Genomic DNA, 218085 nt, shown 5'->3' with positions numbered 1-218085 from the left:
AAAACCGAGTGGCCCGGCAAGCAAAACTCGCGCGCAGCCGAGGCCGCAGCACGGCCGGGGGTCGGGTGGTTCGACCTTCTCGCCCCAGGTCACGGGCTTGGACCACCGGCGCGCGAGGTGAAGCCGGTTCGCGGACCAAAACCCAACTAGCCAGGCGAGCAAGCCCGCGTGGTGCGCCCGCCAAAACCGAGTGGCCCGGCAAGCAAAACTCGCGCGCAGCCGAGGCCGCAGCACGGCCGGGGGTCGGGTGGTTCGACCTTCTCGCCCCAGGTCACGGACTTGGACCACCGGAGTGGCCCGGCCAGCAAAACCCGCGCATCCGAAGCCGAGGCACGGCTAGTGGCGGGGTGATTCGACCTCATCGCCCCAGGCCACGGGCTTGGACCACCAGCGCGCCAAGTGAAGCCGGGCCACGGACCGGTAGCCAAGAGGCCAGGTGGGCAAGCCCACGCGCAGCCGAAGCCGACGTGCCGTTCGGCCTCATCGCCCCAGGCCACGGGCTTGGACCACCAGCGCGCCAGGTGAAGTCGGGCCACGAGCCAAAGCCCAGGTGGCCAGGCCACCAAACCCGCGCAGGCGAGGCTGGCGTGCAGAGTGGGCGACCTCGTCACCCGAGGGCGCGACCAGACCAGCGGTGCCTGCCTCAAAACCGGGACAAAAGCCCCAACAACCAGCTGATCACGGCTGAATCCGAGTGCAACGGCGGCTGGAACCGACGTGGTTCGACCTCACCCCGCAGGTCCGCGGCCGACACCACCCGGACTCAAGCCCGAGACACCACCACCCGAGCCGAGCGGCCACCCGAACGGGCGAGCGAAACCCCACCCGTCCATGGCACGTGGTGGTCGCCTCAGGCGGCGACGGTGATCTCCAGCGCGGCGTGCCCGGCTTCGGTCAGCTCGGCGGGCACGCGGCCCGCGGCGTCCTGCACGGCGGGGCGGATGTAGCCGCCGTGGGCGAGGTTGTGGGCGGTCATCTGGTCGCAGCAGGCGAAACCGTCGATGAAGAGGTCGGGCTCGCTGCTCGTGGTCATCTCCGCGCGGTGGGCGGCGACCGCCCTGAGCATCGCCATCGCGCGGTGCGTCAGCTCGACTGCCGCGCCTTCTGAACCGGACACCGGTACCGACCTTCTTCCTGGTGGAGCCACTTACTCGGAGTCATCGTCCGCTGGGCCGAATGTGTTAACAACCACATCGTATTAGGCCGAAGTTGTGACGTTCACTAGGCCTCGCCGGTTCCGGACAGTCGCAACTCCAAAGTGTGGGCCCACTCCCGCACGATCTGGCGCCGGCGGCGGGCGTCGTCGGTGAGGAGGTTGGCGAGGCCGAGACCGCGGGCCAGGTCCAGGGTGGCCTGGACCAGCTCGCGGACCCCGGGCTTCGCCTCGTCGACGCCCAGCAGCTCCACCGTCACGCGGTGCGCCTCGCGGCCGACGCGAGCCTCCAGCGGCACGAGGGTGCCGCGCAGCTGCTCGTCGGACGACGCGACGGCCCACAGCTGCAGCGCGGCGCGGAACATCGGCCCGGTGTAGAGGTTCAGCACCATCTCCACCACACCGAAGATCCGCGACGCCGTCGGCAGCCCGTCGGCCTTCGACCGCAGCTCGGTGATCTGCGATTCCCCGAGCAGCTCCACGGCCGCCGCGACGAGGTCCTCGCGCGTCGGGAAGTGGTGCTGCGCCGCGCCGCGCGACACGCCGGCACGTTCGGCGATCACGGCCACCGTGACGCCGTGCCAGCCCCGCTCGCCGATGCAGTCCATCGCGGCCTCGATCAGCCGACGCCGAGTGGTACGGCTGCGCTCCTGCTGCGGTTCCCGGAGCATCAGGCCGGATCGACCCAGAAGTCGAGCTGCAGGTCCGCTTCCGACGAGCCGATCCGGTACTTCGACAGATCGGTGACACCTTCGGCCGCGAGCACCTCGTCGTCCAGGAAGAAGTTGCCGGTCGTCGAGCGGCTCGGCCGGGTGAGGATCGCGTACGCGGCGTCGGCCATGATCTCCGGCGTCCGGCTGCGGTTGGCCAGCTCGGCGCCCACGACGTTGCGGATCGCCGCGGTGTCGATCGTGGTGCGCGGCCACAGCGAGTTCGCCGCGATGCCGTCCTTCTTCAGCTCCGCCGCGAGCCCGACCGTCACGAGGCTCATCGAGTACTTCGCGATGCTGTACGCGAGGTGCCCGGCCGTGAACCACTTCTCGTCGAGGCTGATCGGCGGCGACAGCGTGAGCACGTGGGGGTTCGCCGACTTGCGCAGGTGCGGGATGGCCAGTTTGGACAGCAGGAAAGTGCCGCGCGCGTTGATGTCCTGCATGAGGTCGTAGCGCTTCATGCTCACCTGCTCGGTGGGCGTGAGGTCGATCGCGCTCGCGTTGTTCACCACGATGTCGATCCCGCCGAACTGCTCGACGGTCTTCGCCACGGCGGCGGCCACGCCCTCGTCGTCGCGGACGTCGCCGAGGATGGGCAGCGCCTTGCCACCCGCCTTCTCGATGGCCTCGGCGGCGGTGTAGATCGTGCCGGGCAGCTTCGGGTGCGGTTCGGCGGTCTTGGCCAGCAAGGCCACGTTCGCGCCGTCGGCGGCCGCGCGCAGGGCGATCGCCTCGCCGATGCCGCGGCTGCCGCCGGACATGATGATCGTGCGACCAGCCAGGGATTTTTCGGACACACTCACTCCTAATAGGACTTCGGCAGCCCGAGGGTGTGCTGCCCGACGAAGTTGAGCACCATCTCGCGGCTCACCGGCGCGATCCGTCCGAGCCGCACCGCGGTCACGAGCGTGCCGAGGCCGTATTCGGTCGCGAGCCCGTTGCCACCGTGGGTCTGCACGGCCTGGTCCACGGCGTGGATCGCGGCCTCCGCGGCGGCGTACTTGGCCATGTTGGCCGATTCGCCCGACGCGAAGTCGTCGCCGGAGTCGTAGAGCGAGGCCGCCTTCTGCGTCATCAGCTTCGCCAGTTCCAGCTCGATCTTGATCTGCGCCAGCGGGTGCGCCAGGCCCTGGTGCGAGCCGATCGGCGCGCCCCACACCTGGCGCTCGTTGGCGTACGCCACGGCCTTGTCGAGCGCATAGCGCGCGGTGCCGAGCGAGAACGACGCGCCCATGATGCGTTCGGGGTTCAGCCCCGCGAACAGCTGCGCGATCGCCGCATCCTCCTCGCCCACCAGCGCTTCGGCCGGCAGGTGGACGTCGTCGAGGAACAGCCCGAACTGCTTCTCCGGCGAGACCAGGTCCATCTCGATCTGCTTGAACTCGAAGCCCGGCGTGTCGGTGGGCACGATGTAGAGGGCGGGCTTGAGCCGGCCCGTCTTCGCGTCCTCCGTGCGGCCGACCACGAGCACCGCGTCGGCCTCGTCGACGCCGGAGATGAACACCTTCCGTCCACTCAGGACCCAGTCGCTGCCGTCGCGGCGCGCCGTGGTGGTGATCTTGTGCGAGTTGGACCCGGCGTCGGGCTCGGTGATGGCGAAGACCATCTTCTTGCTGCCGTCGGAAAGCCCCGGCAGCCACTGCTTCTTCTGCTCGTCCGTGCCGAAGCGCGAGATCACCGTGCCGCAGATCGCCGGCGAGACGACCATGAGCAGCAACGGCGAGCCGGCGGCGGCGAACTCCTCCAGCACCGCGGCGAGGTCGGCGATGCCCGCGCCCCCGCCCCCGTACTCCTCGGGCAGGTTCACGCCGAGGTAGCCCAGGCGGCCGGCCTCGTCCCACAGCTCGACGGTCTTCTCGCCCGAGCGGGCCTTCTTCGAGTAGTACTCGTGCCCGTACTTGCGCGCCAGTTCCGCGGCCGCCTTGCGCAGCGCCACGCGCTCCTCGGGCTCGACGAAGTTCATCGCGTTCATGCTCGTTCTCCCACCACAGCCAGAATCGTGCCGACCTCGACCTGCAACCCGACCTCCACCGGCAGCTCGGTGACCACGCCGTCGGCGGGGGCCGCGATCCGGTGCTCCATCTTCATCGCCTCCAGCCACAGCAGCGGATCCCCCGCCGCCACGGCGTCACCCACGCCCACCGCGAGCCGCACCACCGTGCCCGGCATCGGCGCGACGAGCGAGCCCGCCGCCAGCGCCGCCGACGGGTCGGCGAACCGCGGCTCGGCGGTGAAGGCCACCGAGCCGAGCGCGGAGTCCACAAAGGAAACGTTGCCGTGCCGGGCGACCGCGAACGTGCGCCGCAGCCCGGCCACGTCGAGCACCACCCGGCCGGGCTCCGCCGAGACCAGCCGCACGTCGTCGTAGCCCTCGGCCCGCAGGCCGTCCCGGGTGAGCGAGTACAGGACCTCGTGGGTCGTGTCCCCGCGCGTGAACACCTTGCGCTGGCCCGCCGAACGCACGTTGCGCCAGCCGCTGGGCAGCCGGCCCAGTGTCGTCGCGGCCGCGCGGTTGCGCGCCGCGTCGGCCAGCGCGGCGGCGAGCGCGGACAGCTTCTCGGCGTCGCCGCCGACCAGCGGCCTCGCCAGCGTGTCGAGGCCGTGGCGGTCGAAGAACGCCGTGTCGGTCTCGCCGGCCAGGAAGGCCTCGTGCCGCAGGACGTTCACGAGCAGGTCGCGGTTGGTGACCACCCCGTGGATCTTCGCCCCGGCCAGCGCGGTGGCGAGCCGGCGGGCGGCCTCGTCACGGGTCGGGGCCCACGTGATCACCTTGGCGAGCATCGGGTCGTAGTGCACGCCGACGACGGACCCGCTCTCCACGCCGGAGTCGAGCCGCAGCCCGGCGCCGTGCGTGAACTCGCGGTCGACACCGGGCACCTCGAAGGTGTGCAGCGTGCCGCTCTGCGGCTGCCAGCCCGCGGCCGGGTCCTCGGCGTAGAGGCGGACCTCGATCGAATGACCTTGGGGCGCAGGCGGTTCCGGCGGCAGCTTCGCGCCCTGGGCCACGGAAAGCTGCAGTGCCACGAGGTCGAGGCCGGTGACGTTCTCGGTCACCGGGTGCTCCACCTGCAGCCGGGTGTTCATCTCCAGGAAGTAGAACCGCCCGTCGGGACCGGCGAGGAACTCGACCGTGCCGGCGCCGACGTAGTCGATGGCCGACGCGGCCTTGCGCGCCGCGTCGAACAGCTCCGCGCGCATCGCTTCGCCGACGAACGGCGACGGCGCTTCCTCCACCACCTTCTGGTGCCGGCGCTGAATGGAGCACTCCCGCTCCCCCACCGCCCACACCGTGCCGTGGCTGTCGGCGAGCACCTGCACCTCGATGTGGCGGCCCGTCTCGAGGTAACGCTCGCAGAACACCGTCGGGTCGCCGAACGCGGACCCGGCCTCGGCCCGGGCGCTCTCGACGGCCTCGGTCAGCTCGCCCAGCTCCCGGACCACCCGCATGCCGCGACCGCCGCCACCGGCGGAAGCCTTGACCAGCAACGGCAGATCCGCCTCGGTCACCGAGGCCGGGTCCAGTTCGGACAGCACCGGCACGCCGGCGGCGGTCATGATCCGCTTCGACTCCACTTTGGAGCCCATCGTCTCGATCGCCACGGGCGGCGGGCCCACCCACGTGAGCCCGGCGTCCAGCACCGCCCGCGCGAACGCGGCGTTCTCGGACAGGAACCCGTAACCCGGGTGCACGGCGTCGGCGCCCGCGTCGGCCGCGGCCTTCACGATCAGTTCCGCGCGCAGGTACGTCTCGCCGGGCGCGTCACCCGGCAGGCGGACGGCGACGTCGGCCTCGCGCGTGTGCGGGGCCGCCGCGTCGGCGTCGGAGAACACGGCCGTCGTGCCGATGCCGGCGTCGCGGCAGCTGCGGAACACGCGCCGGGCGATCTCGCCGCGGTTGGCGACCAGCAGGTTGTGGATCACGACTGCACCCCTACATCCGGAAGACGCCGAAGCCACCCTCGGCGCCCTTCACTGGTCCGTTGTGGATCGCCGACAGGCTCAGGCCGAGCACCGTGCGGGTGTCGCGCGGGTCGATGATGCCGTCGTCGTAGAGCATGCCGGAGAGGAACATCGGCATCGACTCGGCCTCGATCTGGTTCTCGACCATCGCGCGCATCGCCGCGTCGTTCTCCTCGCTGTACTCCTGCCCCCGGCCGGCGGCCGCGGCACGAGCCACAATGGACAGCACGCCGGCCAGCTGCGCCGGGCCCATCACCGCCGACTTCGCGCTCGGCCAGGCGAACAGGAACCGCGGGTCGTAGGCGCGCCCGCACATGCCGTAGTGCCCGGCACCGTAGGACGATCCCATGAGGACGGACAGGTGCGGCACCTTCGAGTTCGACACCGCGTTGATCATCATCGCGCCGTGCTTGATGATGCCGCCCTGCTCGTACTCCTTGCCGACCATGTAGCCGGTGGTGTTGTGCAGGAAGACGAGCGGGGTGTCGATCTGGTTGGCCAGCTGGATGAACTGCGCGGCCTTCTGCGACTCCTCGCTGAAGAGCACGCCCTGCGCGTTGGCCAGGATCCCGACGGGGTAGCCGTGGATGTTCGCCCAGCCGGTGACGAGGCTCGAGCCGTAGAGCGGTTTGAACTCGTCGAAGTCGGAGCCGTCGACCACCCGGGCGATCACCTCGCGCGGGTCGAACGGCACCTTGAGGTCGCTCGGGACGATGCCCAGCAGGTCCTCGACGTCGAACAGCGGCTCCGCGTAGTCGCTCCGAGGCGCCGGCCCCTTCTTGTGCCAGTTGAGCCGCTTGATGATGCTGCGGCCCAGCCGGATCGCGTCCTGCTCGTCGGCCGCGAGGTAGTCGGCCAGCCCCGAGGTGCGGGCGTGCATCTCGGCGCCGCCCAGCGACTCGTCGTCGGACTCCTCACCGGTCGCCATCTTGACCAGCGGCGGGCCGCCGAGGAACACCTTCGCGCGCTCCTTGACCATCACCACGTAGTCGGACATGCCCGGCAGGTACGCGCCACCCGCGGTCGAGTTGCCGAACACGAGCGCGACGGTGGGCACCTTCGCCGCGGAAGACCGCGTGATGTCGCGGAAGATGCGGCCGCCGGGGATGAAGATCTCTTTCTGCGTCGGCAGGTCCGCGCCGCCGGACTCGACGAGGTTGATCACCGGCAGGCGGTTCTGCGCCGCGATGTCGGCCGCGCGGAAGCTCTTCTTCGTGGTCCACGGGTTGCTCGCGCCGCCCTTGACCGTCGGGTCGCTCGCGGAGATCAGGCACTCCACGCCCTCGACCACGCCGATGCCGGTGATCACGCTCGCGCCCACGCGGTAGTCCGAGCCCCACGCCGCCAGCGGCGAGAGCTCCAGGAACGGCGAGTCCTCGTCGATGAGCAGCTCGATCCGTTCTCGAGCCAGGAGCTTGCCGCGCTTGCGGTGGCGCTTCACGTACTTCTCACCGCCGCCGGCCACGGCCTTGGCGTGCTCGGCGTCGATCTCGGCGAGCTTCTCGAGCATGGACTCCCGGTTCGCGGCGAACTCGCCGGCCCGTGTGTCCACAACAGACCTCAGTGCGGTCATGCGGTGTATCCCAATCGCTTCGCGGCCAGGCCGGTGAGGATCTCGGTGGTGCCGCCGCCGATGCCGAGGATGCGGACGTCACGATAATGGCGCTCCACCTCGGACTCGCGCATGTACCCGAGCCCGCCGTGCAGCTGCACGGCCTCGTTCACCACCCATTCGGCGGCCTCGACGGCGGTGTTCTTGGCGAAACAGGCTTCGGCGATCACTTCTTCGCCGGAGACGTGGCGCACGGCGGTCTGGCGCGTGTACGTGCGCGCGACGTCGGTCTTGCGCGCCATCTCGGTGAGCTTGTGCTGCACCACCTGGCGCGAGATGAGGGGACGGCCGAACGTCTCGCGCAACCGGCACCAGTCGAGCGTGAGGTCGAGCGCGCGCTGCGCGTGGGCGTAGGCCTGCACGGCGAGCGAGAGGCGTTCGGTCACGAACTGCGTGGCCACCTGCGCGAAGCCGCAGTTCTCGGCGCCCACCAGGTTCTCCACCGGCACGCGGACGTCCACGTAGGACAGTTCGGCGGTGTCGGAGGCGGCCCAGCCCATCTTCTCCAGCTTGCGCGAGACCGTGAACCCGGGCGTGCCGCGTTCGACCACCAGCAGGGAGATGCCGTGCGCGCCGTCGGCACCCGTGCGGACGACGGTGGTCACGAAGTCGGCGCGGCAGCCGGAGGTGATGAACGTCTTGGCTCCGTTGACCACGTACTCGTCGCCCTCGCGCACGGCGGTGGTGCGGATGCCGGCGACGTCGGACCCGCCGTCGGGCTCGGTGACGGCCAGCGAACCGATCTTGGTCCCGGCCAGCGTCGGGCGCACCCAGCGTTCGACCTGCACCGGATCCCCGGCCTCGGCGATGTGCGGCACGGCGATGCCACACGTGAACAGCGACGCGAACAGGCCGCCGGAGCCGCCCGCGTAGTGCATCTCCTCGGCGACCACGAGCGAGTCGAGGTAGTTGCCGTCGCCGCCGCCCACGGACTCGGGGAACGCGACGCCCAGCAGCCCGAGGTCTCCGGCCGTGCGGTGCAGCTCACGCGGCAGCTCGCCCGCGCGTTCCCAGTCGTCGAGGTGCGGCAGCACGTCCTTCTCCACGAACCGCCGCACGGTCGCGCGCAGCTCCTTGCGCTCCGGCGTCGCGAACGGGTCCACGATCACAGCAGCGCCTCCGGCACGTCGATCTCGCGCGCCCGTAGCCATTCGCCGAACGCCTTGGCCTGCGGGTCGAACCGCGCCTGCGAGGCCACGCCCTCACCGAGGATGTCCTCGACCACGAAGTTCATGGCCCACAGGTTCGGCAGCAGGTGCCGGGTCACGGGCAGCGGGGCCGTCTCCGGCAGCAGGAGGCGGAACTCGGTGACGGTGAGCCGGTGCACGAGCCAGCGCCACGCCGCTTCCGAGCGCACCCACACGCCGAGGTTGGCACTGCCGCCCTTGTCGCCGCTGCGCGCGCCGATCACGCGGCCGAGCGGGACGCGGCGCACCGGCCCGTCCGGCAACGGCTCGGGCAGCGCGGGTTCGTCCACTTCGGCGAGTGCGAGAGTCCGGGTGGACGGCGCTATGTCGACACGTCGACCGTCGGGCAGCACCGCGCTGTGCGGTACCTCGGCAGCGTCCACGAAGGCGGCCGAATAGACGCCGTACGGCGAGGCGTCCGACGGCGGCGCGGTTACGTGGAAGCCGGGGTAGCTCGCGAGCGCCAGCTCCACCGCGGCGCCGCTGAACGCGCGGCCGGCGATCTTCGGGTCGGCGTCCTTCACCGCGACGTGCAGCAGTGCGCTGGCCTGTTCCTCGGTGTCGGCGTCACGGTGGTCCGTGCGCGCGAGCGTCCAGCGGACCTCGGCGGGCGGCTGCCGTTCGAGCGCCGTCTCCAGCTGCTCACGCACGAGCGCGGCCTTCTCCTCGATGTCGAGGCCGGTGAGCACGAACGTGGTCTCGTTGCGGAACCCGCCGAGCCGGTTCAGCGCGACCTTGAGCGTGGGCGGCGGGGCTTCGCCGGTCACGCCGCTGATGCGCACGCGGTCCGGGCCGTCCTCGGCAAGCGCCAGCGTGTCGAAGCGGGTGGTGACGTCGGGGTTCGCGTAGCGGGCACCGGTGATCTCGTACAGCAGCTGCGCGGTGACCGTGCCGGTGTTCACGACCCCGCCGGTGCCGGGGTGCTTCGTGATGACGCTGGTGCCGTCGGCGTGGATCTCGGCGATCGGGAACCCGGGCAGGCCGATCGGCTGCTCGCGGAAGAACGCGTAGTTGCCGCCGGTCGCCTGCGCGCCGCACTCGATCACGTGCCCCGCGGCGACGGCGCCGGCCAGCTCGTCGTAGTCCTCCCGCGTCCAGCCGAAGTGCGCGGCGGCGGGCCCGACGATCACCGAAGCGTCGGTGACGCGGCCGGTCACGACCACGTCGGCACCGGCGTCGAGGCACTCGACGATGCCCCACGCGCCGAGATACGCGTTGGCGGTCAGCGGTTTCCCGAACCCGAGCTCGTCGGCGCGCCCGATCAGGTCGTCGCCTTCGACGTGCGCGATCCGCACGTGCACGCCGAGCTTCGCGGCCAGCTCGCGCAACGCCGCCGCCAGGCCGGCGGGGTTGAGGCCACCGGCGTTGGCGACGATCTTCACGCCTTTTTCCTTGGCCAGCGCGAGGTTCTCCTCCATCTGGCGCAGGAAGGTCTTGGCGTAGCCGCGTTCGGGGTCCTTCATCCGGTCGCGGCCGAGGATGAGCATGGTCAGCTCGGCGAGGTAGTCGCCGGTGAGCACGTCGAGCGGCCCACCCGTCAGCATCTCGCGCACGGCGGAGAACCGGTCGCCGTAGAAGCCCGACGCGTTCCCGATCCGGATGGGCGCCCCGGTCGCGCGGCTCACGCGAACTGCCCCGGCTTGCGGCCGTGGCCGGGAGGGCCCGCGAACGCCTGCGCGATGGTGAGCCACTCCTCGACGTCGGCGCCGGTCGCGACCAGGTCCGTGTCCGCGGGGTGGCGGCGCTGCGTGATGACCAGGCAGAAGTCCACGGCACTGCCGGTGAGCCGCTGCTCGGCGTCCTCGGGCCCGAACGCCCACGTCGTGCCGTCCGGCGAGGCCAGCTCCACGCGGAACTCCTCGGGCGGCGGGGCCAGCGAGTTGAGCTTGAAGGCGAAGTCGCGCGTGCGCGTGCCGAAGCGGGCGATGTGCCACAGCCGGCCGGTCGGCTGCCGGGCGAGCCCCAGCGCGTCGACCACGTCCTGGCCGTGGGCCCACGTCTCCATCATCCGCGCGGTGGCCATGGACGCGGCGCTCATCGGAGGGCCGTACCACGGCAGCTTCTGCCCGGCCGGCACCGCGGCGAGCGCTTCGGACAGCGCCGTCCGCCCGGCGCGCCACTGCGCGAGCAGCTCCTCCGGCGGCGCGGCGGCGGCCTCCTCGGCGGCGAGGTCGACGTAGTTCTCCCCCACGCTCAGCAGGTGCTCGACCTCGGCCTGCCACTCCTCGGGCCGGGCCGCGGCGATCAGCGCCTTCGAGTCCGTCCAGGCCAGGTGCGCGATCTGGTGCGCGACCGTCCACCCTTCCGCCGGCGTCGGCCTGGCCCACCCCTCGGGCGGCAGCCCGGCCACCACGTCGTCGATCGCCTGCGATTCGGCCGCCAGATCCCCGAGGATCACGCCGAGATCAGCCATCCTGCGCCTCCATGCGTCCTCTCGTGAGCACCGCGCGCTCAGCCCCACCCTCGCACCCCCACCGCGGAAAAATCAAGCGCGCCTGATTGTTTTCTCCCGATTGAGCACGACGCCACTATTGACACATTGCCAGTAGAATCCCGTTGTCCTACCGTTCCAGCCATGAGCCCCTACGCGGACATCACCTACGAGGTCGCCGACCGGATCGCGACGGTCACGCTGAACCGGCCCCAGGCGCGCAACGGGTACACCGTGCGGATGGCCGACGAGCTGGGCGACGCCATGGACCGCGCCGACCGCGACGAGGACGTGCGCGTGGTCGTGCTCACCGGCGCCGGCAAGGACTTCTCCGTGGGGGCCGACCTCTCGTCCGGCGGGTTCGACTTCGAGCTCGGCGAGGGCCCGCCCGACGGCTGGCAGGAGCCGGCGGGCCGCTGCTCCAAGCGGATCTTCACGATGAACAAGCCCGTGATCGCCGCGTTGCGCGGCGCGGCGGTGGGCGGCGGCATCACGATCACGCTGTCGTGCGACTACCGGTTGGCGGCCGACGACGCGAAGTTCGGGTTCGTGTTCACCCGCCGCGGGATCTACCCCGAGGGCGCGTCGGCGTGGTTCCTGCCCCGGCTCGTCGGCATGGGCACGGCCGTGGACTGGATGGTGAGCGGACGCGTCTTCGGCGCCGAAGAGGCGTTGCGCAAGGGGCTGGTGCACAGCGTCCACCCGCCGGAAGCCGTGCTGGAGAAGGCTTACGAGCTCGCGCGCGACCTCGTGGCGAACACCGCGCCCGTGTCCGTCGCCGTGACGCGCCAGCTGCTGTACCGGATGGCGTCGGCCCCGTCGCCGTTCGAGGTGCACGAGGTGGACTCGAAGCTGATCGGCGGGATCGCCACCAACCCGGACTCGATCGAGGGCGTGCTGTCGTTCCTCCAGAAACGCCCGGCGGAGTTCAAGCTCCGCGTCGACCACGACCTGCCGCCCTACCTCCCCTGGATCGCGGAATGACCGCCTACCCGCCCGAACCGTGGCACCTCGCGGGCCAGGCGCAGCTGTCCGTGTGGCTGCTCCCGGCCGGCAAGCTTCCCGAACTGCCCGAAGGCGTCGAACCCGTCGCCACCGGCGGGCACGCCGCGGTGTTCACCGCGTGGATCGACTACCGCTCCCCCGGGCAGCTGAGCTACCACGAGCTGCTCGCCGCCGTCGCCGTGCGCGGCGGGATCACCGCGTCGATCACCGACATCTGGGTCGACAGCGAGGTCTCGCTCGCGGGCGGGCGCGAGCTGTGGGGCATCCCGAAGGACCTCGCGACGCTCGAGTTCATCGGTGACCGCGAGTTCACCGCGGCCACCGCGGACGGCTGGATCGCCACCGCCGCGTTCTCCCGCCGCGCCGGGCTGCCGGTCACGCTGCCCGCGCGGTTCGAGATCGCGCAGACGCTCGGCGGGCGGCTCAAGCGCAGCCCCGTCACCTCACGCGCGAAGCCGCACGCGGCCGCTGCCGACTGGTCCGTGAACCCCGCCGGACCACTCGGCTTCCTGGCCGGACGTCGCCCGATCGTGAGCGCCGGCCTGCGCGACTTCACCCTCGTCTTCGGCGGCTGAACCGCCCCCGACCAGCCGCTCTGAGTGATCGACTAACCCGCGAGGGTGAGCCCACGACACGCCACCCCTTGGGGCACGTGCGAGCCCGAACCCCTAGATGTAGTCTCTGTGGACCGGCAGCCCCCAGCGACGGGGAGACCGCTCAGGAAGGGCAGCCGGGCCGATTTGAGAAACCGCAGCGCACGGCCTTGTGCGGCCGTGCGCCGATGAAGCGCGCCCATTTTCGACTTTGTTGGAGACCCGCATGTCAGTGGAAACCGGTCAGCGTCCGCCCTCATCGGCGGACTCGGCACCGAGCGCGGTCCGTGTGATCCGGCGCGACGGCAGCGTGTCGCCGTTCGACGCCGGCAAGATCAGCGTGGCCCTCACCAAGGCCTTCCTCGCCGTGGAGGGCGGCGACGCGGCCGCTTCCTCGCGCGTGCACCACGTCGTCGCCGAGCTGACCGAGCAGGTCGAGGCATCCCTGCTGCGCCACGCCGGCCCCGAGACCGCCCTGCACATCGAGCAGATCCAGGACCTCGTCGAGCTCGCCCTGATGCGTGGTGAGCACCACAAGGTCGCCCGCGCCTACGTGCTCTACCGCGAGGAGCGGTCGAAGGCCCGCGAGGCCGCCACGCCGGCGCCCGCCGAGGCCGCGATCAGCGTCAAGGGCACCGACGGCTCGCTGCGCCCGCTCGACTGGGCCCGCGTGTCCCACGTGGTGGGCGAGGCCGTGGCCGGGCTCGAGGACGTCTCCGCCGAGCCGGTGCTGGCCGAGGCCAAGCGCAACCTCTACGACGGCATCAGCGCCGACGAGCTCGCTCTCGCGCAGATCATGGCCGCCCGCGTGCTCGTCGAGCAGGAGCCGAACTACTCGTACGTGAGTGCGCGGCTCCTGCTGGACAAGCTGCGCGGAGAGGCCCTGAGCTACCTGGCCGGCCGCCAGCGCCAGGCCAGCCAGGACGAGATGACCGCCGAGTACCCCGCGTACTTCCGCACCTACCTGCGCCGCGCGGTCGAGCTGGAGCTCGTCGACGGCGAGCTGCTCACGTTCGACCTCGACAAGATCACCGCGGCCATTCACGCCGAGCGTGACCTGGACTTCGGCTTCCTGGGCCTGCAGACGCTGTACGACCGGTACTTCCAGCACCACAACGGCACGCGCTTCGAGCTGCCGCAGGCGTTCTTCATGCGCGTGGCCATGGGCCTGGCCATCCGCGAGGACAACCGCGAAGCCCGCGCGATCGAGTTCTACGAGCTGCTCTCCACGTTCCACTTCATGGCCTCGACGCCGACGCTGTTCAACTCGGGCACCACGCGCGCCCAGCTCTCGTCGTGCTTCCTGACCACTGTGGACGACGACCTGGACTCGATCTTCCAGGCGTACAAGAACAACGCGCTGCTGGCCAAGTACTCGGGCGGCCTCGGCAACGACTGGACCCCGGTCCGCGGCCTCGGCGCCCACATCAAGGGCACCAACGGCCAGTCGCAGGGTGTCGTGCCGTTCCTCAAGATCGCCAACGACACCGCCGTCGCCGTGAACCAGGGCGGCAAGCGCAAGGGCGCGGCGTGCGCATACCTCGAGACGTGGCACGTGGACATCGAGGAGTTCCTCGACCTGCGCAAGAACACCGGTGACGACCGCCGCCGCACGCACGACATGAACACGGCCAACTGGGTGCCGGACGAGTTCCTGCGCCGCGTCGAGGCCGACGCGCAGTGGACCCTGTTCTCCCCCAACGAGACGCCGGACCTGCACGACCTCTACGGCAACGCGTTCGCCGAGCGCTACCGCGAGTACGAGGCCGCCGCCGACCGCGGCGAGATCAAGGTCTTCCGCCGCCTGCGTGCCGTCGACCTGTGGCGCCGCATGCTGACGATGCTGTTCGAGACCGGCCACCCGTGGATCACGTTCAAGGACCCGTGCAACCTGCGCTCGCCGCAGCAGCACGTCGGCGTGGTGCACTCCTCGAACCTGTGCACCGAGATCACGCTGAACACCAACATCGACGAGGTCGCGGTCTGCAACCTCGGCTCGGTGAACCTGCTCAAGCACGTCACGCCCGAGGGCCTGGACACGAAGCGCCTCGAGAAGACCGTGCGCACGGCCGTCCGCATGCTCGACAACGTGATCGACATCAACTTCTACACGATCCCGGAGGCGCGCCGCTCCAACCTGCGCCACCGCCCGGTGGGCCTGGGCATCATGGGCTTCCAGGACGCGCTGTTCGAGCTCGGCCTGCCGTTCGCCTCCGACGGCGCGGTGAAGTTCGCCGACGAGAGCATGGAGCACATCTCCTACTACGCGATCTCCGCGTCGACCGACCTGGCCGAGGAGCGCGGCCAGTACCAGTCGTTCGAGGGTTCGCTGTGGAGCCGCGGCATCCTGCCGATCGACTCGATGCAGCTGCTGATCGACGCGCGCCAGGGCGACGCCCTCGCCGTCGACACCTCCACGACGCTGGACTGGGCGCCGCTGCGCGAGCGCGTGAAGACCGTCGGCATGCGCAACTCCAACGTGATGGCGATCGCGCCGACCGCGACGATCTCCAACATCTCCGGCGTCGGCCAGTCGATCGAGCCGCTGTTCCAGAACCTGTACGTGAAGTCGAACATGTCGGGTGACTTCACCGTGGTGAACCCGCACCTGGTCAAGAGCCTCAAGGCCCGCGGCCTGTGGGACGAGGTCATGGTCAGCGACCTGAAGTACTTCGACGGCAGCCTCGGCCAGATCGACCGCGTGCCGGACGACCTCAAGGCCCTCTACGCCACCGCGTTCGAGATCGAGTCGAAGTGGATCGTGGACGCCGGCTCGGTCCGGCAGAAGTGGATCGACCAGGCGCAGTCGCTGAACCTCTACATCGCGGCGCCGAGCGGGCGCAAGCTCGACGAGCTGTACCGCTACGCCTGGCACAAGGGCCTCAAGACCACGTACTACCTGCGCGCACAGTCGGCGACGCACGTGGAGAAGAGCACCCTGCGCGGCACCGACGGCAAGCTGAACGCGGTCTCGGCCGCCCCGGCCGCCACCGCTGCCGCTCCGGCCGAGGCGGCCGCCCCGGCGCCTTCGCCCGCGCCGTCGCCGTCGCCGTCGGCCGCCGTGCCGGCGAGCCCCGCCGCGGCCGTGCCCGCCGCGGTTCCGGCCGCCAAGCCCGCCGAGCCGAAGGAAATGCCGAAGGTCGACGACATCGACTTCGTCGCCACCGAAGGCGCCTCCTGCCGCATCGACGACCCCGACTGCGAAGCCTGCCAGTGACCTCCTCGCCAGTGGTGCCGCCGGCGAGAACCGGCCGCACCGCCGGCGAGCCTTTTCTTGGAGCCTCTAGATGACCAACGTGGAGACCACGGACGCCACCGGCCTCGGCGCGATCGAGGTCGGCGCCGCCCGGATCAACGTCGACGACAAGCGCATGATCAACGCGCGCGCCGACGTGAACCAGCTGCTGCCCATGAAGTACCGCTGGGCGTGGGACAAGTACCTCGCCGCGTGCAACAACCACTGGATGCCGACCGAGGTCGCCATGCAGGCCGACATCGCGCTGTGGAAGTCGCCGGACGGCCTGACCGAGGACGAGCGCCAGATGCTCAAGCGCAACCTCGGCTTCTTCGCCACCGCGGAATCCTTGGTGGCCAACAACATCGTGCTCGCGGTGTACCGCCAGATCACCAACCCCGAGTGCCGCCAGTACCTGCTGCGCCAGGCGTTCGAGGAAGCCGTGCACACGCACACCTTCCAGTACATCTGCGAAAGCCTCGGCCTGGTCGAGGGCGAGCTGTTCAACATGTACCGCGAGGTGCCGTCCATCTCCGAGAAGGACGCGTGGGCGCTGAAGTACACGCAGAACCTCGAGAACCCGGACTTCGAGACCGGCACGCCGGAAGCCGACCAGGCGTTCCTGCGCGACCTCGTGGCGTTCTACGTGATCTTCGAGGGCATGTGGTTCTACACCGGCTTCGCGCAGATCCTCTCGCTCGGCCGGCGCAACAAGATGGTCGGCATCGCCGAGCAGTACCAGTACATCCTGCGCGACGAGTCGATCCACCTGAACTTCGGCATCGACTGCATCAACCAGATCAAGATCGAGAACCCGCACCTGTGGACCGAAGAGTTCCAGGCGGAGATCCGGCAGATGCTGACCGACGCGTGCGAGCTGGAGGTCCGCTACGCGCGCGACACCATGCCGCGCGGCATGCTGGGGCTGTCGGCGCAGTTGTGCGAGCAGTACATGCACTTCATCACCGACCGGCGCGCCCAGCAGATCGGCCTCGCGCCGATCTTCGGGGAGACGGAGAACCCGTTCCCGTGGATGTCGGAGGCGATGGACCTGAAGAAGGAGAAGAACTTCTTCGAGACCCGCGTGATCGAGTACCAGTCGGGTGGCGCGCTCGACTGGGATTGATCGGCTGCGGGGCCCGATCCCGGTCTCCGGGATCACAGCGGACGTCGTGCCGCCGGAAGCCCCGACCCCGCTAGGCTCGGCCACGCCACTGGTTCGCCAGGGCGTGGCCGAGCTTTTTCCGGTCGTGTCCCGGTGAGGCAACAGGGAACCCGGTGTGAATCCGGGACTGCCCCGCAGCGGTGAGTGGGAACGAAAGCCGTCACCACGAAGTTCGTGGTCGAGCACTGGGCGAGACGCCCGGGAAGCGACGGCGAGTAGGCGCGAGCGTTGCGCCCACGAGTCCGAAGACCTGCCCGTGGTACGTGCGCCGACGGCGTGCGTGAGTCCGGGCCCCGTGGGACACGGCCTGACCGAACGCGGCTCTCGCGTGCCCGGGCTCGTCGAGCGAGCTCGCGAGGAGAGAGCCTGTGACCACCATCGGCACCACCGTCCTGGGATACCCGCGCATCGGAGGAGACCGGGAGCTCAAACGCGCCCTGGAGCGCTACTGGGCGGGCACCGCCGGCGAGGCGGAGTTGCTCGCCACCGGCCGCGGACTGCGCGCGCGGACGTGGTCGCGGCTGCGCGACGCGGGACTGAAATCGGTCCCCTCGAACACCTTTTCCCACTACGACCACGTGCTCGACACCGCCGAGCTGTTCGGCGCGCTGCCCGAGCGCTTCACGCGCCTGGGCCGATCACCGCTGGACACGTACTTCGCCGCCGCGCGCGGGGTGCAGCACGAACCGGCGCTCGAGATGACGAAGTGGTTCGACACCAACTACCACTACCTCGTGCCCGAACTGGGGCCGGAAACACGGCTCCGGCTCGCCGGCACGAAACCGCTCGACGAGGTGCGCGAGGCCCGGGAGCTGGGCGTCGAGACGCGGCCGGTGCTCGTCGGCCCGGTCACGTTCCTGCTGCTCGCCAAGGCGGTACAGCCCGGCTTCGAGCCGTTGGAGCTGCTCGACGAGCTGCTGCCCGCGTACGCGGCGCTGCTCAGCGCGCTGAACGCCGAGGGCGTCGAGTGGGTGCAGCTCGACGAGCCGGCGTTCGCCGGCGACCGCACCACGAAGGAGCTCAACGCGCTGACCCGCGCGTACCACGTGCTGGCCAAGGCACAGGACCGGCCGAAGCTGCTCGTCGCCGGGTACTTCGGCGCCCTCGGCCGCGGGCTGGGCGTGCTCGCCCGTTCCCCCATCGAGGCACTGGCCGTGGACCTCGTCACCGACGCGTCCTTTGTGGACGCTGTGGCGGCGGAAGGCGCGTTGCGCGACAAGGAGGTGCTCGCCGGCGTCGTCGACGGGCGCAATGTGTGGCGCACGGACCCGGACCGCGCGCTGGAGCACGCGGCCCGGCTGGCGGGCACCGCGCAGCACGTGAGCATCGCGACGTCGTGCTCGCTGCTGCACGTGCCCTACGACGTCGAGGCCGAGAACCTCGATTCACGGCTGAAGAGCTGGCTCGCGTTCGCCGACCAGAAGGTCGCCGAGGTCGTGCTGCTCGGGCGGGCGCTGCGCGGCGAGCGGGTGGACCTGTCGGCGGCGCGGGCGGCCGTCGCGGACCGCGCGACGAACCCGGTGGACGTGGCCGTGCGGGAGCGACTGGCGGCGCTGACACCGCAGGACGCGGTGCGTGAGCCGTACGAGCGGCGAGCGGCCGTGCACCAGGAGTCGCTCGGCCTGCCGCCGCTGCCGATCACCACGATCGGCTCGTTCCCGCAGACCACCGACGTCCGCAAGGCCCGCGCCGCGTACCGCGCGGGCACGCTCGACGAAGCCGCGTACGTGGCCGCCATGCACGCCGAGATCGACCGCGTGGTGCGGCTGCAGGAGGAGCTGGGCCTCGACGTGCTGGTGCACGGCGAGCCCGAGCGCAACGACATGGTGCAGTACTTCGCCGAGCAGCTCGCCGGGTTCGCCTCGACCGAGCACGGCTGGGTGCAGTCCTACGGCTCGCGCTGCGTCCGCCCGCCGATCCTCCACGGCGATGTCTCGCGCCCGCGGCCGATGACGGTGCCGTGGGCGCGGTACGCGCAGAGCCGCACGGCCAAGCCGATCAAGGGCATGCTGACCGGCCCGGTCACGATCCTCGCGTGGTCGTTCGTGCGCGACGACCAGCCGCCGGCGGACACGGCGCTGCAGGTCGCGTTCGCGATCCGCGACGAGGTGACCGACCTCGAAGCCGCGGGTGTGCGCGTGATCCAGGTCGACGAGCCGGCGCTGCGGGAGCTGCTGCCGCTGCGCGCGGCCGGGCACGCGGCCTACTTCGGCTGGGCGGTGCGCGCGTTCCGGGTCGCGACGGCCGGTGCCGCCGAAGGCACCCAGATCCACACGCACATGTGCTACTCGGAGTTCGGAGAGGTGCTCTCGGCGATCGACGGCCTCGACGCCGACGTGACCAGCATCGAAGCCGCGCGCTCGAAGATGGAGGTGCTCGCCGACCTGTCGGCCGTCGGGTTCGCGCGCGGCGTCGGCCCCGGCGTCTACGACATCCACTCGCCGCGCGTGCCGGGCGTCGAGGAGGTCGCGGACCTGCTGCGCACGGCGGCGGCCGCCGTGCCCGCGCGCCGGCTGTGGGTGAACCCCGACTGCGGCCTCAAGACGCGCCGCTACGCCGAGGTGGAGCCCGCGTTGCGCCACCTCGTCGCGGCGGCCCGCCAGGTCCGCGCCGAACAGGACTGACCAACCCCGAACAACCCCGAGCGACGGTGCCGGGCGGCGCGAACCACCGCCCGGCACCCGATCTTCGTCAAGGATCACCCGGATGGAGCCGGCGGAAGGTATTGTCATTCGGTCAACAACGCGGCACGGTGGAGGCCGGACCGGGTTTCCGCCAGCGAAGGCAGGTCGCCATGACGAGCGCAGCCGGCAAGGTCGGCAGGGTCGCCGAGAGCCTGCGTGAGCGCGTGCCCACGCTCACGTCGATGCCGCTGCCCCGCACCGTCGACCAGCGCTGGCAGGCCGTCACCTACCCCGTGCGCGAGCTCGCGGCGCCGCCCGCCGGCAGCGGCCTCAAGCCGGTGCTGGGCGACGACGGCCCGCCGGTCGTGGGCCACGCGCTGGAGATGATGCGCTTCGGCCTGGACTTCAGCTTCAGCCGCTACGAGAAGTACGGCCCCATCTCGTGGATGGGCGGCTTCGGCCGCCGGATCGTGTCGCTGTCCGGCCCCGAGGCCACGCAGATCGCCCTGGTGAACAAGGACAAGGCGTTCTCGCAGGAGGGCTGGAAGTTCTTCATCGAGAAGTTCTTCGACCGCGGCCTCATGCTGCTCGACTTCGGCGAGCACCACCTGCACCGGCGGATCATGCAGAGCGCGTTCACGCGCGAGCGGCTCGTCGGCTACGTCGGGCAGATGGGCCCGGCCCTGCGCGCCGGCGTCGAGGCGTGGCCCGGCGGCACGCGGCCCCGGCTGTACTGGGCGCTCAAGCAGCTCACACTCGACGTGGCGACCCGCGTGTTCATGGACATGCGCTCGCCCGACGACGCGATGCGGATCAACCGCGCGTTCGTGAACACCGTGCGCGCGGGCACGGCACTGGTGCGCTACCCCGTGCCCGGCGGCCGCTGGTCCGCGGGCCTGCGCGGCCGGAAGCTGCTGGAGCGCTACTTCGGCGAGACCCTGCCGGAGAAGCGCCGTGCGGGCGGCGACGATCTGTTCGCGGCGCTGTGCACCGCCACCACCGAGGACGGCGACCGGTTCACCGACGCGGACATCGTGAACCACATGATCTTCCTGATGATGGCGGCACACGACACCACGACCATCACCAGCAGCGCCATGGGCTACTACCTGGCCAAGCACCCGGAGTGGCAGGAACGCGCCCGCGCGGAGTCGCTCGCGCTCGGCGACGACGTGCCGGACATCGAGGCACTGGAAAGCCTGGAAACGCTCGACCTCGTGATGAAGGAGTCGCTGCGGCTGCGGGCCCCGGTGCCGTCGATGGCTCGCAAGACCACCAAGGACACGGAGGTGCTCGGTCACTTCATCCCCGAAGGCACGCTCGTCGGCGTCTCGCCGACGCTGAACCACTTCACCCCTGACTGCTGGACCGACCCGATGCGCTTCGACCCCGAGCGGTTCGCCGAGCCGCGGCGCGAGGACAAGTCGCACCGGTTCGCGTGGATGCCCTTCGGCGGCGGCGCGCACAAGTGCATCGGGCTGCACTTCGGCAGCCTCGAGGTCAAGGCGCTGATGCACGAGATGCTGCGGACTTTCCGCTGGTCGGTGCCCCAGGACTACACCGCACGCTGGGACTACGTGTCGTTGCCGGTCCCCGCTGACGGACTGCCGGTGCGCCTCGAATATCGTTGACGGTCATTGCGGGAGGCGGGGAGCCGACTGTGCCGGCCCAACGGAAAATCGGACGAACCGGAAAAACACGTTCGAGCACTCAAGGTGACATCACGTCACCATTTGTGTAGGAGTCATCACTCGTTCAGCCGGTAGACACCCCGTTTCGCGCATGATGCCGTGGCATCACTCACGGCCAACTCATACCTAGTGTGGGTCCATGAACCTTCACACCGGGTCTGAGCTGGCTTTAGTCCGCGCATGAAGAGGTGGAGTGTGCCTGAGCCTGGTGCCGCGCCAGGGTTGGTCGACGTCGCGCGCAAGTTCGCGACGACGCTGACCGACACGAAAGGAGTAACGCTTCCGCCCGCGGAACTGGAGCGTCTCCTGCTCTCCTTCGCCGAGGAGGTCACGGAGGTCGTGACCCCCGCGTACGAAGGCGCCGTCCTGCGCTTCACCACGCTCTTCTCCTCCGCCCCGATCGGGATCGCACTCGCCGACCCGTCCGGCGTGATCATGGAGGCCAACGCGGCGCTCGCCAAGCTGCTCAGCTCGACTCAGAGCCGGCTCCACGGCAGGCACCTCGCCGACCTGGCCGCGACCGAGCACGACGCCACCCGCATCCGCAGCTGCCTCGCGCGCCTGGGCACCACGGAGATCGGCCGCCTCACCGAACGCGGCGTGCACCTGGACCACAGCCAGGACGGCAGCATCACCACCAACGTCACGCTCGCGCGGCTGCCCGGCGACCGGCCCGACACGCACTTCCCCGTGCTGATGGCGGCCGACACCGACGACCTGCACCTGCTCGGCGAGCGCCTGCTTCACCAGAACGTGCACGACGCGCTCACCGGCCTGCCCAACTCCCAGGCGTTCGCCAACCGCGTCGAGGCCGCGCTCGGCGCGCCCCGCACCGAAGAGATCGCGCTGGTCTACCTCGACATCGACGGCTTCAAGGTGATCAACGACGGCCTCGGCGCCGGCGTGGCCGACCAGGTGCTCAAGGAGGTCGCGGGCAAGCTGTCGGCGACCTTCACCGGGCACCACGACGGCTACGTCGCACGCCTGTCCGGCGACGGGTTCGGCGTACTCATGCGCGGCGAGGACCTCACGACGCAGCACGTGGTGAACCTCGTCGAGCGCGCGCTGGAAGACCTCAACGAGGCCGTGTACCTCGGCGGCCACGGGATCGGGGTGAGCGCCAGTGCCGGCATCGTCGTGGGCGGCCGGCCGGGCGGCGGGCACACCGAGATGCGCCGGGCCGCGGAGCTCGCGCTGCACCGCGCCAAAGAACGCGGCAAGGCCCGGTGGATGCTGTTCGACCCGTCCGAGGACGCACGCGACCGCAGCCGCTACCAGCTCGCCGCGGTGATCGCCGGCGCGCTGGAGAACGGCGAGTTCTCCTTGATCTACCAGCCCACCGTGAAGCTCTCGAAGCCCGACGAGATCGCGGCCGTGAACGCCGGCCTGCGCTGGAACCACCCAGAGAAGGGCGAACTCGACTCCGAGGACTTCTACCCGCTGGCGCAGACCACCGGCATGACGGTGCCGCTCGGCAAGTGGCTGCTCGCCGAGTCGCTCGCCGCCACCGCCCGCTGGCGGGCGCGCTTCGGCGAGGCCACGCCCGATGTCTGCATCCGGCTGCCGAAGCGGCTCGCGAGCGACGACGACCTCGTGATGCTGGTCAAGGAGCAGCTCGACCGCCACAACCTCCCGGCGAAGGCGCTGCGCCTGTGCGTCGACCGGCAGTCGATGTTCGACGACGAGAACGAGGTGTACGACTCGTTCACGGTGCTCGCCGACCTCGGCGCGCAGCTCGTGCTCACGATCTCGGGTTCGGCCGACCTCGAGCTGATCCCGCAGTTCGACCTGCCCGTGCGGCACGTGATCCTCAGCGGCCCGGTCGTCGACGCGCTGGCCGACTGCCCCACCGAAGCCGACCTGCGGCACCTGCGCCAGCTCGTGGAGCGCGGCAAGGAGCTCAACCTGCGCATCGGCGCCGAAGGCGTGCGAAGCGCCGAGCACGCGGCCCGCTTGCGCCAGCTCGGCGTGCTCGCCGCGCGCGGTTCGTTCGTCGCCGACTCGGCCACGGGCGATGAAGTGGACGAGATGATCGAGCGCCACGCCGGCTGACCCGTCCACCTGCGGTGCGGGTACGAATACCGGGGAGGATCATGATTCGCGGACCCCACCCGAAAGGACCCCGATGGACACCGGCGCCCTCGCTCCCGACTTCACCCTCCCCGACGACCAGGGTGCCGACCGCACGCTGTCGGACTTCCTGACGGCCGGCCCGGTCGTGCTGTTCTTCTACCCCGCCGCCATGACGAGCGGCTGCACCGCCGAGAGCTGCCACTTCCGCGACCTGGCCGCCGAGTTCGCCGAGGTGGGTGCCCAGCGCGTGGGCATCAGCCCGGACGCCGTGGCCAAGCAGCGGGAGTTCTCCGCTGCCAACGGGTTCGACTACCCGCTGCTGTCCGATGTGGACGGCGTGGTCGCGAAGCAGTTCGGCGCGTGGCGCAAATTCATCCCGCTGCACACCAAGCGCACGACGTTCATCATCGACACCGACCGGCGCGTGCTCGACGTGATCAAGAGCGAGCTGAACTTCACCGCGCACGCGGACCGCGCGTTGAAGGTGCTGCGCGAGCGCAAGAACGTCTCCTGACACTTGCCCTTGCCCGGCAAGGGTTTCACCGCTCAGTTCGGCCGCTGGATCCGCCACACGACGTCGTTGCCCGAGCACGCCGGGGCCAGCGCGTCGGAAGCGGCTTCCTTGTGATGCAAGGTGAAACCCAGCCGGGCGGGAATCGCGCCACTGCGGGTGTTCAGCTCGTCGTGGAGGATGTCGACGTGGGGCGCGCCGAGGCGCCAGGCCTCGGCGACGAGCAGGGCGGTCGCGCGCGTGGCCAGGCCCCGGCCGGTGCACGTCTTCGCCAGCCAGTAGCCGATCTCCCGGCCGTCGCCGCGGCGCATCAGGCCGCAGCCGCCGGCCAGCGTCCCCTCGGCCGTGTAGATGCCGTATTCCCGCGCCTCACCGGACTCCCAGCGTTCGGCCGTGGCGGTGAGGAACTCCGTGCCCTCGGCCGGGCCGTAGCCGTCGGTGGCCCAGACGAGCCACGCGCCGATGTGCTCGCGCGAGGCCGAGACCGTGTCCACGAGCACGCCAAGGTCTTCGGCGCGCCAGCGGTTGAGGGTGACCACGCCGTCGGTGAGGGTGTCCATGTCCTCATGGTGGCACCGGAACACCACGGTGGCATCGAAATAACGCGGGGCCCGCCGTTTCCGGCAGGCCCCAGCGGTCGGTGCTCGTGAGCTAGTTGACGACAGCCGTGGGCGGCACCGGGGTGTCGTTCTTCAGCGCGTCGAACAGCTGCGCCGACTTCGTCTTGTCCCAGTGCTCGGCCGAACCGTCGGTGACGGGCACCGTGCCCGTGAGCACGCCGTCGGACGAGATGCCGCGCATCGCGATCGCCAGGCCGGCCAGGTTGTGCACGTGGTCACCCGAGTCCATCGTCAGCGCGTCGGGCGCCGAGGACAGCAGTGGGAAGAAGTCGAACGGGTTCAGCAAGGTCCCCGGGCTCGCGATCTGGCTCACGAGGGCACCGATGAACTTGCGCTGGTTGGCCACGCGGTCGAGGTCCGAACGCGGGGTCGCGCTGCTGTGGCGCATGCGGACGAACCCGAGCGCGGACCGGCCGTCGAGCGTCTGGCAGCCGGCCTTGATGTCGATGTTGGTGTACGTGTCGTGCATTTCCTTGTCCACGCACATATAGACGCCGCCGATCGCGTCGACGATGTTCGCGAACCCGCCGAAGCCGATCTCCGCGTAGTGGTCCATGCGCAGGCCGGTGGCACCTTCCACGGTCTTGACCAGCAGCTCCGGGCCGCCGAGCGAGAAGGCGGCGTTGATCTTGTTCGTGCCGTGGCCCGGGATCTTCACCTGCGAGTCGCGCGGCAGGCTCAGCAGCGTCGGCTTGGTGTCGTTGTCCGGGATGTGCGCGATCATGATCGTGTCGGTGCGCTGACCGCCGCCGGCCGCCGCGACGTCACCCGTGGCGAGGCGTTCCTCGTCTTCGGCGGAGAGCCCGTCGCGGCTGTCGGAGCCCACGATCAGCCAGTTGGTGCCCGACGCGGCCGCGGGACGGCCGTCGTAGTCGGCCAGCGCGTCGACGCGCTTGATCGAGAACTCCAGGTACGCCCAGATCCCGCCGAGGAACACGACGAAGATCAGCACCAGGGTCATCAGGACCTTGCCGAAGCTCCACCGGCGGCGCCGGCGCGGAGCCCGTCCGGGCGGCGGGGCCTGGCGCGGCGGAGCCTGCCGGGGTGGTGCGGGCGGAGGGGGTGCGGGCGCCTCGCCGCGCGAGCCCATGGGTCTGGTGCGCTCGTCGTACGGGCTGCTGCTCACGCCTGGCAGCGGCATCATCTGCGCCCGCTGATGCTGCCGCGGGCGTGCGGCGGGCTGCGGTGGCCGGGGCGGCACCCGCCGCCTGCCGTCGTCGCCTCCGTACGTCATCGGTCTCTCACCCAATCCCCGAATCCGGCAAAACTCGTGCGGCCCAGTGAACCGCACGCCCCCGAACAAAGGACGTGCGGCACCTGGTGCAGGTTCATCCGGTGGGGAACGGCCTGCTCAGCGGGGGTCGGCGAACCCGAACTGGTGCACCTTGATGTGCCCGGACCGGAACCCGGCCTCCGAATAGGCGAGGTAGAACTCCCACATCCGGTGGAAGACGTCGTCGAAGCCGAAGCCGCGGATGTCGTCCCAGCGCTGGTGGAACCGCTCGCCCCACAGCTTGAGCGTGCGCGCGTAGTCCTGGCCGAACTCGCGCATCCCGGCCAGCTTGAGGCGGGTGTTGTCGCGCATGCCGTCCTCGATGGCCTGCACCGACGGGATGATGCCGCCCGGGAAGATGTACTTGTGGATCCAGGTGTACGACCGGGCCGCCGCCAGCATCCGGTCGTGGTCCATCGTGATGGCCTGCAGGCCGAAGCGCCCGCCCGGGCGCAGCCGCTTGCCGATCGTGGCGAAGAACGTGGGCCAGTAGGACTGCCCGACGGCCTCGATCATCTCCACGCTCACCACGGAGTCGTACTGGCCCGTGGCCTGGCGGTAGTCGCACAGCTGCACGTCGACGCGGTCGGACAGGCCCGCCTCGGCGATCCGCGCGTCGGCCAGCACCTTCTGCTCCTGCGAGATGGTCAGCGACGTCACCTTCGCGCCACGCGAGGCCGCGCGGATCGACAGCTCACCCCAGCCGGTGCCGATCTCCAGCACCTCGCTGCCCTCGCGCACGCCGGCGTAGTCCAGCACGCTGTCGAGCTTGCGGTGCTGGGCCTGCGTCAGGCTGTCACCGGGGCCGAACAGCGCCGAGGAGTACATCATCGACTCGTCGAGGAACGCGCTGAACAGGTCGTTGGACAGGTCGTAGTGCCGGTGGATGTTCGACCGCGACCCCTCGATCGTGTTCTCCTCGTGCGCCGGCTGCACGCGCTCGGCGAAGCGGCGGAACCGCTGCAGGAACGGCGGCACGATCGTGCTCAGCTTCTCCGCGAACGGGGTCAGCACGCCCGCGAGGTCCTCGGCGGTCCAGTCCCCCACCATGTACGATTCGCCGAAGCCGATCTTCGCGTCGGCGCCGAGGCGGTGGAAGAAGGCCGAGGGCCGCAGGATGCGCATCTCGGGCGCTTCCGGACCGCCGGCGCCAAGGACGGTGCCGTCGGGGAACGTGACCCGCAGGTCGAGGTTCCTCACAGCACGGCGGAAGAGCGCCTCGGCGGCCCGCGCGCGCAGCGGCGAGTGCGGTGGCGTGGCCAGCCCCGGCCACCGGGTTTCGTCGGGCACCGGCTGCGAGGCGGGCCCCGCCGCTCGGTCAACACTTGAGGTGGACAAGACACTCCCTCCGGAATGGGCCATCGGCCCACATCTGATGGTATTCCCGGCACACGCGACCTGCGTTGTGCGGTTGTCGCCGGATCCGGTCACACCGGGATGCTCAGCCGCTCGTCGGCGGGCCGCGTCCACGCCTGCCGGAGAGTCTCGTCGGTCTCCCCCGCGTCGATCGCTTCCCGTGTGAAAGCACACATCAACCTGGTCCAGACCGCCGGGCGCTTGATCATCGCGTGCCCCTCGTCGGTGACGTCGAACCGGGCGAGACGTTTGGCGAGCTCCCTCGCGCGCTCGGCGAAGGCGAGGGAATCACGCGGTGAGGTGATGCGGTCGCGCGTGCCGTGCAGCATCACCACGGAGCGGCCCGCGACGGCGTCCACGGGCTCGCCGGGCGGCGTCCACGGTGCCAGCGCGCACACGCCCACCACGGCGGGGTCGTCGGCCACCCGCAGCACCACGCGTCCCCCCATCGAGTGCCCGACGAGCACGACGGGCAGACCCGGGTGCTCGGCGCGGATGCGCTCCAGCGCCCAGCGGGCGTCGTCCACCGGGTCTTCCTCGGGCGCGTTCCAGCCGTAGCGGCGGTTGCGCACCAGGCGCACCTCCAGTCCGGCCGCGCGGCCCGCGCGATGCAGGGCGCGGGCCAGCGGCACCATGCGCAGGTACGCCAGCCGCCACGGCCCCACGGCCGCGGCGCCGTGCTCGGCGCCGCCGTGCAGCACCAGCGCCACCGCCCTCGTCCGCCCGTGCGCGCGCCGCACCGAAACGACGGGTACTCCGTCCACGTGCCGCCTCCCAGTCACCGGTACGCCCGGATGATCAGCTCTCACGCTAATCCACCACGAAGCGTGTCCAAGCGATACATTCGGCGCCCGAACCCGCGACGAAGGGCAGGTGTGGTGAGCGCCACGGAAATCTGGAAGAGCACCTCGGAAAAGCTCGCGGCCGCGCAGCAGGCCAACGCCGAAGCGCTGACGGCGGCGGCCGACCTCGTGCTCGGGGTCATCCGGTCCGACGCCCTCGTGTTCACCGCCGGTGCCGGGCACTCGCTCGCCGCGGTCGCCGAGACGTTCTACCGCGCGGGCGGCCTCGCCTGCGTCTACCCGCTGTACCACCCGGAGCTGCTGCCCCTGCACGGCGCGCAGCACAGCACGAAGACCGAGCGCCGCAGCGGGCTGGCCGAAGAGGTGCTGGCCGAACGCGCGCCGGGACCCGACGACGTGCTCGTGGTGTTCTCGACCTCCGGGGTGAACCCGTACCCGGTGGAGCTGGCCGCCGGCGCCCGCCGCCGGGGCGCGTCGGTGATCGCCGTGACGTCGCGCGCGTGCGTGGCCGCGGCGCCGCGCCGCTCGGCGACGACGCTGGTCGAGGAGGGCACGGTCGTGCTCGACTCGCTCGTGGTCCCCGGCGACGCGAGCCACCCGGCCGCCGCGCCGCGCACCGCACCACTGTCCACTGTGGTCAATGCGTTCCTGTGGAACCTCATCCTGGCGGAGGTCTACGACCGCGGCACGGCCGAGGGCATCGACGTCCCGCTGTGGCGAAGCTCCAATGTGGAAGGTGGCGACGAGGCCAACACGGCCCTGCTCGCCAAGTACGGACCCCGCGTGCCGGCTCTGCGGTAGCCCTCGGCGAACCAGCGGCGCTTCCGGCGAAAAAGGACCGGCCCGGCAGGTCTTGACGGGCCCGGTCCGCCCTTCTAACTTCGGCGTACCGACCGGTCGGTGTCGAGTGGAGGCGGGCCAGCATGGACGATGAGACGGCCGTGTCCCTGCACGGCACCTGCGCGCCCGGGTTCGAGGCGGTGCAGGAAGCGTTCGTCGAGAACATCTCTGAGCGCGACGAGCTGGGCGCGGCCTTCGCCGTGACCCACCGCGGCGAGGTCGTGGTCGACCTCTGGGCCGGCTGGGCGGATCCGGGCCGCACCACGCCGTGGCGGCCGGACACGCTGACCAACGTCTGGTCCACCACCAAGGGCATGGCGGCGATCTGCGCGCACCAGCTCGCCGACGCCGGCGACCTGGACCTCGACGCCGCCGTGGCGCGGTACTGGCCCGAGTTCGCCGCGGCGGGCAAGCAGGACATCCCGGTGCGATGGCTGCTCTCGCACCGCTCCGGCGTCGTCGGCATCGGCCTGGCGCGCCCGGTGAAGGTCGAAGAGCTCTACGACTGGGACCACATCACGGGGCTGCTGGCCGCGCAGGAACCGCTGTTCCCGCCCGGCTCGGCCAGCGGCTACCACGCGCTGTCCTACGGATTCCTCGTCGGCGAGGTCGTGCGCCGCGTGGCCGGGCAGGGCATCGACGCGTTCTTCGCCGAGCACGTGGCCGGTCCCCTGGAGGCGGATTTCTCCCTCGGGGTCGGGGAAGCCGACCTCGGGCGCTGCTCGACGCTCGTGGAGCCGGTGCTCACACCGGAGATGACCACGGCACTGACCGAGGCGTTCGCCAGCGCCGGGCCGGTCGCGCTCGCCGCCATGGCCAATCCGCGCGTGGAAGGCCACCACGCCAACGATCCCGCGTGGCGGCGAGCCGTGATGCCCGCGCTCAACGGTCACGGCACGGCGAAGGCGCTCGCGATCATCTACGGCGCGCTGGCCGACGGCTCCGAACGCCTGGTCTCGGCCGGCGCGCTCGCCCGGGCCCGCGAAGGCCAGGGCGCTTCGGTCGACGTGGTCGCCGGCGTGCCCAACGAGTGGGCGCTGGGCTTCTACCTGGGCAGCGACGCGCGCGGCTTCGGCCCCAACCCGGCCGCGTTCGGCCACGACGGTCTCGGCGGCTCGGCCGGCGGCGCCGACCCGGAAGCCGGCATCGGCTTCGGTTACGTGATGAACCGCATGGGCCCCTTGCTGCGTGACGACCCGCGCAAGATGGCGCTCGTCAACGCGACCTTCGCCTGCCTCGGACACTGAGCGGACACGCGAAGGGCGCCTCGAGTCCCCTCGAGACGCCCTTCGCCGCGCGTCACGCGGCCGCGGTCGGCTCCTCGTCGAACTGCGTGTGGTGCAGCTCGGCGTAGCGGCCGCCGAGGGCGAGCAGCTCTTCGTGCGTGCCGCGTTCGACGATCCGGCCGTCTTCGACGACCAGGATCAGGTCGGCGGCGCGGACGGTCGAGAGCCGGTGCGCGATCACCAGCGCCGTGCGGCCTTCGAGCGCGCCCGTGAGGGCTTCGCCCACCGCGGCCTCCGACTCGGAGTCCAGGTGCGCCGTGGCCTCGTCCAGCACCACGACCTTCGGCTGCGCCAGCAGGAGGCGCGCGATGGTGAGACGCTGGCGTTCACCGCCGGACAGGCGATAGCCACGTTCGCCGACGGTGGTGTCGAGGCCGTCGGGCAGCGAATGCACCAGGTGCGCCAGCCGGGCCTGCTCCAGCGCGGCCCAGATCTCGTCGTCGGTCACGCCCGGACGGGCGTAGGCCAGGTTGGCGCGGATGGTGTCGTGGAACAGGTGGCCGTCCTGCGTCACCACGCCCACGGTGGCGCGCAGCGTCGCGAAGTCCAGGTCACGGACGTCCACATCGGACAGCCGGACCGCACCGCCGTCCACGTCGTAGAGGCGCGGCAGCAGCGAGGCGATGGTCGACTTGCCGGCACCCGAGGAGCCGACCAAGGCCACCATCTGGCCCGGTTCGGCGCGGAAGCTGATGCCGTGCAGCACCTCTTCGCCCCCGCGGCTGTCCAAAGTGGCCACGTCTTCCAGCGACGCCAGCGAGAACCGGTCGGCCGCCGGGTACCCGAAGCGCACGTCCTCGAACTCCACGGCCACGCCGCCCGCGGGCAGCGCCTTCGGCTTCGCCGGTTCCTTGATCATCGGGTCGAGGTCGAGCACCTCGAAGACCCGCTCGAACGACACCAGCGCGGTCATCACGTCCACGCGGACGTTGGCCAGCGCCGTGAGCGGCGCGTAGAGGCGGGTCAGCAGCAGCGCCAGTGCGACCACCGTGCCGGGCGCGATCTGGCCGGTGAAGGCGAGGTAGCCGCCGAGGCCGTAGACCAGCGCCTGCGCGAGTGCGGACACGAGCGTGAGGCTGGTCATGAACCAGCGCGTGAGCATCGCCGTGCGCACGCCGATGTCCCGCACGCGCCCCGCGCGGTCACCGAACTCGCCGACCTCCTGGCGGGGCCGGCCGAACAGCTTCACGAGCGTGGCGCCCGGCGCCGAGAACCGCTCGGTCATCTGCGTGGTCATGCCGGCGTTGAGCTGTGCCGACTCGCGCTGCAGCCCGGCCATCCGGCGGCCCAGCCGGCGCGCCGGGAGCACGAAGATCGGCAGCAGCACCAGCGCGAAGATCGTGACCTGCCACGACAGCGTCACCATGACCGCGAGCGAGAGCACGAGCTGGATCACGTTGGTGACCAGGCCCGAGAGCGTCGCGGTGAACGTGCGCTGGGCGCCGATGACGTCGTTGTTGAGCCGGCTGACCAGCGCGCCGGTGCGGGTGCGGGTGAAAAACGCGATGGGCAGCTTCTGCACGTGCTCGAACACGGCGACGCGCAGGTCGAGGATGATCCCTTCGCCGATGCGCGCCGACTGCCACCGCTCCGCCAGCCCCAGCCCGGCGTCGAGGATGGCCAGCACCGCGATGATCACCGCGAGCCAGATGATCAGCGGCAGGTCGTGGCCGCCGACGACCGCGTCGACGACCTTGCCCGCCAGCACCGGCGTGGTCACCGCGAGCACGGCGGACACCACGGTCAGCACGAGGAAGACGAGCAGCCGTGACCAGTGCGGGCGAGCGAACCGCGCGACCCGCTTCACGGTGCCGCGCGTGAGCGCCCTCGGCGCGTCGGCCCCGCGCATCACGGAGCCGAGCAACGCCCACGAGTTGTCCATGTGGAGCCTTTCCCCCGATCGACAAAACTTCTACATTACTTGAGCTTTTTTTCAGAGATGCCCACCACAACGCCGGTTCGTCCCGAGTTCTTCCCCCGGGCGTTCACCGGTGGTGAACAACTGCCCACAACGCCTCGCGCAGCCCCGCCGCCTCACGCTCGCCCAGCGGGCCCAGCAGCCGCCGTTCGGCCTCCTCCGACGCCTCGGTGGCCACCTTCAGCACGCGCAGCCCCTCCTCCGTCGGCGTCACGATCCGGCGGCGGCGATCGGCGGGATCGACCTGGCGCCGCACGAGCGACTTGTCCTCCAGCTCGTCGACGAGCTGCACCATGGTCGTCCGGTCCACGCCGAGCCGCGCGGCCGCCTCCTGCTGCGCCTGCGGCTCGCCCTCGGCCAGCAGCGCGAGCACCGCGACCTGCCGCCCGCTCACCCCGTGGGGCGCGAGCAGTGGCTCCTGCAGCTCGGCCAGCCGCAGCTGTGCGTGCTTGAGCAGATAACCGAGCCGGCGGGTCACGACCGCGGGAGTTTCGGGGGCACTCGACATGACCCGCATCCTAGCCCTACGCTGATCATCAGTTGTGCTGATGATTTACCACACTGACGATCAGGAGTTCCCCATGGTGACCTTCGGGCTGAAACCCGCGCAGCAGTTCACGGACGTCGCGACGCTGCGCGAGATCTGGGCGATCGCCGACGACGCGCGGTTCGACGGCCTCTGGACCTTCGACCACTTCGCCCCGATGGGCCCCGTCCGCACCGGCGACGTCTTCGAGGCCTGGACCCTGCTGGCCGCCATGGCCGAGGCCACCCGGCACGTCCGGATCGGCTGCCTGGTGTCCGGCAACACCAACCGGCACCCGGCCGTGCTCGCCAAGATGGCCGCGACGATCGACCACCTCTCCGGCGGCCGGCTCGACGTGGGCCTCGGCGCGGGCGGCGACGCGCTCGCCGACACGATGCTCGGCATGCCGACCCCGCCGGCCCGCGAACGCGTCGAGCGGCTCGCCGAGGCCTGCGCCGTCCTCGACCTGCTGTGGACGCGGCCGGTCGCCGACTTCAGCGGCGCCCACTACCGCCTGACGACCGCGACGAGCGACCCGAAACCCGTGCAGACGCCGAAGCCGCCACTGTGGCTCGGCAGCAACGGCGAGCGCCTCGGCCTGCGGGTCGTGGCCGAACACGCCGACGTGTGGCTGAACGCGAGCCTGCCGGGCACGCCCGTCGAGGAGCTCACGCGGCTTTCGGGCGTGCTCGACCGGCATTGTGCGACGATCGGCCGTGACCCGGCGACGGTGCGCCGGGCCGTGCAGTTCCGGCTCTCGGCCGAGGACAGCGACACGCTGCGCGAAGCGCGGACCTACCTCGACGCCGGGTTCACCGACCTCGTCCTCATGCTCCCGTCCGCCGGTGACACCGTGGGCCGCGCGAAGCAGGCGGCCGCGCTGCTCCCACGGCTGCGCGAGCTGGGCCGAACGGGCGAGGACGGGTGATCCGGGCGCCCTCGGTAGCCTGACGCGACGGGGACGGCCAGGTTCGTGAGGGGGAAGCGGTGCAGCTGCTGATGGCGCCGGCCCGGTCCGCCACGGACCGGGCGGGCCGGGTGCTCACCTGGGACCTGGTGTTCTACCTCGGCTGCTTCGCCTTCGCGTTGATCAGCGCGATCGTGTCCGAGTTCTACGGCTACCGCGTCTGGGGCAACTTCGCGACGGCCGCCTACGGCATCGCCGCGGCCCACAGCGGCTGGCTGCTCGTGTCGGCGCGGCTCGGGCGTACCCCCCGCGGCCCGCTCGGCTCACGGTGGTGCTCGATCGCGGTCATCGGGCTGTTGGCGATGATCGTCCCGCTCGTGGTGCTCGTTATTCGCCGACTGACCGGGGTCGACTGGCTCGTCACGCCGGACTCGTGGGCCGCGCAGCCCGAGGTGTGGGTGATCGAGCGCAGCGCGAGCCTGCTGCTGCACCACGGCACGCCCTACGTCGACGTGACCGCTCTCGGGCGCGCTCCCGAGGTGAACGACTACACGCCCTACGGACCCGTGATGACGGTGTTCGGCCTTCCGCGCGCGTTGTTCGGGGGAACGCCGTTCACCAATGCGCTCACGGATGCCCGGTGGATGTTCGCACTTTGTGCGTCTCTCTGCGTGATCGCCTCACTACGAATGCTGAAATGGCCGCGAATTCCGGTTCTTTCGGCACAATTGGCAATCGCGTGCCCACTCACCGCATTGACTTGGGCCGTCGCCGGTCCCGATCTCGCCATTGTGGGACTGCTCGTGCTCGCCTGCGCACTCGCTGCAACCGGACGCGCGGGCTGGTCGGGATTCGTGCTGGCACTCGTGATCAGTGCGAAGCTCATCGTCGCGCCGGCCGCGGCCGTGCTCGCGGTCTTCGTGTTGTGCCGTACGCACAACGAAAATTCACGCGACCGCAGGGCACTCGCGTGGTTCGTGACCACTTTGGTCAGTGCGACGGTGGCGCTGCACTTGCCGGTGTACCTGGTCGCCCCGGACGCGTTCGTGGAGCACGTGATCCGGTTCCCGCTCGGGATGGGCGTGGTGCGCTCCCCCGCGGCAAGCCCGCTTCCGGGCCACCTGATCGCGGAAACCGGCTCAGCGGGCCGCGTGATCTCACTCGTCCTGGTGGCGGCCGCAGCAGTGGCGATGCTGGTGTGGCTGGTACGCCGTCCCCCCGCGACGGGATCCGCCGCGCTCTTGCGGATCGCCGTCGGGCTCGGCGCGTTGGTCCTGCTCACCCCGGCAACCCGCTACGGCTACCTGGTTTATCCGTTGGTGCTGCTCGGAGGAGTGCTGACGTTCCGAGCGGCCGAACAGGGACTGCGCCCCCCGCGCAGTCGGCCTGGTACTGCTACTTCTTCTTGACCCGCGTGGCCCCGCCGCGCCCCCGCAGCTGGACCCCGGACTCAGAGAGAACACGGTGCACGAACCCGTAGGAACGCCCCGTGGACTCTGCGAGGGCCCGGATGCTCGAGCCCTTCTCGTATTTCTTCTTCAGGTCAGCGGCCAGCTTGTCGCGCGTGTTGCCGGTGATCCGCGCGCCTTTCTTGAGATCAGCCACGTCGATCGCCTTCCCGCCGAGTGGAGTTCTGGGCCATTTGACGGCCCCTGCCGGGGCAATGATCGAACACGAAGCCCAGGAATGCCAGACGACAGACGTAAAACGAGCGAAATTGCGATCACATTGGGCCATTCAAGTGCTTCACGAGGCGTGGCAAGCACCCAAATGGACGCATCTGATCACGCTAGCTGGACAAGTTCCAGATAATCCGCGGACCAATGATCCTCGGTCCCGTCGGGCAAGAGGATCACGCGCTCGGGCTCCAGCGCCTCGACGGCGCCCGGATCGTGCGTCACCAGCACCACGGCGCCGGCGAAGCTGCGCAGAGCGTCCAGGACCTGCGCACGGCTGGCCGGGTCGAGGTTGTTGGTCGGTTCGTCCAGGAGCAGCACGTTCGCCGCACTGGAGACGAGCCCGGCCAGCGCCAGACGGGTCTTCTCGCCGCCGGAAAGCGTCCCGGCGGGCTGGTCGAGTTGTTCACCCGTGAACAGGAACGAACCCAGCAGGTTCCGCAACTCCTGCGCACCCGTGTCCGGTGCGAGATGTCGGATGTTTTCCCACACACTCGCATCGTGGTCGAGAGTTTCGTGTTCCTGTGCGTAATAGCCCAAACGCAATCCGTGACCCGGCTCGACGGAACCCGTATCCGGAGTTTCCATTCCGCCGAGCAGCCGGAGCAATGTCGTCTTTCCGGCACCGTTCAAACCGAGCACGACGACCTTCGAACCGCGGTCGATCGCAAGATCCACTCCGGTGAAGATCTCGAGCGAGCCGTAGGACTTCGACAGCCCGTCGGCCGTGAGCGGCGTGCGCCCGCACGGCGCGGGCTCGGGGAACTTGATCCGCGCGACCTTGTCGGCCTGGCGCGTCTCGTCGAGAGAGGAGAGCATCTGCTCCGCGCGGCGCGCCATGTTCTTGGCCGCGACGGCCTTCGTCGCCTTGGCCCCGAGCTTCGCGGCCTGCTGCTGCAACGCCGACGCCTTCTTCTCGGCGTTCGCGCGCTCGCGGCGGCGGCGCTTCTCGTCGGTGGCCCGCGCGTCGAGGTAGCGCTGCCAGCTCATGTTGTAGAGGTCGATCTCGCCGCGCGTGGCGTCGAGGAACCAGACCTTGTTCACGACGTCGGCGAGCAGCTCGACGTCGTGGCTGATCACCACGAGACCGCCGTCGTGCTGCTTGAGGAAGCCGCGCAGCCACGAGATCGAGTCGGCGTCGAGGTGGTTGGTGGGCTCGTCGAGGAGCAGGATCGTCTCGGACTTGCCGCCCGCGCCTGCCTCGGCGGCGGCGAACAGGATGCGCGCGAGCTCGACCCGGCGGCGCTGGCCACCGGACAGCGTGTTCAGCGTCTGCTCCAGAATCCGGTCGGCGAGGCCGAGGTTGGAGCAGATGCGCGCGGCCTCGCTCTCGGCCGCGTACCCGCCGAGCGAGGCGAACCGCTCTTCGAGGCGGCTGTAGCGGTTGACCGCCTTGTCGCGTTCCTTCTCGTCGGCCAGCTCCGCCATGGCCGTCTGCGCCTTCTCCATGTTGCGGATCAGCGCGTCGAGGCCGCGCGCGGACAGCACGCGGTCCTTCGCCGTGACGGACAGGTCGCCCTCGCGCGGGTCCTGCGGCAGGTAGCCGAGCTCGCCGCTGCGGCGGACTTCACCCGCGTGCGGCTCGCCCTCGCCCGCGAGGACCTTCAGCGACGTGGTCTTGCCGGCGCCGTTGCGGCCGACGAGGCCGATGCGGTCGCCGGGCTGGATGCGGAGGGTGGCGCCGTTCAGCAGGATGCGCGAGCCGGCACGCAGCTCGAGGCCAGTGGCCGTGATCAAGAGAACTCCCGGACTCGGGGGTGAACGTGGACAGCGACAGGCACCGGCATCGCCCGCCGTCCTCGCTCCCTGCGAAGATCGGTCACGAGCGCCCGGTGCGGCAGCTACTCCGTGAGGATTTCCCGTTCCACGGGATCCAGTGTACGGGGCGGCGCCGAACGGTTTTCCGCCGCGTGGCGGGTCTCACGCTCCGCTCAGCACCACTTCCACGGAGATCGCCCGCTCGGCCGCGTCGTCGAGCACTCCGCGCCGCGGCTCGGGGATCTCGAGCACGCGCGCCGCGGCGCGGGCGAACAGCGGGTCGAGCCGGTGGTCGGCGCGCAGTTCGCCGAGCGCGCGGCGGTCGCCGCCGAGCACGACGGCGTCCACTTCGGACAGTCGGGGCAAGAGGACCTCGACCGCGTCCTGCGCGGCCGCGCGCAGCGCCGCCCGGGCCTGTCCCGCACGCCGGCGCGCGAACCGCTGCTGCGACCAGCCGCCCGCGGCCGTACGGCCCTGCACGAGGTGGCGGTCGGTGCGCGAGACGAGCACGACCCCGCCGCGCGCGAGCCCGAGGGAATGCCCGCCGAGGCGGACCAGCAGCACCGCGAGCAGCCGCGGCACGAGCGCGTGGTCCACCAGTGGTTCGATGGCGAGCCCCTCGTGGGTTCCCGTGACGGCGAGCGGTCCGAAGGGGACGGTCGCGGTGGCGATGACGCCGTTGCGGGCGAAGACGCGTACCTCGTGCTCGCCGAGCTCGGTGGTACCGACCCCGTCGTTGCGCTCGGCGAAGCGCGTGAACCAGCCGGCGAGGCGGCCGGGCGCGATCTCGACCGCCGTCCCGCCGCCCGCGACCCGCCGCGCCCTGGCCATGCGGACAACGGTACGGGGCCGCCGCGAAAACGCGACGGCCCCGTCCGGGTGGATCAGGTGCGATCAGGCGATGGCCGGACCGGCGTGCACCACCGGGCGGACGAGCGCGGCCGCCCCGGCAGCGCTCCCCGTGCCCGCCGACGCGTAGCCGTTGACGTGCAGCGAGACGCTGCGGATCGAGCCCGTGTCACCGCCGGCGACGTCGACCGCCTTGAACGTCCACGTGCCGTCGGCCGAGGTGCCGGCGAGCGGGGTCTGCGGGTCGATCGGCAGGTACGTGCCCGTGAACGGCGCGAACTGCGACCCGACGGTGCTCAGCAGCGCCGGGGCGCTGTCGTCGAACACGACCTGGCACAGGTTGTTGCCGCCGCTGCCGGCCCGCTGGAACAGCGTGGCCGACGCGCCCGAGGGCGAGGTCAGCGTGCCGACCAGATCCGCGACGTAGGTGTGGTCCACGCCGACCGTGGTCGAGCCCTCGTCGGCGGTGCAGCTGGAACCGTCGATCGAGACCGAGACCTTCGACGCGGCCCCGACACCGCTCACCACCAGCGGCACCGAGGCGCCGAGCTGCGAGTTGTCCGGGATCGCGACCGGCGCACCGGTGTAGGAGAAGGTCTGCACCACCGGCGAGGGCGTGCCGACCGGCAACGCGAACGTGCTGGTCAACGGCGAGAACGAGCCGGCGAACGTCACCTTCGCGGACAAGACCACCGGCACGCCGAGGCCCTGCGTCGCCGGGACCGTGACGGTGAAGTCGTTCACGCCCGTCTGGCCCGGGCTGATCGTGCCGTACGACTTGGCGCGCGGCGCGATCGTGACGCCGGGCGTCGTCGTGGTGAGCACGACGCTCGTGGAGGACGCGACCCCGTCGCCGGTGTTGGTCACCGGCAGCGTCACCTTCGCGGTGTCACCGGGGTCGAGCGTGCTGCCGCCGTCGGGCCCGGTGACGGTGGGCTGCACGGCCTGCACGTAGGGCTGCGGGCTGGCGCCGGTGTAGGCGAGCACCTTGTCGGCGAGGACCACGCCCGCGCCGGTGAGGTTGTCGCTGCCGGGCGCCTCGATGTCCACGGCCGTGTTCAGGAACGCCTCGCGAACGTCCGAAGCGGACAGTCCGGGGTTGCCCGAGAGCACGAGGCTCGCGATGGCGGCCGCGTGGGGCGCGGCGGCCGAGGTGCCGAAGAACGGGTCGAACCCGCCGACCGAGGTGCGCACGCCGTCGGCCGCGGTGATCTCCGGCTTGTCGCGGACCTCGCCACCGGTCGAGGAGACGTTGCCCGGGGTGATGGGCGTGCCGTCGGCCTCGTAGAACATCCGGCGTGGGCCGTCGGAGCTGAACCGCTCGGCCTTGCTGGCCGCGGAGAACGCGCCGGGGAACGGACCGGTCGGGTTGGCCGGGTCACCCGGTTCGAGCGCCCGGCCGAACGGGGCCGCCGCCGGTGCCGCGGCCACGGAGAACGCGTTGCGCGCCGAGGAGTGCCCGGCCGTGACGCCCGGGGTGCTGTAGGCCTTGAGGCCGTCGGCCGAGTCGCGGAACCGGCTGCGGAAGGCCGTCAGCGAGAGATAGCGGCCCTCGCCGGAGAACTTGACCACCGCGAGCCGAAGGCCGGTGCCACCGAAGAGCGGGGTGGCGAGCTGCTCGTACGGATCCTGGGTGCCGTCCTGCACGTCCTGGCTGAACGAGACGACGTTGCCCGCCCCGTCCAGCAGGTAGAGGTCGTAGTCGTCGGCCGCGGCGCCGAGCGGGTCGGACCAGTGCAGCGTCACGGGGATGTTGTCCGACGACGCGTCGGAGATCGGCTCGAAGATCTGGTTGCCGGCCGCACCCGCGAAGTTGTGCGCGGTGCCGGCGAACTTGCCGATCGACTTGCCGGAGTCGACGAAGTCGCCTTCCCAGTGGGCGGCGGTGCCGTCGGTGACGTTGCCCTCGTTGCCCGCCGAGGAGAAGTAGAGCGCGCCGTCGGCGGTCACGTCGTTCACGGCCTGGGCGATGATCCAGTCCTGGAACGGGGATTCCTTGTAGTAGATGACGTCGTCGACGATCACGTCGCAGTGCGACTCGAAGCGCAGCTTGCGGATGTTGTCGGCGAAGCTCGCGTCGGAGGTGAACGCGGAGGCGAAACCGAGGGTCGCGTTCGGCGCGAGGTCGTGGATGATCTCGAGCATCGCGGTGCCCTCGTCACCGTCGCCGGCCTGGCCGGGGACGACGTCGACGGCCGGCAGCTCGCCCTTGGCCTGCGAGACCTTCAACGAGTCGACGCCGTCGGACAGCGCGCACGCCTTCACGCCGGTGCCCGTGACGCCGTACTGCTGGCGGGCGAGATCGGCGTTGTGCGCGCGGTCGCCCTCACTGGTGATGGTCGCCTCGGCGGCCCGCCGGTTCTTGGCCGCGAGCGCCTGGTTCAGCGCGGCGTCGAGGCGGGCGGCCTTCTGCTGCTTGGTCTCGACGGGAGCCGTTTTCCCCTGCCCCGCCTTGGTTTCCAGCTCACGGGCGGTGATCGCCTGGTCTGCGGTCTCGACCCGCTTCACGTCGGCGCGCGCGGCGATCGCCGGCAGTGCGGACAGCGGCACCTCGGCGCGGATGCTCGCCGCCTTGTCCGACACGGTGCGTACGGCGGCACCGGCCTTGCGCAGGTCGTTCACCAGCGCGTCGGACACCTTGGTGGCGCGGATGTCCACGAGCGCGGTGCTCGCCGTACCCGCCCCCAGCGCGGGTACGGCGGAGGCGCTCAGCTTTTGGGTACGCAGCTTCTGCGAGACGAGCAGCCGGCTGTCCAGTTTGGACTCCGTTTTGGTCTGCCCGGACTTGATCGACTGCAACGCCGCGATCTGCTTCGCGGAGTTTTCGGAAAAGGAGTCCGGTGTGGACGCTGTGGCGGCGCCCGCGACCGGCGGGGTGACGATGCCCAGCGCGGCGATCAGCGCCGCGGCCCCCGCGGTCAGGACGGTCGCTCGGGATCTGGCTCTCGATCTGAATCCGGCTCTAGTGGAACGGCTTCGACGCACGTGCGCCTCCGAATCTCGCACCGCGTGCCCCGACTCACGCTGGCCAACGCCGGTGATCACCGGCTGGATCCAGCTAAGTGCCCGGGGTAAATGGGAAAAAGCAGCCGTTAGGGTGATGTATGGCTGTAAATTTCCCATACCCACCGGAGGTCGTAGGCCATTCAGCGGCAGTGGCGAGTCATAGCGCCGGCTGAGCGCGGCCTCAGAGCACGAACGAGTCCGACCACGGCTGGGCGGCGCGCCCGGACAGCGCGTCGAGCAGCGTCACGGCCTGCTTGTCGGTGAGCGAAGCCACGAAGTCCACCACTGCGCGGCCGCGGGCGAGACTGCGCACGGCGTCGGCGCCCTCCACGCGTTCGCCGGTCGCGCCGACGAGCACCTCCGGCATGGTCCGGACCAGGCCCGAATACTCGTCCTGCGCCAGCTCCACGAGGTCGTACAGGCGCCGGGGCAGGCGGCTCGCCTCGTCGCGGTCGAGCAGCCACGCGTCGAGCGCGTCGACGAGCGTGGTCACGAGGCTCGCCTGCCCGCGCTGGTGCAGCGCGAGGTCCGGGCGCAGGAGCACGAACCGGCGGTGCACGAACTTGAGCACCTGCACCTCGTGCCACTGCGCGGTGCGCAGCGAGACGTGCCCGGAGCGCGTGGAGGGCGAGGAGAGCACGAAGACGCCGTCGACGAGCCGCGAGGTCCAGTTGGCCGAGAACGCGGCCGTGGCCTGCTCGGCCTCGATCGAGCCGTCGAACCCGTTCTCCAGCAGCCCGTCCACGAGCTCCCGCTGCACGCGCCGGACCGCGGCGGCGAACGCGTCGTCGTCGGCGATCCAGCCGTCCTTGAGGTGCATGCGCCGGCGCAGTTGTTCGAGCGACCGGCCGGGCCGGCGCAGCTCCGCGGCGACCTGCTCGTCGTCGAGTGAAGCCAGCTCCAGCGCGTGGTCGAGCCACTCCCCCAGCTCCGCGGCGACCGGCGCGTGCTGCAGCACCCCGATGCGGTGGAAGTCCTGCAGGTCGTGGATCGCGTAGGCGATGTCGTCGGCGGTGTCCATCACCGACGCCTCGACCGTCTGCTGCCACGGCTCGATGCGGCCGGTGAACGGGCCGCGCGCCTGCGCGAAGTCGTCGAGTTCCGTGGCGTAGGCGGAAAACTTGCTCGCGCCGGTGCCCGGTGAGCCGTCGGGTTCGGCCGCGCCGCGGGGAGGCGTGCGCATCGCCGTGGGGTGCAGTTCGGGGTAGTGCAGCCGCGCCCACGGGTACTTCAGCACCGCCGCGCGCACGGCCGCGGTGAGGTCGAGACCGATCGCCGACGGGCCGCGCACGTCGGTGGTGGTGAGGATGCGGAACGTCTGCGCGTTGCCCTCGAAGCCGTCGGCCAGGCCGAAGCGGTGGCGGGCGATGCGGTCGAGCGTCTGCTCGCCGAGGTGGCCGAACGGCGGGTGCCCGAGGTCGTGGGCGAGCGCGGCGGCCTCGCAGACGTCGGGGTCGCAGCCGCCGAGCTTCGCGGCGAGCTCGGCCGACTCGCTGGCGCCGGTGATCCGCTCGGCGATCGCGCGGGCGACCTGCGCGACCTTGAGGCTGTGGGTGAGCCGGTTGTGCAGCAGCCCGGCGCCGCCGGCGCTGACCACCTGCGTCACCCCGCCCAGGCGCGCGAAGAACGGCGACGCGGCGATGCGGTCGCGATCGACGCGGAACGGGCTGGTGGCGAGGTCCGTGAACCCGCCCACGGAGCTCGACGGGTCCCTGCGCGCGGCTCTCGGGTCGGTCTCGGACATGCGCTCCACCGTATCGGTCCGGCCCCCGGCGGACTCGCCGGATACGGCAGGATCGGACGGGTGAGCGACGTGCTGATCGCGGGTGGCGGACCCGCCGGGTGGGCGCTGGCGCGCGCCTGCGCCCGGCGCGGGCTCGCGACCACGCTCGTCGACGCCGCGCCGCGGGCGCCGTGGCGCAGCACCTACGGCGCGTGGGCCGACGAGCTGCCGGGGCTGCCGGCCGAGGTGATCGCTTCGGCACCCGGCGCGACGGTCGCGTTCGGCACGCGCGAGCACCGGCTCGACCGCGGCTACCTCGTGCTCGACAACGCCGGCCTGCGGTCCTGGCTCACGGCGGCGCCGGTGACGGTGGTGACCGGGCGGGTCGCGCACGCCGAGCACGGCCGCCACGGCTCGACGGTGGTGCTGGCCGACGACCGCCGGCTCGCCACCGCGGTGGTCGTGGACGCGTCGGGGCGCAACCGGGTGCTGTCCGGCGGCCCGCCTGGCGGGCGCCGCGCCGAGCAGACCGCGTACGGCCTCGTGCTGCTCGCCGCCGACGCCGAGCGGCTGGTGCCCGGCGCCTCGGACACGGCCGTGTTCATGGACTGGCGCGACGGGTCGCCGAGTTTCCGCTACCTGCTCCCGCTCGGCGACGGCTCGGTGCTCGTGGAGGAGACGTCGCTCGCGCACCGGCCGGGCGTGCCGGTGGACCGGCTCGCCGCGCGGCTGCGGACCCGGCTCGCAGCCGCGGGGCTGCGGCCGCACGGCCGGGAGGAGCGGGTTCGGATCGCGCTCGACGTGCCGCTGCCGGGGCGCGGCGCGGTGGTCCCGTTCGGCGTCGCCGCCGGGCTCGTGCACCCCGCCACCGGGTACAGCGTCGCGACGGCGCTGCGGCTGGCTCCGAGGGTGGCCGCGGCGCTGGCGGGTGCGTTCGAGGCGGGGCCCGCGGCGGCGGTGCGCGCGGCCCGCCGGACACTGTGGACGGCCGAGGCGCGGGCCGTGCATTCCCTGCGGCAGTACGGATTGCGTGCTTTGCGCCGGATGTCGGCTGCCGAGCTCGCCGAGTTCTTCGACCTCTTCTTCGCGTTGCCGGCTCCCGTGCAGCAGGCCTACACATCGGGCCGGGAAGACCTGCCGGGCACGGCGGCGGCGATGGCCCGGCTGTTCCGCGCGGCGCCGCCGACGCTGCGCGCGCGGCTCGCGGGCCGCCGGACGAATACGATTCGGTAACGGCGGCGAAATCGGCGGCCGAATGCGCCGGCGCGCAGCCGTGAGCGCTACCACGTGCGGAACCGGCGGGCCGAACGGCGACGGTCCGCGAATTCCGTATCCGAAACTTCTTCGGGTCAAACGATCAAGCTCCAGGTGGACGGACTCGCTGGTCACTGCCGCGAACCGGGCCACCACGGACGGTGTGCGAGTTCGTGTGAGTGCATGGTGAAGACGGGAATTTTCACACTTCCGAACGGCCCCCGGAAATCCATCCCGAACGGGTGATCACTACCGATTTCGTTACTCCGGTTCAGGTAACTCAGGTTCCGGCGCGGTGAACATCTGCTGACAACGGTTTCGTTTCCGCGCGAGAGGATGCGACGATCTCCGGGTGACGACGCCCCGTGCGGTCCGGTTCGCCTTCCAGCCGATGTACAGCCTGCACACCGGCGGCGTTGTCGCGTACGAAGCGCTCGCCCGCCCCGGCAAGGGCACGGCCCACGAGCTGCTCGCCGAAGCCCGCCGCGCCGGCCGCCTGGCCGAGGTCGACCTGGGCCTCGCCGCGGCCGCGGTGCGCCAGGAGGCCGAGCGGCCGAGCGCGCTGCCCCTGCACCTGAACATCTCCGCCCGCACGCTCGCGTCGGGCCCCGCCGCGTTCGACGAGCTGATCGCCGAGCTCGGCGCCGCCGGCCGCCGCACGCGGGACGTGGTCCTGGAGATCGGCCCGCCGTTCACGCACCTGCCCGGAGACCGGCTTCTGGGCGGTATGCGCGCTTTGTCGGAGCTGGGGTTCCGGCTGGCGCTCGACGGCCTCGGCCGCGGCGACCTGCCGCTGGCGCTGCTCGCGCAGGCACCGGTGGACTTGGTGAAGCTCGACCGCAGCGTGCTGCGCGGCCTGCCGGACGAACCGGCTTCGGTCGCCGTCGTCGAGTCGCTGCTGCACTTCACGACGCGGACCGGCATCCGGCTCGTCGCGACCGGCATCGAGACCGGTCCGCAGCTGGACGCCGCGCAGAACCTCGGCGTGCGCATCGCGCAGGGCAACCTGCTGGCGCCGCCGGCCGCGCACCGCAGCGCGCCGGCCGCCGGCGCCGTGGTGCCCGACGACCGCCGCTCGCCCGCGCCGCCCACCGCGCCCCGCGTCGGCGACTTCCTGCGGCCCGCCACCACGCTGCCGTCCGACGCGACCTGCGACGACGTGCGCGAGGTCCTCGCGGCGGCCGACGCCCCGACCGGCGTGATCGGCGTCGACGAGCACAACCGTCCACAGTGGTCGGTGGACCGCACGCGGTTCCTGGTCGCCGTGACCGGCCCGTACGGCCACGCCCTGCACGCCAAGCGCCCGGCCGAGCGGCTGGCCGACAAGCCGCACACGATCGACGCCACGGCGAGCGCGCTGGAGTTCCTCGAACTGGTCACCGACGCCGACTGGGGCCGCACCGGCGACGACGTGGTCGTGGTCGACAACGCGGGCCGGACGCTCGGCGTGGTGCTGGTGACCGAGGTGGTCCGCGGTGTGGCCGAGGCGAAGGTCGAGGAGGCGGTGACCCTGAGCCCGCTCACCCGGCTGCCGGGCAGCGAGGCCGTCGCGCGCGACGTCGAACGCCGCATCTCCACGGGCGAGCAGTTCGTGGCGGCGTGGCTCGACGTCGACTCCTTCAAGTCCGTGAACGACAACGCCGGCTTCGCCGCGGGCGACGACCTCATCCGCGCCCTCGGCGAGACCCTCACGGGCCTCTCGCGCCGCCTCCCGCGCATGCGCGTCAGCCACGTCGGCGGCGACGACTTCCTCATCGTCTGCGACGTCGACGAGATCGGCACCGTCGCCGCCGCCCTCCTCGACACGCGCTGGTCCGCGGAGGGCATGCCCGTCACCGTGTCCCTGGCCACCCTCGTCTGCGGCAGCGGCTCCATCCCCTCCTACCGCGACGCCTCCCGCCTGCTCGCCCCGCTCAAGAAACGGGCCAAAGCGGTGCCCGGCTCGAGCTGGGTCCTGAGCCGCCCGGGCTCCGACCGCGTCGAAGTCCTCCGCGGCATCGGCCGCGACGTGGCGGTCAGCCGCTCGGCCTGAACGGGCGCTCCGGCCCCGACGTGCAGCACGAACATCACGCTGCACCGCGCCCGCACGGTGGCAGGCCGCTCCGCCGCCGCCTGGCCCAGCAGCTCCCGCACCGCCGGCAGGAACGACGTCGCCCCCAGCACCACCACCGTCACCCCGACCCCGACCATCGACGCCCAGCCCAGCGACGTCACGAACGGTGCCAGCGAAGGCACCGCCACCGCCGCGAACAACAGGTACGGCACGCTGATCGCCCCGCCCAGGATCAGGTGGACCCACTTGCGATAGGTCACCCTGCTCACCACCGGCCGGAGCCCCCCGGGATCCTCCCAGCCGCCTGACTTCCCACCTTCCGCCACAGCGGGACCCTGCTCACCTCCGGCCGACGCCACGCAAAACCGCAGCCAGCGCCACGCCGAAAAACCGCAGCCGATCCACTCAACGCGCGGGAACGCCCAGCCCCTCCCCCGCCTCGATCCAAAGCCTCCACACGTTTCAGGGCAGCTTGTCAAAGTACTCTTTCCAGCCTTGACAAGCTGCCCTGAAACGTAGTCACAATCAGAAATCGGGGCGCCTTCCCGCACCCACCATCCCGATTCCGAAACCCCAGGAATCGCTCAGTAAACCCCAGCCGTAACCCGAGTTCCCACTCCCTTCACACCCCCGAACCCGTTCCGCCACAACTGCTGCACCTTCGCCGCCTCCTGCGCACTCGGCTTGGCATTGGTGCACGAAGTCCCCGGCCCGTGCCCCGACATCAGCTCCGAACAAGGCCCGTCGTAATCATCCGGCAACCCGAGATTGTGCCCCAGCTCGTGCGCCGCGATCCGCGTCGGATCAAACCCTTCCGCCACCTGAGACGTATCCAGATACACGTCTCCATTCCCGTGACCATCGGTCTGCGTATACGACCCGCCACTGTGGATCTCGTGGAACACCACCGTCGCCCCGGACGAGCGCTTCACCAGCTTCACGTCGGTCACCGCGGCGTTCCAGTTCGCCGCCCCCTGGTCGATCTGCGCCACGTAATCCGGTGCCCCACTCGACGTGTAGTACACCGTCGTGGCCGCGGCGGCCTCCGCGCCCGGCCCCACGACCAGCCCGACACCCAGCGGCGCCGCCACCGCCACCGCGATCGCCGCGATGCGCCCGAACCCGCGTGCCCTCATTCGCGTCTCCTTCACCGAATTGTCCGCTCCGGCTACCGGAAACCCGGCAACCGTGGTTCGCCCCACGACGTTAGGAGTTCACCAATCTCCGTGGCCACGTCCGAAAGTAGGTGACCCGGCACTGTCCGTCATCATGGTCCCCCGCGAGAGGGAGCGCGCTCCCGCCGCGGCCGGACCCGGCCGGCCGCGAACGCTGGTGTGCTCGACAACCAGGAAAACCCTGTTCGCCTACGTTCTCGCACTGTGGCCGCTCGTCACCGCGTCGCTGCGGGTGCTCGGCGTGCGGGTCGGGTACGTCCGGGCGCTGTGCGCGGGGGTCTTCGGCTGGGGCGTCGGCGGCCTGGTGGTGCGGACCTTCCCGCTCACGGCGCTCACCAGCGCCCGCGCGGCGGTCGGGCTGCTCGTCCCGCCGGCCGGGTGCGCACTGGCCGCGACGCTGCTGTTCCTGTTCGTCGCGGAGCCCGCCGCACCGTCGGGGCCGGGCTCGCGCTGTTCGCACAGCTGCGTTCGGCGCGCGCCCGCGTCGCGCGGGCCCGGCACTACTGGCGGATCACGCGCATCGCGATCCGCCACGGCCTCGGCGGGTACCTCACCGGGCGCCGCGAGCCCGGGTTCGGACCCGGCCGCCACGCCAAGCTCGCGCGGTCGCTGTGCCGCGCGCTGGAAGAGGGCGGCGTGACGTTCGCGCAGCTCGGCCAGCTGCTCTCCACCCGCGCCGACCTGCTGCCGCCTGCGTTCGTCGAGGAGCTCGGCCGGCTGCAGGATCGCGTGGCGCCGGCGCCCGCCGAAGCCGTGTTCGCCCTGCTGCGCGAGGAACTCGGCGCCGATCCGGCGGACGCGTTCGCCGAGTTCGACCCGGAACCCCTCGCGGCGGCGTCGATCGCGCAGGCCTACGACGCACGTCTGCACTCCGGCGCGGAGGTCGTGATCAAGGTCCAGCGGCCTGGCATGCCGCGGTCTTCCGCGCGCTCGCGACGGCCGAGGGCACCCTGGCCACGCTCGCACCCGGCTTCGACGTGGTCGCCGAATCGCGTTCGTTCGCCGGCGAGCGGATCGGCGCGCGCCTGCGGCCCGAGACCGTGCGCGACGAGGTGCCGGCGCTGCTGCCGGTGCTGCGCCGGCTCCCCCGCCGCGTCGACCGGATCGGCGCGGCCCGGGAGGAAGGCCGGCTTTCGGTCAACGTGCGGCTGTTCTCCGACGAACGCGACCGCGATCTCGTGACGGGCCTCGTGCACGAGGTGCTGCCGGCGTTCGTCGGCATCGCGACCGGCCTGATGGCCGTGCTGCTGCGCGGCAGCGCGAGCGGCCCGCGGCTGCTGCCCGACCTGAAACTCAACCAGGTCTTCGGCTACAACCTGCTCGTGATCAGTGCATTGGTGGGCCTGCGGCTGCCCTTCGTCGTCTTCCGCCGGAGCGCGCGACGGTCACGATCAAGCCGATGAACCCGAGCAGGAACAGCGCGGCACCGCCGGCCGCCAGGTAGCGGCCCTCGGGCAGCCCGGCGTCCGCAGTGGACGCTCCGGGCAGGCCGGCGTCGGTGAAGGCCGTGGTGGGCGTGAGGGTCACGGAGGAGAAGATCGTGCCCCTCGCGACGATCACACCATCCACTTTGGACAGTGGGATGGTGCCACCGCCGGGCTCGTTGACGAATCTGCGGGAATCGTCCGAGATGTCGCGTCTGTCGTTCGCGACGAAAATCGAGCCCGGCGGCACCTGCGCCGTGAACTCGTAGGCGCCGGCCGAGAGCGGCACCGCCGGATCGAGGTAGGGCTCGGTGACGGACTTGCCGTTCACCTGCAGCCGGTTGTCGGGCCCGCAGCAGACCACCCGATCACCGCCGACGGCGATCACGCGCTTGAGGAAGTGGAGGCCGCGCGGTACGTCGGGAAACGCGTCGGCCTGGAACGAAACCAGGTCGTCCCGGTGGATCTGTTGGCTCCCGGCCCAATGGAGAACCATGGGTGCGCCGGCTCCGATCGTGGCTTCCATGGTGCGTCCGCCGATGCGCACCGTGCTGTAGCCGAGCACCCTCACCACCCCGGTCACAAAGCGCCACAAACGGCGAAAACCGGCGCGTGCGAGGCGGAGCGGCCGGGGGCGCCGGGAAGTCGGTCACGCCCCTCTATCGGGCGGGCCCCGCCGACGTTACCGGCCGCTCGACCAGGTCTTCCCGCTGCAACCTGCTCGTGATCAGGGTGCTGCCACGGCCGCCTTCCGTCGTCTCGCGGCGGACCGCACGCCGGCCACGATCGCGCCGATGAACCCGAGGAGGAACACCGCCGCGCCACCTGCCGCCAGGTAACGGTCCGCGGCCAGGCCGGTGTCCTCAGTGGACGATCCCGGCAGGCCCGCATCGGTGAACGCCGTGGTGGGCCTGAGGCTCTCGGAGGCGAAGATGCTGCCCGTCGCGACGACCACACCGTTCACCTCGGACAGGGGGATGGCGCCTGCACCGGGTGCACTGACGTGGATGCGCGAGTCGTTGGAGTTGTCGCGCGTATCGCCGGCGACGAAGATCGTGCCCGGCGGCACCTGCGCGCTGAAGGGCATCGCCGCCGCGGCGGGCGACACCTTCGGGTCGAGGTAGGGCTCGGTGATCGGCTTGCCGTTGACCTCGATCCGGTGGCCGGGGTCGCAGCAGCGCACCCGATCGCCACCGACCGCGATCACGCGCTTGAGGAGCCGGCCGGGTTGCATGTCGGGCAGCGCGTCGGCCTGGAACACGACCAGGTCGCCCCGATGGATCTCCCGGCCTTCGCCCCAGCTGTAGACCACGGTGGTACCGGGCGGAATGGTGCCGGCCATCGAGCCACCCGGGACGGTCACCATGGCGTAGCCGAGCACCTTCACCACACCGATCGCGCCGGCCACGGCGCCGACGACGGCGAGCACCAGGAAGATCGCCAGCAGCGGCGAGAACCGCCGCTTGACCTGCACCGGAGCCGGCGGCGGCGGAAAGTCGGGTTCGGTCACGCTGATCTATCGCGGGCGTTGTGCGAGCGTTACCCGGTTCGCGGCGCGTACATGATCACCGCGACGCCCACGAGGCACAGCAGCGCGCCGAGCACGTCGAACCGGTCGGGCCGGTAGCCGTCGGCCACCACACCCCAGGCCAGGGAGCCGGCCACGAAAACCCCGCCGTACGCGGCGAGGATGCGGCCGAAGTGCGCGTCGGGCTGCAGCGTGGCGACGAATCCGTAGAGCCCGAGCGCCACGATCCCCCCGCCGATCCACCCCCAGCCGCGGTGCTCTCGCACGCCCTGCCAGATCAGCCACGCGCCACCGATCTCCAGCACCGCGGCGGCGGCGAACAGCAGGATCGACTTGAGGACCGTCACGAACCGACGCCGAAGTCGCCGTAGCCGATCGTCGGGCGCAGCGACGTCCACACGGGATTGACCGCGAACGCGACCGCGCCGGAGAGCGCGACCAGGCAGGTGAGCGCGCCGAGCAGGGCACCCGCCCGCGCCAGGTCACCACCGAGTTCGCGCCCGGTCAGCCCGAGCACGATCGCCAGCACACCGGCGAGCAGCGCGACGAAGAACAACGCACCGAGCACGAGCAGGAACACCTGCCCGACCAGCGCGTACGCCGGCATCACCAGGAACTTCGGCCGCACCAACAGCCACGCGATCCACGTCGACACCGCCAGCATGAAGCTCACCGCGGCGATCGCGATCGACGCGACGGCCAGGCCACGCCGGGGTCGTCTCTCGTTGTCCGGTTCGGTCATCGCCCAGTCATAGCAGCCGAGCCCGGTTTTCGTCGGACCTTCGCGCTAGCTTCACCACCATGGATTTCGACGAGGTCGCCCACGACCTGGCGACCACGCTGCGTTCCGCTGCCGGCACCGAAGAAGCAGTACTGCAGGTGCGCGCCACCGGCGGCTCGCTGGCGCTCGACGCCTGGACGCCCACCCGCGAATGGCTGCGAATCAGCGGCAGCAGCCTGCGGAGCCTCTTCGACGCACCCGCCGGCACGTATGAGCTGCGGCTGCGTCCCGACGGCAGCTACACCTTCGCCGCGGGCGGCGCGCTTTCCCCGGCGGCCGACGGCTGGCTCGTGTTCGACGAGAACTTCCGCTACCCGGGCCACCCCCGGCCCGGCCTGCTCCGCCCGGCCGCCGCCGCACCCACCGGAGCGCCGACGGACCCGGCCGTGCTCGCCGAGGTCACGCGACTGTGCGAAGAGTTCGCGGCGCACTACACGCGGATCAAGGGCCAGGCGCCGCCGTGGCCCGCCGGCCGCACGGAGGCGGAGATCGCGGCCGCCGAGGAGCGGATCGGCCTGCGGTTGCCGGAAGACCTGCGCGCGCTCTACCGCGTGGCCGACGGCGACCCCGAGCAGGTCGGCCTGCTCGGCCCGTACTCCTGCAACGCCCTCGGCCAGGTCGTCGCCGGTTACCTCGAAGGCCTGCCGGGTTCCTACGGCTGGGAGGACTCCGTGTCCGACACCGGCGTGGTGTTCGAGCCGCTGCCGTTCGGGCACGTGAAACGCTTGTCCCGCAACGACTGGTGGGTCACCTTCGGCGGCGACCGCGCGATGAACTTCCTCTTCACCGACCTCGACCCCGCGCCGGACGGCCGGGCCGGCCAGGTCGTGGAGTACGGCCGCGACATCCACGGCCCGCTGCGCTACGTCGCGCCGTCGGTCACGGCGATGCTCACCGAGGTCGTCGAGGCCCTGCGCGAAGGCCGGTACGAGGACTACGAAGACGGGGTGTTCCTCGAACCCGAGGTTTCCCTGCGCGACAGCCCCTTCCGCAGCCACACCGAGGTGATCAACGGACCGGGTGTCGAGCACGCGCACGACGTCGCCGACCGGCCCCTCGTGCAGCAGCTCTACCTCAACGACGCCGACACCGTGAACCTCGCCGCACTGCAAGGCTTTCCGGCGCTCAAAGAGGTGAGCATCAACCGCGCGGCCCGCGTCACCGGCGGCCTGGCCCACCTGCCCGCACTGGAGGCCCTGTCCGTGGAAGCGGGCGAAGTCGACCTCGACGCTTTCGCCGGGCACCGGCTGTGGCGCCTGGAGCTGAAAGTCCTCAAGCACCCGGTGGATCTGGCCTGGCTCGCCGCCCTGCCGAGCCTGGTGCACCTCGACGTCAGCGGCGTCGAGGTGACCGGCCTGAAGCGGGTCGGCGAGCTGCGGCACCTGCGCGTGCTCGGCCTCGACCGAGCCCAGCTCGACCACCTGCTCGCCGCGGGCGCGCCGCTCCCCCGGCTCGCCGCGCTGCACGTCGAACGCCGCACGTCCCTGGCCGAGGCCGTCGCCCTCTGGAGCCGGTTTTCCCCCGAGGGCGAAGCGCCCTGGTATGTCGAATCCACCGGCAACGTATAGGTCGTTATACGTCCACCGAACCAGAACAGGCCATCCCGCTGCGAGCGGAATGGCCTGTTCCCCGGACGAAAGCTCAGACGGTGAACCCGAGCGCACGCAGCTGCTCGCGGCCATCGTCGGTGATCTTCTCCGGGCCCCACGGCGGCATCCAGACCCAGTTGATCCGGAAGTCGCTCACGAGGCCGCCGGAGGTCAGCGCCGCGGAGGTCTGGTCTTCGATCACGTCGGTGAGGGGGCAGGCCGCCGACGTGAGCGTCATGTCCAGCGTGGCGGAGTTGTCCTTCTCCACGCGGATGTCGTACACCAGGCCGAGGTCGACGACGTTGATCCCGAGCTCGGGGTCCACGACGTCGCGCATCGCCTCTTCGATGTCCTCGATCTTGGCGACGTCGGCGGGCACCGACGAAGCGGCCTGCTCCGGCAGGTCCGCGGCGGTGCGCCCTTCACGGTGCTCCGGGGTCGTCGCCTCCGGGGCCACGGTCTCTTCGCTCATGCCTTCTCAGCTCCTGTGGTGGTGCGGGCCACGGCGTCCTTGAACGCCATCCAGCCGAGGAGGGCGCACTTCACGCGCGCCGGGTACTTGGCGACGCCGGCGAACGCGATGCCGTCCTCCAGCACGTCCTCGTCGGGCTCGACCTTGCCCTTGCCCTGCATCAGTTCCACGAAGGCGTCCATGGTGGTGAACGCCTCCTCGACGGTGTGGCCGGTGACGAGATCGGTCAGCACCGACGTGGAGGCCTGGCTGATCGAACAGCCCTGCCCCTCGTAGGAGACCTGCTCGACCTTGCCGTTCGCGAGCTTCACGCGCAGCGTCACCTCGTCGCCGCAGGTCGGGTTGACCTGGAACGACTCGGCGTCGTAAGGGTCGCTCAAGCCACGCCCGTGCGGGTTCTTGTAGTGGTCCAGGATGATCTCCTGGTACATGCTCTCGAGGTTCATCACGCGACCCCGAAGAACTTCTGCGCCTCGCGGATCCCGTCGACGAGGGCGTCCACTTCGGACAGTGTGTTGTAGAGGTAGAACGTGGCGCGCACGGTGGCCTGCGCCGAGCACGCCCGGTGCAGCGGCCACGCGCAGTGGTGGCCCACGCGCACGGCGATGCCCAGGCTGTCGAGCACCTGGCCGGCGTCGTGCGGGTGCACGCCGTCGATCACGAACGACACCGCGCCACCGCGGTCCGCCATGTCGGTCGGCCCGATGATGCGCACGCCGTCGATGGCGCCGATGCCGGCGAGCGCGTGCTCGGTGAGCAGGTGCTCGTGGGCCGCGATGCGCTCCATGCCGATCGCCGAGAGGTAGTCGACGGCCGCGCCGAGGCCGATGGCCTGCGACGTCATCGGCACGCCGGCCTCGAACCGCTGCGGCGGCGGGGCGAACGTCGAGCCCTCCATGCGGACCAGCTCGATCATCGACCCGCCCGTGAGGAACGGCGGCATCGCTTCGAGCAGCTCGCTGCGCCCGTAGAGCACGCCGATGCCGGACGGCGCCAGCATCTTGTGCCCGGAGAACGCCGCGAAGTCCACACCCAGTGCGCCGAAGTCCACGTTGCCCTGGCCGTACACCCCGTGGGGCACCGACTGGCACGCGTCGAGCACGGTCAGCGCGCCGACCGACTTCGCCTTGGCCACGAGCACGTCGACCGGGTTGATCGTGCCGAGCACGTTGGACTGGTGCGCGAAGGCGACCAGCTTGGTGCGCGGCGTGATCAGCTCGTCGATCTCCGACAGGTCGAGCCGGCCTTCGGGCGTCACCTTGAACCACTTCAGCGTGGCCCCGGTGCGCTGGCAGAGCTGCTGCCAGGGCACGAGGTTCGCGTGGTGCTCCATCTCGGTGATCACGATCTCGTCGCCGGGGCCCACCTTGAACCGCTCGGACTCCGGGCCGGCCGTGCTCGCGTTGCTCATCGCGTACGCCACGAGGTTGATGCCTTCGGTGGCGTTCTTGGTGAACACGAGCTCCTCCGGGGAGGCACCGACGAACTCCGCGATCCGCGCGCGGGCGGACTCGTAGGCGTCGGTGGCCTCCTCGGCGAGCTGGTGCGCACCGCGGTGCACGGCGGCGTTGGAGGTCTCGAGGAACTTGCGTTCGGCGTCGAGGACCTGGACGGGCCGTTGCGAGGTCGCGCCGGAGTCCAGGTACACCAAGGGTTTCCCGTCGCGCACGCTGCGGGACAGGATCGGGAAGTCGGCACGCAGTGCCGCCACGTCAAGGGGAACAGAGTTGGTCGGGCTGTTCGAAGCCGTGGTGGTCATCGAGCCAACTCCTCTCGGTGTAGTCGGGAACTTCGGTGGTGCGAAAACTCAGAGCGCGGCGGGCTCGGCCTTGCCCACGTACTTCACGTAGCCGTTCTCCTCCAGCTCGTCGGCGAGCTCCTTGCCACCGGACTCGACGATGCGCCCGTCGGCGAAGACGTGCACGAAGTCCGGGGTGATGTGCCGGAGGATGCGGGTGTAGTGCGTGATCAGCATGACGCCGACCTCGCTCGAAGCCTTGTACTGGTTGACACCCTCGGAAACCACGCGCAGCGCGTCGACGTCGAGCCCGGAGTCGGTCTCGTCGAGGATGGCGATCTTCGGCTTGAGCAGCGCCAGCTGCAGGATCTCGTGGCGCTTCTTCTCGCCGCCGGAGAAGCCCTCGTTCACGGAGCGCTCGGCGAACTCCTGCGAGATCTCGAGCTTGCCCATCTCCTCCTTGACCTCCTTGACCCAGTGACGCAGCTTGGGAGCCTCGCCACGGACCGCGGTGGCCGCGGTGCGGAGGAAGTTGGACATCGAGACGCCGGGCACCTCGACGGGGTACTGCATCGCCAGGAACAGGCCGGCACGGGCGCGCTCGTCCACGCTCATCTCGAGCACGTTCTCGCCGTCCAGCAGCACCTCACCGGAGGTCACCTGGTACTTCGGGTGACCGGCGATGGCGTAGGACAGGGTGGACTTGCCCGAGCCGTTGGGGCCCATGATCGCGTGGGTCTCGCCCGACCGGATGGTCAGGTTCACGCCCTTCAGGATCTCCTTCGCACCCTCCTCGGTGTTCACCGAGGCGTGCAGGTCCTTGATTTCCAGGGTAGCCATTCTCAGTTCCTAAAAGTCTGATGTGGACGGACGAGGGGGCTCAGGCGCCCACTGCTTCGAGCTCGGCCTCGATCGCGGCCTCGAGGCGCTCGCGCACCTCGGGAACGTCGATCTTGACCAGGATCTCGTGGAAGAACCCGCGCACGACCAACCGGCGCGCGGAGTCCTCCGGGATCCCGCGCGACAGGAGGTAGAACAACTGCTCGTCGTCGAACCTTCCCGTCGCGCTCGCGTGGCCGGCGCCTTCGATCTCGCCGGTCTCGATCTCCAGGTTCGGCACCGAGTCGGCCCGCGCACCCGGTGTGAGCACCAGGTTCCGGTTGAGCTCGTAGGTGTCGGTGGCCTCGGCGGCCGCCCGGATCAGCACGTCCCCGATCCACACGCTGTGCGCACCGTCACCCTGCAGCGCGCCCTTGTACATCACGCGCGACTTGCAGTTGGGCACCGCGTGGTCCACGAACAGCCGGTGCTCCTGGTGCTGGCCGGCGTCGGAGAAGTAGACGCCCAGCATCTCCACGTCGCCGCCGCGCTCGGCGAAGGCCGCCGTCGGCGAGATGCGGACCAGGTCGCCGCCCAGGGTGATCACGATGTGCTTGAGCGCCGCGTCGCGGCCGAGCTTGAGGTGCTGCTCGGACACGTGCACCGCGTCGTCGGCCCAGTCCTGGACGCTGACCACGGTGAGCTTCGCGGAGTCGCCCACGACGAACTCGACGTTGTCGGCGTAGGTGCCGGAGCCCACGTGGTCGAGCACGATCACGGCCTGCGCGAACGCCTCGACGCGGACCTGCAGGTGCCCGTAGGCGACCTTGCCCTCGCCGGGACCGTGGATGCGCAGCGTCGACGGCTTCGACGCGGCCGTCTCCTGAGGCACCGTCACGACGGTGGCCTGGGTGAAGGACGAGTAGGCCTGCGCCGCGATCCGGTCGCTGGGCACGCCGGCCTCGCCGAGGCGGGTGTCGTCGCGGCCGACGGTCTCGATCTTCAGCTCGGGCGCGGCGTCGGCGTCCAGCGTGATCTCGCCGGACGCGACGGCCGTGCCGTCGTGCAGGCCACGGAGACGCTTCATCGGTGTGAAGCGCCAGTTCTCCTCACGGCCGCCCGGGACCTCGAAGGCCTCGACGTCGTAGGAGGTGAACCGCTCCGCGCGGGAAGCCGCGGGAACGACCGCGCCTTCCCGCAGCGACTCGGCGACGTTGTTCTCGGTAACCGACATGACTAGCCGACGGACCCTTCCATCTGGAGCTCGATCAGGCGGTTCAGCTCGAGCGCGTACTCCATCGGCAGCTCACGCGCGATGGGCTCCACGAACCCGCGCACGATCATCGCCATCGCCTCGGCCTCGTCGAGACCGCGCGACATCAGGTAGAACAGCTGCTCTTCGCTGACCTTGGACACCGTGGCCTCGTGGCCCATGGACACCTCGTCGTTGCGGATGTCCACGTACGGGTAGGTGTCCGAGCGCGAGATCGTGTCGACCAGCAGGGCGTCGCAGACCACGCTGGAGCGCGAGTGGTGCGCCCGCTTCGCGACGCGGACCAGGCCCCGGTAGGAGGTCCGGCCGCCGCCGCGCGCCACCGACTTCGACACGATGGTCGAGGACGTGTGCGGCGCGAGGTGCTCCATCTTGGCGCCCGCGTCCTGGTGCTGGCCCTCGCCCGCGAACGCGACCGAGAGGACCTCGCCCTTGGCGTGCTCGCCCATGAGGAAGACCGACGGGTACTTCATGGTCACCTTGGAACCGATGTTGCCGTCGATCCATTCCATGGTCGCGCCCTCTTCGCACTTGGCGCGCTTGGTGACCAGGTTGTAGACGTTGTTCGACCAGTTCTGGATCGTCGTGTAGCGGCAGCGGCCGCCCTTCTTCACGATGATCTCCACGACCGCCGAGTGCAGCGAGTCGGACTGGTAGATCGGCGCGGTGCAACCCTCGACGTAGTGCACGTAGGCGTCTTCGTCGACGATGATGAGCGTGCGCTCGAACTGGCCCATGTTCTCGGTGTTGATCCGGAAGTAGGCCTGCAGCGGGATGTCCACCTTCACGCCCTTGGGCACGTAGATGAACGAGCCGCCGGACCACACCGCCGTGTTCAGCGCGGAGAACTTGTTGTCACCGGCCGGGATCACGGAGCCGAAGTGCTCCTGGAAGATCTCCGGGTGCTCCTTGAGCGCGGTGTCGGTGTCCAGGAACAGCACACCCTGGGCCTCCAGGTCCTCGCGGATCTGGTGGTAGACGACCTCGGACTCGTACTGCGCGGCGACACCGGCGACGAGGCGCTGCTTCTCCGCCTCGGGGATGCCCAGCTTGTCGTACGTGTTCTTGATGTCCTCGGGAAGTTCTTCCCAGCTGGCCGCTTGCTTCTCCGTGGAGCGCACGAAGTACTTGATGTTGTCGAAGTCGATCCCGGAGAGGTCGGCCCCCCAGTTCGGCATCGGCTTCAGCTCGAAGAGCTTGAGCGCCTTCAAGCGGGCTTCGCGCATCCACTCCGGCTCGGACTTCTTCGAGGAGATGTCGGTGACGACGTCCTCGTTCAGCCCACGGCGGGCGGTCGAGCCCGCCTCGTCGGAGTCGGCCCAGCCGAACGCGTACTTGCCAAGGGACTCGATGGTCTCTTCCTGGCTCAGTGGCGCGGTGGTGGGAGTGCGCTGCTCGGCAGCGGCAGTCATGCGGGTTTCCCTCCATTCGGGATCCGTGCTGTTCGCCCCTGGGACGCCCGCGCCGGGTGCGTCGCCGCAACCGTCTCGGTCGCCCCGGAGGGCCTGGTGCTGTCCGGCTCGGGAAGGGCCGGGGTACCCGACGTTCCGACGGGTACGTGTGTGGTGCACGCGTTGTCGCCGCGTGCGATCGTCGCCAGCCGCTGCACGTGGGTGCCGAGCAGCCGAGCGAACGCCTCGGTCTCGGCCTCGCACAGCTGCGGGAACTCCGCGGCGACGTGCGCGACCGGGCAGTGGTGCTGGCACAGCTGTTCGCCAACCCCGACCTGGCGGGTCGACGCAGCGTAGCCCTCCCTGGTCAGGGCCGTGGCCAGGGCCTCGGCGCGCTCCGCGGGATCACTCGAACCGGTGATGGCGGAGCGGTGCGGGCCCACCAGCGCGTCGACGCGGCTCTCGGCGAAGGCGCGCACGGCGTCGGGGCCGGCGTGCTCGGCGAGGAACCGGATGGCCGACACGGCGAGGTCGTCGTAGGCGTGCCCGAACCGGGCGCGGCCCGACTCGGTGAGCAGGAAGAACTTGGCCGGGCGCCCGCGCCCGCGCGGGCCGCGCCGGGGCGCGTCGCGCGTCTCGGCCTCACCGTCGGCCACCAGCGCGTCGAGGTGCCGGCGGACGGCCGTGGGGCTGATGCCGAGCTGCTCCGCGACCACCACGGCAGTCATCGGGCCCTGCTCGAGAAGCAGGCGCGCGACCTCGTGGCGCGTGCGTCCTTCGGCCGCGCTGACCGGGCTGACCTGCACGGGAACGCCGACGTCCGCGGCGCGCGGCTGAGCGCCGTGCTCCTCGCAGACCTCTCCCGGAGGCGTCCCGTTCTTTTTCACAACACAAGTGTGTCTTATTTCCGGCGCAGGGGCAAAGGTGGGGTGTCCGGCAGTGACCCGAGTCACGGTCGAGGGGACTCGATACCCTTCCTGACGTGGCAGTCGGCGAGCAACCCGTGCAACGGGACCCGGAAGTGGGCACACCCGGCGACACGGCGACGGCCGTGGCGCCCCCTTCGCCCGTGCTCCCGCGCGAGCCGCAGCCGCTCGACCAGGCCGAACACCGCGGCCTCGACATCGTCCGGCGCTTCGGGACGGTCGGCTCGCTGTTCCTCGCGCTCGGCTCGCTCGGCGCCGGCGCCGCCCCCGTGATCAACCCGGTGCAGGACCTGCCGGTGCTGCGCCTGTTCACCCGCATCCCCACGGTCTCGCTCGCCATCGCGTTCTCCGGCATGGGCATCCTCGTGCTGAGCTGGCTCATGCTCGGCCGTTTCGCCCGGCCCGCGAGCGCCCGCCTGGCCAGCCAAGGCCAGATGGCTCGCACGATCGCGATGTGGGTGGCGCCGCTGCTGCTCATCCCGCCCCTGTTCTCCCGGGACGTCTACAGCTACCTCGCGCAGAGCGAGATCGTGCACCGCGGGATGGACCCGTACACGCTGGGCCCGGCCCAGGCGCTCGGCGTGGCCGACCCGCTCACCGCGGGCGTGGCCAACATGTGGCGCGAGACTCCCGCGCCGTACGGGCCGCTGCTGCTGCGACTGGGCGGCTGGCTCGCGCCGATCGGCGGCACCAACATCGTGACGGGCGTGCTGCTGCAGCGCGGCCTGGCGCTCGTCGGCGTGGTCCTCATCGTGTGGGCCGTGCCGCGGCTGGCGCGCCGCTTCGGCGTGCAACCGGTGACGGCGCTGTGGCTGGGCGCGGCCAACCCGTTGCTGATCTTCCACTTCATCGCCGGTGCCCACAACGACGCGCTGGCCATCGGGCTGATGGTCGCCGGGCTCGAGGTCGGCATCCGGCGGCTGCCGGTGCGCGTCAAGGGCGACTCGCCGCCGCCGCTGGCCAGGGGCGAGCTGCTGTGCATCGGGCTCGGTGTCGCGATCATCACGCTCGGGGCCGCCGTCAAGGTGCCGGCGCTGCTCGCGTTGCCGTTCTTCGCCGTGATGGTGGCGCGGCGCTGGCACGGGCGGATCAAGGACCTGGTGTGGGCGGGCGTGCCGATGGCGGTGCTGTTCGGCGTGGTGCTCGTGGCCGTCTGTTACGGCACCGGCCTGGGCTTCGGCTGGATCGGCGCGCTCGGCACCCCCGGCCTCGTGCGCTCCTGGATCTCCCCCACCGCCGAGCTCGCCAACCTCACCGGGGTGCTCGGCATCGCGCTGGGCCTCGGCAACCACACCGACGCGCTGGTGCCCATCATCGGCGCGCTCGGCTACCTGGTGACGGCGTTCGTCACCGTCAAGTTCCTGTGGGCCAGCTTCAAGTGGCGCTACCGGCCCATCATCGGGCTCGGGGTGGCGCTCGGCGCCGCGATGATCCTGCAGATCAACCTGCAGCCGTGGTACGTGCTGTGGGCCGTGATCCCGCTGGCCGCGGCGGCGGGCACGTCGCGGTTCCGCGTGGCCGCGACCGTGATCAGCGCCGGGCTGCCGTTCCTGCTGCCGCCCACCGGGAGCACGTTCGACGGCCACGCCTACATCCTGCCGTGGGCCTACGGCGCGGCCGTGCTCGTGACGCTCGGCGGGCTCGCGTGGGTGTACCGGCTTTCGCCGCTCCTGCTCTCCAGGACGTCCCCGGAACGGCCCGCCGTGGTGGACGTCGTATCGTGATTCGTTGTGGACAACCCCGCGGTCGAGATCACCGGCCTGGTGAAAAGCTACGGCTCCACCACCGCGGTCGACGGGCTCGACCTGCGGATGGAGCGTGGCTGCCTGCTGGCCTTGCTCGGGCCCAACGGCGCGGGCAAGACGACCACGGTGGAGATCTGCGAAGGGTTTCGCAAGCCTGACGCCGGAAACGTCCGGGTCCTCGGCCTCGATCCCGTGAAAAACAGCGCCCGGCTGCGCCCGCGCGTCGGCATCATGCCGCAGGGCGGCGGCGCCTACCCCGGTGTGCACGCCGCGGAGATGCTCGGCCTCGTCGCGTCCTGCGCGGCGAACCCGCTCGACCCCGCGTGGCTGCTCGACGTGCTCGGGCTGGCCGGCGCGAAGCGCACCCCGTTCAAGCGCCTCTCCGGCGGGCAGCAGCAACGGCTTTCGCTGGCGTGCGCGCTCGTCGGGCGGCCCGAGCTGGTGTTCCTCGACGAGCCGACCGCGGGCATGGACCCGCAGGCACGGCGCCTGGTGTGGGAACTGCTGGCCGCGCTGCGCAGCGACGGCGTGAGCGTGCTGCTCACCACCCACCTCATGGAAGAGGCGGAAGCGCTCGCCGACCAGGTCGTGATCGTCGACCACGGCAAGGTCGTGGTCCAGGGCTCGCCCCACGCGTTGACGCTCGAAGCGGGCGACGCGGCGCAGCTGCGGTTCCGCGCGCGCACGCGGCTGGACCTGTCGCTGCTCACGGCGGCGTTGCCGGAGGGTTATCGCGTGAGCGAGTCCTCGCCCGGTTCGTACCTCGTGGAAGGCGCGGTGGATCCGCAGGTGGTGTCGACCGTCACGTCGTGGTGTGCGCAACAGGGCGTGCTGCCCGAACAGCTGCAGGTGGGGCGGCGCACGCTGGAAGAGGTTTTCCTCGAGCTGACCGGACGGGAGCTGCGGGCGTGAGCACGACGTTCCCGGAAGGCACCTTCACCCCCGCGCCGGGCCGCGGGCCGCTGGGCCGGATGCTGCGCACGCACGCGCGCGTCGAGGCCGCCTTGACGCTGCGCCACGGCGAACAGCTGCTGCTCACACTGATCATCCCGCTCGCGCTGCTCATCGGCCTGAGCCTGCTCGACATCCTGCCCGCGAGCCAGCTCGGCTCCACGTCCAAAGTGGACTGGATCACGCCGCGGATCCTCGCGCTGGCCGTGATGTCGTCCGCGTTCACGGGACAGGCCATCGCGCTCGGCTTCGACCGACGCTACGGCGTGCTCAAGCGACTCTCGGCCACCGCGCTCCCCCGCTGGCTCCTCGTGGCCGGACGCGTGGTCGCGGCGCTGGTGGTGGTCGTGCTGCAGTCGCTCGTGATCGGTGTGGTGGCGGCGTTCCTGGGCTGGTCGCCCTCGGGTGCCGGGATCGCCTCGGCGATCGTGCTGCTGGTGCTGGGCACGGCCGCGTTCGGCGCACTGGGCGTGCTGCTCGGCGGCGCCCTGCGGGCGGAAGCGGTGCTGGCGCTGGCCAACATCGTGTGGTTCGTGCTGCTGCTCGCCGGCGGGATCCTGCTGGCGCCTTCGGCTTTGCCGACGGGCCTCGGCGTGGTCGTTTCGCTGCTGCCCTCGGGCGCACTCGCGGAAGGCATGCGCGCGGCGCTGGTGGACGGTCACTTCGCCGCCGGGCCGATGGCGGTGCTCGCCGTGTGGGCGATCGTGGCCGGACTTGTCGCGACACGGACCACAAAACTCACCTGAGTGCGGCGTGAAACGGGTGTGAGAAAAGCGTCGCCGTGCATGCGGCGGGAAAGCGCGGAATTGCGCGCGAGTACGATTCCCCCGTGCCTCTTCGCAGTTTGATCGCCCGCCTGCCCTACCCCTCCGCCGCGGTCCAGCGGGCCGTCGGGATCGCCGCCGTGGTGGCGCAGGGCGGCATCGGCGTCACGGGGTCCGTGGTGCGGGTGACGGGTTCGGGCCTCGGCTGCCCGACGTGGCCGCAGTGCGTGCCCGGCAGTCTCGTGCCGGTGCAGCACCCCGGGATCCACGCGGTCAACCAGTGGATCGAGTTCTCGAACCGCATGCTGACGGGCGCGGTCATCGTCGTGGCCGCGCTCGCGGTGCTCACGGCGTGGCGCATCCTCATCGACCACCCGAGCCGCAAGCGCCTGCTGGTGCTGGCGTGGACGATGCCGGGCGGGGTCGTGCTGCAGGCCGTGCTCGGAGGCATCACCGTGCTGGCGAAGCTGGAATGGTGGACGGTCGCGATCCACTTCCTCGCGTCCACGCCGTTGATCTGGCTGGCCGTGCTGCTGCTGCGCGCGTTCCGCGAAGGCGACGAACCGGCGCGCCCGATCGTCCCGCCGCTGGGACGCAAGGTGCTCGTGCTGCTGACGGTGCTCATGTGGGCCGTCCTCATCGCCGGCACGACCGTCACCGGCGCCGGCCCCCACGGCGGCGACATCCACACCCACCGCCTCGACGTCCCCATCGAGAAGCTCGCCCAAATCCACAGCGGACTCCTGATCGTCTACCTCGTGGTCCTCGCGGTCTTCGGCCTGCAGCTGCTGCGCGTGGGCGCGCCGAAGAGCCTGTGGCAGCGCTACGCGTGGGTCTGGGCGGTGGCGCTCGCGCAGGGCGTGCTCGGGACGGTGCAGTACGCGCTCGGCGTGCCCGAGGCGATGGTGTCGTTCCACGTGCTCGGCTCGGCCCTGGTCATCGTCGTCACCGCCACGCTGTGGACCGGCACCCGCGACCGCGGCCCGGTGGTCTCGCTGCACCCGGCGCCTCCGGCGGACCGCGAACTCACCCCGGCGGGCTGACGCCCCGGACGGCCACGCCCTCGTAACTCTCCGTCGGCCACGCAGGCCGGCGCGGTGGCGTGCGGCCGGACACCCGAGGCTCCTGTTCTCGCCTCCGTGGTTACCGCCGCGCTCTCGCCGGGCGTCACGCCGAAGCACTGACCCCGCCGCCGCCCTCGAACAGAGCCCGGCTCGGCCCGCTTGGGCATGAACTCCCCCGCCCCGGCCACTTCACCCCGGCGGGCCGACGCCCCGGACGGCCACGCCTTCGTAACTCTCCGTCGGCTCGCCGTCGGCGCAGCGGACAGAACGGGCACCTACCCTTCGGCTCGGAACCGCCATCCAAGCGCCGCGAGGTGACGCTCATGACGTCCGTCCCGTCGAGCACCGTGAAGCCGTTGATCTCCGGACGCCGGGGTCCGGCGGAGATGGTCGTGCTCAAGACTTTCCTGCTGGTGCCGTTCGTGGCGCTGGTGGCCGCCGTTCCGCTGCTGTGGGGCTGGGGGCTCAGCTGGGTCGACGCGGCGCTGTTCGTGGTCTTCTACACGTTCGGCACGCTCGGCGTGACCGTCGGGTACCACCGCTACTTCACGCACGGCGCGTTCAAGGCGCCGCGCGCGCTGCGGATCGCGCTGGCCGTGTCGGGGAGCATGGCGGTGCAGGGCTCGGTGATCTTCTGGGTCGCGAGCCACCGCCGCCACCACGCGTTCGCCGACCGCGAGGGCGACCCGCACTCGCCGTGGCTGTTCGGCACCTCGCCGGCGGCGCTGCTGCGCGGGTTCTGGCACGCGCACATGGGCTGGATGTTCAAGCGCGAGGTGACCAACGCCGACCGCTTCGCCCCGGACCTCGTCGGCGACCGCGACCTGCGCCTGGTGAACCGCTTCTTCGCGCTGTGGATCGCGCTCAGCGTCGCCCTGCCGGCCGCGCTGGGCGGGCTGATCACGTGGTCGTGGTGGGGCGCCGTCACGGCGTGCTTCTGGGCGGGCCTGGTGCGCATCGCGTTGCTGCACCACGTGACCTGGTCGGTCAACTCGGTGTGCCACCTGATCGGCGAACGGCCCTTCGCCAGCCGCGACAAGGCCGCCAACTTCTGGCCGCTGGCGATCCTGTCCATGGGCGAGTCGTGGCACAACTCCCACCACGCCGACCCGACCTGCGCCCGCCACGGCGTGCTGCGCGGTCAGGTCGACGTGTCGGCGCGCGTGATCTGGCTGTTCGAGCGCTTCGGCTGGGCCACCGACGTGCGGTGGCCCCGAGCCGATCGCCTCGCCACCAAGCGGAAGCAGCCGGCCTAAGCCGCGAGCAGGCGCAGCAGGCGCGCGGTCTCCTCTTCGACCGCCGCGCGCCCGAGCCGCACGTACTTGCGCGGGTCGACGACGTCCGGCCGCTCGTCGAGGAACTGCTTGAGCGAGCGCGTGAACAGGCCGTTGAGGTGGGTCGAGATGTTGATCTTCGTCATCCCGCTCTCGACGGCGCCGCGCAGCTCGTCGTCGGACAGGCCGGACGAGCCGTGCAGCACCAGCGGCACCTCCACCGCGTCGCGCAGCCGCGAGACGAGCGCGCGGTCGACGCTGGCCGTGCGCGACACCATGGCGTGCGACGTGCCGACGGCCACCGCCAGCGCGTCGACGCCCGTGGCCTTCACGAACGCGGCGGCCTCGGCCGGGTCGGTGCGGGCGCCGGGCGCGTGGACGCCGTCCTTCCCGCCGACCTCGCCGAGCTCCGCTTCCACGGCGATGCCCGCCGCGTGGCACAGGTCGGCGATCTCGCGGGTGGTGCGCACGTTCTCGTCGTAGGGCAGGCGGGACCCGTCGTACATGACGCTGTCCACGCCGAGCTCGACGCCTTCGCGCACGAGGTCCTGGTCCTCGATGTGGTCCAGGTGCACGAGCACCTCGACGTTCGCCCGCTTGGCGATCTCCAGCGACGCGAGCGCGATCGGCGCCAGCCCGCCGTGGTAGCGCACGCAGTTCTCGCTGATCTGCAGGACGACCGGGACGCCGGCCTGCTCGGCGCCGCTCGCGATGGCTTCGGCGTGTTCGAGCAGGATCACATTGAACGCGCCGACCCCGGCGTTGCGCTCACGCGCCGACGCGAGGATCCGGGCGAGAGCCGGGCGGGTGATCATGCGGGTTCTCCGTTCGGTTCGAGAAAACGTCGGTAGGCCTCGAGGTCGACCTCGCCCGCCACCGGCCGCAGCACGGCCGCCGCCCCGAGCGCCGCGGCGCGGCGAAGGGCTTGGGCGAGGGGAACGCCCTCGACGAGCGCTTGTGCGAGGCCGGCGGTCGCGGCGTCGCCGGCTCCGGTCGGGTTTCCGGCCACGTCGGGAATGGCGGGGATTTCCAGGACTTGTTCGGCGGTGTGCGCGGCGATCCCTTCGGCGCCACGCGAAACGACCACGAGCCCGGCGCCTCGCCGCTCCAGTTCGGCGGCACCGGCGGTTTCGTCCACAGTGGACGTCGCGTCGAGCAGCTCCGCGAGGTTCGGCTTGACGACGTCCGCCCCGGCGTTCGCCGCTGCCAGCAGGGCGGGCCCGGAAACGTCGGCGAGCACCCGGACCCCGGCCCTGTGCGCCGCTCGCACCCAGTCCCCGAGCAAGTCCGGACGGGCCCCACGCGGCAACGATCCCGAGACGACGAGCAGGTCCGCGCCGGCCAGCCGCCGTCCGAGCACTTCCCCGAACGCGGCCCACTCGGCTTCGCTCGTCTCCGGCCCGGGCTCGGTGTAGACGGTCGGATGCCCCTGTCCCACGACGGTCACCGTCGTCCGCGTCTCCCCCGCCAGCGGCGAGACTTCATGCGGCACAGTCAGTTCACCCACGAGCCACCGCCCGGCCTCACCGCCGAGCGGCAGCAGGGCCAGCACCTCGACCCCCAGCCCGGCCAGCACCCGCGCGACGTTCAGCCCCTTGCCCCCGGGCCTCCGCTGGACCTCCAGCACCCGGTTCGTCTCGCCGGGCTCGTGCCGCGCCACGCGGTAGGTGACGTCCACCGCCGGGTTCGGCGTGACCACGACGATCATCGGGCCACTCCCGCGGCCGGCGAGTCTTGCGCCGGCAACGTCGCGCCGATCACGGCGGGGGCGTCGGACCATGGGTGGTTCGTCCGCCCGGGCACACCACGGTGGTCGGCTGGGGACGCCGGATCGAGCGCAGCCACGCCGATCATCGCGCCGCTCCCGCGGCCAGCAGGTCCTGCGCCAGCAACGCTTTGCAACCGGCCGTTGCCGCACCACCGCAGTGCCCGCGGTTCGCCGCGCAGGTTCCGCACCGCGCGGGCGGAGGCCTCGGCCGCAGGAGTGCGCCCGCAGCGAGCGGACCCTGCGCCAACACGTGCCGCCGCGCTGCCTTGGCGCGATCGCACGATCGTCGGCTCGGATACCACCACGCGGTCGGTGACACCGGACGTCTGACCGAACGCAGCCACGACGATCATCGCGCCACTCCCGCGGCCAGCAGGTCCTGCGCCAGCAACGTCGCGCCGATCACGGCCGCCGCGTCGCCGTGGTGGGCGCGGACGAGGGAGGGTGCGCGGAGAATGCCGAGGCGCGAGGCGACCTCGTGGGTGAGCGGGTCGAGCAGCAGGGCGCCCGCCTCGGCCAGACCGCCGCCGACCACGACGGTGGCGCAGCCCACGGCGGCGGTGGTCCAGGCGATGGACTCGGCGAGGACCCGCACGCACTCCTGCCAGGCGGCCACGGCGGCACCGTCGCCGCCGCGGACGCGTTCGGCGACGGTGAAGGCGTCGGGCGCGCCGGCGTGGCGGGCGAGGGCGGAGGCCGAGGCGACCTCCTCCACCCGGCCGCCGCCGGCCAGGAGCACCTGGCCGATTTCGCCGGCCCACGGGCTGGCGAGGACCCGGCCGTCGACCACGAGGGCGCCGGCCAGGCCCGTCCCGACCGCGGCGAACAACACCGGCTCGGAAGACCCCGCCGCGGCGCCCGTGCGGACCTCGGCGAGCGCGCCGGCCCGCACGTCCTGCCCGAACGCCAACGGCACGTCCACCGAAGCGGACACGAGCTCCCGCACCGGAACGTCGCGCCAACCGAGGTTCACGGCCTGAACGCACAGCCCGGCGCGCTCGTCGACGATGCCGGGCACGACGAGGCCCACCGCGTCGACCGGGTACCACTCGGTGGCGCGGCGCACGAGCCCCGCCAGCGCCTGCGGGTCGCCCGTCGGCGTGGGTTCGCGCCACTGCGCGAGCACCGCGCCGTCGTCGCCGGTGACGCGCGCCTTGACCGTGGTGCCGCCGACGTCGACACCGAGCACCGCCATCAGGTGAGGATGACCGAGCGCGTGAGCGAGCGCGGGTGGTCGGGGTCGAGCCCGCGGCGCACGGCCAGCGCGACGGCGAACCGTTGCACCACGACCAAAGCCGCCATCGGGTCGAGGTCGTGGTGGACGAACGTCGCGCCCGTGCGGGCGATGTCGTCGGCCAGGCCCTCGGGCGTCTCGCCGAGCGACCACACGAGCCGGCCGGGCTGCGCGATGGCGATCGGGCCGTGGCGGTAGTCCATGGCCGGGTACGACTCCGCCCAGAACTGCGCGGCCTCGCGGGTCTTCAACGCGGCTTCGAAAGTGAGGCCCACGGCGGCGTCGCGGCCGATGAAGCTCACCTGCTCGGCGTCGAGCAGCTCGGTGACGGGCACCTGCAGCGCCTGCTCGGCCTGCGCCGCCAGCGCTTCGACGTCGTCGCCGAGCCCCGCGCGCAGCAGCGCGAGCGTGGTCGTCGCGAACCGCGTCTGCACCACGGATTCCTCGTCGGCGAACGGAAGTTCCACGACCTCGCCGGCCACCGCGGCGGCCGGCGCGTCGCCGACGGCCGTGATCAGCACCGTGCGCTGCGAGTCGAGCGCGCCGAGCAGGTCGACGATCTCGGTCGTGGTGCCGGAGCGCGAGATCGCGACGACGCGGTCGTACTGGCGCTCACGCGGGTACTCGGACCCGGCGAACGCGTCGGTCAGGCCGTGCCCGCGCTGCTCGCGCGCGACGGCGTAGCTCATGGCGATGAACCAGCTGGTGCCGCACCCGACGACGGCGACGCGTTCCCCCGGCTGCGGCAGCGCGCTCGCGACGGAGGGGAACAGCTCGGCCGCCGTACGCCACATTTGCGGTTGGGACGCGAGCTCACGGGACACGAAGGAGTCGGACATGGAGACCTTTCGATCCGAGGGCGATCGACGTGATCGCAGACGTGAGCATAGACGATCATTCTTGATTGGAGTGAGCGATATACGTCATCTTCAATCATCCGGCTCAGTGGAGATGACCTCTAGGATGAGTCGGTCCTGCCCCTCGACCTCGAACGCGAGCCACACGATGACACCCCAGCAACGCCTCAACGCCCTGCTCGAGCTGGTGAGCGAACGAGGGAACGTGACGATCACGGAGATCGGCGAAACGCTCGGCATCTCGCCCGCCACCGCGCGCCGCGACCTCTCGATCCTCGCCGACCAGCGCCTGATCACCCGCACGCACGGCGGCGCGGCGGCCCTCGGCGCCGGCTACGAGCTGCCGCTCCAGTACAAGATCGCGCGCCAGGCCGAGGCCAAGACCGCGATCGCCCGCACCGCAGCCGAGCTGGTCCGGCCCGGTGAGACGGTGGGGATCAACGGCGGCACCACGACCACCGAGGTCGCCCGGGCGCTCGGCAAAAGCGAGCGCTTCATCCGCGCCGACGGCGAAACCGGCCTGACCATCGTCACCAACGCCCTGAACATCGGTTACGAGCTGTCTGTGCGCGCGCACGTGAAGATCGTCGTCACCGGCGGTGTGGCCCGGCGCCAGTCCTACGAGCTGGTCGGCTCACTGGTGTCCAGCGCGCTCGCGGCGTTCGCCCTCGACACCGTGATACTCGGCGTCGACGGGCTGAGCGCGCAGTACGGCGCCACCACCCTGCACGAGGGAGAAGCCGAGGTCAGCCGGCATTTCAGCCAGGTCGCACGGCGCGTGATCGTGGTCGCCGACGCCACGAAGCTGATGAAGTCCACCTTCGCCCGCATCTGCCGGCTCTCGGAGATCGACGTGCTGGTCACGGACGCCGAAGTGCCGGCTTCGTTCGCCGCCGAGCTGGCCGCCGCGTCGGTCGAGCTCGTGGTCGCGAGCTGACCCCGAGCCGATCCCGGACCGGTCACGGCCCGCGTAACGGTTCGCGCACGCGTCCGAGCAGACTTGTCATCGCGTGTTGTGCATTAGTGATTGGTTTGCCATCATGCAGATCAATATCACGCAGAGGTGAGGTGACCAGGTGGGAAACGGCGAAGCTGTCCGCGTGGGTGTGGTGGGAGTCGGCCAGCGGGCCGTCATCGCGCGGCACATCGCGGAGTCCGGGCTGGCCGCGACCGTGGTGGCCGCGGCCGACCCGACCGAGGCCGGCCGCGCACGGGCGCGTGAGCTGTTCGGCGAGATCGACGTCGTCGAGCAGCACACGGACCTGATCGATCGCAAGCTCGTCGACGCGGCGATCGTGACCGCGCCGGACTGGACCCACGCCGAGATCGCCGTCGACCTGCTGCGCGCGGGCATCGCCGTCTACCTCGAGAAGCCGCTCGCGATCACGCTCGAAGACGCCGACGCCGTGCTGGCCGCCGCGCAGGAGTCGAACACGCCGCTCTACATCGGACACAACTTCCGGCACTCCGGCGTGGCCCGCGCGCTGCGCGAGGTCGTGGCCCGCGGCGAGATCGGCGAGGTCAAAACCGTGTGGTGCCGCCACTTCGTCGGCAACGGCGGCGACTACTACTTCAAGGACTGGCACGCCGACCGCAGCAAGGTCAACTCCCTGCTGCTGCAGAAGGCCAGCCACGACCTCGACGTGATCCACATGCTCGCCGGCGGGTACACCCGCCGCGTGGTCGGGATGGGCCGGCTCGCGGTCTACGGCGACATCACCGACCGCGGCGGCCACGAGAACGAGCTGATGCAGGACTGGTTCTCCTTCGACAACTGGCCGCCGGCCACGCAGACCGGCCTCAACGAGGTGGTCGACGTCGAGGACGTCTCCATGGTGCTGATGACCCTCGACAACGGCGTGCTCGCCAGCTACGAGCAGTGCCACTTCACCCCGGACTACTGGCGCAACTACACCGTGATCGGCACGGAAGGCCGCGCGGAGAACTTCGGGGACACCGGCGGCGGCGTGGTGAAGGTGTGGAACCACCGCCGCGGCTGGTCGGCCGACGGCGACCGCGAGTACCCGATCTCCGGTGTCGAGGAAGGCCACGCCGACGCCGACCTGCTCACGATGACCGAGTTCCTGCGCTACGTGATCGACGGCGAGACGCCGACACTCTCCCCGGTCGCCGCCCGCGAGGCCGTGGCGGCCGGCGCGCTCGCCACCCAGTCGCTGCGCACCGGCTCGATCCCCCTCGACGTGCCCGAGCTGCCCGCCGCCGTGCGCGCCCACTTCCCCGTCGTTACCCGCTGACCTCCTGATCCTCCCCCGCCCGCTGAAAGGAACCCCGATGGCTTCATTCCCCCGCCGAGCCCTGGCCGCGGTGGCCGGCACGGTGGCCGCCGCCGCCACACTCGTCGCGTGCTCGTCCACGGGTGCGTCCACCGCGTCCGATTCGGACACCCCGTACAGCGCGCCTGACACGAACGTCTCGGCGAACCTGACCTACGCGGTCTGGGACCAGACCCAGGTCAAGGCGATCAACGCCAACCTGGCCGAGTTCAACAAGAAGTACCCGAACATCAAGGTGAACGTGGACGTCACCCCGTACGCCGACTACTTCACCAAGCTGCAGACCGAGGCCTCCAGCGACAGCCTGCCTGACCTGTTCTGGATGAACGGCCCCAACTTCCAGCTCTACGCGAGCAACGGCAAGATCGAGCCCATCACCGGCGAGGTGAAGGCCGGCGCGATCGACCCGAAGAACTACCCGCAGTCGCTGGACCAGCTGTACACCTTGGACGGTGTGCAGTACGGCGTGCCGAAGGACTTCGACACCATCGGCGTCTGGGTCAACAAGGCGCTGTTCGCCGAGGCCGGCGTGCCGATCCCGAGCAAGGACTGGACGTGGGCCGACCTCCAGTCCACCGCCGCGCAGATCTCGCAGAAGCTCGCGAGCAAGGGCGTCTACGGCATCTCCGCCGGCATGGACGGCCAGACCACCTACTACAACACCATCTTCCAGTCCGGCGGCTCCGTGATCTCGCCCGACGGCAAGACCTCGACCTACGACAGCCCTGCGACGCAGAAGGGCATCCAGTTCTGGACCGACCTGGTGAAGTCCAAGGCGATGCCGACCATCAAGCAGCTCACCGACACCACCGGCGACCAGTGGTTCGTCTCCGGCAAGTCCGCGATGTACCAGGGCGGCAGCTGGGCCCGCAGCGAGGTCGCCGCGGCGCCGATCGCCAAGGACGTCATGGTGCTCCCCGTGCCCAAGGGCGACCAGCAGGCGACCGTGATCCACGGTCTGTCCAATGTGGTCGCCGCGAACAGCCAGAACAAGCAGGCCGCGCAAGCGTTGCAGGTGTTCCTGGCGAGCAAGGAAGCCCAGCAGCAGCAGGGTGACCTCGGCGCGGTGATCCCGGCCTACAACGGCACCCAGGACGCGTTCGCGAAGTCCATGCCGGGCGTGGACCTGCAGCTGTTCCTCGACGAGGTCTCCTACGCCAAGCCGCTGCCGGTATCGAAGAACACCGCCGCGTGGAACACGCTCGAGACCAACCTGCTGCCCGACGCCTTCGACGGCACCAAGCCCGTCGACGCCGTGCTGAAGGACCTGACCTCGCAGATGAACGCAGACCTGGCCAAGGAATGAGTGCCGTGTCCGCCGATGTCTCCGAGTCCGCTCCGGCGCCCGCCGCTCCCGCCACCCGGCGGAAGCGGCGCGGCGTCCGGCGCGGGGACGGCCTGTGGCCCTGGGCGTTCGTGCTGCCGCTGCTGGCCGGGGTGCTCGTCTTCTACATCTGGCCGATCCTGCAGACGGCGTTCTACTCGTTCACCACCTGGGGCGTGTTCGGTGGCTTCAAGTGGTCCGGGCTGGACAACTACAGCCGGCTGTTCACCGACCCGCAGCTGTACCGGTCGCTGCTGAACACCGTGATCTACACGGCGGTGGTGCTGCTCGGCGTGCCGATCGCGGCGTGGCTCGCCAGCCTGCTCAACACCCCGGGCCTGCGGTTCGCGCAGTTCTACCGCGTGCTGTTCTTCCTGCCGTACGTGGCGATGCCGGCCGCCGTGGCGCTGGTGTGGCGCATGATCTTCAACGGCGACTACGGCATCCTCAACTGGGCGCTGTCGCTGTTCGGGATCCCCGGCCCGTCCTGGGTCAACACGCCGGGCTTCGCGCTGGCCGCAGTGTCCGTGGTGGGCCTGTGGTCCTCGCTGGGCTTCTCGATGATCGTGCTCGGCGCGGGCCTGAAGAACATCCCGCCGGAGCTCTACGAGGCCGCCGAGCTCGACGGCGCGAGCCGCTTCCGCCAGTTCCGCTCGATCACGCTGCCGCTGCTGGCGCCCAGCGTGTTCTTCGTGGTCGTGGTGACCACCATCGCGAGCTTCCAGCTCTTCGACCTGCTGTACGCGTTGCTGGGCAACCACAACGCCGTGCTGCCGAAGACGATGTCGCTCGTCTACTACTTCTACAACGCGGGTTTCGTCGAGAACGACAAGGGATTCGCCGCGGCGATCGCGATGGTCATCTTCGTGCTCATCGGTCTCGTCACGCTCCTGCAGTTCCGCTTGCAACGGAGGTGGGCCGGTAATGCCTAGAGCCCGACGCCGGCAGTCCCACGCCCTGATCCACCTCGTCCTCGGGGTGGGCGGGCTGATCATGGCCTTCCCGTTCCTGTGGCAGATCGTGATGTCGTTGTCCACCAACGCAGAGGTGCAGAGCGTGACGCCCACGTTCTGGCCGGCGCACCTGCAGTGGCAGAACTACGCGGCGGTGTTCCAGCGGCTGCCGTTCCTGTCGCAGCTGTGGACCTCGGTGCTCATCACCGTGATCCGCACGCTCGCCCAGATCGTGCTGTGCACCCTGGCCGGCTACGCGTTCGCCCGGATGCGCTTCCGCGGCCGGGCGGTGCTGCTGGGGCTCGTGCTGTCGATCCTGCTGGTGCCCTCGCAGGCGTACCTGATCTCGCAGTACCAGATCGTGCAGGGCCTCGGCTGGCTCAACACCCTGGCCGGCATCGTCGCGCCCGGTCTGTTCAGCGCGTACGGCACCTTCCTGATGCGCACGGCCTTCCTCAACCTCCCCGCGGAGCTGGAGGAGGCGGCGCGCATCGACGGCAGCGGGCCGTTGCGGACGTTCTGGAGCGTGCTGCTGCCGGTGGTGCGCCCGAGCATCAGCGTGCTCGCGATCTCGGCCGTGCTGTGGTCGTGGAACGAGCTGCTGTGGCCGCTCGTGGTGTCGACGCGCGCCACGCAGATGCCGCTGTCGGCCGCGCTGGCCACCCTGGCCGGCGACGTGACGGTGAACTACCCCGTGCTGATGGCCGCCAGCCTGCTGGCCATGGCGCCGATCCTGATCCTGTTCATCCTGCTGCAGCGCCGGGTGATCGACGGGCTGGCGTCCTCGGGCCTGAAGTAGCTAGGCCAGCTGCTGCCGCACCGCCGACGCGAACCTCAACGGGGCCCCCGCGTCGGCGTTGCGGAAGCCCAGCGACGGTTCGGCCAGCTCGAGCTCCAGCACCAGCGGGTGCCCGTCCTCGCCGCGCACGATGTCCACCCGGGCGTAGAGCAGCTCGGCCCGCAGGATGCCCAGCAGCGAGCACGCGGCGTCCAGGGCGTCCTCCGCGACGGCGCGCACCCCGGACGCCGGGACGGCCGGGGCGAGCTTCTCCGTGAGGAACAGGCCCGACGGATCGGTGCCGGCCCCGAGCATCGCACCCTTCGTGAAGGCGTGCGAATAAACGCCGCCGAAGTACACGAGCGCGATCTCGCCCTGGGTGTCCACACTGGACTGGTACGGCTGGATGACGGCGGTGCGGCCGTCGGCGTGCAGGCCGCGCAGGTGCTCGGCCGCGCCGGCGGCGTCGGCGCCGAAGCGTGCGGCGCCACGCGAACCCGCGCCGACCGAGGGCTTCACCACGAACGGCACCTTCGGCCACTTCGCCTGTTCACCCGGCTCGACCAGCGTGGTCGGCACCGTGGGCACGCCCGCCTCGATCAGCTCGACGAGGTAGGACTTGTCGGTGTTCCAGCGCACGACCGCGGCGGGGTTCGCCAGCGTCGGCACGGTCTCGCACCAATCGAGGAACTCGGCGCGACGCTCGGGGTAGTCCCAGGTCGCGCGCAGCACCACGAGGTCGGCGGTCGAATAGTCGGCGGCCGGGTCGTCCCACACGGCCCAGCGGACGCTGAAGCCCAGGTCGTCGAGGGCGGACGCGGCGGCGGTGTCGTCGCCGTCGCCCTCGGGCATCTGGGCGCAGGCGACGAAGATCGCTTCGCGGGTCACCGGCCGGCTCGCGGGCCGGCCATCTTGCGGCGGTGGGCCGCGCCGATCTTGGTCGCCTTCACAGTCTCGCTGTCCCATTCGGCGGGTTCGAGGTCCTCGACCGCCTCGACGAGCGCCGTGCCCGTCCCGAGAGCCGGCACGATCACGTCGCCGAGGGCGCCGTCGGCTCCCACCAGCACCACGCGAGCGCCGATCCGGCCGATGTTCTCGACCACCGCGCGCGACGGTTTCCCGTGCCGCGCCACGAAGTCACGGGCGGCGGCCAGCTGCCGGCCGGTCGGTGCGGGGGGCGTCTGCTCGGTCTCCTCAGCCACGTCGGCGAGCTTAACCGGTCTCACCCGGTGACGCGGAACAAGCGTGGCGTCGGCCATAGTTGGACCCCGGTGAGTGCCGAACCCGACGCGAGGAGGAAACATGCCGTCCGCTGTGCAGGTCAGGACGACCGGTGGTCCCGAGGTACTGGAGGTCACCGAGGTCGAGGTCGGCTCGCCCGGTGCCGGTGAGCTGCTGGTGGACGTGGCCGCCGCCGGCGTCAACTACATCGACACCTACCAGCGCCAGGGCATCTACCCGATCGACCTGCCGTTCGTGCTCGGCCTGGAGGGCGCGGGCACCGTGGCCGAGGTCGGTGACGGCGTGACGGCGTTCGCCCCGGGCGACCGCGTGGCCTGGCAGGGCTCGCTGGGCAGCTACGCGGCGCGCAAGCTCGTGCCGGCGGCCGGCGCCGTGAAGGTGCCCGCCGGCGTGTCCGACGAGGTCGCCGCCGCCACGATGCTGCAGGGCATCACCGCGCACTACCTGGTCCGCTCGACCTACGAGGTCAAGCCCGGCGACGACGTGCTGGTCCACGCCGCGGCCGGCGGGGTCGGCCTGCTGCTGGTGCAGCTGGCGAAGGCGCGGGGCGCGCGCGTGATCGGCACGGTGTCCACCGAGGAGAAGGCCGAGCTGGCCCGCGGGGCCGGCGCCGACCACGTGATCCGCTACGACCGGGAGGACTTCGCCAAGGTCACGCGTGAGCTGACCGACGGCGAGGGCGTGCACGTGGTGTACGACGGCGTCGGCAAGGACACCGTCGACGGCAGCCTGGCCAGCCTGCGGATCCGCGGCATGCTCGCGCTGTTCGGCGCGGCCAGCGGCCCGGTGCCGCCGATCGACCCGCAGCGTCTCAACTCGGGCGGCTCGCTGTTCCTGACCCGCCCGACGTCCGGCCACTACGTCCGCACGCGCGAGGAGCTCGACTGGCGCGCGGACGAGCTGTTCGCGGCCGTGACCGACGGTTCGCTGGACATCCGCATCGGCGGCCGCTACCCGCTGGCCGACGCCCGCAAGGCCCACGAGGACCTGCAGGGCCGCCGGACGACCGGGAAGCTGATCCTCATCCCGTGACGCCGATCCGCCGGGTCGGGTGCGTGCCCGGCCCGGCGGATCAGTGCTTCTTGGGCTTCTTCGGCTTCTTCGGCGGCAGTTCCCTGACGGAGACCGCCCGCCAGTTGAAGCCGTCCTGCTCGGCGCGCTCTGCCGTGAACTCGACCTCGGCGCCGGCGCTCAGCCGCCGGAATCCGGCCATGTCCACGTGCGAGTAGTGGGCCCAGACCTGCTCGGGCACGGTCCGCGACTCCAGCACGCCCCAGCCGTCCTCGTCGTGCCAGCGGACGACCCGGCCACGGTGGACGGTCTCCGGCACGGCTCAGCTCTTGTCGGTCGGCACCGTGACGGCGTCGGTGACGAAGACGAGGGTCTCGTTCGGCGCGATGCCGTTGCCGCCCTGGCCGTAGCCGAGGTCGGGCGGGATGATCAGCAGCCGGCGCCCGCCCTGCTTGATGCCGACGAGGCCCTGGTCCCAGCCGGGGATGACCTCGCCCGCGCCGAGGTGCAGGGAGAACGGCTCACCGCGGTCGAAGGAGCTGTCGAGCTTCTTCTTGTCCGACCAGGTGACCAGCGTGTAGTTCATCGACAGTTCCTGGCCGGCCTTGGCGCCGTTGCCGGTGCCCGGGACCAGGTCCTTCGTGATCAGCTTCTTCGGCGGATCGCAGTCGTCCGGGATGGTGATCGTCGGCGGCTGGCCGAAGGTCCCGGTGGTCTTGATGTCGTCCGCGGTGCACTCGCGGCCCTTGCTCTGCGCGCCGGCCGCGGCGGCCGAGCTCGACGGTGCGGCCGGGGCCGACGGGGTGCCGGACGGCTGGGCCGCGGTGTCGTCGCCGCCACACGCGGTCAGGCTGAACGCCGCGGCCGCGGCCACGGCGCCCACGGAGGCGATCTTGCCGATTCTCTGCATGCCCGGGATGCTAGCGCGCTGTTGATTACCCATCCGACCACAGCCACGGCGGGAACGGTGCCGAAGTCGACAACCGTCCGGCTGGGTTCCCGCCTACTTTTGGCCGGATGGGTAACGGAGCCCGGCCAGCGCCGGAACGGCCTCACCGGTCTGGACCACACCGAGCCGCTGGGTCGCACGCGTGAGGGCCACGTACAGGTCGTTGAGCCCGCGCGGTGAGGCCGCGACGATCTCGTCCGGCGCGACCAGCAGAACGGCGTCGAACTCCAGGCCCTTGGCGCGCTCGACCGTGAGCACGCTCACGCGCTCGTCGGGCGGGAGCACCGCTTCCACGGCCGTGAGCCGGGCCGCGGGTGTGAGCACGGCCACGGTGCCACCGTCCACTGCGGACAGCTCCTGCGCGACCAGGCCCGGCAGATCGGCACCGAGGTCGCTCGTCGCCTTCGACCACGGCGCCACGCCGGTCTCGCGCACCGACGCCGGTGCCGCGAGGTCCACGTCGAGCTCCGCCAGCACGCGCGCGGCCACGGCCATGATCTCGGCCGGCGTGCGGTAGTTCACGGTGAGCTGCTCGAGGCGCCAGCGGTCCGCGACGTAGGGCGAGAGGACCTCGTCCCACGTGCGCGCTCCCCCGGCCGCGCCGGTCTGCGCGACGTCGCCGACGAGCGTCATGGAGCGGTTGGGCGAGCGGCGCATGAGCAGCCGCCAGTCCATGGCGGACAGTTCCTGGGCCTCGTCCACGATCACGTGGCCGAACGTCCATGTGCGGTCCTGCGCGGCGCGCTGCGCCGCGGTCAGCTCGCTGCGCTCCTGCTGGCGTTCGGCGAACAGCTCGGCGTCGAGGACGTCGGACACCCGCAGGATCTCCTCGTCCTGGATCTCCTCGTCCTGTTCCAGGATGTGCAGCACGCCCTCGGCGTACGCGCGCTGCACGCGGTCGCGGCGCCGGCGCTCGGCGCGCTCCTCGCTGTCGTCTTCGCCGAGCAGCTCGGCCAGCTCGTCGAGCAGCGGCACGTCGGCGGGGGTCCACTTCGCGTCGCGGCCGCTCTCCAGGTGCGCGCGATCGGCCTCGGACAGCAGCTTGCCGGCGGCGCGATCAAGGTGTTCGCGCTCGGCGAACAGGTCGTCGAGCAGGCCTTCCGGCGTCAGTTTCGGCCACAGCTCGTTCACGGCGGCGGCCACGGTGGGGCTGGCGGCGAGCTCCGCGCGGATGTCCTGCACGTCCTGCGCGTCGAGCAGGTCCTCCCCCAGCTTGCGGGCGGCCTGGCGGGTCAGCGCGTCGAGCACGTCGGACACGAACAGGCGGCGCGCCAGGTTGTGGGGCCGGCGCGAGCGGCGCGCGCGGGTGCGGGCCTCGACGCAGGTCTTGCGGTCGAGCTTGAGGATCTCCCGCTCGTGCTCGATCTCCACCACGGGCTCGGGCACGCGCTGGCGGTCGCGCACCGCGTTCGCGAGCACGTCGGCCATCACCAGGCGCCCCTTGACCTCCGCGGCCTCCGGCGGCTCGACGCCCTCCGCGTCGAGGCCCGGGTAGAGCTGCCCGATCGTGGCGAGGAGCACGCCGGTCTCGCCCAGCGACGGGAGGACCTGGCCGATGTAGCGCAGGAACGTGCTGTTGGGCCCGACCACGAGCACGCCGCGCGTGGTGAGCTGCTGGCGGTGCGTGTAGAGCAGGTACGCGGCCCGGTGCAGCGCGACGGCGGTCTTGCCCGTGCCCGGCGCGCCCTGCACCACCATCACCCCGCCGAGCGGCGCGCGGATGATCCGGTCCTGCTCGGCCTGGATCGTCGCGACGATGTCGCTCATCTCGCCCGTGCGCCGGCGTTCGAGGGCGGCCAGCAACGCCGCCTCGCCCGCGAGCCCGAGGTCCTGCCCCTGGTCGGCGGCCGACAGGTCGAGGATCTCGTCGTCGAACCCCGTCACCTTGCGGCTCAGCGACCGCAGGTGCCGCCGCCGGCGCACGCCGTCGGGCGAGGCGGCCGTGGCGAGGTAGAACGGCCGCGCGACGGGCGCCCGCCAGTCCACCAGCAGCGGCTTGTAGTCGTCGTCCTCCTCGAACAACCCGAGGCGGCCGATGTAGGTCGTTTCTTCGGCACTCTCGGGCACGAAGTCGAGCCGGCCGAAGCACAGCCCCTGCTCCACCGACCCGAGCTGCGCGAGCCGGTCCGAGTACAGCGTCGTGGCGACGTCCCGCTCGGTGCGAGCCTGCGGGGTGCCGCCGGTCTGCCTCAGCGTGGTGTCGAGGCGCCGCTGGGCCTCGACCCGCTCGGCGTCGAGCTTCGCGTACAGCGTCGTGACATACGCCTGCTCCCGCGCCAGCTCGGCGGCGTGCTCGGGCGTACCGTCCTCGAGGGCGCGGTCTGCTTCCCGGTCCGGGGACACGGACAAGTGAGATCCTGCTTTCGCATCGGGGGAAGGCGGCGGACAGCCGGAAAACCACAACGGCCAACCAGACTACGCCATTCCCGAGCGCGGCTCAGGCGGATCAGAGGCCGTGGAGCGTGCGGAACAGCTCACTTTCGCGCGACCCCGGAGTGGCGAACACGGGCGAGCTGAGGTTGTAGACGTCGCCCGGGTTGCCGTAGTAGCCGCCCACGACGACGAGCGCACTCGTGAACGACTGCGGCTGCCAGTACTCGCGGATGTCGGGGTCGCTGCCCGGCCGCTCGACCAGCTCGACGCCCCGCCGCTCCAGCTCCTCGGAGACGGCGGCGAACGCCACCGGCCCGGAGAACGGCCCGTACCGCTCGACGAGCGCCGGCTCGGGGGTGACGCTTTGGGCGAGCCGGTGGGCTTGGACGGAGAAGTGGTGGCCGGACCACGGCCGGTCCGTCGAGGCGCGGTCCCAGGAGAACTCGACGAGGCCGAAGTCGTACCAGAGCTGACGCGGGTGCCGGTTCTCCCCGGAGTCGTCGCCGAAGAACGCGACGACCCACTCGGGGGACCAGGTGACGTCGGCACCGAGCACGGTGCCGGACTCGAGGACGTCGGCCAGGAAAGCGGCCGGACTCAGAACGGCAAGCCGAGCGTCGGCAACCCGATCGCCGAGTCCACCGCCAGCGCGACGAACACGATCATCAGGTACGTGTTCGACCGGTGGAACAGCGACATCGGCTTCGTCTCCTCGCCGCGGCGGACGGCGGCCTGGAGGCGGTGGGCGTAGAAGAGGAACCAGGCGCCGGCGAGGACCGCGAAGGTGGCGTACAGCCAGCTGGTGACGGGGAGCAGCAGGAGGGTCCAGGCGACCATCACCCACGAGTAGATGACGATCTGCTTGGCGACGTGCTGCGGGGTCGCCACGACGGGGAGCATCGGGACCCCCGCGCGTTCGTAGTCCTCGCGGTACTTCATGCCCAGGGCCCACGTGTGCGGGGGCGTCCAGAAGAAGATGACGCCGAACATGACGAACGCGGGCCACTGCACGGTGCCGGACACGGCGGCCCAGCCGATGACCACCGGCATGCAGCCGGCGGCGCCACCCCACACGACGTTCTGCGACGTGCGCCGCTTGAGGCCCAGGGTGTAGACGAAGATGTAGAAGAGGATGGTCGCGATCGCGAGGATCGCCGACAGCAGGTTCACGGTGAAATACAGGACCGCGAACGAAGCGACGCCGAGCACGAGACCGAAGATCAGCGCGTTGCGCCGCGGCACCGAGTCCTTCACCAGCGGGCGCTTCTTGGTGCGGTTCATCACCTTGTCGATGTCCGCGTCGATCACGCAGTTGAGTGCGTTGGCGCTGCCGGCCGCCATGGTGCCGCCGACGAGCGTGGCGAGCACGAGCCACGGCGACGGGATCTCGCGTCCGGCCAGGAACATCGCGGGGATGGTCGTGACGAGGAGGAGCTCGATCACCCTCGGCTTCGCGAGCGCGGCGTAGGCGCCGACCACCTGGCGGACAGTTCGCCGGGCACCACGCGGTCGTTCACCGGTCGGGTGTTCGGCGCTGGTGTTCTCACTGCGTCCGTGCGCAGCGTTCACCAACGACATTTCACTCCCAAGGTCAGTTCGGGGCCGGGTGGCGATCCGGAAGACCGCGATGGAACTGGTGAATCTCCCGGACCAGGCCCGCGCTCGATGTTAGACGTGGCGAATCCGCCTGCGTGATCGAGGGTCCTCGACACGCCATGCCTGTCTTCTGCGTCACGCCACCGGGTTCACCCTCGACGGCATCCGCGGCGCACGGTGTGTCCGGAAGGACCGGTCGTGGTGTCCGCCGGGTCCGGACGGTCCCCTCGATCGTCCCTTTTGCACGGTCCGTGACCAGCGGCGGACCGCAAGCGACCCGCATGGGCGGGATCACCAGCCCGGTGGGGACGGCGCGGCTGTCGCGGCTGCCCGGAGCACACCCCAAGCACTAGGCTGTCGCGGACGGGCCGCGTGGCACCCCGGCGCAGTGCTCCCAGCAGGAATATCGTCCCTTCGGGATCGATTGAGATTACTGGCAGTGCACACCGGCTACACCATGACGGAAAGCAAGCGACAACCTCAGGACGGGGAGTTCGAGTTCAGTGTCCGAAACCGCCTCTACCAGCGAGAACAACCCTTTGCTCCGGCGTGACGTGCCCGCCGACTGGACCGGGACCGACTCCCGCGCCGTCGACACCGTCCGGGTCCTCGCCGCGGATGCCGTCGAGAAGGTCGGCAGCGGTCACCCGGGCACCGCGATGAGCCTCGCCCCGCTCGCCTACACGCTGTTCCAGCGCACCATGCGCCACGACCCGGCCGACCCGCTCTGGCGCGGCCGCGACCGCTTCGTGCTCTCGGCGGGCCACTCCAGCCTCACCCTCTACATCCAGCTGTACCTCGCCGGCTACGGCCTCGAGCTCGAAGACCTCAAGCAGCTGCGCACGTGGGGCTCGCTGACCCCCGGCCACCCGGAGTACGGCCACACCAAGGGCGTCGAGACGACCACCGGCCCGCTGGGCCAGGGCCTGGCCAACGCGGTGGGCATGGCGATGGCCGCCCGTCGCGAGCGCGGCCTGCTCGACCCCGACGCCGCTCCCGGCGAGAGCATCTACGACCACCACATCTACGCGATCGCCTCCGACGGCGACATCGAAGAGGGCGTGACCTCCGAGGCCTCGTCGATCGCGGGCCGCCAGGAGCTGGGCAACCTCATCGTCTTCTGGGACGACAACAAGATCTCCATCGAGGACGACACGAACATCGCGCTGTCCGAGGACACGGTCAAGCGCTACGAGGCCTACGGCTGGCACGTGCAGGTCGTCGAGGGCGGCGAGAACGTCACCGCGATCGAGGAGGCCATCAAGGCCGCCAAGGCGGAGACCGGGCGCCCGTCGTTCATCGCGCTGCGGACGATCATCGGCTACCCGGCGCCCACGAAGATGAACACCGGCAAGGCCCACGGCGCCGCGCTCGGCGCCGACGAGATCAAGGCCGTCAAGGAGATCCTCGGCTTCGACGTCGAGCGCACCTTCCAGGTCGACGACGAGGTCATCACCCACACCCGCAAGGCCCTGGACCGCGGCAAGCAGGAGCACGCCGCGTGGCAGGAGCGCTACGACGCGTGGGCCGAGGCGAACCCGGAGCGCAAGGCGCTGGCCGACCGGCTGGCCACCCGCACGCTGCCCGAGGGCTTCGCCGACAACCTGCCGCACTGGGACCCGGACCCCAAGGGCATCGCGACCCGCAAGGCCTCCGGTGAGGTCCTCAACGCGCTGCGCGACCCGCTGCCCGAGCTGTGGGGCGGCTCCGCCGACCTGGCGGAGAGCAACAACACCACGATGAAGGGCGCCGACTCGTTCGGTCCGGAGAAGGCCACCACCTCCGCGTGGAAGACGAACCCGTACGGCCGGACGCTGCACTTCGGCATCCGCGAGCACGCGATGGGCTCGATCCTCAACGGCATCGCCCTGCACGGCGGCACCCGCCCGTACGGCGCGACGTTCCTCATCTTCTCCGACTACATGCGCCCGCCGGTCCGGCTCGCGGCGCTGATGGGCCTGCCCACGCTGTACGTGTGGACGCACGACTCCATCGGCCTCGGCGAGGACGGCCCGACCCACCAGCCGATCGAGCAGCTCTCCGCGCTGCGCGCGATCCCGGGCCTCAACGTCGTCCGCCCGGCGGACGCCAACGAGACCGCCTACGCGTGGAAGGCCGTGCTGGAGGACGTCCACCACCCGTCGGGCGTCGCGCTGACCCGCCAGAACGTGCCGGTGCTCGAGGGCACCAGCGCCGAAGGCGTGAAGCGCGGCGGCTACGTCCTCGAAGACGCCTCGAACGGCACCCCCGAGGTCGTGCTGATGGCCACCGGTTCCGAGGTCCAGCTGGCCGTCGCGGCCCGCAAGACCCTCGAGGCCGACGGTGTGCCGACCCGCGTCGTGTCGATGCCGTGTGTCGAGTGGTTCGACGCGCAGGACCAGGCCTACCGCGACTCGGTGCTGCCGCCGGCCGTCAAGGCGCGCGTGTCCGTCGAGGCCGGCGTCGCGCAGTCGTGGCACCGCTTCACCGGTGACGCGGGGGTGAACGTTTCGATCGAGCACTTCGGTGCGTCGGCCGACGCCGCCACACTGTTCCGTGAGTTCGGGTTCACCCCGGAGCACGTCGTCGAGGCCGCCCGTCGCTCGATCGCCAACACCAAGAACTGAATTTCCTGAAGGGATGGAAAAGAGTCATGAGCACCACTGATCGGCTCGCGCAGCTTTCGGAGGCGGGCGTCTCCATCTGGCTGGACGACCTCTCCCGCGAGCGGCTGAACACGGGCAACCTCGCCGACCTCATCCGCGACAAGCACGTCGTGGGTGTCACGACCAACCCGACGATCTTCGCCAACGCGCTGTCCCACGGCGAGGCCTACGACGCTCAGGTCAAGGAGCTGGCCGAGCGCGGCGCGGACCTCGACGGCACCGTCCGCGAGCTGACGACCACCGACGTGCGCAACGCCGCCGACCTGTTCCGCGACGTCTACAACGCAACGAACGGCACCGACGGCCGCGTCTCCATCGAGGTCGACCCGCGCCTGGCGCGGGACACCGACAAGACGATCGCCGAGGCCAAGGACCTGTGGAAGGCCGTGGACCGGCCGAACCTGATGGTCAAGATCCCGGCCACCGACGAGGGCCTGCCCGCCATCACCGCGGCGCTGGCCGAGGGCATCAGCATCAACGTGACGCTGATCTTCTCCGTCGAGCGCTACGCGCAGGTCATCGACGCCTACTTCGCCGGCCTGGAGCAGGCGAAGGCGAACGGCCACGACCTCAAGGGCATCCACTCGGTCGCGTCGTTCTTCGTGTCCCGTGTGGACACCGAGGTCGACAAGCGCCTCAACAAGATCGGCACCGACGAGGCCAAGGCGCTGCTCGGCGAGGCGGCCATCGCCAACACCCGGCTCGCCTACGCCAAGTTCGAGGAGCTCTTCGCGAGCGACCGCTGGAAGGCGCTGGCCGCCGCCGGCGCCAACGCGCAGCGTCCGCTGTGGGCCTCGACCGGGGTCAAGGACCCGGCGTACTCCGACACCCGCTACGTCGACCAGCTCGTGGTCCGCGACGTCGTGAACACGATGCCGGAGAAGACCATGGACGCGGTGGCCGACCACGCCGAGCTCACCGGCGACACAGTGACCGGCCGCGGCGCCGAGGCGCAGGGCGTGTTCGACAAGCTGAGCGCGGCCGGCATCGACGTGCCGGACGTGTTCCGCACCCTCGAGACCGAGGGTGTCGAGAAGTTCGAGAAGTCCTGGCAGGAGCTGCTCGAGACGGTGACCGGCCAGCTGAACAAGGCGAAGGGCTGAAGCCAGACCATGACAGGGGACGAAACCGGCGTCGAGCTCGTCGACGCCGAACTGGCAGGCAAGGCGGCGCCGCTGGTCGAGCGCCTCGTCGCCGACCAGGCCGCGTCGAAGCTCGCCGCGCAGGACGCGACGCTGTGGGGACCGGATGCCGAGTCCGAGGCGTCGATCCGGCTCTCGTGGACGTCGCTGCACAAGTCGTCGCGGCCGCTGATCGGTGAGATCGAGGCGCTGCGCACGGAGCTGCAGTCCGAGGGCGTGGACCGCGTGGTGCTCGCCGGCATGGGCGGCTCGTCACTCGCGCCGGAGGTCATCACGGCCACCTCGGGTGTCGCGCTGACCGTGCTCGACACGACCGACCCGGGCCAGGTCGCCGACGCGCTCGCGGGTGACCTCGAGCGCACGGTGATCGTGGTGTCGTCGAAGTCGGGCGGCACCGTGGAGACCGACAGCCACCGGCGCATCTTCGCGAAGGCCTTCACCGACGCGGGGATCGACGCGGCACGGCGGATCGTGGTCGTGACCGACCCGGGCTCGCCGTTCTCGGAGCTGTCCGAAAAGGAGGGTTACCGCAAGACCTTCCTGGCCGACCCGCACGTCGGCGGCCGCTACTCGGCGCTGACCGCGTTCGGCCTCGTGCCGGCCGGCCTCGCGGGCGCGGACATCGCGCGTCTGCTGGACCAGGCCGCCGCGGTGGCCGAGGTGCTGGGCTCCGACTCGGTTGACAACCCGGCGATCAAGCTGGCGGCCGCCTGGGCCGCCGCCCACGAGGGCGGCGCCGAGAAGGTCGTGCTCGCCGACACCGGCTCGGGCATCAAGGGCTTCCCCGACTGGGCGGAGCAGCTGATCGCGGAGTCGACCGGCAAGCTGGGCACGGGCCTGCTGCCCGTCGCCGTCGAGGGCCCCCGGGCCCCCGGCTTCGCCGACGCCAAGTCCGACGCGACCCCGGTCGCCGTCGGTGCCGCCGAAGGTGCCGCGAAGATCTCGGTGACCGGCCCGCTCGGCGCGCAGTTCCTGCTGTGGGAGTTCGCGACCGCGCTCGCCGGACGGCTGATCGGGATCAACCCGTTCGACCAGCCCGACGTCGAGGCCGCGAAGAAGGCCGCGCGGGCGTTGCTGGACGAGCCGGAGAAGCTGTCCGGCAAAGAGACTCCGGCCACTGTGGACGGTTCCGTCGAGGTGTTCGGCTCGGAAGGTGTTGCCACGGAAGGAAAGCTGGTGGACGTGCTGCGCGCGTTCTTCGGCTCGGTCGCCGACGGCGGCTACTTCGCGGTGCAGGCCTACCTCGACCGGCTCGACGACGCGTCGACCTCGCTGCTGCGCGGCGAGATCGCCAAGCGCACCGGCGTGCAGACGACGTTCGGCTGGGGTCCGCGGTTCCTGCACTCCACCGGGCAGTACCACAAGGGCGGCCACCAGAACGGCAGCTTCCTCCAGATCACCGGCGCGGTCGCCGAGGACCTGGCCGTGCCGGACCGCCCCTACACCCTGGGACAGCTGCAGCACGCGCAGGCTCTCGGCGACGGTCAGGTCCTCGCCGAGCACGGCCGCCCCGTGCTGCGGCTGCACCTGACCGACCGGGCCGCCGGGCTGGCCGAGCTCGTGCGCGCCGTACAGGAGGCCGGCGAGTGACGACCTGGCAGAACCCGCTGCGGGACCCGCGCGACAAGCGCCTCCCGCGCATCGCGGGCCCGTCGAGCCTGGTGATCTTCGGGGTCACCGGCGACCTGGCCCGCAAGAAGCTCATGCCCGCCATCTACGACCTGGCCCACCGCGGCCTGCTGCCCGCCGGCTTCTCGCTGGTCGGGTTCGCGCGCCGCGACTGGGAGCACCAGGACTTCGGCGAGCTGGTGCACGACTCGGTGCGCGAGCACGCGCGGACGCCGTTCAAGGAGTCGGTCTGGAACCGGCTCGCCGAGGGCATCCGCTTCGTGCAGGGCACGTTCGACGACGACGACGCCTTCGACCGCCTCGCCCAGACGGTGAAGGACCTGGACGCCGAGCGCGGCACCGGTGGCAACACGGCGTTCTACCTCTCGATCCCGCCGGGCGCGTTCCCGGTGGTGACGAAGCAGCTGGCCCGTTCGGGCCTGGCCGACACCGACGCCACGACCTGGCGCCGCGTGGTCATCGAGAAGCCGTTCGGCCACGACCTCAAGAGCGCCAAGGAGCTCAACGGGATCGTGAACGACGTCTTCCCCGAGGAGTCGGTGTTCCGCATCGACCACTACCTCGGCAAGGAGACGGTGCAGAACCTGCTGGCGCTGCGCTTCGCCAACCAGATGTTCGAGCCGATCTGGAACGCCAACTACATCGACCACGTGCAGATCACCATGGCCGAGGACATCGGCCTCGGCGGCCGCGCGGGGTACTACGACGGGATCGGCGCCGCGCGCGACGTCATCCAGAACCACCTGCTGCAGCTGCTCGCGCTGACCGCGATGGACGAGCCGCTGTCGTTCGAACCGAAGGCGCTGCGCGCGGAGAAGGCGAAGGTGCTGGCGGCGACCATGCCGATCCGGCCGTTCGACGAGACCACCGCGCGCGGGCAGTACGCCGGCGGCTGGCAGGGCGGCATGAAGGTGCCGGGCCTGCTGCAGGAAGCGGGCTTCGCGAAGGACTCCAAGACCGAGACCTACGCCGCGGTGACGCTGGAGGTGCAGAACCGCCGCTGGGCGGGTGTGCCGTTCTACCTGCGCACCGGCAAGCGGCTCGGCCGGCGCGTCACGGAGATCGCCGTGGTGTTCAAGCGCGCGCCGCACCTGCCGTTCGACTCCACCTCCACCGAGGAGCTGGGCCAGAACGCGCTGGTCATCCGCGTGCAGCCCGACGAGGGCATCACGCTGCGGTTCGGCTCGAAGGTGCCGGGGACCACGATGGAGGTCCGCGACGTCACCATGGACTTCGGCTACGGCCACGCCTTCACCGAGTCCTCCCCCGAGGCGTACGAGCGGCTGATCCTCGACGTGCTGCTGGGCGAGCCGTCGCTGTTCCCGGTGAACGAGGAGGTCGAGCTCTCCTGGGAGATCCTCGACCCGATCCTGGAGCACTGGGCCAAAGAAGGCGCGCCCGAGCAGTACGCGCCGGGCACGTGGGGTCCGCAGAGCGCCGACGAGATGTTGGAGCGTACGGGCCGGAACTGGAGGCGTCCGTGATCATCGACCTGCCATCCACCACGACTTCGCAGCTGAACAAGAAGCTGGTGGAGATCCGCGACCAGGGCGGTCAGGTCGCGCTGGGCCGGGTGCTGACCCTGGTCATCGTGGCGGACGACGACGCCAAGCTCGAGGAGGCCATCGAGGCCGCGAACCACGCCAGCCGGGAGCACCCGTCGCGCGTGATCGTGGTCGCGAAGGGCGTCCGCACGGCGGCTCCGCGCATCGACGGCCAGATCCGCGTGGGCGGCGACGCCGGTGCGAGCGAGGTCATCGTGCTGCGCCTCTACGGGCCGCTGGCCGCGCAGGGCCAGAGCGCGGTCGTGCCGCTGCTGCTGCCCGACGCGCCGATCGTCACGTGGTGGCCGGGCGCGGGCCCGAAGGCCCCGGCGGAGGACCCGCTGGGCCAGATCGCGCAGCGGCGCATCACCGACTCGGCCGCGGAGAAGAGCCCCATAAGGGCTCTGACCACGCGGGCGAAGGCCTACGTGGAGGGCGACACCGACCTGGCGTGGACGCGGCTGACGCACTGGCGTGCGCAGCTCGTGTCGGCGCTGGACCTGCCGCCGTACGAGAAGATCACGTCGGCGACCGTGACCGGTGAGGCCGACTCGCCGTCCACGGAGCTGCTCGCGGGCTGGCTCGCCGAGTACCTCAAGGTGCCGGTGAAGCGGATCAAGAGCTCCAGCGCCCAGGGCATCATCTCCGTCGAGCTCGAACGGCGTTCGGGCGCGGTGGAGCTGACCCGGCCCGACGGTCGCGTCGGCACGCTGACGCAGCCGGGCCAGCCGACGCGGCGCATCGCGCTGCAGCGGCGGAGCAACCCGGAGTGCCTGGTGGAGGAGCTGCGCCGGCTCGACCCGGACGAGGTCTTCGAGGCGGCGCTGCACGGGCTGCCGAAGATCTCCGCACCGGCGACCGCGGCGAAGGCCGGTTCGGCTACGTCCGCGGCGGCGAAACCGAAGGCCGCGGCCAAGGCTCCGGCGAAGAAGGCCGGCAAGGCCAAGGCGGAAAAGAGCGCTTCGTGAGCCGCACGGAGGTCGTCGTCTACGAAAACGCCGATCTCCTGGCGGCCGCCGCGGCAGCGCGGCTGGTCACCCGGATCGTCGACGTGCAGGCCGCCAAGGGCTCGGCCTCGGTCGTGCTCACCGGCGGCGGCACGGGCATCGCGGTGCTCGAGGAGCTCAACCGCTCGAGCGCGCGTGACGCGATCGACTGGTCGCGCCTGGACGTCTACTGGGGCGACGAGCGGTTCGTCCCGGCCGAGTCGGACGAGCGCAACGAGAAGGGCGCGCGCGAGGCCCTGCTGGACCACGTGCCGCTCGACCCGAAGCGGGTGCACGTGATGGCACCGTCGGACGGCGAGTTCGGTGACGACGTGGACGCCGCGGCCGCGGCGTACGCGGAGGTGCTGGCCTCGCAGGCGGGCCCGGACGAGGGCGGCGTGCCCGCGTTCGACATCTGCCTGCTCGGCCTCGGCGGGGAGGGGCACACCGCTTCGGTGTTCCCGGACTCCCCCGCTGTGCACGAGACGCGGCTTTCGGTGGTGGCGGTGCGCGACTGCCCCAAGCCGCCGCCGACGCGCGTTTCGCTCACGCTCACGGCCATCCGCCGCGCGCGTGAGGTGTGGCTGATGACGGCCGGCGAGGCGAAGGCCGAAGCCGTGTCGCTGGCTCTCGCGGGTGCGCCGGAGGTGCAGGTGCCCGTGTCGGGTGCCCGCGGCTACCGGCGGACGCTGTGGCTCCTGGACCGCACGGCGGCCGGGAAGCTGACGAAGGTGTACGAGCCGCCGACCGCGTGACGCTCGCTGGTTCTCGAAGGCCGCTCCGGGTTCGCCCGGGGCGGCCTTTTTCTGTCTCTCGGCCGCCGCTCGCAGGCGTTTCACGGCCCTGACCGTGGGTTTCTGGGCCTGCTCGACCGGCTGACGCGCGCCACCCGTAAGCGTGAAGATCATTCATGTGCCGAACGGAGCAGTGACGACTACTCCATCAAGCGGCTCACCAGTATGTGGGATCACCCGTAAGGTGAACGTAGGGTGTTGTGATCGACACGAGGTGACGTCAGACTTCTTCACGTCACCCTAACGCCGCAGTGATGGAGATCAGACGACCAAATTTGTGGGTGCGGGTGAAACTTACCGTCGTCACACGTCTCTTCGTTAGCATCCGCACATTTGTTGCTCGCCGCGCGTCCCGATCGGGTGTCCGGCGCATCTCATCATCAAGTCCACAAGACGAATGGGGTCGCCGCATGAGCACTGAGGGACTCTCGATTCCAGGAATCTCGATGGGCAGCCCCGGCGCGGGGGCCGCCGATCGGGTCCGGCCGTTCAGCCTGAGCGGTGTGTTCGCTTCGCTGCGCCGGCCGATCGCGACGACGGTCGGGGTCGAGGCCGTCGCCGTGCTGCTGGCCGTGCTCGACGTGTGGCTGGTGATCCCGCCGAAGGCCCCGCCGTACTCGATCTACCTGTCGGCGGCCGCGTGTCTCGCGGTGGTGCTGCGGCGGAAGCTCCCGTTCCTCGCCGTGGTGCTCGCGGTGCCGGGCTTCCTCGCCGGGTGGGCGCAGCTGGCGTCGATGATCACGCTCGGCACGCTCGCGACCAAGCGCCAGATCCACTGGCAGACGTGGGTGGGCGCCGGACTGGTCTTCACCTGCCGGTTCGTGCAGTGGCCGCTGGACGACTTCGCGCAGCTCAGCTGGCGCGAGCACGTGCTCGACGGCATCTACGGCGTGCTCGTGGCGGGCATGCCCATCGCGATCGGCCTGCTGATCGGCGCCCGCGCGGAGATCTCCGCGAAGCTCGCCGAGCTGGCCAAGAGCCGCGACCGCGAACGCCGCTTCCACGCCGACGCCGTGCGCGCCGAGGAACGCGCCCGCCTGGCCCGCGAGATGCACGACGTGGTCTCCCACCAGATCACCCTCATCGCCATGCAGGCCGGCGCCCTGCAGGCCCAAGCCACCGACGGCCCCGCGCTGCAGACCGCGCAGGTCATCCGCCAGCTCTCGACCCGCACGCTGGAGGAGCTGCGTTCACTCGTGAGCGTGCTGCGCTCCGGCGCCGAAGACGACGGCCCCCGCCCCGGCATCGGCGAGCTGGACCACCTGATCCGCACCGCCGACGTCCCGGTCCACCTGACGGTCGAGCGCCTGCCGGACACCGTGCCGAGCCAGGTGTCGGCCGCCGCGTACCGCACCGTGCAGGAGTGCCTCACCAACGTCCACAAGCACGCCCCCGGCGCCACCGCCACCATCCGCATCCAGGGCGGCAGCGGCGCCCTGAACATCGAGGTCCGCAACGAACGCGCCGAACGCGCCGGCGAGCACCTCCCCTCGGGCGGCCACGGCCTCACCGGCCTCGCCGAACGCGCGCGCCTGCTGGGCGGCAGCTTCGAAACCTCGGACACCGAAGACGGCGGTTTCCGTGTGCGGGCCCGGTATCCCCTGGACCGCTGACCCTCTGACCTTCCCCGGTCCCCCGTAGGTCGAAGGGGTGGCCCCGGTGCGCGAGCCGCGATCCGGCTGCATCCGGGAGCCACCCCTTCGCCGCGTCTTGGGGTCGGCGACAGCCCGCTCGGTACCCGGAACCACGGGCCGGCCGGGTCGGCTTTCGGTGCACGAGGGCCCTGTGTCCACCGCCCACTCGGGCCAGCCCGCCCGCGGGGCGGGAATCTCGCCGCCGGCGAGTTCGGCGGCGTCAGTCGGCCTCGCTCATCGGGAATGTCTGATTGCGGTGTTGTTTCCTGGCGGTGTGCGATACGGGCGAAATGGACGGTCTTGTCCACGGGCAGGTAGACCACCCGGCATGATCCCCGACCGGCTTCCCGGCAGCGATGCCGTAATTCCGGACGGTGTCGGGGTTACCCGGGGTTCAAACCTGGCCTGCGCCGCAACGACCGCACCGCAACCAGTCAGGCCACGAGCGCCCGCACCGGGAACAGCCGTGCGGAACCAGTCCCGGAAACGCGAAAACCACCGGCCAGAGCCGAACCGAATCGGCCTGGTCGGTGGTCTCCGACAGGAAAACCTAGATCAGTTCCCGGCGCTGACGCAGCCGCTCGAGGGCCTCGGCGAGGATCGCTTCGCCGTCGGCGTCGCTGCGGCGCTCCTTGACGTACGCGAGGTGCGTCTTGTAGGGCTCGGTGCGGGGCGCGGCGGGCGGGTTCTGCTCGTCCTGTCCGCCGGGCAGACCGCAACGCGGGCAGTCCCACTCGTCGGGGATTTCGGCCTCCATCGCGAACGACGGGCGGGCCTCGTGGCCGTTTGCGCACCAGTAGGAGATCCGGCGCCGCGGCGCTGACTCACCCCGCTCCGATTCGCCCGAAGGACCGGCACCCACCCGGGTGCCTCGAATCGCGTTACCGCCAACCATGAATCCTCACACCTAGGAATCGGCGGCGCGCCCCCCAATAGGCACGCCGATGCACACGGAGCCCCTGACTCGCCGGCCCCGAGCGGGGAGTCCGGTCAGACCTTGAGCAGCAGGCCGAGGCCCACGATGCTGATCAGCCAGATGGCACCCAGCAGCAGGGTGATCCGGTCGAGGTTCTTCTCGGCCACGCTCGAGCCCGAGAGGCTGGACTGCATACCGCCGCCGAACAGCGACGACAGACCGCCACCCCGGCCGCGGTGGAGCAGCACGGCCACGACCAGCAGCACGCTGGAGACGATCAACAGGATTTGCAGGAACAGCTTCATGTCATCCTCTGTGCTCATCGGAGAATGCAGGGGTACGGCTCGATTTCACCGTACCCCTGGACTCGTCCACTGCTGTGTGACGGACCGGATACACAGGTTACCCGGTAGTGGCCTCGATCAGGGCAGGGGGCCACCCGCCGCGAGTGCGCAGAGTTTGGTGAACTCGTCACCGTCGAGGCTCGCGCCACCCACGAGAGCACCGTCGATGTTCTCGCAGCCCACCAGCTCGCCCACGTTGCCCGACTTCACCGAACCGCCGTAAAGCACCCGAACGGCCGAAGCGACCTCGTCGCCGTACTTCTCCGCCAGCACCGTACGGATGGTCTTGCAGACTTCCTCGGCGTCGGCCGGCGTCGCGACCTTGCCGGTGCCGATGGCCCACACCGGCTCGTACGCCACGACGACGTCCTTGACCTGCTCGGCCTTGAGCCCCTTGAGGCCCTCGATGAGCTGCGTCGTCGCGTGCGCGTGGTGCTCGCCGGCCTCGCGGACCTCGAGCTTCTCGCCGACGCACAGGATCGGCGTGATCCCGTGCTTGACGGCCGCGCGCACCTTCTTGTTGACCAGCTCGTCGGTTTCGGCGTGGTACTCGCGCCGCTCCGAGTGGCCGATGGTGACGAAGGAGCAGCCCAGCTTCGCGAGCATCGGGCCCGACACGTCACCGGTGTAGGCACCGGAGTCGTGCGGGGACACGTCCTGCGCGCCGTAGGTGAGCGACAGCTTGTCGCCGTCGGTGAGGGTCTGCACGCTGCGGATGTCCGTGAACGGCGGCAGCACCGCCACGTCCACCTTCGCGTAGTACTTCTCCGGCAACGCGAAGGCGATCTTCTGAACCAAGGCGATGGCCTCGAGGTGGTTCAGGTTCATCTTCCAGTTGCCGACGATCAACGGCTTGCGTGCCACTAGTGCTTCTCCTCCAACGCCGAGACGCCGGGCAGTTCCTTGCCCTCCAGGTACTCCAGGGAAGCGCCGCCGCCCGTGGAGATGTGGGAGAAGCCGTCCTCGGGCAGGCCCAGCTGCCGCACCGCGGCCGCCGAGTCACCGCCGCCGACCACGGTGAAGGCGTCGCTCTTCACGAGCGCCTCGGCGACGGCACGCGTGCCGCCCGAGAACGCCTCGAACTCGAACACGCCCATCGGGCCGTTCCAGAACACGGTGGCGGCGTCGGCCAGCTTGCTCGCGAACAGCTCGCGCGAGGCCGGGCCGATGTCGAGGCCCTGGCGGTCGGCCGGGATGGCCGTGGCGGCCACGACCTCGTGCTCGGCGTCGGCCGCGAACTCGGTGGCGGCCAGCACGTCGACCGGCAGCACGAGCTCCACGCCGCGCTTCTCGGCTTCGGCCAGGAAGCCCGACACCTGGTCGAGCTGGTCGGCCTGCAGCAGCGACTGGCCGACCTCGTGGCCCTGGGCCTTGAGGAAGGTGTAGGCCATGCCGCCGCCGATGAGCAGGCGGTCGACCTTCGTCAGCAGGTTCGCGATCACGCCGAGCTTGTCCGACACCTTCGCGCCGCCGAGCACCACCACGTAGGGGCGCTTGACATCGTCGGTGAGCTTCTTCAGCACGTCGAGCTCGGCCAGCACGAGACCACCCGCGTACGCCGGGAGCACCGCGGCGATCTCGTAGACCGAGGCCTGCTTGCGGTGCACCACGCCGAACCCGTCGGACACGAACGCCCCGCCGGGGACGAGCGCGGCCAGCTCGGCGGCCAGCTCGGAACGGTCCACGGCGTCCTTGCTGGTCTCGCGCGCGTCGAAGCGCACGTTCTCCAGCAGCGCGACGCCGCCGTCGGCGAGGCCGCCGACGAGCGCCTTGGCCGAGTCGCCCACGAGGTCACCGGCGAGCGGGACCTCGGCGCCGAGCAGCTCGCCCAGCCGCTTCGCGACGGGCGCGAGCGTGTACTTCGGGTCGGGTTCGCCCTTGGGGCGGCCCAGGTGCGCCGTGACGACGACCTTGGCGCCCGCCCCGGAGAGCTTCTCGATCGTCGGCAGGGCCGCGCGGACGCGGCCGTCGTCGGTGATCTTGGACCCGTCGAGCGGGACGTTCAGGTCGCTGCGCACGAGTACGTAGCGGCCCTGAACGCCTTCGCTCAGCAGGTCTTCGAGGTTCTTGACCGTCATCGGGTTCAGGAGAGCTTCGAACCGACGAGCTTGACCAGGTCGGCGAGGCGGTTGGAGTAGCCCCACTCGTTGTCGTACCAGCCGACGACCTTGACCTGGTTGCCGATGACCTTGGTCAGCGGCGCGTCGTAGATGCACGACGCCGGGTCGGTGACGATGTCGGCCGACACGATCGGGTCCTCGTTGTAGCGCAGGTAGCCCGACAGCGGGCCCTCGGCGGCGGCCTTGTACGCGGCGTTGACCTCTTCCAGCGTCGCCGACTTGGTCAGCGTGACGGTGAGGTCGGTGGCCGAGCCGGTCGGCACCGGGACGCGCAGCGCGTAACCGTCGAGCTTGCCCTGCAGCTCCGGCAGCACCAGGCCGATGGCCTTCGCGGCGCCGGTCGAGGTCGGCACGATGTTCAGCGCGGCGGCGCGGGCGCGGCGCATGTCCTTGTGCGGCGCGTCCTGCAGGTTCTGGTCCTGCGTGTACGCGTGGATGGTGGTCATCAGGCCCTGCTCGATGCCGAACGCGTCCTGCAGGACCTTGGCCAGCGGGCCGAGGCAGTTGGTGGTGCAGGAGGCGTTGGAGATGATGACCTGCGAGCCGTCGTACTTGTCGTCGTTGACGCCCAGCACGATGGTCAGGTCCTCACCCTTGGCGGGCGCGGAGATGATGACCTTCTTGGCGCCGCCGGCGATGTGGGCCTTCGCGGCGTCGGCGTTGGTGAAGAAGCCCGTCGACTCGACGACGACGTCCACGCCCAGGTCGCCCCACGGCAGGTTCGCCGGGTCGCGCTCCGCCAGGGCCTTGATGGTCTTGCCGTCGACGACGATGCCGTCGTCGTTCAGGCTGACCTCGCCCGGGAAGCGACCGAGGATGGAGTCGTACTTGAGCAGGTGGGCCATCGTCGCGACGTCGCCGAGGTCGTTGAACGCGACGACCTCGATGTCGTGACCGCTCGCCTTCACGGCGCGGAAGAAGTTGCGGCCGATCCGGCCGAAGCCGTTGACACCTACGCGAACGGTCACTGCTGCCACTCCTCTTATCGCTGTGTTTCCGAACCGGGGCCCACGCCCCGGAAGACTTCCGGGCTCGGCGCAACCCTAGCGTGCGGGCACGGCCGACCCTGACTGCCCCGACGAGACTTCCACCACTGCGCCGAACCGTCAAGAATCGATTAAGAAGCCAGCTCACAAGCTTGCGACACGAAATCCGGCGGTGTCACACGAGGGGGTGCGGACCACGCGCTTGATCGGTCTTGGTGCCGTGGTTCACGCGGTGGGTGGGCGGTCGGGTGGAGTCCGGAAGGTCGGGATCGGGGTCGTGCCGCTCTGTGCGCCGGGCGCGTGAGCGGGTGCTCGCAGCCATCGGCGATCACGGCGCGCCGCTCGCCGGCGCGTTCAGGCGGACAGCTCGCGTTCGGCCGGGGTGCGGAACTTCGGGACCACCCGCGTCTCCCCCAGCCACGTCGTCAGGCGGGCGGCTTCGGCTTCCAGAGCGGCCGTGCGGTCGGCGCCGACGTCTTCCAGGAGCCGCAGCGCGACCTCGCCGGAGGGGCGCTGGGCCCAGGCGCCGACGACACGGCCGTCGCACCAGGCGGTGGGGCCGATGTTGCCGCTGCGGTCGAAGAGGGCGGGGCGGTGGGGGCCGAGGTACCAGTCACGGGCGGACCAGCCCATGGGCGTCGGGTCGAGGGCGGGGAGGAGGGCGACCCAGGGCGCCGGTTCGGGGACGGGCTCGAGGTCGCCGGCCGCGGCGATGCCGGGTTCGCCGTCGAGGTCGACCTCGACGGGCGCGACGGCCGCGAGGGCCTGTTTGGTCTGGCCGGCCGTCCAGCCGGTCCACCAGCGCAGGTCGGCGACGGGCGCCGGGCCGAAGGCGTGCAGCCAGCGCCGCGCGAGCTCGGCGCGGGCGTCGGCGGGCGGGATCGCGGGCAGGCCGCCGGGGAGCCAGCCGTCGAGCGGGGCCCAGTGGTACTGCGTGCTGAGCCAGCTGCCACGCGGGCGCCCGCGCACGATGCGGCCGTCGACGGCGAGCTGGAAGAGCACGCGGCTGGTGACGTTGCCGATCGCCGCGTACGGCTTGCCCTTGGCCATGTGGAGCTGCTGGCGCAGGCGCGGCTCGTCGTCGACCAGGTCTTGCGCGGTGGCGGATCCCCTGGCGCGCAAGGCTTTCTCGACACTCGCGGCGACGTCGGCGAGCCAGCCCGGCGGATCCTCGACGTTGGTGGGGTGCCCGACCGTGCCGAGGTGCTGTTCGAGCAGTTTTCGTTGTTTCACCGCGATATCGCTCGCGCAGCCGGCCTGGACGAGCGCCGCCGTGGCCACCTCGGCGACGAACACCGTGCGGCGCATGCCGAGGAGCCGCAGCACCGTGCGGTCTTCGTACAGCGCGCGCTCGACATCGGCCACGCCCACCTCCGGCACCCGCGCCCACGCGGCGAGGAACACCGACGCCGGGTCGGTCGCGTGCAGGGCGACGACCCCGGCCGCGGCTTCTTCGACGGTGGCCGCGGGAACCGCGAGGTGGTGGCGCACGCCGAGCCGGGCGCGGCGCTGCGCGAGGGAGATCTTCACTCGCTCGTTCTACCAGCGGGCACCGACAAAAACGTCTCGTCGCGGCCCGGCCGCCCGTTCTACGCTCGGGAGATGGTCACGCCTGCGCACTTCGCGGCCTTCGCCGCCCTGACGTTCCTCATGGTCGTGGTCCCCGGGCCCAGCGTGCTGTTCACCATCAGCCGCGCGCTCACCGTGGGCCGCCGCGACGCGCTGCTCACCGTGCTGGGCAACGCCACCGGCGTCTACGCGCAGGTGGTGGCCATCGCGTTCGGGCTCGGCGCGGTCGTCACGACGTCGGCCACCGTCTTCACCGCGATCAAGCTCGCGGGCGCGCTCTACCTCGTCTACCTGGGCGTGCAGGCGATCCGCAAGCGCCGCAAGCTCGCCGACGCCATGGCCGCGGCCGTGCGCACCACCCCGGGCCGCACGCTCACCGTGCTGCGCGACGGCTTCATCGTCGGCTTCGCGAACCCGAAGTCCATCGTCTTCCTGGCCGCGCTGCTGCCCCAGTTCGTCGACCCGGCCGCCGGCTCGGTGCCCGCGCAGATGCTGCTGCTCGGCCTCTGCCTGCCGGTGATCGCGCTCGCGTCGGACACCGCGTGGGCCCTGGTCGCCGGCACGGCCCGCACGTGGTTCGCCCGCTCGCCACGCCGCCTCGAACTCGTCGGCGGCACCGGCGGCCTGGTGATGATCGGCCTCGGCGCGACGCTCGCGTTCACCGGCCGGAAGGACTGACACCGCTTCGGCGCGGAGCTGGTGACGATCGAGTCGACCTGTGCCCCGAAATGCACTCGGACCGCGACGGCTTCCCCCTCCCGTGCGGATCCGGACCGAGGCGGATCGGCCGGGCCAGTGGTGGAGGAAGCCCTGACCACGCTGCTCTCGGGCGCCGGATTCGGGCTCGATCGCGCAAACCCTTCGCGCAACCTGACCCCGGAGGAAGCGGAACGCAAGATCGCGTTCACCGGCCGGAAGGACTAACCCAGCGCGGCCACCAGGTCGCCGTGCCACGGTTCGGGGAGGGTGTCCGGCGAGACCACCACCTGGTCGGCGCCCGCGGCGTGGTACTCGCGCAGCCGGGACACCACCGTGTCGAAGGAGCCGTGGACGGTGACCCCGTCGACGAGGCGGTCGGAGAGGTCGGCGACGTCGGCGGGGGTGAAGCCCATGCGGCGGAAGTTGGCGGCGTAACCCGGGACGCCGGCCAGGAAACGCAGCGAGCCGCTGCGCACGATGTCGCGGGCGCGGGCCGGGTCGGGCTCCGCGACGACGGTGACCAGGACCGCCAGGCCCGGGCCGGGGCCGAGCAGCTCGCGCGCGGAGGCGACGTAGTCGGGCGTCACGAGGAACGGGTACGCGGCCGAAGCGCGGTCGCGGGCCAGTTCGAGCATGCGGGGGCCCAGTGCGGACAGCACGCGCCGCGAAGCGGGGACCGCGGTGTCCAGCTCGTCGAGGTACGCCGAGAGCGTCGCAAGGGGACGGCGGCCGTGGGCGCCGCCGAGGCCGGGCAGCCAGCGGCCGGCGTGGGTGGCCGCCAGTGACCGGTACGCCGTCGCCACGGTCTCGGCCGGGACCCGGTCCACGGAGAGGATCCCGTTGGCCACGGTGATCCGCCGCGTCGCGCGGACGAGGTCGGGGACGAGCGCCAGGTTGTCCCCCTGGCCGCCCGGCACCCACAAGGTGGAGTAGCCGAGTTCCTCCAGCCGCACGGCCGCGTCGACCGCGGCAGCCGAGTCCGTGGTGCCGAACGCGGGAGTCGCGGCACCCAGGGGGCCCAGTTCGCTCATGCCGGGGGCAACTCCCCCGGCCTCGGCACTGTTCCGCGTCACGCGGGTTGTTCGTCCACAGCGGAATCCTCGGCCGCCTCGAGGACCGGCTCGCTCACCTTCGCGAACATCCGCGTCGCCGAGAGCCGGGCCACCCCGTCCGGCTCGCCGAGGTCCTCCAGGGAGTTGCGGATGGTCGAGTCCACCGACAGGTACTTGCGCCCGGCGCGCAGGTCGGCGTCGTTGCGCAGGCGGACGATCAGCGGGAACTCCGCGAGCGCGCCGGCGTCGAACAGGCCCGTCGTGTAGATCAGCTGCACGCCCAGCGCCTCCGCGACGGCGCGCTGCAGCTCCAGCAGATAGCCCGCCGACGCGCGGCCGATCGGGTTGTCGAGAAACAGCACGCCGGAGTGACGGTTGCGGGCCTTGCCGCGGTTGTTCGCGCGCAGCGCCGCGAGCGTGCAGTACAGGATGATCGCCGCGGTGAGCTGCTGGCCGCCGGAGAACACGTCGCGGATCTCGGACACGCGCTGGCGTTCGGTGCGCAACACGGAGTCCGGCTTGAGCATGTCGACGCGGAACCCCTTGGGCGCGGCCACCTGAACGCCGCGCAGCACGAGGGAAAGGCCGTCGCGCTTCACGTCGCGGCCGTCGGCCGTCTTGCCCACCGCGGCCTCGTCCACGACCTCGCCGAGCTTCTCGGCCAGCACGTTGTCCTCGAGCTCGGTGAAGCGGATGCGCAGGAACTCCTGGCCCGACCAGTCGCCGAGGCCGTCGGGCAGCCGCGACACGCGCTGGGCCGAGCGCAGGGTGCGCAGCGCGCCGTCGACCATGCCCTGCAGGCGCGTGATGATGCCGCCGCGGTGCCGGTCGATCTGGGCGAGGTCGTCGGTCAGCGTGCGCAGCCGCGGCCGCAGGGCCTCGGCCCACTCGGCCGCGTGGCCGGGCAGCTGGTCCCGCTTCACCGCGATCACCTGCTGGCGCACGGGCGTGCTCAGCTTCTCGAAGCGCTTCTCCGTGGCGTACTGCGCCAGCTGGTCCGCGGCCGCGCGCACCCGGCGGTCGCCCGCGTCGGCGGCTTCCTGCGCGGTCGTCAGCACGGTGTTGAGCTGCGAATGCTTGGCGCGAGCCGATTCCACGTCACCGTCGTACGCCTCGGCCGGATCCTCCGGCAGCAGGTGCGCGAGCGATTCGCCGAGCAGCCCGAAGCCGGACGCCGACGCCTTCGCCGCGTCGAGCGTCGCCTCCGCCGCCGCGCGCCGCTCCTGCAGCTCTTCCCACGTGCGGGCCGCCGCCGAGACCTCCAGCGAAGCGGCGTCGATCAGCTCCAGGCCGTGCTCGATGTCGCGGGGCCGCTCGGCGGGCGAGGCCGCGCCGGTCTGCAGCGGCAGCACGTCGAGCTCCGCCCGCCGCGTGGACACCTGCCCGATCGCCTCGGTGCGGTCCTCCTCGACGGCATCGACCACGCGGCGCGCGCGGGCCAGCGCGGCCGCGCGCGCCGAGGCGTCGGAGCCGTCCGGCGTCTCCAGCAGCTCCGCCGCCCGCGTGCGCACGGCTTCGTCCAGCGCTTCCAGCGCCGAGCCCGCCGCGGCTTCCGCCGATTCGGCCTGCTCCAGCTCCGCGCGCAGGTCGCTGCCGACCTCCACCTTCGCGTAGGCCTCCGAGGCCGACGCGAACGTCCGCCGCAGCGCGTCCACGGGTTCGGCCGGCACCTCGGCGTCGTCGGTGACCTCGGCGGCGCCCGGCACCTCGGCCAGCTCGGACCGTGCGGTGGTCGCCGTGCGGCGGTGCCCGTCCGCGGTCCGTTGCTCCTCCCCCGCCTGCTCACGCAGCCGAGCAGCGCGGGCCGCCGCGTCGGCCGCCGTGGCCTCCGCGCGCTCGGCGATCTCCGTGGCCCGCTCGACCTCCTCGGTCCACTCGGCGACGCGGGTGGCCCGCGTCGAGAGCTCGCCCAGCCGGCGGGCCTTCTCCTCGCTCTCGGCCACGGCCACGCGCAGCGCCGGCACGCGCTCGCGCAGCGCCGCCGCCTTTTCGCTCAGCCGCGCGAACTCCGCCTCCGCCTGCCCCAGCGCCGTCTGCGCGGTTTCCCGGGCCACGCGGGCGCTTTCGGCCTGCTCGGCGAGCGTGGCGATCGCCCCGGCCGGGTAGTCCTCGCGCCAGGTCGTGAGCTTCCACGTCAGTGCACCGTCGGTGGCGAGCGCACCGGCCAGCTGCTCCAGGCGGCGCTGGCGGTCGGCGTGCCGCAGCGCCACGGCCTCGCGTTCGGTGTCGGCCGCTTCCTCGTCGTACATCGCGGGGTTCGGCGGCACGAGGAACTCCACGCCCGCCGCGGCCCCGCCGTCGTCGCTCTGGAACGCCTCGGTGGTACCCACCGCGATCACCGCGCTGGGCAGCAGCCGCCCGGCGGCCAGCACCTCACGCGCCCGCGGCACCTGCGCGGCGTCGTTCAGCAGCACGCCCGCGACGAGCTGCGGCAGGCGCTCCAGCACGTCGGCGCGCCGGCCGGCGTCCAGTTTGGACAGGTAGCGCCAGCCCGACCACGCCGTGATCCCGGCTTCCTCCAAGGCGTCCAGTGCCGACTGCACATCGTGCGGCGGCGGCAGCAGCCCGCCGGAACCGAGCGCGGCCAGCGCGCGCTCGTCGGCCGACTCCTCCATCCGCAGCGCGGTCTGCTCCTTCTCGACGGCCGCGCTCGCTTCGCGAAGCCGTTGCAGCAGAACGGGAAGGTCGCTTTCGAGGCGCACGTCGTCGGCGCCGAGCAGCTCGACGAGCCGGGGTTCGACGGCGAGCGCGTCCGTCCGCCGGTGCGCCCGGTCGAGGTCCTCCGCCGCGCGCACCAGCCGGTCCTGAGTGGACCCGGCGAGCTGGTTCGCCTCGTTCACGGCCCGTTGCGCCGCCTGAAGATCCTCGGCCGCGCGGTCCAGTTCCTGCTCACGGCGGCCCAGCTCGGCCGCCGACTCGTCGGCCTCGATCCGGGCCGCGCGCGAAGCCTCCGCGACGTCGGCGCCGGCCGTCAGCAGTCCACTTCGGACCGACGTCGAGATTTCCTCGCGCAGCTCGGCGATCCGCGAGGACAGTCCCCGCGCCTCGGCTCGCCGAGAGGCCGCCAGGTTCGCGGCCTCGTCCCGATCGGTCTGCGCCTTCTCCGCCTCCGCGCGCAACGCGTCGGCGTGGGCCTCGGCCTTGTCCGCCTGGCGCTGCGCGTCGCGCGCCAGCGCCGTCAGACCACGCGCCAGCGCCGACGCCGCGGAATTGCGGGCGGCCAGCGCGGGCTTCGCCTTCTCCTCGCGGTTGCCGACGAGCTCGCGCAGGTCCTTCGCCTTGCGGGAGGCATTCAGGTGGTTCAGCACGGTCGCGGTCTCGCGCCACGCCTCGGCCGCCGTCTTCGCGTCGGCCAGCTCCGCGTCCACGCGCTGACGTGCTTCCTGCGCCTCTTCCAGCCGCAGCACGGCGACGAGCCGGCGCAGCTCCGTGACGCCCGCGGCGAGCCGGCGGTGGTCGCCCTCCGCCAGCTTCTCCGCCGACTTCACCTCGTCGACGTGTTCTTCGAGCCCGGAAAGCCGTGCGTTCTCCAGCTCGTTGCGCGCGTGGATCCGGCCGGCGAGCTCACGCAGGTCCGCGCGGGCCGACTCGGCGATCCGGCGCGACGCGGCGGCCACGCCCTCCTCGTCGGCGAGCGGGCCGAGCAGCTCGAGCGCGCCCTCCACGAAGTCCTTCTCCGCCAGCAGATCGCCGCGCTGCGCGAGGTTGTGCGCATACGTCGACACGACCTCGGCGAGGTCCTTCGGCTCGTCCTCCGACAGCACGGCGCGCAGCAGGAACTCCACGAAGGCCTCGTCGGTGGAGAACTGGAACGCGTCCGCCGCCTCGCCCTCGCCCGCGTTCATCGCGCGCTGGTAGCGGAACAGCTCGGTGTCGAGACCGAGCGAGTCGAGCCGCCCGGTCCACTCGTGGTGGCGCCGTGTCCAGGACAGCTCCAGCTCCGGCTCGGCCATCGCCGCCGCGGCGATCCGGTCGTGGAAGCCGGACATCGTGAGCAGCCGGCCGTCCTCGGTCAGCGGCAGCGAGTCGAGGCCGAGCTCCTGCGTGGGGCGGAAGCAGTACCAGGAGTCGACGAGGTTCTCCGAGTCCGCCGACGTCACGTGCCCGCGCCACTCCGAGACCTTGCCGGTGATCACGCGATGCCCGGTCTCCACGTGCAGCCACTCCAGCGCCACGTGCGAGACGTCCTTGGCCGCCACGAACTTCTCCAGCACCTTCGTGCTCGTGGTCCCCACCACCTGGCGGCGGCCGGGCAGCATCACGGAGAAGATCAGCTTGATCAGCACCGACTTGCCGCCGCCGTTCTCCAGGAACAGCACGCTCGCCGGAGAGGGCCGGCGCACCGGTCCCCCGGCGTGGATGCCTGCGCTGAACAGCGCGTCCTGCTTCGGCGCGGTGATGGTGGCGCCGACGCCGCTGAAGTCCAGCACCACGTCCTGGTAGCGGGCGCCCGCGGGGCCCACAGAGTGCAGGCGGACCCGCGAAAGCTCGTACATCGAATCCCCTCTACTGCAACGTGTCCGAAGAGGCCGCGCGCAGCGTTCCCCCCGCGCTCGCGACCGCGACGACGTCGAGCGCGAGCAGGTCGTCGAACGCGGCGTCGGCGGCCAGCTCGCGCACCTGGATCTGGTACCGCGGCGTGGTGCGGTAGGTGCCGCCCTGCTCGTCGCTCACCGGCACCAGGAACCCCTGGTCGGCGAGGAACCGCAGGGCGCGCGCGACCATGCCCCGGGTGGTGTCGGCGGCCATGCGGCCGTCCTTCGTGGCCGCCGCGGCCGGGCGCCGGGCGTAGGCGCGCCACGCCTGCTCCAGCTCCGGCGCGTCGGCCAGCGGGTCGTTGTTGGCTTCGGCCTGCTGCGCGCGCTCGTCGAGCATGCGCGCGGCCTCGCGGACCATCGCGTCGACCTGCTCCACGCTCACGCGGCCGATGTAGGTGTCGTTGGCGAGGTCGTCGGGCCTCGGGTAGGCCAGCGCCGCGGCGGCGAGGTGAATGAGGCCGTGGATGACCTTCTCCGTCTCGCGGCGCTCGCGGATCTTGGCCTGGCGCGCGTAGCTGTCCATCTTGATCTCGAAGATCGACTCGTCGACGGCGGCCAGCACGGCACCCGCCTGCTGGTTGACCTCCAGCACCATCAGCCCCAGGCCCGACGCGACGGCGTGGGTCAGGGCCTTGAACGCGTTGTCCTCGGCGTAGCGGCGCACCAGCTCGCCGTAGACGACGTCGCGGGCGGGCAGCTGCTTCGGGCGCATGCCGAACGCGACGAGGCGCGCGGCGGCCTCGGCGTCGACGCTCGTGTGGGTCACGGGCATCAGGCGACCTCCTCGCTGTCTTCGGCGGTTTCGGTGTTCTCTTCGGCGCGCTCGACCTCGGCGGTGGACAGCAGCAGGTCGGCACCGCCGAACTCGGGGTCGTCCAGCAGCGTGCCGTCGTCGACGGCCAGCAGCACGTGGCGTTCCCCCTGGCGGCGCGCGGCGCCGACCTCGGGACTGTAGGCGTGCAGGGCGCGCAGCGCGACCAGGGTCGCCAGACCGGGTTGCTTCGTGCGGCGCGCGTCCTCCAGCAGACCGGACAGGCGGCGCGGCACGTCGGGCAGGTCGAGCAGGTCGTCGGCGAGGCGCCACACGTTGTCGCCGAAGCGGTCGGTGTCCTCGGCCGGCATCAGCTCGGGCTCGGGGATCTCGCCCACGAGCTGGTCGCGCTCCGGCGCGGGCCGCAGCAGCAGCGAGACGAGCGAGGACAATGCGGGCACCACCGGCGGCGTGATGCCCGCGACCGCGTGGAAGAAGTGCTCGGCGGGCGCGACGGCGTCGGCCAGCGGCAGGCCGAGCGTCGGGACGAGGAGCTGGCCGAACAGGTCGATCGTCGCGCGCTGCGGCGGGCCGGAGAACTGCTGGCGGTCCTGTTCGGCGCGGAACACGGCGCCGGCGGCGGCCAGGCGCGACTGCAGCCGTGTGTGGCGGCGGATGCAGTCGGCGACGATGTCCACGAGCTCGGCCGCGCGCCGCTTGTGGTCCGGTTCCTCCGACTCGTCGCGCGCGGTGGTGATGTTCTTGAGGATCGCGTTCTCCGCGCGGAAGCGGGACTCGATGTGCCCGAGCGCGGAGTCGATCAGGTCCGGCACCTCGAGCTCCCAGTCGACGGCGCGCACGTCGCGGCGCGTGGCGTCGAGCTTGGCGCGCAGCGTCTCGCCGTACTGCACGGTGCGGTAGCGCGCCTGCTCGGCCGCGAGCTTCGCGTCGGCGAGCCGGCCGCGGTTGATCAGGTTCTCGAGCTTCACCTCGGCCGCGATCTGGGCCGACTCGACGTCGGTGTCCAGCGCGCCGACGAGCACGTTGATGGCCTCGTCGGTGGCGCGCAGGTAGACCTCGCCGTCGGGCGCGGCCAGCTCGACGAGCAGCTTGAAGTCGAACTGGCGGCGCTGGTAGCCGCCGGGGCCCATCGAGCCGTAGACGCGCCGGAAGCCGCGATCGGTGGTGCCGACGTTGATGAGGTTGTCCAGCACCCACTTCGCCACGCGCACGTGCTCCTCGGGCGTGCGCGAAGGCGCCTGCTGCGCGATGAACGGCAGCAGGCGGTCGATGACCCGGTCGTGACCCGCGCCGGTGTCGAAGTCCATGGCGATGGTGACCTGGTCGATCGTGTGCAGCGCGATCTCGGCCATCTGGTAGATCGTCGCGTCGGCCCAGTCGAGCTTGGCTTTGCGCGCGTCGAGGTCATGCAGCGGCGCGGTGCACGCGAGTGCCTTCAGCCGGCGGGTCAGCCCCTCGTCGGCCAGGCCCGCGAACCCCATGTCGTCGTCTCGCACAGCAGGCCAGGCTAGTCGGCCTGCTCAGGCGCCCGCACACGCGGACGGCTAGCGTGACCCACATGCGTGAGATGAGCAGGGACGAGTGGTGGGCGTTCGCGACCGAAGGCACGCGGACGGGGATGCTGGGAATCGTGCGCGCCAACGGCGCCCCGGTCGTCACGCCGATCTGGTTTCTGCTGAACGAGGGCCCCGACGGTGACGAAATCGTGTTCACCACGGGCACGGACACGCTGAAGGGCAAGGCGCTGCGCCGCGAGCCGCGGCTGTCGCTGGCCGTCGACGACCAGAAGCCGCCGTATTCCTACGTGCAGTTCACGGCCGAGGCGACCCTGCACCACGACCTCGACGAGATGCTCGACTGGGCGACCCGGCTCGGCGGCCGCTACATGGGCGCGGACCAGGCCGAGGCGTACGGCAAGCGCAACGCCGTGCCGGAGGAATCGCTCGTTCGGGCGAAAATCACGAAGGTGATCGCGCGGGCGGACATCGCGGGCTGAACCAGCCCGCCGTGCGACGAGCCGAATGTCGTCCTCGTGCCGGACGTGACCCGGGAGTCGGTCGCGTGCGCCGGCGCCCTGGACCGGTTGCCCCGGCTCGGCCCCGGCGTGCGTCCGCCTGGTCGCTGGACGTGCCGGACGGCACCGGGCTGGACGCGGATCGGCGAACTCGCCACCCTGCTTGCCGCGTTGCGGTGCGGAGAACAACGCTTCTCGAGAAGCACTTCATCGTGATCCCCGCGCTGACGACGGACGCCGTCGAGCGGACCGTGGCGGAACTGGGCCGCCGCGGAGAGTTGGCCTGGCTGCCGACTGATCCCCGGTGCGGCCCCTCGGCACCGGCGAGCTGCCGCGATTGACGGACGGTGATCGAGCGGTCCGGTATTGACACCACCCCGTCCGGGATGGTGTCATTTCTTCCAATAGATAGGAAAGTTTCCTAACTATCAACCTCGACCAGTCCCCGACCCCATCCCCGGCACCTTCCCGCTCCGCCATCCCGGCCGCACCGCAGCCGCCGGATCCCCTGTCCCGCAGGGGTTCCCCGGCGCGGCGACCCTCGGCGACGCGCACTCGTGCCGGACCCCAGGACTGCGCCAGGGGTGACCGGAGCGGCGCCGGTCACCCCTGGCGCACACCAGCGTCGTCGCTTACCCCGGCGGCGCACACCCCGGACCGCGGCCGGGCCGACCGGAGCGGCGCCGGTCGTCCCGGCCGCGCCGGCGTTTCGACTGACCGCAGCGTCCACAGCGGACACTTCACCAGCCGAAGAGCGCGGCCATCATGCGGGCGCAGCGGTCGGTCATCGCCGCGGCGGTCTCGCCGGGACGGTCGATCCACCAGCTGATCAGCGAGTCCACGACGCCGGTCCAGACGTGGGCGAGGGCCTCGACGTCGAGCGCGTCGGACAGCCCCCGCGAGCCCAGCAGCTGACCGGCGCCGACGAGGGCGAACGCGTCGAGGCGTTCGCGGTAGTCGCCGGCCGCGGCGGCGATGTCGCCCGTCGCGGGCACCGTCGGGTCGCGCAGGAGCTTCCAGGCGTAGCGGTCGTGGTCGAACGTCGCGAAGATCGCCGCCAGCACCGCGAGCGGCATGCGCTCCGGGTCGCCGCCGGCCGCCATGGTCACGGCCACGCCTTCCGTCAGCCGGTCCCCCGCGCGGTGCAGGCACGCGAGGTACAGGCCTTCCTTCGACCCGAAGTACTGGTACAGCAAGGGTTTCGTGACGCCGACGCGGCGCGCGATCTCCACCATCGACGCGCCCGCGTACCCCGCCCGCCCGAACTCCTCGGTGCCCGCCGCGAGGATCTGCGACTCGCGCTCACCGCGCGGCACACCCTTCGTCCCGACGGCCCTTGACCCTGTCACGGGGTTGAGCCTACCGTAAGTGACCCTTGGGTAAGTTACCTTGCAGTTAGTTCCGTGGGAGGAGACGACGTGGCCGACTTCCTGGCGCACCTGCGTGACCCGGTGCTCTACGCGATTCCGGTGTTCCTGCTGTTCGTGGCCGTCGAGATCGTCGCGGTGCACGTGCTCGGCCACGACGACGACATGGTCGGCTACAGCCCCGCCGACACCCGGACGAGCATGCTGATGGGCACGGTCGCGCTCGGCGTGAACGCGCTGTTCCGGCTCGTGATGCTGGTGGTGTTCGCCGTACTCTTCGAGCTGGCACCGGTGAAGTTCGACCCGCGCGACTGGTGGACGTGGGTGCTCATGCTGCTGGGCCAGGAGCTCGTGTTCTACGCCTACCACCGCGCGAGCCACCGCGTGCGGCTGCTGTGGGCCGGGCACCAGGTGCACCACTCCAGCGAGCACTACAACTTCTCGACGGCCCTGCGGCAGAAGTGGACCCCGTACTTCCAGCTGCCGTTCTGGTCCGTGCTCGCACTGTGCGGGATCCCGCCGTGGATGATCCTCACGGGCCTGTCGATCGACCTCGTGTACCAGTTCTTCGTGCACACGGAGAAGGTGCGGAAGCTGCCGCGGTGGTTCGAGTACGTCTTCAACACCCCGTCGCACCACCGCGTCCACCACGGCAGCGACGCCGAGTACCTCGACGCGAACTACGGCGGGATCCTGATCGTCTGGGACCGGCTCTTCCGCAGTTTCGTCCCCGAGAGCAAGCGGCCGACCTACGGGCTGACCACCAACATCGGGACCTACAACCTGCTGAAGGTCGGCTTCCACGAGTACGGCTCGATCCTGCGCGACCTTCGTGGCGCTGCGTCGTGGCGGGACCGGGTGGGATACGTGTTCGGCCCGCCGGGCTGGTCACCCCGCCGCGAGCTTGCCGACGAGCCGGGCGAGCCCGGCCGCCGCGGCCGCGTCGTCCGCGCGGCGGCTGATCACGAACAGCGGCCCGGTCCGGTCGAGAGTCACGCCGTCGCCGGTCAGTAGGTGGTACGCGGCGAGCAGGGCCGCGCGCCCGTTGCCGTCGGGGAACGGGTGGAAGAAGCAGACGTCCAGATACGCCCGCGCCACGCGTGCCGGCAACGGAGCCGTGCCGTGGGCGTCGGCGAGGTGCGCGTCGAACTCCGCGGGAGTGGTGGGGCCGTAGCGTTCCCGGCCGCCTTTGGCGAACGCGGTGGTGGTGCGGAACGCGGCCGGCTCGCCGAGCACGAGCTCCTGCCAGCCGGCGAGGAGCTCGAAGGTGAGGGGGCGGCCGGCGTCGGCCCGCACCCGCGCAAGCGCGGTCAGCAGCCGCGCGGCCCGGCGCTCGTCGCGACGGCGCACCACGGTGTCGACGAACTCGACCACGCCGTCACGGACCCCGGTCCGCGGCGTGACGCCGGGAACTTCGTCCCACGCGACGCCGGAGCGGACCGTGAGCCACGTCCGCAGATCGTCACGCACCCGGGTCGGCGGCCGCGACCCGCCGCGCGAGGTCGGTGACCTCGCTTTCGGGCGGCGCGCACCAGCTCTCGAACCGGCCGCCGATGGCTTCTTCGACGAGCCGCACGTCGGCGATCCCGTGATAGGCCAGGAACCACTCCAGCACCTGCGCACAGTGCCGGTACCACGCGTCCCCGGCGCCGGTGCGGCCCACGACTTCGTCGACGAGCACCGGCACGACCCGCTCCCACGCGGCCAGCCGCTCTTCGTCGGAACCGGCCGGGAGTGCGTGCGCGGCGAACAGGTCGGCGAGCTGCACCAGCCAGCCCCGCCATTCGCGCAGCGCGGCGAGCGCCCGCGCGGACGTTTCGGCCGGCGTGGTCACGGAATGCACGCCAAAGCACCACGACGTCACCGGCCCGCCGCCGAAATCCCCTTCGTCGCGAGCCCACGCCCAGCCGCGGGTCCACGGACCGAGCCGCTCGGCCGGCGCGGCCAGCACGCCTTCGGTCCAGTCGTCGCCCGCCGCCCACGGAACCGACGCGATGATCCCGGTCGCCACTTCGGCGTCGAACCGGTGCGTGGCGGGGTCGACCTCGGCCCACGTCAAGCCGGCCGGAGAGTAGTCGTACAGCGACACAGGCGGGATGATCCCGCAGTCCACTGTCGACTCGCAACCCGTTTTCGCGGGCGAATTCGGTTGCGCCGCATGGTGTTCTGAAAGGGTGACCGAACCGAATCGCCCGTATCGCTGGGATCTCGTGCGCCCGGACCAGCTCGGGGAGCTGCCGGCCGGCGCGCCCGTGTTGTGGTTCCTGGACGAGCTCACGGCGTGTGCGGCGAAGGTGCTGGCGCGCAGCGAAGACGGGGACCTCCACTTCGTCGGCCGGTCCGGTGACAGCGTGTACGACCTGCTCAGCGGCGCGCTCACCGACCGAAGCCGGCTGCGGTTGCTGCCGTTGTCGCTGGGGATGGTGGGCAACCCGCGGCTGGGGCCGCTCGCGCCCGGCGAAACCACGCAGCTGCGCGCGAACCTCGCCGACGCGGGCCTCTCCCCCGCGAACCTCGCGGGCGGCGGGCGGCCGGTGGTGTTCACGGACCTCGTGTGGACCGGCGGCACGTTCGGGACGCTCCTGAACCTGCTGCGCTACTGGGCCGCCGACGACGGCGTCGCGTGGGTCGAGGTGCGGCGGCGAGTGCGGTTCCTGGGCATCACGATGCGCGAAGAGTCGAGCCCGAAGGCCTGGCGCTGGCAGCAGCACGCGGACTGGACCACCGACCTGCCGGCGAGCGCCATCCGCAACGTCTCACTCGACGCACGGGTCTGGAGCTACTTCGGCGATGATCAGCCGAAGCTCACCCGCTCGTTCTCGCGCGAGAAGTGGACCGCCGACGGCGTCCGCGCGCCCCAGCACGACAAGCTGACGCGCGGCGCCCTGGCGGAAGCCCTGGCCGTGGTGGCGGCCGGCCGCACGCCCGCCGTGCGGGACCGGATGGTGCGCGAGCTCGTGAAGGAACCGGCGATCGCGCGGCCGTGGCTGCGCGCGCTCGTCACCGAGCTGAAACTGCCGGCCCCTCGAACACCACCGAGAAAAGCCTGACCGCTCAGGCCTCCTCGTCCTCCAGCATCTCCGGCGTCACCGCGGACTCCGTGTCCGGGATGTTCAGGTCCTTCGCCCGCTTGTCCGCCATCGCGAGCAGACGCCGGATGCGGCCGGCGACCGCGTCCTTCGTCATCTGCGGGTCGGACAGCTGGCCGAGCTCCTCCAGCGACGCCTGCCGGTTGGACAGCCGCAGCTTGCCGGCCGCCAGGAGGTGGTCCGGGGCGGTGTCGCCGAGGATGTCGAGGGCGCGTTCGACGCGGGCGGCCGCCGCGACGGCCGCGCGGGCCGAACGGCGGAGGTTGGCGTCGTCGAAGTTGGCGAGGCGGTTGGCGGTGGCGCGGACCTCGCGGCGCATCCGCCGTTCCTCCCACTGCAGCACGCTCGCGTGGGCGCCGAGGCGCGTCAGCAGCGCGCCGATGGCGTCCCCGTCACGCACGACCACGCGGTCGGCGCCGCGGACCTCGCGCGACTTCGCCTGGATGCCCATGCGCCGGGCCGCGCCGACGAGAGCCAGCGCCGCTTCCGGGCCCGGGCACGTGACTTCCAGCGACGACGAGCGGCCGGGTTCCGTCAGCGAACCGTGGGCGAGGAACGCGCCGCGCCACGCGGCTTCCGCGTCGGCGACCCCACCGGACACCACGGCCGCGGGCAGGCCGCGCACCGGCCGGCCGCGCTGGTCGATCAGCCCGGTCTGGCGGGCGAGGCCTTCGCCGTCCTTCACCACGCGCACGACGTACCGCGTGCCCTTGCGCAGGCCGCCGCTGGCGGTGATCACGTGCACGTCGGACTGGTGCCCGTAGAGCTCGTGGATCTCCTTGCGCAGCCGGCGGGCCACGGAACCCGTGTCGAGCTCGGCCTCCACCACCACCCGGCCGGCCACGATGTGCAGCCCGCCGGCGAAGCGAAGCAGTGACGCGACCTCCGCCCGGCGTGGCCCGATCTTCGTGATCTCGAGCCTGCTCAGTTCGTCCTTCACCGCGGCGGTCATCGCCATGTACTGCCCCTCCTGCCTTCCGCTGCGCGCCCGCCGTCAGCCACGGTGCCCGCTGTGTCCCCCATCGAGGCCGAGAGCCTCTCGCATGCACCGGGCGAGCGCATCAGGATCATGCCGTCCCTCCACGACCGGGTCGGCCACCGCCCCCAGGTGGGCGCGACCACCCAGCCGCTGCGCCGCCCGGCGCAGACTTGCCGGGTCCGGCACGGAATCGCGGTCCGCGATCACGGCGTCGACCCGCAGCGCGGGGGCGTGTTCGAAGAGTACGTCCAGATGCCGCTCCGGGGAGAACCCGGCAGTTTCCCCCGGCTGGGGGACAAGGTTGAGGACCACCACCTTGGTGGCCTTCGTGCGCACGAGCGCGTCGTACAGATCCGGCACGAGCACGTGCGGCAGCACACTGGTGAACCACGAGCCGGGCCCGAGGAACACCACATCGGCGCCGAGCACGGCCTCGACGGCCTCCGGACAGGCCTGCGGCGGCCGCGCCTGGCGACCGACCGGGTGCAGGCTGATGCGGTGCACCTGGCCGGGTGTGCTCGCGACCGCGACCTGCCCGCGGATCCGCCGGACGGCGCCCGGGTCTTCGCTGTCGAGACCGCTCACCTCGGCCTCGATCTCCAGCGGCTCCGGCGACATCGGCAGCACCCGTCCGGAAATCCCCGTCAGGCGGCTCGCTTCGTCCAGCGCCGCCACGGGGTCGCCGAGCACCTCGAACAGGCCGGCCAGCAGGAGGTTGCCCACCGCGTGGCCGGCCAAGGCACCGTCGCCGCCGAAGCGGTGCTGGAAGACCTCGGCCCACAGCGTGCCGCCGTCCTCGGCCGCGAACGCCGCGAAGGCCTGCCGCAGGTCGCCCGGCGGCAGGAGGCCCAGCTCACGCCGCAGCCGCCCGGACGAGCCCCCGTCGTCGGCGACGGTGACCACCGCCGTGACTTCCCGGGTGACCCGCCGCAACGCGGTGAGCGTCGCGTGCAGGCCGTGTCCGCCGCCGAGTGCGACCGCGCGTACGTCACTCACGGCCAAGGTCGCGGTGCACCACCTTCACGGCCATTCCGTCCTCCTTGGACAGTCGGTGCGCGAGCTCCTCCGAGATCGCGACGCTGCGGTGCTTCCCGCCCGTGCAGCCGACGGCGAGCGTGAGGTACCGCTTGCCCTCGCGCTTGTAGCCGGCGCCGATGAGCCGCAGCAGCTGGTGGTAGCGGTCGAGGAACTCCTCCGCGCCTTCCTGCGACAGCACGTAGTTGCGGACCTCGCCGTCGAGACCCGTGTGGTCGCGCAGCTCCGGGATCCAGAACGGGTTCGGCAGGAACCGCACGTCCATCACCAGGTCGGAGTCCATCGGCAGGCCGTACTTGTAGCCGAACGACAGCACGGTCACGCGCGTCTGCGTGCTCGCCTCGGAACCGAAGGCGTCCTCGATCTTCGCCCGCAAGTCGTGGACCGACAGCGCCGACGTGTCGAGCACCAGGTCGGCTTCCTCGCGCAGCGGTGCGAGCAGCTTGCGCTCGGCGGTGATGCCGTCGGCGAGCCGGCCGTCGCCCTGCATCGGATGCCCGCGGCGGACCGCCTCGAAGCGGCGCACCAGCACCGCGTCGGTGGCCTCCAGGAACAGCACGCGCGGCTTGTACCCGCGCGCGTCGAGGTCCTTGATCACCGAGGCCAGGTCGTCGGTGAACGCGCGCGAACGCACGTCCATCACCACGGCCACCTTGGTGATCGCGCCGCGCGCCTGCGCGCCGAGCTCGACCATGGTGGCGATGAGCTCCGGCGGCAGGTTGTCCACGACGAACCAGCCCAGGTCCTCCAGGCACTTCGCCGCCGTGGAGCGGCCCGCTCCCGAGAGGCCGCTGACGACGGCGACCTCCATCCCGGTTCCCCGGTTGTCCTCTTGCGCACTCACGATGGTTCCTTCCCCGATCACGACCCCTTGTCCCCTCCCGAGCGGGCACCGGTCTCCCCGGCCAGTGCCGCCACCACGGCCTCCGCGGTGCGCCTGCCGAAGCCGGGCACCGCCTCGATCTCCTCGACCCTGGCTTGCTTGAGCTTCTTCACCGAGCCGAAGTGCTTGATCAGCGCGGTGCGCCGAGCCTGCCCCAGCCCGGGCACACTGTCCAATTCGGACGCCGACAGCCGCTTGGACCGCTTCTCGCGGTGGTAGCGGATGGCGAAGCGGTGGGCCTCGTCACGCAGGCGCTGCAACAGGTACAGCGCTTCGGACGTGCGCGGCAGGATCACCGGGTCGGGGTCGGCCGGCAGCCAGACCTCCTCCAGCCGCTTCGCGAGCCCCACCACCGCGATGTCGGTGATCCCCAGCTCCGCCAGCACGTCGGCCGCCGCCGTCGCCTGCGGGCCCGCGCCGTCGACCACGAGCAGGTTGGGCGGGTACGCGAACTTGCGCGGCCGGCCCGTGTCCGGGTCGATGCCCGCGCGGGCGGGTTCGATCGCCTCGTCGTTCGGTTCGCCGCTGCCCTCGCCGGTCTCGGCCGGGCCGTCCTCGGCGGTTTCCTTGAGGTAGCGGTGGAACCGGCGGCGCACGACCTCCGCGATCGACGCGACGTCGCCCTCTTCCGCGGCCTCGCGCAACGCGAAACGGCGGTACTCGGACTTGCGCGCGAGACCGTCTTCGAAGACCACGAGCGATGCGACCACGTCGCTGCCCTGGATGTGGCTGATGTCGATGCACTCGATGCGCAGCGGCGCGCTGTCGAGCGCGAGGAAGTCCTGCAGCTCCTGCAACGCGGCCGACCGCGCCGTGAGGTCGCCGGCGCGGCGCAGCTTGTGCTGGGTGAACGCTTCGGCCGCGTTGCGCTCCACCGTCTCGGCGAGCACCTTCTTGTCGCCGCGCTGGGCCACGCGCACGCGCACCCGCGAGCCGCGCATCCCCGAGAGCCACTCCCCCAGCGCTTCCGCGTCGGCGGGCAGCTCGGGCACGAGCACCTCGCGCGGCACGACCGGGCCGCTGTCGACACCGTCGCGCGCCGCGCGGTCGGACTCCTCGCCGTAGAACTGCGTGATGAACTGGTCGACGAGGTCCGGCACGGCCATTTCCTCGGCCTTGTCGATGACCCAGCCGCGCTGCCCGCGCACGCGCCCGCCGCGCACGTGGAAAACCTGCACGGCGGCTTCCAGCTCGTCGTGGGCGAAGGCGACCACGTCGGCGTCGGTGCCGTCGCCGAACACGACCGCCTGCTTCTCCATCGCGCGGCGAAGGGCGCCGAGGTCGTCACGCAGCCGCGCGGCGCGTTCGAACTCCAGCTCCTCCGACGCGGCCGACATTTCCTGTTCGAGGCGCCGGATCATCGCGTCGGTGCGGCCGGCGAGGAAGTCGCAGAAGTCCTCGACGATCCCGCGGTGCTCGTCGGCGCTGACCCGCCCCACGCACGGCGCCGAGCACTTGTCGATGTAGCCCAGCAGGCACGGGCGCCCGATCTGGCCGTGGCGGCGGAACACGCCCGCCGAGCACGTGCGTGCCGGGAAGACGCGCAGCAGCAGGTCGAGCGTCTCGCGGATCGCCCACGCGTGGGAGTACGGCCCGAAGTAGCGCACGCCCTTCTTGCGCGCCCCGCGGTAGACGTGCAGGCGCGGGAACTCCTCGTTCAACGTCACCGCGAGCACCGGGTAGCTCTTGTCGTCGCGGTAGCGGACGTTGAACCGCGGGTCGAACTCCTTGATCCAGTTGTACTCGAGCTGCAGCGCCTCGACCTCGGTGGTGACCACGGTCCACTCGACGCTCGCGGCCGTGGTGACCATCTGGCGCGTGCGCGGGTGCAGGCCCATGAGGTCGGCGAAGTAGGAGTTCAGCCTGCTGCGCAGGCTCTTGGCCTTGCCGACGTAGATGACCCGCTTGGCGGCGTCGCGGAACTTGTACACGCCAGGGGCATCCGGGATGCTCCCCGGCGAGGGACGGTAGGTGGTCGGGTCAGCCACCTCCCAAGCCTATGGCGCGGCCCCGACAACTTTGCGGGCCCCCGGTGTGAGCGGCCCGTTCACCACTCGGCTAGTGCCCCGACCCGACGGAAGTCGGGTGATCCGGGCAGAAGCGACGTTCGTCGGTTCCCGGCCGGGTGACGCGATGATTACCGTCCGTTCCAGCCGAAACCCGGCTCTTCCGGTCCCCGCCGAGAGGAACATCCCGTGAGCAGAACCCGAATCGCCGGCGCCGTCACCGCCGTCGCGGTCGCGTGCACCCTGGCCGGCGGCACCGCCGCCACCGCGCAGACGAACATCGTGGGCGGCGGCACCGCGCCCGCCGTCAGCTGGGGCGCCCAGGTCTACGTCAACACCCCGGGCCGCGACTTCCAGGGCTTCAACTGCTCCGGCACGGTCATCGCGTCGCGCTGGGTGATGACGGCCGTGCACTGCCTCGACGAAGACGGCAGCGGCATGTACGTGCGCGTCGGCACCAACACGCTCTTCGGCGGCACCAAGATCGCCGTCGACCGCGAGGAGGAGTCGCCCAACGGCGACATCGCCCTGCTGCACCTCGCCCAGGCCACCTCCGCCACGCCGATCACCCTCGGCAGCGCCGACCCGGCCACCGGCAGCACCAACCAGCTCTACGGCTGGGGCCGCACAACCCCGACCGGCCCGCCGGCGTCGGCGTTGAAGGTCGCGAACGTGCAGGTCACGGGCCGCTCCACCGACGCGTACGGCGGGCGCGCGATCCAGAGCGTCGGGATCAACGGCTCGGCCTGGAAGGGCGACTCGGGCGGGCCCGAGGTCTCGAACGGTGTGCAGGTCGGCGTCGCGTCGACCGTGCAGAACCAGAGCGGCACGAACACCCGCGGCACCAACAACTACGCGAGCGTCGCCACCAGCCGCTCGTGGATCCGCAGCACCGCGGGCGTCTGATCCGGGCCGTTCGGTCCACCCGAGCGGGGGTGCGTGGCCGGGTGCCCCGGGCCACGCACCCCTATCCTGGCGGTCGTGAGGATCGCGACGTGGAACGTCAACTCGATCGTGCCGCGGCTGCCGCGCGTGCTCGACTGGCTGGAGCATTCGGCACCCGACGTCCTGTGCCTGCAGGAGCTGAAGAACACCACCGACGCCTTCCCGCTCGAACCGGTGCGGGCGCTCGGCTACGAGGTCGCCGCCTACGGGCTCGGCCGGTGGAACGGCGTCGCGATCGTCTCGCGGGTCGGCATCACCGACGTGGTCCGCGGCCTCACGGGTGAGCCGCAGTTCGAAGGCGCGTCGGAGGCGCGCGCCGTCGGCGCCACCTGCGGCGGCGCGCGGGTGTGGTCGGTGTATGTGCCCAACGGCCGGGAGCCCGACAACCCGCACTACGCGTACAAACTCGAATGGCTCGAAGCCTTGCGTACGACCGTCGAGGAAGAGCTGGCAGAACTGCCCGGGACACCGTTCGCCGTGCTCGGCGACTTCAACGTCGCCCCCACCGACGCCGACGTGTGGGACCGCTCGCTGTTCGACGGCTCCACCCATGTCACCGAACCCGAACGAGCGGCGCTCGCCCGCCTGCGCGACCTCGGGCTGGCGGACGTGTTCCCGCGCCCGCTGAAGTACGACCACCCGTTCACGTACTGGGACTACCGCGCCGGGAACTTCCCCAACAACCGCGGTATGCGCATCGACCTCGTGTACGGCAGCAAGCCGTTCACGTCGGCCGTGCGCGATTCCTATGTGGACCGTGAAGCGCGCAAGGGCAAGGGCCCGTCGGATCACGCGCCGATCGTCGTCGACCTGGATTTCTGACGCACCCACGGGAAAGCCGCCCGGGAGCACGGTCGTCCGGGCGGCTTTCCCATGGAAACGATCAGGAACCCGTGGCCGCCCTGTGCAGCTTGCGCAGCGCGCGCACCGCGGCGACCGCGCGGTCGCGGTCCACGGCCTGCACGGCCATCACGGAGAAGTACTCGTCCTCGGGCAGCTCCAGCCGCGCCCACGAAGCGCCGTCGGGGAAGCTGACCGACAGCACGTCGCTCCACAGGAACCGGCGGGTCGTGATCACGTTGCGGACCTCGATGCCGGTCGCGTCCGCGCGCACGCGGGCGTTGGCGAACAGCATCGTGCCCAGCGCCAGCAGCACGCCGATGCCGATCATGGCGACCTGGTCCGACTTCTCGAACACGACGCCGGTGTGGGAGTTGCGGAGCAGGATCGCCACGACGATGAACACGGCGAGCAGCAGCACCGCCAGCACGCTGCACATCACCAGCGCCCGCCGGGGGCGGATGACGAGCGTGGTCTCCTGCTGCTCGCTCACGGCCGGGCTCACACGAATCCCCGCTCGGTCCACGGCTGGCGCAAGCCGCGCAGCACGTGGGCGGTGTCGAGCGCCGCGACCGTGGCCTCGTAGCCCTTGTCTTCCTTCGAACCCGGCAGGCCCGAGCGGTCGAGCGCCTGCTGCTCGTCGTTGACCGTCAGCACGCCGTTGCCGACCGGGGTGCTCTCGTCGAGCGCCACGCGCGTGAGGCCGGCCGTGACCGAGTCGCACACGTAGTCGAAGTGCGGGGTCTCGCCGCGGATCACCACGCCGAGCGCCACGACCGCGTCGTGGTGGCGGGCCAGCGCCTGCGCGACCACCGGCAGCTCGACGGCGCCGGCGACGTGCACGACGGTCGGCTCCTCCTCCAGCTCGGCCGCCTTCGCGGCGGCCAGCGCACGCTCCAGGAGCGTGTCGGTGATGTTCGCGTTCCACCGCGTGGCCACGATGCCGAGCTTCAGCGCCTTGCAGTCGCTCAGGTCGAGCTCGAACTCGGGCCGTCCCTCACCGCTCATCGGGTGCTGTCCCCTTCTCCGCCTGGTCGGCGGCACCCACCTGTTCGTAGTGCTCCAGCTGCGCGAGGTCGTGCCCCATGCGGTCGCGCTTGGTGCGCAGGTACCGCAGGTTCTCGGGGTTGGGCGAGATGGGCAGCGGCACGCGGCCGGTGACCCGCAGGCCGTACCCCTCGAGACCGACGCGCTTGGCCGGGTTGTTCGTGAGCAGCCGCATCGACCGCACGCCCAGGTCGCACAGGATCTGCGCGCCGGTGCCGTAGTCGCGGGCGTCGGCCGGGACGCCGAGCGCGAGGTTCGCGTCCACGGTGTCCGCGCCGGCGTCCTGCAGCTGGTAGGCCTGCAGCTTGTGCAGCAGCCCGATACCGCGGCCCTCGTGGCCGCGGATGTAGAGGACGACGCCGCGGCCTTCGTCGGCCACGGCCTGCAGCGCGGCTTCGAGCTGGGGGCCGCAGTCGCAGCGCAGGGACCCGAACACGTCGCCGGTCAGGCATTCCGAGTGCACCCGCACGAGGATGTCCTCGCCGTCACCGATCTCGCCGTAGACGAACGCGATGTGCTCGATCCCGTCCAGCAGGCTGTCGTACCCCACCGCGCGGAACGTGCCCGCCGCCAGCGGGATCCGGGCCTCGGCAACCCGCTCGACCTGCTTCTCGGTCCGGCGGCGGTACGCGATCAGATCGGCGATCGTAATCACCCGCAGGTCGTGGTCCGCGGCGAAAACCTCCAGCTCGTCGCGCCGCGCCATGTCGCCCTCGTCCTTCTGCGACACGATCTCGCACAGCACGCCGGCAGGGTTGAGCCCGGCCATGCGAGCCAGGTCGACAGCGGCCTCGGTGTGACCGGGGCGGCGCAACACGCCACCCTCCTTCGCCCGCAACGGCACCACGTGCCCAGGCCGGCGGAAATCCTTCGCCGACGCGGCCGGATCCGCCAGCAACCGCATCGTGTGCGCCCGGTCCGCCGCCGAAATCCCGGTCGTGATCCCCTCGGCCGCGTCGACCGTCACGCTGTACGCGGTCCCGCGCACATCCTGGTTCGTGTGGTACATCGGCGGCAGATCCAGCCGATCCGCTTCGGCCTCGGTCAACGCGACACACACATACCCCGAGGTGTAGCGGACCATGAACGCCAGCAACTCCGGCGTCGCCTTCTCCGCCGCGAAGATCAGGTCGCCCTCGTTCTCCCGATCCTCGTCGTCGACCACCACCACGGCTTTGCCCGCCGCGATGTCCGCGACCGCCGCCTCGATGGCGTCCGCGTCGAACACCGCGCCGGCACCGCAGGGCGTCCAGCCCGTCCGCGGCTCGGCCGCCTTCGTCTCGCTCACGGCTGCTCCTTCGTACCGTCGGACCGAACGTCAGACATTGTGCGCGCTCGCGGCCAGATGTGGGGTGGCGAGCTTCTCGACGTACTTCGCGACGACGTCCACTTCGAGGTTCACGAGGTCGCCCGCCTCACGCCGGCCCAGCGTCGTGGCCTCGAGCGTGGTGGGGATCAGCGCCACGGAAAACTGCTCGGCGGTGACCGACGCCACGGTGAGTGACACACCGTCGACGGCGATCGAGCCCTTCTCGACGACGTACTTCGCCAGGCCCGTGGGCAGGGCGAACGTGGTCACGCCCGTGTCGTCGCGGGACAGGAAGACACCCGTGCCGTCGACGTGGCCCTGCATGATGTGCCCGCCGAGCCGCCCGCCCGCCGGGGTGGCGCGCTCGAGGTTCACGGCGTCACCCACGGCGACCTTGGCGAGGCTGGAGCGCGCGAGTGTCTCGTTCACCACATCGACGGTGAACCCACCATTCGAGACGTCCACGACCGTCAGGCACACCCCGCTGACGGCGATCGAGTCGCCGTGGTTCGCGTCGGACGTGACCAGGGGGCCACGCACCGTGAGCCGCGCCATGTTCGTGCCCTGCTCTACCGCGGTGACCTCGCCGATCTCCTCGACAATCCCGGTGAACACTGCTGCTGCCTCCTCGCCGCCGTCACCGTCCGAACCCGGTGATCCCTCCATCCAACACCCGCCCGCACCCCGGTGCTTCCCCGGGCGCGGGGTCAGTTCGCGCGGTGACGCGCGGCCTGTTCACGCAGCGCCGCGACCGCCAGCCCCGGGTTGTCCGCACCGTAGACGGCGGATCCGGCGACGAAGCAGTCGACGCCGGCTTCGGCGGCCTGTTCGATGGTCTCGGCGTTGATGCCGCCGTCGATCTCGACCACGAGCTTGAGGTGGCCGGTGTCGACGAGGCGGCGCGCGGTGCGCACCTTCTCCAGCACGTCGGGGATGAACGACTGGCCGCCGAACCCGGGCTCGACGGACATCACGAGCAGCGTGTCGTAGTGCTTGAGGGTCTCGAGGTAGGGCTCGAGCGGGGTGCCGGGCTTCACCGACAAGCCGGCCTTCGCCCCGGCCGCGCGCAGGTCCTTCGCGAGCTTCACCGGGTCGTTCGCCGCTTCCACGTGCACCGTGACGTTGTAGGCGCCGGCCTCGGCGTACCCGATCGCCCAGCGGTCCGGGTCGTCGATCATCAGGTGGCAGTCGAGCGGCACGTCGGTGGACTTCAGCAGCGCCTCGACCACCGGCAGCCCGAGCGTCAGGTTCGGCACGAAGTGCGCGTCCATCACGTCCACGTGGACCCAGTCGGCGCGGGTCTCCCCCGGGTGCGCGATCGCCGCGATCTCCTCGCCGAGCCGGGCGAAGTCCGCGGACAGGATGCTGGGTGCGATGAGGGGTCGATCGGCCACGCCCCGAGTCTAGGTCGGCCCGGTTAACCGTCGTGAACCGGCTGCGGCGCCCCGGTGTTCTCCTTTCGGACATCTGATGATCATCCGGATGATGCGCGCGGAACACATGCACCCTGACTAATAGCCCGAGCCGGAGTTTCCGGATTAATCCCCATCCGAGGAGAAACTACATGAGAACGCTCTTCGCCGGCCGCCGCAAGTGGCTGACCGCGGGCGCGCTCGGCGCCGCGCTGATCGCCGCGGCCCCGGTCGCCCTCGCGACTTCGGACACCGCGACGTCGCGCACCGCCTCCACGGGTGACCGCACACAGGACGTCCGCAACGCGATCCAGGGCGGCACCGCGCGCAACGTGATCCTGTTCATCGGCGACGGCATGGGCCAGTCGGAGATCACGGCGGCGCGCAACTACGAGCGCGGCGCCGCCGGGCGGCTCGCGATGGACGAGCTGCCGCTGACCGGCGACTACACCACGTACGCCGTGGAGCAGAACAACCCCGCCAAGCCGAACTACGTGACCGACTCGGCCGCGTCGGGCACCGGCTGGGCCACCGGCACCAAGACCTACAACGGCGCGATCTCGGTCGACGCGTACGGCAACCCCGTGCCGACCATCCTCGAGCTGGCCCAGCGCGGCGGCCTGCGCACCGGTGACGTCACCACCGCGGAGGTCCAGGACGCGACCCCGGCCGTGCTCGGCTCCCACGTGGTCAGCCGCGACTGCAAGGGCCCGGTCGAGACGACCGCCAAGTGCGCGCGGAACGCCAAGGAGAACGGCGGCGCCGGCTCGATCTCCGAGCAGCTGGTGCAGACCCGCCCCGACGTCCTGCTCGGCGGCGGCGCGGCCTTCTTCGACCAGAAGGTGACGGCGGGCAAGTTCAAGGGCAAGACCGTGCTGGACCAGGCGAAGGCGGCCGGCTACAACGTCGTCAGCACCGCGGCCGACCTGGCGAAGGCGAAGAAGGGCAAGCCGGTCCTCGGGCTGTTCGCGGCGAACAACATGCCGGTGAACTGGACCGGCCCGGCCGCGGTCCACGGCGGCACCCAGCCGGCGCGCTGCACCCCGAACCCGGCGCTGCCGAAGACCCAGCCGAGGCTGGCCGACCAGACCCGCAAGGCGATCGAGCTGCTCGACGATCGCCACAGCGACAAGGGCTTCTTCCTCCAGGTCGAGGGCGCCAGCATCGACAAGCAGGACCACGCGGCCGACCCGTGCGGCCAGATCGGCGAGACGGTCGACTTCGACTCCGCGATCGCCGCGGGCCTGGCGTACGCCCGCAGCCACCGCGACACCCTCGTGCTCGTGACGGCCGACCACGGCCACAGCAGCCAGATCGTGGAGCCCACGGCCACCCCGGGCCTGACCGCGACGCTGGTCACCAACGAAGGCTCGACCATGACGATCGCCTACGGCACGGCCGAGCCGGGCGGCTCGCAGTCGCACACCGGCACCCAGGTCCGCATCGCGGGCTACGGGCCGCAGGCCGCGAACATCGTCGGGCTGACCAACCAGACCGACGTGTTCTCGACGCTGAAGCGCGCTCTGCACCTGCGCTGACCTGCCCAGCGCCCCAATGTGGCGTTCGGTGCGTTGAGCGCACCCAGCGCCACATTGGGGTTACGCGCCGGGCAGCAGGTCCAGGACTTCCGACCAGGGCCGCCGGGGGTCGAGGCGGTGGAGGCGGACGCCCGCGGACTTCAGCGTGTCCAGGTGCCGCTGCCAGGCCGGGTGGTGCACCCGCGTGTCCTGGATCTGGTACGCCACCACGATCGTGATCCCGGGCGCGCCGAGGACGTCGCCGAGCAGGGTCAGGGCCTGGTTGTCGGCGATGCCCAGGGCGAGCTTGGCCACGGAGTTGGCCGACGCGGGGGCGAAGAGGAACACCGACGGGTCCGGGTGCGGGCGCGGCTCGCCGGGCAGGCGCGAGACGCTGCGCACCGGCAGGTCGGTGGTGGCGGCCAGCTCGGTCAGCCCGCCCGTCGCCTCCAGCCAGCGGTGGGCGACGGGCGTCAGCGTGACCGCGAGCCGCCAGCCGCGTGTGGCGGCCGGGCGGGCGAGCTCGGCGGTGAACCGGGTGTCCAGCCCCCCGCACGAGCTCGCGACCAGACCGAGGTCCCTCACGGTTTGCGCAGGGTGGCGCAGAACATCGCGTCGGTGCCGTGGCGGTGGGGCCACAGCTGCACGTACGGACCGTCGCCCAGCTGCGGCACACCCGGGAAGAACTCGCGCGCGTCGAGAACCTCCGCCTTGGTGCGGCGGGCGATCTCGCCCACCACGCCCTCGGTCTCGGCGAGGTGCGGCGAGCACACGACGTAGGTGACCACGCCGCCCGGCCGGACCAGGTCCAGCGCGGCCGTGAGCAGCTCGCCCTGCAGCTTCGTCAGGTCGGAGACGTCGCTGGGCTTGCGGCGCCAGCGCGCTTCCGGCCGTCGCCGCAGCGCGCCGAGACCGCTGCACGGCGCGTCGACGAGCACCCGGTCGAAGCCCGGCTCCAGCCCGGACTCGCGGCCGTCGGCGACGTGCACCGTGACGGGCAGGCCGCGCGTGGCGTTCTCCACGAGCTTGGCGCGGTGGGGCGCCTTCTCGACGGCGTCCACGCGGGCGCCGCTGATCGCCGCGAGCGCGCCGAGCAGCGCGGCCTTGCCGCCGGGACCGGCGCACAGATCGAGCCAGCGTTCGTCGGCCCCTTCGAGCGGCACCTTCGTGGCGGCGATGGCGCACAGCTGGCTGCCCTCGTCCTGCACGGCGGCGAGGCGTTCGCGCACCGGCTCGGCGTCGGCCGGGTCACCGGCACCGGCGGGCAGCCGCACGCCGTAGGGCGAGTACGGGGCGACGTCGCCGCCCGTGATGGCGGCCAGCTCGTCGGCGCTGATCTCACCGGGGCGCGCGACCAGGTGCACCTCGGGACGGGCGTCGTCGGCTTCGAGCGCGGCCTTCAGCTCCGCGCCCTTGTCGCCCAGCGCTTCCGCGAAGGAGCGCGCGACCCAGCGCGGGTGCGCCGTGCGCATCGCGTACGCGCCGATCGGGTCGGTCGCCTCGTCGGGCACCAGCTCGTCGAGCCAGGTCTGTTCGTCCTTCGCGGACACCGAACGCAGGATCGCGTTGGCGAACCCCGTTGCCCACGAACCGGCTTCGGCGCGTACGAGGTCCACAGTGGACCCGACGGCCGCGTGCTCCGGGATGCGCGTGCGCAGCAGCTGGTAAACGCCGAGGCGCAGCGCGTCGAGCACCACCGGGTCCGTCTTCTCGATCGGCCGCTCGGCGCAGGCGCCGATCACGGCGTCGAGCAGGCCCTGGGCGCGCGAAGCGCCGTAGGTGAGCTCGGTGGCCAGCGCCGCGTCGCGGCCGGTGATGCGCCGTTCGCGAAGCAGCTGCGGCAGCACGAGGTTCGCGTACGCGTCCTTCTCGCGCACCGCGCGCAGCACGTCGAACGCGACCTGGCGGGCCAGATCGACCTCCGGCGGACGGCGCGGTCCCTCTTTGCGCGGGGCCGGCCGGCCCCGCTGCGGCCTCGACGGCCGCCGTTCCCCACGCTCGTTCACCGCAGGCGCTCTCCCTCTTCGATCCGTGTACCGCGCGCCCAGTCGGTGGCCGCCATCCGTTTCTTGCCCGATGCCTGGACCTCGCCCAGCCGCACCGGTTTCGTCGCCGTGCCCACGAGCACCCGCTTGCGCTCGACCACGAGCTCGCCCGGCGGCGGGCCCGGTTCGTCGACCACGGTGACGGGCCCCAGCTTGAAGCGCTCGCCGCGGAACTCCGCCCACGCGCCCGGCTCCGGCGTCACCGCGCGGATCTGCCGGTCGACGGCAGCGGCCGGGTCCGCGAACGATACGCGAGCGTCTTCGACCGTCACCTTCGGCGCGTAGGACATGCCTTCGGCCGGCTGCTCGGCGGCCCGCAGGGTGCCGTCCTCGATGCCGTCCATGGTGGACAGCAGCAGGTGCGCACCCGACTCGGCGAGCCGGCCCAGCAGCGCGCCCGAGGTGTCCGCCGGGCCGATCTTCTCGGTGACGACGCCGAACACGGGCCCGGCGTCGAGCTCCTTCACGATGCGGAACGTGCTGGCCCCCGTGATCTCGTCACCCGCGCGGATCGCCGACTGCACCGGCGCGGCGCCGCGCCAGGCGGGCAACAGCGAGAAGTGCAGGTTCACCCAGCCGTGGACCGGGATGTCGAGCGCGGACTGCGGCAGCAGCGCCCCGTACGCGACGACGGGGCACGCCTCGGGTGCCAGCTCCGTGAGGCGCGCGAGGAACGCGGGGTCCCCGGCGCGCGCGGGCGTGAGCACCTCGATGCCGTGCTCGTCGGCGAGCGCCCCGACGGGCGAGCGCACGACGTGGCGGCCGCGCCCCGCCTGGGCGTCGGGCCGCGTCACCACCGCGACGACCTCGTGGCGGCCGGATTCGAGCAGAGCGCGCAGCGAGGGCACCGCGGGTTCGGGGGTACCGGCGAAAACGAGCCTCATCACCGCACCTCCGGAAGCGATTCGTACTGGTTGGACATCACGGTCGAGTCTAGAAGACCCGCGCGTCGCCGCGGCGGTGGTGCCAGGATCGGGGGATGACCACGCTCAAGCAGACCCTCCACGACGACCTCACCACCGCCATCAAGGCGCGCGACCAGCTCCGCTCCGCGACCCTGCGCCTCACCCTCTCGGCCATCGGCTACGAGGAAACCTCGGGCGACACCCACCGCGAGCTCTCCGACGACGAGGTGCGGAAGATCATCACCCGCGAGGTGAAAAAGCGCCGCGACGCCGCCGAAGCGTTCGCCGGCGCCGGCCGCGCCGAATCGGCCGACCGCGAACGCGCCGAGGCGGAGATCCTCACGGGCTACCTGCCGGCGCAGCTCTCGGACGAGGAGCTCGCGGCCCTGGTGACGGACGCCGTGGCGAGCACCGGGGCGTCCGGGATGGCGGGGATGGGCGCGGTGATGAAGGCGGTACAGCCGAAGGTCGCGGGGCGCGCGGAGGGTGGCCGGGTGGCGGCGGAGGTGAAGAAGCAGCTGGCCGGCTGAACGCCGCGGCAAATCATCGCGCGCCGGCGGAGCGGGCACCGGCGCGAAGACTGCCGGCCTGAGATCGCGGGTCTCGCCGAACGGCTCTGCGCGGCGGCGAGCTGGTCGAGCGGATTCCTTCGCCGAAAAGAAAACCCGGTGCCCGCCGGGTGCGGGACCGGGTTCCCGGCCGCCCGGGAATCGTGGTGTGGCAAGGAGAAGCGAGGGCGGCCTACTGGAGCGCGAGCACGGCCAGCGTCGTCAGTCCGCCGAGGCCGCCGACCGCCATGACGACGCCGGCGAGCGCGGCGGCCGACGCGGCGGTCTTCACGACGAAGCCGACGATCCGCCGCACTATTCGCACCGCGACGATGAACACCACGAAGGCGATCACCAGCACGACCGTCGACGGGTCGGGGCCGCTCTCGGTGGCTGCGGCCGCCAGGGCGCTCATCGGCGGCCTCGCCCGGCGCCGATCCGTTCGGCCGGCGGGATTTCGCGCGTGGCGTCGCGCCAGGCCTCGAACTCGCGGCGGGTTTCGAGGGCACGGCGGCGTTCGGAGCCGAGGCGCCAGGCCCAGCGCCAGCCGACGGCGAGCGAGACGACCGAGCCGAGCACGAGCACCAGAACCGCTTGTGCGACAAGGCCGCTGAAGTCGGCGACGCTCAGGAGCACCAGCAGCGCCCACACCTGCGTCACGGTGAACGGGATCACCAGCGCCGCCGCGTAGACCCCGCGGCGCCAGCGAATCGGTTGCGGGGCGGGAAGAAACGGGTCCATGGCTGCCTCCGTCGTGAGTGTGTGCCCCCAGGATTCCGCTGTGGTGCAGGAAAATCTGTGTCTGCAGACACCTTCGGGGAAACTCACCGGGCCTTGTTCCCGGCCACGCTCGGCAGTGACCGCACAGAAAAGCCCGCGGCGCCGGGAATCCGCAGCCGCGCACCGCCGAACCACCCGTGGCGCGGGCAAACCGCGCCGGTCGGACCCGTTCGGCCAAGTTCAGCGGGCGAGCCGGCCCAGGTCCGCGAGCCGGTGGATCACGACCTGGCCGCGCGCGGTGCTGAGCACGCCGAGCCGCCGCAGCTCCCGCGTCACCCGGGCCCACGATTCGCGCGAAACCGCCGCGGTGGTCGCGAGTTCGGCCTGCGTGCCGGGGATCGCGATGACGATGTCGTCACCCCGGCGCACCCCGTGCTGGACGGCCAGCTGCATCAGCTGCGCCGCGACACGCCGGGTGATCGTGCCGCCGCCGACGTCGAGCCGCTGCCGCCCGAGATCGCGCAGCCGGTCAGCCAGGACCAGCAGCAACGCCCAGGAGATCGCCGCTTCGCGCCGGCACAGCGCGGCGAACCGGGCCGCGGGCACGACGAGCGCGTCGAGGTCGTCCAGCGCCGCCACGGTCGCCGAGCGCGGGCCGCCGTCGATGGCACCGAGCTCGCCGACCACGTCGCCCGCGCCGCGCACGGCGATCACGACCTCGCGGCCGTCGGAAGTCGCGTTGGTGATCCGGACGTGGCCGGAGAGCAGGAGCACCACCACCGCCGCGCGGTCCCCTTCGCGGCAGACCACGTCGCCCCGGCGGTAGCTGCGGCGGACCGCCAGCTCCGCCACCTTGCCGCGGTCGGCCTCGCCCAGCGCCGGCCAGAATCCGGTCGTCTCCACGGGTCACCTCCCGGCTCGTCAGGCGGTGAGCCCCGTTCTGGGGCCGGCGACCCCGGCCCACTCGGCCGTGCGGAGCCAGCCCCGCATCCGCCGGCCGCCCACCCGCACGTGGAACGCGTCGGTGAACGCGGCGCGGTCGATGCCGTCGTAGTCGTGGCGGACCACCGACCAGTGGATGGCCTCGGAGACGGCCAGCGCCAGCGGGCCGCCGGTGGTGCGCAGCCGGCGCCGCAGCTCGGCGGCGTCGAGCAGCCGGCAGGCGAGGTCGACGTCCTCGCCGTAGGGGCCGTGCAGGTCGTAGTGCACTTCGCCCGCGTGGATCGCGACCCGGAGGCGGAAGGCCGCGTCGGGTCTCTCGGCGTTGTGCCGCGCGAGCAGCTCCGCCAGTGCGGGCACCACCTCGGCGAGCAGGACGGTCTTCGGCGCCTCGTCGACCGGCCGGACCAGGCACAACGCGCCATCACCGCGGTCCACGAACGGGTCCCGGAACCCCTCCGCGATCCCGCCGGCGCGGAACGCCTCGTCGAGCAGGTCGAACAGAATCGCGCGCAGCCGGGCCCGAGCGGGGTTGGTCCGGGTGGTCGACCCCTCGATGTCGACCACCACGATCGCTCGATGCAGTGGCACGTGCAGAACGCTGGTGTCCATGGCCGACCCCCTGTTCAGGTGGTTCCTGAATTCCAGTAGACTTCCATAGATCGAACTATAAAGGCTGCGACGGAACCTGAACAGAGCCTTAGACTTAAGTTCTCCCTAAGAGTTTTGCCGATCCACGAACTGAACCACCCCTCAAATCTCCACCGGACGCGTAGCGGTGAGCCCCGCAAGCCGATTCGGTACTCTCCGTGTACAATCTCCGTCACTCGCGTTCCAGTGGACTTCACTGAAAGGTCTGAAGTCGTGTCCCAGCCGAGCCCCGCCCTCGCCGGGCGCCTCCGTGCGCTGCGGAAGGAGACCTGGCCCGGGGTGCAGATCACCCAACGCCAGCTCGCCGACGTGTTCGGGGTGAGCAACACGCTGCTCTCCTCGTGGGAGAACACCAGCAACCCGGTGTCGCCGCCCATGCTTCGGCTCGACGCGTACGCGACGTTCTTCGCCACCCGCCGGTCGGTCGAGGGGCCGTCCTTCCGCCTGCTGGCGGCCGAGCAGCTCACCGAGGACGAGCAGCGCGGGCGCGAGGACCTGCTCGCCGAGCTCACCGAACTGCGCGGCGGCTCCCACGAGGCGACGGGCTCGGCGGAGTTCGCGCCGGGCAACGTCTGGCGGTTCCCGCCGAACGAAGACGTCGTGATCGTCGACGCGCAGCTGCCCGAAGACATGCGCATCGGCTACGCGGACCCCGCCAGCCCCGACTACTCCCGGCTCTTCAGCTACGCCGACCCCGACGCGCTGATCGAGCTGTACGGCCACATCCGGGCCTGCAACCCCACCAGCAACGTCTCCTTCCGCACCGCGAACCCCCGCGTCCCCCTGCGCCCCAAGGACTACACGGCGCACCTCGTGCTGCTCGGCGGCGTCGACTTCAACCCGCAGACCCGCGAGCTGCTCAACCTGATCGACGCACCGGTGCGGCAGATCGGCCGCGGCGGCCCGGGCGAGGACGTGCCGGGCAGCTTCGAGGTGACCCACCCGGACGGCACGACCGAACGCTTCAACGCCCAGACGTCAGGCGACGACACCCTCGTCGCCGACGTCGCGCTCTTCTACCACGGAGTCAACCCGCTCAACCGCAAACGCACCGTCACCGTGTGCAACGGGATGTACGGCCGGGGAACCCTCGGAGCCGTGCGAGCGCTGACCGACCCGCGTTTCCGCGATCGCAACCAGGCCCACCTGGACGCGCGATTCGCCCACGCGGACTCCTTCAGCATCATCAGCCGCGTGCCCATCTTCAACAACCAGGGGCTCACCCCCGACTGGACGCTGGCGGAGCACCGGCTGCACGAATGGCCAGAAACGAGCTGAGATGACCACTGCCGTCGGAGCGCCGGCGCAGCACACCACCCACCGGCGCCTGCTGGCCGAGGTCGGTGCCGGGAGGACTCCCCAGGCCGAGCTGGACGCGATCGTCGTACCCAACGGCCGCGACGAGCACGCGCTGGACCACACCTGGACCATCGCACGGGAGCTCGATGCGCCGGTGCTGCTGCTCTGCAGCCAGAAGGCGAGCGCCGACCGGGTCGTGCTGGCGGCGAAAAAGGCCCGGGTGCGCGCCTTCGCGATCGACACCGACGGTCTTCCCTCGGGCGTCATGCCCCACTTCGCCGCGTCTCGGCTGTTGCGGGAGCACAAGCTGCTCCGCGGCGCCGACACCAGCCTCAAACGCAACCTGGGTCTGCTCGTGGCCGGCCTGGCGGGCTGGGAGCGCGTGCTGTTCCTCGACGACGACATCACGCTGCCCCGGCCGGCCGACCTGCGCGAGGCCTCGGGCCTGCTCGTCGACCACGCGGCCGTCGGCCTGACGAACACCGGCATGCCGGACAACTCCGTGGTGTGCCACGCCTACCGCGAGTCCGGCGGACGGCAGGACACGTTCGTCGGCGGCGGTGCGCTGGTCGTGGGCGAGCGGTGCTTCGACTCGTTCTTCCCGGACCTCTACAACGAGGACTGGTTCTTCCTGCTGGGCGACAGCGGGCTGCGGTCGACCGCGCTCACCGGGAGCGCGCACCAGGCGGAGTACGACCCGTACAACCAGATCCGGGCCGAGTCCGAAGAGCTGGGCGACACGCTCGCCGAAGGCGTCTACGGCTTGCTCGACCAGGGCCTCGGCCTCGAAGCCGCGACGGAGAGCTACTGGACGAGGTTCCTCGAGGTCCGCCGGAACTTCATCCGCACCGCGCTGCTCCAGGTTTCCGAAGCGGCCGGGCTGGATTTCACCCGGCGCGACAACATGGTCGAGGCGCTGCGTACTGCCTTGCGCCGCAACGAAGACATGATCACGCCGAAGCTGTGCGCGGACTACCTGCGAGCGTGGCAGGAAGACCGGGTGACGTGGTGCGCGCACGTGACCGGCCTCCACGACCAGCACGTGACCGACGGCGTGGACGCGGCGTTCCGGACCCTCGGCATCGCCGAGCTCGTGCAACGGAGCTGACTCAGAGGGTCTTCACCAGCACGTGGCACAGCTCGGCTTCGGACACGGTGCGCCCGTCCGGGAGGAAGTGCTCGGCGTAGCAGACGACCGTGCCGTGTCCCCAGTCCCGGTAGTCCAGGCGGCGGTACAGCCGGGCCGCGTCCGCGTTGTCCGTGCGCACGGCCAACGCGGCGCGCCGGTGCCCGAGACTCGCGAGCCGGCCCTCGGCCGCGCGGACCAGCGCCCGGCCGACGCCGCGGTTGCGAGCCACGGGCAGGACCTCCAGGTGCGTCAGGAGCGCGACGCCCGGCAGCCGGCTGCGGATCGGCGGTTCCTCGGCGGCCTCCAGCCACAGGTACAGGTCCCCGACCGGCTGATCCGCCCACCACGCGGTGAACAGGACGCCCAGCCCCTCGGATTGCCGCCCGAGCCGGTCGGAGAAGTACTCTTCCGCGCCGAGCGCGGTACTGAGCGCCTTGACGTCGGTGGGTTCGGCGGCCCGGATCGTCGCCTCGGCCGCGGGCTCCCCTTCGCCGGACGGGCAGCCGTCGGCGTCGCGCGGATCGGTCCTGAACATCGCGCCTCCAGCGTAGGGGGACCCGGCGGAAGCGCGCAGCCAGCGAAAGGAGCAGTCCCGGCGCGCGCACGGAGCAGCGCTGCGGGCGTGCTTGATCCCGCCGGGCCCTCCCCGACCGTCTTCCACATGCCCGCTCAAGACCGAAACGAAACGGGTTCAGCCGGGTAGTGGTCCGGACAACCGTCGCGAACCCGAGCTTCCGGCCGCCGTCCGATGCCCTTCACCACGAGGCTGCGGGAGAGGACTGCACCACCCCCGCCGGCGCGAACGACGTCAGATCAGCTCCAGCGGATCCAGCTGGATCCGCACCGGCTCGGCCGCCTTGCGGGCGTCCCGGCGGGCTGCCGCGTCGTGGAGCAAAGCGGCCAGCGCCTTGCCCTCCGGCCGCGCCACCCGGACCAGAGCGCGTTCGCGGGAGGCGTTGCCGTCGGCGTCGAAATCGCCCAGGGGGACGGGGCCGAGGACTTCGCCGGTGTCGGGCAGGGGCAGGTCGTCGAGGACGGAGGCGACGGCGTCGGGCGTGCCTTCGACGCTGGCCATGCGCATGGCGGGCGGGAAGCCCAGTTCGCGGCGCTGGCCGAGCTCCAGGCCGGCGTGCCAGGCGGGATCCCAGCGGACCAGGGCCTGGACCACGGACAGCCCGGCCTCCGCGCCCACCACGATCCGGCCGCCCGAGGCGGCCGGGCGCACCAGCGCGCCGGCGGCCATCCAGCGGCGCAGGGTCTCCTCGGCGGCGCGCAGGTCCTGACGGCCGAGCAGGGCCCAGCCGTCGAGGAGCAGCGCGGCGCCGTAGCCGCCCTCGGCGACCGGTTCGGCGCCGGGGGTGCAGACCACCAGCGCGGGGCGGCCCGGCACCGTCGCCAGCACCTCGGCCGCATCTGACGTCCGCACCGGAACGCCGGGGAAAGCCCGGCCGAGCTCTTCGGCCGTCCGCTTCGCGCCCACGATCACCGCGCGCAGCCGCACCGAACCGCAAGCCTGGCAACGGAACGCGGTCTCCGGCACGCCGCACCAACGGCACGCGGGCGGCTTCGGCGCGCCGTCCACCGAACCGCCGGGCAGTGCCAGCGGACCGGCGCAACGGCGGCAGTGCGCGGGCGTGCGGCAGTTGCCACAGGCCAGGCCCGGCACGTACCCGCGCCGCGGGACCTGGACCAGCGCCGGGAGGCCGGCGGCGAACGCCTGGCGCGCCGCCTCGAAGGCCACCGCGGGCAGGCGGGCGACGCGGGCAGCTTCGTCGCGGGCGACGTCGAAGTCCTCCCCCACCGGCGTCACGCGCGGGGCGGCCGCGCGCAGCTCGGCGCGGTCGGCCAGCACGGCCTGCGCCCAGCCCGACTCCACGAGCAGCTGCGCCTCCGCCGTCCTGGCGAATCCGCCGACCAGCAGCGACGACTTGGTGGCGTGCGCGCGATCCATGAGCACGTCGCGCACGTGCGGGTAGGGCGCGTGCGGGTCGAGATGCAGGTCGTCACCGTCGTCCCACACCACGAACAGGCCCGGGTCGGCCACCGGCGCGAACATCGCCGCGCGCGTGCCCACCACGACCCGGACCCCGCCGCGCAGCACGGCGAGCCAGCGCCGGTACCGCTCCGCGGGCCCGAGGCCGGCGATCAGCGCCACCACGGCGTCCTCGCCCATCAGCGCCACGCACGCCTCGTGCACCCGCGTGAGGTCACGATGGTCCGGCACGACGAGCACCGCGCCCCGGCCGCACGACGCCGCCACCGCCGCGGCCTCCGCGAGCCGGCGCGGCCAGTCCTCGCCCGGCAGGGCCTGCCACACCGCGTTGGCCGGCTTGGCGTCCGCCACGGCGTCCAGGAACGCCGGGCCCCACTGGTACCGCGACCACGCCGACACGTCCGGCACGTCCGGCGGCGGGGCCGGTTCCGCAGCGGGCTCGGCCTCGGCTTTGGCGTGCCTCGGTGGCAACGCCAGGCGCAGCACGTCGGAGAGGGTGCCGCCGTAGCGGTCGGCCACGGACCGGCACACGGCGTGCAGCGAAGGCGGCAACACGGGCTCACTCGACGTGACGCGCTCCAGGTACGCCAGCTTCCGCTCGTACTCCGTGGTGTCCGTGCGCTCCACGAGGTAGCCGTCCATGAGCTGGCCCGCGAACCGCACGCGCACGCGGCAGCCCGGCACCGCGGCCTCGTGCAGCTTGTCGGGCACCTGGTAGTCGAACGTCCGGTCCAGGTGCGCCAGCGGGATGTCCACCACGATCTTCGCCACAGGCAGCTCGGGCGCCGGTTGCTGTGCCCCCTTGCGTGGCCCGGCTTTCCGGGCCGCCGCGGTCTTCCCGGCGGCCTTGCCGGCAGCCGGCTTCCCCGCGCGCGGCGACGACGCCTTCGGCTCCGAAGCGGGGCGCGAAGGCTCCGGGAGGTCCCACAGCGGGGCGGGTTCGGAGCTGCTCACCCGGTGATCTCTACCAGACCGCCCCGACGGTCCCGCCGCCAGAACGCCGTGAAGGGCACCCCGGGGGAAGCGGATTCCCTCGAAATGCCCTTCACGAACAACAGAACAACCGGAAACTCAGGCGCCCGCGAGCGAACGCAGCGCGTCGGCGCGTGCGGTGCTCTCCCACGGCAGGTCGAGGTCCGTGCGGCCGAAGTGGCCGTACGCGGCGGTCGGCGCGTAGATCGGACGCAGCAGGTCGAGATCGCGGATGATCGCGGCCGGACGGAGGTCGAAGACCTCGCTGATCGCGTCCTGGATCTTCGTCGGGTCCACCGTCTCGGTGCCGAACGTCTCCACGAACAGGCCCACCGGCGCGGCCTTGCCGATCGCGTAGGCCACCTGCACCTCGACGCGCCCGGCCAGCCCGGCGGCGACCACGTTCTTCGCCACCCAGCGCATCGCGTACGCCGCGGAGCGGTCGACCTTGGACGGGTCCTTGCCCGAGAAGGCGCCGCCGCCGTGGCGGGCCATGCCGCCGTAGGTGTCGACGATGATCTTGCGGCCGGTCAGGCCGGCGTCGCCCATCGGGCCGCCGATCACGAAGCGGCCGGTCGGGTTGACGAGCAGGCGGGTGCCGGAGGTGTCGAGGCCCAGCTCGGCCAGCTCCGGCTCCACCACGTGCTGCTTCACGTCGACGCCGAGCATCTGCTCCAGGTCGATGCCGTCGGCGTGCTGCGTGGACACGACCACCGTGTCGAGGCGCACCGGCTGCTCACCCGCGTACTCGATGGTGACCTGGGTCTTGCCGTCCGGGCGCAGGTACGGCAGCACGCCGTCCTTGCGGACCGCGGTCAGCCGGCGCGACAGGCGGTGGGCCAGCGCGATCGGCAGCGGCATGAGCTCGGGGGTGTCCGAGCAGGCGTAGCCGAACATGAGGCCCTGGTCGCCGGCGCCCTGGCGGTTGATCTCGTCCTCGTCGGACTCCACGCGCGACTCGTAGGCGGTGTCGACGCCCTGCGCGATGTCCGGCGACTGGGAGCCGATCGCCACGTTGACGCCGCACGAGTTGCCGTCGAAGCCCTTGGCCGACGAGTCGTAGCCGATCCGCAGGATCACGTCCCGCACGATGGTCGGGATGTCGGCGTAGGCCTCGGTGGTCACCTCACCGGCCACGTGCACTTGGCCCGTGGTGATGAGCGTCTCCACGGCGACCCGGCTGCGCGGGTCCTTGGTGAGCAGGCCGTCGAGGATCGAGTCGCTGATGGCGTCACAGATCTTGTCGGGATGGCCCTCGGTCACCGATTCCGACGTGAACAGCCTTTTGGTGGACGCAGTCACGACCTCGTCACTTCCCTCGGTTTCGGCTCGGTACCCGCGAACTTAGGTACCCCTTACACGGCCCTACATTACCCAGAAGGCCTAGTGCTGGAGTCGACGTTCGCGCAAGCTTGTTACAGCGTCCCACACTGTGGCCGCGAGCCGCGCCTTCGCGCCGAGCGGGATCGCCTGCTCGGTGCCGTCGGCGGCCAGCAGCCAGCCGGAGTTGTCCTCCGTACCGAACGCCTTGCCGTCGCCCACCGCGTTGACCACCAGCAGGTCGGCGCCCTTGCGGCGCAGCTTCGTGCGCGCGTGGTCGAGCACGCTGCCGTGCTCGTCGCCCGTCTCGGCGGCGAACCCGACCACCGTCTGGCCCTCGCGACGGCCCTGGACCAGCTCGGCGAGGATGTCGGCGTTGCGGTCGAGGGTGATCACCGGGTCGGGCGAGTCGTCGGACTTCTTGATCTTGTAGTCGGCCCGCGTGGCCGGCCGGAAGTCGGCGACAGCGGCGGCCATCACGACCACGTCGGCGTCCGCGGCGGCCGCGTGCACGGCCTTGCGCAGCTCCTCCGCGCTCGACACGCGCTCCACGTGTGCGCCGGCGGGCTGGGGCAGCTCCACGGTGTGGGCGGCGATCAACGTCACGTCGGCACCACGCTGGGCGGCCACGCGCGCGAGCGCGAAACCCTGCTTGCCCGACGAGCGGTTGCCCAGGTAGCGGACGGGGTCCAGCGGCTCGCGGGTGCCACCCGCGGAGATGACCACGCGCAGGCCCTCGAGGTCGCGCGGCAACGCGCGGGGCTCGTCGAGCAGCAGGCGGGCCAGGTCCACGATCTCGGCCGGGTCGGCCAGCCGGCCCTTGCCGGTGTCGACGCCGGTGAGGCGACCGGCGGCGGGCTCGGTCACGACCATGCCGCGCGACCGCAGCAGCGCGACGTTGTCCTGCGTGGCCCGGTGCTCCCACATCTCCGTGTGCATCGCCGGGAAGAAGGCGACCGGGCACCGGGCGGTGAGCAGGGTCGTGGTGAGGAGGTCGTCGGCGATGCCGTGCGCGGCCTTGGCCAGCAGGTTGGCGGTCGCCGGGACGATCAGCACGAGGTCGGCTTCCTTGCCGACGCGCACGTGCTGCACCTCGGGCACCTCCGTGAACACCCCGGTGTGCACCGGGTGTCCCGAGAGGGCCTCGAAGGTGGCCGCGCCGACGAAGTTCAGCGCGGCCTCGGTGGGCACCACGCGGACGTCGTGCCCGGACTCGGTGAGGCCTCGCAGGACCTCACAGGCCTTGTAGGCGGCGATGCCGCCGCCTACGCCCAGGACGATCCTGGGCTTGGTGTCACTCACCCTCGGTGTGCTCGAGCAGACCACCGTGGATCTCGCGCAGCGCGATCGACAGCGGCTTCTCGCGGGGGCCCGGCTCCACGAGGGGGCCGACGTACTCCAGCAGACCCTCGCCCAGCTGGGCGTAGTAGTCGTTGATCTGACGCGCGCGCTTGGCCGAGTAGATCACCAGCGCGTACTTCGAGGAGACCTTTTCGAGCAGGTCGTCGATCGGCGGGTTGGTGATGCCCTCGAGCTCTTCCAGCATCGCCTGTTGAACAGCCACTCGTGCTACTCCGTATCGTCCAGGATATCGGCGGCAGAGGAATCGCCACCGGTAATCAAGTCTAGCAACCGCGCCGCGGCGGTCCCCACGTCGGCGTTCACGAGCCGGACGTCGAACTCGCCCGCGGCCGCCAGTTCGCGTTCCGCCTCGGCCAGCCGGGCCTGCACCGCGGCCTCGGACTCGGTGCCGCGCCCGGTGAGCCTGCCGACCAGCTCGTCCCACGACGGCGGCATCAGCATCACCAGCCGGGCGTCCGGCATGGCCGCCCGGACCTGCCGCGCGCCCTGCAGCTCGATCTCCAGCACAGCGGGCCTGCCGGCCGCCAGTGCCCGCTCCACGGGCTCGCGCGGCGTGCCGTAGCAGTTGCCCGCGAACTCCGCCCACTCCAGCAGCTGCCCGTCGGCGACCATCCGGTCGAACTCGGCCCGATCCACGAAGTGGTAGTGGCTCCCGTCGACCTCTCCGGGCCTCGGCTTCCGCGTCGTGACCGAGACGCTGAAGTAGATGTCCGGTTCGAGCTTGCGCAGCTCCCCCACCACGCTCGACTTCCCGACCCCGGAAGGCCCCGAGACGACGGTGAGCCGGTGGCGGGAGGTGTCCCCCGCCACCGGCTCACCGTCGCGGTCGGTGCCCCGGATCACCGGGTAGTCCTGACCGACGCCGCTCACTCTCCGCTGAACTCGGCCAGCAGCGCCTTGCGCTGCCGGTCGCCGAGCCCGCGGAGCCGGCGGCTGGGTGCGATCTCCAGTCGTTCCATGGTCTGCTGGGCACGAACCTTGCCGACGCCGGGGAGAGCCTCGAGCAAGGCCGAAACCTTCATCTTGCCGAGGACTTCGTTCTCCTCGGCCTGCTTCAGCACGTCGACCAGAGTGGTACCGCCCCGCTTCAGCCGCTCCTTCAGCTCAGCACGGATGCGGCGGGCGGCGGCGGCCTTCTCCAGCGCCGCAGCACGCTGTTCCTCTGTCAGCTGGGGAAGTGCCACGTTTTCCTCCGGTAGTTCTCAAATCTGGGTGGGTGACGCGACGGTACCCACCCTTGAGCAGGCGCCACAATGCGGGGGTGGCTGGTGGAGGCCGATTCCGGGGCCTGCTATTGGTCTTTTCCGGCTGTGTGACGCAGCAGCTCGGCGACCCGCACGACCTCGCGGCGCATGGCCTCGGGGTCCGGACCGTGGCGCAGCAGGTCGCGCGAAGACGCCGGCAGCAGCCCCGGCAGACCGGATCCGAACACTGCCCGTAAGTCCGCCACAGTTGCCCCCTGGGCGCCGAAACCGGGTGCCAGCACCGGCCCGTTGAGCCGGGAAAGGTCCAGCTCGCCGGGGGTGATCGTGGCTCCGACGACCACGCCGACGTCGCCGTAGGGCTCGGCTCCCGCGTTGTGGTCCGCCGCCGCGTCCACCACGCTCTGTGCCACCGTGCGGCCGTCCGCCAGCCGCGCGCTCTGCAGCGCGTGGGCCTCCGGGTTCGACGTGCGCGCGAGCACGAACAAGCCGTTGCCCGCCGCCGTGGCGGCCGCCACGGCGGGATCGAGCGCGCCGAACCCGAGGTACGGCGAAACCGTGGCCGCGTCGGCTGTGAACGCGGCCTTGTCGGCCACGTAGGCGGCCGTATAGGCCGCCATCGTGGAGCCGATGTCGCCGCGCTTCACGTCCAGCAGCACGAGCGCACCGGCGTCGTGGGCCGCGTCCACGACGCGTTCGAGCACCGCCACGCCCGGCGGGCCGAACGCCTCGAAGAACGCCGACTGCGGCTTCACGATCGCCGTGGTGGCCGCCAGGACCTCCGTGGCGCCCAGCGCGAACCGTTCCAGACCACTCGCGTCCAGGGGCAGGCCCCAGGACTCGATCAGGCCCGGATGCGGGTCGATGCCGGCGCACAGCGGCCCGCGTTCCGCGACCGCCTCCGCCAGCCGCGCCCCGAACCGCCGCGCGCTCACGACGTGGCCTTCAGCGCCGCCTGGAGGCTCTGGAGGCTGCGCACCCCGATGTCACCCCGGATGAGCGCTTCGATGCCGTGCACGGCCGCCGCCGCGCCCTGCACGGTGGTGATGCAGGGGATGTCGCGCGACACCGCCGCGGTGCGGATCTCGTAGCCGTCGATGCGCGGGCCGCTGTTGCCGTACGGCGTGTTGATCACCATCTCGACGCCGCCCGCGAGGATCACGTCCACGATGTTGGGTTCGGCCTCGGTCGAACCCTCGTAGTGCTTGCGCACCACCGTGCAGTCGACCCCGTTGCGCCGCAACACTTCGGCGGTGCCGGACGTCGCCAGGATCTCGAACCCGAGGTCCGCCAGCCGCTTCACCGGGAACACCATCGAGCGCTTGTCGCGGTTGGCCACCGAGACGAACACGCGCCCGGACGTCGGCAGCGAGCCGTACGCACCGCTCTGCGACTTCGCGAACGCCTTCCCGAAGGACACGTCCACGCCCATCACCTCGCCCGTGGACTTCATCTCCGGGCCCAGCAAGGAATCCACCCCGTGGCCCTCCGGCGTGCGGAACCGGTGGAACGGCAGCACGGCCTCCTTGACTGCCACCGGCGAGTCGGCCGGCATGCGGCCGCCGTCGCCCTCGGCGGGCAGCACGCCCGACGCGCGGAGGTCCTTGATCGTCGAGCCGGTCATGACCAGGGCCGCCGCCTTCGCGAGCGGCACCGCGGTGGCCTTCGAGACGAACGGCACCGTGCGCGAGGCACGCGGGTTGGCTTCCAGCACGTACAGCACGTCGTCCTTGAGGGCGTACTGCACGTTCAGCAGGCCGCGCACGCCGACACCGCGGGCGATCGCCTCGGTGGAGCGGCGCACCTCTTGGAGGTCGGTGGCGCCGAGCGTGATCGGCGGCAGCGCGCACGAGGAGTCGCCGGAGTGGATGCCGGCTTCCTCGATGTGCTCCATCACGCCGCCGAGGTAGAGCTCCTCGCCGTCGAACAGGGCGTCGACGTCGATCTCGATCGCGTCGTCGAGGAAGCGGTCGACGAGCACCGGGTGCTCGGGCGTGACCTCCGTGGCGCGGCGGATGTAGCCCGCGAGGGACTCCTCGTCGTAGACGATCTCCATGCCGCGCCCGCCGAGCACGTAGGACGGGCGCACGAGCACCGGGTAGCCGATCTCGTCGGCGATCCGCTTGGCGCCCTCGAACGACGTCGCCGTGCCGTACTTCGGCGCCGGCAGGCCGGCGTCGCCGAGCACCTCGCCGAACGCGCCGCGGTCCTCGGCCAGGTTGATGGCCTCCGGCGGCGTGCCGACCACCGGCACACCGGCGTCGGCCAGGCGCTTCGCGAGACCCAGCGGGGTCTGGCCGCCGAGCTGCACGATCACGCCCGCGACGGTGCCGGACTGCTGCTCCGCGTGCACGACCTCGAGCACGTCCTCGAAGGACAGCGGCTCGAAGTACAGCCGGTCGGAGGTGTCGTAGTCGGTGGAGACCGTCTCCGGGTTGCAGTTGACCATCACGGCCTCGAACCCGGCCTCGCGCAGCGCGATGGCGGCGTGCACGCACGAGTAGTCGAACTCGATGCCCTGGCCGATGCGGTTCGGGCCGGAGCCGAGGATGAGCACCTTCGGCTTGTCACCCTGCGCCACGACCTCCGACTGCGCCGCGGGGTCGGTCTCGTAGGCCGAGTAGTGGTACGGCGTGTCCGCCTTGAACTCGGCCGCGCAGGTGTCCACGGTCTTGAACACCGGCCGCACACCGAGGCGGTGGCGCAGCGAGCGCACGCCGTCCTCCCCCGCCAGTTCCGGGCGAAGCGCGGCGATCTGGCGGTCGGACAGGCCCGTGCGCTTGGCGCGGCGCAGCAGCTCGCCGTCGAGCACCGGCGCGTCGCGCACCTCGGCGCCGACCTCGCCGATCAGCGCGATCTGGTCCACGAACCACGGGTCGATACCGCTGGCCTCGTGGACCTGCTCGACCGTGGCGCCCAGGCGCAGCGCCCGCTCCACCTCGTACAGCCGGCCTTCGTGCGGCACGCGCAGCGAGTCCAAAGTGGACTCCATGGTCGCGCCCTCGGGATCCGGCAGGGTCCAGAACCCGGTCGCCTTGGTCTCGATCGACCGCATGGCCTTGCCGAGCGCCTCGGGGAAGCTGCGGCCGAAGGACATGGCCTCGCCGACGCTCTTCATCGTCGTCGTGAGCGTCGGGTCCGCGCCCGGGAACTTCTCGAAGGCGAAGCGCGGGATCTTCACCACGACGTAGTCCAGCGTCGGCTCGAAGGCCGCCGGGGTCTCGCCGGTGATGTCGTTCTGGATCTCGTCGAGCGTGTAGCCGATGGCGAGCTTCGCGGCGATCTTGGCGATCGGGAACCCGGTGGCCTTCGACGCGAGCGCGGACGAGCGGGACACGCGCGGGTTCATCTCGATCACGACCATGCGCCCGTCGTCCGGGTTGATCGCGAACTGGATGTTGCAGCCGCCGGTGTCCACGCCGACCTCGCGCAGCACGGCGATGCCGACGTCGCGCATCACCTGGTACTCGCGGTCGGTGAGCGTCATCGTGGGCGCGACGGTGACGGAGTCGCCCGTGTGGACGCCCATCGCGTCGACGTTCTCGATCGAGCAGACGACCACGACGTTGTCGTGCTTGTCGCGCATCAGCTCGAGCTCGTACTCCTTCCAGCCGAGCACGCTCTCCTCGATGAGCACCTCGGTGACCGGCGACTCGCTCAGACCGGTGGAGGCCAGGCGTTCCAGCTCCTCGGGCGTGTAGGCCAGGCCGGAACCCAGGCCGCCCATGGTGAACGACGGCCGGATCACCACCGGCAGTCCGAGCTCGGCGACGGTGGCGCGCACGTCCTCCATGGAGTTGCAGACGCGGCTGCGCGGGACCTCGGCGCCGATCGTGCGCACGATGTCCTTGAACTTCTGCCGGTCCTCGCCGCGCTGGATGGCGTCGATGTCGGCGCCGATCAGCTCCACGCCGTACTTTTCGAGCACGCCGCGCTCGTGCAGCGCGACCGCGCAGTTGAGCGCGGTCTGGCCGCCCAGCGTGGCCAGCAGCGCGTCGGGGCGCTCCTGCGCGATGACCTTCTCCACGAAGTCCGGCGTCACCGGCTCGATGTAGGTGGCGTCGGCGAACTCGGGGTCGGTCATGATGGTGGCCGGGTTCGAGTTCACCAGGCTCACGCGCAGGCCCTCGGCCCGCAGCACCCGGCAGGCCTGCGTGCCCGAGTAGTCGAACTCGGCGGCCTGCCCGATCACGATCGGCCCGGAGCCGATCACCAGCACGTGCTGGATGTCCGTCCTCTTCGGCATCAGGCCTTCTTCTCCATCAACTCAACGAACTCGTCGAACAGGGGCGCCGCGTCGTGCGGTCCGGCCGCGGCTTCGGGGTGGTACTGCACCGAGAACGCCGGCACGTCGAAGGCGCGCACGCCCTCGACGGTGTCGTCGTTGGGGCAGTAGTGGCTGATCTGCGCGGCGCCGTAGGGCGACTCGAACCGCTGGCCGGGCTCGCCTTCGAGCGCGAAGCCGTGGTTCTGCGCCGTGATCGCGACGCGGCCGGTGGCCACGTCGATCACCGGGATGTTGATGCCGCGGTGGCCGTAGCGCATCTTGTAGGTGCCCAGCCCCAGCGCGCGGCCGAGGATCTGGTTGCCGAAGCAGATGCCGAACAGCGGGATCTCGCGCTCCAGCACGGCCTTCGTCAGCGCTGTGGCGTGCGTGGTGGTCGCGGGGTCGCCCGGGCCGTTGGAGAGGAAGACGCCGTCGGCCTCGACCGCGAGCAGCTCCTCGACCGTGGTCGCGGCGGGCAGCACGTGGACCTCGATGCCGCGCTGCGTCATCAGGCGCGGGGTGTTGGACTTGATGCCCAGGTCGAGCGCGGCCACGCGGAAGCGCCGTTCACCCTGCGCGTCGACGACGTAGGGCTTGTCGGTGGAGACCTCGCCCGCGAGGTCGGCGCCCTTCATCTGCGGGCTCGCCAGCACCTCGGCCACCATCTGCTCGTCGCTGCCCAGCGCGTCGCCGGAGAACACGCCGGCGCGCATCGCGCCCTGCTCGCGCAGGTGGCGCGTGAGCGTGCGCGTGTCGACCTCGGAGATGCCGACGATGCCCTGGCGGGCCAGCTCCTCGTCGAGGCCGCGCTTGCTGCGCCAGTTGGACGGCGTGCGGGCCGGGTCGCGCACCACGTAACCCGAGACCCAGATGCGGGCCGATTCGTCGTCCTCGTCGTTCCAGCCGGTGTTGCCGATCTGCGGTGCGGTCTGCACCACGATCTGCCGGTGATAGGACGGGTCGGTCAGCGTCTCCTGGTAGCCGGTCATGCCGGTGCAGAACACCGCCTCGCCGAGCGTCCGCCCGCGCGCGCCGTAGGCCGCGCCGCGGAAGACGCGGCCGTCCTCCAGAACCAGGGCGGCGGGGACGCGAGTGCCGTTCGCGGTGCTCACTGGGCACCTCCCTTGATGTCGTGATCCGAGTTGTCGGGGGAAAGCTGGTCGATCCACTGTGGATACTCGTCGAGCTCGTCGCCGCGGAAGCCGGTGTCGAGATCGACGTCTCCCAGCCGCCAGGTGACGACGAGCAGCGCGTCGGTGCCCATCACCTTCCCGGCGATCTTCGAGTCGCGGCGGATCCCGGTGACCGCCTCGCGCGGGATCCAGAAGTCGGGGGCGCCGCCGCGTTCCACCACGATGCCGCCGGGGTGCAGGCGCCAGACCGCGCCGGTGCGCAGCCCCGCGCCCCGCGTCACGACCCGGTCCTGCCAGTTGCCGGCGGTGGTGGTGCTGACGTAGAGCCCGGTCGACTCCAGCAGGATCTCACCGGGATCCCCGGGAATTCCCGGGAACGGCGGCACCTGCGCGCTCTGCGAGCGCGACTTGCGCCGCCAGCCCACCCACATGCCCCACAGGCACAGGAGGAAGAAGACGACGATCCCCAGGGTGAGGAGGAACCGGTCCATCAGCAGATCTTCCCTTCGCGCGCGGTGATCCGCCCGCGCAGCACGGTGGCCGTCACCACGGCGGGCAGCCGCATTCCCTCGTACGGGGTGTTCGCGGAGATGCTGGCGAGCTCCGCGCCGCGCACCGTCCACTCCGCGCCGGGGTCCACGAGGGTCAGGTTGGCGGGCTCGCCGACCTCGATCGGGCGGCCGTGGTCGGGCAGGTTGCCGATCGCGGCGGGCCGCTCGCTCATCACGCGGGCGACGCCGCGCCAGTCGAGCAGGCCCGGCTCCACCATCGCGCGGACGACGACCGAGAGCGCGGTCTGCAGGCCCAGCATGCCCGGGCGCGCGGCGCTCCACTCGGTGTCCTTGTCCTGCACGGCGTGGGGCGCGTGGTCGGTGGCGACGCAGTCGATCACGCCCTCGGCCAGCGCGGCGCGCAGCTTCTCGACGTCGCCACCGGTGCGCAGCGGCGGGTTCACCTTGTTCACCGGGTCGTAGGTGGCGAGGCGCTCGTCGGTGAGCAGCAGGTGGTGCGGGGTGACCTCGGCCGACACCTTGGTGCCGCGGTCCTTCGCCCACCGCAGGACGTCGACCGTGCCCGACGTGGACACGTGGCAGACGTGCAGGCGCGCCTTGGCGTGCAACGCGAGCAGGCAGTCGCGCGCGACGATCGACTCCTCGGCCGAAGCCGGCCAGCCCGGGTAGCCCAGGCGCGCGGAGTTCTCGCCCTCGTTGGCCTGCGCGCCGACCGTGAGCCGCGGCTCCTCGGCGTGCTGGGCGATCACGGCGTCGAGCGCGGTCGAGTACTCCAGCGCGCGGCGCATCAGCAGCGGGTCGGCCACGCACACACCGTCGTCGGAGAACACGCGCACGGCGGCGGTGCCCTTGGCCATCGTGCCGAGCTCGGCGAGCTTCTCGCCCTTGAGCCCCACCGTGACGGCGCCGACCGGGTGCACGTCGACCAGCGCGACCTCCTGCCCGCGCCGCCACACGTGGTCGGTCACGAGCGCGTTGTCGGCCACCGGGTCGGTGTTGGCCATGGCGAACACGGCCGTGTAGCCGCCCAGCGCCGCGGCGGCCGAGCCGGTCTCGATCGTCTCGGTGTCCTCGCGGCCGGGCTCGCGCAGGTGGGTGTGCAGGTCGACGAAACCGGGCAGCAGCACCTGGCCCTCGGCGTCGAGGACCTCGGCGTCTTCGGGCACGGAGACCTGCCCGATGGCCGTGATCACGCCGTCCTCGACCAGGACGTCGACCGGTTCACCCTCCCCGTACGGGCGGGCGCCCTTGATCACCAAGCTCACGCTGCGGCTCCTTCACTGGCCAAGAGGTGGTAGAGGACCGCCATGCGCACGTGGACGCCGTTGCGGACCTGTTCGGTGATGGCCGAGGCCGGGGAATCGGCGACCGCCGAGGCGATCTCCATCCCGCGCAGCATCGGGCCGGGGTGCAGTACCACGGCGTGGTCCGGCAACAGGCGCTGGCGCCGCTCGGACAGGCCGTAGGAGATCGAGTACTCGCGCGAAGACGGGAAAAACCCGCCGTGCATCCGTTCCGCCTGCACCCGCAGCATCATCACGGCGTCGACGGCCGGCAGTTCGGCGTCGAGGTCGTGCGAAACCGTGACCGGCAGCGTCTCCACGCCGACCGGCAGCAGCGTCGGCGGCGCGACGAGCACCACCTCGGCGCCGAGGGTGCTCAGCAGGTGGATGTTGGACCGGGCGACGCGGCTGTGCAGCACGTCGCCGACGATCGCCACCCGGCGGTCCTTCAGCGATCCGAGCCGCTCGCGCAGGGTCGCCGCGTCGAGCAGCGCCTGCGTGGGGTGCTCGTGGGTGCCGTCGCCCGCGTTGACCACCGCGGTGCCGGCCTCGGCGAGCCAGCCCGACAGCCGGTGCGCGGCGCCCGAGGCGGGGTGCCGCACGATCACGCAGTCGGCGCCCGCGGCGGCGAGCGTGAGCGCGGTGTCCCGCAGCGACTCGCCCTTGTTCACCGAGGAGCTCGACGCCGAGACGTTGATCACGTCGGCGCTCATCCACTTCCCGGCGATCTCGAACGACACGCGCGTACGGGTGGAGTTCTCGTAGAACAGGGTGATCACCGTGCGGCCGCGCAGCGTCGGCAGCTTGCGGACCTCCCGGCCGAGCAGCGTGTGCTTCAGCTCGTCGGCGGTGTCGAGGACGGCCGTGGCGGTATCGGCGTCCAGACCGTCGGTGGCGAGCAGGTGCTTCACCGGGACTCTCCTTCCGGCGCGCGGAGCAGGACCGCGTCGCGCCCGTCCGTTTCGGACAGCAGCACGGACACGCCCTCGGCCCGCGCGGTGGGCACGTTCTTGCCGACGTAGTCGGCGCGGATCGGCAGCTCGCGGTGGCCGCGGTCGACGAGCACGGCCAGCTGCACGGCGCGCGGGCGGCCGTGGTCGCGCAGGGCGTCGAGGGCGGCGCGGATGGTGCGGCCGGAGAACAGCACGTCGTCGACCAGGATCACCACCCGGTCGTCGATGCCGCCGGGCGGCAGCTGCGTCTGTTCGAGCGCGCGCGGCGGACGGCGGCGCAGGTCGTCGCGGTACAGGGTGACGTCGAGGGCCCCCGTCGGGGGGACGACCCCGGAGAACTCGCCGATCTTCCCGGCGAGCCGGGTGGCCAGCGGAGTACCGCGGGTGGGAATGCCCAGCAACACCGGCGGGGCTTGATCACCGGGTGAGCCGGGGTCACCGGAAGCACCCGCACCGAGTGCGGTCTTCTCGATGACCTGATGGGCCATCCGGGCGATGGTGCGCGCGACATCGCCGGCCGAAAGAAGCTCGCGCTCCCCGACCGGTTCCGCCGCGCCACGCGGACGTGACGACAAGGCGGACCTCCTTCCCCGCCTCTCTGGACGGGTCCTTAAAGGACGTCGACTCCCAGCTCGTGCGGGGAAATCGCACCGACAGTAGCAGGAGTGGTCAATCAGCCTTCCGGGTGGTGTGCCCACGTCCGCGACCAGGTACGGAGACCTTCTGCTTGACCTGGTGACAACTATGCGTAACCATTACTCTGAGTATTCGACTCGAGGAGTCCCCTGACCGGTCACCCCGACCGGCGTGGGGGTGAGGAAACGGAGAACCACCAGATGGGCGATTACGCCAAGGCGCTCGGGGCCAAGCTCCGCGGGATCCGCCAGCAGCAGGGCCTCTCCCTGCACGGGGTCGAGCAGAAGTCGGGCGGCCGCTGGAAGGCCGTCGTCGTCGGCTCGTACGAGCGTGGCGACCGCGCCGTCACCGTCCAGAAGCTGGCCGAACTGGCCGACTTCTACGGTGTACCGGTGGTCGAACTGCTGCCGGAGGGCCGTGTGCCCTCAGGTGCCGAGCCCGCCACGAAGATCGTGATCAACCTCGAGCGGCTCCAGCAGCTGCCCGCGGAGAAGGTCGGCCCGCTCGCGCGGTACGCGGCCACGATCCAGAGCCAGCGCGGCGACTACAACGGCAAGGTGCTCTCCATCCGCACCGAGGACCTGCGCTCGCTCGCGATCATCTACGACATGACCCCCGGTGAGCTCACCGAACAGCTCATCGACTGGGGCGTCCTGCCGCCCGAGGCCCGTCCGTCCAAAGAAGACTGATGGGCGGCGGTTGCCCGATGTGGTGGGTGTTTTCGGCGGGGCACCGGAAACACCCACCGAGCTTCGGACACCGCCGGACCGGCTGCGGACGGTGATCAACATCGCCCCGGCCGTCCCCTCGCACCCACGTCCGCCGTTCCGGCGCGTGACCCGTTCGGGCTAGCGCTTCCGGGTTGCCGTGACGGTGAACCCGGTTCACCGGGCGACGCCCGGGCGGGGCCGAACACGGCCCGGCGCCGGCGGGGAAAACGCTCGGTGTGACGAAGACCTCTTCCGGACCCCACTCGTGAGGCTTCCTGGGGGCACCAGAACAACGCCGAAGGCCGCGGCTCCTTCACGGAGCTCGCGGCCTTCGGCGATTTTCGGCTGCGTTCGTCTTTGTTCGACGGCGCCGTCAGCGGGTCAGAGCACGGCCCGCAGGCGGTCGGCGATCGTCCCGATGCGCCCGAGCACGCCGTTGACGAAGCGCGGCGAGTCGTCGGTCGAGAGCTCCTTCGCGAGGCCCACGGCCTCGTCGATCGCAACGGGATCGGGCACGTCGGAGGACCAGAGCATCTCGTAGACGCCCACGCGCAGCACCGCCAGGTCGACCGGCGGCATGCGGTCCAGGGTCCAGCCCTGTGAGTGCTCGGCCAGCAGCTCGTCGACCTGCTCGCGATGCGTCGTGACGCCCTCCACGACGGTGATCGTGTAGTCGGCGACCGGGTCGACGTCGGTGGACCCGACCCGGTCGGCCAGCAGCGTGACCGGGTCGCTGCCGCGTTGCGAAGCTTCGTAGAGCATCTCGACGGCACGCCGGCGGGCCTGCCGCCTGCTGATCGCACCGCCGCGGTTCGGGTGCGGCTTCTGTTTGTCCGCCATCAGCCGGAGACGCGGCCGAGGTACCGGCCGTCACGCGTGTCGACCTTGATCTTCTCGCCGGTCGAGACGAACAGCGGGACCTGGATCTCCGCGCCGGTCTCGAGCGTCGCCGGCTTGGTGCCGCCGGTGGAGCGGTCGCCCTGCAGGCCCGGGTCGGTGTGCTGGATGAGGATCTCGACCGAGGTCGGGAGCTCGACGTACAGCGGCTCGTTCTCGTGCACCGCGACCTGGACCTCGGTGTTCTCGAGCATGTAGTTGGCGTTGTCCGACACGACCTCGGCCGGAACCGTGATCTGGTCGTAGGTGTCGCCGTCCATGAACACGAAGTCCTGGCCGTCCTTGTACAGGTAGGTCATGTTCCGGCGGTCCACGGTGGCCGTTTCGACCTTCGTGCCGGCGTTGAAGGTCTTGTCGACGACCTTCCCCGTCAGCACGTGCTTGAGCGTGGTGCGCACGAACGCACCGCCCTTGCCCGGCTTGACGTGCTGGAACGCGGTGACGGTCCAGAGCTGGCCCTCGAGGTTGAGGACGAGCCCGTTCTTCAGGTCGTTGGTGGTGGCCACGAGCTTTCGGTCTCCTGTGTCGATCTCTTCGTCCGCGGCCCGTCTCAGACGGCCACGAGGTCCTTGGTGCTCAGGGTGAGGAGTTCGGGCCCGGAGTCCCGCACGACGAGCGTGTCCTCGATGCGCACGCCACCGCGCCCCGCGAGGTAGACGCCGGGCTCGACGGTGACCGCCATACCGGCGGACAGTGTACCGACGCCCGTGGTAGCGAGGCTGGGCGCCTCGTGCACCTCGAGCCCGACGCCGTGGCCGAGGCCGTGCGCGAACTCCTCCGCGCGGCCCGCGGCGGCGATCACGGAGCGCGCCGCGGCGTCCACTTCGGACACGTCGGCGCCGGGGAACACGGCGGCGGTACCGGCCGCCTGGGCGCGGTGGACCAGGTCGTAGAGCTCGCGCTGCCAGTCGGCGGCCTTGCCGAGCACGACCGTGCGGGTCATGTCGGAGTGGTAGCCGTCGACCGTCGCGCCGAAGTCCATCTTCACGAAGTCGCCTTCGCGCAGCTGGGCGCCGGTGGGCTGGTGGTGCGGGATCGCCGAGTTGGGCCCGGCGGCCACGATCGTGGCGAACGACGGCTCCGACGAACCGTGCTCCAGCATGCGGTTCTCGAGGTCGCGTGCCACTTCCAGCTCGGTGCGACCGGCGCGCAGGCCGCCGGCCGCCAGCAGGTCGGCGAGCGCGCGGTCGGCCGCCGCGCAGGCCGCGCGCAGGGCCGCGACCTCGACCTCGTCCTTCACCGCGCGCAGCTGCTCGACCAGGCCGGGCGTGCGGACCAGCGTCACCTTGTCGAAGCGCACCTTGAGCGTCTCGTGGTCTTCCACGCTCACGTGCTGGCTCTCGAACCCGGTGCGCCCGTAGGTCGAATGGGCGCGGGCCGCGAAGTCGGCGAGCACGCGGTCGCTGGCGCGGCCCATCACGCGTTCGAGGTCGGGCACCTCGGACGCCGACTGGGTCGTGTAGCGGCCGTCGGTGCAGAACACGGTCTGCGCCTCGCCGCCGGCGTGCACGAGCAGCGCGGCGTTGGACCCGGTGAACCCGGTGAGGTAGCGGATGTTGAGCAGGTCGGTGACCAGCAGCGCGTCGACCCCGGACTCGGTGATCAGGGACCGCAGCGCGCCGCGACGGTGAGCATGGGTTTCAGGCACCCGGCCAGCTTAGCCACGCCCATCCGGCGCCCCGGGCAGCCGCGCGGTGGTCACGGACCGCATCCGGCCGGGTACGCGCGGCCGCTGATCCGGACGGACCACACGGCGTTCACCCGGTGGCACCTACACTCCGTCCATGCTGGGTGCCTGGTTGACTCGCGGGCTGGTCATGGCCGTCGTCCACGCCGCCGCCATGACGCTGCTCGCCAAGTGGTCCGTGTTCCACCCGACCGACCAGACGGTGATCACGTCCGTCACCCTCGCCGTGCTGGTGGGCGTCGCGGCGCTGTGGAGCGCGGTCGACGGCTGGCGCGGCAAGCCGGACCGCGGCCGGGCCTGGTTCATCGCCTCGCTGGTCGCCGGCGTCGTCTCCGGCATCCTGTACGTGATCGGCCGCGCGGTGTTCGTCGACCAGACCGGGACCTCGGAGCTGGGCGCGGCGCTCACCGGAGGCGCGGCGTTCTCGGCGCTGCTGGTGCTGGTGCCGGCCGGGCTGGGGCTGTTCGTCGGCTCGCGCGTGCGGCGGCCCGCGCCGGAGGACGAGGCGCCGGAACCCGAGGACGACGAGGACGACGGTTCGGGCAGCCAGTCGGGTCAGCTGGAGCTGCCGGAACCCGAGGCCGAACCGGCCGGCGCGCCGCGGCCGAAGCCGTCGCCCGTCAGCCGCCCAGCGGGAGCCCGGGCGCGTAGGCGTCCCACTGTCGCGGGTCGATCTCCGTCACCTCGGCCCCGTTGAGGTCCACGATCGTGGTGTCGGGCAGGCCGTAGAGCTCGTTGCCGAGCACCACGCCGTACCCGTGGCCGTACGAGTGGACCACGTTCGTGCCGGACTTCAAGGTCGTCTTCACGGGCAGCCCGGCGACGGGCGCGAGCGGCCGGTCCACGACCTCGCCGGCCAAGGCGGCGGCGACGGAGCGGCGGTCGACGCGAATGCGCACCCCGCGGCGGAACAGGTCCATCCGGCGGTCCGGTGACGGCATCGCGACGCCGTCGAACGTCGTGGTCACGCGGTCGGGGCTCGAGCAGCCACCGGCGCCCTGCACGTCGAGCCCGAAGTGCTTCAGCCCTGTCGGCGCACCCGCGGAACCGATCGTGGTCGCGCGCACGACGTCGAACGAGACGGTGTCGCACGGGTCGGTGACCGACGTCGGCGCGTGGCCGTCCGGGCGGCGGATCAGGCCGGGCCCTTCCTTCCAGGCGCCGGGGATCAGCAGCGGCGTGTACGGCTGGAGCGTGAAGTCCTTGTCCCAGAACGTGAGTGTGGTGCCGTCCGCGGTCTCGTGGGCGATCACGAACGCGTCGAGCGCGCCGACCCATTCGAGGTCGGCGCTGAATCCGTCGACCACCGAACGTTCCCGCGGTGCGGCGGTGCTGGCGACGGGCGCGAAACCCTTGTCCCCCAACGCTTCCACCCCGCTGCCGAACGCCGGGTCGTGGGAGCGGATCACGAACTGGCCGGCACCGTTCCAGCCGGCGGCGCGGCCGGTGGTGTCGGTGAACATGAGGTAGTACCAGCCGTCGAGGAACACGACCGAGGGCTGGCCGGCGCCGTAGACGTTGTCGCGGTGCACGTCGTGCGAAGGCCCGAGGATCGGGCGCCCGCCCGCCGCCCGGGTCCAGTGGATTCCGTCGGGGCTGGTCGCGAGGCCGATGGCGTTGCCGAGCGCGTGGTCGCCCGCCGCGCCGGTGTAGTACAGGTAGTAGGTGCCGCCGACGCGCAGCACGGACGGGTCGCACGTGTGCACGCCGTCGAACGCGCCGGGCGAACCGGACAGGACCGCGATCGGCGCGCCGCCGCCGGGTCCGGTGAAGGGACCGTCGGCCGAGGGCGCCTCGGCGTAGAGGATGTCGTCTCCGGGCGGGGCCGCGCTGCCGTACTGGCTGCACCACCAGAGGCGGGTCTTGCCGTTTTCGACCATCGCCGTGGGGCCGTAGTTGTAGACCGCGTCGGCGGCACCGGCGGCGACCACTCCGTTGCTCTGGCGGGCTTTCGCGGTCTCCAGGGGGACGTTCGCCACGCGCGGCGGTTTCGCCGGAGCCGGCTTGCCGCCCGCGATGCCGCCGTGGCCGGGACCGTCGGCCTGGGTCTGCGCGTAGCTGTCGGTGCAGCCCGCCACCACGACCCCCGACAACGCCAGGGCGAACAGGGCTCGCGCGGGTCGCCGAGCCCCGCCACGAAACGGGTGCATGATGGCCGAGTCTAACCAGTCCTAACCCGGTTGGGTGAACGTGTCCCCGTCTCGCCGGTGTTCGAGGGCAACAAGCTCGACCTCGAAGCCGTCGTCGTTCTCGAGGTAGGCCGCGTAGTGCGGTTTCCCGCCCGCGTAGGGGAAACGGTCCGCGAACAGCGGCCGCCAGCCGTGCCCGCCGGCCGCGAGCTCGTCGACCTCCGCGTGCGTGGCGACGTGCAGGGCGAGGTGGTTGAGGCCGGGGCGCAGGCGTTCGTGCGGTCCGCCCGCCCTCGCGGGCGAGGCCTCCACCACGAGGTACGTGGGGCCGAGGCGCCAGCTGACGCCGTCGGGCCAGCGCTGGAACTCACGCCAGCCCAGCCGCTGCAGCAGCCAGCCCCAGCTGCGTTCGGCGCGCGCGAGGTCGGGCACCCACAGCTCGATGTGGTGGGGCCGGCCGTGCGCGGTGGGCAGCGCCACCAGCACGCGGTGCACGTCGCCGTAGTGCATGCCGGAGCCGACGTCGAGGAAGCCGAGCCGGCGGGTGATCGCGAGGCTGGCCGCGTTGTCCTCGTGGACGAGCGCCCACACGGCGGGCAGGCCGAGCGTGGTGAGGCCGTGGTCCACGAGCGCGCGGCCGGCTTCGGTGGCGAAGCCCTTCCCCGCGTGCTTCGCGGCGATGTAGTAGCCCAGCTCGGCGACATCGCCGGGCAGCTCGGACGACGGGCGCAGGTGGGCGACGCCGATGACTTCACCCTCGTGCTCGACCACCCAGTGGCCCTGGCCTTCGGGCCCGTCGTAGGCCAGCCGGCGGGCCACCGTGGCGCGGGCCTGGTCGGGGTCGGAGAAGTCGGCGGTGAAGAACCGGCTCATCTCCGGGTCGGCGAACACCGCCACCACGGCGTCGGTGTCGGCCTCGGTCAGGGCCCGCAGCCGCAGGCGGTCGGTGGTGAGCTCCGCGGTCACTTCGCGTTGGCCGCGACCCAGCGCAGTGCGAGACCGTAACCGTCGACGCCGAGGCCGGCGATCACGCCGGTGGCGATGTCGGAGAGCACGCTGTGGTGGCGGAACTGCTCGCGCTTGTGGACGTTGCTGATGTGCAGCTCGATCAGCGGCGCGGACAGCTGCGCGGCGGCGTCGCGCACGGCGATCGAGTAGTGCGTCCAGGCGCCGGCGTTGAGCACGACCGGGTGACCACCGTCGGCGGCCTCGTGGAGCCAGCCGACGAGCTCGCCCTCGTGGTCGGTCTGGCGCACCTCGACGTCGAGGCCGAGCTCGGTGCCCGTCTTCACGCAGAGGGCGGCGAGGTCGTCGTGGGTCGTGGAGCCGTAGACGGCGGGCTCGCGCTTGCCCAGTCGGCCGAGGTTGGGGCCGTTGAAGACGAAGACCTTCACAGCAGCACGCTCCCGCCGCTCTTGGGGGCGTCGGCCGCGACCGCCGAGTACGCGGCGGCCAGCAGCGCCGGGTCCGGGCCTTCGAGGCGGCCGGGCTTGGCGAGCGCGTCGAGGACCACGAACCGGAGCACGCCGGAGCGGGTCTTCTTGTCGCCCTTCATGCTTTCCATGAGCTGGCCCAGCGCGTCGGCGTCGTAGGTGGTCGGCAGGCCGATCAGCTTCAGCACGGACGCGTGGCGCGCGGCGGTCTCGTCGTCGAGACGCCCGGCGAGGCGGGCGAGCTCGGCGGCGAACACCAGGCCCACGCTCACGGCCGCGCCGTGGCGCCAGCGGTAGCGCTCACGGCGCTCGATGGCGTGGCCGAGGGTGTGGCCGTAGTTGAGGATCTCGCGCAGGTCGGACTCGCGCAGGTCGGCGGCGACGACGTCGGCCTTCACCTGGATCGAGCGGCGGACCAGCTCCGCCAGCACGTCTCCGGTCGGGTCGAGGGCGGCTTCGGGGTCCTGTTCGATGAGCTCGAGGATGCGCGGGTCGGCGATGAAGCCGGTCTTCACGACCTCGGCCATACCGGCCACGAGTTCGTTGCGGGGCAAGGTTTCCAGCGTCGCGAGGTCGACGAGCACGGCGCTCGGCTCGTGGAACACACCCACGAGGTTCTTGCCGGCCTCGGTGTTGATGCCCGTCTTGCCGCCGACGGCCGCGTCGACCATGCCGAGCAGCGTGGTCGGCACGTTGACCAGGCGCACGCCGCGCATCCAGGTGGCGGCGACGAAGCCGGCCAGGTCCGTCACGGCGCCGCCGCCGAGGCCCACGACCACGCCGCGGCGGTCGAGCCCGATCCGGCCGAGGACCTCCCAGCAGAAGCTGGCGACGGAGAAGGCCTTGCCGTCCTCCGCGTCCGGGATCTCCACGCGGTGGGCGTCGAGGCCCGCCTCGGCGAGTTCCTCGCGCACGGCCTCGGCCGTGGCGGTGAGCGTGGGCGGGTGGATCAGCGCGATCTTCGACGCGTCGGCGAGCTGCGCGGTGAGCTCGGCGAGCAGGCCGCGGCCCACGAGCACGTCGTACGGGTGCGCGGTCGCGACGCGGATCCGGACGGGTTGGGACACGGGTTTCCTCACTACTCCTGGTTCTACCGGTCTTACCGCTCGCGGGCCCCGGCGGGCTCGATCGCGGCGACCGCGGCGGCCACCACCTCGGCGGGTGACCGGTGGTCGGTCTCGATCTCGACGGTCGCCACCTCCCGGTACACCGGCAGGCGCGCGTCGAGCAGCGACTTGAACGTGGCGCGCGGGTTCACGCCCGCGAGCAGCGGGCGCGCGCTCGACAGGCCGGTGCGCTGCACGCCGGCGGCGAGGCCGACGTTCAGGAACACCACCGTGTGCTTCGCCAGCAACGCCCGCGTCTCCGGCGTCAGCGGAGCGCCGCCGCCGAGGGAGAGGACGCCGTCGTGCTCGTCGAGCGCCGTGGCGACGGCCTGCGCTTCGAGCGCGCGGAACGCCGGCTCGCCGTCCTCGGCGAAGATGTCGGAGATCGCGCGACCGGCGCGCTCGACGATGTCGTCGTCGGTGTCGCGGAACGCCACCCCGAGTGCCTCGGCGAGCAGCGGGCCCACCGTGCTCTTGCCCGAGCCCGGCGGTCCCACGACCACGGCGCGGGGGCTCACCAGCGCTCCTCGAGCGCCTTCAGGTAGCCCTCGGCGTTGCGCTTGCTCTCGGCCAGCGAGTCGCCGCCGAACTTCTCCAGCGCGGCGTCGGCCAGCACCAGCGCGACCACGGACTCGAGCACGACGCCCGCCCGCGGCACGGCGCACACGTCCGAGCGCTGGTGGATCGCGACGGCCGGCTCGCCGGTGCGCACGTCCACCGTGGACAGGGCCTTCGGGACGGTCGAGATCGGCTTCATCGCCACGCGCACGCGCAGGGGCTCGCCGTTGGTGATGCCGCCCTCGAGGCCGCCCGCGCGGTTGGAGCGGCGCGTGACGCCGACCGGGCCGGTGCCGCGGTCGATCTCGTCGTGGGCCTGGCTGCCCCAGCGCCGCGCGGTGGTGAAGCCGTCGCCGACCTCCACGCCCTTCATGGCCTGCACGCCCATGAGCGCGCCGGCGAGGCGCGCGTCGAGGCGGCGGTCCCAGTGCACGTGGGAGCCGAGGCCCGGCGGCAGCCCGTAGGCGAGCACCTCGATCACGCCGCCGACGGTGTCGCCCGCCTTCCGCACCGCGTCCACCTCGGCGACCATCGCCTCGGTGCCCTCGGCCGAGAAGGCCCGCACGGGGCTCTCGTCGATCGCGGCCAGGTCACCCGGCTGCGGCAGCGGCCCCTCGGGCGCGTCGGCGCCACCGATCGACACGACGTGGCTCAGCACCTCCACACCCAGCAGCTGGCGCAGGAAGTTGCGCGCCACCGTGCCCAGCGCCGTGCGCGACGCCGTCTCGCGGGCGCTCGCGCGCTCCAGCACGGGACGGGCCTCGTCGAAGCCGTACTTCTGCATGCCGGGCAGATCGGCGTGCCCAGGGCGCGGCCGCGTGAGCGGCTCGTTGCGCGCCAGGCCGGCGAGCACCTCGGGGTCCACGGGGTCGGCCGCCATGACCTGCTCCCACTTGGGCCACTCGGCGTTCTCGATCTGCACCGCGATGGGGCCGCCCTGCGAGATCCCGTGGCGGACGCCGCCCAGGAACTGCACATGGTCGGTCTCGAACCCCATGCGCGGGCTGCGACCGAACCCGAGGCGGCGCCGCGCGAGCTGCGCGGTGAGGTCTCCGGTGGTCACCTCCACACCAGCGGGCAGGCCCTCGAGCACAGCGGCGAGGGCGGGTCCGTGCGATTCTCCTGCGGTGATCCAGCGCAACACCTGACAATCCTGTCACGCGTTGCGGGGCACCTGACCAGCAGCCCCTCAGCTCGGCACCACCCCCGAACCCAGCCCGGGAAAGACGGCGCACATCCAGGCCGCGACCACCAACGCCGGCCCGTGGGGCACGCCACACCGAATCGCCCGATGGGGGCAAGGCCCGTCCCTGGGTGGTGACGATGTCCCCGCGGTGACCGATGCCGGACGCCCGCCTGCGCGGGATCCGCCGTTCGGCGAGGCGGCCGATGCCGGACGGAGGACATCGTTCGGTTCGCCGGCCGACGCCGAACCTCCACCTGCACGGGATCCGCCCTCCGACGTGGCGGCCGACGCCGGGCGAAACGTGCGGTTCGGTTCGCCGGCCGATGCCGGACGCCCGCCTGCACGGGATCCGCCCTCCGACGGGGCGGCCGACGCCGGACGCCCGCTCGCCGGTTCGGCCCGGCGCGCCCGCCTGGCGATGGCGCGCACCTGCGCTCCCACGGCCACCACGGCACTCAGCCCGGCCGCGACGACCGCCGCGACCGCCACCGACGCCCAGCCCAGCGCGCCCAGCACCGCACCCAGCACGCCGGCGAGCTTCACGTCTCCCGCCCCGAGCCGCGCCGGCTCGACCCGGTGGACGACGAGATGGACCCCACCGAACACGAGCACCCCCGCCGCCGCGCCCGCGAGCAGCGTCACGCCGCCTCCGCTCACGGCCGCAACCGTCAGCGCGGTCGCCATCGCGGGATACGCCGGCAACGTCACCACATCCGGCAACCTCCGATGCCGGACATCCGCCAGGCCCAACGGCACCCCGACCACCGTGAGCACCCACGGCACCGGCCACCACCACTCCGCCCAGCGCCCTTCCCGCCACCGCCACCCGACGACGAGCAGCGCAGCCACCACCACGGCGACCGCCACCACCGGCGACACGGGCGCACCGGCCCGCCTCAGCAACCACACCAGGAGGAGCACCACCGCCCCACCCGCAACGACCATTCCCCAGGACATGCACCCACGTTCGCAGCGCCCGGCCACCACGCCAAGCCGCGTCTGTCGCGAGTGGACCACTCGTGCCGAAAACCGCCGCGATTCACCCGAACGGGCAGCCCGAACCGCCTGCGCGGCAACCCCATCACCGCCGGCCTGGGCCACCGGAGGCGCTGGGCGCTGCGCCTGGCCACCCACCGTGCGGCCACAAACCCACGCAGATCGCCCACGCCGGGAATCGCCGCCGTGGACCTTCGCCGCTGCCAGGATCGGCGGGCGACCCAGCCGCCCGAGACCGCCGCGAACCCGCTCGATGACAACCCGAGTCAGGCGAAGGTGCACAACGAACCGAGCCGCCCGGCCTGCGGTCGCAGGGTGACAAGCCGGGCAGGCCGCCAGTCGCGAGCCGAGCAGCCCGCCCGCTCACGCACCCCGAGGCCGCACCAAGCGCCGCAATGTGGCGTTCGGTGCACCGGACGCACCCCATGCGGCGTCCGGTGCGTTGAACGCAACCGACGCCAACTCGGGCGCGCCACGTCAGTGGGTCATGGATAAACCAGGCGCATCAACGGTTTCCCCGTCCGCATGCTCCGGATTTCCAGCGAGGCGATCTCCTGGGACTTCATCGGTGTGCCCACCACGACCTTGGCCGTGTTCTCCGGAAGGGCTTTCCACGTGGCGAGCTGGGTCTCGGTGCCGTCGCGGCCGAGGGCGACCAGGGAGTAGTCCCCGCCCTTGCCGCCGCGGTAGCTGCAGGACATTTCGACCTCGGTGCCCCACGACTGGGGGTCGATGCGGGCCGCGGCCTGGATCGGGTACTCGCCGAGGGCCGACATGGCGAGCGCGGGCGGCGGCGCGGCGACAGCGGGCACGGTGGGCGGCGGAGACACGTCCGGCAGCGAAAGCGACACCGCCAGAGCCACCCCGGCCGCGACGGCCAGCGCGGCCACTCCCCCGGTCACCCCGTTCCGGATCCGCCGGCGGCGCCGCACCTTCCGCATGAGCACCGGAAGCAGGTCAGGCACCGGCAGCGAGTCGGGCACCAACGAGCCCGGCGCCGAAGGCACGGCCGGCGGGTCCGGCATCGACGGCGCAGCCGACAGATCGGGCTCCGGAATCGAATCCGAGCCCTGCCTCGGAGGCACAGACCGCAAGTCAGGTACAGACCGCGCGCCCGGCAGATCCGGCACAGGCGAGCCCGGCTCCGGTGAACCCGCCGCCGCATCCGGTCCAGGCACTGACCGCGAACCTGGCTCCGGCAAACCCGAGCGCAAACCCGAGCCCGGCTCCGGCACATCCGAACCCGCCGCGATCACCAGATCGGGCGCCGGCCCCGGATCCGTCGGTGTCCCCTCACCGTCGCCGGGCCCGAAGGCTCCCCCCGGCGAACCACCCCTGGTCTGCGCGAGCAAGCCCGGGAGCCCGGCCAGGTCGCGGACCGCGGCGGCGCACCGGTCGCACTCCTGGAGGTGTACTTCGAACGCCTGCCGGTCTTCCGGTGACAGCGCACCGAGCACGTACGCGGCGTCGTAGGTCGCGAACTCGTCGGCGGTCACTGCGTCACCCCCCGCTCTTCCAAAGCCAGGCGAAGTGCCCGCAGCGCGTAGTGCGTGCGGGACTTCACCGTCCCCTCGGCGATCCCCAGGCGGTGGGCGGCGTCGGCCACCGAGTACCCCTGGAAGTAGCACAGTTCGAGCACCTCGCGGTGGCGCGCCGAGAGCTCGCCCAGCGCCTCGGCCACCAGCCATCCCTGCACGGCCCGCTCGGTGCCGTCGGCCACCGCGCGCTCGGGTGGGGCGTCGGTGACGACCTCCGAGCGCGAGGTCGCCGACCGCCACCCGTCGATGGCGATCCGGCGCGCGACCGTGAACAGCCACGCGCGGGCCGAACCCTGTGACTGGTCCAGCACGTCGGTGTGCCGCCACGCCCGGAGCAGCGTCTCCTGCACCACGTCCTCCGCATGGTTCCGGTTGCCGCCCGTCAGGTGCAGGGCGTAGGACCAGAGCGCGGCCGCGTGTTCCTCGTGCAGCGCGCGCATCAGCTGGTCCTCGACGTCGCTCCTCCCCACGGCGAGCCCCGGTCAGCGTCCGGCCGGCACCGCGTGCCCGCCCGAAGACTGCCGGGCGCGCACCTCCTGCACCAGCAGCACCAGGCCGCAGATCACGCACAGCGCCTCGGTGATCACGCCCCAGTACTCGAACTGGCTGTTGAACTGGTCGTGCACGCCGTAGAGGCCCACGGTCACCGAAAGCAGGTACGCGAGCAACGTCACGCCGCCGAAGCCGAACGTGAAGAACGGCGGCACCCAGTGGTGCCAGAACAGCAGTGCGACGGCGATCACGATCCCGGCGATCCCGTTCACCAGGAACAGCGGACCGACCACGGCGATGTCCGAGTAGCCGCTGCCGAAGTACAGGTAGAAGTGGACCGCGGCGGACCCGACCAGCCCGATCGCGCCCAACCCTCGCATCCAGTTGGCCAGCATGATGTTCTCCTTCACCCGTCTGAATCCCTCTCCCCCATTACACGGAAGTACGGGCCATCCGGTTCACCGGACAACGCTTTGCGGTGAACCGGTGAACCAGTCGGGCGATCATCTCGTTAGTAAGGGCATGACTGCCGAACTGCACACCCGCCGCTCCGTTCTCACCACCGGGGCCGCCGTCGCCGGCGTCGCCGTGGGCACCGTCGCCCTCGCGGCCTGTGGCGCCGGCTCGGACTCGGGCTCCTCGGGCGGCGACGCCCCCAAGCCCGGCGGGAAGGTGATCGCGCTGGCCGACGTGCCCGTCGGCCAGGCGAAGTCCGCCAAGACCCCCGACGGCCAGGACGTGATCGTGGCCCAGCCGACCGCCGGAACCGTGAACTGCTTCAGCGCGATCTGCACCCACCAGGGCTGCACCGTGAACCCGCCCCAGGGCGCCGAGATCCACTGCCCCTGCCACGGTTCGGTGTACGACTCGCTCACGGGCGCGGTGAAGAACGGCCCGGCCGAGAAGCCGCTGCCGAAGATCAACGTGAAGGTCGACAACGGAGAGGTCGTCACCGCCTGACGACGTAAACCACCCAACACACGCGAAGGGCCCCTTGTGGACGATCACCGTCCACAAGGGGCCCTTCGACATCGAAAGCCCGGAAAACTCAGCCGTTCCAGCTGAACAACGGGTCGCCCGCCGCGACCGTGCGCCCGGGCTCGAGGCCCGCGAGCACGTCGGCCTGGGCGTCGAGCCCGACCACGGGCACGATCGGCGAGTAGCCGGCGGCCGCCACGGCCTCGGGGTCCCAGCCGATCACCGGCTGGCCGGCGCGCACCGACTCGCCCTTGACCACGTGGAGGGTGAAGCCCTCGCCCTTCTCCTTCACCGTGTCGATGCCGAGGTGCACGAGCACGGCGCGCCCGTCCTCGGTCGCCACCACGAAGGCGTGCGGGTGCAGGGTCACGACGGTGCCGTCGACCGGCGCGACGGCGTCGGAGCGCCCGCCGATCGGCTTCACGGCGATGCCGGGGCCGACCATCGCCTCGGCGAACACCGGGTCGGGCACCTCGGTGATCGCGACGACCTCGCCCGCGACGGGGCTCAGGATCTCGAGGCTCACATCAGGTCCTCGATGTCGCTGGCGATCGTGTCCGCCTCGGGGCCGACGATCACCTGCACCGCGGAGCCCATCTTCACCACACCCATCGCGCCGGCGGCCTTGAGCGCCGCCTCGTCGACGAGGCTGGTGTCCTCCAGCTCGCAGCGAAGGCGCGTGATGCAGCCTTCGATCTCGACGACGTTGTCCACGCCGCCGAGCGCCGCGAGAATCTTTTCAGGCCTGTCATCCGCCATCGCGGCCTCCTCGTTTCCCGTTGGTTCCCCACGTGAGCCAGTGCGCTCCACCACTACTACGCCGTTCGTCGGCATGCACGTCGCCGCAGGCCACGAACGCATAACGGTGGTTGACACCCGCTCGCGAGGCGGAGCATCCTGCCCCATCGGAATTATTGGTCTAGACCGGAACGTACCAATCATCCGGCGAAGACGCGAGCACCGGTCGCCCGGTGCGACGGCAGAGGGAGGGTGACACCGATGAGCGCCGCCGCGCACGTCCCGCCGCCCGACGGCGTCGACCGGGTGGACCGGGTGGACCGGGTGATCAACGGGCCCACGCCCAAGCACGCCCAGCTGCGCGAGATCCTGCGCCGGTCCGTGGAGCGCGAGCTCCCGCCCGGTTCGCCGATCCCGTCGGAGCGGGAGCTCGCCCAGCGCTACGGTGTCTCGCGCCTCACGGTCCGCTCGGCGATCGGCAAGCTCGTCGAAGAGGGCCTGCTGGCCCGGGTGCGCGGCAAGGGCACCTTCACCGCCGCGCGCCGCATGGAGTTGCAGCTCTACCTGATGTCCTTCACCGACGACATGCGCCGGCGCGGGCTCACCCCCACCACGGAGGTGGTGTCCACGTCGCTCGAGGTCCCGCCGGTGACCTCGGCGCACGCACTCGGTCTCACCGAGGGTGTGGCGGCCCACCGGCTGGTGCGGCTGCGGCGCGCGGACGGTGTGCCGCTGGCCGTGGAACGCGGCTGGTACCACGCGGGCCGCACGCCCGGACTGCTCGACCTCGATCTCACCCGTTCCCTGTACGCCCAGCTGGCCGACGCCTACGACCTGCGGCCGGACCAGGCGTACCAGACGGTGTGGGCCGAGTCCGCGGATCGCGAGACGGCGCGCCTGCTCGGCATGCGCACCGGCACTCCGCTTCTCGTCTTCCGCCGGGTCTCCAGCGCAGGCGGAGAGCCGGTGGAGGACATGACGTCCTGGTACCGGGGAGATCACTACCAGGTGACCATGCAGTTGGACCGGAACACCCCGGATTCCGGCCACCAACCCCACCACGGAGGTACCCGACGATGAGCGCCACCACCACAGAGGGGGCGAAGGGCAAGAAGAGCGGCGGCGGGCTCGCCGGGCTGCAGCGCTTCGGCCGCAGCCTGATGCTCCCCATCGCCGTCTTGCCCGCTGCCGGTCTTCTCAACCGGCTGGGCCAGGACGACGTGTTCGGCAAGACCGGCCTCGGCTGGGACAAGGTCGCGGCCGTGATCGGCGCTGCCGGGGGTGGCCTGTTCGACTGGCTGCCCCTGCTGTTCGCCATCGGTATCGCGGTCGGCTTCGCGCGCAAGGGCGACGGTTCGACGGCCGTGGCCGCGGTCGTCGGCTGGGTCGTGTTCAACAAGGTGATCCAGGCCATCGCGCCGATCAGCAGCCAGGAGGGCTACAAGCCCGGCTGGGAGGGCGCGCCGATCCACTGGCCCTACAGCGTACTGACCGGTGTGATCAGCGGTATCGTCGCCGCCCTGCTGTGGCAGCGCTACTACCGGATCAAGCTGCCGAGCTGGCTCGCCTTCTTCGGCGGCCGCCGGTTCGTGCCGATCATCACCGCGTTCTCGATGATCATCCTCGGCGTGATCTTCGGCCTGGTCTTCAAGTACGTCGACCACGGCATCAACGCCATCGGCCAGGCCGTCGTCGGCTCGCCGGTGATCGGTGGCGGCATCTACGGCGTGCTCAACCGCCTGCTCATCCCGATCGGCCTGCACCAGCTGCTGAACGTGCCGGTGTGGTTCATCTTCGGTGGCGGTGACCTCAACAACTTCTTCGGCCACGTGCAGGGTTCCGGCACGTTCATGACCGGCTTCTTCCCGATCTTCATGTTCGCCCTGCCCGCCGCAGCGCTGGCGATCTGGCAGACCGCGAAGCCGGGCCAGAAGAAGATCGTGGGCTCGATCATGATCTCGGCGGCGCTGACCTCGTTCATCACGGGTGTCACGGAGCCGATCGAGTTCGCGTTCATGTTCGTCGCGTGGCCGCTGTACATCTTCCACGCGATCATGACCGGTGTCTCGCTGGCCGTCTGCAACGCGCTGGGCATCCACCTCGGCTTCTCGTTCTCGGGCGGCGCGATCGACTTCGCCCTGAACTCGTCGCTGGACACCGCCCACAAGGCGTGGCTGCTGATCCCGATCGGCCTGGTCTTCGCCGTCATCTACTACGTGGTGTTCCGCTTCGTGATCACGAAGTGGAACATGCGCACGCCGGGCCGCGAGGACGACACGATCGAGGCCGACCTCGACCGCACGGCCGCCAAGTAATCTCGACCACAAGGAAAACCGAGAGAGGACGATCATGCCGGAGAAACGAGTCACCGTGGCCAGCAAGGTGGGCCTGCACGCCAGGCCGGCCGCGCTGGTCGCCAAGGCGGCCGCGGCGCAACCCGTCGCGGTGAGCATCGCCAAGGCCGGCGGCGACCCGGTGGCCGCCGGCAGCGTGCTCAACCTGATGACGCTCGCCGCCGCGTTCGGCGACGAGGTCGTCATCAGCGCCGAGGGCGAGGGCGCCGACGCCGCGATCGAAGCGGTGGCGGACCTCGTCGCCACGGATCTCGACGCTCAGTAGGTACCGCTCCAGGGGCAGCTCGCGGGGGCCGCCCGGCGCCGGGAAATCCGGTGCCGGGCGGCCCCTTCGCACGTGTCAGGGCCACTTGCCGATCCGGCCGAAAGAAGGCGGACCCCCAACCGGGGGTCACCGCGCCAGTCGACGGTTTCCGCCGTGACTGTGGGCGGATCGGCACCCAGCAGCACAGTTAGAGTGGTGGCATGGAGAGCCTGCGCCTGATCGACGAGTGGCCGGTGGACAACGCCGCGGCCGGGGTGGTTTCCGCCGACGGCGAGGTGCGCGACCGCCACGGCGATTCCGCCCGTGTGTTCCGCCTGGCGTCGGTGACCAAGCTGCTCACCGCGTACACGGCGCACATCGCGCTCGAGGAGGGCGTCGTCGAGCTGGACACCCCCGCCGGCCCGGAGGGCTCGACCGTGCGGCACCTGCTCGCCCACACCTCCGGCCTCGCCTTCGACGCGCACAAGGAGATGGCCCCGCCCGGCACCCGCCGCCTGTACTCCAACGCCGGCTTCGAAGTCCTGGCCGACACCCTCACCGAACACTCCGGCATCGCCTTCGCCGACTACCAGCGCGAAGCCCTGCTCGACCCGCTCGGCATGACCGCCACCACCCTGGACGGCTCCCCCGCCTCCGGCGCCGCGTCCACTGTGGACGATCTGCTGCGCTTCGCCGCCGAACTGCAGTCCCCGAAGCTCCTCGCGCCCGCCACCCTCGCCGCCGCCACCGACGTCGCTTTCCCCGGCCTCAACGGCGTCCTCCCCGGCTTCGGCTACCAGAAACCCAACGACTGGGGCCTCGGCTTCGAGCTGCGCGACCACAAGTCCCCCCACTGGACCGGCTCCGCGAGCTCCCCGCGCACCTTCGGCCACTTCGGCCAGTCCGGCACCTTCCTCTGGGTGGACCCCGAAGCGGGCCACGCCTGCGTCGCCCTGGCGGACCGCTCCTTCGGCCCCTGGGCCGCCGAGGCCTGGCCCCCCTTCACCAACGCGGTACTCGCCGACCTGAAGGCCTGAGGCACACCCCGTCTCAACGCCACATTCGGCGCACCCAACGCGGCATCCGCTGCACCCAACGCCACATTGGGGCGCTTCACCCCACCCCCAAGGCGACTGACCCACCCAACCAACCCCAGCACCCAGCCCCTCCCCAGCACTCCGATCCGAAGCCTCCTTACACTCCAGCTTCGGGGTGCTCACCCCACGCAACCCGCTCCCGCGAGAACCGCGAAACCACCCGCGACCCCCGCTACCCCCGCGCCCCCCGCGAAGAACCGCCCCCTCACTCCATCACCCGAATCGGCTCCCCATCCCGAAAAGCCGCAATGTCCTCCACCGCATCCCGATAAAAGATCTCGTACGTCTCCCGGCTCACATACCCGACATGCGGCGTCAGAACCACATTGTCCAGACCACGAACCGGATGATCAGCCGGCAACGGCTCCACGTCGTACACATCCAACGCCGCCCCCGCGATCCGCCGCGAACGCAACGCATCCAACAACGCCGCTTCATCCACAATCGGCCCCCGCGACGTGTTCACCAGCAACGCCGTCGGCTTCATCCGGCCGAGCTCCGCCGCCCCGACCAGCCCACGGCTACGGTCGGACAACACCACGTGCACCGACAGAACATCACTGCGCTCGAACAACTCTTCCTTCGACACCGCAGCAACTCCGTGCTCCGCGGCCTTCTCCGCGGTCAGATTCGGGCTCCACGCGATCGTCTCCATCCCGAACGCCTGCCCGATCCGCGCCGACGCACTTCCCAGGCGCCCCAACCCGAGCAGGCCCAGCGTCTTCCCGCTCAACACGGTCCCGACCCCGACCTGCCACCCACCTTCCTGCATCGACCGCACATCGGCCGGCAGATTCCGCGCCGCGGCGAGGATCAACGCCCACGTGTGCTCCAACGTCGGCGGGCCGAGGTACCCCGTGGCCGACACCACGACCCCGTTCCGCTTCGCCGCCGCGACATCGATCGCCGCATTGCGCCGTCCAGTACTCACCAACAGCCGCAAATCCGGCAACCGGTCCAAAACCTCCGCCGGAAACCGCGTGCGCTCGCGCATCGCCACGGCCACGTCGAAACCCGCCAGCTTCCGGACGAGATCGTCGGGATCGGTGAAGGCCTCCGTGAAGACCTCGATGTCGGCACCGAGGGAGTCCCAGTCGGCGTAGGTGAGCGCGACGTTCTGGTAGTCGTCGAGGATCGCGATCTTCATGCGCCCCACCGTAGTCCGCTCAGGCGCGCAGAACAGCGTCCACCCGCAGGCCGGCGCCGGTCCAGCGGATCCCGGCCAGGTCCTGGACCACGGGCGAGGCGGGCGAGTCCAGCGCGCCGCGGCCCACGCCCACCACGGCGGCGGGACCGGCCGCGACCGCGGCGGCCAGGCCGTTGCCGCTGTCCTCGAAGATCGCGCACTCGCCGATCGGCACGCCGACCCGCCGCGCCCCGAGCAGGTAGCCTTCGGGGTCCGGTTTGCCGCGCGAGACGTCGGCGGCGGTCACGACCACGGGCGCGAGCGGCAGCCCCGCGGCGGTGAGCCGCGCTTCGAGCAACGGCCGCGACGCCGACGTGACCACGGCCCAGTTCCCCGCCAGGCTCGCGAGCAGCTCGGCCGCGCCGGAGATCGCGACGGTGGTGCCCGCGTCGCCGATCTCCAGTTCGTCGATCCGGCGCAGGCCTTCGTCGGCCTGGTCCCCGGGCAGGTGCATCCGCACCGTCTCCGTGGACCGGCGGCCGTGCACACCGTCGAGCACGACGGCCGGGTCCAGCCCGTGCTCTCGCGCCCACCGCGTCCACGACCGCTCGCCCGAAGCCGTGGAGTCCACCAGCACCCCGTCGACGTCGAACAGCACCGCACGGCATTCCAGGATCATGCTTCTCCTGCCACACAACGGAAGTAGAGGAACCGCGGCTTCGTCCGCAACCCCTGTGCCATCCGCGGGTCGGCCTCGTCGGCCCCGGCCACGGGCATCGGCTCCACCAGCCGGTCGACGGTGAACCCCGCGTCGCGCACCGCGTCGAACGTCCGGCTGAGCGGCCGGCGGTAGAACTGCACCGCCTGACGGTGGGAACCGAGCAGGAACTCGTCGTCGAGGAGCTCGGTCTCGAAGTAGTTCTCGCGCTCGAACCAGTGCCAGTCCTCACCGGGGTGGTGCACGGAGAACACGAGCTGTCCGCCCGGGCGCAACACGCGGTGGAATTCGCGCAAGGTCGGTCCGAAATCCTCCAGGTAGTGGAGGACAAGGGACGCGGTGATGACGTCGATCGAACCGTCCGCAAGGGACAGTGGCTTCGCGATGTCGGCGACCTCGAACTTCGCCAGGTCCCCGAACTCCTTGCGCGCCAAGGAGATCAGTCCTTTACTCACGTCCACACCAAGCACGTCGGCACCCCGGCCGGCGAGCAGCGCGCTCAGGTGACCCGCCGCGCACCCGACGTCGAGCACGCGTTTGCCCGCCACCTCACCGGCCAGCTCCACGATCGCCGGGCGGTCGTACAGCGCGTTCGTCACGCTTTTCGCCGCGTGTTCGGCGTACGCCTCGCTGAACCCGTCGTACTGCTCGGCTTCGAGCCGCGCGGCGCGGGCCCGGCCGACGATCTCGTCGATCACTTCGCTCTTGGCGTCCGCGTAGTGCTGGATGTACGTCCAGGTTTTCGCAGCCAGTGCGCGTTTCTTCGCAAGGTACGTGGCCAGTTCCTCAGGATGGGTGCGCATCCGATCACGGAAGAGCAGGTAGCGCTCGGTCTGGCCGTTGCCCGGCGAATGGACGTGGAGGTTGACCCTCGGGTCGGTCCCGGAGAAGCACCGGTGCTTCTCCCACTCCGGCTCACGGATCACGAGCCGGTAACCCGCGGCCTCGAGGGCCGGCACGTAGGCGTCTTCCTCGTCGGAGTCCGGGACTTCCAGCAGGATGTCGATGACCGGCTTGGCCGCGAGACCGGGGACCGAAGTGGACCCGACGTGTTCGAGCAGCACCACTTTCTCCCCCAGGGCTGTGCTAATCCGCTCGGCTTCGCGTTCGAACAACACCGGCCACTGCGGGTCGTACTCGGCGAGCGTGACCGTGGTGTCGAGCCGCGGCGGCTCGTCGACCCACGAGTCCCGGATCTGCTCATCGCTGCGCGACTGCTGGCTGGTTTCCGACATGCGTCCCCCTGGACTCGGCAAACGGGCAGTCGGCCAGACTAACAGCGCGGCGCGAGGCCCGCCTCAGGAAATCGGCAGCGGCAGGATGTCCCCCGTCGCCGCGCGCAGGGCAGCCCGCATCTCCTCACGCGGGGCGGGCCGTCCTGTGAAGTGCTCCGCCTGGCCGAACGCCTGGTGCAGCAACATGTCCAGCCCCGTCGCGAGCCGGCCACCCCGAGCGACGACGGCTTCGGCCAGCGGCGTCGGCCACGGGTGGTAGATCACGTCCAGCACGCTGGGCACGGTCGCGAGCGCGGAGAGGTGAGCCAGCACCGCCTCCGGCGGCACGGTGTTCACCAGCACGGCCGTGCGCGCCGCCAGCGCCGGGAAATCCACTTCGGACCACCGGAGCACCTCGACGTCGAGGCCTGCGCTCTTCGCGGAGTCGAGTGTCTCCCCCGCCCGCGCCGGCTCCCGCACCACGAGACTCGCGGACGCCACGCCCAGCGCAGCGAGCCCGACCACCGCGGCCGCCGCCGTCCCACCGGCACCGAGCACCACCGCCCGGTCACCCGGCGAAGGCGTGTAGCCGCCCGCGGCCCGCAACGCGCCCGTGACGCCGTCGACGTCGGTGCAGTCGGCGAGCCAGCCACCCCCGACGCGCACCAGCGTGTTCGCCGCACCGACCGCCGCGGCGCGCGGCGTGACCTCGACCGCGTGGTCGAGCGCCCGGCGCTTGCCCGGCATCGTCACCGACAGCCCGACCCACTCGGGGCCGAGCCCGTCGACGAACCCGGGCAGCTCGTCGGCCTCGGTCTCCACGCGCTCGTACGTCCAGCCCGTGAGCCCGAGCGCGTCGAACGCCGCACGGTGCAGCACCGGCGAAAGCGAGTGCTCGATCGGCTTGCCCAGCACCGCGGCCTTGCGCGGCCCGTCAGAAGACGCCACGTTGCTGCGCCAGATCTCGGTTCTTGTTGTGCTCGGTCAGCGTCGAGGCGAAGCAGGAGTGCCCGTCCTTCTCGCACTTCACGAAGTACAGCTCGTCGCCGTCCGGCGGGTCGAGCGCCGCCTTGATGGCGTCGGTGCTCGGCACGCCGATCGGGGTCGGCGGGAGGCCGTAGTTCAGGTACGTGTTGTACGGCCCCGGTGCTTCTCGATCCGCCTTGTTCGTGAGCAGGGTCGGTTTGTCGACCACGTAGTTCACGGTCGAGTCGAAGCCGAGTTTGATCCGCTGGTCGAGCCGGTTGTAGATGACCCGGGAGATCTTGGGGAAGTCGGGGGTGATCGCCTCGCGCTCGATGAGCGAGGCGATGATCAGCGTCTGGTACGGCGTCTGCTTGGGCCCGGTGCTCTGCGAGGTGAGGCCGGCGGCCTGGATCGCCGCGGCCGACTGCTTCACGAGGTTCGTGATCAGCTCCGACGCGGTCCAGCCCGGTTTGACGTCGTAGAGCCCGGGCGCGATCAGGCCTTCGATGCGCTTGTCCTTGCTCAGGGCCTTCTGCGCGGGGTCCACCGCCCAGTCGGGCACGCCGAGCGTCTTGAGGTCGGCGTCCGCGACGGTCTTGCGCAGCGCGTCGGTGGAGACGCAGGTGCTCTTGCCGTCGAGCTCTGCGCACGAAGCCTTCGAGATCAGTGAGTAGACACCCGGTGAGACCTTGTTGTCGGGCTGCTTCACGTCGTCGAGCTGCATGTACGGGCGGATCTCCAGCCGGCCGACGTGCGCGGCCGGCGAGGTGATCAGCGAGACCGCGCTCTCGCCGGACATGTGCTGCTTGAGCAGGTAGTAGCCCTGCTGAATCCGGCTCAGGGCGGTGTTCTCAGCGCCGGCCTTCACGAACGCCGTGGTGCTCGCGACGACGCCCGCGTCCACCAGCTTGCCGCCGATCGCCGACGTGGTGTCGCCGTCCTCGACCTGGATCAGCGCGCTGCCCTCGCCGGTGCCGTCGTAGTCGTTGTAACCGAAGATCTTCTGGTAGCCGTAGTACGCGCCACCGGCGAAGACCACGAGGACCAGCAGCGCCGCGACCCAGCCGAGCGCGCGCTTGCTGCGCTTGCGCTTCTTCTTTTTCTTGGCGGACGCGGGTTCTTCGGCGTACTCCGCGTCTTCGTACTCGGCGTCGTCGTAGTCGCCGTACTCCTCGTCGTCGTACGCCTGGTCGTACTCGCCGTCTTCGCGGTACTCGTCTTCGTAGTCGTCGTCGCCGAACAGGTCGTCGAGCTGCTCGTGCTCCTGCGGCGCCGAGTCCGGCACGGTCGGGATCACGTCGGTCGGGTGCTCGACCGGCTGCGGCCTGCGCCTCGGTGCCGGGCCCGGCCTGCCGAGCCGCGGGTCCGCGGGCATCGAGCCGTCGGCGGGACCCGCGAAGCGCGGGTCGGGCGGCATGGAGCCGTCCACAGGGCCTGCGAAGCGCGGGTCCGGGGGCATCGAACCGTCGACGGGACCCGCGAAACGGGGGTCCGGCGGCATCGAACCGTCGACCGGACCCGCGAAGCGCGGGTCGGGCGGCATGGAGCCGTCCACAGGGCCTGCGAAGCGCGGGTCGGGCGGCATGGAGCCGTCCACAGGGCCTGCGAAGCGCGGGTCCGGGGGCATGGAGCCGTCCGGCGGGCCCGCAGGGCGGCGGACCGGACGCGAGGGGCCGGGGTCGCCGGGCAGCGGCAGGTCGCCGGTGTCCGAGCGCGGACGGCGGCGCGGGGGTGCCGGAGGCACGTCGCCCGGCTCGGCGCGGCGCCGGCGGCGCGGCGCGGCGGGCGGCGGGCCCGGCGGCGGAGGCGGCAGTTCGCCGGCACCACGCGGGTCGCCGGAAGGCTGCGGGAGATCCGCGCCGCGAGGGCCGGACGGCTGCGGCAGATCGCCTCGGCGAGGGTCGCCCGACGGCTGCGGGAAGTCCGGCGGAGGCACGTCGGCGGGCTCGCGCCGGCGACGGCGGCCGGTGGCGGGCGGAGGTCCCGGAGGGCCTGGTGGAGCCAGCGGAGGGGCCTGCGGCGGAGGCGGCACCTCGTCCGAGGCCTCACGACGGCGCCGGCGGCCGCCGCTCGGTGGGGGCGGCGGGGCCTCGTCGTACGGGTCGGGGGCGGCGTGGTGGGAACGCGGCGGCAGCTCGTGGGCGCCGGACGGGGGCGGCGTGCGGCGGGCGCGCCGGGGTCCGCCCGGCGGTGGGGTGCCGGGATCTCGCAACCGTCGGCGGCCGCCTTGCTCCTCGGGACCGCGGGGCTCGGTCATGACTCGCCTTTCCGGGCGCGCTGCGCGGCGGCGGCGTCGAGCCAGGCCTGCAGGATCTCGACGGCGGCGGCCTGGTCGACCACCGCCCGCTGCTTGCGTCCCTTGACCCCCCGCTGGGAAAGCATTCGGGACGCCGTGACCGTCGTCAACCGTTCGTCGGCGAGGCGCACCGGCACGTCGCCGACCCGCGTGGCCAGCTTGTCGGCGTACTCCACCGCGATCTGCGCGGCGGGTCCGGCTCGGTTCGCCAGTGTCTTCGGCAAGCCCACGATCACCTCGACCACCTCGTGTTCGGTGACGAGTTCGGCAAGCTTGTCCAGATCGCTGTCGTCCTTCGCATCACGGGAGAGGGTAACGAGCGGGCTCGCGAGGATGGGGGCGGGATCGCTCAGCGCCACCCCCACCCGGACAGACCCGACATCGACCCCGAGCCGCCTGCCGCGGCCCGGATCGGACTCACCGGGCCGATCCGGGTCCCGCCGGGAGCTAGCGGCCAATGCCCGCGACCGCTGCGCGCAGCGCCTCGACGGCCTGCTGCGCGCCGGCCGGGTTGCTGCCGCCGCCCTGCGCCATGTCGGGCTTGCCGCCACCGCGGCCGCCGATGGCCTCGGCGAACGACGGCACGAGCTTGCCCGCCGCGATGCCCTCCTCGCGCGCCGCGGACGTGGTCGCCACGACGAACGCCACCTTGTCGCCCGACGGCGAGAACAGCGCCACCACGCCGGGCCGGTCGCCCAGCCGGCCGCGGACGTCGGACGCGAGCGCCCGCAGCCCGTTGCCGTCGACGTCCGGCACGACCTCCGCGACCACCGACACGCCGCCGATGTCCTGCGCCTTGTCGGCGAGCGCGCCCGCCGAGCCGAGCACCTGCTGCGTGCGCAGCTGCTCGATCTCCTTCTCCGCGTTCTTCAGCCGCGTCAGCACGTCCTCGATGCGCGAGGGCAGCTCGTCGGTGGGCACCTTGAAGGTGTTCGCCAGCTGCGACACGAGCAGCTGCTCCTTGCGCACGTGCTTCAGCGCGTCCGGGCCCACCAGCGCCTCGACGCGGTGCACCCCCGACCCGATCGACGAGTCGCCCACGAGCTTCACCAGGCCCAGCTGGCCGATGCGCTCCACGTGCGTGCCACCGCACAGCTCACGCGAGTAGTCGCCCATGTCGACCACGCGCACGTCGTTGCCGTACTTCTCGCCGAACAGCGCGACCGCGCCCAGCTCGAGCGCCTTGTCCTTCGTGGTGATGTAGCTCTGCACCTCGACGTCGGTCTGCAGGTAGTCGTTCACCTCTTCCTCGACCTCGGTGAGGATGTCGGTCGACACCGAGGCGGGCGTGGTGAAGTCGAACCGCATCCGGCCCGGCGAGTTGAGCGAGCCGGCCTGCGCCGCGCGCTTGCCGTACGCGCCGCGCACGGCCGCGTGCACCAGGTGCGTCGCCGAGTGCGACCGCTCGATCGACAGGCGCCGCGCCGCGTCGACCGAGCCGGTGAGCTCGGTGCCGATGCCGACCTCGCCGTCGGTGACCTCCACGCGGTGCACGAACAGGCCCGGCACGATCTTCTGCACGTCGAGCACATTCAGCTTCACGCCGTCGCCGAGCAGCACGCCGATGTCGGCGACCTGGCCACCGCTCTCCGCGTAGAACGGGGTGCGGTCGAGCACCAGCTCCGCCTTGTGCCCCGCGGCGACGCTGCGCACCGGCTGCCCGTCCTCGAGCAGGCCGACGACCTTTGCGGACGCCTGCAGCTCGGTGTAGCCGAGGAACTCGGTCTCGCCGTTCTGCTCCAGCAGCTTGCGGTACTCCGACAGATCGCCGTGGCCGTGCTTGCGCTGCGCCGCGTCGGCCTTCGCCCGGGTGCGCTGCTCCTCCATGAGCGTGCGAAACCCGTCCTCGTCGACGGTCAGGCCCTGCTCGGCCGCCATCTCGAGCGTGAGGTCGATCGGGAAGCCGTAGGTGTCGTGCAGCTGGAAGGCCTTGTCACCGGCGAGCACGTCGCCGCCGGAGTTCTTCGTCTCGGCCGCCGCGAGGTCGAAGATGCGCGAACCGCTGGTGAGGGTGGCGAGGAACGCCTCCTCCTCCACGCGCACGACCTCGGAGATGCGGTCGAAGTCGGTGACGAGGTTCGCGTACGTCGGGCCCATGGTGTCGCGCACGACCTCGGCGAACGCCTGCAGCACCGGCTCCTGCACGCCCAGCAGGCGCGTGGAGCGGACGATGCGGCGCAGCAGCCGGCGCAGCACGTAGCCGCGGCCGTCGTTGCCCGGGGTGACGCCGTCGCCGATCAGCAGCACGCCGGTGCGGGCGTGGTCGGCGATCACACGGAAACGGACGTCGTCGACGTGGTTGGCGCCGTAGCGGCGGCCCGAGAACTCCTCGGCGCGGCCGATCACCGGACGGACGAGGTCGGTCTCGTAGACGTTCTCGACGCCCTGCAGGATCGTCGCGACGCGCTCGACGCCCATGCCGGTGTCGATGTTCTTGGCCGGCAGGTCACCGAGGATCGGGAAGTTCTTCTTGCCCGCGCCCTCGCCCCGGATGTTCTGCATGAACACCAGGTTCCAGATCTCGATGTAGCGGTCCTCGTCCGCGACGGGCCCGCCCTCACGGCCGTAGTCCGGGCCGCGGTCGTAGTAGATCTCGGAGCTGGGTCCGCACGGGCCGGGGATGCCCATGGACCAGAAGTTGTCCTCCATGCCGCGCTGCTGGATGCGCTCGGACGGCAGGCCGGTGAGCTTGCGCCACAGCCCCGCCGCTTCGGCGTCGTCCTCGAACACGGTCGCCCAGATCCGGTCGGGATCGAGCCCGTAGCCGCCTTCGGACTGCGGCCCCGTGATCAGCTCCCACGCCGACTCGATCGCGCCTTCCTTGAAGTAGTCGCCGAACGAGAAGTTGCCGGCCATCTGGAAGAACGTGTTGTGCCGCGTGGTCTTGCCGACCTCGTCGATGTCCGGCGTGCGCACGCACTTCTGCACGGAGGTCGCGCGCGAGTACGGCGGCGGCACCTCACCGAGGAAGTACGGCTTGAACTGCACCATGCCGGCGTTCACGAACAGCAGGTTCGGGTCGTCGAGGATCAGCGAAGCGCTGGGCACACGGGTGTGCCCTTTCGCCTCGTAATGGCGCAGGAATCGGTCGGTGATCTCGTGTGTGTCCACGGGTGTGTCCTCGGGCTGGGGTCCGCGCACCGCTGGGCGCGAAGATCGGACCGGGAAAAAAGGGGGAGGCGACGACGGCGGAAGGACGCTGCTCGCGGGCGCGAGAAGCTCAGCCTTCCGCCCGGCGAGCTCGCCGCGCGGGGCGCTGCGCGGCGGCGTGCCGGCCCGCCCCACTCTGCGGCGCGATGTAGCCGGTCCGTTCCTCGACCATGTCGTGCAGCTCCTGTTCCCGTTCGCTCATCCCGGCGCGCACCTCGGCGCCGAACGAACCGACGGCGCCGGCCAGCTCGCGCACGGCCTCGCCCAGGTTCGATGCTAACCCCGAGGGAGTGACCTGACGAGCCGTTTCCCCGGCCTTGCGGGTGAGCGCGACGCCGGCGAGCACGCCGACGCCGAGCCAGAACAGACGCTTCACTTCTTCCTCCGGCGAGCGGGTCGCTGGGCCTTCGCTTCCTGCTTCTTGCGGCGCGCGCGGATCGCCTTGCTGATCCCGTAGGACAGCGCGGCGGTCTTCACGAGCGGGCCGCCGAGGGTCGCGGTGAACACCGAGGACAGCGCCGACACGTTGCCCGTGACCGCCTGCGCGTTGGCGGTGATCCCGTCGACGCGCTCGAGCTGGGTGTTCACGTGCGTGATCGTCTCGTTGGCGCCCAGCAGGATCGGGTCGCTGTTCTCGTGGGCCTTGCGGATCGCGATCGTCGCCTCGTCCAGCGTGCGGCCGAGCTTGAGCAGCGGGATCGCCAGCAGCAAGACCAGCACCACGAATGCTCCTGCGGCGATCAGCGCGGCGATCTGCCCTGCCGACACGGGCCCTCCTCGGGGTTGCACGGGTCTTCGGTGCCAGTGAGGTTACCGCCTGGCCAGCCGTTCGGCGGTGTCGCCCCGCCGGTCGGTCACTCAGCGCAGCCGAACCGGTTGCGACCTGCGGTTGTGCCCCGAGCCGAACCCTCCACCGGGCGAGCCGGCGGAGGGTTCGGGTGGTGGTGATCAGTCGTCCTGTTTGGCCACGGCCCGGTACAGCACCGCCATGTCCTCCTCGCCGTGGCCGGCGTCGACGGCGGCCTGCAGGTGGGCCAGCGTCGCCGCCGCCCCGGCCACGTCGACCGCGTCCCCCGCGGCCTCCACCACCAGCCGCGCGTCCTTGGCGGCCAGCGCGGCGGGGAAGCTCGTCGGGTAGTCACCCGAGAGCATCAGCGGGCCCTTCATGCGCGCGTAGCCGACGTCGAAGCCGGTGCCCTCCATGACGTCGAAGAACAGCTGCGGGTCGACGCCCAGGGCGCGGGCGAGCGCGAGGCTCTCGGCCGTGCCGTTGGTCAGCGCCAGCACCCAGGCGTTCATCACGAGCTTGAGCCGTGTGGCGGTGCCCGGTTCGGTGCCGAGCCAGCGCGTGCGCGAGCCGACGGCGTCGAAGACCGGCGCGGCGGTCTCGTGCGCGTCGTCCGGACCGGCGGCCAGAACCTGCAGCTGAGCCTGCTCGGCGGGGACCTTCGTGCCCATCACCGGGCAGTCGACGAACACGACACCCGCCTTCTCGGCGGCCTCGGCCAGCGTGGCGACCCACTCCGCGCCGACCGTGCTCATCCGCAGCCAGACCGTGCCGGCCTTGACTTCGGCGGCGGCGAAGACCTCGGCGACCGTGGGCCCGTCGGACAGCATCGTGACGAGCACGTCGGCGCCCGCCGCGGCTTCGGCCGGCGTGTCCGCGACCGTGGCGCCGCTGGCGGCCAGCGGTTCGGCCTTGCTGCGCGTGCGGTTCCACGCGCGCAGCGAAACGCCGGCGCGGACGAGGTTGGCGGCCATCGGGTGGCCCATGATTCCGGTGCCCAGGAAAGCAACAGTGGTCATGGTTCCATCGTGCCCGCCGGCACCCCGGCCCGCAGGCGGGACCCCGCGGCTCACGCCTGGTGGCTAAGCACGGGCCAGGTGGACGCGCGCCCGGCCACCAGCTCGTCGAAGCCGGGGAACTCGGTGGCGCGCAACGGCTCGGCCCACGGTGCCGCCGAGCCCGACGCCGGGTGGCGCACGCGGATCGTCACGTGGCCGGGGTTCGAGCCGCCGTCGTGCCAGTGGCGGGTGTGCGCCGGGATGCCGAGCAGGTCACCGGGCTCACACAGCACGGCGTGGACCTGGCGGCCCACGTGCAGGTACCAGACGGCGGAGCCGGTCACGAAAAACCGGTCCTCGTCGCGCGGCAGGCTGCGTTCGGCCGTGCCGAAGTCGCCGGTCAGCACGTCGACGGCGTGGTAGCCCACGGCCGCCGTGCGCGAGTCGATGCGGTCCTGGAAACGGGCGAGCACCTCGGACTCGCCGGCGCCGGGCATCGGCCCGTCCACCGGCCAGCGGGCGAACTCGATCCCGATGCGGGCCAGCTCGGCCGTGATCGTCCCCGGGTCCTCGGTCCGCAGCAGCACATGCCCGGGCTGGTCGTCGGGCCACACCGTCAGCAGCGTCATCGCCACCCCCTCCGTCGCCGGGAATCAACCGGCCTGACGGCCGGACATTCCCGCTCTCGCCGTTATACGGAAGAAAGTGGCGACGTTCACGGGAGTATCACCGAGCGGGATCGAGGGGGAACCAACACTGCCCTGGCGGGGCAGTTGATCACCTTACCCGCAGTGAAGTGCGCAAACTCGGCTATAAACCGCGAGTATACATGGCACGTGTAGTCGACTGGCATGTCGATCGGTCACGCGCTGCCGGAAGCCGGCCCGCGGCACGGCTACGACCGCGAGCGGACCTGCGGCGACCAGTTCGGCCGGCACCGTCCGCTGCACTACGGGCAGGCCTGCTCGACGTTGTCGCGGCGGTTGAAAAACGGGCTCGCCGGAATCGCGGGTGCCGGGGCCGTCCGCGGGCCGGACCGCACGCCCTCGTCACGCTCGTGACCGCCCTGCGCACCGCCGTGCGGCCCGACTCCACCCGGACCGGGTGAGCGCTACTGCCGCTCGTCGCGGATGGTGCGGCGCAGACGGGGCACGCGCTCGGCGAGCGGGCGTTCGCCGCCCCGCTGGGTGGGTTCGTAGTAGTCCCGGCCGACGAGTTCGTCCGGCGGGTACTGCTGGGCCAGGACGCCCTCCGGGACGTCGTGCGGATAGCGGTAGCCCTGCGCGTTGCCGAGCTTCTTGGCGCCCGCGTAGTGGCCGTCGCGCAGGTGCGGGGGCACGGTGCCGGCGAGGCCGGCGCGGACGTCGGCCAGTGCGGCGTCGATGGCGGTGACCACGGCGTTGGACTTCGGCGCCGTGGCGAGGTGGATGGTGGCCTGCGCGAGGGCGAGGCGACCTTCGGGCATGCCGATGAACTGCACGGCGTGGGCGGCCGCCACCGCCGCCTGCAGCGCCGTCGGGTCGGCGAGGCCCACGTCCTCGCTCGCGTGGACCACGAGCCGGCGCGCGAGGAACCGCGGGTCCTCCCCCGCCTCGATCATGCGGGCCAGGTAGTGCAGCGCGGCGTCGACGTCGGACCCGCGGATGGACTTGATGAACGCGCTGATGACGTCGTAGTGCTGGTCGCCGTCGCGGTCGTAGCGCACGGCCGCCTTGTCCACAGTGGACTCGACGGTGGCGAGGTCGATCGTCTTGGCCTCGGTGGCCGACGCGGCGTCGGCGGCGGCCTCCAGCGCCGTGAGCGCCCGGCGCGCGTCGCCGCCCGCCAGGCGGACGAGGTGGCCGCGGGCCTCGTCGGTCAACGTCAGCTCGCCGCCCAGGCCGCGTTCGTCGACGAGCGCGCGGTCGAGCAGCTTCACGATGTCCTCGTCGGTCAGCGGCCGCAGTTGCAGCACCAGCGACCGCGACAGCAGCGGGGACACGACGGAGAACGACGGGTTCTCGGTCGTCGCCGCCACCAGCAGCACCGTGCGATCCTCGACCGCGCCCAGCAGCGCATCCTGCTGCGTCTTGGAGAAGCGGTGCACCTCGTCGATGAACAGCACGGTGTTCTCGGCGTTGTACTGCCGGCGCCGCCGCGCCTCCTCGATGACGCCGCGGACTTCCTTGACGCCCGCCGACAGCGCGGACATCGCGACGAACCGGCGTCCGGTCGCGATCGACACGAGGTTGGCGAGCGTGGTCTTGCCCGTGCCCGGCGGGCCGTAGAGCAGCACGGACGCCGGCGCGGCCCCCTCCACGAGGCGACGCAGCGGCGCGCCCTCGCGCAGCAGGTGCTGCTGGCCGACCACCTCGTCGAGCGTGCGCGGCCGCATCCGCACGGCCAGCGGCGAGCTCGCCGGATCGGCCTGCGGTTCCACGCGCGACTCACCACCGCTCGCGCGGGTCGGTTCCGGTGGCGGCCCCAGGTCGGGGTTCACCGTGAAGAGTTCGTCCTGTGCCACGCCGTTGACGTTAACCGACCACCCCGACAACTCCGCTTGCCCGGCCCGCGTACGCGCGCTACCGTGGATTTGACCAGATGAGCGAATCCGGTCACGAGGTCAAACCGAGGAGGTCGGGTGCCCGACGAGCCGAACCGCGAACGCGCCGACCGGATCCTCGACGCGGCGTCCGAGCTGCTCGTGCGCTGGGGCTCGCGCAAGGTCACGATCGAAGACATCGCGCGCCGCGCAGGCATCGGCAAAGGCACCGTCTACCTGCACTGGCGCACCAAGGACGCGCTGTTCGAGGCCCTGCTGATGCGAGCGTCGATCACGCTGCTCGAAGGGTCCGCGGCCCAGCTGCGCGACGACCCGCGCACGGTCGTGCCGCACCGCTACTTCCGCTCCACGTTCCTGCTGACCGTCCGCGACCCGCTGCTGTCGGCCATGCTCACGAACGACACCGAGCTGCTGGGCCACTACGCGCTCACCGCCACGGAGACCCGGCAGGCCGCTGCGGAGACCACCGAACGCACCTGGGACCTCTGGACGGGCAACGGCTTCCTGCGCGACGACGTCGAGAACCTGCGCTTCTCCCTCGCCGCCGCGGCCAGCGGCTTCTACCTCTACAGCAACGTCAACCCGGAATACGCGGACGTGGCGCTCGAGGCCAAGGCCGACTCGCTCGCCCACGTGATCCGCGCCGGATTCGAGCCACCGCACGGACCCGACCCGGCCGTGGTCGAGCGGGCGGCCACCGAACTCCGGGTGGTGCTCGAGACCTACGTCTCGGCGTGCCACGCGGCGATCTACCCAGGGAAATCCACCAGCGAGGCCGGCTGATCCCGGCCCCACCCGACAGATTGGGGCTGTCGCACCATGAGCACCGCACTTCCCGAAGCCTGGACCATCCACGAAGGACAGTTCTGGCTGCGGGGCGAACGACCCGCGAACGCCGTGGAGTACAAACCCGAGCTGGGCACGTGGAACGTCTACGGCCACCCGGAGGCCCACGAGATCCTGTCCGACCCGGCCACGTTCTCCTCCGACACCGCGCGGCTGCTGCCCGAGAAGACCCTCGGCGACACCAAGGAACTCTCGGCCGGCAACCTGCTGCAGCTGGATCCCCCGCTGCACAACAAGATGCGCAAGCTCGTGAGCCGCGCCTTCACGCCGAAGGTGGTGGCCGACCTCGAGCCGCGGATCGCCGAGCTGACCCACGAGCTGCTCGACGAGGCCGCCGGGCGCGACCACCTCGAGCTCGTCGCCGACCTCGCCTACCCGCTGCCCGTGATCGTCATCGCCGAGCTGCTCGGCGTGCCGGCGAGCGACCGCCACCTGTTCCGCGAGTGGGTGGACCGGCTGTTCGAGAGCCCGGAGCAGTTCTCGCTCACCGACGAGTCCGAGGAACAGCAGAACCGGCTGAAGGAGCAGCTGGCCGTGAGCCGCAAGTTCACCGACTACCTCGGCGAGCACGCGGACGAGCGCCGGCGGAACCCGCGCGAAGACCTGCTCACCAAGCTCGTCGAGGCGGAGGTCGACGGGGAACGGCTCACGCGCTCGGAGATCGTGAACTTCGCCCAGGTGCTGCTGGTGGCCGGGCACATCACCACCACGATGCTGCTGGGCAACACCGTGCTGTGCCTCGACGCGTTCCCCGAGTGGGACGCGCGCGTGCGCGCCGACCGCGCCTTGCTGGCGCCGGTGATCGAGGAGTCGCTGCGGTACCTGTCGCCGTTCGGGGCCGTGGCGCGCGTGACCAACCGCGAGGTGGCGGTCGGCGGCACCACGATCCCGGCCGACCAGATGCTCATGGTCTGGGTCGCCGCGGCCAACCGCGACCCGCGCGTGTTCGCCGAGCCGGACTCGTTCGACCCGACGCGCGAGGACATCACCCACGCGCACCTGGCGTTCGGGCGCGGCATCCACTTCTGCATCGGCGCGCCCCTCGCGCGGCTCGAAGGCCGCACGGCGCTGAACATCCTGCTCGACCGCTACCCCTCGCTGCGCACCATTCCCGGCGAGCCGCCGGCGTTCCAGCCGAACCCGGCGATGACGGGCGTGACGAAGCTGCCGCTGAGCGTCTGACCCCGCATTGCGCCGCCGGCGAACACCACTCGCCGGCGGCGCCGCGGCAGGCAGAATCGCGGAATGGTGTCCTCAGTCGCGGTCCTGTCCGACATCCACGGTGTGCTGCCCGCCCTCGACGCCGTGCTCGCCGAGCCCGACGTGGCCGCAGCCGACGTGGTCGTGCTGTGCGGCGACCACGCCGCCGGTCCCCTGCCGCGGCAGACGCTCGACCGGCTCGGGGCGCTCGGCGAACGCGCGGTGTGGGTGCGCGGCAACGCCGACCGCGAACTCGTGTCGCTCGCGGGCGGTGGCACCACGAACATCCCCGACCCGATCGCGCCGTGGGCCGCGGCTCAGCTGCGCCCGGACCAGGTCGAGCTGCTCGCCGCGCTGCCACTGACCGTCACGCTCGACGTCGACGGGCTCGGCGAGGTGCTGTTCTGCCACGCGACCCCCCGCGACGACGAGGAAGTCGCCCTCGTCGACAGCCCGCTGACGCGCTGGGCGGAGGTGCTCGGCGGCGTCACGGCGGAAACCGTCGTGTGCGGGCACACGCACATGCCGTTCGTGCGGCTGGCGGACCGCACGCGGATCGTCAACCCCGGCAGCGTCGGAATGCCTTACGGCACAACGGGTGCGCACTGGGCCCTGCTCGGCCCCGGCGTGCAGCTGCGCCGAACCCCCTACGACACCGCGAAAGCGTGCGAGGTCCTGGCGAAGTCCGAGTACGCCGGCATCGAAGAATGGGCCGGCTACTTCGTGCGCAACCCGGTGTCGGACGCGGAAGCGTTGCGCGTGTTCAGTCCACGCGCTCGCGGAACGAACGCCACATGATCGCCACCGCGTAGGGCAGGAACTCGCGCCCGCGGCGCCACAGCCACGGCACGCCCCGCGCGACGAGCCACACGACGTGGCTCGCCGTGCTCGGCTGAACGCCGCCGGAGCAGGTCAGGCTCACCGGTTCCGGCACGGCGAACCCGGCTTCGGCCAGCAGCACGGTGAAGCCGAGCGCCAGCATCCGGTGCCCCAGCTCCGACGGGTGCAGCCGGTCGACGCTCCACGACGGCAGGTCGTAGGCGCCGGGCATCGCGTCGAGGTCCAGGCACGGCACGCCTTCGGCGGCCACGACCGCGTCGATGACCTCGTTGAGCTCCGCGACGCGGGCGCTCAGCGCGCGCTTGATCGACGGCGGCAGGCGGAACACCTTGCCGTGGTCGTGGAAGCGCACGGGCACCAGCAACGTGCCGTGGGCGGCGAGCGTGCGGATGAGCTCGGTGAGGTCGGCGGAGATCTGCGCGGCATCGAAATCGGGCCGCAGCGTGTCGTTCATGCCGACCACCAGCAGCGCGACCTCGGGCCGGAACTCCAGCACGGCCGGCAGCTGCCGGGTCAGCACGTCCTTCATCCGCGCGCCTTCGAACGACGGGTTGAGGTACCCGCCCACGTCCACCCCGAGCGCGGCGGCGGCGAGCGGCCCCACCCCGCGCCAGCCGCCCCGGTTCGGCAGCGGGTCACCCAGACCCACGGCGGTGGAGTCCCCCAGCATGGCCAGCCGGCGCGCGCGGCGCGGCCGGTCGGCCGGCGCGGCGTCGGTGGTCTGCCGCTGCGGCGCGGGATCGGCGGGTTCGGGGAAGCGGGTGACTTCGACGCTGATCACGGTCACGCAGAAGACCATCCGGCACCGAAACTCACCTGCGGTGATGACCAGGTAACGCGGCATGGACGGGGGCTGAAACTCTTGGCATGTCCTGCCCGCCCGGTGGGGTCGGGATTGCCGGTTTCCCGTGTTCACCCGCGCGAACCGGGATTTTTCGGGTGAATCGGGCTAGCGGAAGGCGGGGTAGAACGCGAGGTCCGCGTGCGGCCCCAGCCGCGCGCCGAGCGCCGCGGCCACGCGCTGCGCGTGCTCGGCGATGTCGGTGAGGCGCGCGTACCCCGCGTGCTTCGCCAGCTCACGCCACCACGTGACGAGCGCCGCCTCACGGCTCACGGGTGTGGCGTGGCGGCTGAGGTCGAGCTTGGGCAGCGTCTCGCGCGTGATGAGCCAGACCATGAGCAGTTCGCTGACCGTGAGCTGCGTGGCGAGCTCCTCGTCGTCGGCGAACGAGGGCCACACGGACACGACCTCGGCGCGCCAGGCCGCGATCATCGCCTCGCTCATGCCCGCGGGCAGGGCCAGCGCGTCTTCGCAGGAGGCGAACGGCAGGCGCAGGTACGCGGCGTCGACCAGAGCCGTGCGCACGCGGCCGCGTTCGAAGTCGAGGAACCGCACGCCGGAGCCGGTCACGAGGTTGTTGTCCGGGCTCAGGTCCACGGGGCTGAACGCGCGGAACGACGCCGAGCGCGCCTGCGCCACCGCCTGGGCGACGCGGTCTCGGATCGGGTCGGAGACCACCACGTCGAGCAGGTCCGCCAGCATCGGCGGCACCTCGGCGGTGAGGTCGGCGAGACCCGCGTCCTGGTTGCGCACCGGGCCGCCGAGGCGGCGCAGCAGCGCGTTGAAGTCGGCTTCGCGGCTGGCGGTGCTCGCGTGCAAGCGCCCGAGCGAACGGGCCCACGACAGCAGCGCGCGCTCGGCCGCCCGGGAATCGCGCGAGGCGAGCTTGTCCTGCAACGTCGGCGCGCGGCCGAGATCCTCGATCACGAGCACGCGATGGCGCCCGTCGTGGGCGAGCAGCTCGGGGCACATGCGCTCGTCGGGCGACAACGCCGTGAAGAGCTGGTAGCTCACGGCCTCCTGCGCGAACGGGTCGGCCTGGCCGGGCTCGGGCGGGTCGGGGTAGTGCTTGATGACGAGCGTGCGCGGCAGCGCGAACGACGACGACACGACCCGGGCCCGCACGACCGTGGCCGGTCCACTGCCCTCGAGTCCTTCAGGTGACACCAGGGTGATCGCGCTGCCGAAGCGGCGTGAGAGCACCGCTTCGCCCGCCGCGACCGCCGCGGCGACAGCGAGCTGCCCGGCTCCTGCCCCGACGCCCGCGTCGCCGGCGGAGGAGGTGTCGACTGTCATTGGCACCGACCCTACTCGTGACTGAGCAACCATGACCACAGTGATCCGGGCAAGAACCCGCGAACCGACGCGTAGTTCATCACCCGCGTGAAAGCGGACGTAACAGGGCGCCGGAACGTTGCTTGCGCCGTCGAAGTATCAGCACAATGGCCGCAGCGAGCACGATCCCGAGCAGGTTCACGGACAGCTGCAGCAGCGAAAACCCGGCGCGGTCCCAGCGCCCGGCGACCGCGGCGACCATCGTGTAACCGGCGGCGGGCACCGTGGTCACGGAGATGAAGACCCCGACCAGCACGGCGGACCTCGCCGACGTCATCGCGAGCATCCCGGCGGCGCCGGCGAGCAGCGCGACCACGAACGAGGCCGCGCCGACCTGGTAGACGAAGTCGACGTTGTAGTTGTCGAGGATGCTCGTCGGGTCGAAGAAGCCGAACACGCTCCCCAGCAGCACCGCCACGCCCGTGACCAGCATGGCCACCGGGAACCCCACGGCCAGCGCGAGCGCCGCCCGGCGGACGAGGTCCCAGCGCCGCAGGACCAGGCCCACGGCGACGGCGGCCAACGGGCCGAACTCGGGGCCCACCACCATGGCGCCGACGACCGTGATCGGCGAGTCGGTGACCACGCCCGTGGCCGCGAGCAGGCACGCGATCGTGAGGAACGCTTGGAACGTGAGGGTCCAGCGCGACTCCTCGCCCGTGCGGCCGAGCAGCTCCTGCCAGACCATCGCGTTGGCGCCCTCGCCGGGTGTGGCCTCCTCGGCGGCGTCGGCCGCGTCGGACACCGCGGTGTCGAGGTTTTCGAGTGTGATGCCGCCGGTGCGGTCGAGGTGCAGCGCGCACAGCGCGTCGACGATCTCACCCGCGGCTTCGCGGGCCACGTCGGCCTCCACGAGGTCGCCCTCGGGCGCGAGGGCGACCCCGTGGTGCACCACGAGGTGTGCGGTCCCGGAGTGTGCTCGCAGGTAGGCGAGCACATCGGGGGTCCGCTCGGGCGGGCACAGGGCCCTGAGATGGAGCATCAGCCCTGGGGCTGAGCCGGTTTCGCGCTCTGGGGCTCGGCGGCCGTGGCCTCGTTCTGGAGCTTGGCGTCCTGAGGCTTGGGGCCCTGCGGTTTGGCGTCGATCCCGGCTTCCTTGCGCTGCTGCGCCGTGATGGGCGCGGGCGCGGCCGTGAGCGGGTCGTAGCCGCCGCCGGTCTTGGGGAAGGCGATGACGTCGCGCAGCGAGTCGGCCTTCGCCAGCAGCATCACGATGCGGTCCCAGCCGAACGCGATGCCGCCGTGGGGCGGCGGGCCGAAGGCGAACGCGTCGAGCAGGAAGCCGAACTTCTCCTGGGCTTCCTCCTCGCCGAGGCCCATCAGCGCGAACACGCGCTTCTGCACGTCGCCGCGGTGGATACGGATCGAGCCGCCGCCGATCTCGTTGCCGTTGCAGACGATGTCGTAGGCGTAGGCCAGGGCGGCACCCGGGTCCTGCTCGAACTTGTCGACCCACTCCGGGGTGGGCGAGGTGAACGCGTGGTGCACGGCGGTCCACTTGCCCGAGCCGACGGCCACGTCGTCGCCGATGTCCTCGACCGGCGCGAACAGCGGCGCATCGACGACCCACACGAACGACCAGGCGTCCTCGTCGATGAGGCCGAGGCGCTTGCCGATCTCGTCGCGCGCGGCGCCGAGCAGGCCCTGGGTCGTGGCGGTCTTGCCGGCGGCGAAGAAAATGCAGTCGCCGGCCTTCGCGCCGGCGGCCTTGGCCACGTTCTCACGCTCGGCCTCGGACAGGTTCTTGGCGACCGGGCCGCCGAGGGTGCCGTCCTCGTTCACGAGGATGTAGGCGAGGCCACGGGCGCCGCGCTGCTTGGCCCACTCCTGCCACGCGTCGAGCTGGCGGCGCGGCTGGTCGGCGCCGCCGGCCATCACGACCGCGCCGACGTAGGGGGCCTGGAACACGCGGAACGGAGTGTCGGCGAAGAACTCCGTCATGTCGGTGATCTCGAGGTCGAAGCGCAGGTCCGGCTTGTCGGAGCCGTATTTGGCCATGGCCTCGTGGTAGGTGATGCGCGGGATCGGGCGCGGGATCTCGTGGCCGATCAGCTTCCACAGCGCGGACACGATGTCCTCGCCGAGCTTGATCACGTCGTCCTGGTCCACGAAGCTCATCTCGATGTCGAGCTGCGTGAACTCCGGCTGGCGGTCGGCGCGGAAGTCTTCGTCGCGGTAGCAGCGCGCGATCTGGTAGTAGCGCTCGAGGCCGCCGACCATGAGCAGCTGCTTGAACAGCTGCGGCGACTGCGGCAGCGCGTACCAGGAACCGGGCTTGAGGCGGGCCGGCACGAGGAAGTCGCGGGCACCCTCGGGGGTGGAGCGCGTCATCGTCGGCGTCTCGACCTCGACGAAGTCCTGCTCGTCCAGCACGGCCCGCGCCGCGCGGCTGACCTGGCTGCGCAGGCGCATCGCGGCCGCCGGACCGCTGCGGCGCAGGTCGAGGTAGCGGTACCTCAGGCGCACCTCTTCGCCGACGTCCACCCGGTCGTCGATCGGGAACGGCAGCGGCGCGGCCTCGGAGAGGACCTCGAGCTCGGTCACGAGGACCTCGATCTCGCCCGTGGGGATCTCGGCGTTCGCGTTGCCCTCGGGCCGCTTCGCCACCTCGCCGACGATCTTCACGCAGAACTCCGACCGCAGCGCGTGCGCGCGCTCGGCCATCTCGCCCTCGCGGAAGACCACCTGGGCGACCCCGCTGGCGTCGCGGAGGTCGATGAAGATGACTCCGCCGTGATCGCGCCGCCGCGCCACCCAGCCGGTGAGGGTGACGGTCTGACCGGCTTGCCCGGCACGCAGGGTACCGGCTTGATGAGTGCGGAGCACTGCGACTGCTCTCCTTAGCCCACGGGTTCGTCGACGGGTTTTCGCCGAACACAGAGGCTAACGAATGGTGGGGAGGCGGCGGCGACCAGGTTTGACTCGGTGTTGTCCCTACCGTGCGAAGCACGCGGAGGTCTGGGTCCGCGGCGTCGGCGATCCCGCCATAGCGACCGCCACGCTCGCCCGTCGAGGGCTCGCCGAGGCTGGACAACGCCCCTGCGAGCACGACTGAGCGATCAGGGCCCGGTCTTTGCTGCCGGGGCCGGTCTTACTGACCCCAAGGGTGCAGGGCGCTCCACGTGCCACTGGCCACTTCGAAGACCAAGTTCGAGCCTTCGAAGACCTCCTCGGCGTTCTCCGGGTGCAGGTTTCCGAAGCGTTCGGCGCACAAGTCGACCTGCAACAGCCCATCGAAGCGGGTGAACTGCGGGGGATCGTAGAGGACCCAGGTGGTGGTGACGCTCTCGTCGATGCGGAACCGTCGCACGCCGAACAGGTCCAGGGATACCGGTTCCCAGTGGAGCTCCTCGCTCAGCACCATGGCGTCGATCACGAGTCTCGCCGCGCGTGGAGGTGTTGCATACCGCCCGAATTCCTGATCAAGGACCACACGGCGGAGGACGGAGTCGTGAAACGCGTAACGGTCCAGCAACGCCGCGACCCCATCCTCGGTCAACGGGTGTGGTCCGAGCCTCTGCTCCGGCACCGACACCGGCGGCGTGTAGTCCACTGTGCTCCTTCGCCTTCCGGCGACCCGCCGTGCCCACGACAAACGCCGACGTTCGGCATCGACGGCGCAACCGCTGTGGCCGTCACGACGAAACCGATGCAATCACACCATTCGACGGGCAGTGGCGACCGCTCAGGGACACCGTCTCGCCGAGGAGCGGTGGCCCGGCCGTTCGGGCCGCCGGCCGGGCCACCGTTTCGGCCACACTGGGCCGGGGAAGGCCGGCCGGTGGGTCGGGCGAGCCAGGTGGGTCAGAGCAGGCGGAGCTGCACGGCGGGTGGTGGGGTTTCCACAACTCGGTGCAGGTGCGGACAACTCGGCTCGAGTCGGTCATACGCGGAGCGTTGACGAGGCCGCAGGAGCAGCCACGGGCGTGGACGCGAGTGAGGGTGGCGGGCACGAGTCATGGCGCGAGTGAGGGCGGCGGGTCTGGGCGCAAGTACGGGCGCGAGTTCAAGCGCAAGCCCGCGCACCGGGGGAAGGACGGTGACCCGGCCGTTCGGGGAGCGTGCCGGCCGGGTCACCGCTGCTGAGCGCGCCGGCCGGGGAAGGCCGGGCGGCGCGCTCAGAGCAGGCGGAGCTGTTCGGCGGGTGGTGGGGTTTCCACCCGGGGCTCCGGGACTTCGGGCTCGGCGGCCATGCGGGGGTTGTAGCCCGTTTTGGGCGCCAGGCCGTGGCGGCGCAGCAGGGGGCCGACGCGTTCGCCGAGCTGCTGGCGGTAGGCGCGGTCGACGTAGCTGCCGCGGGCGTAGAGGCGTTTGTAGCGCGGCACCAGCGCGGGGTGGTTGCGGCCGAGCCACGCGGCGAACCACTCGCGCGCGCCTGGGCGCAGGTGGAGGGGGATGGCGGTGACGCTGTCGGCGCCCGCGTCGGCGAGTTCGGCGAACAGGGCGTCGAGGGCTTCGACCGAGTCCGTCAGGTACGGCAGCACCGGGGCGACGAGCACGGAACACGGCAGGCCGGCCGCGCGCGCCTTGCGGACGAGGTCGAGGCGCGCCTGCGGGCTCGGTGTGCCGGGTTCGAGGCGGCGTTGCAGCTCGCGGTCGAGCAGTGCGATCGACACGGCGAGGCTCACCGGCACGTCTTTCGCGACCGACTCCAGCAGCGGCAGATCGCGGGTGAGCACGGTGCCCTTGGACAGGATCGACAGTGGCGTGCCCGAATCGGCCAGGGCGCGGATGATGCCGGGCATCAGGCGATAACGGCCCTCGGCGCGCTGGTACGGGTCGGTGTTCGTGCCCATGGCCACGTGCTCGCGCTGCCAGCTGGGCCGTTTCAGTTGCGCGGCAAGGACTTCCGGCGCGTTGACCTTCACCACGACCTGGGTGTCGAAGTCGTGGCCGGCGTCGAAGTCGAGGTAGGTGTGGGTGTTGCGGGCGAAACAGTTGTGGGACACCATGCCGTCGGCCACGAAATCGCCGGTCCCGGTGGTGATGTCGAACAGCGGCAGCTCCAGGCCGAGCGACTCGACGGACGTGACGACACGCCGCACGGACCCGATCGTCGTCCCGTCGAGAGAGCGCTTCCACGCGACGGCCGGATCGGTCAGGTGCAGGAACCGCAACACTTCCCCGGCGCCGCCGGTCAGCCGCGCCTGCCGCCGGCCGGCGTAGTCGCGGTGGCCGACCGTCTCGTACTCGAACGAGAACCGGTCCAGTGCGGCGAACATCGCGTCGACCACGTCGGTCTCGTCGTGCGCGATCGACAGCACCCCGCGCCGGTACGCGCCCGCCAGGTCGAACAGCCCGGCGAGGAACCCGCGCGCCCAGTGCGCGTCGGGCTTCGGCGGCAGGCTCATGAACCCCACGGACGAACCGAAATCGGGCAGGTACCGCAACGCCCGTGCCGCCGCGTCCTTCTCCGCCTCGAAGCCGCCGGAGCGCAGCATCCCGCACAGGTAACCGGCGCGGTAGCCGAGCGTGTCGTCGGGCGTGCGCACGAACCTGCCCCCGCCGACCAGCTCGGTGCCCTCGACGAGGTGCGGCCGCTGAGCCGCGCCGAGCTTGCTGCCGGTGACGTACTTCCAGCCGCGCGCGCTGAGGAACCGGTGGTCGGGCCCGGTGACGAGCGCCGTGCCGTCGTCGAGCGTCACGCGGTACGCCTCGCGCACCGTCGTCCAGTGAGCCAGAACATCGGTCGGCACCAGCCGCCGCGCGACGCCGTGGCCGCGCGTGCCGAGGATCCGCTCCCCCACCTGCAGGTCGGCGATCGGCTTCACGCGCCCGTCGGCCATCAGCACGGGCGTGCCGCCTTCAAGGCAATACGTGCACGCGTGGGAACACCCGCGATACGGGTTCACGGTCCACCGGAACGGCACCTGCGACCCGTCCGGCACGCGGTTCAGCACGGACTTGGCGTGCACCTCGTGAAAGGTGACGCCGTCGAACTCCGGTGACCGCACGGACCGCAGCAGCCCGTCCAGACCAGGCAGGATCGGCTCGCCCTCCCCTGCTCGTTGTCGTTCCCATCGCACCCGTCCAGTCGAACACATGTTCTATCGAGTGTCAAACAGGTGTTCGAACGCTCACGCCGGCCGAGCCCGGCCGCGTCAGGAGGGCACACGTGTGAACGGCCGCTACACGGAAGCGGCGTTCTCCGCTGTGGCACCACTCTTTCGCGTTGAGAACCGCCGGGCCGACTTCCACCGATGTCGACCCGGCGGCGCCCGCAAACCCCCAAGACCTCAGATCGGGAACCGGTCCAACGCCCGGATCTTGTTCGTCGCGTCCAGAGCCGCGACCTTGTACGCCTCCGAGAGCGTCGGGTAGTTGAACACCGCGTCCACCAGGTAGCCGACCGTGCCGCCGCAGCCCATGACGGCCTGGCCGATGTGAACCAGGTCCGTGGCGCCCGTGCCGAAGACGTGGACACCCAGCAGTTTGCGGTCCACTGTGGACACCAGAAGTTTCAGCATGCCGTAGCTGTCGCCGGTGATCTGGCCGCGCGCGAGCTCGCGGTAGCGGGAGATGCCGACCTCGTACGGCACCGAGGAGGACGTCAGCTGGGCTTCGGTGGCGCCGACGTAGGAGATCTCCGGGATCGTGTAGATGCCGATGGGCTGCAGGGCGCCGAGGCCGTTCGTGGGTTCGCCGAACGCGTGGTACGCGGCGAGCCGGCCCTGGTCCATCGAAGTGGCGGCGAGAGCGGGGAAGCCGATGACGTCGCCGACGGCGTAGATGTGCTGCACCTCGGTGCGGTAGTGCTCGTCGACCGACAGCCGGCCGCGTTCGTCGGCCAGCAGGCCGGCGTTTTCCAGGGCGAGCTCGTGGGTCATGCCCTGGCGGCCGGCGGAGTACATCACGCCGTCGGCGGGGATGCGCTTGCCGCTGACGAGCGTGGTCACGGTGGTCTCGTCGGAGACCGCGACGTTCGCCACCTTCTCCCCGAACCGGAACGTGACGCCGAGGTCCCGCAGCTGGAACTTCAGCGACTCCACGATCTCCGGGTCGCAGAAGTCGAGCATCTGGTCGCGCTGCTCGACCACCGTCACGCGCGAGCCGAGCGCGGCGAACATCGACGCGTACTCGATCCCGATCACCCCCGCCCCCACCACCACGAGCGACGACGGGATCGCCTCGAGCCGCAGGATCTCGTCGGAGTCGAGCACGCGCGCGGCGTCGAAGTCCACGTGCGCCGGGCGCGCGGGGCGCGTGCCGGTGGCGATCACGATGTGATCGCCCGACACCGTGCGCCGGTCGCCGACGTGCTTGCCCTCGACGAGCACCGTGTGCGGATCGGCGAAAGACCCCGTGCCCGGCACGAGGTCGATGTGGTTGCGCAGCAGCTGGGCCCGGACCACATGGACCTCGCGCCCCACCACGTGCTGGGTTCGCGCCATGAGGTCGGCGATGGTGATGTCCTGCTTCACGCGGTAGCTCGCGCCGTAGAGCTCGCGCTGGTTCATCCCCGTCAGGTAGAGGACCGCCTCGCGCAGCGTCTTGGACGGGATGGTGCCCGTGTTGACGCACACCCCGCCCACCATGTCGTGGCGATCGACGACCGCCACCTTCTTCCCCAGCTTCGCGGCCGCGATGGCGGCCTTCTGCCCACCCGGGCCCGAGCCGATGACGATCAGGTCGTAGTCGTGTTCGCTCACGGTGTGAGCCTGCGCACTCACCCCCCGCACCGCAAGCCCTGGCCCGCGCCGCCACGCCGCATTAACGCCGCGTTCGCGCGCGGCTGCCCCGAACGGCCCAAGGCCCGAGCGTCAAGACCGGTCGAGGTCCCGTTCGCAGCGCAGCCGAAGCGTCGTGCTCCCCTGCGCGGCCGCCAGTTCCACCGCCGTCTTCAGGCGGATCCGGCCCTGCTCGCGCCCGTCGTAGGCGGAGCGCAGCCGCAGCACCTCCGGGAGCCACCAGAGGTCGTCGCGGGCTTGGCCGACGACCAGCGCCGCGTCGAGGGCGGCGCGGGCCGGGCCGGGCCGGTCGTGGCGGGCCAGGAGGTCGGCCTGCAGCGCGAGCCAGTAGGGCATGCGGGCGAGCGAGCCCTCGGCCTTGAGGTTGGCGACGCCGCGGCGGATGTCGGCGAGGCCGTCGGCGTCGCCGCGCACCCAGCCGCCCAGGACGAGGCCCCATTCGCGGTAGTAGGCGAAGCCGTAGCGGCCGCAGAGCCCCCGCAGCTCGGCCGAGAGCTCCGTCACCTCGTCGAGATCGCCGCGCATCTGGTGGGTGATGCCGGCGTACGCGAGCGCCACGGCGAGGCTGTACGGGTGCGTCATCGTGCGCGCCAGGCTCACGGCCTCGCGGCAGCTGCGGAGCGCTTCGTCCTCGTGGCCCAGCAGCCAGTGCGCGTGCGCGGCCCAGGCCAGGCTGTGCACCTCGGGGCGCGTGCCGATGGGCAGCGACGGCGCGCCGCGCGTGAGGCGGGCGGCGAGGTCGAAATGGCGCAGCGCCTCCCCGGGCCGGCCGAGGCTCACCGACGAGCCGGCGAACGCGAAGTGCGCGGAGCCGTTGAGCTCGTCTTTGGTGCGGTCGTCGTCGACGAGCTCGAGCGCGCGTTTCGCGGCCTCGTGCGCGCGGGCGGTGCGGCCTTGCACGAACCGCGACGTCCACAGCCCGACCAAGCCGACGAGCGTGGAATCCTGCTGCCCCAGGCGTTCCGCGAGCACGATCGAGCGTTCGAGGGCCCGCTGGAGGTCGGGGGACGCGTAGCCGAGCCGGGCGTTGAGCGGGCCCGACAACGCTTCGAGCACCTCCAGCTCGCGGCGGTCCGTCTCCGGCCCGGCGGGAGCGCCGGCGAGCAACGACAGGGCTTCGCGCAGCAGCCGGATCGCCTCGCCGTGGGCGAAGGTACCGGCCGCGAGCTCGGCGGCCCTGCGGTAGAACGCCACGGCGCGGTCCGGCCGGCCGCCGCGGGCGTACTGCTCGGCCAGCTGCGCGGAGACGGAACCGGTGTCGCCCGGGTGCAGCAGTTCGAGGCTCTGGGCGAGCCGGCGGTGCAGCAGCCAGCGCCGCGCGCGGGTCACCTGCCGGTAGGCGGCGTCGCGGAGCAGATCGTGGGAGAAGTCGTAGCCGTCGCGGAACTCGCGCAGGATCCGCAGCCGCCACAGCTCGTCGACGGCGCGCACCACGGCTTCGGCGTCGAGGTCGCTGGCCTCGGTGAGCAGGTCGAGGGAGAAATCGCGGCCGACGGCGGCGGCCAGGCCCGCGATCTCCCGGGCGTCGGGGCTCGGCTGCTGCAGGCGTTCGGTCAGCACGGCGTCGAGGTCGCCCGGCGGCCCGCCGGAGCGCAACGCCTCGACCACGGACAGGGGGAAACCGCCGGTCGCGGCGTGCAGGAGGGTGAGCTCGTCGCCCGAAGGCAGGAGGCCGGAGACGGACTCGGCCAGGCGCGCGGTGTCGTCGCGGTCCAGCGGGCTCAGGTCCACTTCGGACAGCCGGCCGGTGGCGCGCAGGCGTTCCGTCCAGCCGGCCAGCGTGCCGTCGCCGGGATCCGACCGCTGCGTCGCGGCGAGCAGCAGTGGCGCGCGCGGTTCGAGACCCAGGCAGAAGAGCAGGAACGCCAGCGTTTCCTGATCACACCACTGCGCGTTGTCGAGCACGAGCAGCGTCGGCCGGCCGGCGCCGGTGAGGGCGCGGGCGAGGCCTTCGAAGAAGCGGTGCCGCTGCCACGCGTCGGCCACCGCGCGCACCACGGGCGCCGGTCCGCTGTCCTTGCCGGCCGGCACGAGCCGGTCCACTTCGGCCCGCCACACCGGCGCGAGCGTCGCCAGAGACGGCTGGAGGACGGGGTTGCGCAGCCAGTCCGCCACCGGGGCCAGCGCGAGCCGGCCCGACGTCCCGAAACACTGTGTCCCCGCCACAACCGCGCCCTGGCTGCGGGCGAGCCGGGCCAGCTCGACGACGAGCCGCGTCTTGCCGACCCCGGCTTCACCCCGCACGAGCGCCACCGACGGCTGCCCGCGCGCGGCTTGCTGCCACCGTTCCCGCAGCCGGGTGAACTCGCGGGTGCGGCCGACGAGCCGGGATTCACGGCTGGGCACGGCGTCGGCCAGCAGCCGCCGCAACGCCGCCTGTGTGGCCCGGTCCGGCACCACGCCCAGTTCGCGTTCGAGCACCGCCGCGCACTGGTGGTAGGTGCTCACCGCCCCCGCGCGGTCGCCGAGGTCGGCCTGCAGCTCCATCAGCGTGCGGTAGCCCAGCTCCTCCAACGGCCGCAGGCGGATGCGGCGGCGGGCGGTCTCGGCGGCGCCCGCGAGGTCACCGAGCCGGCACTGGGCGTCGCCGAGCAGGTCGCACAGCGACACGCACTGTTGTTCCAGCTCGGCGCGAGACGCGAAGAGCCACTCGTCGGCCAGGCCGGGCATCAGCTCGCCGCGGTACTCGGCCAGCGCCGCGCCGGCGTGCGCCCGGACCTCCTCGTCCTCACCCGCCGCGAGCGCGGCCCGGCGTTCGGCGTCGAACACGCGCACGTCGACGCGGCAGTGGGGCGTGTCCTGCCAGGACAGATCCGTCGCCGTCGCGATCAGCGCCGAGTCCTCACCCAGGACCTGGCGCAGGTGGTGCAGCTCGCGGCGCAGGTTCGTCCGGGCCTGCGCGGCGGAGGAATCGGGCCAGAACAGCGACGCGATCCGCTGCCTCGGCTGCGGCAGCCCCGCGTGCGTCACCAGGTAGCCGACGAGCGCGATCGCCCGCGGCGACCGGGTCACCGCCGGCCCGGTCGCCCCGTGGGTGACCGACTGCGCGCCCAGCAGCGACACGTAGAGCATCCCGGAGTGCCTCCTGCCCAGGCACGGTAGTCGGGCGCGCGCCGGCGGTGGGCGCACCGGATGACCGCCGCGCGCCGGGTCGGCCCGCCGGTCTGCATTGGGCTGGCGAGAAGTCCTTGTGGAACGCCGAAAAATCGGCGGCCACTCCCCCGACCCCGGCAAAAAACTCGTCCGCCCGGGCACCGCGAACGGACCCCGCGGTGAACAAGAACGCTGCGCGAACGCCCGGTCCCTAGCTTCGGTGGGGCAGGCAGCCCGACCGGGAGGCCGTTCCACATCAGGGAGAAATCGCATGACCACCATCACCGCACCGTTCCCCGAGCTGGCACTGGCGCTAAGGGGCGAGCTCGTGACGCGCGGCGACGACGGCTACGACCAGGCGCGCGCCGTCTACAACGGGATGATCGACAAGCACCCCGCCGCCATCGCGCGGTGTGCGGACACCGCGGACGTCGTCACGTGTGTGAATTTCGCGCGGGAGAACCGGATCGACCTCGCCGTGCGCGGCGGCGGGCACAACGCCGGCGGGCTCGGCATCGCCGACGACGCGCTGGTGATCGACCTTTCCGCGATGCGCAGCACGACCGTGGACCCCGAGACGCACACCGTGCGCGTCGACGCCGGGTGCACGTGGGGCGACGTCGACCACGCGACCGTGGGCTTCGGCATGGCCACGCCGTCGGGGATCATCTCCTCCACCGGCGTCGGCGGGCTGACCCTCGGCGGCGGGATCGGCTACCTGGCCCGGCGCTTCGGGCTGACGGTCGACAACCTGCTCTCCGCCGACGTCGTCCTCGCCGACGGCAGTTTCGTGCACGCCAGCGAGAAGTCGAACCCGGACCTGTTCTGGGCCCTGCGCGGCGGTGGCGGGAACTTCGGCGTGGTCACCTCGTTCACCTTCCGCTGCCACGACATCGGCGACCACGGCACGATCATCGGCGGCCCGGTGCTGTACGCACTGGAGGACACCGAAGACGTGCTGCGCTGGTATCGCGAGCTGCTTCCTTCGCTGCCCGAGGAGCTCAGCGGCTGGTTCGGCCTGATCACCATCCCGCCGGCACCGCCGTTCCCGGAGGAGCTGTGGAACCGCAAGGCGTGCGCCATCGTCTGGTGCTACACCGGTGACCACGCGCGGGCGGACGAGGTCCTCGAGCCGGTGCGCTCGTTCGGCTCGCCGCTGGTGGTGGGCTTGCACGCGATGCCGTTCACCGCGCTGCAGAGCGCGTTCGACGCCCTGTACCCATCGGGTCTGCAATGGTACTGGCGTGCCGACGTCACGACGGAGATCTCCGACGACGCGATCGCCATCCACCGCCGCTTCGGGGAAATGCTGCCGACGATGCACTCGTCCATGCACATGTACCCGATCGACGGCGCCGCCGCCCGCGTCGCCGCCGACGCCACGGCGTTCCCCTACCGCGACGGTGGCTGGTCCGGCGTGATCGTGGGCGTCGACCCCTCGCCTGACAACCGGGAGAAGATCACGCGCTGGACCAAGGACTACTGGACCGAGCTGCACCCGACCTCGGCCGGCGGCGCGTACGTCAACTTCATGATGGAGGAGGGCGACGACCGCGTGCGAGCCGCGTACCGAGACAACTACGAGCGGCTGGCGCAGGTCAAGAACCGGTACGACCCGCAGAATCTGTTCCACATCAACCAGAACATCCGGCCGTCCGGTTCGTGAGCGGCCCGGCCGGGTGGCTGCGGCGCGGCGGTCGGGGCCGCACCGCAGCACGCCGCGGTCAGGAACGGAGGGAGCCGCGACGGCGCTGGAAGTCGGTGACGGCGTCCAGCCCGGCGTGGAGTTCCTGACGCAGCAAGGCGAGCTGCTGGGTGGAGACGTCCTCCCCCAGCAGCTCGCCCAGGCGGCCCTTTTCCAGCTCCGCCAGCGCTTCCCACGGCGTCGGCGCGAGCTCGCCCACGACCGTGCCCGGGTCCGGAGGCGTCAGGCCGTCGACCACACCCGCGCGGCCGGCCGCCACCAGCGCGGCCACGACGAGGTGCGGCTGGGCGTCGGCGCCGGCGAAGCGGAACTCCAGCCGGGGCGACGCGGAGGTGCCGCAGAGCCGGACGGCGGCGGTGCGGTCGTCCGGACCCCAGCGCAGCACACGGGGGGAGAACGACGCGGTGCGCAGCCGGACGTAGCTGTTCCACGTCGGCGCCCACACGGCGGTCAGCGCCCGCGCGTCGCGCAGCACACCCGCGAGGAAGGCGCCGAGCCCGAACGGGAAGCCCGCCGGACCGTCCGGGGTGGACAGTGACAGGTGGACGTGGCACGAGTTGCCCTGGCCGGTCTCCGGAGCGGCCAGGTAGTCGGCGCCGGCGCCGTGCCGGGCGGCGACACGGCGGGTGAGCAGCTGGAGCAGCAGGGCGTCGTCGCACGCGGTGAGGGCGTCGCGGTGGCGCAGCACCACTTCGTACTGGCCGGGGTGGCATTCGGCACGGGCGGATTCCACACCCAGGACCGAGGCGGCCGAGCGCAGGTCGGCCAGCAGCGGAGCCAGGCGCTCGGTGCCGCCCACCGCGTAGTCCACCCCGTGGCCGGTCAGCGGGGTGCCGGAGCCGTCGCGGAACACCACCTCGTGCTCGATCCCCACCGACGGCACCAGGCCGAACTCTTCGAGCGCGGCCAGCTGCGTCCGCAGCACCGTGCGCGGCGCGAGGCCCGCCGGTTCACCCGAGGGCAGTTCGGCGTCGCACACCACGGCCCACGTGCGATCGCCCAGCGGCACGGCCGTCGCGGCGTCCGCGCGCATGCGCAGGTCGCCGAAGCCGCCGAGGTAGGCATTCAGGGACCCGTTGTCCGGCAACGGGTCCCGCTCCGGGGTCCAGGCGAAGACGTAGCTGCACACGCCGTAGCCGTCGTCGAGCACCGACGCGGCGAACGGCGCCTCCAGCTCCACCGCGGCGAACCGCGCGTGCGGGTCGGGCACGAGCAGCACCAGCCGCGTGCCCTCCTCGGCGAGCACGTGCCGAAGCACGGCGGCCGAGGCCGAGCCCGCCTCCGCGCGCACGGTGAGCGAGCGCGCACCGGCGGGCCGGTCGAACGGCGTCACCACGCGCCGTCCGGATCGGGCGCGTGCAACGGGTTCGGCACGCGGCCCCAGCGCACGTCGAACTCGTCGTCGCGCTCCACCTTGTCGAAACCCTGCCCGGCGAAGTGCTCCCGGTTGAGGGTGACGCGCTCGACGTCCGGTGCGAACAGCCGGCACGCGTCGAAGCGCTCGGCGACGTCCGGGTTCTCGTCGCGGTAGCGGCCGACGACCTCCCGCACCAGGGCCCAGAAGTCGCCGCGCGCCAGGCCGACGTCGTCGAGCAGGATCTCGGCCCAGAAGCGCAGCTGGCCGGAGAACACCGAGCTGAACAGCGACTGGGCGAGCAGGTGGGCGGGCCAGCGCAGCATGTCGGCGTCGGCCTCGGGCGGGAGGTCGGCGTAACACGGCAGCTCCTCGTCCATCAGGTCCACGCCCTGCGCGAAGTCCTTGATGGCCACCCGCACTGGCCGGCTGTCGGCGTCGACGACGAGGATCAGGTTCTGGCCGTGGGGGCAGAACCCGACGCCGTAGCGCAGCAGCCACTGCAGCAGGGGCGTGAGCAGCAGGTCGAACAGCCACGACAGCCACACTTCGGCGCCGTCGCCGGCTTGGGTGATCAGCCGCGTGAGCACGGCTTCGCCCGAAGCGTCGCGGTAGGGCAAAGCGGCGAAGGAGATCGCGCGCTCACCCTCGGCCAGCGTCGCGGCGAGCGGTTCGCGCCAGAGCGCGCCGAGGGTTTCGTGGAAGCGGTAGGGCAGCTCTTCGAGCGCGCCGAACAGCGGGTGGCGCACGGACACGCTCGCCACCTCCCCCAGCAGTGCGAAGCGGTACTTCTCAGACAACAGCGGATCGGCGGCGTCGACGCGGCGCAGCCATTCGGTGACCGACGGACCGGCCAGCGTCGCCGCGGAGTTCAGGCCGCGGTAGACCAGCGTGTTGCGCACGGAGACGGCGGTTTTCACGTCGTGGCGACCGGGGCTGCTGCGGTTGGCGAGCGTGCGCACCGTCTGGTGCGGACGGTAGGCGTCGGCGCTCTCCCCCAGCTCGATCATCCGGCCGGTGGCCAGCTCGGCGGAGTACAGGGTGCCGAGGATCTCGTCGGCCTGCCACGGGTGCACGGGCACCCACACGTAGTCGGCCGGGTCACCGACTTCGGCAACGCGCGCGGTGAACTCCTCACGCTGGGCGTCGTCCAGTTCTCGGCGCAGCAGCGTGGCGGCGTCGAGTTCGGCGACGGAACGGAACTGCGCGAGATCGCGGTGCACGGCGTACCAGCGCAGGCGGACGTCCTCGCCCGCCTCCGGCGCGTAGCGGGCGCGGTCCGGTGCCGAGAACCCGACACGGCCCTTGTTCAGCACGAGCCGCGGGTGACCCGTGAGGTGGCCGTCGGCGAGGTTGTAGTCCATCGTGGACAGTTCGGCGGCGGTCGGGGCGCGACGCAGGCGGGCGGCCTCGTTGGTGACGGTGGCGGTGAGCTCGGCGAGCACGTCGGCCAGGCGCAACCCGGTGAGCCCCAGGGTTTCCCGCGCGTCGACGACCAGGGTGCGCGGGTCGTCGGCGGGTGCTTCGGTGCCGTCGCTGCGCCGGACCGCGCTGCCGGGCAGGACCGTCCACGACTCGAACGCACCGCGGCGCGCTTCGAAGCGGTAGGAGACCCCGCCGGGCAGGTCGAGGTGCCAGGTGCGGTGGCCGTCGCGAGTCGCTTCGCCCGGCTGTGGCCGCAGCATCGCCTCGTAGGACAGCTCGCCCAGCATCTTGTGCGTCACGAGCGAGCCCGCGGCCCGCCAGGCGGCGGCGTCGGTCAGGGTCACTGGTCCTCCGTCTCGGGTAGGCCGAACGTGGTGAAGGCGGTGCGGCCGGGCAGGTCGTAGACAGCCTTGCCGCACACCGCGTTGAGGATCGCCGCGGCCCGCCAGGCGCCGAGGCCGAGGTCGGGCGCGCCGGGGCCGTGGGTGTGGCGCTCGGCGTTCTGCACGAACACCGAGCCGGTCACGCCGTCACCCAGCTCCAGCCGGTGGTCGGCGCCGACGACGAGCCGCCCGTGGTGGTCACGGCGCACCGCGAGCTCCCGCAACAACGGACCGGTCGGCGTTTCCGCGTAACCGGTCGCGGCGACAACGGCCGCCGTGCGGTGCGTGGCGCGGCGCCCCTGTTCTGCGTGCCGCAGGCCCAGCTCGATCCCGCCCTCGTCGGCCGTGGCCGAGACGACCTCGACACCCGGTGTGAGTGCCGCGCCGGGCCAGCCGCCGCCGATGCTGCGGCGGTAGAGCTCGTCGTGGATCGCGGCGATGGTCTCCGTGTCGATCCCCTTGTACAGCTGCCACTGCGCCGGCAGCAGCCGGTCGCGCACCGCCTCGGGCAGGCCGTGGAAGTAGGCCGTGTAGTCCGGGGTGAACTGCTCCAGCCCCAGCTTCGAGTACTCCATCGGCGCGAACGCGGGCGTGCGCGCGAGCCAGCGCAGGCCGTCCACAGTGGACCGCGAGCGCAGCAGGTCGAGGAAGACCTCCGCACCCGACTGCCCCGAGCCGACCACGGTCACCGTCTCCGCGGCCAGCAGCTCGGCGCGGTGGGTGAGGTAGTCGGCCGAGTGCAGCGCGAGCACGTCCGGTGCCGCGACGAGGTCCCGCACCGGTTCGGGCACGTTCGGCCGCGTGCCGACACCGAGCACCACCGACGCCGCGAGCACCGGATCGGTGCCCGGCACGGTCAGCTCGAACGCCTCTTCCGCCGCCACCCAGCGGAGGCCGGTGACCTCGTGACCGAAGCAGCACGAGGGCAGCCGGGCGGCGGCCCAGCGGCCGTAGTCGTCGTACTCGGCGCGGGGCAGGTGGAAGCGCTCGGCGAAGTAGAACGGCAGCAGGCGGCCGCGTTCGCGCAGGTAGTTGAGGAACGAGTGCCGGCTCGTGGGGTCGACGAGCGACACGAGGTCGGCGAGGAACGGGACCTGCAGCGTCGCGCCGTCGACGAGCAGCCCGGGGTGCCAGCGGAACTCCGTGCGTGCGTCGAAGAACACCACGTCGAGCTGGTCGAGCGGGTCGGCCAGCGCGGCGAGCGACAGGTTGAACGGTCCGATCCCCACGCCCGCGAGGTCGAAGCGCCTCACGAGGCGACCGGGCTTTGCGGTGCGGTCACGCCGCGCTCGGCCGCGGCCGTGGCCACGACCCGGTCGAGGAGCTCGACGTAGTCCTCGGCCGTGGTGTGCGGGTGCAGCAGGGTGAGCTTGAGCCACAGCTGCGAGGCTCCGTCGGGGCCGGTCGGGAGGGCGCCGCGGCCGATCACCGCGGTGCCGGCTTCCAGCAGCGTGCGGCGGACGCGGGCGACGAGATCGTCGTCGGCGCCGCGCGGGCGGAAGACGACCGTGGACAGCTCCGGTTCGCCCCAGGACTGCAGGGCGGGGTGGCGTTCCACCAGCTCGTTCACCTCGGTCGCGGTGGCGCAGCAGCGTTCGACGAGGGCGCCGAGGCCTTGGGTGCCGAGCGCGCGGACGGTCACGGCCATGCGGAACGCGTCGGGGCGCCGGGAGGTCCGGATCGAGCGGCCGAGGAGGTCGGGCAGGCCGGCCTCGGTGTCGTCGTCGGCGTTGAGGTACTCGGCGCGGACGGTCAGCGCGGAGAGGTCGGCCCCGTTCCGCGCGGCGAAGAGGCCGGCGGCGACGGGTTGCCAGCCGAATTTGTGCATGTCGAGGGCGACGGAGTCGGCGAGTTCGAGCCCGGCGATGCGCGGGGCGAGGGAGTCGCTGCACAGGAGCATGCCGCCGTAGGCCGCGTCGACGTGGAGGCGGGCGCCGGAGAGGCGGCAGATGCGCGCGATTTCGCCGAGGGGGTCGATGCGGCCGGTGTTGGTGGTGCCGGCGGTGGCGACTACTACGGCGGAGGCGCCGAGGGGAGCCAGGGCTTCGGCCAGCGCTTCCGGGATCATGCGGTCGCCTTGGCAGGGGACGAGGACCGGAGCCGGGAGGCCGAGGAGCCAGGCGGCGCGGGAGACGCTGTGGTGGGAGTTGGCGCCGCAGACGGGGCGGATGGTGGTGGAGCTGATTTCCCTCGCCAGGAGGAGACCGAGGAGGTTGGATTCGGTGCCGCCGGAGGTGACTACGGCGTCGGCGGTGGGGGCCGCCGGGAAGCAGAGGTGGGCGATGCCGGTGAGGAACTCCGCTTCGAGTTCGCCGGCCATGGGGGCTTGGTCCCAGGAGTCCATGGAGGGGTTCAGGGCTGCGGCCACGACATCCGCGGCGACGGAGACGGCCAGCGGGGGGCAGTGGAGGTGGGCGGCGCAGGCCGGGTCCGCCGGGTCGGCGGTGCCTGCCGCGAGGAGGGTCGAGTAGTGGTGGAGGGCTTGTTCGGCGCCGATGCCGGTTTCGGGGAGGTGCTGGGTGCCGCCGGAGGCGGCCAGGGAGGCGGCGACGGTGGCGGGGCCGCCGGAGGGGATGGGGCCGTTGCGTTCGGTGATGCCCGCGGCCATGCCGCGGAGGGCGACGGGGAGGAGTTCGGTGAGGTGTGCTGCGCCGTCGCGGCCGCCGGCCAGCCAGGTCGCTGAATCTCCACCCATGGAGCCGCCTTTCTTAGGGTAACCTTGCCTACCCTACGCAACTGTACGGATACCCAGGGGGAAGGGGCTCGGTGGGTCTCCGAGGGGCCTTGTCCAGGATGGAGAGGACTGGGGGTTGATGCGTCGGCCGTTCGGGGGGCGAGGCGCGCGGAGCGCACCATTGCGCCCGGGGGGCGAGGATGGGCACCCCGATTTTTTGATCGTCACGACGGTGGAGATCGGCTTGTCAAGCAGGAAAGCGTGCCTTGACAAGCCGATCTCTGCCGTGTCGGGGAAAAGAATCGGGGGGGCCGGGCGGGGGAAGGATGCGGGAAGGGGTGGGGAGAGCGTTTGTTGCGTTGCCGGGTAGCAGGCGGGTGGGGCAAGGGCACGGGGACGTTGGTGAGGCGGTGAGAGGCGTTGCCGGGCGGGGGTTTGGTGAGGGCAAGAGCCGCCGGGCTTTGGGTGGGGTGGCGGGTTGTGTTGGCGGGTGGGGGTTAGGTGGGGCGCGGCAGAAAAGCGCCCCAATGTGGCATTCGGTGCGTTGGGGGCAGCGAATGCCGCATGGGGGCGGTGGGGTGGCGCGTTGGGGGTCAGCGTTGGGGGGCGAGGCCCTTGGCTAGGTCGAAGGGGTCGGTGCCGGTGGGGAGGAGGGCGATGACGGGGGTGGTGAGGCCGTTGTCCACATAGGACTGGACCTGGTCACGGCAGGATTCGACGCTGCCGTGGATGACCAGGGAGTCGACGACGGAGTCGGGGATGACCTCGTTGGCCTTTTTGCGGTCGCCGGCGGCCCAGGCTGCGTGCATGGGGGCGAGGGCGTCGCCGCGGCCCAGCCAGTCGTGGAATTTGGCGTAGACGGGGACGGTGAGGTAGCTGGAGATCATCATGCGGCCCAGGGCCCGTGCGGCGTCCTTGTCCTCCGTGGGGCAGACGAAGATGCGGGCGGCGAGTTCGACGTCCGGGCCGATGACGTCGCGAATCTTGGGGACGTCGGTGGCGGCGAGCCAGTTGGTGATGGCGCCGTCGGATTCCTGGGCGGCGAGGCGGAGCATGCCGGGGCGCAGGGCCGCGAGCATGATCGACGGGGCGGGGTCCGGGGCGCGTTCGAGGCGGAACTTGCTCACGGAGAAGGTGTCGTACTTCTCGGACACCTTCTCACCCGCCAGTGCGCTGCGCAGGAAGTGCAGGGTGTCGCGGGTGCGGGCGAAAGGCTCTTCGAACGCCGCTCCGTTCCAGCCTTCGACGATGACCGGGGACGAGGCGCCGATGCCGAGGACGAAGCGGCCCGGGGCGAGTTCCGCGAGGGTCGACGCGCTCATGGCCAGCAGGCCGGGGCCGCGCGTGTAGACGGGCACGATGGCGGTGCCGAGACGGAGCTGCGGGGCCCACTGCGACGCCAGCGCCAGGGGCGTGAAGGCGTCGGTTCCGGCGGTTTCGGCCGTCCACACGTCGGTGTAGCCCAGGTCGGGCAGCTGTTCCACGAGGGCCCGGTGCTCGAGCAGCGGCACACCCGTGAGCGGGATGGTCAGGCCCCACCGGTTCATGCGTTCTCCTTGTCGACGGTGACGGCGGCGAGCTCACGCAGGATCCAGTCGACCTGCGTGCGCATCAGGTTTTCCGCGACCTCCTCGGCCTGCGGGGTCATGTGGGTCGCCCCGGCCAGCGGGAGGAAGACGTGGGGGCGGCCCTTCGCCAGCAGCGCGCCGGACAGCCGGAGCGAGTGCGCCGGGAAGACGTTGTCGTCGGCGAGGCCGTGGACGATCAGCAGCGCGCGGGACAGTTCGCCGGCGTCGGCGATCAGGGAATTGTGCTCGTAGACCTCGGGGGCGTCCTGCGGTTTGCCCAGGTACCGCTCGGTGTAGTGCGTGTCGTAGAGCGCCCAGTCGGTGACGGGCGCGCCGGCGACGGCGGCGTGGAAGACGTCCGGGCGGCGCAGCACGGCCAGGGCCGAGAGGTAGCCGCCGTAGGACCAGCCGCGGATGGCGACGCGTTCGAGGTCCAGCTCGGGGTGGTCGGCCGCGGCGGCGTGCAGGGCGTCGACCTGGTCGGCGAGCGTGACGTCGGCGAGCTTGCCCGCGATCTCCCGTTCCCAGGCCGGGCCGCGGCCGGGCGAACCGCGGCCGTCGGTGACGAGCACGGCGAAGCCCTGGTCGGCCAGCCACTGCGGCGTGAGGAAAGCGTTGCGGCTCTGGAGTACGCGCTGGGCGTGCGGGCCACCGTACGGGTCGAGCAGCACGGGCAGCTTGCCCTCACTGGGTTCGTAGCCGCGCGGCAGCACGAGGGCGGCGCGCAGACCCCGCTCCCCGAGCGTGAGCCAGCTGAGGTTCGGTTCGATCTCGGGGTCCACAGTGGACGAGGCGATCCGGCCGACCTCGGTGCCGTCGCGCAGGACCGTGACCACCGGGCCGCTGTGGGCGAGGCTCCATTCGGTGAGCACGGTCAGCTCCGCGCTGCCGGAGCCGACGTGCACACCGTCCTGAGTGGACAGCCGCTGCACGCCGCCGGGGCCGGTGCGGTAGACGTGGATCTGCGTGGAGTCGGCCTCGGACGCGGTGAACAGCACCTGCTCGCCCGCGTGCAGCACCGCGCGCAGCTGCGTCCCCGGCGGGGTGACGGGCTCCCCCGCCACCACGAGCCGGTGGTCGCCGTCGGCCGCGCTGGTGGTGACGAGCCGGCCGTCGGAGGTCCACGCGGGCACGCCCTGCACGATGTCGACCCAGTGCTCGTCGGTCTCGGTGTGCAGTTCGGTCACGGAGCCGGCGGCCGGGTCGAGGGCCAGCACGGTGAGGCGCTTCTGGTCGCGCGGCTGCACCGCGAGCAGCGGCGCGCCGCCGGCCGACCAGTGCACCGTGACCAGGTACTCCCAGTCGCCGCGCTCGACGTCGACGCGGCTGCCGTCCAGGCCGAGCACGGCGAGCGACACGAGCGCGTTGGGCGAGCCCGCCGACGGGTAGGCCACGACGTTGGCCGGGTGGTCCGGGTTCGCGGGGTCACCGATGGTCCAGCGCGGCACGGGGCCGCGGTCGGAGCGCTCGACGATGAGGCTCCGCCCGTCCGGCGCCCACCAGTAGCCGCGCGTGCGGTCCATCTCCTCCGCGGCGATGAACTCCGCGAGGCCCCAGGCGACGTCGTCACCGTCTTCCTCGACGAGCGCGCGGTCGGTGCCCGTGGCCAGCTCGATCACGCGCAGGCGGCGGTCGCGGACGTAGGCGACGTGCGTGCCGGTCGGGTTGGGCCGCGGGTCGACGACCGACCCCTCGACGAGCACCGCGGTCGCGCCGGTGGCCAAGTCGAGCGTGTAGAGCTTGCCGGACAGCGTGAAGGTGACGACGGTGAACGCGTCGTCCACCCCGTAGGCCACCACACCGCCGCCGGTCTCCCGCGCGCGTTCGCGCCGGGCCCGCTCCTCCGGCGGCAGGTCCTCCTCGCCGGGCAGCAGCTCCGCGGCGTCGACGAGCTTGGCCTCCGCACCGGTCGCGAGGTCGAGCGACCACAGGCTGTGGCGCGGGTCCGTGCCCGTCTCACTGCGCAGGAACAGCACGCGCGAGCCGTCCGGGGCCACGCGGAACTGCTTGGGGGCGCCGAGGGTGAAGCGCTGCGTGCGGGCCTGGCGGCGGAGGAACGGAACGTCGTCGAGAGCAGAGTCGGTCACGCCCGCACTCTTCCAGACGATCAGGCCGGCACGCCATCACCCTTCAGCATCGCCAGCTGCTCGGCGACGTCGAAGTGTGGCTCCGGGAACCGCGGCGACATCTCCGTCATCGTCTCGATCAGCAGCTCCGCGACGGCCCAGTTGCGGTACCACTTGCGATCGGCCGGCACGACGTACCACGGCGCGTGCTCGGTGGACGTGCGCGCGAGCATGTCGGCGTACGCCTGCGCGTAGGCGTCCCACTGGCCGCGGGCCTCGACGTCGGACGGCGCGAACTTCCAGGTCTTCTCGGGCCGTTCCAGCCGCGCGACGAGCCGGCGCAGCTGTTCCTCGGGCGAGATGTGCAGGAACACCTTGACGATCGTGGTGCCGCCCGCCACCACCTCGTTCTCGAACGCGTTGATCTGCGAGATCCGGTTGCGCCGCTCGGCCGTGGTCAGCAGGCCGGACACGCGGGGCACGAGCACGTCCTCGTAGTGCGACCGGTCGAACACCCCGATCTGGCCCGACGCCGGGAGCTCCTTGCGAACTCGCCACAGGAAGTCGTGGCGGCGCTCGGCGGGCGTGGGCACCTTGAAGCCCTTGTAGCGCACGCCCATCGGGTTCACCAGACCCAGCACGTGCCGCACGGTGCCGCCCTTGCCGGAGGTGTCCATGCCCTGCAGCACGAGCAACACGCTACGACCGCCGCCGCTCGTGCCCTCGGCGTACAGCGCCTCCTGCAGGGCGTCGAGCCGTTCGCCGGCGGTGGCGAGCTTCTTCTCGCCCTTGTCCTTCTTGCCCGGCCCGACGGGTGAGGACCCCGGATCCGGCAGCTCCGCCGTGGCACGGAGCGCGTCGCGGACCCGGGTCCCGTTGTCCTTCTTCGCCATCCGGCGACGATAACGTCAGGAAGCGGCCTTCGCGGCGAAGAGTTTGAGCAGCCCGGTCCAGCCGTCGTCGGTGTCCACGCCGTCGTGAACCTTCGCGGCGGTGGCGCCGTGCCGCTCGAACGCGCGGTGTTCGATGGCGACTCGCGTGGTCCCGGGCCCCTCCTCGGTGAAAACGACCTCGATCTCGCTCGCGCGTGCCGGGTCCGGATCGATCTTCCAGTCGCCGTCGATGTGCCACGACAGAACCACTCGGCCGGGTGGCTCCCAGACGAGCACGTGACCCCACACGCACTCGGACCCGTCGGTGAGCCGCTCGTACCAGCGCCCGCCTTCTTTCGATTCGAGGACCACTTCGGCGAGCTCGCCCTCGCCGAGGTGGTGCTCGCGCGGCCACCAGCTGTCGAAACCCTCGGTGTAGACCTTGAACGCGTGCTCGCGCGAGCAGGCGACGGTGATCGTCTTGCGGATCGGTTCGAGTGTCATGGCTCTTCGCTTCCTGGGACGGTTTCCTCGGCTTTCCTGGCGAACGAACTCAGCGCGTCCGACCACATCTCGTCGAGGTAGGCGCGCAGCGCGGCGATCCCGTCGGGGCGCAGCCGGTACAGCCGTTTCGTCCCGGCAGCCTGGTCGACGACCAGGCCCGCCTCCTTGAGCACCTTCAGGTGCTGCGAGACCGCCGGACGGCTGATCGGCAACGTCGCGGCCAGCTCGCCCACCGCGCGCGGCCCTTCGCGGAGCGCTTCGAAGATCGCGCGCCGCGACGGGTCGGCGAGGGCGGAGAGCGGGTCGCTTCCGTAAGTCGCCACGAACGGTAAGTTACAACTTACCGATGACCGAAGTCAACGCAGCGCATCGATTCGCCGGTCAAACCCTTCGACTGCGCAACGAACGACGGGTGAAAGCAACGTTTCCCGGCTGAAGTCCCCGCCCGTTGGATCTAGCCTGAACGCATGACGACGCTCGCCGGTCGGGAGACCGCCATCCCTGCCTCCGCCGACGGCTTCATCGAGCTCGACGAGCGGTGGAGCACGCACAACTACCACCCGCTGCCCGTCGTGATCGCCGAAGCCGAGGGCGCGACGGTGACCGACGTCGAGGGCAGGTCCTACCTCGACTTCCTGTCCGGTTACTCCGCCCTGAACTTCGGCCACCGCCACCCCGCGCTGATCGGCGCGGCCGTGGAGCAGCTGGGCCGGGTCACGCTGACCTCGCGCGCGTTCCACCACGACCAGCTCGGGCTGTTCTGCCGTGAGCTCGCCGAGCTGACCGGCACCGAGATGGTGCTGCCGATGAACTCCGGCGCCGAGGCCGTGGAGTCGGCCGTGAAGGTGGCGCGCAAGTGGGCCCACCAGATCAAGGGCGTGCCCGACGGCACGGCCGAGATCGTCGTCGCCGGCGCCAACTTCCACGGCCGCACCACCACGATCGTCTCGTTCTCCACCGACGACACCGCGCGCGCCGGCTTCGGCCCGTTCACGCCGGGCTTCGTCACGGTCCCCTACGGCGACGCGGCCGCCCTGCGCGCCGCCATCACCCCGCGCACGGCGGCAGTCCTGCTCGAACCGGTGCAGGGCGAGGCCGGCGTGATCGTGCCGCCGGCCGGCTACTTCGCCGAGGTGCGCCGCGCCTGCGACGAGAACGGCGTGCTGCTCATCGCCGACGAGATCCAGTCCGGCCTCGCCCGCACGGGCACGGTGCTGGCCCTGGACCACGAAGGCGTGCGTGCCGACGTCTACACCCTCGGCAAGGCCCTCGGCGGCGGCATCCTGCCCGTGTCCGCCGTGGTCGGCAGCCGCGACGTGCTGGGCGTGCTGAAGCCGGGCGAACACGGCTCGACGTTCGGCGGGAACCCGGTGGCGTGCGCCGTCGGCCGCGCGGTGGTGCGGCTCCTGCGGACCGGCGAGTACCAGCAGCGGTCCACCGAGCTGGGTGCGCACCTGCACGAACGGCTGTCGGCGCTGGTCGGCCACGGCCTGTCGGAAGTCCGCGGCCGCGGTCTGTGGGCGGGTGTGGACATCGCCGCGGGCGGGCCGACCGGGCGCGCCGCGTCCGAGGCGCTCGCCGGGCTGGGCGTGCTGTGCAAGGAGACGCACGACCACACGCTGCGCATCGCTCCCCCGCTGGTGATCAGCCGCGAGGAGCTGGATCGCGGGATCGACGCGATCGCCCAGGTGGTGCGCGGCTAGGGCGCTCCCGGGAGCGTTTCGCCCGGTTCGCTCGTTGAGTCCGGTATGGGACGCGGGGACTGGGTGGAACGGCCGCTGGTCGGCGCGCACGACGTCGACCCGGCGAAGCTGTACGCCCGGGGCAAGCGGCTGCGGGAGCGTGCGCCGGTCGAGGCGCACGACCACGCGGCGGCGGGCGCGGACCGCCCGGGGGTGCGGGAGTACTTCGAGGCGAGCAACGCGCGGCGGCTGCCCGAGCTGGTGGAGCTGCGGCGGGAGCGGATGGCGGCGTCGCCGTTCACGTTCTTCCGCGGGGCGGCCGGGTTGATGGCGGCCGACCTCGCGGGGTCGCCGTCGTCGGGGCTCACCGCGCAGCTGTGCGGTGACGCGCACGCGGCCAACTTCGGGCTGTACGGCACGCCCGAGGGCCGGATCGTCATGGACGTCAACGACTTCGACGAAACCGCGCCCGGGCCGTGGGAATGGGACCTCAAGCGGCTGTCGGCGAGTCTGGTGCTCGCCGGGCGCGAGGGAGGCATCGGCGAGGCGGCGTGCCGCGACGCCGCGGAGGACGCGGCGAAGTCCTACCGCCGCACGATCCGCGAGCTGGCGCAGCTGCCGTTCCTGCAGTCGTGGAACGCGCTGCCCGACGCGTCGGCCGTGTCGCGGGCGCGCGCCGACGAGCTGATCGACGACTTCGCCGAAGCGGAGGAGAAGGCGCGCCGCAACACCAGCGCCAAGGTGGCGGCCAAGTGGACCCGCCACGTCGACGACCACGAGACCGGCCTGGCACGCCACCGGTTCGTCGAGGACCCGCCGGTGCTCACGCACGTGGCCGACGCCACGGCCGCCGCGGTCGTGGCCGGGCTGGCGTCCTATGTGGACACCCTGCGCGAGTCCCGGCGCACGCTCGTGTCGCGCTACCGCGTGGCCGACGTCGCGTTCCGCGTGGTCGGCACGGGCAGCGTCGGGCTGCGCAGCTACGTCGTGCTGCTGCACGGCAACGAGGACGAAGACCTGGTGCTGCAGGTGAAGCAGGCACAGCCCTCGGCGCTGGCGCCCTACCTCGGCGGCTCCCCCGCCGACCACGAAGGCCGCCGCATCGTCAACGGCGCCCGCCTCGTCCAGGCCGAGACCGACATCCTGCTCGGCTGGACGACGATCGACGGCTTCCCCTTCGTGGTCCGCCAGTTCCGCAACCTCAAGGGCGCCATCGACCCGGCCGCCCTGCGCAAGGACCACCTCGACGACTACGGCCGCCTCGCCGGCGCCCTCCTCGCCCGCGCCCACACGCGTTCGCTGCACCCCCAGCTGCTCGCCGGCTACTTCGCCGACGACGAGGACCTCGACGAGGCGATCGGCGCGTACGCCCTGCGTTACGCCGATCAGACGGAGGCCGACCACGCGGAGTTCACCGGCTGAGCACGAGTGCGGGGTTCACGTCGTGCGAGCACCACCAGGTGAAGCCGAGTGCGTGGGCGCGGCTACCGGCATCGTCGTCGCCGACGGCAACCCCACCCAGGGAGACGACCGCTTCTTCGCCCTCGCCGCGCAAGGCACCCGCGCCGCGGACGTCCTCCAGAGCCGGGCGAGCGGAAGCGCCTGCCCGAAAGCCCCTGGCAGCACCCGGCTCGTGCAGCCCTAGACGAGCGAAGCCACGTCCTCCGCGCAGCCCCACGCCAGCGTGATCCCCGCGCCGCCGTGGCCGTAGCAGTGGACGACGTCACCGACGCGTTCCAGCCGCACGCTCGGCCGTCCGGGCCGCAGCCCCACGCGAGTGCCCAGCACTGCGGCGTCGGCCAGCCGTGGCTCCAGCTCGCGGCACCGGCGCACGATCGCCGCCGCCACCGCGGAGTCCGGCTCGAGGTCGTTGCGGCCGATCTCCTCGGTGCCGCCGCACACGACGTGGCGGCCGTGCGGGATCACGTATGTCAGGTCGCCGTCGGCCTCCTCGACCGACCACGACGTGAGCCCCGGATCGGCGAGGTGCACGACCTGGCCGCGCACGGGAACGAGCGTGTCATCGCCCGCGAGCGTGCCGCCGGCCAGGCCGGTGGCGTTCACGACCACGTCGGCGTCGAGGTCGGCCAGCGAGGTGAGAGTGCGGTACTCGGTCCGCACACCCAGCGCGGCGACCTGCTCGGCCAGCCACGTGAGGTACACCGGCGTGTCCACGAGCGCCGTGGTGAACGCGAGCACCGAGCCCTCGCGCGACACGTCGGTCATCGCGGTGAGCCAGCGGGGATCGGGCACCTCTTCGGGGACGCGGATCCAGCCCGGCAGGAACCGGATCCCGGGTGCGGCGAGCAGCGAGCGGTACACGCCGACGGTGGTCCCGGTCCAGCCCACCACGCGCTCGTCCGGCCGCGCCACCGGTGGGTAGATCAGCCCGCCCGCCACGGCCGACGTCGTCTCCGCCGGTTTGCCCGCCGTCACGACCGTCACGCTGTGGCCCGCCTCGGCCAGCCGGTACGCGCAGCTCAGCCCGACGACCCCGCCGCCGGCCACGGTGATCCGCATGCCGCTCCCTCCGCTCGTGCTCCCGCCCGTGATCGTCGCCGACGGCGGGCCTCCGGCGCCACCCGCCATCCGCGTAGGCTCGCCCCGGGAGGGGAAAAACTGTGAACGCGAGCCGCCTTCTTGCGCTCGTCGCCGTGCTCTGCGCACTGGCGACCGCCGCACTGGGACTCGGTTTCGCGGGCGGGCACGCCCCCGGCGCGCTCGACGCGTGGGCCGCCGGCGCGATCGCGGGAATCGGCCGCGGCACGCTCGACGTGCTCGTGCTGCCGACCGAGCCGTACGTGCTGATCCCGGCTATCGTGGTCATCGCCGGCACGTGCCTGTACCTGCGCCGCCGCACGGACGCGCTGCTGGCCGTCGCGGGCCCGGCGCTGGCTGTCGCGCTGAACACCTGGGTGCTCAAGCCGCTGTTCGACCGCTGGAAGAACGACATCCTCGTCTACCCCAGCGGCCACACGGTGAGCCTGGTGACGGTCCTGGTGGTGCTGGTCCTGCTGGCGCGCCCGAAGGTCGTCACCGTCGTGCTCGGCGTGGTTCTCCTGTGCTGCGCGGCGATCGGCATGATCGGCCTCGGCTACCACTACCTCACGGACATCGTCGGCGGCACGTTCTTCGCGACCGCCGTGGTGACCGGCCTGCGAGCCGTCACACCGCGTCGCGTGCCAGCGCCGTCAGCCGGCTGACCGCCCGCAGGTACTTCTTGCGGTAGCCGCCGTTCACCATCTCCTCGGTGAACAGCTCCGGCAGCGGCACGCCCGACACCACGACGGGGATCGCGCGGTCGTAGAGCCGGTCGGCGAACGCCACGAGCCGCAGCCCCACGTTCTGGTCCGGCGCCGGCGTCACGTGCTTGAGGTGCACGCGCCGCACGCCGTCGAGCAGCTTGCCGTAGCGCGACGGGTGCAGCTTGGCCAGGTGCGCCACGAGCGCGTCGAACTCGTCCACAGTGGACCCCTCGTGCGCGGCGGCCGACGCTTCGAGCCCCTCGTCGCTCACCGGCGGCGGGGCGTCCGGCAGTCCGCGGTGGCGGTAGTCCGGCCCGTCCACGCGCACCACTTCGAAGCGGCGGGAGAGCGCCTGGATCTCGCGCAGGAAATCCTCGGCGGCGAAGCGGCCCTCTCCGAGCTTGTCGGGCAGCGTGTTGGACGTCGCGGCGATGTACACGCCCGCGTCGGTGAGCTCCTGCAGCAGCCGGCTCACCAGCGTCGTGTCGCCGGGATCGTCGAGCTCGAACTCGTCGATCGCCAGCAGCCGGTGCTCCGACAGCCGCCGCACGGCCTCGGCGAACCCGAGCGCGCCGACGAGGTGCGTGAGCTCCACGAAGGTGCCGTACGCCTTGGGCGAAGGCGCGTCGTGCCACGTCGATGCGAGCAGGTGGGTCTTGCCCACGCCGAACCCGCCGTCGAGGTAGAGGCCCATCGGCCCGGCCGGGGCCGCCTCGCCGCCGAAGAGCGAACGCAGCCGCGACTTCTTCGCCGGCCGGTCCCCGATGCGCCCGGCGAACGCCGAGCACGACTTCACGGCGGCGGCCTGGCTGGGCTCGTCGGGGTTCGGGAGGTAGGTGGAGAACCGCGCCTCGCCGAACCGCGGCGGCGGCACCAGCGAGGAGATCAGCTCGTCGGCCCCGAGCTCGGGAAACCGGTCCGTCAGGGCAGCTGCGGGCATGGCTGCAGAGCCTAGCCAGGCCCCGCACCGGGTCGGTCCGGGTGTCGGCACCCGCGTATCCCCCGGTCGGGGCCGGGTCGGTGCCCGTGCTGGGATAGCGGGCGTGCGGAGCGTGTGGCCACCATCACCGGCCGGGGCCGGGCCCTTGTCCGACGAAGATCTGGAGCGCGTCTACGGCTACCCCGAAGGGCTGACCGGCCCGTTCGTGCAGGTCAACTTCGTGGCGTCGGCCGACGGCGCGGTGGCCGTGGACGAGCTGTCGAAGGGCCTTTCGCACCCGGCCGACCGCCGTGTGTTCCTGCTCGCGCGCGACCTCACCGACGTGATCCTCGTCGGCGGCGGCACCGCGCGCGCCGAGAACTACCGCGGCGCCCGGACCAACGCGGTGCGCTCGGCCCGGCGCGCGCGGCTGGGCCTGGCGCCGGTGCCGCCCATCGCCGTCGTCACGCGCACGGGTTCGCTCGACCCGGCGGGCCCGCTGTTCACCGACACGCGCGTGCCGCCGCTGGTCGTCACGACTTCGGGCGCCGACACCGCGGCGGTGCGGGAGGCCGGTGCCCACGTGCTCGTGGCCGGTGACGACGACGTGGATCTGCCGCGAACGCTGGCGATGCTGGCCGAACGCGGGTTGCGTCGGGTGGACTGCGAAGGCGGGCCCGGGCTGTTCGCGGCGATGATCGCGGCCGACCTCGTCGACCAGCTCAACCTCACCGTCGCCCCGCTGCTCGTCGGCGGCGACGCGAGCCGGATCGCGGCGGGACCGGCCGCGCGGCCACCGCGCCGGATGGATCTCGCGTCGATCCTCGTGGACGACGGCTTCACGCTGCTGCGCTACCGGCGGGGCAGCGGCTGATGGCCGACAGCGAGGCGCTCGTCGCGGCCGCGGCGGCGGGTGACCACGCCGCGTTCGACACGCTGGTGCGCCGGCACACGCCGATGATGTACCGCGTCGCGCTGCGCATCACCGGCAGCCCGGCCGAGGCCGAGGACGTGGTGCAGGAGGCGTGGCTGGCCGCCTGGCGCTCGCTCGCGACGTTCCGCCGGGAGTCGGCGGTGTCCACGTGGCTCTACCGCGTGGTCACCAACGGCGCCCTCGGCCTGCTGCGCCACCACCGCCCCACCGTGTCGATCGAAAGCGTGTCGATCGCCGAGGCGCCGGACCTCGTCGCCGACGGCACGCCCGAACGCCAGGTCGTGCACGCCGAGCAGGTGGACGCCGTGCTGCGGGCGATCGCCCGGCTCGACGTCGCGCAGCGCGTGCCACTCGTGCTGCGCGAACTCGAGGGACTCAGCTACGAAGAAGTGGCCGAAGTGCTCGAAGTCGGGGTCCCGGCCTTGCGCTCGCGCCTGCACCGCGCCAGGGTGGCGCTGCTCGGCCAGCTGAGGGAGCGGTGATGACGGACGAGGGCGCCGGCGGCCCGGAGGACCCCGAACGGGATCCTCGCTGGGACCTCGTGCGTGCCGCCGCCCGCCGCCACGTCCCGACGCCGCCCGGTCTGGTCGACCGCGTGCTCCGCTCGCTGGCCGTCGCCCGCCAGGGCCCGCCGCTGCGGCTGCCGTGCGACGGCGGCGTGCTGACCGTGTCGGAAGCCGCCTTGGTCCACCTGGCCCGCACCGTGGCCACCGATCAGGCCGAAGACGTCGACGGCGTCACGGTTTCCGCCGTCGCCCTGGCCGACGGCGAGCTACAGGTCCTGGCCACGATCCGCTTCGGGGTGATCGCCGACGAGGCCGCGCGCGTGCTGCGGCACTGCCTGACCGCGGAGCTGACCCGGCTGTTGCGGGCGCGGCCGCCGCGGGTCAACGTCCACGTCGTCGACGTGCGTCCCGGCTGAAGAACCAGCGGTGAACGGCCGAGCGGAGCAACCCCGCGCGGTCGGCTTTCGGCCCTGGACCTGCTGGGGCTACCCTCGGTGCCGCGTCGGTCACAGTGTCTCGGCTGTGTCGCCTGTCTCGCCATCGGGAGGATCGCGTGGTGCTCGAATCGGAAAACACCCCCGTGGGAGTGGACCCGACCCGGGCGTTCGTCGCGCGTGTGTACGACTACCTGCTGGGCGGCAAGGACAACTTCGAGGTCGACCGCCACGAGGCCGAGCGGATCATCGCCGCGATGCCGGAGGTGTCCGACGTCGCCTGGGAGAACCGCAACTTCCTGACCCGGGTGTGCCGCTTCCTCGCGAACAACACCGAGGTGCGTCAGTTCCTCGACTGCGGCTCGGGCCTGCCGACCGCGGAGAACGTGCACCAGGTGGTGCAGCGCATCCACCCCGAGGCGAAGGTCGTCTACGTCGACTACGACCCGGTCGTGGCCGCCCACGGGCGCGTGCTGCTGGAGGAGAACAACAACACGAAGTTCGTGCAGGCCGACATCTTCGAGCCCGAAAGCATCCTCGACAACCCCGAGGTGCTCGGCGCGCTCGACTGGTCGCAGCCGATCGCGCTGCTGTTCGTGGCCGCACTGCACCACTACAAGGGCGACCGGGGCCGGCCGGCCGAGGTGACCAAGCAGTTCATCGACCGCCTGCCGCCGGGCTCGTTCGTGGTGATCAGCCACGTGCTCGACCCGGACGACGGCTCCGAGTACGACTCGACGCTGCAGGCGACCCTCGAGGTCATCCGCCGCGGGTCCATGCGGGACATCACCGCGCGCACCAAGACGGAGATCCGCGAGCTGTTCCACGAGCTGGAGATCATCCCCTCCAGCACCGCCGGAGACGCCGACGTCGTGCCCGTGGCGGGCTGGTGGCCCGACGGCCCGCGGTACACGAAGCCGACGATCGCCCAGCAGATCATCGCCGGCGGCGTGGCGCGCAAGCTCTGAATCTCCGGAACCTCCGTTACACGGCCGCGTCCCCTCACGGCCACGGTCGTTCCCTCGCACCGAACCGACCGCTCACCGGGGCGAACTCACCCATTCGAGTGACCCGCCGTGAGCTTTTCCCCGGTTCGGACATCGTAGGAGTGGGCAAGCTTCCGGCGCCGACACCAGCGGCGCCGTCCCCCACCGACAGCGAGGAGCGAACTCCATGGTGCAGCCGAGCCCCCGCCGGACCGATGTTCCGGGAACCGCGATCACCACGCCGCTCAACGAGGAGGGGTCCGCGGGCCGGACCACGATCTCGTCGCTGGTGGTGCAGAAGGTCGCCGGGCTCGCGGCACGCGAGATCGCCGGTGTCCACGCGCTGGGCGGCGGGGTGTCCCGCGCGTTCGGCGCGCTGAAGGAACGGATCCCCGGTTCCGGCACGACGTCCACCGCGGGCGTCGCCGTCGAGGTGGGCGAGAAGCAGACGGCGATCGACCTCGACCTGGTCGTGGAGTACGGCGCGCGGATCGTCGAGGTGTCGCGAGCCGTGCGGCGCAACGTGATCGAGGCCGTGGAGCAGATCACCGCACTCGAGGTGATCGAGGTGAACATCGCGGTCAACGACGTCCACCTGCCCGACGAGGACGACGAACCCGAGTCCTCCCGCGTCGAGTAGCACCGCACGACTCTCCGATTACCCAGCACCAGGAGGAAACGTTGAACGCAACGCAGACCGGGATCCTCGCCGGGCTGAGTCTCGGCCTCTCCGCAACCCAGGGGTTCACCGCCTTCCTGGTCACGTTCGCCGTGGGTGTCGTGGGGCTGGTCATCGGCCGCGTGGTCGACGGTGAGCTCGACCTGGGCGACCTCTTCGGCCGGGGCCGCGACAAGTGACCGGGCAGCCGCTCCAGGTCGACCTGCCGCGCGGCGACCTGGCCGAACCCGAAGAGCGTGGCAGCCTGAGCATCGCCCACGCCGTGGTGCGCAAGGTCGCGCAGCACGCCGCCGACCTGGTGCCCGGCACGGTGCGGACCGAGCGCCGCGTCGCCGGCCTCACGCGCGGCCGCTCGGGCGCGACCGCGAAGGTCGGCGGCGAAGACAACGACGTGGACCTGGCGCTGGAGCTCGCTCTGCAGTATCCGGCGCCGGTCCGGACCGTGACGGGTGACGTGCGCGCGAAGGTGACCGAAGAGGTCGAGCGGATCACGGCGTACCACGTGCGCTCGATCGCGGTGACCGTTTCCGCTCTGCTGCCCGATGTCCGGCCGCGGGTGCGCTGATGCGGTTCCTCGTGCGGTTCCTGTCCACTGTGCTCGGTCTGGCCGTCGCGGCCGGCGGGGCCCTGCTGGCGATCGAGGTCGGGTGGCGCTGGTGGCAGCCGGGCCGCGCGCCGCTGATCGTGCCGTGGGAACGCTGGCGCGAAGACCTCGCCGCGCTGCCGTGGACCAGCACGTCCGTGCGGGTGACGGCGGTGATCGTGCTCGTGGCCGGGCTGCTGTTCGTGCTGTTCGCCCTCGCGGCGGGCAGCCGGGCCGTGCGGATGACCGACCCGGCCGACGGGATCTGCGTGAGCACGTCGCCGCGGGCACTCGCGCGCCTGGTCGGGCTCGCCGTGCGCGCGCAGGCCAATGTCACCGGCGCCAGCGTGACGGCGAGCGCCCGCAAGGTGCGCGTGCGCGCAACCAGCCGCCTGGAGAACGAGGAACAACTGCGGCCGCGGCTGCTGGAGACCGTCGCGACGGTGCTGGACGACGTCCCGCTCGAACGCCGGCCGAAGGTGTCCGTGGTCGTCGACTCACCGAAGGACCGCCGATGAGCCGTTCCACCGCAAACCGTGTGTCGACCCGTGCGCTGGCCCGTTCACACAGCGCCGAGCGCACGCTGACGTTCCTGCTCGGCCTGGTCGCGGTCCTCGCGGGCGCGGCCGCGCTCGTGGTCGGGCAGGGCTGGCTCGGCGAGTTCCGCGCGCGGCGGCCGCTGCTCGACCCGATCGCCGTGAGCTGGCTGGCCGGGCACCAGCTGTACGCGCGGATCGGCGCCGTCGTGCTCGGTGTGCTGCTGTTCGTGCTCGGGCTGTGGTGGTTCTTCCGCTCGCTGCGCCCCGAACGCCGTCCCGACCTGGCGCTCGACGAGACGCCGGGCGCCGAGCTCACCGTGACCGCCGGCGCGCTCGCCGGCGCGGTGCAGGCCGACGCCGAGGCGATCGCCGGCGTCACCCGGGCGAGGGCGCGCGCGGTCGGCACGTCCGCCGAGCCGGCGCTGCGCGTGACGCTGTGGCTGAGCGAAGGCACCGACGTCCGGCGCA

At 71.6% G+C, this 218085-nt stretch carries 202 protein-coding genes, 3 pseudogenes and 1 riboswitch (1 of these 206 running past the window's edge); of the genes and pseudogenes, 71 read left to right on the top strand and 134 right to left on the bottom strand.

The annotated features are described in order from the left end of the window. Positions 1–850: 850 nt before the first annotated feature. From AB0K15_RS10170 to AB0K15_RS10130, 9 genes are all read right to left on the bottom strand, one after another. On the bottom strand, positions 851–1117 hold the full coding sequence (locus AB0K15_RS10170) for a hypothetical protein (RefSeq protein WP_364047815.1): 267 nt from the start codon (positions 1115–1117) through the stop codon (positions 851–853). 104 nt (positions 1118–1221) lie between these two features. Further along, positions 1222–1824 (bottom strand): TetR/AcrR family transcriptional regulator, encoded by a 603-nt coding sequence (locus AB0K15_RS10165; RefSeq protein ID WP_364047813.1) that lies wholly within the window; start codon positions 1822–1824, stop codon positions 1222–1224. Continuing rightward, positions 1824–2627 (bottom strand): NAD(P)-dependent oxidoreductase, encoded by an 804-nt coding sequence (locus AB0K15_RS10160; protein WP_364048008.1) that lies wholly within the window; start codon positions 2625–2627, stop codon positions 1824–1826. Before AB0K15_RS10160 ends, AB0K15_RS10165 begins: the two co-directional genes overlap by 1 nt. Before the next feature lie 44 nt (positions 2628–2671). Next, entirely contained in the window at positions 2672–3838 is a 1167-nt protein-coding gene (locus tag AB0K15_RS10155) for an acyl-CoA dehydrogenase family protein (protein WP_364047811.1), read from the bottom strand. Further along, positions 3835–5787, bottom strand: coding sequence for a biotin carboxylase N-terminal domain-containing protein (locus tag AB0K15_RS10150; RefSeq protein ID WP_364047809.1), 1953 nt, complete (start codon positions 5785–5787; stop codon positions 3835–3837). Before AB0K15_RS10150 ends, AB0K15_RS10155 begins: the two co-directional genes overlap by 4 nt. Before the next feature lie 10 nt (positions 5788–5797). Then, positions 5798–7399, bottom strand: a complete 1602-nt coding sequence (locus AB0K15_RS10145; RefSeq protein WP_364047807.1) for a carboxyl transferase domain-containing protein — start codon at positions 7397–7399, stop codon at positions 5798–5800. Next, positions 7396–8544: an acyl-CoA dehydrogenase family protein gene (locus tag AB0K15_RS10140; RefSeq protein WP_364048006.1), complete on the bottom strand. Its 1149-nt coding sequence runs from the start codon at positions 8542–8544 to the stop codon at positions 7396–7398. Before AB0K15_RS10140 ends, AB0K15_RS10145 begins: the two co-directional genes overlap by 4 nt. Further along, on the bottom strand, positions 8544–10250 hold the full coding sequence (locus AB0K15_RS10135) for an acyclic terpene utilization AtuA family protein (RefSeq protein WP_364047805.1): 1707 nt from the start codon (positions 10248–10250) through the stop codon (positions 8544–8546). Before AB0K15_RS10135 ends, AB0K15_RS10140 begins: the two co-directional genes overlap by 1 nt. Further along, entirely contained in the window at positions 10247–11038 is a 792-nt protein-coding gene (locus AB0K15_RS10130) for a TIGR03084 family metal-binding protein (protein ID WP_364047803.1), read from the bottom strand. The genes AB0K15_RS10135 and AB0K15_RS10130 overlap by 4 nt, the downstream gene beginning before the upstream one ends. A 162-nt stretch (positions 11039–11200) precedes the next feature. Between AB0K15_RS10130 and AB0K15_RS10125 the strand changes: the two genes are divergently transcribed. The 8 genes from AB0K15_RS10125 to AB0K15_RS10090 all read left to right on the top strand — a co-directional run bounded on the left by AB0K15_RS10125 (position 11201) and on the right by AB0K15_RS10090 (position 23956). Then, positions 11201–12040, top strand: coding sequence for an enoyl-CoA hydratase-related protein (locus AB0K15_RS10125; RefSeq protein WP_364047801.1), 840 nt, complete (start codon positions 11201–11203; stop codon positions 12038–12040). Then, a complete protein-coding gene (locus AB0K15_RS10120) occupies positions 12037–12636 on the top strand; it encodes an acetoacetate decarboxylase family protein (RefSeq protein ID WP_364047799.1) in 600 nt (199 codons plus the stop codon). Before AB0K15_RS10125 ends, AB0K15_RS10120 begins: the two co-directional genes overlap by 4 nt. A 244-nt stretch (positions 12637–12880) precedes the next feature. Continuing rightward, a complete protein-coding gene (locus tag AB0K15_RS10115) occupies positions 12881–15871 on the top strand; it encodes a ribonucleoside-diphosphate reductase subunit alpha (RefSeq protein WP_364047797.1) in 2991 nt (996 codons plus the stop codon). 70 nt (positions 15872–15941) lie between these two features. Next, complete coding sequence (locus tag AB0K15_RS10110; RefSeq protein ID WP_364047795.1) at positions 15942–17015, top strand: ribonucleotide-diphosphate reductase subunit beta; 1074 nt, start codon at positions 15942–15944, stop codon at positions 17013–17015. 113 nt (positions 17016–17128) lie between these two features. Further along, a riboswitch (cobalamin riboswitch) is annotated at positions 17129–17327 on the top strand. Between the two features lie 95 nt (positions 17328–17422). After that, positions 17423–19678 (top strand): 5-methyltetrahydropteroyltriglutamate--homocysteine S-methyltransferase, encoded by a 2256-nt coding sequence (gene metE / locus AB0K15_RS10105; RefSeq protein ID WP_364047793.1) that lies wholly within the window; start codon positions 17423–17425, stop codon positions 19676–19678. Between the two features lie 170 nt (positions 19679–19848). After that, the gene (locus tag AB0K15_RS10100) at positions 19849–21309 is read left to right on the top strand and encodes a cytochrome P450 (protein ID WP_364047791.1); all 1461 of its coding nucleotides are present in this window, start codon (positions 19849–19851) and stop codon (positions 21307–21309) included. A 255-nt stretch (positions 21310–21564) separates the two neighbouring features. Then, complete coding sequence (locus tag AB0K15_RS10095) at positions 21565–23421, top strand: EAL domain-containing protein (protein ID WP_364047789.1); 1857 nt, start codon at positions 21565–21567, stop codon at positions 23419–23421. Positions 23422–23494: 73 nt separating this feature from the next. Further along, entirely contained in the window at positions 23495–23956 is a 462-nt protein-coding gene (locus AB0K15_RS10090; protein WP_364047787.1) for a peroxiredoxin, read from the top strand. Between the two features lie 32 nt (positions 23957–23988). Here the strand turns inward: AB0K15_RS10090 and AB0K15_RS10085 are convergent, their stop codons facing one another. From AB0K15_RS10085 to AB0K15_RS10070, 4 genes are all read right to left on the bottom strand, one after another. Then, complete coding sequence (locus AB0K15_RS10085) at positions 23989–24513, bottom strand: GNAT family N-acetyltransferase (RefSeq protein WP_364047785.1); 525 nt, start codon at positions 24511–24513, stop codon at positions 23989–23991. Positions 24514–24604: 91 nt separating this feature from the next. After that, on the bottom strand, positions 24605–25807 hold the full coding sequence (locus AB0K15_RS10080) for an LCP family protein (RefSeq protein WP_364047783.1): 1203 nt from the start codon (positions 25805–25807) through the stop codon (positions 24605–24607). Positions 25808–25924: 117 nt separating this feature from the next. Further along, positions 25925–27184, bottom strand: coding sequence for a cyclopropane-fatty-acyl-phospholipid synthase family protein (locus tag AB0K15_RS10075; protein ID WP_364047781.1), 1260 nt, complete (start codon positions 27182–27184; stop codon positions 25925–25927). Positions 27185–27273: 89 nt separating this feature from the next. Continuing rightward, positions 27274–27966 carry an alpha/beta fold hydrolase gene (locus AB0K15_RS10070; RefSeq protein ID WP_364047779.1) on the bottom strand — a complete coding sequence of 231 codons (693 nt, stop codon included), beginning with the start codon at positions 27964–27966 and terminating at the stop codon, positions 27274–27276. Positions 27967–28077: 111 nt separating this feature from the next. On the opposite strand from AB0K15_RS10070, the gene AB0K15_RS10065 reads away from it, so the two are divergent. Both AB0K15_RS10065 and AB0K15_RS10060 read left to right on the top strand, forming a co-directional pair. Then, complete coding sequence (locus tag AB0K15_RS10065; RefSeq protein WP_364047777.1) at positions 28078–28806, top strand: SIS domain-containing protein; 729 nt, start codon at positions 28078–28080, stop codon at positions 28804–28806. Positions 28807–28928: 122 nt separating this feature from the next. After that, on the top strand, positions 28929–30092 hold the full coding sequence (locus AB0K15_RS10060) for a serine hydrolase domain-containing protein (protein ID WP_364047775.1): 1164 nt from the start codon (positions 28929–28931) through the stop codon (positions 30090–30092). 52 nt (positions 30093–30144) lie between these two features. Here the strand turns inward: AB0K15_RS10060 and AB0K15_RS10055 are convergent, their stop codons facing one another. Next, on the bottom strand, positions 30145–32013 hold the full coding sequence (locus AB0K15_RS10055; protein ID WP_364047773.1) for an ABC transporter ATP-binding protein: 1869 nt from the start codon (positions 32011–32013) through the stop codon (positions 30145–30147). 103 nt (positions 32014–32116) lie between these two features. Continuing rightward, a complete protein-coding gene (locus AB0K15_RS10050) occupies positions 32117–32557 on the bottom strand; it encodes a MarR family transcriptional regulator (RefSeq protein ID WP_364047771.1) in 441 nt (146 codons plus the stop codon). Positions 32558–32630: 73 nt separating this feature from the next. On the opposite strand from AB0K15_RS10050, the gene AB0K15_RS10045 reads away from it, so the two are divergent. Then, entirely contained in the window at positions 32631–33503 is an 873-nt protein-coding gene (locus AB0K15_RS10045) for an LLM class flavin-dependent oxidoreductase (protein ID WP_364047769.1), read from the top strand. Between the two features lie 71 nt (positions 33504–33574). Further along, positions 33575–34891 (top strand): glycosyltransferase 87 family protein, encoded by a 1317-nt coding sequence (locus tag AB0K15_RS10040; protein ID WP_364048004.1) that lies wholly within the window; start codon positions 33575–33577, stop codon positions 34889–34891. Here AB0K15_RS10040 and AB0K15_RS10035 read toward each other — a convergent pair. The 5 genes from AB0K15_RS10035 to dgt all read right to left on the bottom strand — a co-directional run bounded on the left by AB0K15_RS10035 (position 34878) and on the right by dgt (position 42515). Next, entirely contained in the window at positions 34878–35087 is a 210-nt protein-coding gene (locus AB0K15_RS10035) for a helix-turn-helix domain-containing protein (protein WP_003071237.1), read from the bottom strand. The two genes, AB0K15_RS10040 and AB0K15_RS10035, sit on opposite strands and share 14 nt — an antisense overlap. 179 nt (positions 35088–35266) lie before the next feature. Next, entirely contained in the window at positions 35267–36895 is a 1629-nt protein-coding gene (locus AB0K15_RS10030; protein ID WP_364047767.1) for an ABC-F family ATP-binding cassette domain-containing protein, read from the bottom strand. A gap of 183 nt (positions 36896–37078) precedes the next feature. Continuing rightward, the gene (locus AB0K15_RS10025; protein ID WP_364047765.1) at positions 37079–37747 is read right to left on the bottom strand and encodes an acVLRF1 family peptidyl-tRNA hydrolase; all 669 of its coding nucleotides are present in this window, start codon (positions 37745–37747) and stop codon (positions 37079–37081) included. A gap of 63 nt (positions 37748–37810) precedes the next feature. After that, positions 37811–40750 carry a S8 family serine peptidase gene (locus tag AB0K15_RS10020; protein ID WP_364047763.1) on the bottom strand — a complete coding sequence of 980 codons (2940 nt, stop codon included), beginning with the start codon at positions 40748–40750 and terminating at the stop codon, positions 37811–37813. A gap of 202 nt (positions 40751–40952) precedes the next feature. Further along, positions 40953–42515, bottom strand: coding sequence for a dGTP triphosphohydrolase (gene dgt / locus AB0K15_RS10015; RefSeq protein ID WP_364047761.1), 1563 nt, complete (start codon positions 42513–42515; stop codon positions 40953–40955). 60 nt (positions 42516–42575) lie between these two features. Between dgt and AB0K15_RS10010 the strand changes: the two genes are divergently transcribed. Further along, the gene (locus AB0K15_RS10010) at positions 42576–43727 is read left to right on the top strand and encodes a lycopene cyclase family protein (protein WP_364047759.1); all 1152 of its coding nucleotides are present in this window, start codon (positions 42576–42578) and stop codon (positions 43725–43727) included. 373 nt (positions 43728–44100) lie between these two features. Then, complete coding sequence (locus tag AB0K15_RS10005) at positions 44101–45780, top strand: GGDEF domain-containing protein (protein ID WP_364047757.1); 1680 nt, start codon at positions 44101–44103, stop codon at positions 45778–45780. A gap of 605 nt (positions 45781–46385) precedes the next feature. Here AB0K15_RS10005 and AB0K15_RS10000 read toward each other — a convergent pair. Together AB0K15_RS10000 and AB0K15_RS09995 are read right to left on the bottom strand one after the other, a co-directional pair. Next, positions 46386–46937, bottom strand: a complete 552-nt coding sequence (locus AB0K15_RS10000) for a snapalysin family zinc-dependent metalloprotease (protein ID WP_364047755.1) — start codon at positions 46935–46937, stop codon at positions 46386–46388. Between the two features lie 228 nt (positions 46938–47165). Next, on the bottom strand, positions 47166–47846 hold the full coding sequence (locus AB0K15_RS09995) for a hypothetical protein (RefSeq protein ID WP_364048016.1): 681 nt from the start codon (positions 47844–47846) through the stop codon (positions 47166–47168). On the opposite strand from AB0K15_RS09995, the gene AB0K15_RS09990 reads away from it, so the two are divergent. Both AB0K15_RS09990 and AB0K15_RS09985 read left to right on the top strand, forming a co-directional pair. Then, entirely contained in the window at positions 47730–48158 is a 429-nt protein-coding gene (locus AB0K15_RS09990) for an AarF/UbiB family protein (RefSeq protein WP_364047999.1), read from the top strand. The genes AB0K15_RS09995 and AB0K15_RS09990 overlap by 117 nt on opposite strands. Next, the gene (locus tag AB0K15_RS09985) at positions 48119–48379 is read left to right on the top strand and encodes a hypothetical protein (protein ID WP_364047753.1); all 261 of its coding nucleotides are present in this window, start codon (positions 48119–48121) and stop codon (positions 48377–48379) included. The genes AB0K15_RS09990 and AB0K15_RS09985 overlap by 40 nt, the downstream gene beginning before the upstream one ends. Here the strand turns inward: AB0K15_RS09985 and lepB (AB0K15_RS09980) are convergent. The 4 genes from lepB (AB0K15_RS09980) to AB0K15_RS09965 form a co-directional block, all read right to left on the bottom strand. Continuing rightward, the gene (gene lepB, locus AB0K15_RS09980) at positions 48303–48971 is read right to left on the bottom strand and encodes a signal peptidase I (RefSeq protein ID WP_364047997.1); all 669 of its coding nucleotides are present in this window, start codon (positions 48969–48971) and stop codon (positions 48303–48305) included. The genes AB0K15_RS09985 and lepB (AB0K15_RS09980) overlap by 77 nt on opposite strands. Positions 48972–49127: 156 nt before the next feature. Next, complete coding sequence (lepB, locus tag AB0K15_RS09975; protein WP_364047751.1) at positions 49128–49910, bottom strand: signal peptidase I; 783 nt, start codon at positions 49908–49910, stop codon at positions 49128–49130. Between the two features lie 29 nt (positions 49911–49939). Beyond that, a complete protein-coding gene (locus tag AB0K15_RS09970; RefSeq protein ID WP_364047749.1) occupies positions 49940–50275 on the bottom strand; it encodes a YnfA family protein in 336 nt (111 codons plus the stop codon). Then, positions 50272–50670: a hypothetical protein gene (locus AB0K15_RS09965; RefSeq protein ID WP_364047747.1), complete on the bottom strand. Its 399-nt coding sequence runs from the start codon at positions 50668–50670 to the stop codon at positions 50272–50274. The genes AB0K15_RS09970 and AB0K15_RS09965 overlap by 4 nt, the downstream gene beginning before the upstream one ends. 59 nt (positions 50671–50729) lie before the next feature. On the opposite strand from AB0K15_RS09965, the gene AB0K15_RS09960 reads away from it, so the two are divergent. Next, entirely contained in the window at positions 50730–52277 is a 1548-nt protein-coding gene (locus AB0K15_RS09960) for an SMI1/KNR4 family protein (protein WP_364047745.1), read from the top strand. A 73-nt stretch (positions 52278–52350) separates the two neighbouring features. Here AB0K15_RS09960 and AB0K15_RS09955 read toward each other — a convergent pair whose 3' ends face one another. The 7 genes from AB0K15_RS09955 to AB0K15_RS09925 are packed head-to-tail and all read right to left on the bottom strand — an operon-like array spanning position 52351 to position 58797. Then, positions 52351–52770, bottom strand: a complete 420-nt coding sequence (locus AB0K15_RS09955) for a metal-sulfur cluster assembly factor (protein WP_285968790.1) — start codon at positions 52768–52770, stop codon at positions 52351–52353. Next, complete coding sequence (gene sufU, locus AB0K15_RS09950) at positions 52767–53216, bottom strand: Fe-S cluster assembly sulfur transfer protein SufU (RefSeq protein ID WP_364047743.1); 450 nt, start codon at positions 53214–53216, stop codon at positions 52767–52769. The genes AB0K15_RS09955 and sufU overlap by 4 nt, the downstream gene beginning before the upstream one ends. After that, positions 53216–54529 carry a cysteine desulfurase gene (locus tag AB0K15_RS09945; protein WP_364047741.1) on the bottom strand — a complete coding sequence of 438 codons (1314 nt, stop codon included), beginning with the start codon at positions 54527–54529 and terminating at the stop codon, positions 53216–53218. The genes sufU and AB0K15_RS09945 overlap by 1 nt, the downstream gene beginning before the upstream one ends. Positions 54530–54577: 48 nt before the next feature. Next, positions 54578–55348 carry a Fe-S cluster assembly ATPase SufC gene (sufC, locus tag AB0K15_RS09940; protein WP_354882361.1) on the bottom strand — a complete coding sequence of 257 codons (771 nt, stop codon included), beginning with the start codon at positions 55346–55348 and terminating at the stop codon, positions 54578–54580. A 40-nt stretch (positions 55349–55388) separates the two neighbouring features. Then, a complete protein-coding gene (sufD, locus tag AB0K15_RS09935) occupies positions 55389–56561 on the bottom strand; it encodes a Fe-S cluster assembly protein SufD (protein ID WP_364047739.1) in 1173 nt (390 codons plus the stop codon). Between the two features lie 2 nt (positions 56562–56563). Beyond that, the gene (sufB, locus tag AB0K15_RS09930) at positions 56564–58012 is read right to left on the bottom strand and encodes a Fe-S cluster assembly protein SufB (protein WP_364047737.1); all 1449 of its coding nucleotides are present in this window, start codon (positions 58010–58012) and stop codon (positions 56564–56566) included. Continuing rightward, on the bottom strand, positions 58009–58797 hold the full coding sequence (locus tag AB0K15_RS09925; protein WP_364047995.1) for a metalloregulator ArsR/SmtB family transcription factor: 789 nt from the start codon (positions 58795–58797) through the stop codon (positions 58009–58011). Before AB0K15_RS09925 ends, sufB begins: the two co-directional genes overlap by 4 nt. A gap of 245 nt (positions 58798–59042) precedes the next feature. On the opposite strand from AB0K15_RS09925, the gene mptB reads away from it, so the two are divergent. From mptB to AB0K15_RS09900, 5 genes are all read left to right on the top strand, one after another. After that, entirely contained in the window at positions 59043–60641 is a 1599-nt protein-coding gene (mptB, locus tag AB0K15_RS09920; RefSeq protein WP_364047993.1) for a polyprenol phosphomannose-dependent alpha 1,6 mannosyltransferase MptB, read from the top strand. A gap of 6 nt (positions 60642–60647) precedes the next feature. Continuing rightward, positions 60648–61574: an ABC transporter ATP-binding protein gene (locus AB0K15_RS09915; RefSeq protein ID WP_364047735.1), complete on the top strand. Its 927-nt coding sequence runs from the start codon at positions 60648–60650 to the stop codon at positions 61572–61574. Positions 61575–61633: 59 nt separating this feature from the next. Beyond that, positions 61634–62359, top strand: coding sequence for an ABC transporter permease (locus AB0K15_RS09910; protein ID WP_364047991.1), 726 nt, complete (start codon positions 61634–61636; stop codon positions 62357–62359). Between the two features lie 83 nt (positions 62360–62442). Continuing rightward, complete coding sequence (locus AB0K15_RS09905) at positions 62443–63420, top strand: COX15/CtaA family protein (RefSeq protein ID WP_364047733.1); 978 nt, start codon at positions 62443–62445, stop codon at positions 63418–63420. A gap of 344 nt (positions 63421–63764) precedes the next feature. Beyond that, complete coding sequence (locus AB0K15_RS09900; protein WP_364047731.1) at positions 63765–64697, top strand: acyl-CoA desaturase; 933 nt, start codon at positions 63765–63767, stop codon at positions 64695–64697. On the opposite strand, the gene AB0K15_RS09895 is transcribed toward AB0K15_RS09900, so the two are convergent. From AB0K15_RS09895 to AB0K15_RS09880, 4 genes are all read right to left on the bottom strand, one after another. Further along, positions 64694–65530 carry a class II fructose-bisphosphate aldolase gene (locus AB0K15_RS09895; protein WP_364047729.1) on the bottom strand — a complete coding sequence of 279 codons (837 nt, stop codon included), beginning with the start codon at positions 65528–65530 and terminating at the stop codon, positions 64694–64696. The genes AB0K15_RS09900 and AB0K15_RS09895 overlap by 4 nt on opposite strands. Next, a complete protein-coding gene (locus AB0K15_RS09890; RefSeq protein WP_364047727.1) occupies positions 65527–66423 on the bottom strand; it encodes a hexose kinase in 897 nt (298 codons plus the stop codon). Before AB0K15_RS09890 ends, AB0K15_RS09895 begins: the two co-directional genes overlap by 4 nt. 409 nt (positions 66424–66832) lie before the next feature. Continuing rightward, complete coding sequence (locus tag AB0K15_RS09885; protein ID WP_364047725.1) at positions 66833–67678, bottom strand: ROK family protein; 846 nt, start codon at positions 67676–67678, stop codon at positions 66833–66835. Further along, on the bottom strand, positions 67678–68556 hold the full coding sequence (locus tag AB0K15_RS09880) for a sugar isomerase (RefSeq protein ID WP_364047723.1): 879 nt from the start codon (positions 68554–68556) through the stop codon (positions 67678–67680). Before AB0K15_RS09880 ends, AB0K15_RS09885 begins: the two co-directional genes overlap by 1 nt. Before the next feature lie 166 nt (positions 68557–68722). Here AB0K15_RS09880 and AB0K15_RS09875 point away from each other — a divergent pair, with 166 nt between their 5' ends. The 5 genes from AB0K15_RS09875 (at position 68723) to AB0K15_RS09855 (ending at position 73944) form a co-directional block, all read left to right on the top strand. Next, positions 68723–69511, top strand: coding sequence for a DeoR/GlpR family DNA-binding transcription regulator (locus AB0K15_RS09875; RefSeq protein ID WP_364047721.1), 789 nt, complete (start codon positions 68723–68725; stop codon positions 69509–69511). 163 nt (positions 69512–69674) lie between these two features. Beyond that, positions 69675–70829, top strand: coding sequence for a Gfo/Idh/MocA family oxidoreductase (locus tag AB0K15_RS09870; protein WP_364047719.1), 1155 nt, complete (start codon positions 69675–69677; stop codon positions 70827–70829). Between the two features lie 37 nt (positions 70830–70866). Further along, positions 70867–72174: a sugar ABC transporter substrate-binding protein gene (locus tag AB0K15_RS09865; RefSeq protein ID WP_364047717.1), complete on the top strand. Its 1308-nt coding sequence runs from the start codon at positions 70867–70869 to the stop codon at positions 72172–72174. A gap of 5 nt (positions 72175–72179) precedes the next feature. Further along, positions 72180–73124 (top strand): sugar ABC transporter permease, encoded by a 945-nt coding sequence (locus AB0K15_RS09860; protein WP_364047715.1) that lies wholly within the window; start codon positions 72180–72182, stop codon positions 73122–73124. Then, positions 73117–73944, top strand: coding sequence for a carbohydrate ABC transporter permease (locus AB0K15_RS09855; RefSeq protein ID WP_364047713.1), 828 nt, complete (start codon positions 73117–73119; stop codon positions 73942–73944). The genes AB0K15_RS09860 and AB0K15_RS09855 overlap by 8 nt, the downstream gene beginning before the upstream one ends. Here AB0K15_RS09855 and AB0K15_RS09850 read toward each other — a convergent pair whose 3' ends face one another. After that, positions 73945–74811 (bottom strand): hypothetical protein, encoded by an 867-nt coding sequence (locus tag AB0K15_RS09850; protein ID WP_364047711.1) that lies wholly within the window; start codon positions 74809–74811, stop codon positions 73945–73947. It abuts the gene before it with no gap. After that, entirely contained in the window at positions 74808–75125 is a 318-nt protein-coding gene (locus tag AB0K15_RS09845; RefSeq protein ID WP_364047709.1) for a hypothetical protein, read from the bottom strand. The genes AB0K15_RS09850 and AB0K15_RS09845 overlap by 4 nt, the downstream gene beginning before the upstream one ends. Before the next feature lie 100 nt (positions 75126–75225). Here AB0K15_RS09845 and AB0K15_RS09840 point away from each other — a divergent pair, with 100 nt between their 5' ends. Beyond that, the gene (locus AB0K15_RS09840) at positions 75226–76197 is read left to right on the top strand and encodes a quinone oxidoreductase (protein WP_364047707.1); all 972 of its coding nucleotides are present in this window, start codon (positions 75226–75228) and stop codon (positions 76195–76197) included. A gap of 40 nt (positions 76198–76237) precedes the next feature. Here the strand turns inward: AB0K15_RS09840 and AB0K15_RS09835 are convergent, their stop codons facing one another. The 5 genes from AB0K15_RS09835 to AB0K15_RS09815 all read right to left on the bottom strand — a co-directional run bounded on the left by AB0K15_RS09835 (position 76238) and on the right by AB0K15_RS09815 (position 81076). After that, on the bottom strand, positions 76238–76495 hold the full coding sequence (locus tag AB0K15_RS09835) for a cold shock domain-containing protein (RefSeq protein ID WP_364047705.1): 258 nt from the start codon (positions 76493–76495) through the stop codon (positions 76238–76240). Between the two features lie 3 nt (positions 76496–76498). Next, a complete protein-coding gene (locus AB0K15_RS09830; protein ID WP_364047703.1) occupies positions 76499–77086 on the bottom strand; it encodes an FKBP-type peptidyl-prolyl cis-trans isomerase in 588 nt (195 codons plus the stop codon). A 93-nt stretch (positions 77087–77179) separates the two neighbouring features. Then, positions 77180–79474: an ATP-binding domain-containing protein gene (locus AB0K15_RS09825; protein ID WP_364047701.1), complete on the bottom strand. Its 2295-nt coding sequence runs from the start codon at positions 79472–79474 to the stop codon at positions 77180–77182. A gap of 97 nt (positions 79475–79571) precedes the next feature. After that, positions 79572–80054, bottom strand: a complete 483-nt coding sequence (locus tag AB0K15_RS09820) for a hypothetical protein (RefSeq protein WP_364047699.1) — start codon at positions 80052–80054, stop codon at positions 79572–79574. 41 nt (positions 80055–80095) lie between these two features. Continuing rightward, positions 80096–81076: a heme o synthase gene (locus AB0K15_RS09815; protein ID WP_360596563.1), complete on the bottom strand. Its 981-nt coding sequence runs from the start codon at positions 81074–81076 to the stop codon at positions 80096–80098. 521 nt (positions 81077–81597) lie between these two features. On the opposite strand from AB0K15_RS09815, the gene tkt reads away from it, so the two are divergent. The 7 genes from tkt to AB0K15_RS09780 all read left to right on the top strand — a co-directional run bounded on the left by tkt (position 81598) and on the right by AB0K15_RS09780 (position 91447). Beyond that, entirely contained in the window at positions 81598–83700 is a 2103-nt protein-coding gene (gene tkt / locus AB0K15_RS09810; RefSeq protein ID WP_364047697.1) for a transketolase, read from the top strand. Between the two features lie 26 nt (positions 83701–83726). After that, positions 83727–84842: a transaldolase gene (gene tal / locus AB0K15_RS09805; RefSeq protein ID WP_364047695.1), complete on the top strand. Its 1116-nt coding sequence runs from the start codon at positions 83727–83729 to the stop codon at positions 84840–84842. A gap of 9 nt (positions 84843–84851) precedes the next feature. Next, positions 84852–86471: a glucose-6-phosphate isomerase gene (locus AB0K15_RS09800; RefSeq protein ID WP_364047693.1), complete on the top strand. Its 1620-nt coding sequence runs from the start codon at positions 84852–84854 to the stop codon at positions 86469–86471. Further along, entirely contained in the window at positions 86468–87994 is a 1527-nt protein-coding gene (gene zwf / locus AB0K15_RS09795) for a glucose-6-phosphate dehydrogenase (protein ID WP_364047691.1), read from the top strand. Before AB0K15_RS09800 ends, zwf begins: the two co-directional genes overlap by 4 nt. Continuing rightward, positions 87991–89022, top strand: coding sequence for a glucose-6-phosphate dehydrogenase assembly protein OpcA (gene opcA, locus AB0K15_RS09790; protein ID WP_364047689.1), 1032 nt, complete (start codon positions 87991–87993; stop codon positions 89020–89022). The genes zwf and opcA overlap by 4 nt, the downstream gene beginning before the upstream one ends. Beyond that, positions 89019–89795 carry a 6-phosphogluconolactonase gene (gene pgl, locus AB0K15_RS09785; protein WP_364047687.1) on the top strand — a complete coding sequence of 259 codons (777 nt, stop codon included), beginning with the start codon at positions 89019–89021 and terminating at the stop codon, positions 89793–89795. Before opcA ends, pgl begins: the two co-directional genes overlap by 4 nt. 485 nt (positions 89796–90280) lie before the next feature. Continuing rightward, complete coding sequence (locus AB0K15_RS09780; protein ID WP_364047989.1) at positions 90281–91447, top strand: histidine kinase; 1167 nt, start codon at positions 90281–90283, stop codon at positions 91445–91447. 571 nt (positions 91448–92018) lie between these two features. Here AB0K15_RS09780 and AB0K15_RS09775 read toward each other — a convergent pair. From AB0K15_RS09775 to AB0K15_RS09750, 6 genes are all read right to left on the bottom strand, one after another. Continuing rightward, positions 92019–92363 carry an RNA polymerase-binding protein RbpA gene (locus AB0K15_RS09775; RefSeq protein ID WP_220238699.1) on the bottom strand — a complete coding sequence of 115 codons (345 nt, stop codon included), beginning with the start codon at positions 92361–92363 and terminating at the stop codon, positions 92019–92021. 95 nt (positions 92364–92458) lie between these two features. Next, positions 92459–92689, bottom strand: coding sequence for a preprotein translocase subunit SecG (secG, locus tag AB0K15_RS09770; protein WP_220238698.1), 231 nt, complete (start codon positions 92687–92689; stop codon positions 92459–92461). Positions 92690–92806: 117 nt separating this feature from the next. Further along, complete coding sequence (tpiA, locus tag AB0K15_RS09765; RefSeq protein ID WP_364047684.1) at positions 92807–93592, bottom strand: triose-phosphate isomerase; 786 nt, start codon at positions 93590–93592, stop codon at positions 92807–92809. Then, positions 93592–94806, bottom strand: a complete 1215-nt coding sequence (locus tag AB0K15_RS09760) for a phosphoglycerate kinase (protein WP_364047682.1) — start codon at positions 94804–94806, stop codon at positions 93592–93594. Before AB0K15_RS09760 ends, tpiA begins: the two co-directional genes overlap by 1 nt. A gap of 5 nt (positions 94807–94811) precedes the next feature. Then, a complete protein-coding gene (gene gap / locus AB0K15_RS09755; RefSeq protein WP_364047680.1) occupies positions 94812–95816 on the bottom strand; it encodes a type I glyceraldehyde-3-phosphate dehydrogenase in 1005 nt (334 codons plus the stop codon). A gap of 372 nt (positions 95817–96188) precedes the next feature. Beyond that, the gene (locus tag AB0K15_RS09750) at positions 96189–97364 is read right to left on the bottom strand and encodes a winged helix DNA-binding domain-containing protein (protein WP_364047678.1); all 1176 of its coding nucleotides are present in this window, start codon (positions 97362–97364) and stop codon (positions 96189–96191) included. Positions 97365–97436: 72 nt separating this feature from the next. Here AB0K15_RS09750 and AB0K15_RS09745 point away from each other — a divergent pair, with 72 nt between their 5' ends. Both AB0K15_RS09745 and AB0K15_RS09740 read left to right on the top strand, forming a co-directional pair. Further along, positions 97437–98081: a LysE family translocator gene (locus AB0K15_RS09745; RefSeq protein WP_364047676.1), complete on the top strand. Its 645-nt coding sequence runs from the start codon at positions 97437–97439 to the stop codon at positions 98079–98081. Between the two features lie 117 nt (positions 98082–98198). Continuing rightward, positions 98199–98327: a hypothetical protein gene (locus AB0K15_RS09740; RefSeq protein WP_364047674.1), complete on the top strand. Its 129-nt coding sequence runs from the start codon at positions 98199–98201 to the stop codon at positions 98325–98327. Here the strand turns inward: AB0K15_RS09740 and AB0K15_RS09735 are convergent. The 4 genes from AB0K15_RS09735 to AB0K15_RS09720 are packed head-to-tail and all read right to left on the bottom strand — an operon-like array spanning position 98324 to position 105945. Continuing rightward, positions 98324–99133 (bottom strand): TIGR03620 family F420-dependent LLM class oxidoreductase, encoded by an 810-nt coding sequence (locus AB0K15_RS09735; protein WP_364047672.1) that lies wholly within the window; start codon positions 99131–99133, stop codon positions 98324–98326. The two genes, AB0K15_RS09740 and AB0K15_RS09735, sit on opposite strands and share 4 nt — an antisense overlap. A gap of 38 nt (positions 99134–99171) precedes the next feature. Next, positions 99172–103650, bottom strand: a complete 4479-nt coding sequence (locus AB0K15_RS09730; RefSeq protein WP_364047670.1) for a hypothetical protein — start codon at positions 103648–103650, stop codon at positions 99172–99174. A 10-nt stretch (positions 103651–103660) separates the two neighbouring features. Beyond that, complete coding sequence (locus AB0K15_RS09725; RefSeq protein WP_220238690.1) at positions 103661–104464, bottom strand: hypothetical protein; 804 nt, start codon at positions 104462–104464, stop codon at positions 103661–103663. Beyond that, positions 104464–105945 carry a hypothetical protein gene (locus tag AB0K15_RS09720; RefSeq protein ID WP_364047987.1) on the bottom strand — a complete coding sequence of 494 codons (1482 nt, stop codon included), beginning with the start codon at positions 105943–105945 and terminating at the stop codon, positions 104464–104466. The genes AB0K15_RS09725 and AB0K15_RS09720 overlap by 1 nt, the downstream gene beginning before the upstream one ends. Positions 105946–106022: 77 nt before the next feature. Here AB0K15_RS09720 and AB0K15_RS09715 point away from each other — a divergent pair, with 77 nt between their 5' ends. Next, positions 106023–106460 carry a PPOX class F420-dependent oxidoreductase gene (locus AB0K15_RS09715; RefSeq protein ID WP_364047667.1) on the top strand — a complete coding sequence of 146 codons (438 nt, stop codon included), beginning with the start codon at positions 106023–106025 and terminating at the stop codon, positions 106458–106460. 758 nt (positions 106461–107218) lie between these two features. On the opposite strand, the gene AB0K15_RS09710 is transcribed toward AB0K15_RS09715, so the two are convergent. Next, complete coding sequence (locus AB0K15_RS09710; RefSeq protein ID WP_364047665.1) at positions 107219–107827, bottom strand: TetR/AcrR family transcriptional regulator; 609 nt, start codon at positions 107825–107827, stop codon at positions 107219–107221. A gap of 69 nt (positions 107828–107896) precedes the next feature. Here AB0K15_RS09710 and AB0K15_RS09705 point away from each other — a divergent pair, with 69 nt between their 5' ends. Beyond that, the gene (locus AB0K15_RS09705) at positions 107897–108859 is read left to right on the top strand and encodes a sterol desaturase family protein (RefSeq protein WP_364047663.1); all 963 of its coding nucleotides are present in this window, start codon (positions 107897–107899) and stop codon (positions 108857–108859) included. A gap of 54 nt (positions 108860–108913) precedes the next feature. On the opposite strand, the pseudogene AB0K15_RS09700 reads toward AB0K15_RS09705, so the two are convergent. Beyond that, positions 108914–109081, bottom strand: a pseudogene (locus tag AB0K15_RS09700) (hypothetical protein); the annotation flags it as partial. A 226-nt stretch (positions 109082–109307) separates the two neighbouring features. Then, complete coding sequence (locus AB0K15_RS09695) at positions 109308–109934, bottom strand: hypothetical protein (RefSeq protein ID WP_364047661.1); 627 nt, start codon at positions 109932–109934, stop codon at positions 109308–109310. Between the two features lie 85 nt (positions 109935–110019). Here AB0K15_RS09695 and AB0K15_RS09690 point away from each other — a divergent pair, with 85 nt between their 5' ends. Next, positions 110020–110895: a hypothetical protein gene (locus tag AB0K15_RS09690; RefSeq protein ID WP_364047659.1), complete on the top strand. Its 876-nt coding sequence runs from the start codon at positions 110020–110022 to the stop codon at positions 110893–110895. A 4-nt stretch (positions 110896–110899) separates the two neighbouring features. Here the strand turns inward: AB0K15_RS09690 and whiA are convergent, their stop codons facing one another. From whiA to uvrC, 4 genes are read right to left on the bottom strand one after another with little or no spacing between them, the layout of a single operon-like run. Further along, positions 110900–111892 carry a DNA-binding protein WhiA gene (gene whiA, locus AB0K15_RS09685; RefSeq protein WP_285968830.1) on the bottom strand — a complete coding sequence of 331 codons (993 nt, stop codon included), beginning with the start codon at positions 111890–111892 and terminating at the stop codon, positions 110900–110902. A 36-nt stretch (positions 111893–111928) separates the two neighbouring features. Next, on the bottom strand, positions 111929–112915 hold the full coding sequence (gene yvcK, locus AB0K15_RS09680) for a uridine diphosphate-N-acetylglucosamine-binding protein YvcK (protein WP_364047657.1): 987 nt from the start codon (positions 112913–112915) through the stop codon (positions 111929–111931). Beyond that, positions 112902–113759 carry an RNase adapter RapZ gene (gene rapZ / locus AB0K15_RS09675; RefSeq protein ID WP_360597079.1) on the bottom strand — a complete coding sequence of 286 codons (858 nt, stop codon included), beginning with the start codon at positions 113757–113759 and terminating at the stop codon, positions 112902–112904. Before rapZ ends, yvcK begins: the two co-directional genes overlap by 14 nt. Positions 113760–113809: 50 nt before the next feature. Continuing rightward, positions 113810–115819, bottom strand: coding sequence for an excinuclease ABC subunit UvrC (gene uvrC, locus AB0K15_RS09670; protein WP_364047655.1), 2010 nt, complete (start codon positions 115817–115819; stop codon positions 113810–113812). 207 nt (positions 115820–116026) lie between these two features. Here uvrC and AB0K15_RS09665 point away from each other — a divergent pair, with 207 nt between their 5' ends. Together AB0K15_RS09665 and AB0K15_RS09660 are read left to right on the top strand one after the other, a co-directional pair. Then, positions 116027–116743: a trypsin-like serine protease gene (locus tag AB0K15_RS09665; protein ID WP_364047653.1), complete on the top strand. Its 717-nt coding sequence runs from the start codon at positions 116027–116029 to the stop codon at positions 116741–116743. Positions 116744–116818: 75 nt separating this feature from the next. After that, entirely contained in the window at positions 116819–117604 is a 786-nt protein-coding gene (locus AB0K15_RS09660; RefSeq protein WP_364047651.1) for an exodeoxyribonuclease III, read from the top strand. 61 nt (positions 117605–117665) lie between these two features. Here AB0K15_RS09660 and AB0K15_RS09655 read toward each other — a convergent pair whose 3' ends face one another. The 5 genes from AB0K15_RS09655 to rpe all read right to left on the bottom strand — a co-directional run bounded on the left by AB0K15_RS09655 (position 117666) and on the right by rpe (position 121372). Then, on the bottom strand, positions 117666–118061 hold the full coding sequence (locus AB0K15_RS09655; protein ID WP_364047985.1) for a PH domain-containing protein: 396 nt from the start codon (positions 118059–118061) through the stop codon (positions 117666–117668). 62 nt (positions 118062–118123) lie between these two features. Continuing rightward, positions 118124–118630: a 6,7-dimethyl-8-ribityllumazine synthase gene (gene ribH, locus AB0K15_RS09650; RefSeq protein ID WP_364047649.1), complete on the bottom strand. Its 507-nt coding sequence runs from the start codon at positions 118628–118630 to the stop codon at positions 118124–118126. Beyond that, positions 118620–119897 carry a bifunctional 3,4-dihydroxy-2-butanone-4-phosphate synthase/GTP cyclohydrolase II gene (locus AB0K15_RS09645; RefSeq protein WP_220247524.1) on the bottom strand — a complete coding sequence of 426 codons (1278 nt, stop codon included), beginning with the start codon at positions 119895–119897 and terminating at the stop codon, positions 118620–118622. Before AB0K15_RS09645 ends, ribH begins: the two co-directional genes overlap by 11 nt. Positions 119898–119987: 90 nt before the next feature. Next, positions 119988–120593, bottom strand: a complete 606-nt coding sequence (locus AB0K15_RS09640) for a riboflavin synthase (protein WP_364047647.1) — start codon at positions 120591–120593, stop codon at positions 119988–119990. Positions 120594–120685: 92 nt separating this feature from the next. Then, the gene (rpe, locus tag AB0K15_RS09635) at positions 120686–121372 is read right to left on the bottom strand and encodes a ribulose-phosphate 3-epimerase (protein ID WP_364047645.1); all 687 of its coding nucleotides are present in this window, start codon (positions 121370–121372) and stop codon (positions 120686–120688) included. Positions 121373–121542: 170 nt separating this feature from the next. Between rpe and phoA the strand changes: the two genes are divergently transcribed. After that, positions 121543–122928: an alkaline phosphatase gene (phoA, locus tag AB0K15_RS09630; protein ID WP_364047643.1), complete on the top strand. Its 1386-nt coding sequence runs from the start codon at positions 121543–121545 to the stop codon at positions 122926–122928. 60 nt (positions 122929–122988) lie between these two features. Here phoA and AB0K15_RS09625 read toward each other — a convergent pair whose 3' ends face one another. The 3 genes from AB0K15_RS09625 to fmt are packed head-to-tail and all read right to left on the bottom strand — an operon-like array spanning position 122989 to position 125836. Next, entirely contained in the window at positions 122989–123492 is a 504-nt protein-coding gene (locus AB0K15_RS09625) for a flavoprotein (protein ID WP_364047641.1), read from the bottom strand. Then, complete coding sequence (locus tag AB0K15_RS09620) at positions 123489–124913, bottom strand: transcription antitermination factor NusB (protein ID WP_364047639.1); 1425 nt, start codon at positions 124911–124913, stop codon at positions 123489–123491. Before AB0K15_RS09620 ends, AB0K15_RS09625 begins: the two co-directional genes overlap by 4 nt. After that, a complete protein-coding gene (fmt, locus tag AB0K15_RS09615) occupies positions 124910–125836 on the bottom strand; it encodes a methionyl-tRNA formyltransferase (protein WP_364047637.1) in 927 nt (308 codons plus the stop codon). Before fmt ends, AB0K15_RS09620 begins: the two co-directional genes overlap by 4 nt. A gap of 95 nt (positions 125837–125931) precedes the next feature. Between fmt and AB0K15_RS09610 the strand changes: the two genes are divergently transcribed. Continuing rightward, positions 125932–126387: a GatB/YqeY domain-containing protein gene (locus AB0K15_RS09610; RefSeq protein ID WP_364047635.1), complete on the top strand. Its 456-nt coding sequence runs from the start codon at positions 125932–125934 to the stop codon at positions 126385–126387. Between the two features lie 211 nt (positions 126388–126598). On the opposite strand, the gene AB0K15_RS09605 is transcribed toward AB0K15_RS09610, so the two are convergent. The 4 genes from AB0K15_RS09605 to AB0K15_RS09590 form a co-directional block, all read right to left on the bottom strand. Continuing rightward, complete coding sequence (locus AB0K15_RS09605) at positions 126599–126820, bottom strand: hypothetical protein (protein WP_364047633.1); 222 nt, start codon at positions 126818–126820, stop codon at positions 126599–126601. After that, positions 126817–127146, bottom strand: a complete 330-nt coding sequence (locus AB0K15_RS09600) for a hypothetical protein (RefSeq protein ID WP_364047631.1) — start codon at positions 127144–127146, stop codon at positions 126817–126819. The genes AB0K15_RS09605 and AB0K15_RS09600 overlap by 4 nt, the downstream gene beginning before the upstream one ends. A gap of 219 nt (positions 127147–127365) precedes the next feature. Next, entirely contained in the window at positions 127366–128028 is a 663-nt protein-coding gene (locus tag AB0K15_RS09595) for a Crp/Fnr family transcriptional regulator (RefSeq protein ID WP_364047629.1), read from the bottom strand. Positions 128029–128046: 18 nt separating this feature from the next. After that, positions 128047–128676 (bottom strand): hypothetical protein, encoded by a 630-nt coding sequence (locus AB0K15_RS09590; protein WP_364047627.1) that lies wholly within the window; start codon positions 128674–128676, stop codon positions 128047–128049. Between the two features lie 252 nt (positions 128677–128928). On the opposite strand from AB0K15_RS09590, the gene AB0K15_RS09585 reads away from it, so the two are divergent. Both AB0K15_RS09585 and AB0K15_RS09580 read left to right on the top strand, forming a co-directional pair. Next, entirely contained in the window at positions 128929–129993 is a 1065-nt protein-coding gene (locus tag AB0K15_RS09585) for a helix-turn-helix domain-containing protein (protein ID WP_364047625.1), read from the top strand. A gap of 1 nt (position 129994) precedes the next feature. Then, positions 129995–131122 (top strand): hypothetical protein, encoded by a 1128-nt coding sequence (locus AB0K15_RS09580; RefSeq protein ID WP_364047623.1) that lies wholly within the window; start codon positions 129995–129997, stop codon positions 131120–131122. A gap of 1 nt (position 131123) precedes the next feature. Here AB0K15_RS09580 and AB0K15_RS09575 read toward each other — a convergent pair whose 3' ends face one another. The 14 genes from AB0K15_RS09575 to pyrR all read right to left on the bottom strand — a co-directional run bounded on the left by AB0K15_RS09575 (position 131124) and on the right by pyrR (position 146715). Beyond that, positions 131124–131678, bottom strand: a complete 555-nt coding sequence (locus AB0K15_RS09575) for a GNAT family N-acetyltransferase (protein WP_364047621.1) — start codon at positions 131676–131678, stop codon at positions 131124–131126. Between the two features lie 273 nt (positions 131679–131951). After that, positions 131952–134090 (bottom strand): primosomal protein N', encoded by a 2139-nt coding sequence (locus AB0K15_RS09570; RefSeq protein WP_364047619.1) that lies wholly within the window; start codon positions 134088–134090, stop codon positions 131952–131954. A gap of 117 nt (positions 134091–134207) precedes the next feature. Beyond that, entirely contained in the window at positions 134208–135410 is a 1203-nt protein-coding gene (gene metK, locus AB0K15_RS09565; protein WP_360596632.1) for a methionine adenosyltransferase, read from the bottom strand. Positions 135411–135491: 81 nt separating this feature from the next. Continuing rightward, positions 135492–136730, bottom strand: coding sequence for a bifunctional phosphopantothenoylcysteine decarboxylase/phosphopantothenate--cysteine ligase CoaBC (coaBC, locus tag AB0K15_RS09560; protein WP_364047617.1), 1239 nt, complete (start codon positions 136728–136730; stop codon positions 135492–135494). Beyond that, on the bottom strand, positions 136723–136974 hold the full coding sequence (gene rpoZ / locus AB0K15_RS09555; RefSeq protein ID WP_220247522.1) for a DNA-directed RNA polymerase subunit omega: 252 nt from the start codon (positions 136972–136974) through the stop codon (positions 136723–136725). Before rpoZ ends, coaBC begins: the two co-directional genes overlap by 8 nt. Before the next feature lie 23 nt (positions 136975–136997). Continuing rightward, positions 136998–137660, bottom strand: a complete 663-nt coding sequence (gene gmk / locus AB0K15_RS09550; RefSeq protein WP_364047615.1) for a guanylate kinase — start codon at positions 137658–137660, stop codon at positions 136998–137000. Then, a complete protein-coding gene (gene mihF / locus AB0K15_RS09545) occupies positions 137657–137974 on the bottom strand; it encodes an integration host factor, actinobacterial type (protein ID WP_003096398.1) in 318 nt (105 codons plus the stop codon). Before mihF ends, gmk begins: the two co-directional genes overlap by 4 nt. A gap of 107 nt (positions 137975–138081) precedes the next feature. Then, positions 138082–138927, bottom strand: coding sequence for an orotidine-5'-phosphate decarboxylase (gene pyrF / locus AB0K15_RS09540; protein ID WP_364047612.1), 846 nt, complete (start codon positions 138925–138927; stop codon positions 138082–138084). After that, positions 138924–142238: a carbamoyl-phosphate synthase large subunit gene (carB, locus tag AB0K15_RS09535; RefSeq protein ID WP_364047610.1), complete on the bottom strand. Its 3315-nt coding sequence runs from the start codon at positions 142236–142238 to the stop codon at positions 138924–138926. Before carB ends, pyrF begins: the two co-directional genes overlap by 4 nt. After that, on the bottom strand, positions 142238–143371 hold the full coding sequence (gene carA, locus AB0K15_RS09530) for a glutamine-hydrolyzing carbamoyl-phosphate synthase small subunit (protein ID WP_364047608.1): 1134 nt from the start codon (positions 143369–143371) through the stop codon (positions 142238–142240). Before carA ends, carB begins: the two co-directional genes overlap by 1 nt. Continuing rightward, complete coding sequence (locus AB0K15_RS09525; RefSeq protein WP_364047606.1) at positions 143368–143883, bottom strand: transporter; 516 nt, start codon at positions 143881–143883, stop codon at positions 143368–143370. Before AB0K15_RS09525 ends, carA begins: the two co-directional genes overlap by 4 nt. Next, positions 143883–145169: a dihydroorotase gene (locus AB0K15_RS09520; RefSeq protein WP_364047604.1), complete on the bottom strand. Its 1287-nt coding sequence runs from the start codon at positions 145167–145169 to the stop codon at positions 143883–143885. Before AB0K15_RS09520 ends, AB0K15_RS09525 begins: the two co-directional genes overlap by 1 nt. Further along, positions 145166–146098: an aspartate carbamoyltransferase catalytic subunit gene (locus AB0K15_RS09515; RefSeq protein WP_220238462.1), complete on the bottom strand. Its 933-nt coding sequence runs from the start codon at positions 146096–146098 to the stop codon at positions 145166–145168. The genes AB0K15_RS09520 and AB0K15_RS09515 overlap by 4 nt, the downstream gene beginning before the upstream one ends. Beyond that, on the bottom strand, positions 146095–146715 hold the full coding sequence (gene pyrR, locus AB0K15_RS09510) for a bifunctional pyr operon transcriptional regulator/uracil phosphoribosyltransferase PyrR (protein WP_364047601.1): 621 nt from the start codon (positions 146713–146715) through the stop codon (positions 146095–146097). The genes AB0K15_RS09515 and pyrR overlap by 4 nt, the downstream gene beginning before the upstream one ends. A gap of 261 nt (positions 146716–146976) precedes the next feature. On the opposite strand from pyrR, the gene AB0K15_RS09505 reads away from it, so the two are divergent. Further along, positions 146977–147465 carry a helix-turn-helix domain-containing protein gene (locus AB0K15_RS09505; protein WP_003096372.1) on the top strand — a complete coding sequence of 163 codons (489 nt, stop codon included), beginning with the start codon at positions 146977–146979 and terminating at the stop codon, positions 147463–147465. Between the two features lie 402 nt (positions 147466–147867). Here the strand turns inward: AB0K15_RS09505 and nusB are convergent, their stop codons facing one another. From nusB to AB0K15_RS09490, 3 genes are read right to left on the bottom strand one after another with little or no spacing between them, the layout of a single operon-like run. Next, entirely contained in the window at positions 147868–148326 is a 459-nt protein-coding gene (nusB, locus tag AB0K15_RS09500; protein ID WP_364047599.1) for a transcription antitermination factor NusB, read from the bottom strand. Further along, positions 148326–148889 (bottom strand): elongation factor P, encoded by a 564-nt coding sequence (gene efp, locus AB0K15_RS09495; protein WP_360596650.1) that lies wholly within the window; start codon positions 148887–148889, stop codon positions 148326–148328. The genes nusB and efp overlap by 1 nt, the downstream gene beginning before the upstream one ends. A 44-nt stretch (positions 148890–148933) precedes the next feature. Further along, positions 148934–150031: a Xaa-Pro peptidase family protein gene (locus tag AB0K15_RS09490; protein WP_364047597.1), complete on the bottom strand. Its 1098-nt coding sequence runs from the start codon at positions 150029–150031 to the stop codon at positions 148934–148936. 136 nt (positions 150032–150167) lie between these two features. Between AB0K15_RS09490 and AB0K15_RS09485 the strand changes: the two are divergent. Beyond that, positions 150168–150563, top strand: a pseudogene (locus AB0K15_RS09485) (B-4DMT family transporter); the annotation flags it as partial. 127 nt (positions 150564–150690) lie between these two features. Here AB0K15_RS09485 and AB0K15_RS09480 read toward each other — a convergent pair. The 11 genes and pseudogenes from AB0K15_RS09480 to AB0K15_RS09430 form a co-directional block, all read right to left on the bottom strand. Beyond that, positions 150691–152220 carry a beta-xylosidase gene (locus tag AB0K15_RS09480; RefSeq protein ID WP_364047595.1) on the bottom strand — a complete coding sequence of 510 codons (1530 nt, stop codon included), beginning with the start codon at positions 152218–152220 and terminating at the stop codon, positions 150691–150693. A gap of 21 nt (positions 152221–152241) precedes the next feature. Then, a complete protein-coding gene (locus tag AB0K15_RS09475; protein ID WP_364047593.1) occupies positions 152242–153165 on the bottom strand; it encodes a GNAT family N-acetyltransferase in 924 nt (307 codons plus the stop codon). Next, entirely contained in the window at positions 153162–153593 is a 432-nt protein-coding gene (aroQ, locus tag AB0K15_RS09470; RefSeq protein WP_364047591.1) for a type II 3-dehydroquinate dehydratase, read from the bottom strand. Before aroQ ends, AB0K15_RS09475 begins: the two co-directional genes overlap by 4 nt. Further along, on the bottom strand, positions 153590–154699 hold the full coding sequence (gene aroB / locus AB0K15_RS09465) for a 3-dehydroquinate synthase (protein ID WP_220238455.1): 1110 nt from the start codon (positions 154697–154699) through the stop codon (positions 153590–153592). The genes aroQ and aroB overlap by 4 nt, the downstream gene beginning before the upstream one ends. A 32-nt stretch (positions 154700–154731) precedes the next feature. Then, a complete protein-coding gene (locus tag AB0K15_RS09460) occupies positions 154732–155256 on the bottom strand; it encodes a shikimate kinase (protein ID WP_364047589.1) in 525 nt (174 codons plus the stop codon). After that, complete coding sequence (aroC, locus tag AB0K15_RS09455) at positions 155253–156440, bottom strand: chorismate synthase (protein ID WP_220238453.1); 1188 nt, start codon at positions 156438–156440, stop codon at positions 155253–155255. Before aroC ends, AB0K15_RS09460 begins: the two co-directional genes overlap by 4 nt. Positions 156441–156485: 45 nt before the next feature. Continuing rightward, complete coding sequence (locus AB0K15_RS09450) at positions 156486–157583, bottom strand: A24 family peptidase (RefSeq protein ID WP_364047586.1); 1098 nt, start codon at positions 157581–157583, stop codon at positions 156486–156488. Between the two features lie 380 nt (positions 157584–157963). Next, the gene (locus tag AB0K15_RS09445) at positions 157964–158503 is read right to left on the bottom strand and encodes an anti-sigma factor (RefSeq protein WP_364048014.1); all 540 of its coding nucleotides are present in this window, start codon (positions 158501–158503) and stop codon (positions 157964–157966) included. Between the two features lie 297 nt (positions 158504–158800). Next, a pseudogene (locus AB0K15_RS09440) lies at positions 158801–158974 on the bottom strand (zf-HC2 domain-containing protein); the annotation flags it as partial. Beyond that, on the bottom strand, positions 158971–159456 hold the full coding sequence (locus AB0K15_RS09435; protein ID WP_364047983.1) for a sigma-70 family RNA polymerase sigma factor: 486 nt from the start codon (positions 159454–159456) through the stop codon (positions 158971–158973). The pseudogene AB0K15_RS09440 and the gene AB0K15_RS09435, both read right to left, overlap by 4 nt. A 42-nt stretch (positions 159457–159498) precedes the next feature. After that, complete coding sequence (locus tag AB0K15_RS09430; protein WP_364047981.1) at positions 159499–159903, bottom strand: hypothetical protein; 405 nt, start codon at positions 159901–159903, stop codon at positions 159499–159501. A gap of 127 nt (positions 159904–160030) precedes the next feature. Between AB0K15_RS09430 and AB0K15_RS09425 the strand changes: the two genes are divergently transcribed. Then, positions 160031–160468, top strand: a complete 438-nt coding sequence (locus AB0K15_RS09425; RefSeq protein ID WP_364047584.1) for a Rieske (2Fe-2S) protein — start codon at positions 160031–160033, stop codon at positions 160466–160468. A gap of 88 nt (positions 160469–160556) precedes the next feature. On the opposite strand, the gene AB0K15_RS09420 is transcribed toward AB0K15_RS09425, so the two are convergent. Together AB0K15_RS09420 and AB0K15_RS09415 are read right to left on the bottom strand one after the other, a co-directional pair. Then, complete coding sequence (locus AB0K15_RS09420; RefSeq protein WP_364047582.1) at positions 160557–161012, bottom strand: PTS glucose transporter subunit IIA; 456 nt, start codon at positions 161010–161012, stop codon at positions 160557–160559. Then, a complete protein-coding gene (locus AB0K15_RS09415) occupies positions 161009–161320 on the bottom strand; it encodes a PTS glucose/sucrose transporter subunit IIB (protein ID WP_364047580.1) in 312 nt (103 codons plus the stop codon). The genes AB0K15_RS09420 and AB0K15_RS09415 overlap by 4 nt, the downstream gene beginning before the upstream one ends. Before the next feature lie 165 nt (positions 161321–161485). Here AB0K15_RS09415 and AB0K15_RS09410 point away from each other — a divergent pair, with 165 nt between their 5' ends. From AB0K15_RS09410 to AB0K15_RS09395, 4 genes are all read left to right on the top strand, one after another. Next, a complete protein-coding gene (locus tag AB0K15_RS09410; protein ID WP_364047578.1) occupies positions 161486–162304 on the top strand; it encodes a GntR family transcriptional regulator in 819 nt (272 codons plus the stop codon). After that, on the top strand, positions 162301–163539 hold the full coding sequence (locus AB0K15_RS09405; protein ID WP_364047576.1) for a PTS transporter subunit EIIC: 1239 nt from the start codon (positions 162301–162303) through the stop codon (positions 163537–163539). Before AB0K15_RS09410 ends, AB0K15_RS09405 begins: the two co-directional genes overlap by 4 nt. Positions 163540–163573: 34 nt before the next feature. Further along, a complete protein-coding gene (locus tag AB0K15_RS09400) occupies positions 163574–163843 on the top strand; it encodes an HPr family phosphocarrier protein (RefSeq protein ID WP_360596676.1) in 270 nt (89 codons plus the stop codon). Positions 163844–164043: 200 nt separating this feature from the next. Then, the gene (locus tag AB0K15_RS09395) at positions 164044–164859 is read left to right on the top strand and encodes a serine hydrolase domain-containing protein (protein WP_364047574.1); all 816 of its coding nucleotides are present in this window, start codon (positions 164044–164046) and stop codon (positions 164857–164859) included. A 265-nt stretch (positions 164860–165124) separates the two neighbouring features. Here AB0K15_RS09395 and AB0K15_RS09390 read toward each other — a convergent pair whose 3' ends face one another. From AB0K15_RS09390 to AB0K15_RS09340, 11 genes are all read right to left on the bottom strand, one after another. Then, entirely contained in the window at positions 165125–166066 is a 942-nt protein-coding gene (locus AB0K15_RS09390) for a D-2-hydroxyacid dehydrogenase family protein (protein ID WP_364047572.1), read from the bottom strand. Positions 166067–166085: 19 nt separating this feature from the next. Further along, a complete protein-coding gene (locus tag AB0K15_RS09385) occupies positions 166086–166724 on the bottom strand; it encodes an HAD-IA family hydrolase (RefSeq protein ID WP_364047570.1) in 639 nt (212 codons plus the stop codon). Continuing rightward, entirely contained in the window at positions 166721–167998 is a 1278-nt protein-coding gene (locus AB0K15_RS09380; protein ID WP_364047568.1) for a GrpB family protein, read from the bottom strand. Before AB0K15_RS09380 ends, AB0K15_RS09385 begins: the two co-directional genes overlap by 4 nt. 63 nt (positions 167999–168061) lie before the next feature. Next, complete coding sequence (locus AB0K15_RS09375; protein WP_364047566.1) at positions 168062–168925, bottom strand: shikimate dehydrogenase; 864 nt, start codon at positions 168923–168925, stop codon at positions 168062–168064. Further along, positions 168912–171200 (bottom strand): endolytic transglycosylase MltG, encoded by a 2289-nt coding sequence (gene mltG, locus AB0K15_RS09370; RefSeq protein ID WP_364047564.1) that lies wholly within the window; start codon positions 171198–171200, stop codon positions 168912–168914. Before mltG ends, AB0K15_RS09375 begins: the two co-directional genes overlap by 14 nt. Continuing rightward, positions 171197–171697, bottom strand: coding sequence for a Holliday junction resolvase RuvX (gene ruvX, locus AB0K15_RS09365; RefSeq protein ID WP_364047562.1), 501 nt, complete (start codon positions 171695–171697; stop codon positions 171197–171199). Before ruvX ends, mltG begins: the two co-directional genes overlap by 4 nt. Next, entirely contained in the window at positions 171687–174350 is a 2664-nt protein-coding gene (gene alaS, locus AB0K15_RS09360; RefSeq protein WP_364047560.1) for an alanine--tRNA ligase, read from the bottom strand. The genes ruvX and alaS overlap by 11 nt, the downstream gene beginning before the upstream one ends. A gap of 109 nt (positions 174351–174459) precedes the next feature. Further along, the gene (locus tag AB0K15_RS09355; RefSeq protein ID WP_364047558.1) at positions 174460–174765 is read right to left on the bottom strand and encodes a hypothetical protein; all 306 of its coding nucleotides are present in this window, start codon (positions 174763–174765) and stop codon (positions 174460–174462) included. After that, positions 174762–175157 (bottom strand): DUF948 domain-containing protein, encoded by a 396-nt coding sequence (locus AB0K15_RS09350; protein ID WP_364047556.1) that lies wholly within the window; start codon positions 175155–175157, stop codon positions 174762–174764. The genes AB0K15_RS09355 and AB0K15_RS09350 overlap by 4 nt, the downstream gene beginning before the upstream one ends. Before the next feature lie 180 nt (positions 175158–175337). Beyond that, positions 175338–176195 (bottom strand): NAD(P)-dependent oxidoreductase, encoded by an 858-nt coding sequence (locus AB0K15_RS09345; protein WP_364047554.1) that lies wholly within the window; start codon positions 176193–176195, stop codon positions 175338–175340. Between the two features lie 50 nt (positions 176196–176245). Beyond that, the gene (locus AB0K15_RS09340) at positions 176246–176803 is read right to left on the bottom strand and encodes a cupin (protein ID WP_364047552.1); all 558 of its coding nucleotides are present in this window, start codon (positions 176801–176803) and stop codon (positions 176246–176248) included. A 222-nt stretch (positions 176804–177025) separates the two neighbouring features. On the opposite strand from AB0K15_RS09340, the gene AB0K15_RS09335 reads away from it, so the two are divergent. Next, complete coding sequence (locus tag AB0K15_RS09335) at positions 177026–177235, top strand: hypothetical protein (RefSeq protein WP_364047550.1); 210 nt, start codon at positions 177026–177028, stop codon at positions 177233–177235. A 50-nt stretch (positions 177236–177285) separates the two neighbouring features. Here AB0K15_RS09335 and AB0K15_RS09330 read toward each other — a convergent pair whose 3' ends face one another. Beyond that, entirely contained in the window at positions 177286–178677 is a 1392-nt protein-coding gene (locus tag AB0K15_RS09330) for a replication-associated recombination protein A (RefSeq protein WP_364047548.1), read from the bottom strand. A gap of 117 nt (positions 178678–178794) precedes the next feature. On the opposite strand from AB0K15_RS09330, the gene AB0K15_RS09325 reads away from it, so the two are divergent. The 3 genes from AB0K15_RS09325 (at position 178795) to AB0K15_RS09315 (ending at position 181560) form a co-directional block, all read left to right on the top strand. Further along, on the top strand, positions 178795–179499 hold the full coding sequence (locus AB0K15_RS09325; RefSeq protein ID WP_364047546.1) for a TetR/AcrR family transcriptional regulator: 705 nt from the start codon (positions 178795–178797) through the stop codon (positions 179497–179499). A gap of 36 nt (positions 179500–179535) precedes the next feature. Beyond that, positions 179536–180744, top strand: a complete 1209-nt coding sequence (locus AB0K15_RS09320; RefSeq protein ID WP_364047544.1) for a cytochrome P450 — start codon at positions 179536–179538, stop codon at positions 180742–180744. Positions 180745–180807: 63 nt separating this feature from the next. After that, a complete protein-coding gene (locus AB0K15_RS09315; RefSeq protein ID WP_364047542.1) occupies positions 180808–181560 on the top strand; it encodes a metallophosphoesterase family protein in 753 nt (250 codons plus the stop codon). Here the strand turns inward: AB0K15_RS09315 and AB0K15_RS09310 are convergent. From AB0K15_RS09310 to AB0K15_RS09275, 8 genes are all read right to left on the bottom strand, one after another. Further along, positions 181526–182401: an SGNH/GDSL hydrolase family protein gene (locus AB0K15_RS09310; protein WP_364047979.1), complete on the bottom strand. Its 876-nt coding sequence runs from the start codon at positions 182399–182401 to the stop codon at positions 181526–181528. The genes AB0K15_RS09315 and AB0K15_RS09310 overlap by 35 nt on opposite strands. A 150-nt stretch (positions 182402–182551) precedes the next feature. Next, entirely contained in the window at positions 182552–183739 is a 1188-nt protein-coding gene (locus AB0K15_RS09305; RefSeq protein WP_364047540.1) for a phosphotransferase, read from the bottom strand. Between the two features lie 79 nt (positions 183740–183818). Further along, a complete protein-coding gene (locus AB0K15_RS09300) occupies positions 183819–184760 on the bottom strand; it encodes a DUF389 domain-containing protein (protein ID WP_364047538.1) in 942 nt (313 codons plus the stop codon). Next, positions 184760–186604 carry an aspartate--tRNA ligase gene (gene aspS / locus AB0K15_RS09295; protein WP_364047536.1) on the bottom strand — a complete coding sequence of 615 codons (1845 nt, stop codon included), beginning with the start codon at positions 186602–186604 and terminating at the stop codon, positions 184760–184762. The genes AB0K15_RS09300 and aspS overlap by 1 nt, the downstream gene beginning before the upstream one ends. 265 nt (positions 186605–186869) lie before the next feature. Continuing rightward, positions 186870–187331, bottom strand: coding sequence for a hypothetical protein (locus AB0K15_RS09290; RefSeq protein ID WP_364047534.1), 462 nt, complete (start codon positions 187329–187331; stop codon positions 186870–186872). Between the two features lie 565 nt (positions 187332–187896). Then, entirely contained in the window at positions 187897–189804 is a 1908-nt protein-coding gene (locus tag AB0K15_RS09285; protein ID WP_364047532.1) for an intein-containing Rv2578c family radical SAM protein, read from the bottom strand. Between the two features lie 210 nt (positions 189805–190014). Beyond that, complete coding sequence (gene sthA / locus AB0K15_RS09280; RefSeq protein ID WP_364047530.1) at positions 190015–191427, bottom strand: Si-specific NAD(P)(+) transhydrogenase; 1413 nt, start codon at positions 191425–191427, stop codon at positions 190015–190017. A 111-nt stretch (positions 191428–191538) separates the two neighbouring features. Further along, positions 191539–194538, bottom strand: a complete 3000-nt coding sequence (locus AB0K15_RS09275) for an AAA family ATPase (protein WP_364047528.1) — start codon at positions 194536–194538, stop codon at positions 191539–191541. Between the two features lie 292 nt (positions 194539–194830). On the opposite strand from AB0K15_RS09275, the gene AB0K15_RS09270 reads away from it, so the two are divergent. Then, a complete protein-coding gene (locus tag AB0K15_RS09270) occupies positions 194831–196225 on the top strand; it encodes an FAD-binding oxidoreductase (protein ID WP_364047526.1) in 1395 nt (464 codons plus the stop codon). Between the two features lie 58 nt (positions 196226–196283). On the opposite strand, the gene AB0K15_RS09265 is transcribed toward AB0K15_RS09270, so the two are convergent. From AB0K15_RS09265 to AB0K15_RS09225, 9 genes are all read right to left on the bottom strand, one after another. Next, positions 196284–197597 (bottom strand): glutamine synthetase, encoded by a 1314-nt coding sequence (locus AB0K15_RS09265; RefSeq protein WP_364047977.1) that lies wholly within the window; start codon positions 197595–197597, stop codon positions 196284–196286. Next, positions 197594–199387: an IucA/IucC family protein gene (locus AB0K15_RS09260; RefSeq protein WP_364047524.1), complete on the bottom strand. Its 1794-nt coding sequence runs from the start codon at positions 199385–199387 to the stop codon at positions 197594–197596. Before AB0K15_RS09260 ends, AB0K15_RS09265 begins: the two co-directional genes overlap by 4 nt. Then, the gene (locus AB0K15_RS09255; protein WP_364047522.1) at positions 199384–200679 is read right to left on the bottom strand and encodes a SidA/IucD/PvdA family monooxygenase; all 1296 of its coding nucleotides are present in this window, start codon (positions 200677–200679) and stop codon (positions 199384–199386) included. Before AB0K15_RS09255 ends, AB0K15_RS09260 begins: the two co-directional genes overlap by 4 nt. Further along, complete coding sequence (locus AB0K15_RS09250) at positions 200676–202121, bottom strand: pyridoxal-dependent decarboxylase (RefSeq protein WP_364047520.1); 1446 nt, start codon at positions 202119–202121, stop codon at positions 200676–200678. The genes AB0K15_RS09255 and AB0K15_RS09250 overlap by 4 nt, the downstream gene beginning before the upstream one ends. 572 nt (positions 202122–202693) lie before the next feature. After that, a complete protein-coding gene (locus tag AB0K15_RS09245) occupies positions 202694–203647 on the bottom strand; it encodes an LLM class F420-dependent oxidoreductase (RefSeq protein ID WP_364047518.1) in 954 nt (317 codons plus the stop codon). Beyond that, positions 203644–205755 (bottom strand): prolyl oligopeptidase family serine peptidase, encoded by a 2112-nt coding sequence (locus AB0K15_RS09240; protein ID WP_364047516.1) that lies wholly within the window; start codon positions 205753–205755, stop codon positions 203644–203646. Before AB0K15_RS09240 ends, AB0K15_RS09245 begins: the two co-directional genes overlap by 4 nt. A 20-nt stretch (positions 205756–205775) precedes the next feature. Next, complete coding sequence (locus AB0K15_RS09235; RefSeq protein ID WP_364047514.1) at positions 205776–206627, bottom strand: PPK2 family polyphosphate kinase; 852 nt, start codon at positions 206625–206627, stop codon at positions 205776–205778. A gap of 15 nt (positions 206628–206642) precedes the next feature. Further along, the gene (locus tag AB0K15_RS09230) at positions 206643–207110 is read right to left on the bottom strand and encodes an SRPBCC family protein (protein ID WP_364047512.1); all 468 of its coding nucleotides are present in this window, start codon (positions 207108–207110) and stop codon (positions 206643–206645) included. After that, positions 207107–207433 carry a metalloregulator ArsR/SmtB family transcription factor gene (locus AB0K15_RS09225; protein WP_364047510.1) on the bottom strand — a complete coding sequence of 109 codons (327 nt, stop codon included), beginning with the start codon at positions 207431–207433 and terminating at the stop codon, positions 207107–207109. Before AB0K15_RS09225 ends, AB0K15_RS09230 begins: the two co-directional genes overlap by 4 nt. A 144-nt stretch (positions 207434–207577) precedes the next feature. Here AB0K15_RS09225 and rocD point away from each other — a divergent pair, with 144 nt between their 5' ends. The 3 genes from rocD to AB0K15_RS09210 are packed head-to-tail and all read left to right on the top strand — an operon-like array spanning position 207578 to position 210437. After that, positions 207578–208813, top strand: coding sequence for an ornithine--oxo-acid transaminase (gene rocD / locus AB0K15_RS09220; protein WP_364047508.1), 1236 nt, complete (start codon positions 207578–207580; stop codon positions 208811–208813). A gap of 45 nt (positions 208814–208858) precedes the next feature. Further along, positions 208859–210214 (top strand): DUF2252 domain-containing protein, encoded by a 1356-nt coding sequence (locus AB0K15_RS09215; RefSeq protein WP_364047506.1) that lies wholly within the window; start codon positions 208859–208861, stop codon positions 210212–210214. 52 nt (positions 210215–210266) lie between these two features. Next, positions 210267–210437 (top strand): hypothetical protein, encoded by a 171-nt coding sequence (locus AB0K15_RS09210; RefSeq protein WP_364047504.1) that lies wholly within the window; start codon positions 210267–210269, stop codon positions 210435–210437. Here the strand turns inward: AB0K15_RS09210 and AB0K15_RS09205 are convergent. Beyond that, positions 210434–211312, bottom strand: a complete 879-nt coding sequence (locus AB0K15_RS09205; protein WP_364047502.1) for an FAD-dependent oxidoreductase — start codon at positions 211310–211312, stop codon at positions 210434–210436. The two genes, AB0K15_RS09210 and AB0K15_RS09205, sit on opposite strands and share 4 nt — an antisense overlap. A 101-nt stretch (positions 211313–211413) precedes the next feature. On the opposite strand from AB0K15_RS09205, the gene AB0K15_RS09200 reads away from it, so the two are divergent. Continuing rightward, positions 211414–211995, top strand: coding sequence for a phosphatase PAP2 family protein (locus AB0K15_RS09200; RefSeq protein WP_364047500.1), 582 nt, complete (start codon positions 211414–211416; stop codon positions 211993–211995). Here AB0K15_RS09200 and zapE read toward each other — a convergent pair. Continuing rightward, positions 211958–212977: a cell division protein ZapE gene (gene zapE / locus AB0K15_RS09195; RefSeq protein ID WP_364047498.1), complete on the bottom strand. Its 1020-nt coding sequence runs from the start codon at positions 212975–212977 to the stop codon at positions 211958–211960. The genes AB0K15_RS09200 and zapE overlap by 38 nt on opposite strands. A gap of 103 nt (positions 212978–213080) precedes the next feature. Here zapE and AB0K15_RS09190 point away from each other — a divergent pair, with 103 nt between their 5' ends. The 9 genes from AB0K15_RS09190 to AB0K15_RS09150 all read left to right on the top strand — a co-directional run. Further along, positions 213081–213830: a pyrimidine reductase family protein gene (locus AB0K15_RS09190; protein WP_364047496.1), complete on the top strand. Its 750-nt coding sequence runs from the start codon at positions 213081–213083 to the stop codon at positions 213828–213830. Further along, complete coding sequence (locus AB0K15_RS09185; RefSeq protein ID WP_364047494.1) at positions 213830–214372, top strand: sigma-70 family RNA polymerase sigma factor; 543 nt, start codon at positions 213830–213832, stop codon at positions 214370–214372. Before AB0K15_RS09190 ends, AB0K15_RS09185 begins: the two co-directional genes overlap by 1 nt. Continuing rightward, complete coding sequence (locus AB0K15_RS09180) at positions 214372–214812, top strand: hypothetical protein (protein ID WP_364047492.1); 441 nt, start codon at positions 214372–214374, stop codon at positions 214810–214812. Before AB0K15_RS09185 ends, AB0K15_RS09180 begins: the two co-directional genes overlap by 1 nt. Before the next feature lie 140 nt (positions 214813–214952). Next, positions 214953–215798: an SAM-dependent methyltransferase gene (locus AB0K15_RS09175; protein ID WP_364047490.1), complete on the top strand. Its 846-nt coding sequence runs from the start codon at positions 214953–214955 to the stop codon at positions 215796–215798. A 205-nt stretch (positions 215799–216003) separates the two neighbouring features. Then, complete coding sequence (locus AB0K15_RS09170; protein WP_220238398.1) at positions 216004–216456, top strand: Asp23/Gls24 family envelope stress response protein; 453 nt, start codon at positions 216004–216006, stop codon at positions 216454–216456. Positions 216457–216497: 41 nt separating this feature from the next. Further along, positions 216498–216674 carry a hypothetical protein gene (locus AB0K15_RS09165; protein WP_364047488.1) on the top strand — a complete coding sequence of 59 codons (177 nt, stop codon included), beginning with the start codon at positions 216498–216500 and terminating at the stop codon, positions 216672–216674. After that, positions 216671–217060 carry an Asp23/Gls24 family envelope stress response protein gene (locus tag AB0K15_RS09160; protein WP_364047486.1) on the top strand — a complete coding sequence of 130 codons (390 nt, stop codon included), beginning with the start codon at positions 216671–216673 and terminating at the stop codon, positions 217058–217060. Before AB0K15_RS09165 ends, AB0K15_RS09160 begins: the two co-directional genes overlap by 4 nt. Further along, the gene (locus tag AB0K15_RS09155; RefSeq protein ID WP_364047484.1) at positions 217060–217596 is read left to right on the top strand and encodes a DUF6286 domain-containing protein; all 537 of its coding nucleotides are present in this window, start codon (positions 217060–217062) and stop codon (positions 217594–217596) included. The genes AB0K15_RS09160 and AB0K15_RS09155 overlap by 1 nt, the downstream gene beginning before the upstream one ends. Next, on the top strand, positions 217593–218085 hold the 5' portion of the coding sequence (locus tag AB0K15_RS09150; protein WP_364047482.1) for an alkaline shock response membrane anchor protein AmaP. The gene runs 119 nt beyond the window's last position; 493 of the gene's 612 nt are visible here — the first part of the coding sequence; its start codon is at positions 217593–217595; the stop codon falls past the right edge of the window. Before AB0K15_RS09155 ends, AB0K15_RS09150 begins: the two co-directional genes overlap by 4 nt.

It is taken from the genome of Amycolatopsis sp. NPDC049253, assembly GCF_040678995.1.
In the GTDB taxonomy this organism is placed as follows: domain Bacteria; phylum Actinomycetota; class Actinomycetes; order Mycobacteriales; family Pseudonocardiaceae; genus Amycolatopsis.
The sequence above is the reverse complement of the archived record's forward strand: the minus strand, read 5'-3'. Positions and strand labels throughout refer to the sequence as shown.

What these genes read in the sequence shown, in the direction of transcription:
- AB0K15_RS09945 (WP_364047741.1), bottom strand. Translation starts at nt 54,529, where the DNA reads ATGACCACCACGGCTTCGAACAGCCCGACCAACTCTGTTCCCCTTGAC.
- AB0K15_RS10085 (WP_364047785.1), bottom strand. Translation starts at nt 24,513, where the DNA reads ATGGACACCCTCACCGACGGCGTGGTCACCCTCAACCGCTGGCGCGCC.
- AB0K15_RS10080 (WP_364047783.1), bottom strand. Translation starts at nt 25,807, where the DNA reads ATGACGTACGGAGGCGACGACGGCAGGCGGCGGGTGCCGCCCCGGCCA.
- secG (WP_220238698.1), bottom strand. Translation starts at nt 92,689, where the DNA reads ATGAAGCTGTTCCTGCAAATCCTGTTGATCGTCTCCAGCGTGCTGCTG.
- AB0K15_RS10000 (WP_364047755.1), bottom strand. Translation starts at nt 46,937, where the DNA reads ATGAGGGCACGCGGGTTCGGGCGCATCGCGGCGATCGCGGTGGCGGTG.
- AB0K15_RS09480 (WP_364047595.1), bottom strand. Translation starts at nt 152,220, where the DNA reads ATGCACCCGTTTCGTGGCGGGGCTCGGCGACCCGCGCGAGCCCTGTTC.
- AB0K15_RS09900 (WP_364047731.1), top strand. Translation starts at nt 63,765, where the DNA reads ATGACGTCCGTCCCGTCGAGCACCGTGAAGCCGTTGATCTCCGGACGC.
- AB0K15_RS09155 (WP_364047484.1), top strand. Translation starts at nt 217,060, where the DNA reads ATGCGGTTCCTCGTGCGGTTCCTGTCCACTGTGCTCGGTCTGGCCGTC.
- tal (WP_364047695.1), top strand. Translation starts at nt 83,727, where the DNA reads ATGAGCACCACTGATCGGCTCGCGCAGCTTTCGGAGGCGGGCGTCTCC.
- AB0K15_RS09855 (WP_364047713.1), top strand. Translation starts at nt 73,117, where the DNA reads ATGCCTAGAGCCCGACGCCGGCAGTCCCACGCCCTGATCCACCTCGTC.
- AB0K15_RS09245 (WP_364047518.1), bottom strand. Translation starts at nt 203,647, where the DNA reads ATGAACCGGTGGGGCCTGACCATCCCGCTCACGGGTGTGCCGCTGCTC.
- AB0K15_RS09430 (WP_364047981.1), bottom strand. Translation starts at nt 159,903, where the DNA reads ATGCTGGCCAACTGGATGCGAGGGTTGGGCGCGATCGGGCTGGTCGGG.
- sufB (WP_364047737.1), bottom strand. Translation starts at nt 58,012, where the DNA reads ATGACTGCCGCTGCCGAGCAGCGCACTCCCACCACCGCGCCACTGAGC.
- AB0K15_RS10160 (WP_364048008.1), bottom strand. Translation starts at nt 2,627, where the DNA reads ATGTCCGGCGGCAGCCGCGGCATCGGCGAGGCGATCGCCCTGCGCGCG.
- AB0K15_RS09730 (WP_364047670.1), bottom strand. Translation starts at nt 103,650, where the DNA reads ATGTACGAGCTTTCGCGGGTCCGCCTGCACTCTGTGGGCCCCGCGGGC.
- sufU (WP_364047743.1), bottom strand. Translation starts at nt 53,216, where the DNA reads ATGAACCTCGAGAGCATGTACCAGGAGATCATCCTGGACCACTACAAG.
- AB0K15_RS10045 (WP_364047769.1), top strand. Translation starts at nt 32,631, where the DNA reads ATGGTGACCTTCGGGCTGAAACCCGCGCAGCAGTTCACGGACGTCGCG.
- AB0K15_RS10165 (WP_364047813.1), bottom strand. Translation starts at nt 1,824, where the DNA reads ATGCTCCGGGAACCGCAGCAGGAGCGCAGCCGTACCACTCGGCGTCGG.
- AB0K15_RS09880 (WP_364047723.1), bottom strand. Translation starts at nt 68,556, where the DNA reads ATGTCCGACTCCTTCGTGTCCCGTGAGCTCGCGTCCCAACCGCAAATG.
- AB0K15_RS09735 (WP_364047672.1), bottom strand. Translation starts at nt 99,133, where the DNA reads ATGAGCGAACTGGGCCCCCTGGGTGCCGCGACTCCCGCGTTCGGCACC.
- AB0K15_RS09185 (WP_364047494.1), top strand. Translation starts at nt 213,830, where the DNA reads ATGGCCGACAGCGAGGCGCTCGTCGCGGCCGCGGCGGCGGGTGACCAC.
- AB0K15_RS09815 (WP_360596563.1), bottom strand. Translation starts at nt 81,076, where the DNA reads ATGTCGTTGGTGAACGCTGCGCACGGACGCAGTGAGAACACCAGCGCC.
- whiA (WP_285968830.1), bottom strand. Translation starts at nt 111,892, where the DNA reads ATGGCGATGACCGCCGCGGTGAAGGACGAACTGAGCAGGCTCGAGATC.
- AB0K15_RS09600 (WP_364047631.1), bottom strand. Translation starts at nt 127,146, where the DNA reads ATGGACCCGTTTCTTCCCGCCCCGCAACCGATTCGCTGGCGCCGCGGG.
- AB0K15_RS09760 (WP_364047682.1), bottom strand. Translation starts at nt 94,806, where the DNA reads ATGACGGTCAAGAACCTCGAAGACCTGCTGAGCGAAGGCGTTCAGGGC.
- AB0K15_RS09800 (WP_364047693.1), top strand. Translation starts at nt 84,852, where the DNA reads ATGACAGGGGACGAAACCGGCGTCGAGCTCGTCGACGCCGAACTGGCA.
- AB0K15_RS09400 (WP_360596676.1), top strand. Translation starts at nt 163,574, where the DNA reads ATGCCGGAGAAACGAGTCACCGTGGCCAGCAAGGTGGGCCTGCACGCC.
- ribH (WP_364047649.1), bottom strand. Translation starts at nt 118,630, where the DNA reads ATGAGCGGTGAGGGACGGCCCGAGTTCGAGCTCGACCTGAGCGACTGC.
- AB0K15_RS09395 (WP_364047574.1), top strand. Translation starts at nt 164,044, where the DNA reads ATGGAGAGCCTGCGCCTGATCGACGAGTGGCCGGTGGACAACGCCGCG.
- AB0K15_RS09720 (WP_364047987.1), bottom strand. Translation starts at nt 105,945, where the DNA reads ATGGGGTTCGCGGGCCTGGCCGACGAGGGGCTGACCCGCCGGCTGAAG.
- AB0K15_RS10130 (WP_364047803.1), bottom strand. Translation starts at nt 11,038, where the DNA reads ATGGCTGATCTCGGCGTGATCCTCGGGGATCTGGCGGCCGAATCGCAG.
- AB0K15_RS09380 (WP_364047568.1), bottom strand. Translation starts at nt 167,998, where the DNA reads ATGTCGGAAACCAGCCAGCAGTCGCGCAGCGATGAGCAGATCCGGGAC.
- AB0K15_RS09525 (WP_364047606.1), bottom strand. Translation starts at nt 143,883, where the DNA reads ATGGACCGGTTCCTCCTCACCCTGGGGATCGTCGTCTTCTTCCTCCTG.
- AB0K15_RS09390 (WP_364047572.1), bottom strand. Translation starts at nt 166,066, where the DNA reads ATGAAGATCGCGATCCTCGACGACTACCAGAACGTCGCGCTCACCTAC.
- AB0K15_RS09170 (WP_220238398.1), top strand. Translation starts at nt 216,004, where the DNA reads ATGGTGCAGCCGAGCCCCCGCCGGACCGATGTTCCGGGAACCGCGATC.
- AB0K15_RS09965 (WP_364047747.1), bottom strand. Translation starts at nt 50,670, where the DNA reads ATGACCGAACCGGACAACGAGAGACGACCCCGGCGTGGCCTGGCCGTC.
- AB0K15_RS10040 (WP_364048004.1), top strand. Translation starts at nt 33,575, where the DNA reads ATGGCGCCGGCCCGGTCCGCCACGGACCGGGCGGGCCGGGTGCTCACC.
- AB0K15_RS09315 (WP_364047542.1), top strand. Translation starts at nt 180,808, where the DNA reads ATGGTGTCCTCAGTCGCGGTCCTGTCCGACATCCACGGTGTGCTGCCC.
- AB0K15_RS09305 (WP_364047540.1), bottom strand. Translation starts at nt 183,739, where the DNA reads ATGACAGTCGACACCTCCTCCGCCGGCGACGCGGGCGTCGGGGCAGGA.
- AB0K15_RS09875 (WP_364047721.1), top strand. Translation starts at nt 68,723, where the DNA reads ATGACACCCCAGCAACGCCTCAACGCCCTGCTCGAGCTGGTGAGCGAA.
- AB0K15_RS09405 (WP_364047576.1), top strand. Translation starts at nt 162,301, where the DNA reads ATGAGCGCCACCACCACAGAGGGGGCGAAGGGCAAGAAGAGCGGCGGC.
- AB0K15_RS09780 (WP_364047989.1), top strand. Translation starts at nt 90,281, where the DNA reads ATGGGCAGCCCCGGCGCGGGGGCCGCCGATCGGGTCCGGCCGTTCAGC.
- AB0K15_RS10025 (WP_364047765.1), bottom strand. Translation starts at nt 37,747, where the DNA reads ATGGCCAGGGCGCGGCGGGTCGCGGGCGGCGGGACGGCGGTCGAGATC.
- AB0K15_RS09745 (WP_364047676.1), top strand. Translation starts at nt 97,437, where the DNA reads ATGGTCACGCCTGCGCACTTCGCGGCCTTCGCCGCCCTGACGTTCCTC.
- AB0K15_RS09725 (WP_220238690.1), bottom strand. Translation starts at nt 104,464, where the DNA reads ATGCCCGTGACCCACACGAGCGTCGACGCCGAGGCCGCCGCGCGCCTC.
- AB0K15_RS09300 (WP_364047538.1), bottom strand. Translation starts at nt 184,760, where the DNA reads ATGCTCCATCTCAGGGCCCTGTGCCCGCCCGAGCGGACCCCCGATGTG.
- AB0K15_RS09235 (WP_364047514.1), bottom strand. Translation starts at nt 206,627, where the DNA reads ATGGCGAAGAAGGACAACGGGACCCGGGTCCGCGACGCGCTCCGTGCC.
- AB0K15_RS09230 (WP_364047512.1), bottom strand. Translation starts at nt 207,110, where the DNA reads ATGACACTCGAACCGATCCGCAAGACGATCACCGTCGCCTGCTCGCGC.
- AB0K15_RS09895 (WP_364047729.1), bottom strand. Translation starts at nt 65,530, where the DNA reads ATGATCACCCGCCCGGCTCTCGCCCGGATCCTCGCGTCGGCGCGTGAG.
- AB0K15_RS09580 (WP_364047623.1), top strand. Translation starts at nt 129,995, where the DNA reads ATGACCACTGCCGTCGGAGCGCCGGCGCAGCACACCACCCACCGGCGC.
- fmt (WP_364047637.1), bottom strand. Translation starts at nt 125,836, where the DNA reads ATGAGGCTCGTTTTCGCCGGTACCCCCGAACCCGCGGTGCCCTCGCTG.
- AB0K15_RS10055 (WP_364047773.1), bottom strand. Translation starts at nt 32,013, where the DNA reads ATGGACAACTCGTGGGCGTTGCTCGGCTCCGTGATGCGCGGGGCCGAC.
- rocD (WP_364047508.1), top strand. Translation starts at nt 207,578, where the DNA reads ATGACGACGCTCGCCGGTCGGGAGACCGCCATCCCTGCCTCCGCCGAC.
- AB0K15_RS09775 (WP_220238699.1), bottom strand. Translation starts at nt 92,363, where the DNA reads ATGGTTGGCGGTAACGCGATTCGAGGCACCCGGGTGGGTGCCGGTCCT.
- AB0K15_RS09955 (WP_285968790.1), bottom strand. Translation starts at nt 52,770, where the DNA reads ATGAGCGAAGAGACCGTGGCCCCGGAGGCGACGACCCCGGAGCACCGT.
- sufD (WP_364047739.1), bottom strand. Translation starts at nt 56,561, where the DNA reads ATGTCGGTTACCGAGAACAACGTCGCCGAGTCGCTGCGGGAAGGCGCG.
- AB0K15_RS10145 (WP_364047807.1), bottom strand. Translation starts at nt 7,399, where the DNA reads ATGACCGCACTGAGGTCTGTTGTGGACACACGGGCCGGCGAGTTCGCC.
- rpoZ (WP_220247522.1), bottom strand. Translation starts at nt 136,974, where the DNA reads ATGCTGGAAGAGCTCGAGGGCATCACCAACCCGCCGATCGACGACCTG.
- AB0K15_RS09385 (WP_364047570.1), bottom strand. Translation starts at nt 166,724, where the DNA reads ATGATCCTGGAATGCCGTGCGGTGCTGTTCGACGTCGACGGGGTGCTG.
- AB0K15_RS10115 (WP_364047797.1), top strand. Translation starts at nt 12,881, where the DNA reads ATGTCAGTGGAAACCGGTCAGCGTCCGCCCTCATCGGCGGACTCGGCA.
- AB0K15_RS09575 (WP_364047621.1), bottom strand. Translation starts at nt 131,678, where the DNA reads ATGTTCAGGACCGATCCGCGCGACGCCGACGGCTGCCCGTCCGGCGAA.
- AB0K15_RS09425 (WP_364047584.1), top strand. Translation starts at nt 160,031, where the DNA reads ATGACTGCCGAACTGCACACCCGCCGCTCCGTTCTCACCACCGGGGCC.
- AB0K15_RS10155 (WP_364047811.1), bottom strand. Translation starts at nt 3,838, where the DNA reads ATGAACGCGATGAACTTCGTCGAGCCCGAGGAGCGCGTGGCGCTGCGC.
- dgt (WP_364047761.1), bottom strand. Translation starts at nt 42,515, where the DNA reads ATGTCCGAGACCGACCCGAGAGCCGCGCGCAGGGACCCGTCGAGCTCC.
- AB0K15_RS09310 (WP_364047979.1), bottom strand. Translation starts at nt 182,401, where the DNA reads ATGGTCTTCTGCGTGACCGTGATCAGCGTCGAAGTCACCCGCTTCCCC.
- AB0K15_RS09215 (WP_364047506.1), top strand. Translation starts at nt 208,859, where the DNA reads ATGGGACGCGGGGACTGGGTGGAACGGCCGCTGGTCGGCGCGCACGAC.
- AB0K15_RS09445 (WP_364048014.1), bottom strand. Translation starts at nt 158,503, where the DNA reads ATGCCGGACCCGCCGGCCGTGCCTTCGGCGCCGGGCTCGTTGGTGCCC.
- AB0K15_RS10120 (WP_364047799.1), top strand. Translation starts at nt 12,037, where the DNA reads ATGACCGCCTACCCGCCCGAACCGTGGCACCTCGCGGGCCAGGCGCAG.
- AB0K15_RS09250 (WP_364047520.1), bottom strand. Translation starts at nt 202,121, where the DNA reads ATGGGTGGAGATTCAGCGACCTGGCTGGCCGGCGGCCGCGACGGCGCA.
- AB0K15_RS09865 (WP_364047717.1), top strand. Translation starts at nt 70,867, where the DNA reads ATGGCTTCATTCCCCCGCCGAGCCCTGGCCGCGGTGGCCGGCACGGTG.
- AB0K15_RS10050 (WP_364047771.1), bottom strand. Translation starts at nt 32,557, where the DNA reads ATGTCGAGTGCCCCCGAAACTCCCGCGGTCGTGACCCGCCGGCTCGGT.
- nusB (WP_364047599.1), bottom strand. Translation starts at nt 148,326, where the DNA reads ATGGCGGACAAACAGAAGCCGCACCCGAACCGCGGCGGTGCGATCAGC.
- AB0K15_RS09435 (WP_364047983.1), bottom strand. Translation starts at nt 159,456, where the DNA reads ATGCGCGCGCTGCACGAGGAACACGCGGCCGCGCTCTGGTCCTACGCC.
- AB0K15_RS09715 (WP_364047667.1), top strand. Translation starts at nt 106,023, where the DNA reads ATGCGTGAGATGAGCAGGGACGAGTGGTGGGCGTTCGCGACCGAAGGC.
- AB0K15_RS10125 (WP_364047801.1), top strand. Translation starts at nt 11,201, where the DNA reads ATGAGCCCCTACGCGGACATCACCTACGAGGTCGCCGACCGGATCGCG.
- AB0K15_RS09885 (WP_364047725.1), bottom strand. Translation starts at nt 67,678, where the DNA reads ATGGCGGTGCTCGGTGTCGACGTCGGCGGCACCACGGTCAAGGCGCGC.
- AB0K15_RS09605 (WP_364047633.1), bottom strand. Translation starts at nt 126,820, where the DNA reads ATGAGCGCCCTGGCGGCCGCAGCCACCGAGAGCGGCCCCGACCCGTCG.
- AB0K15_RS09415 (WP_364047580.1), bottom strand. Translation starts at nt 161,320, where the DNA reads ATGCCGACGAACGGCGTAGTAGTGGTGGAGCGCACTGGCTCACGTGGG.
- AB0K15_RS09960 (WP_364047745.1), top strand. Translation starts at nt 50,730, where the DNA reads ATGGATTTCGACGAGGTCGCCCACGACCTGGCGACCACGCTGCGTTCC.
- carB (WP_364047610.1), bottom strand. Translation starts at nt 142,238, where the DNA reads ATGCCGAAGAGGACGGACATCCAGCACGTGCTGGTGATCGGCTCCGGG.
- AB0K15_RS10100 (WP_364047791.1), top strand. Translation starts at nt 19,849, where the DNA reads ATGACGAGCGCAGCCGGCAAGGTCGGCAGGGTCGCCGAGAGCCTGCGT.
- AB0K15_RS09830 (WP_364047703.1), bottom strand. Translation starts at nt 77,086, where the DNA reads ATGCAGAGAATCGGCAAGATCGCCTCCGTGGGCGCCGTGGCCGCGGCC.
- phoA (WP_364047643.1), top strand. Translation starts at nt 121,543, where the DNA reads ATGAGAACGCTCTTCGCCGGCCGCCGCAAGTGGCTGACCGCGGGCGCG.
- AB0K15_RS09340 (WP_364047552.1), bottom strand. Translation starts at nt 176,803, where the DNA reads ATGACGCTGCTGACGGTGTGGCCCGACGACCAGCCCGGGCATGTGCTG.
- AB0K15_RS10060 (WP_364047775.1), top strand. Translation starts at nt 28,929, where the DNA reads ATGGACGATGAGACGGCCGTGTCCCTGCACGGCACCTGCGCGCCCGGG.
- AB0K15_RS09610 (WP_364047635.1), top strand. Translation starts at nt 125,932, where the DNA reads ATGACCACGCTCAAGCAGACCCTCCACGACGACCTCACCACCGCCATC.
- AB0K15_RS10090 (WP_364047787.1), top strand. Translation starts at nt 23,495, where the DNA reads ATGGACACCGGCGCCCTCGCTCCCGACTTCACCCTCCCCGACGACCAG.
- AB0K15_RS09320 (WP_364047544.1), top strand. Translation starts at nt 179,536, where the DNA reads ATGAGCACCGCACTTCCCGAAGCCTGGACCATCCACGAAGGACAGTTC.
- AB0K15_RS09345 (WP_364047554.1), bottom strand. Translation starts at nt 176,195, where the DNA reads ATGACCACTGTTGCTTTCCTGGGCACCGGAATCATGGGCCACCCGATG.
- AB0K15_RS09655 (WP_364047985.1), bottom strand. Translation starts at nt 118,061, where the DNA reads ATGTGCAGCGTGCTGGCGGTGCTGCTGCTCGCCGTGTTCATCGTCGTG.
- sufC (WP_354882361.1), bottom strand. Translation starts at nt 55,348, where the DNA reads ATGGCTACCCTGGAAATCAAGGACCTGCACGCCTCGGTGAACACCGAG.
- AB0K15_RS09180 (WP_364047492.1), top strand. Translation starts at nt 214,372, where the DNA reads ATGACGGACGAGGGCGCCGGCGGCCCGGAGGACCCCGAACGGGATCCT.
- AB0K15_RS09505 (WP_003096372.1), top strand. Translation starts at nt 146,977, where the DNA reads ATGGGCGATTACGCCAAGGCGCTCGGGGCCAAGCTCCGCGGGATCCGC.
- mltG (WP_364047564.1), bottom strand. Translation starts at nt 171,200, where the DNA reads ATGACCGAGCCCCGCGGTCCCGAGGAGCAAGGCGGCCGCCGACGGTTG.
- AB0K15_RS09205 (WP_364047502.1), bottom strand. Translation starts at nt 211,312, where the DNA reads ATGCGGATCACCGTGGCCGGCGGCGGGGTCGTCGGGCTGAGCTGCGCG.
- AB0K15_RS09410 (WP_364047578.1), top strand. Translation starts at nt 161,486, where the DNA reads ATGAGCGCCGCCGCGCACGTCCCGCCGCCCGACGGCGTCGACCGGGTG.
- AB0K15_RS10110 (WP_364047795.1), top strand. Translation starts at nt 15,942, where the DNA reads ATGACCAACGTGGAGACCACGGACGCCACCGGCCTCGGCGCGATCGAG.
- AB0K15_RS09335 (WP_364047550.1), top strand. Translation starts at nt 177,026, where the DNA reads ATGTCGATCGGTCACGCGCTGCCGGAAGCCGGCCCGCGGCACGGCTAC.
- AB0K15_RS09910 (WP_364047991.1), top strand. Translation starts at nt 61,634, where the DNA reads ATGCTGCGCACGCACGCGCGCGTCGAGGCCGCCTTGACGCTGCGCCAC.
- AB0K15_RS09270 (WP_364047526.1), top strand. Translation starts at nt 194,831, where the DNA reads ATGACCACCATCACCGCACCGTTCCCCGAGCTGGCACTGGCGCTAAGG.
- zapE (WP_364047498.1), bottom strand. Translation starts at nt 212,977, where the DNA reads ATGCCCGCAGCTGCCCTGACGGACCGGTTTCCCGAGCTCGGGGCCGAC.
- AB0K15_RS09590 (WP_364047627.1), bottom strand. Translation starts at nt 128,676, where the DNA reads ATGGACACCAGCGTTCTGCACGTGCCACTGCATCGAGCGATCGTGGTG.
- AB0K15_RS09890 (WP_364047727.1), bottom strand. Translation starts at nt 66,423, where the DNA reads ATGATCGTCGTGGTCACGCCGAACCCGGCGGTGGACGTCACCTACCGC.
- AB0K15_RS09275 (WP_364047528.1), bottom strand. Translation starts at nt 194,538, where the DNA reads ATGCTCTACGTGTCGCTGCTGGGCGCGCAGTCGGTCACCCACGGGGCG.
- AB0K15_RS09840 (WP_364047707.1), top strand. Translation starts at nt 75,226, where the DNA reads ATGCCGTCCGCTGTGCAGGTCAGGACGACCGGTGGTCCCGAGGTACTG.
- rapZ (WP_360597079.1), bottom strand. Translation starts at nt 113,759, where the DNA reads ATGGAGGTCGCCGTCGTCAGCGGCCTCTCGGGAGCGGGCCGCTCCACG.